175 protein-coding genes, 3 pseudogenes and 1 riboswitch (1 of these 179 only partly in view) are annotated in these 192,396 nt (G+C 64.5%); of the genes and pseudogenes, 65 read left to right on the top strand and 113 right to left on the bottom strand.

Annotated features, from left to right (window positions below; all coding sequences use genetic code 11):
- Window positions 1–332: pseudogene (locus AC58NV_RS10265) on the bottom strand (aminodeoxychorismate synthase component I); the annotation flags it as partial.
- A 201-nt stretch (window positions 333–533) separates the two neighbouring features.
- On the opposite strand from AC58NV_RS10265, the gene carB reads away from it, so the two are divergent.
- A complete protein-coding gene (carB, locus tag AC58NV_RS10260; RefSeq protein WP_497227032.1) occupies window positions 534–3,890 on the top strand; it encodes a carbamoyl-phosphate synthase large subunit in 3,357 nt (1,118 codons plus the stop codon).
- A 246-nt stretch (window positions 3,891–4,136) separates the two neighbouring features.
- Here carB and AC58NV_RS10255 read toward each other — a convergent pair whose 3' ends face one another.
- From AC58NV_RS10255 to AC58NV_RS10245, 3 genes are all read right to left on the bottom strand, one after another.
- Window positions 4,137–4,856 (bottom strand): trypsin-like serine peptidase, encoded by a 720-nt coding sequence (locus AC58NV_RS10255; protein WP_497227031.1) that lies wholly within the window; start codon window positions 4,854–4,856, stop codon window positions 4,137–4,139.
- Window positions 4,857–5,486: 630 nt separating this feature from the next.
- Window positions 5,487–6,215 (bottom strand): arsenical resistance protein ArsH, encoded by a 729-nt coding sequence (gene arsH / locus AC58NV_RS10250; RefSeq protein WP_497227030.1) that lies wholly within the window; start codon window positions 6,213–6,215, stop codon window positions 5,487–5,489.
- Window positions 6,208–6,672: a hypothetical protein gene (locus AC58NV_RS10245; RefSeq protein WP_174146469.1), complete on the bottom strand. Its 465-nt coding sequence runs from the start codon at window positions 6,670–6,672 to the stop codon at window positions 6,208–6,210. Before AC58NV_RS10245 ends, arsH begins: the two co-directional genes overlap by 8 nt.
- A gap of 367 nt (window positions 6,673–7,039) precedes the next feature.
- Here AC58NV_RS10245 and AC58NV_RS10240 point away from each other — a divergent pair, with 367 nt between their 5' ends.
- Window positions 7,040–7,645, top strand: coding sequence for a thymidine kinase (locus tag AC58NV_RS10240; protein WP_497227029.1), 606 nt, complete (start codon window positions 7,040–7,042; stop codon window positions 7,643–7,645).
- A 37-nt stretch (window positions 7,646–7,682) separates the two neighbouring features.
- On the opposite strand, the gene AC58NV_RS10235 is transcribed toward AC58NV_RS10240, so the two are convergent.
- From AC58NV_RS10235 to AC58NV_RS10220, 4 genes are read right to left on the bottom strand one after another with little or no spacing between them, the layout of a single operon-like run.
- Entirely contained in the window at window positions 7,683–8,636 is a 954-nt protein-coding gene (locus AC58NV_RS10235) for a 2-hydroxyacid dehydrogenase (RefSeq protein WP_497227028.1), read from the bottom strand.
- A 1-nt stretch (window position 8,637) separates the two neighbouring features.
- Complete coding sequence (locus tag AC58NV_RS10230) at window positions 8,638–8,976, bottom strand: tRNA-binding protein (protein ID WP_174146466.1); 339 nt, start codon at window positions 8,974–8,976, stop codon at window positions 8,638–8,640.
- Window positions 8,969–9,784 carry a pyrroline-5-carboxylate reductase gene (gene proC, locus AC58NV_RS10225; protein WP_497227027.1) on the bottom strand — a complete coding sequence of 272 codons (816 nt, stop codon included), beginning with the start codon at window positions 9,782–9,784 and terminating at the stop codon, window positions 8,969–8,971. Before proC ends, AC58NV_RS10230 begins: the two co-directional genes overlap by 8 nt.
- A 39-nt stretch (window positions 9,785–9,823) precedes the next feature.
- A complete protein-coding gene (locus AC58NV_RS10220; protein ID WP_366659095.1) occupies window positions 9,824–10,324 on the bottom strand; it encodes a type III secretion system chaperone family protein in 501 nt (166 codons plus the stop codon).
- 302 nt (window positions 10,325–10,626) lie between these two features.
- Between AC58NV_RS10220 and sigZ the strand changes: the two genes are divergently transcribed.
- Entirely contained in the window at window positions 10,627–11,169 is a 543-nt protein-coding gene (sigZ, locus tag AC58NV_RS10215) for an RNA polymerase sigma factor SigZ (protein WP_497227026.1), read from the top strand.
- A gap of 68 nt (window positions 11,170–11,237) precedes the next feature.
- Window positions 11,238–11,948, top strand: coding sequence for a glutathione S-transferase family protein (locus AC58NV_RS10210; protein WP_497227025.1), 711 nt, complete (start codon window positions 11,238–11,240; stop codon window positions 11,946–11,948).
- Window positions 11,949–11,993: 45 nt separating this feature from the next.
- Here AC58NV_RS10210 and AC58NV_RS10205 read toward each other — a convergent pair whose 3' ends face one another.
- Window positions 11,994–12,545, bottom strand: coding sequence for a 2OG-Fe(II) oxygenase (locus tag AC58NV_RS10205; RefSeq protein WP_497227024.1), 552 nt, complete (start codon window positions 12,543–12,545; stop codon window positions 11,994–11,996).
- 267 nt (window positions 12,546–12,812) lie between these two features.
- A complete protein-coding gene (locus tag AC58NV_RS10200; protein WP_497227023.1) occupies window positions 12,813–13,058 on the bottom strand; it encodes an accessory factor UbiK family protein in 246 nt (81 codons plus the stop codon).
- Window positions 13,059–13,155: 97 nt separating this feature from the next.
- Between AC58NV_RS10200 and lgt the strand changes: the two genes are divergently transcribed.
- The 5 genes from lgt (at window position 13,156) to AC58NV_RS10175 (ending at window position 17,343) form a co-directional block, all read left to right on the top strand.
- Window positions 13,156–14,055: a prolipoprotein diacylglyceryl transferase gene (gene lgt / locus AC58NV_RS10195; RefSeq protein ID WP_497227022.1), complete on the top strand. Its 900-nt coding sequence runs from the start codon at window positions 13,156–13,158 to the stop codon at window positions 14,053–14,055.
- Window positions 14,052–15,119, top strand: coding sequence for a class I SAM-dependent methyltransferase (locus AC58NV_RS10190; protein WP_497227021.1), 1,068 nt, complete (start codon window positions 14,052–14,054; stop codon window positions 15,117–15,119). Before lgt ends, AC58NV_RS10190 begins: the two co-directional genes overlap by 4 nt.
- Window positions 15,116–15,871, top strand: coding sequence for a peptidoglycan editing factor PgeF (gene pgeF / locus AC58NV_RS10185; RefSeq protein WP_497227020.1), 756 nt, complete (start codon window positions 15,116–15,118; stop codon window positions 15,869–15,871). Before AC58NV_RS10190 ends, pgeF begins: the two co-directional genes overlap by 4 nt.
- 289 nt (window positions 15,872–16,160) lie before the next feature.
- A complete protein-coding gene (locus tag AC58NV_RS10180) occupies window positions 16,161–16,295 on the top strand; it encodes a hypothetical protein (protein ID WP_497227019.1) in 135 nt (44 codons plus the stop codon).
- 271 nt (window positions 16,296–16,566) lie between these two features.
- Window positions 16,567–17,343: a Hint domain-containing protein gene (locus AC58NV_RS10175; protein WP_497227018.1), complete on the top strand. Its 777-nt coding sequence runs from the start codon at window positions 16,567–16,569 to the stop codon at window positions 17,341–17,343.
- A 29-nt stretch (window positions 17,344–17,372) separates the two neighbouring features.
- Here the strand turns inward: AC58NV_RS10175 and AC58NV_RS10170 are convergent, their stop codons facing one another.
- Both AC58NV_RS10170 and AC58NV_RS10165 read right to left on the bottom strand, forming a co-directional pair.
- Window positions 17,373–17,807, bottom strand: a complete 435-nt coding sequence (locus tag AC58NV_RS10170; protein ID WP_497227017.1) for a CBS domain-containing protein — start codon at window positions 17,805–17,807, stop codon at window positions 17,373–17,375.
- 161 nt (window positions 17,808–17,968) lie between these two features.
- The gene (locus AC58NV_RS10165) at window positions 17,969–18,469 is read right to left on the bottom strand and encodes an Lrp/AsnC family transcriptional regulator (RefSeq protein ID WP_366659106.1); all 501 of its coding nucleotides are present in this window, start codon (window positions 18,467–18,469) and stop codon (window positions 17,969–17,971) included.
- Between the two features lie 240 nt (window positions 18,470–18,709).
- On the opposite strand from AC58NV_RS10165, the gene trxB reads away from it, so the two are divergent.
- Together trxB and AC58NV_RS10155 are read left to right on the top strand one after the other, a co-directional pair.
- Window positions 18,710–19,651 carry a thioredoxin-disulfide reductase gene (trxB, locus tag AC58NV_RS10160; RefSeq protein ID WP_366659107.1) on the top strand — a complete coding sequence of 314 codons (942 nt, stop codon included), beginning with the start codon at window positions 18,710–18,712 and terminating at the stop codon, window positions 19,649–19,651.
- A 6-nt stretch (window positions 19,652–19,657) separates the two neighbouring features.
- On the top strand, window positions 19,658–19,990 hold the full coding sequence (locus tag AC58NV_RS10155; RefSeq protein ID WP_497227016.1) for a ribonuclease E inhibitor RraB: 333 nt from the start codon (window positions 19,658–19,660) through the stop codon (window positions 19,988–19,990).
- A gap of 45 nt (window positions 19,991–20,035) precedes the next feature.
- Here the strand turns inward: AC58NV_RS10155 and AC58NV_RS10150 are convergent, their stop codons facing one another.
- Window positions 20,036–21,322: a caspase family protein gene (locus tag AC58NV_RS10150; protein WP_497227015.1), complete on the bottom strand. Its 1,287-nt coding sequence runs from the start codon at window positions 21,320–21,322 to the stop codon at window positions 20,036–20,038.
- Between the two features lie 157 nt (window positions 21,323–21,479).
- Between AC58NV_RS10150 and AC58NV_RS10145 the strand changes: the two genes are divergently transcribed.
- The 4 genes from AC58NV_RS10145 to AC58NV_RS10130 all read left to right on the top strand — a co-directional run bounded on the left by AC58NV_RS10145 (window position 21,480) and on the right by AC58NV_RS10130 (window position 26,665).
- A complete protein-coding gene (locus AC58NV_RS10145) occupies window positions 21,480–23,159 on the top strand; it encodes an adenylate/guanylate cyclase domain-containing protein (protein ID WP_497227014.1) in 1,680 nt (559 codons plus the stop codon).
- Between the two features lie 236 nt (window positions 23,160–23,395).
- Entirely contained in the window at window positions 23,396–25,471 is a 2,076-nt protein-coding gene (locus AC58NV_RS10140; RefSeq protein ID WP_497227013.1) for a bifunctional sulfate adenylyltransferase/adenylylsulfate kinase, read from the top strand.
- 213 nt (window positions 25,472–25,684) lie between these two features.
- Window positions 25,685–25,921, top strand: a complete 237-nt coding sequence (locus tag AC58NV_RS10135; RefSeq protein ID WP_497227012.1) for a hypothetical protein — start codon at window positions 25,685–25,687, stop codon at window positions 25,919–25,921.
- Between the two features lie 261 nt (window positions 25,922–26,182).
- Window positions 26,183–26,665, top strand: a complete 483-nt coding sequence (locus AC58NV_RS10130; RefSeq protein WP_497227011.1) for a hypothetical protein — start codon at window positions 26,183–26,185, stop codon at window positions 26,663–26,665.
- Between the two features lie 97 nt (window positions 26,666–26,762).
- Here AC58NV_RS10130 and AC58NV_RS10125 read toward each other — a convergent pair.
- The 6 genes and pseudogenes from AC58NV_RS10125 to leuB form a co-directional block, all read right to left on the bottom strand.
- Window positions 26,763–27,547: pseudogene (locus AC58NV_RS10125) on the bottom strand (PhzF family phenazine biosynthesis protein).
- 126 nt (window positions 27,548–27,673) lie between these two features.
- Window positions 27,674–28,369: pseudogene (locus AC58NV_RS10120) on the bottom strand (MmgE/PrpD family protein); the annotation flags it as partial.
- On the bottom strand, window positions 28,366–29,385 hold the full coding sequence (locus AC58NV_RS10115; protein WP_497227010.1) for a sterol desaturase family protein: 1,020 nt from the start codon (window positions 29,383–29,385) through the stop codon (window positions 28,366–28,368). The pseudogene AC58NV_RS10120 and the gene AC58NV_RS10115, both read right to left, overlap by 4 nt.
- Before the next feature lie 18 nt (window positions 29,386–29,403).
- Entirely contained in the window at window positions 29,404–30,882 is a 1,479-nt protein-coding gene (locus tag AC58NV_RS10110) for an aldehyde dehydrogenase (protein WP_497227009.1), read from the bottom strand.
- A 21-nt stretch (window positions 30,883–30,903) separates the two neighbouring features.
- A complete protein-coding gene (locus AC58NV_RS10105; protein ID WP_497227008.1) occupies window positions 30,904–32,541 on the bottom strand; it encodes a GMC family oxidoreductase in 1,638 nt (545 codons plus the stop codon).
- Window positions 32,538–33,623: a 3-isopropylmalate dehydrogenase gene (leuB, locus tag AC58NV_RS10100; protein WP_497227007.1), complete on the bottom strand. Its 1,086-nt coding sequence runs from the start codon at window positions 33,621–33,623 to the stop codon at window positions 32,538–32,540. The genes AC58NV_RS10105 and leuB overlap by 4 nt, the downstream gene beginning before the upstream one ends.
- Before the next feature lie 99 nt (window positions 33,624–33,722).
- On the opposite strand from leuB, the gene AC58NV_RS10095 reads away from it, so the two are divergent.
- Window positions 33,723–34,478 carry a LysR family transcriptional regulator gene (locus AC58NV_RS10095; protein WP_497227006.1) on the top strand — a complete coding sequence of 252 codons (756 nt, stop codon included), beginning with the start codon at window positions 33,723–33,725 and terminating at the stop codon, window positions 34,476–34,478.
- Between the two features lie 331 nt (window positions 34,479–34,809).
- Here the strand turns inward: AC58NV_RS10095 and AC58NV_RS10090 are convergent, their stop codons facing one another.
- The 3 genes from AC58NV_RS10090 to AC58NV_RS10080 are packed head-to-tail and all read right to left on the bottom strand — an operon-like array spanning window position 34,810 to window position 37,622.
- Entirely contained in the window at window positions 34,810–36,009 is a 1,200-nt protein-coding gene (locus AC58NV_RS10090) for a Coenzyme F420 hydrogenase/dehydrogenase, beta subunit C-terminal domain (protein WP_497227005.1), read from the bottom strand.
- Between the two features lie 18 nt (window positions 36,010–36,027).
- The gene (locus AC58NV_RS10085) at window positions 36,028–36,783 is read right to left on the bottom strand and encodes a sulfotransferase-like domain-containing protein (RefSeq protein ID WP_497227004.1); all 756 of its coding nucleotides are present in this window, start codon (window positions 36,781–36,783) and stop codon (window positions 36,028–36,030) included.
- 2 nt (window positions 36,784–36,785) lie between these two features.
- Window positions 36,786–37,622, bottom strand: coding sequence for a hypothetical protein (locus AC58NV_RS10080; protein WP_497227003.1), 837 nt, complete (start codon window positions 37,620–37,622; stop codon window positions 36,786–36,788).
- On the opposite strand from AC58NV_RS10080, the gene AC58NV_RS10075 reads away from it, so the two are divergent.
- A complete protein-coding gene (locus tag AC58NV_RS10075) occupies window positions 37,621–38,643 on the top strand; it encodes a LysR family transcriptional regulator (protein ID WP_497227002.1) in 1,023 nt (340 codons plus the stop codon). The two genes, AC58NV_RS10080 and AC58NV_RS10075, sit on opposite strands and share 2 nt — an antisense overlap.
- 489 nt (window positions 38,644–39,132) lie before the next feature.
- On the opposite strand, the gene AC58NV_RS10070 is transcribed toward AC58NV_RS10075, so the two are convergent.
- Both AC58NV_RS10070 and AC58NV_RS10065 read right to left on the bottom strand, forming a co-directional pair.
- Window positions 39,133–40,329, bottom strand: coding sequence for an IS91 family transposase (locus AC58NV_RS10070; RefSeq protein ID WP_497227001.1), 1,197 nt, complete (start codon window positions 40,327–40,329; stop codon window positions 39,133–39,135).
- A gap of 13 nt (window positions 40,330–40,342) precedes the next feature.
- The gene (locus AC58NV_RS10065; RefSeq protein ID WP_497227000.1) at window positions 40,343–41,230 is read right to left on the bottom strand and encodes a tyrosine-type recombinase/integrase; all 888 of its coding nucleotides are present in this window, start codon (window positions 41,228–41,230) and stop codon (window positions 40,343–40,345) included.
- A 558-nt stretch (window positions 41,231–41,788) separates the two neighbouring features.
- On the opposite strand from AC58NV_RS10065, the gene AC58NV_RS10060 reads away from it, so the two are divergent.
- Entirely contained in the window at window positions 41,789–41,962 is a 174-nt protein-coding gene (locus AC58NV_RS10060; RefSeq protein WP_497226999.1) for a hypothetical protein, read from the top strand.
- A 46-nt stretch (window positions 41,963–42,008) separates the two neighbouring features.
- On the opposite strand, the gene AC58NV_RS10055 is transcribed toward AC58NV_RS10060, so the two are convergent.
- The 5 genes from AC58NV_RS10055 to AC58NV_RS10035 all read right to left on the bottom strand — a co-directional run bounded on the left by AC58NV_RS10055 (window position 42,009) and on the right by AC58NV_RS10035 (window position 46,133).
- The gene (locus AC58NV_RS10055) at window positions 42,009–42,893 is read right to left on the bottom strand and encodes a PhzF family phenazine biosynthesis protein (RefSeq protein WP_497226998.1); all 885 of its coding nucleotides are present in this window, start codon (window positions 42,891–42,893) and stop codon (window positions 42,009–42,011) included.
- A gap of 28 nt (window positions 42,894–42,921) precedes the next feature.
- Window positions 42,922–44,241: a hypothetical protein gene (locus tag AC58NV_RS10050; RefSeq protein ID WP_497226997.1), complete on the bottom strand. Its 1,320-nt coding sequence runs from the start codon at window positions 44,239–44,241 to the stop codon at window positions 42,922–42,924.
- Window positions 44,238–45,386 carry a peptidoglycan-binding domain-containing protein gene (locus AC58NV_RS10045; RefSeq protein ID WP_497226996.1) on the bottom strand — a complete coding sequence of 383 codons (1,149 nt, stop codon included), beginning with the start codon at window positions 45,384–45,386 and terminating at the stop codon, window positions 44,238–44,240. The genes AC58NV_RS10050 and AC58NV_RS10045 overlap by 4 nt, the downstream gene beginning before the upstream one ends.
- A 103-nt stretch (window positions 45,387–45,489) precedes the next feature.
- Window positions 45,490–45,714, bottom strand: a complete 225-nt coding sequence (locus AC58NV_RS10040; RefSeq protein WP_366659138.1) for a DUF1150 family protein — start codon at window positions 45,712–45,714, stop codon at window positions 45,490–45,492.
- Window positions 45,715–45,719: 5 nt separating this feature from the next.
- Window positions 45,720–46,133 (bottom strand): Hsp20 family protein, encoded by a 414-nt coding sequence (locus tag AC58NV_RS10035; protein WP_019298576.1) that lies wholly within the window; start codon window positions 46,131–46,133, stop codon window positions 45,720–45,722.
- Window positions 46,134–46,314: 181 nt separating this feature from the next.
- On the opposite strand from AC58NV_RS10035, the gene AC58NV_RS10030 reads away from it, so the two are divergent.
- Complete coding sequence (locus tag AC58NV_RS10030; RefSeq protein WP_174148795.1) at window positions 46,315–46,539, top strand: YdcH family protein; 225 nt, start codon at window positions 46,315–46,317, stop codon at window positions 46,537–46,539.
- 186 nt (window positions 46,540–46,725) lie between these two features.
- Here the strand turns inward: AC58NV_RS10030 and AC58NV_RS10025 are convergent, their stop codons facing one another.
- Complete coding sequence (locus AC58NV_RS10025) at window positions 46,726–48,765, bottom strand: oxidoreductase (RefSeq protein ID WP_497226995.1); 2,040 nt, start codon at window positions 48,763–48,765, stop codon at window positions 46,726–46,728.
- A gap of 239 nt (window positions 48,766–49,004) precedes the next feature.
- Here AC58NV_RS10025 and AC58NV_RS10020 point away from each other — a divergent pair, with 239 nt between their 5' ends.
- Window positions 49,005–50,288: a uracil-xanthine permease family protein gene (locus AC58NV_RS10020; RefSeq protein WP_497226994.1), complete on the top strand. Its 1,284-nt coding sequence runs from the start codon at window positions 49,005–49,007 to the stop codon at window positions 50,286–50,288.
- 39 nt (window positions 50,289–50,327) lie between these two features.
- On the opposite strand, the gene AC58NV_RS10015 is transcribed toward AC58NV_RS10020, so the two are convergent.
- Complete coding sequence (locus tag AC58NV_RS10015; protein ID WP_497226993.1) at window positions 50,328–50,642, bottom strand: DUF1272 domain-containing protein; 315 nt, start codon at window positions 50,640–50,642, stop codon at window positions 50,328–50,330.
- A 280-nt stretch (window positions 50,643–50,922) separates the two neighbouring features.
- Between AC58NV_RS10015 and purE the strand changes: the two genes are divergently transcribed.
- Together purE and AC58NV_RS10005 are read left to right on the top strand one after the other, a co-directional pair.
- Window positions 50,923–51,411: a 5-(carboxyamino)imidazole ribonucleotide mutase gene (gene purE, locus AC58NV_RS10010; protein WP_497226992.1), complete on the top strand. Its 489-nt coding sequence runs from the start codon at window positions 50,923–50,925 to the stop codon at window positions 51,409–51,411.
- Entirely contained in the window at window positions 51,404–52,480 is a 1,077-nt protein-coding gene (locus AC58NV_RS10005) for a 5-(carboxyamino)imidazole ribonucleotide synthase (RefSeq protein ID WP_497226991.1), read from the top strand. Before purE ends, AC58NV_RS10005 begins: the two co-directional genes overlap by 8 nt.
- A 74-nt stretch (window positions 52,481–52,554) precedes the next feature.
- On the opposite strand, the gene AC58NV_RS10000 is transcribed toward AC58NV_RS10005, so the two are convergent.
- From AC58NV_RS10000 to AC58NV_RS09960, 9 genes are all read right to left on the bottom strand, one after another.
- Window positions 52,555–53,178 carry an RNA ligase family protein gene (locus tag AC58NV_RS10000; RefSeq protein WP_497226990.1) on the bottom strand — a complete coding sequence of 208 codons (624 nt, stop codon included), beginning with the start codon at window positions 53,176–53,178 and terminating at the stop codon, window positions 52,555–52,557.
- Window positions 53,179–53,317: 139 nt separating this feature from the next.
- Window positions 53,318–54,466: an alpha-D-ribose 1-methylphosphonate 5-triphosphate diphosphatase gene (locus tag AC58NV_RS09995; protein WP_497226989.1), complete on the bottom strand. Its 1,149-nt coding sequence runs from the start codon at window positions 54,464–54,466 to the stop codon at window positions 53,318–53,320.
- The gene (locus AC58NV_RS09990; protein WP_497226988.1) at window positions 54,463–55,239 is read right to left on the bottom strand and encodes an alpha/beta fold hydrolase; all 777 of its coding nucleotides are present in this window, start codon (window positions 55,237–55,239) and stop codon (window positions 54,463–54,465) included. Before AC58NV_RS09990 ends, AC58NV_RS09995 begins: the two co-directional genes overlap by 4 nt.
- Before the next feature lie 45 nt (window positions 55,240–55,284).
- The gene (locus AC58NV_RS09985) at window positions 55,285–56,142 is read right to left on the bottom strand and encodes a DMT family transporter (RefSeq protein WP_497226987.1); all 858 of its coding nucleotides are present in this window, start codon (window positions 56,140–56,142) and stop codon (window positions 55,285–55,287) included.
- 63 nt (window positions 56,143–56,205) lie between these two features.
- Window positions 56,206–57,519: an alpha/beta hydrolase gene (locus AC58NV_RS09980; protein ID WP_497226986.1), complete on the bottom strand. Its 1,314-nt coding sequence runs from the start codon at window positions 57,517–57,519 to the stop codon at window positions 56,206–56,208.
- 322 nt (window positions 57,520–57,841) lie between these two features.
- Window positions 57,842–59,491, bottom strand: coding sequence for a chaperonin GroEL (gene groL, locus AC58NV_RS09975; RefSeq protein ID WP_497226985.1), 1,650 nt, complete (start codon window positions 59,489–59,491; stop codon window positions 57,842–57,844).
- A 64-nt stretch (window positions 59,492–59,555) separates the two neighbouring features.
- Complete coding sequence (locus AC58NV_RS09970; protein ID WP_366659158.1) at window positions 59,556–59,843, bottom strand: co-chaperone GroES; 288 nt, start codon at window positions 59,841–59,843, stop codon at window positions 59,556–59,558.
- A 191-nt stretch (window positions 59,844–60,034) separates the two neighbouring features.
- Window positions 60,035–61,036 carry an isopenicillin N synthase family dioxygenase gene (locus AC58NV_RS09965; RefSeq protein WP_497226984.1) on the bottom strand — a complete coding sequence of 334 codons (1,002 nt, stop codon included), beginning with the start codon at window positions 61,034–61,036 and terminating at the stop codon, window positions 60,035–60,037.
- A gap of 175 nt (window positions 61,037–61,211) precedes the next feature.
- On the bottom strand, window positions 61,212–61,883 hold the full coding sequence (locus AC58NV_RS09960; RefSeq protein ID WP_497226983.1) for a DUF2161 domain-containing phosphodiesterase: 672 nt from the start codon (window positions 61,881–61,883) through the stop codon (window positions 61,212–61,214).
- Between the two features lie 150 nt (window positions 61,884–62,033).
- On the opposite strand from AC58NV_RS09960, the gene AC58NV_RS09955 reads away from it, so the two are divergent.
- The 3 genes from AC58NV_RS09955 (at window position 62,034) to AC58NV_RS09945 (ending at window position 65,083) form a co-directional block, all read left to right on the top strand.
- On the top strand, window positions 62,034–63,017 hold the full coding sequence (locus tag AC58NV_RS09955) for a TraB/GumN family protein (protein WP_497226982.1): 984 nt from the start codon (window positions 62,034–62,036) through the stop codon (window positions 63,015–63,017).
- 46 nt (window positions 63,018–63,063) lie between these two features.
- Window positions 63,064–64,044 (top strand): TraB/GumN family protein, encoded by a 981-nt coding sequence (locus AC58NV_RS09950; RefSeq protein WP_497226981.1) that lies wholly within the window; start codon window positions 63,064–63,066, stop codon window positions 64,042–64,044.
- A gap of 118 nt (window positions 64,045–64,162) precedes the next feature.
- Complete coding sequence (locus AC58NV_RS09945) at window positions 64,163–65,083, top strand: manganese-dependent inorganic pyrophosphatase (protein WP_497226980.1); 921 nt, start codon at window positions 64,163–64,165, stop codon at window positions 65,081–65,083.
- Between the two features lie 77 nt (window positions 65,084–65,160).
- Here the strand turns inward: AC58NV_RS09945 and AC58NV_RS09940 are convergent, their stop codons facing one another.
- The gene (locus AC58NV_RS09940) at window positions 65,161–65,418 is read right to left on the bottom strand and encodes a hypothetical protein (RefSeq protein ID WP_497226979.1); all 258 of its coding nucleotides are present in this window, start codon (window positions 65,416–65,418) and stop codon (window positions 65,161–65,163) included.
- Window positions 65,419–65,575: 157 nt separating this feature from the next.
- Here AC58NV_RS09940 and AC58NV_RS09935 point away from each other — a divergent pair, with 157 nt between their 5' ends.
- From AC58NV_RS09935 to AC58NV_RS09910, 6 genes are all read left to right on the top strand, one after another.
- Entirely contained in the window at window positions 65,576–66,451 is an 876-nt protein-coding gene (locus AC58NV_RS09935) for a TIGR01459 family HAD-type hydrolase (protein ID WP_497226978.1), read from the top strand.
- A gap of 201 nt (window positions 66,452–66,652) precedes the next feature.
- Window positions 66,653–67,096, top strand: a complete 444-nt coding sequence (locus tag AC58NV_RS09930; protein ID WP_019298602.1) for a MaoC family dehydratase — start codon at window positions 66,653–66,655, stop codon at window positions 67,094–67,096.
- Between the two features lie 633 nt (window positions 67,097–67,729).
- Window positions 67,730–68,662, top strand: a complete 933-nt coding sequence (locus AC58NV_RS09925) for a bifunctional riboflavin kinase/FAD synthetase (protein ID WP_366659172.1) — start codon at window positions 67,730–67,732, stop codon at window positions 68,660–68,662.
- Entirely contained in the window at window positions 68,659–69,141 is a 483-nt protein-coding gene (locus AC58NV_RS09920; RefSeq protein WP_497226977.1) for a YcgN family cysteine cluster protein, read from the top strand. The genes AC58NV_RS09925 and AC58NV_RS09920 overlap by 4 nt, the downstream gene beginning before the upstream one ends.
- A gap of 122 nt (window positions 69,142–69,263) precedes the next feature.
- Window positions 69,264–69,470 (top strand): hypothetical protein, encoded by a 207-nt coding sequence (locus tag AC58NV_RS09915; protein WP_497226976.1) that lies wholly within the window; start codon window positions 69,264–69,266, stop codon window positions 69,468–69,470.
- Between the two features lie 90 nt (window positions 69,471–69,560).
- Entirely contained in the window at window positions 69,561–70,595 is a 1,035-nt protein-coding gene (locus AC58NV_RS09910) for a threonine aldolase family protein (protein ID WP_497226975.1), read from the top strand.
- An 18-nt stretch (window positions 70,596–70,613) separates the two neighbouring features.
- On the opposite strand, the gene AC58NV_RS09905 is transcribed toward AC58NV_RS09910, so the two are convergent.
- The 3 genes from AC58NV_RS09905 to AC58NV_RS09895 all read right to left on the bottom strand — a co-directional run bounded on the left by AC58NV_RS09905 (window position 70,614) and on the right by AC58NV_RS09895 (window position 73,096).
- Window positions 70,614–71,207: a 2-hydroxychromene-2-carboxylate isomerase gene (locus tag AC58NV_RS09905; protein ID WP_497226974.1), complete on the bottom strand. Its 594-nt coding sequence runs from the start codon at window positions 71,205–71,207 to the stop codon at window positions 70,614–70,616.
- A gap of 266 nt (window positions 71,208–71,473) precedes the next feature.
- On the bottom strand, window positions 71,474–72,232 hold the full coding sequence (locus tag AC58NV_RS09900; RefSeq protein WP_497226973.1) for a nuclear transport factor 2 family protein: 759 nt from the start codon (window positions 72,230–72,232) through the stop codon (window positions 71,474–71,476).
- Window positions 72,233–72,301: 69 nt separating this feature from the next.
- A complete protein-coding gene (locus AC58NV_RS09895; protein WP_497226972.1) occupies window positions 72,302–73,096 on the bottom strand; it encodes an alpha/beta fold hydrolase in 795 nt (264 codons plus the stop codon).
- Window positions 73,097–73,265: 169 nt separating this feature from the next.
- Here AC58NV_RS09895 and AC58NV_RS09890 point away from each other — a divergent pair, with 169 nt between their 5' ends.
- On the top strand, window positions 73,266–74,288 hold the full coding sequence (locus AC58NV_RS09890; protein ID WP_366659184.1) for a ribose-phosphate pyrophosphokinase: 1,023 nt from the start codon (window positions 73,266–73,268) through the stop codon (window positions 74,286–74,288).
- A 99-nt stretch (window positions 74,289–74,387) separates the two neighbouring features.
- Here AC58NV_RS09890 and AC58NV_RS09885 read toward each other — a convergent pair whose 3' ends face one another.
- On the bottom strand, window positions 74,388–74,876 hold the full coding sequence (locus tag AC58NV_RS09885) for a DUF2938 domain-containing protein (RefSeq protein ID WP_497226971.1): 489 nt from the start codon (window positions 74,874–74,876) through the stop codon (window positions 74,388–74,390).
- 151 nt (window positions 74,877–75,027) lie between these two features.
- Between AC58NV_RS09885 and AC58NV_RS09880 the strand changes: the two genes are divergently transcribed.
- Window positions 75,028–75,429, top strand: a complete 402-nt coding sequence (locus tag AC58NV_RS09880; RefSeq protein WP_497226970.1) for a helix-turn-helix domain-containing protein — start codon at window positions 75,028–75,030, stop codon at window positions 75,427–75,429.
- Here AC58NV_RS09880 and AC58NV_RS09875 read toward each other — a convergent pair.
- Entirely contained in the window at window positions 75,426–75,776 is a 351-nt protein-coding gene (locus AC58NV_RS09875; RefSeq protein ID WP_497226969.1) for an H-type lectin domain-containing protein, read from the bottom strand. The two genes, AC58NV_RS09880 and AC58NV_RS09875, sit on opposite strands and share 4 nt — an antisense overlap.
- A gap of 354 nt (window positions 75,777–76,130) precedes the next feature.
- Between AC58NV_RS09875 and AC58NV_RS09870 the strand changes: the two genes are divergently transcribed.
- The 3 genes from AC58NV_RS09870 to AC58NV_RS09860 all read left to right on the top strand — a co-directional run bounded on the left by AC58NV_RS09870 (window position 76,131) and on the right by AC58NV_RS09860 (window position 80,479).
- Window positions 76,131–77,630 carry a methyl-accepting chemotaxis protein gene (locus AC58NV_RS09870; RefSeq protein WP_497226968.1) on the top strand — a complete coding sequence of 500 codons (1,500 nt, stop codon included), beginning with the start codon at window positions 76,131–76,133 and terminating at the stop codon, window positions 77,628–77,630.
- Between the two features lie 321 nt (window positions 77,631–77,951).
- On the top strand, window positions 77,952–79,382 hold the full coding sequence (gene nhaC, locus AC58NV_RS09865) for a Na+/H+ antiporter NhaC (protein ID WP_497227049.1): 1,431 nt from the start codon (window positions 77,952–77,954) through the stop codon (window positions 79,380–79,382).
- Between the two features lie 74 nt (window positions 79,383–79,456).
- Window positions 79,457–80,479, top strand: a complete 1,023-nt coding sequence (locus AC58NV_RS09860) for a GlxA family transcriptional regulator (RefSeq protein ID WP_497226967.1) — start codon at window positions 79,457–79,459, stop codon at window positions 80,477–80,479.
- A gap of 14 nt (window positions 80,480–80,493) precedes the next feature.
- On the opposite strand, the gene AC58NV_RS09855 is transcribed toward AC58NV_RS09860, so the two are convergent.
- Together AC58NV_RS09855 and AC58NV_RS09850 are read right to left on the bottom strand one after the other, a co-directional pair.
- Window positions 80,494–81,711, bottom strand: a complete 1,218-nt coding sequence (locus AC58NV_RS09855; protein ID WP_497226966.1) for a PAS domain-containing protein — start codon at window positions 81,709–81,711, stop codon at window positions 80,494–80,496.
- A 113-nt stretch (window positions 81,712–81,824) separates the two neighbouring features.
- Window positions 81,825–83,414, bottom strand: a complete 1,590-nt coding sequence (locus tag AC58NV_RS09850; RefSeq protein ID WP_497226965.1) for a class I SAM-dependent methyltransferase — start codon at window positions 83,412–83,414, stop codon at window positions 81,825–81,827.
- Between the two features lie 376 nt (window positions 83,415–83,790).
- On the opposite strand from AC58NV_RS09850, the gene AC58NV_RS09845 reads away from it, so the two are divergent.
- The 3 genes from AC58NV_RS09845 to AC58NV_RS09835 are packed head-to-tail and all read left to right on the top strand — an operon-like array spanning window position 83,791 to window position 85,487.
- Window positions 83,791–84,195, top strand: a complete 405-nt coding sequence (locus AC58NV_RS09845) for a TadE/TadG family type IV pilus assembly protein (protein WP_497226964.1) — start codon at window positions 83,791–83,793, stop codon at window positions 84,193–84,195.
- Between the two features lie 4 nt (window positions 84,196–84,199).
- Window positions 84,200–84,709, top strand: a complete 510-nt coding sequence (locus AC58NV_RS09840) for a pilus assembly protein TadG-related protein (RefSeq protein ID WP_497226963.1) — start codon at window positions 84,200–84,202, stop codon at window positions 84,707–84,709.
- Window positions 84,687–85,487, top strand: a complete 801-nt coding sequence (locus AC58NV_RS09835; RefSeq protein WP_497226962.1) for a hypothetical protein — start codon at window positions 84,687–84,689, stop codon at window positions 85,485–85,487. The genes AC58NV_RS09840 and AC58NV_RS09835 overlap by 23 nt, the downstream gene beginning before the upstream one ends.
- Window positions 85,488–85,728: 241 nt before the next feature.
- Here AC58NV_RS09835 and AC58NV_RS09830 read toward each other — a convergent pair whose 3' ends face one another.
- From AC58NV_RS09830 to AC58NV_RS09805, 6 genes are all read right to left on the bottom strand, one after another.
- A complete protein-coding gene (locus tag AC58NV_RS09830; RefSeq protein ID WP_497226961.1) occupies window positions 85,729–86,142 on the bottom strand; it encodes a F0F1 ATP synthase subunit epsilon in 414 nt (137 codons plus the stop codon).
- A 55-nt stretch (window positions 86,143–86,197) separates the two neighbouring features.
- Complete coding sequence (gene atpD / locus AC58NV_RS09825) at window positions 86,198–87,622, bottom strand: F0F1 ATP synthase subunit beta (protein ID WP_366659200.1); 1,425 nt, start codon at window positions 87,620–87,622, stop codon at window positions 86,198–86,200.
- Between the two features lie 21 nt (window positions 87,623–87,643).
- Entirely contained in the window at window positions 87,644–88,519 is an 876-nt protein-coding gene (locus AC58NV_RS09820; protein ID WP_497226960.1) for a F0F1 ATP synthase subunit gamma, read from the bottom strand.
- Window positions 88,520–88,534: 15 nt separating this feature from the next.
- Window positions 88,535–90,073 (bottom strand): F0F1 ATP synthase subunit alpha, encoded by a 1,539-nt coding sequence (atpA, locus tag AC58NV_RS09815; RefSeq protein WP_366659204.1) that lies wholly within the window; start codon window positions 90,071–90,073, stop codon window positions 88,535–88,537.
- The gene (locus AC58NV_RS09810; RefSeq protein ID WP_497226959.1) at window positions 90,074–90,634 is read right to left on the bottom strand and encodes a F0F1 ATP synthase subunit delta; all 561 of its coding nucleotides are present in this window, start codon (window positions 90,632–90,634) and stop codon (window positions 90,074–90,076) included.
- 373 nt (window positions 90,635–91,007) lie between these two features.
- A complete protein-coding gene (locus AC58NV_RS09805; protein WP_497226958.1) occupies window positions 91,008–91,754 on the bottom strand; it encodes a methyltransferase domain-containing protein in 747 nt (248 codons plus the stop codon).
- 55 nt (window positions 91,755–91,809) lie between these two features.
- Here AC58NV_RS09805 and gloB point away from each other — a divergent pair, with 55 nt between their 5' ends.
- The 3 genes from gloB to AC58NV_RS09790 all read left to right on the top strand — a co-directional run bounded on the left by gloB (window position 91,810) and on the right by AC58NV_RS09790 (window position 96,073).
- Complete coding sequence (gene gloB, locus AC58NV_RS09800) at window positions 91,810–92,583, top strand: hydroxyacylglutathione hydrolase (protein ID WP_497226957.1); 774 nt, start codon at window positions 91,810–91,812, stop codon at window positions 92,581–92,583.
- Between the two features lie 176 nt (window positions 92,584–92,759).
- The gene (gene clpA, locus AC58NV_RS09795; protein WP_366659211.1) at window positions 92,760–95,084 is read left to right on the top strand and encodes an ATP-dependent Clp protease ATP-binding subunit ClpA; all 2,325 of its coding nucleotides are present in this window, start codon (window positions 92,760–92,762) and stop codon (window positions 95,082–95,084) included.
- A complete protein-coding gene (locus tag AC58NV_RS09790; RefSeq protein WP_497226956.1) occupies window positions 95,084–96,073 on the top strand; it encodes a M23 family metallopeptidase in 990 nt (329 codons plus the stop codon). Before clpA ends, AC58NV_RS09790 begins: the two co-directional genes overlap by 1 nt.
- Window positions 96,074–96,349: 276 nt before the next feature.
- Here the strand turns inward: AC58NV_RS09790 and AC58NV_RS09785 are convergent, their stop codons facing one another.
- The 3 genes from AC58NV_RS09785 to AC58NV_RS09775 all read right to left on the bottom strand — a co-directional run bounded on the left by AC58NV_RS09785 (window position 96,350) and on the right by AC58NV_RS09775 (window position 99,994).
- The gene (locus AC58NV_RS09785; RefSeq protein ID WP_497226955.1) at window positions 96,350–98,191 is read right to left on the bottom strand and encodes a peptidoglycan -binding protein; all 1,842 of its coding nucleotides are present in this window, start codon (window positions 98,189–98,191) and stop codon (window positions 96,350–96,352) included.
- Between the two features lie 3 nt (window positions 98,192–98,194).
- Window positions 98,195–99,385, bottom strand: coding sequence for a biopolymer transporter ExbB (locus AC58NV_RS09780; protein ID WP_497226954.1), 1,191 nt, complete (start codon window positions 99,383–99,385; stop codon window positions 98,195–98,197).
- Between the two features lie 78 nt (window positions 99,386–99,463).
- A complete protein-coding gene (locus AC58NV_RS09775) occupies window positions 99,464–99,994 on the bottom strand; it encodes a gamma-glutamylcyclotransferase (protein WP_497226953.1) in 531 nt (176 codons plus the stop codon).
- Between the two features lie 67 nt (window positions 99,995–100,061).
- On the opposite strand from AC58NV_RS09775, the gene AC58NV_RS09770 reads away from it, so the two are divergent.
- The gene (locus AC58NV_RS09770; protein ID WP_497226952.1) at window positions 100,062–101,060 is read left to right on the top strand and encodes a DUF2125 domain-containing protein; all 999 of its coding nucleotides are present in this window, start codon (window positions 100,062–100,064) and stop codon (window positions 101,058–101,060) included.
- Window positions 101,061–101,257: 197 nt separating this feature from the next.
- On the opposite strand, the gene AC58NV_RS09765 is transcribed toward AC58NV_RS09770, so the two are convergent.
- The 5 genes from AC58NV_RS09765 to AC58NV_RS09745 form a co-directional block, all read right to left on the bottom strand.
- Window positions 101,258–102,076: an extensin-like domain-containing protein gene (locus tag AC58NV_RS09765; RefSeq protein ID WP_497226951.1), complete on the bottom strand. Its 819-nt coding sequence runs from the start codon at window positions 102,074–102,076 to the stop codon at window positions 101,258–101,260.
- Window positions 102,073–102,993, bottom strand: a complete 921-nt coding sequence (locus AC58NV_RS09760) for a prephenate/arogenate dehydrogenase family protein (RefSeq protein WP_497226950.1) — start codon at window positions 102,991–102,993, stop codon at window positions 102,073–102,075. The genes AC58NV_RS09765 and AC58NV_RS09760 overlap by 4 nt, the downstream gene beginning before the upstream one ends.
- Entirely contained in the window at window positions 102,990–104,075 is a 1,086-nt protein-coding gene (gene hisC / locus AC58NV_RS09755) for a histidinol-phosphate transaminase (protein ID WP_497226949.1), read from the bottom strand. Before hisC ends, AC58NV_RS09760 begins: the two co-directional genes overlap by 4 nt.
- A gap of 118 nt (window positions 104,076–104,193) precedes the next feature.
- Entirely contained in the window at window positions 104,194–105,840 is a 1,647-nt protein-coding gene (locus AC58NV_RS09750) for a peptidoglycan-binding protein (protein ID WP_497226948.1), read from the bottom strand.
- A gap of 171 nt (window positions 105,841–106,011) precedes the next feature.
- The gene (locus AC58NV_RS09745; RefSeq protein ID WP_497226947.1) at window positions 106,012–107,436 is read right to left on the bottom strand and encodes an aminotransferase class V-fold PLP-dependent enzyme; all 1,425 of its coding nucleotides are present in this window, start codon (window positions 107,434–107,436) and stop codon (window positions 106,012–106,014) included.
- 104 nt (window positions 107,437–107,540) lie between these two features.
- On the opposite strand from AC58NV_RS09745, the gene AC58NV_RS09740 reads away from it, so the two are divergent.
- Window positions 107,541–108,002 (top strand): Lrp/AsnC family transcriptional regulator, encoded by a 462-nt coding sequence (locus AC58NV_RS09740; protein ID WP_497226946.1) that lies wholly within the window; start codon window positions 107,541–107,543, stop codon window positions 108,000–108,002.
- Window positions 108,003–108,045: 43 nt separating this feature from the next.
- Here AC58NV_RS09740 and AC58NV_RS09735 read toward each other — a convergent pair whose 3' ends face one another.
- The 4 genes from AC58NV_RS09735 to AC58NV_RS09720 form a co-directional block, all read right to left on the bottom strand.
- The gene (locus AC58NV_RS09735; RefSeq protein ID WP_497226945.1) at window positions 108,046–108,618 is read right to left on the bottom strand and encodes a PA14 domain-containing protein; all 573 of its coding nucleotides are present in this window, start codon (window positions 108,616–108,618) and stop codon (window positions 108,046–108,048) included.
- Window positions 108,619–108,781: 163 nt separating this feature from the next.
- On the bottom strand, window positions 108,782–109,402 hold the full coding sequence (gene rpsD, locus AC58NV_RS09730; protein ID WP_497226944.1) for a 30S ribosomal protein S4: 621 nt from the start codon (window positions 109,400–109,402) through the stop codon (window positions 108,782–108,784).
- Window positions 109,403–109,620: 218 nt separating this feature from the next.
- Complete coding sequence (locus AC58NV_RS09725) at window positions 109,621–110,682, bottom strand: Hint domain-containing protein (protein WP_497226943.1); 1,062 nt, start codon at window positions 110,680–110,682, stop codon at window positions 109,621–109,623.
- A gap of 202 nt (window positions 110,683–110,884) precedes the next feature.
- Window positions 110,885–111,802 (bottom strand): LysR substrate-binding domain-containing protein, encoded by a 918-nt coding sequence (locus AC58NV_RS09720; protein WP_497226942.1) that lies wholly within the window; start codon window positions 111,800–111,802, stop codon window positions 110,885–110,887.
- 208 nt (window positions 111,803–112,010) lie between these two features.
- Between AC58NV_RS09720 and katG the strand changes: the two genes are divergently transcribed.
- Window positions 112,011–114,212: a catalase/peroxidase HPI gene (gene katG, locus AC58NV_RS09715; RefSeq protein WP_497226941.1), complete on the top strand. Its 2,202-nt coding sequence runs from the start codon at window positions 112,011–112,013 to the stop codon at window positions 114,210–114,212.
- Between the two features lie 79 nt (window positions 114,213–114,291).
- Here the strand turns inward: katG and AC58NV_RS09710 are convergent, their stop codons facing one another.
- Window positions 114,292–116,757, bottom strand: coding sequence for a CoA transferase (locus AC58NV_RS09710; protein WP_497226940.1), 2,466 nt, complete (start codon window positions 116,755–116,757; stop codon window positions 114,292–114,294).
- Between the two features lie 107 nt (window positions 116,758–116,864).
- Here AC58NV_RS09710 and AC58NV_RS09705 point away from each other — a divergent pair, with 107 nt between their 5' ends.
- Complete coding sequence (locus tag AC58NV_RS09705; RefSeq protein WP_497226939.1) at window positions 116,865–117,791, top strand: LysR family transcriptional regulator; 927 nt, start codon at window positions 116,865–116,867, stop codon at window positions 117,789–117,791.
- Between the two features lie 105 nt (window positions 117,792–117,896).
- Here the strand turns inward: AC58NV_RS09705 and AC58NV_RS09700 are convergent, their stop codons facing one another.
- The 6 genes from AC58NV_RS09700 to AC58NV_RS09675 all read right to left on the bottom strand — a co-directional run bounded on the left by AC58NV_RS09700 (window position 117,897) and on the right by AC58NV_RS09675 (window position 125,706).
- Window positions 117,897–119,720, bottom strand: coding sequence for a BCCT family transporter (locus tag AC58NV_RS09700; protein ID WP_497226938.1), 1,824 nt, complete (start codon window positions 119,718–119,720; stop codon window positions 117,897–117,899).
- Window positions 119,721–119,797: 77 nt separating this feature from the next.
- A complete protein-coding gene (locus AC58NV_RS09695) occupies window positions 119,798–120,808 on the bottom strand; it encodes an Ldh family oxidoreductase (protein ID WP_497226937.1) in 1,011 nt (336 codons plus the stop codon).
- 13 nt (window positions 120,809–120,821) lie between these two features.
- Window positions 120,822–121,451 carry a DUF3726 domain-containing protein gene (locus AC58NV_RS09690; protein ID WP_497226936.1) on the bottom strand — a complete coding sequence of 210 codons (630 nt, stop codon included), beginning with the start codon at window positions 121,449–121,451 and terminating at the stop codon, window positions 120,822–120,824.
- The gene (locus tag AC58NV_RS09685; protein WP_497226935.1) at window positions 121,448–123,136 is read right to left on the bottom strand and encodes a hypothetical protein; all 1,689 of its coding nucleotides are present in this window, start codon (window positions 123,134–123,136) and stop codon (window positions 121,448–121,450) included. Before AC58NV_RS09685 ends, AC58NV_RS09690 begins: the two co-directional genes overlap by 4 nt.
- A 3-nt stretch (window positions 123,137–123,139) precedes the next feature.
- A complete protein-coding gene (locus tag AC58NV_RS09680) occupies window positions 123,140–124,123 on the bottom strand; it encodes a membrane dipeptidase (RefSeq protein WP_497226934.1) in 984 nt (327 codons plus the stop codon).
- Between the two features lie 137 nt (window positions 124,124–124,260).
- The gene (locus AC58NV_RS09675) at window positions 124,261–125,706 is read right to left on the bottom strand and encodes an aldehyde dehydrogenase family protein (RefSeq protein ID WP_497226933.1); all 1,446 of its coding nucleotides are present in this window, start codon (window positions 125,704–125,706) and stop codon (window positions 124,261–124,263) included.
- A gap of 104 nt (window positions 125,707–125,810) precedes the next feature.
- Between AC58NV_RS09675 and AC58NV_RS09670 the strand changes: the two genes are divergently transcribed.
- Window positions 125,811–126,695 carry a LysR family transcriptional regulator gene (locus AC58NV_RS09670; protein WP_497226932.1) on the top strand — a complete coding sequence of 295 codons (885 nt, stop codon included), beginning with the start codon at window positions 125,811–125,813 and terminating at the stop codon, window positions 126,693–126,695.
- Between the two features lie 50 nt (window positions 126,696–126,745).
- Here the strand turns inward: AC58NV_RS09670 and AC58NV_RS09665 are convergent, their stop codons facing one another.
- The 13 genes from AC58NV_RS09665 to AC58NV_RS09605 all read right to left on the bottom strand — a co-directional run bounded on the left by AC58NV_RS09665 (window position 126,746) and on the right by AC58NV_RS09605 (window position 145,020).
- Window positions 126,746–127,507 carry an ABC transporter ATP-binding protein gene (locus AC58NV_RS09665; protein ID WP_497226931.1) on the bottom strand — a complete coding sequence of 254 codons (762 nt, stop codon included), beginning with the start codon at window positions 127,505–127,507 and terminating at the stop codon, window positions 126,746–126,748.
- Window positions 127,504–128,553 carry a FecCD family ABC transporter permease gene (locus AC58NV_RS09660; protein WP_497226930.1) on the bottom strand — a complete coding sequence of 350 codons (1,050 nt, stop codon included), beginning with the start codon at window positions 128,551–128,553 and terminating at the stop codon, window positions 127,504–127,506. The genes AC58NV_RS09665 and AC58NV_RS09660 overlap by 4 nt, the downstream gene beginning before the upstream one ends.
- The gene (locus tag AC58NV_RS09655; protein ID WP_497226929.1) at window positions 128,550–129,560 is read right to left on the bottom strand and encodes an ABC transporter substrate-binding protein; all 1,011 of its coding nucleotides are present in this window, start codon (window positions 129,558–129,560) and stop codon (window positions 128,550–128,552) included. The genes AC58NV_RS09660 and AC58NV_RS09655 overlap by 4 nt, the downstream gene beginning before the upstream one ends.
- Window positions 129,561–129,703: 143 nt before the next feature.
- Window positions 129,704–129,896: riboswitch (cobalamin riboswitch) on the bottom strand.
- 271 nt (window positions 129,897–130,167) lie between these two features.
- Window positions 130,168–132,183, bottom strand: coding sequence for a putative 2-aminoethylphosphonate ABC transporter permease subunit (locus AC58NV_RS09650; RefSeq protein WP_497226928.1), 2,016 nt, complete (start codon window positions 132,181–132,183; stop codon window positions 130,168–130,170).
- A gap of 5 nt (window positions 132,184–132,188) precedes the next feature.
- Window positions 132,189–133,295, bottom strand: a complete 1,107-nt coding sequence (locus AC58NV_RS09645) for a putative 2-aminoethylphosphonate ABC transporter ATP-binding protein (RefSeq protein ID WP_497226927.1) — start codon at window positions 133,293–133,295, stop codon at window positions 132,189–132,191.
- Between the two features lie 137 nt (window positions 133,296–133,432).
- Window positions 133,433–134,452, bottom strand: a complete 1,020-nt coding sequence (locus AC58NV_RS09640; RefSeq protein WP_497226926.1) for a putative 2-aminoethylphosphonate ABC transporter substrate-binding protein — start codon at window positions 134,450–134,452, stop codon at window positions 133,433–133,435.
- A gap of 222 nt (window positions 134,453–134,674) precedes the next feature.
- Window positions 134,675–136,249 (bottom strand): SGNH/GDSL hydrolase family protein, encoded by a 1,575-nt coding sequence (locus AC58NV_RS09635; protein WP_497226925.1) that lies wholly within the window; start codon window positions 136,247–136,249, stop codon window positions 134,675–134,677.
- Between the two features lie 158 nt (window positions 136,250–136,407).
- Window positions 136,408–137,400, bottom strand: coding sequence for a C45 family autoproteolytic acyltransferase/hydrolase (locus AC58NV_RS09630; RefSeq protein WP_497226924.1), 993 nt, complete (start codon window positions 137,398–137,400; stop codon window positions 136,408–136,410).
- A gap of 5 nt (window positions 137,401–137,405) precedes the next feature.
- On the bottom strand, window positions 137,406–138,857 hold the full coding sequence (locus AC58NV_RS09625; RefSeq protein WP_497226923.1) for a biotin carboxylase: 1,452 nt from the start codon (window positions 138,855–138,857) through the stop codon (window positions 137,406–137,408).
- Between the two features lie 39 nt (window positions 138,858–138,896).
- Complete coding sequence (locus tag AC58NV_RS09620; RefSeq protein WP_497226922.1) at window positions 138,897–141,641, bottom strand: aminotransferase class I/II-fold pyridoxal phosphate-dependent enzyme; 2,745 nt, start codon at window positions 141,639–141,641, stop codon at window positions 138,897–138,899.
- Between the two features lie 50 nt (window positions 141,642–141,691).
- A complete protein-coding gene (locus tag AC58NV_RS09615) occupies window positions 141,692–142,660 on the bottom strand; it encodes a carbon-nitrogen hydrolase family protein (RefSeq protein WP_366659259.1) in 969 nt (322 codons plus the stop codon).
- Window positions 142,661–142,936: 276 nt separating this feature from the next.
- The gene (locus AC58NV_RS09610) at window positions 142,937–143,515 is read right to left on the bottom strand and encodes a UbiX family flavin prenyltransferase (RefSeq protein ID WP_497226921.1); all 579 of its coding nucleotides are present in this window, start codon (window positions 143,513–143,515) and stop codon (window positions 142,937–142,939) included.
- On the bottom strand, window positions 143,512–145,020 hold the full coding sequence (locus AC58NV_RS09605) for a UbiD family decarboxylase (RefSeq protein WP_497227048.1): 1,509 nt from the start codon (window positions 145,018–145,020) through the stop codon (window positions 143,512–143,514). The genes AC58NV_RS09610 and AC58NV_RS09605 overlap by 4 nt, the downstream gene beginning before the upstream one ends.
- Window positions 145,021–145,156: 136 nt before the next feature.
- On the opposite strand from AC58NV_RS09605, the gene ubiT reads away from it, so the two are divergent.
- Genes ubiT through AC58NV_RS09585 form a run of 4 tightly spaced genes read left to right on the top strand, consistent with a single transcriptional unit; the run spans window position 145,157 to window position 148,821 of the window.
- On the top strand, window positions 145,157–145,699 hold the full coding sequence (ubiT, locus tag AC58NV_RS09600; RefSeq protein WP_497226920.1) for a ubiquinone anaerobic biosynthesis accessory factor UbiT: 543 nt from the start codon (window positions 145,157–145,159) through the stop codon (window positions 145,697–145,699).
- The gene (gene ubiU, locus AC58NV_RS09595) at window positions 145,699–146,676 is read left to right on the top strand and encodes a ubiquinone anaerobic biosynthesis protein UbiU (RefSeq protein WP_497227047.1); all 978 of its coding nucleotides are present in this window, start codon (window positions 145,699–145,701) and stop codon (window positions 146,674–146,676) included. The genes ubiT and ubiU overlap by 1 nt, the downstream gene beginning before the upstream one ends.
- Before the next feature lie 4 nt (window positions 146,677–146,680).
- The gene (ubiV, locus tag AC58NV_RS09590) at window positions 146,681–147,586 is read left to right on the top strand and encodes a ubiquinone anaerobic biosynthesis protein UbiV (RefSeq protein ID WP_497226919.1); all 906 of its coding nucleotides are present in this window, start codon (window positions 146,681–146,683) and stop codon (window positions 147,584–147,586) included.
- Window positions 147,583–148,821 (top strand): NnrS family protein, encoded by a 1,239-nt coding sequence (locus AC58NV_RS09585; protein WP_497226918.1) that lies wholly within the window; start codon window positions 147,583–147,585, stop codon window positions 148,819–148,821. Before ubiV ends, AC58NV_RS09585 begins: the two co-directional genes overlap by 4 nt.
- A gap of 115 nt (window positions 148,822–148,936) precedes the next feature.
- Here AC58NV_RS09585 and AC58NV_RS09580 read toward each other — a convergent pair whose 3' ends face one another.
- The 4 genes from AC58NV_RS09580 to AC58NV_RS09565 are packed head-to-tail and all read right to left on the bottom strand — an operon-like array spanning window position 148,937 to window position 152,867.
- On the bottom strand, window positions 148,937–149,974 hold the full coding sequence (locus AC58NV_RS09580) for an extracellular solute-binding protein (protein ID WP_497226917.1): 1,038 nt from the start codon (window positions 149,972–149,974) through the stop codon (window positions 148,937–148,939).
- A gap of 20 nt (window positions 149,975–149,994) precedes the next feature.
- Complete coding sequence (locus AC58NV_RS09575) at window positions 149,995–150,804, bottom strand: ABC transporter permease (RefSeq protein WP_366659267.1); 810 nt, start codon at window positions 150,802–150,804, stop codon at window positions 149,995–149,997.
- A gap of 3 nt (window positions 150,805–150,807) precedes the next feature.
- The gene (locus AC58NV_RS09570) at window positions 150,808–151,737 is read right to left on the bottom strand and encodes an ABC transporter permease (protein WP_497226916.1); all 930 of its coding nucleotides are present in this window, start codon (window positions 151,735–151,737) and stop codon (window positions 150,808–150,810) included.
- On the bottom strand, window positions 151,737–152,867 hold the full coding sequence (locus AC58NV_RS09565) for an ABC transporter ATP-binding protein (protein ID WP_366659270.1): 1,131 nt from the start codon (window positions 152,865–152,867) through the stop codon (window positions 151,737–151,739). The genes AC58NV_RS09570 and AC58NV_RS09565 overlap by 1 nt, the downstream gene beginning before the upstream one ends.
- Before the next feature lie 222 nt (window positions 152,868–153,089).
- On the opposite strand from AC58NV_RS09565, the gene AC58NV_RS09560 reads away from it, so the two are divergent.
- The gene (locus tag AC58NV_RS09560; protein ID WP_497226915.1) at window positions 153,090–154,490 is read left to right on the top strand and encodes an aspartate ammonia-lyase; all 1,401 of its coding nucleotides are present in this window, start codon (window positions 153,090–153,092) and stop codon (window positions 154,488–154,490) included.
- On the opposite strand, the gene AC58NV_RS09555 is transcribed toward AC58NV_RS09560, so the two are convergent.
- The 10 genes from AC58NV_RS09555 to AC58NV_RS09510 form a co-directional block, all read right to left on the bottom strand.
- Window positions 154,487–154,627 carry a hypothetical protein gene (locus AC58NV_RS09555; protein WP_497226914.1) on the bottom strand — a complete coding sequence of 47 codons (141 nt, stop codon included), beginning with the start codon at window positions 154,625–154,627 and terminating at the stop codon, window positions 154,487–154,489. The two genes, AC58NV_RS09560 and AC58NV_RS09555, sit on opposite strands and share 4 nt — an antisense overlap.
- 111 nt (window positions 154,628–154,738) lie before the next feature.
- Window positions 154,739–155,119, bottom strand: coding sequence for a cupin domain-containing protein (locus AC58NV_RS09550; RefSeq protein WP_497226913.1), 381 nt, complete (start codon window positions 155,117–155,119; stop codon window positions 154,739–154,741).
- Window positions 155,120–155,129: 10 nt separating this feature from the next.
- Window positions 155,130–156,269: an acetylornithine deacetylase gene (argE, locus tag AC58NV_RS09545; RefSeq protein WP_497226912.1), complete on the bottom strand. Its 1,140-nt coding sequence runs from the start codon at window positions 156,267–156,269 to the stop codon at window positions 155,130–155,132.
- A gap of 2 nt (window positions 156,270–156,271) precedes the next feature.
- Window positions 156,272–158,341, bottom strand: coding sequence for an oxidoreductase (locus AC58NV_RS09540; RefSeq protein ID WP_497226911.1), 2,070 nt, complete (start codon window positions 158,339–158,341; stop codon window positions 156,272–156,274).
- Between the two features lie 92 nt (window positions 158,342–158,433).
- Window positions 158,434–159,378, bottom strand: coding sequence for a LysR family transcriptional regulator (locus tag AC58NV_RS09535; protein ID WP_497226910.1), 945 nt, complete (start codon window positions 159,376–159,378; stop codon window positions 158,434–158,436).
- 33 nt (window positions 159,379–159,411) lie between these two features.
- Window positions 159,412–160,908 (bottom strand): aldehyde dehydrogenase, encoded by a 1,497-nt coding sequence (locus AC58NV_RS09530; protein ID WP_497226909.1) that lies wholly within the window; start codon window positions 160,906–160,908, stop codon window positions 159,412–159,414.
- 14 nt (window positions 160,909–160,922) lie between these two features.
- On the bottom strand, window positions 160,923–161,597 hold the full coding sequence (locus AC58NV_RS09525) for a DUF1028 domain-containing protein (RefSeq protein ID WP_497226908.1): 675 nt from the start codon (window positions 161,595–161,597) through the stop codon (window positions 160,923–160,925).
- Window positions 161,598–161,718: 121 nt separating this feature from the next.
- Complete coding sequence (locus AC58NV_RS09520; RefSeq protein WP_497226907.1) at window positions 161,719–162,135, bottom strand: RidA family protein; 417 nt, start codon at window positions 162,133–162,135, stop codon at window positions 161,719–161,721.
- Window positions 162,136–162,266: 131 nt separating this feature from the next.
- Window positions 162,267–163,541 carry a flavin-containing monooxygenase gene (locus AC58NV_RS09515; RefSeq protein WP_497226906.1) on the bottom strand — a complete coding sequence of 425 codons (1,275 nt, stop codon included), beginning with the start codon at window positions 163,539–163,541 and terminating at the stop codon, window positions 162,267–162,269.
- 1,036 nt (window positions 163,542–164,577) lie between these two features.
- A complete protein-coding gene (locus AC58NV_RS09510; protein WP_497226905.1) occupies window positions 164,578–164,784 on the bottom strand; it encodes a hypothetical protein in 207 nt (68 codons plus the stop codon).
- 74 nt (window positions 164,785–164,858) lie between these two features.
- Here AC58NV_RS09510 and AC58NV_RS09505 point away from each other — a divergent pair, with 74 nt between their 5' ends.
- Complete coding sequence (locus AC58NV_RS09505) at window positions 164,859–166,151, top strand: O-acetylhomoserine aminocarboxypropyltransferase/cysteine synthase family protein (protein WP_497226904.1); 1,293 nt, start codon at window positions 164,859–164,861, stop codon at window positions 166,149–166,151.
- A gap of 59 nt (window positions 166,152–166,210) precedes the next feature.
- Here the strand turns inward: AC58NV_RS09505 and AC58NV_RS09500 are convergent, their stop codons facing one another.
- Window positions 166,211–166,930 (bottom strand): SIMPL domain-containing protein, encoded by a 720-nt coding sequence (locus tag AC58NV_RS09500; protein WP_497226903.1) that lies wholly within the window; start codon window positions 166,928–166,930, stop codon window positions 166,211–166,213.
- A 176-nt stretch (window positions 166,931–167,106) separates the two neighbouring features.
- Here AC58NV_RS09500 and AC58NV_RS09495 point away from each other — a divergent pair, with 176 nt between their 5' ends.
- Window positions 167,107–169,662 carry a hypothetical protein gene (locus AC58NV_RS09495; RefSeq protein ID WP_497226902.1) on the top strand — a complete coding sequence of 852 codons (2,556 nt, stop codon included), beginning with the start codon at window positions 167,107–167,109 and terminating at the stop codon, window positions 169,660–169,662.
- Between the two features lie 167 nt (window positions 169,663–169,829).
- Here the strand turns inward: AC58NV_RS09495 and hppD are convergent, their stop codons facing one another.
- Window positions 169,830–170,930 carry a 4-hydroxyphenylpyruvate dioxygenase gene (gene hppD / locus AC58NV_RS09490; protein WP_497226901.1) on the bottom strand — a complete coding sequence of 367 codons (1,101 nt, stop codon included), beginning with the start codon at window positions 170,928–170,930 and terminating at the stop codon, window positions 169,830–169,832.
- Between the two features lie 152 nt (window positions 170,931–171,082).
- Between hppD and AC58NV_RS09485 the strand changes: the two genes are divergently transcribed.
- The 3 genes from AC58NV_RS09485 (at window position 171,083) to AC58NV_RS09475 (ending at window position 174,808) form a co-directional block, all read left to right on the top strand.
- On the top strand, window positions 171,083–171,538 hold the full coding sequence (locus AC58NV_RS09485) for an Lrp/AsnC family transcriptional regulator (protein WP_366659299.1): 456 nt from the start codon (window positions 171,083–171,085) through the stop codon (window positions 171,536–171,538).
- A gap of 67 nt (window positions 171,539–171,605) precedes the next feature.
- Window positions 171,606–172,826, top strand: a complete 1,221-nt coding sequence (locus AC58NV_RS09480; protein ID WP_497226900.1) for a PAS domain-containing protein — start codon at window positions 171,606–171,608, stop codon at window positions 172,824–172,826.
- A gap of 89 nt (window positions 172,827–172,915) precedes the next feature.
- Window positions 172,916–174,808, top strand: a complete 1,893-nt coding sequence (locus AC58NV_RS09475) for a cation:proton antiporter domain-containing protein (RefSeq protein ID WP_497226899.1) — start codon at window positions 172,916–172,918, stop codon at window positions 174,806–174,808.
- Between the two features lie 57 nt (window positions 174,809–174,865).
- Here the strand turns inward: AC58NV_RS09475 and cobT are convergent, their stop codons facing one another.
- Window positions 174,866–175,882, bottom strand: a complete 1,017-nt coding sequence (gene cobT / locus AC58NV_RS09470) for a nicotinate-nucleotide--dimethylbenzimidazole phosphoribosyltransferase (protein WP_497226898.1) — start codon at window positions 175,880–175,882, stop codon at window positions 174,866–174,868.
- A gap of 100 nt (window positions 175,883–175,982) precedes the next feature.
- Between cobT and AC58NV_RS09465 the strand changes: the two genes are divergently transcribed.
- A complete protein-coding gene (locus AC58NV_RS09465) occupies window positions 175,983–176,741 on the top strand; it encodes an adenosylcobinamide-GDP ribazoletransferase (protein WP_497226897.1) in 759 nt (252 codons plus the stop codon).
- Window positions 176,742–176,811: 70 nt separating this feature from the next.
- Here AC58NV_RS09465 and AC58NV_RS09460 read toward each other — a convergent pair whose 3' ends face one another.
- From AC58NV_RS09460 to AC58NV_RS09440, 5 genes are all read right to left on the bottom strand, one after another.
- Window positions 176,812–177,321 (bottom strand): CarD family transcriptional regulator, encoded by a 510-nt coding sequence (locus AC58NV_RS09460; RefSeq protein WP_019294694.1) that lies wholly within the window; start codon window positions 177,319–177,321, stop codon window positions 176,812–176,814.
- Between the two features lie 301 nt (window positions 177,322–177,622).
- A complete protein-coding gene (fdxA, locus tag AC58NV_RS09455; RefSeq protein ID WP_019294695.1) occupies window positions 177,623–177,961 on the bottom strand; it encodes a ferredoxin FdxA in 339 nt (112 codons plus the stop codon).
- Window positions 177,962–178,023: 62 nt separating this feature from the next.
- Window positions 178,024–178,398: an RNA-binding S4 domain-containing protein gene (locus AC58NV_RS09450; protein ID WP_497226896.1), complete on the bottom strand. Its 375-nt coding sequence runs from the start codon at window positions 178,396–178,398 to the stop codon at window positions 178,024–178,026.
- A gap of 7 nt (window positions 178,399–178,405) precedes the next feature.
- On the bottom strand, window positions 178,406–181,270 hold the full coding sequence (locus AC58NV_RS09445; protein WP_497226895.1) for a helicase-related protein: 2,865 nt from the start codon (window positions 181,268–181,270) through the stop codon (window positions 178,406–178,408).
- A gap of 28 nt (window positions 181,271–181,298) precedes the next feature.
- Window positions 181,299–181,865 (bottom strand): tetratricopeptide repeat protein, encoded by a 567-nt coding sequence (locus tag AC58NV_RS09440; RefSeq protein WP_497226894.1) that lies wholly within the window; start codon window positions 181,863–181,865, stop codon window positions 181,299–181,301.
- Window positions 181,866–181,965: 100 nt separating this feature from the next.
- Here AC58NV_RS09440 and AC58NV_RS09435 point away from each other — a divergent pair, with 100 nt between their 5' ends.
- The 5 genes from AC58NV_RS09435 to AC58NV_RS09415 all read left to right on the top strand — a co-directional run bounded on the left by AC58NV_RS09435 (window position 181,966) and on the right by AC58NV_RS09415 (window position 186,176).
- Window positions 181,966–182,256, top strand: coding sequence for an SCP2 sterol-binding domain-containing protein (locus AC58NV_RS09435; RefSeq protein WP_174145677.1), 291 nt, complete (start codon window positions 181,966–181,968; stop codon window positions 182,254–182,256).
- Window positions 182,256–183,218, top strand: coding sequence for an alpha/beta hydrolase (locus AC58NV_RS09430; protein ID WP_497226893.1), 963 nt, complete (start codon window positions 182,256–182,258; stop codon window positions 183,216–183,218). The genes AC58NV_RS09435 and AC58NV_RS09430 overlap by 1 nt, the downstream gene beginning before the upstream one ends.
- A 157-nt stretch (window positions 183,219–183,375) precedes the next feature.
- Window positions 183,376–185,196 (top strand): M3 family oligoendopeptidase, encoded by a 1,821-nt coding sequence (locus AC58NV_RS09425; protein ID WP_497226892.1) that lies wholly within the window; start codon window positions 183,376–183,378, stop codon window positions 185,194–185,196.
- Window positions 185,196–185,669: a GNAT family N-acetyltransferase gene (locus AC58NV_RS09420; protein ID WP_497226891.1), complete on the top strand. Its 474-nt coding sequence runs from the start codon at window positions 185,196–185,198 to the stop codon at window positions 185,667–185,669. The genes AC58NV_RS09425 and AC58NV_RS09420 overlap by 1 nt, the downstream gene beginning before the upstream one ends.
- A gap of 114 nt (window positions 185,670–185,783) precedes the next feature.
- Window positions 185,784–186,176 (top strand): GFA family protein, encoded by a 393-nt coding sequence (locus tag AC58NV_RS09415; RefSeq protein WP_497226890.1) that lies wholly within the window; start codon window positions 185,784–185,786, stop codon window positions 186,174–186,176.
- Window positions 186,177–186,289: 113 nt separating this feature from the next.
- On the opposite strand, the gene AC58NV_RS09410 is transcribed toward AC58NV_RS09415, so the two are convergent.
- A complete protein-coding gene (locus tag AC58NV_RS09410; protein ID WP_497226889.1) occupies window positions 186,290–187,411 on the bottom strand; it encodes a serine/threonine protein kinase in 1,122 nt (373 codons plus the stop codon).
- Between the two features lie 258 nt (window positions 187,412–187,669).
- On the opposite strand from AC58NV_RS09410, the gene AC58NV_RS09405 reads away from it, so the two are divergent.
- On the top strand, window positions 187,670–188,953 hold the full coding sequence (locus tag AC58NV_RS09405; protein WP_497226888.1) for an isoprenylcysteine carboxylmethyltransferase family protein: 1,284 nt from the start codon (window positions 187,670–187,672) through the stop codon (window positions 188,951–188,953).
- Between the two features lie 27 nt (window positions 188,954–188,980).
- Here AC58NV_RS09405 and AC58NV_RS09400 read toward each other — a convergent pair whose 3' ends face one another.
- From AC58NV_RS09400 to AC58NV_RS09390, 3 genes are all read right to left on the bottom strand, one after another.
- A complete protein-coding gene (locus tag AC58NV_RS09400; RefSeq protein ID WP_019294707.1) occupies window positions 188,981–189,250 on the bottom strand; it encodes a DksA/TraR family C4-type zinc finger protein in 270 nt (89 codons plus the stop codon).
- Window positions 189,251–189,768: 518 nt separating this feature from the next.
- Window positions 189,769–190,665 (bottom strand): RNA polymerase sigma factor RpoH, encoded by an 897-nt coding sequence (gene rpoH, locus AC58NV_RS09395; RefSeq protein WP_174145667.1) that lies wholly within the window; start codon window positions 190,663–190,665, stop codon window positions 189,769–189,771.
- Window positions 190,666–190,826: 161 nt separating this feature from the next.
- The gene (locus AC58NV_RS09390) at window positions 190,827–191,852 is read right to left on the bottom strand and encodes an RluA family pseudouridine synthase (protein ID WP_497226887.1); all 1,026 of its coding nucleotides are present in this window, start codon (window positions 191,850–191,852) and stop codon (window positions 190,827–190,829) included.
- Here AC58NV_RS09390 and AC58NV_RS09385 point away from each other — a divergent pair.
- Window positions 191,851–192,156 carry a DUF6476 family protein gene (locus AC58NV_RS09385; protein WP_497226886.1) on the top strand — a complete coding sequence of 102 codons (306 nt, stop codon included), beginning with the start codon at window positions 191,851–191,853 and terminating at the stop codon, window positions 192,154–192,156. The two genes, AC58NV_RS09390 and AC58NV_RS09385, sit on opposite strands and share 2 nt — an antisense overlap.
- Window positions 192,157–192,167: 11 nt before the next feature.
- Here the strand turns inward: AC58NV_RS09385 and AC58NV_RS09380 are convergent, their stop codons facing one another.
- A protein-coding gene (locus tag AC58NV_RS09380; protein WP_497226885.1) for a hypothetical protein crosses the window boundary here: on the bottom strand, window positions 192,168–192,396 show its 3' portion. 353 nt of this gene lie beyond the right edge of the window; 229 of the gene's 582 nt are visible here — the last part of the coding sequence; its start codon lies off the right edge, out of view; the stop codon is at window positions 192,168–192,170.

Genomic DNA, 192,396 nt, shown 5'->3' with positions numbered 1-192,396 from the left:
CAGCGCCCGGCCCCACGGGGCGGGCGTTTCGCTTCCTCCCCGTCGGGCCGGGCGCTGCCCTGAGCATCTTGAGGCAGTGGTTCCTCATAAACCCCGAAGCAGATCAGCGGCAGCCGACGGCCCCTTGGCATCCGGCCCGCCAGCTTCTCCTCCAGCGCATAGCCCAGCTCATAAGACGCATAGCCCGCCAGCCAATGCCCGGTGTCCCGCGCCGCATCCAGCGCCGCCAGCGCAGCAGGCACCTCTTCCGGCCCGTCCGCGCGGATCATGCGCAGCGGCTGGTCAAAGCATGTGCCAGCCCCCTTGGGGCCCCGGTCAAAGCGAATCCGCACTGAAAAAATCTCCGCGAGTTTCTTGCCCCCACATATATCTGTTCGCTATGCGAACAAAAGGGGTGGATGCGGCATTTCCAATTCCGTTTCCGATACCCCTTGAACCTTTCGGCGCGGTCCCTATAACGCAGGACAATTTGGGCGCACGTCGGCGCCCGTGATTCAAAGCCTGCTCGCGCGAAAAACCAAAGGAAGCCTGCCATGCCCAAGAGAACGGACATCCAGTCGATCATGATCATCGGAGCCGGTCCGATCGTCATCGGGCAGGCCTGCGAGTTTGACTACTCCGGCGCCCAGGCCTGCAAGGCCCTGCGCGAAGAGGGCTACCGGGTCATCCTGGTGAACTCCAACCCGGCCACCATCATGACCGATCCCGGCCTGGCCGACGCCACCTATATCGAGCCGATCACCCCGGAAGTGGTCGCCAAGATCATCGAGAAAGAGCGCCCCGACGCGCTGCTGCCCACAATGGGCGGGCAGACCGGCCTCAACACCTCCCTGGCGCTGGAAGAGATGGGCGTCCTGGAAAAGTTCGGCGTTGAGATGATCGGCGCCAAGCGCGACGCCATCGAGATGGCCGAAGACCGCAAGCTGTTCCGCGAGGCGATGGACCGGCTCGGCATCGAAAACCCCAAGGCCACCATCGTCACCGCACCCAAGCGGGAAAACGGCACTGCCGACCTGGACGAAGGCGTCCGCATCGCGCTGGAAGCGCTGGACGAGATCGGCCTGCCCGCGATCATCCGCCCCGCCTTCACCCTCGGCGGCACCGGCGGCGGCGTGGCTTATAACCGCGACGACTACATCCACTTCTGCCGCTCCGGCATGGATGCCTCGCCGGTGAACCAGATCCTGGTGGATGAAAGCCTGCTGGGCTGGAAAGAGTATGAGATGGAAGTGGTCCGCGACAAGGCGGACAACGCGATCATCGTCTGCTCGATCGAAAACGTCGACCCGATGGGCGTGCACACCGGCGACTCGATCACCGTGGCCCCGGCGCTGACGCTGACCGACAAAGAATACCAGATCATGCGCACTCACTCGATCAACGTGCTGCGCGAGATCGGCGTCGAGACCGGCGGCTCCAACGTGCAGTGGGCGGTGAACCCGGCCGACGGCCGCATGGTGGTGATTGAGATGAACCCGCGGGTCAGCCGCTCCTCCGCGCTGGCCTCCAAGGCGACCGGCTTCCCGATTGCCAAGATCGCGGCCAAGCTGGCGGTGGGCTACACCCTGGATGAGCTGGACAACGACATTACCAAGGTGACCCCGGCGTCGTTCGAGCCGACCATCGACTATGTCGTCACCAAGATCCCGAAATTCGCGTTCGAGAAATTCCCGGGCTCCGAGCCCTACCTGACGACCGCGATGAAATCCGTGGGTGAGGCGATGGCCATCGGCCGCACCATCCATGAATCGCTGCAAAAGGCGCTGGCCTCGATGGAATCGGGCCTGACCGGCTTTGACGAAGTTGCCATCGACGGCGTCGGCGCCGGTGCGTGGGAGCCCGCAGGCGACACCGCCGCGGTGATCAAGGCGATCGGCCAGCAAACCCCCGACCGGATGCGCACCATCGCCCAGGCGATGCGCCACGGGCTGTCGGATGACGAGATCCAGGCCGTCACCAAATTCGACCCATGGTTCCTGGCCCGCATCCGCGAGATCGTCGAGGCCGAGGCGGAAATCCGCGCCGGCGGCCTGCCCAAGGACGAAGCCGGCCTGCGCGCGCTCAAGATGCTGGGCTTCACCGATGCCCGCCTGGCCAAGCTGACCGGCCAGAAGGAATCCGACGTCCGCAAGGCCCGCCGCGCCCTGGGCGTCAACGCCGTGTTCAAGCGGATCGACACCTGCGCCGCCGAGTTCGAGGCGCAGACCCCCTACATGTACTCGACCTACGAGACCCCCGCCTTCGGCGACGTCGAGTGCGAGGCGCGCCCGTCGGACAAGAAGAAAGTCGTCATCCTCGGCGGCGGTCCCAACCGGATCGGCCAGGGCATCGAGTTCGACTACTGCTGCTGCCACGCCTGCTTTGCGCTGACCGACGCGGGCTATGAGACCATCATGATCAACTGCAACCCGGAAACGGTGTCGACCGACTATGACACCTCGGACCGGCTGTATTTCGAACCGCTGACGTTCGAGCACGTGATGGAGATCCTGCGCGTCGAGCAGGACAACGGCACCCTGCACGGCGTCATCGTGCAGTTCGGCGGCCAGACCCCGCTGAAACTGGCCAACGCGCTGGAGGCTGAGGGCATCCCGATCCTGGGCACCTCCCCCGATGCCATCGACCTGGCCGAGGACCGCGAGCGCTTCCAGGCGCTGGTCAACCAGCTGGGCCTGAAGCAGCCGAAGAACGGCATCGCCTCCACCGATGAGCAGGCGCTGGAAATCGCAGGCGAAATCGGCTTCCCGCTGGTGATCCGCCCGTCCTATGTTCTGGGCGGCCGGGCGATGGAAATCGTCCGCGACATGGACCAGCTGAAGCGCTACATCGCCGAGGCCGTTGTAGTCTCCGGCGACAGCCCGGTGCTCTTGGACAGCTACCTGGCCGGCGCGGTGGAGCTGGACGTGGACGCGCTCTGCGACGGCAAGGACGTGCATGTGACCGGCATCATGCAGCACATCGAAGAGGCCGGCGTGCACTCCGGCGACAGTGCCTGCTCTCTGCCGCCCTACTCGCTTGAGAAGGACATGATCGAGCAGATCAAGGTCCAGACCAACGCCCTGGCGCTGGCGCTGAACGTGGTCGGCCTGATGAACGTGCAGTTCGCGATCAAGGATGATGAGATCTACCTCATTGAGGTGAACCCGCGCGCGTCGCGCACCGTGCCGTTTGTCGCCAAGGCAACCGACAGCGCCATCGCCTCCATCGCCGCCCGCGTGATGGCCGGGGAGCCGCTGTCGAACTTCCCGATGCGCCCGCCCTACGGGCCCGATGCAGGCTATGACGTCGACACCCCGATCGCCGACCCGATGACCCTGGCCGATCCGGACATGCCCTGGTTCTCGGTCAAGGAAGCGGTGCTGCCGTTTGCCCGTTTCCCGGGCGTCGACACCATTCTCGGCCCGGAAATGCGCTCCACCGGCGAAGTCATGGGCTGGGACCGCTCCTTTGCCCGCGCCTTCCTGAAGGCGCAGATGGGCGCCGGCATGGTGCTGCCGTCCAAGGGCCGCGCCTTCATCTCGATCAAGGACACCGATAAAGGCAAACTGATGCTGGAAGCGGCGCAGATCCTGGTGGAGCAGGGCTTCACCCTGGTTGCCACCCGCGGCACCCAGTCCTGGCTGGACAGCCAGGGCGTCGCCTGCGATCTGGTCAACAAGGTCTATGAAGGCCGCCCGCACGTGATCGACATGCTGAAGGACGGCGACGTCCAGCTGCTGATGAACACGACCGAAGGCGCGCAAGCCGTTGAGGACAGCAAGGAAATGCGCTCCGTCGCGCTTTATGACAAGATCCCCTACTTCACCACCGCGGCCGGTTCCAACGCCGCCGCCCGCGCGATCAAGGCGCAGGCCGAAGGGGATGTCGAGGTGAAATCGCTGCAAGGCTAACCCCCTGCGCCGGCACCTCAGCTGCCCCGCATTCGAAAAGCCCCGGCACAGTCCGGGGCTTTTTCATTTCCGTGCTGTCGCCGCACAGGGGTGCAGTGGATCGCGTCGTCCTTCATTTTGAGGAGGCAGGGAATTCGGGACGTCCCGAAGCAGAAAAAGGAAGCAGCCCCGGGGGGGACCAAGCGGGGCTGCTTCACACTCTGCCGCCGCTGTCCGGCGGCAACAGTATCTGTACGCGGGCCGGGCTCAGCCCGCCTGCCGGATCAGCGCCTGCAGGTCATGCCCCAGCGGCGCTGCCAGCGACACGCCCTTGCCGCCCATCCGCGCCTTGGAGGAAATCACCGACACCAGCTGCGGCAGCCGTCCCGGGCGCGTCTGCAGCACCGGCGAGCCGGAGGCGCCGTAATCGACCCGGCAGGAAGTGATGACAGAGCTTTGGCGCGCTGCAATCACCTGGCAGGCGCTTTGCAGCCGCGGCGAGGTGGCATTGCTGTGGGAATAGGACATCACATCCACCTGCGCGCCTTTCAGCGGCGCCGCGGCCAGGGACAAGGGGCGGACGATATCGCCGCTGATCGCACGGTCCAGGCGCAGCACGGCAATGTCGGTGCCGGTCTGGAACTGGCTGGTCTGGCCGTGACGGTAACCGGGATGGATCACCGCCTTGGCGACCTTGCGCGCCGCCTTGGACTGGCGGCCGTTGAGGCCCGCTTCGAACTTTATTCTGCGCGGGTTCACTTGGCGGCCATTGCGGATGTCAAACATGCAATGGGCGGCGGTCAGCACCAGATCGGGCGCTATCAGTGTTGCGGTGCACATCGCGCGGCCGCCGATATTCAGGCGGCCCACCGCCTGCCAGCCCGGCACCGTCTGCACAGCGCTGCCCTGCCCGCCTGCGGCGGCACTGCCCGCGCTGGAGGCTAGGGTAACGGCGATGGCGGCAGCTATTCCCAGTAGTCGTCTCATGACACTCACTCCATGTTCCCACACCGCCAATGTCGGTGAGCTGTGAGGCTGGAATGGGGCCTGCTGCGGTGCCGCGCTGGCAGAAAGATGCGCAGAATGAGACAGGCTTAACAAAAGGTTAACCGGCGCCCGTTCCGCCGGTGCTGGCGCGCGTAAACCCCTTATTTACTTAACGGGCACCGTCAATTTTCGGAAAAACCGATTTTAAACAAGGGAAAATCCCACCTGCTTCGTTAGGAGAAAAATCCATGGTTTTCGCTGGTTTAACGGCTTTTCCGGCGCGGCTGGTAACTTCGCGGCCCAATTGCGGCGCAAATGAGCCTTAACAATCGGCTAAAGCCCGCACTTTGGCCCGCCCAAATGCTTAACCGCTGCCCGCCACCATAGGATGAGCCGGCATGCCCCGTATCGCCCGGCGCCTCACCGCCGCTGCGCTTGCGCCGCGGGCCTGCCTGCGGCATGGATAGGCAACCCCTCATGAACGGAGCCCCGAATGCGCCTGACCCTGTTCCTGACCGCCCTGCTGGCCCTGGCCGCTTGCGACGTGCCGCTGATCCCGCTGATCTAAGACAAAAAAGCCCCGGCACTGCCGGGGCTCTGTTCATTTGGCCCGGGGCACCCTGCCCCGGCCTATTTTTGCGACACCCGCTTGTGCACTTCGGCGGCGCTCTCCACCCGCTCGGAATAACGGTCGGTCAGGTAGTCCTTGCGGCCCCGCACCAGCCAGGTGAATTTCACCAGCTCTTCCATCACGTCGACCAGGCGGCGGTAGAACGGGCCGTCGGGCAGCCGTTCGCCTTCCTCGAATTCCAGCCAGGCCTTGGGGATCGAGCTCTGGTTCGGGATCGTCACCATCCGCATCCAGCGGCCCAGGATGCGCATCTGGTTGACCGCGTTGAAGCTTTGCGAGCCGCCCGAGACCTGCATCACCGCCAGCGTCTTGCCCTGGGTGGTGCGGATGCCGCCCTGCAGCGACAGCGGCAGCCAGTCGATCTGCAGCTTCATGATGCCGGTCATCGCGCCGTGCCGCTCCGGGCTGGACCAGACCATGCCCTCGGACCAGACCGCCAGCTCGCGCAGTTCCGCCACCTTTGGGTGCTCCGCCGCGCCCGCATCATCCGGCAAAGGCAGGCCGGAGGGGTCGAAAATCCGCGTCTCGCAGCCCAGGGCCCGCAGCACCCGCGCCGCCTCCTCTGCCGCCTTGCGGGAATAGCTCACCTCGCGCAAGCTGCCGTAAAGCAGCAGGATGCGCGGCGGGTGGCGCGGATCATCCGGCGCCGCCAGCAGGTCCGCGTCGATCGCATGCAGCTGCCCGTCCGCAATCCCGGGCAGGTCGCTCACATCAGGCGTGTCAGGCACTTTCTTCTTCCAGATGCAGTTTCATATCCAGCAGCACCTGCTGCAGCAGCACCGTTTCCCGCAGCAGCCGCTTGGCCTCATTGACGGTGATGATGCCGTCTTCCATTGCCGCCTGGTATTCGCACATCAGCTGGGCAAACCGCTGGCTGAGGGCAATCACATCCGAGTTCACGCCGCCGCTGCGGCCGGTTTCCTCGGCACTGCCATTGCCGTTGTAGGACAGGGTGATGTTCTTCAGATCCGCCAGCGCCGAGGTCACATGCGGATAGGACGACGCGCTTTCCAGCTTGGCCACCGCGTCCACCGGCATGAACCGGTCGGCATGCTCTGCATTGTCCGAGTAATACCGCCCCAGTGTCGCCTTGGACTTGCCGGTGATCTGGCAGGCAGCTTCGATGCCCACGTCCTTGACCAGCGCCTCTGTGTGCTTTTTCAGATACGTCCCGATTTCCGCCATAAAATTCCTGCCTGGCTTGACCGCCGCGCCCCATGGGGAACGAACCAGTTAATTTCCCATATCCGAGTTGTAGAGGAATTGCGATACCTTATCCATCCCTCAGGTTTTCAGGGATTTAGCAAGTGACATGGTGCGATTGGCATCTGTTGTCCAGTGCAAAGCAGGATGGGTGAGTGACATCCTGCCTTCAGGGTAATTGGTCTGCCCGCAACTTGTGCTCTCCGGGGCAATGGCGATGGCCGCCTAAAAGGGTTTTTTCCACCCTGGCCGCGTCTGCCCTGGAGAGACTTCCCTCCCCGCAAACGCATCGCGGCTTCCGCCAAGAATCCGGTTTCCCCCACGCCTTCGGGCAGGTAAACCCGCCGCCATGGCCAAGCTCTATTTCAATTACTCGACCATGAACGCGGGCAAGTCGACGGTGCTCTTGCAGGCGTCGCACAACTACCGCGAAAACCATATGGAGACCTATCTGCTGACCGCCCGGCTGGATGACCGGGCCGGCGCCGGCAGGATCGCGTCGCGCATCGGCATCGGCGAGGATGCGGATATGTTCGCCGCGGGCGACGACCTTTATGCCCGCATCGGACAGCGCCTGGCCCGCGGCCCGCTGGCCGCGATTTTCGTGGATGAAGCCCAGTTCCTGGAGCCTGCGCAGGTCTGGCAGCTGGCCCGCGTGGTCGATGATCTGCGGGTGCCGGTGCTGGCTTACGGATTGCGGGTGGATTTCCAGGGCAACCTGTTTCCCGGCTCCGCCACCCTGCTGGCACTGGCCGATGAGATGCGCGAGGTGCGCACCATCTGCCACTGCGGCAAGAAGGCCACCATGGTGGTCCGCCAGGACGACCAGGGCCGGGTGATGACCGAGGGCGACCAGGTGCAGATCGGCGGCAATGAAACCTATGTCTCGCTCTGCCGGCGCCACTGGCGCGAGGCCACCGGCGACACCCCGAAAGACAGAACAGCCGCCCTGTAAGGCGGCTGCGTCTTTGCGGTTGCTGGACCAGCCGGGGTTACACCCGGTTCGGCAGCGCCTCGCCCGCGAGATAGGCGGCGACGTTGTCCAGCGCCATATGGCCCATGTTGCTGCGCACCTCCTCGGTGGCGGTGCCCAGATGCGGCAGCAGGGTGGCGTTGTCGAGGTCAATCAGCGCTTGCGGCACCTTCGGCTCGAACTCATAGACATCGAGGCCGGCCCCGCCGATGCGGCCCTGCTGCAACGCCTCGATCAGCGCCGCCTCTTCCACCACTTCGCCGCGGGCGATGTTGATCAGATGCGCATGGCTCTGCATGGCGTTCAGCACCTCGGCGTTGATCAGGTGATAGGTCTCGGCGCCGCCCGGCACCGCCACCACCAGGAAATCCACCTGCCCCGCCATCGCGGTCAGGCTCTCGGCGCGGTCCGCCGGGAAGTCCAGATCCTTCTCCGAGCGCGCCACATAAGACACATCCATACCAAAGCCGAAATGGCAGCGCCGCGCAATCGCCTGGCCGATGCGGCCCATGCCGGCGATGCCGACACGCTTGCCGGTGGCATGCAAGCCCAGCATCTGGGTCGGGTGCCAGCCCTCCCAATCGCCCTTGCGCAGCATCCGCTCGCCCTCGGAGGCGCGGCGCGCCGACATCAGGATCAGCGTCATCGCGATATCGGCGGTGGCATCGGTCACCGCGCCCGGCGTATTGGTCACCTCGACGCCCGCCGCCCGCGCGGCCTCCACGTCGATGTGGTTGTAGCCGACGCCGAAGTTGGCCAGCAGCTTGCAGCGGGGCGTACCCGCCTTGGCAAAAATCTCTGCCGTGAACCTGTCGCCCAGCGTCGGCACGACAATGTCGAACTCCTGGAGCGCGCGCAGCATCTCCGCCTCGCTCATCACCGCGTTGGTTTCGCGGATTTCCAGATCAGCAAAGGCCTCCCGCGCCCGTGCCGTGACCGCTGCCGTCATCGGCCGCGCAATCCAGATTTTCATCTCAGTGCATCCTCCCGCCCAGCGGGACCTTTCCATCAGGCCCGGCCAGGAATATCTCTCCGTTTTCATCCGGCAGGCCCAGAACCAGGATCTCTGACATGAACTTGCCGATCTGCCGCGGCGGGAAGTTTACGACGGCCAGAACCTGCTTGCCCACCAGCGTTTCCGGCATGTAATGCGCCGTAATCTGCGCTGAGCTCTTTTTTACGCCGATTTCAGCCCCGAAATCGACCCAGAGCTTGATTGCCGGCTTGCGCGCTTCGGGAAACGGCTCCGCGCGGACCACTTCGCCCACGCGGATGTCGACCTTCATGAAGTCGTCGAAATTGATCTCAGCCACGCGACAGCTCCTTGGAGCGGTTGGCGGCCGCGGCAACGGCACGGTTCAGCAATGCCGGGAAACCGTCATCATCATCCATCAGCACTTCCAAAGCGGCCTGGGTGGTGCCGTTGGGGCTGGTCACATTTATGCGCAGCTGGCTGGGGCTTTCCTCTGCCGCCTCCGCCAGCGCACCGGCGCCGCCCACGGTGGCCTTGGCCAGCTTCATCGCCAGCTCCGCCGGCAGCCCCTGTGCCTCGCCCGCGGCGGCCAGCGTTTCGATCAGGTGGAACACATAGGCCGGGCCGGAGCCGCTGACGCCGGTCACCGCATCCATCTGGCCCTCGTTTTCCAGCCGCACGGTCTGGCCCACGGCCTGCAGCAGCCCCTCGGCGCGGTCCAGGTCCGCATCACTGGTATGGGCATTGCCGATAATTGCAGTGATTCCCCGGCCCACGGCGGCCGGCGTGTTGGGCATCGCCCGCACGATCGGCGACTGCGCGCCCAGAACATCTTCGAAAGTCGCGATTGAGGTGCCCGCTGCAACGGAAATGAACAGAGTGGAGCCGTTGCCGTAGCTCTGCAGCACGGGCAGCGCCTCGCCCATCATCTGCGGCTTCACCGCGATCAGCACGATCCCCGGCGCCGCGGGCAGCTCTGCGTTGATATGAACGCCGGTGCCCTTCAGCCAGTCCGACGGGTGCGGATCAATCACCCAGACTGAGGATGCGGGCAGTCCGCCCTCCAGCCATCCGGCCAGCATCGCCGATCCCATCTTGCCGCAGCCCAGCAGCACCAGGCCGCGGGCAGCGATATCCTGCATATCCATGTTTCGCCCCTCCCCTTCGTATCAGGTTCAGGGCAAGGTTTACGCCCGCCCGTAAGCCTCTGCAATGGCGACCTGCATCGCCTCCTGCGGGCTGCGCTGGCCCCAGACCGCCAGCTGGATCGCCGGATAGTAGCGCTCCGCATTGGCCACCGCCGCGTGCAGCATCGCGTCGATCTGCTGCGGCGTTGCCATCTGGCCGCCGGACAGCATCAGCCCGTACCGGAACAGCATCAGCTTATGGTCCGCCCAATAGGTGAAGGAGCCTTCCCAGCACTGGTCGTTCATGCAGTTGATCAGCTCATAGAGCCGCGGCAGCTCCGCCTCCGGCGGCTCCATCTCGAAGCTGCAGACCAGCCGCAGGCATTCTTCATAGCCCGACCAGGCCAGCGTCAGCGAATAGGTGCGCCACTGCCCTTCCACCGACATCGCGATCTGATCGTCCCCGACCCTGTCGAAGTCCCAATCGTGGTGCGACGCCAAGGTCTCAACGATGTCGATCGGATGGACGTCTTCTTCCAGGTGAAGCTCGGATAGTGCCATGATGCCACCTCTCATTTTGCCTAGCGCATCAGGGCACAGAGGCGCCCTATAGCTAGGTTTTTGTACTACGGGCCGGGGAGGCATCCCCGCTCCCATACTAGATATGGTGGGGCCGAAAAGGTGATCTGGCAACCCTTTATTTTGGGGATATCTGCAATAACTTGTGGATGAACAATCCACAGCCCCCTAAATGCCGGCTGCGTGACTTTGGCGAACCCCCGGCCCGGGGTAAACCGGAAATCGCCCTTTCAACCGTTGAAATCCGCCGGGCCACTTCCCATACCTTGGGGCGGAGGCCCCCAATGACCATCGAAGACATCTGGCCGCAGTACCGCAGCCGCCTGCGCGCCTTCCTGCGCTCCCGGGTTTCCAACCCCGAAGATGCCGAAGATCTGCTGCAGGAGATCTCGATCAAGGTCTTCACCGGCCTGCCCGCGCTGGAGGACAGCGCCAAGCTGAAGTCCTGGCTGTTCCAGACCGCCCGGCACGTGATCATCGACCACTACCGCAAGGGCGCCCGCGCCAATTCCGTCCACCCGGACGACTTGTGGTACGCCAACGACGATTCCCAGGCGCGCCGGGACTTGGAACGCTGCGTTGAGCCGTTCATCCAGTCCCTGCCCGCCGAAACCGCCCGCATGCTGACCGCCATCGACCTGCAGGGCATGTCCCAGCAGGACTACGCCGACCAGCAGGGTCTGCCCTACTCCACCCTCAAATCGCGGGTGCAAAAAGGCCGCAAGGCGCTGCGCGACGCCTTCGAGGACTGCTGCAACTTCACGCTGGACGCCCGCGGCAGCATTGCGGAATACGATCAGAAATCAGATACTTGCAAAAAATGCTGATCTGACCTTCGTCTTTTTCCCTTGGCGCGCGTCTTACAGGGCGGAACCATCGGAAAAAGGACAACACGATGATCAGGATTATCAGCTTCAAGATCTGCCCGTTCGTGCAGCGGGTGACAGCGCTGCTCGAAGCCAAGGGCCTGCCCTATGAGATCAGCTACATCAGCCTCAGCAGCAAACCGCAGTGGTTCCTCGACCTCTCCCCCACCGGCCAGGTGCCGCTGCTGGTGACCGCAGACGGGACCCCTCTGTTTGAATCCGACGCCATCACCGAATACCTGGATGAGATTTCCGCGCCGCTGCAGCCGGGCCTCACGCCCGAGCAGCGCGCCCTGAACCGCGCCTGGAGCTATCAGGCCAACAAGCACTACCTGGTGCAGTGCTCCGCCATGCAAAGCGCGGACCGGGCGGTCTGGGAGGAGCGCGGTGCCAAACTCGCCAAGGCCTTTGAAAAGGCCGAGGCCCAGCTGGGCGAAGGACCCTTCTTTGCGGGCCGGGCGCTTGGCAACGTGGATATTGCCTGGCTGCCGCTGCTGCACCGCGCCGCCATTGTTGCAGAGCACAGCGGTCACGACATGCTGGCCCCCTACCCCAAGGTCAAGGCCTGGCAGCAGGCGCTGCTGGCCAGCGCCATTCCGCAAAAGTCAGTGCCGGCGGACTTCGATCAAAAGTTTGCGGAGTTCTATCTGGCAGACCGCACATGGCTGGGCCGCGGCGCCAACCTGAACGAAGCGCCCGCGGCACAACCGGCAACCGCCGGCAGCGGCTGCTGCGGTTAACGGCCCCGCCCGGCCAGCCGGCGCCAACCGCCGGCTGGCTTAGGGTCAGCGGAAGGCCGGCCCGTGCGCCCAGACGGTCAGCGACTTGCGCTCGCCGCGGGTGACCGGGGTCACCTGATGCAGCAGGAAGCTGGGAAACACCGTGGCGCTGCCCTGCCCCCGGCTGGCCGCCACCACATGGGCGCCGGGCATGATCTGCAGATCGCCGCCATCATAGGACCCCGGCTTGCTCAGCTGCACCACCAGGCTCAGCTTGCGCTTGCCCGCCACCGGCCCGTCGCCGATGTCGGAATGCCAGGCGAAATGGCCGCTGTCTTCGGACTTGTAGCTCGCGGCCTGCGGGCTTTCGGCAAACTCGCGCAGGTCAAAGCCGAAGCGCTCCTTGTTGGCCCGCCGCACCAGAGAAATCAGCCGGTCCATCACCCAGCCGGTGCCCGGCACGTCGTCCAGCCACACCACGCTGGCGCGGCGCAGGTTGTGGTCCCGGGTCTGCCCCACCAGCAGCGCCTCGCTGTCCGGCTCCACCTCTGTCTTGCGGATAATCTCCGCGCATTCCTGCGCGCTGAATGCATTGGGCACCGAATAAACAGACACCATGCTGCGATCCCTCAGTAGAAGATAGCACAGCATGCACCGGACGCCGCAAACCGCGCTGAGCCGAATTCGACCATGCGGGCGGAAAGCGACCTGTTTTTATCCACAGCCCCGCAGGACAGCTATTCGGGGCATGCAGACCGCCGCAGGGCGGGCAATCTGCCCCCCATTCCACCCGGCATGCGAAAAACAAAAAGCCCACCGCGGCACCACCCCGCAGCAGGCTTCCAGTCTCCGCAGGGCGAGCAATCCGCGCGCCAGCGCCTTGGCTTACTTCTGCGCTGCCTCCAGCGCGTCCAGACGCGCCTTCAGCGCCTCGTTCTCCTCGCGCGCCTTCTGCGCCATCGCGCGCACCGCGTCGAACTCCTCGCGGGTGACGAAATCGCGGTCGGCCAGCCAGCGGTCGATCATGCTCTTCATCGCGGTTTCCGCCTCGTCCCTGGCGCCCTGGGCCACGCCCATCGCATTGGTCATCAGCTGCGAAATATCGTCCAGGATCTTGTTGCGGGTCTGCATGTTCTTCTCCGTCTCGGGGTTGTGTCCTATATGGGCAAGCACACGCCCGGCTGCAAGCCGTTGACTTCCCCCGGAGAGCAGAGGCATTCAGACGCACATGCAGGCCATGATCCAATTCCCCGACCTCTCGCCCGAGATCTTCTCGATCGCCATCGGCTCTTTCGAGTTCGCCCTGCGCTGGTACGCGCTGGCCTATATCGCGGGCATCGTCATTGCCTGGCGCCTGGCCGTCGCGGCGCTGCGCCGCCCCGGCTTATGGCCCGCAAACCAGCCGCCGATGAAACCGCAGCAGGTCGAGGATCTGCTGACCTGGATCATCCTCGGCGTGATTGCGGGCGGGCGGCTCGGCTTCGTGCTGTTCTATCAGCCCGCCTATTACCTGGCGAACCCCGTGGAGATCCTGAAGATCTGGCAGGGCGGCATGGCCTTTCACGGCGGCCTCATCGGCGTGGTCCTGGCAACGCTGATCTATGCCGCGCGCCACAACATCCCGAAACTGCAGATCGCCGATCTGGTCGCCCATACCGTGGCGCCCGGCCTGCTGCTGGGACGGCTCAGCAATTTCGTCAATGCCGAACTCTGGGGCCGCCCGACCGATTTGCCCTGGGGCGTGGCCTTCCCCGGCCCGGCGGCGCAGGACTGCGGCCAGGCGCTGGGACAGCTCTGCGCCCGCCACCCCTCGCAGCTTTATGAAGCGCTGATGGAGGGGCTGATCCTTGGCGCCGTGCTGCTGTACATGGCGTGGCGCCGGGGCGCCTTCCACAGCCCGGGCCGCCTGTTGGGTGTATTCCTGGCCGGTTACGGCCTTGCCCGCTTCATCGTTGAATTCTTCCGCCAGCCGGACGCCCAGTTCGTCACCCCCGGCAACCCGCTGGGGCTGGCCTGGCACATCGACGGCATCGGCCTGACCCAGGGCCAGGCGCTGTCGCTGCCGATGATCGCGATCGGCCTCTGGTTCCTGATCCGCGCCCGCCACCCGGCCCGGAGCGCGGCATGAGCCTCAGCGACCACCTGACCGCCCGCATCCGCGCCGATGGCCCGATGTCGGTGGCGGATTACATGGCCGACTGCCTGCTGCACCCGCAGTTCGGCTATTACACCACCCGCGACCCGCTGGGCGCCAAGGGCGATTTCACCACCGCGCCGGAAATCAGCCAGATGTTCGGCGAGCTGATCGGTCTCGCCCTCGCCCAGGCGTGGCTCGACCAGGGATCGCCCGCCCCCTTCACGCTGGCGGAACTCGGCCCGGGCCGCGGCACCCTGATGGCGGACCTTCTGCGCGCTACCCGCGGCGTGCCCGGTTTCCACGCCGCCATGCGGATCCATCTGGTCGAGGCTTCCCCCGCCCTGCGCGCGGCCCAGGCCAAGGCGCTGGACGGCTACGCGCCCCAATGGCTGGACACCGTGGACGCGCTGCCCGCTCAGCCGCTGTTCCTGGTCGCCAACGAGTTCTTCGACGCGTTGCCCATCCGCCAGTTCATCCGCACAGGCGATGGCTGGAGCGAGAAGCGCATCGGCCTGCAGGACGGCTCCCTCAGCTTCGGCCTCAGCCCCGCCGCGCCGCAGCCTGCGCTGGACCACCGTCTGGCCGACACCCGGGACGGCGATGTGGTCGAGATCTGCGAAGCCGCCGCCCCGGTCACCCAATCCATCGCCGCCCGAATCGCTGCCCATGGCGGCGCCGCGCTGATCGTGGACTACGGCGACTGGCGGGCGCTGGGGGACACCCTCCAGGCCCTGCGCGCGCATGAACCCGCCGATCCGCTGCAGACCCCCGGCGAGGCCGATCTGACGGCGCATGTGGATTTCGAGGCGCTGGCAATGGCTGCAAAAACCGCAGGTTGCGCCTTTACCCGCCTCACCCCCCAAGGCGTTTTCCTGGAACGGCTCGGCATCACCGACCGCGCCCGCGCCCTGGCCGCCCCGCTGCAGGACGCGGCGCTGGACTCTCTGATCGCCGCACATCGGCGGTTGACGCACCCGGAGGAAATGGGAAACCTGTTCAAAGTGCTCGGCCTCTGCCCGCCCCAGGCTGCCCCTTTGCCAGGATTGAACCCATGACGCTTGAAATTCTCACGTCCGATCTGCTTGGCCCGGTACGGCACGGGTTCTTCACCCGCAAGGGCGGCGCTTCCTCCGGCATCTACAAGGGTCTGAACTGCGGCCTCGGCTCCACCGACCAGCGCGAGGCGGTGCGGATCAACCGGGCCCGCGTGGCCGCCGCAATGGAGGTTCCGCCGGAACACCTGAGCGCGGTGCACCAGGTCCACAGCGCCGACGTGCAGGTGGTGACAGAGCCGTCGCAGGAGCGGCCGCAGGCAGACGCTATGGTCACCAATGTGCCGGGGCTGGCGCTGTCGATTCTGACCGCCGACTGCCAGCCGGTGCTGTTCTCCGACCCCGAGGCCGGCGTCATCGGCGCCGCCCACGCGGGCTGGCGCGGCACCCTGGACGGGGTGCTGGAGGCAACGCTGGACGCGATGGAGGGCCTCGGCGCCCGGCGCGAAAACACCGCCGCGGTGATCGGCCCGACCATTTCCCAGCGCGCCTATGAGGTCGGCCCGGAGTTCTTCGACGACTTCATGATGCAGGACGACGCCTACGCCCGTTTCTTTGCCAATGGCGAGGGCGACCGCTACCTGTTCGACCTGCCCGGCCTCGGCCTCCACAAGCTGCGCCAGGCCGGCATCGGCGCCGCGGAATGGAGCCGCTACTGCACCTATTCCGATGCGGAGAAATTCTTCTCCTACCGCCGCGCCACCCACGCCAAAGAGGCCGACTACGGCCGCCTGATCTCCTGCATCCGGCTTTAAGGCCCTGTTAACCAGCGCAATTGTGGCGGATTTTGTTAAATTCCGCCGCAATCCCGGCGCTTGCCGCGCCCGGCCCTCAAGGCACGCCCGCATTTCCCTTTGAAATCAGCCGGCTGGCGCAATCAGCCCGTATTGCACGCCTGACGTGGAACATCCCCCGCGGGGACTGAAAATGCCCCCTGCGGGTCATAATCAGGGCGCAAAGATTACCCATAAACAGGTCAGACCAATAATAACAGCAGCCGCCCGGCACGCAGGGTGCAGCTGCCGGGCGAAGGACAGACGGACCATGAAGATGAACAAGCGTTTCATTGCCTCCATCACCCGCTCCGCCAGGAGCGAAACCGTGACCCTGCCCTGGGTTGCCGCCCGCCGCTGCCGCGGCCAGGTGCAGCACCAGGGCGCAGCGCGCAAACTGGGTTAACGCCGGGGACGGATGCCCCTGGGGCGGCGGCGCCCCCCCCGGCGCAATCGCGCCGGCCCGGCCAGCCGCCGCAGGGGCATCCAACCGGCAAGTTCCCGCGGGCAGCTGATGCTGCGCCACCGCGCTGCGCTGCATTAACCAGTTCTTTTAAGATTTTTTGACAATTCGAATTAAATCCGGCCAATCTGGCCACATCATATCGTTCAAGCACGTCTGTGTTGCCGGTGGGGGCCGATGCAAGCGGGCAGTTTGAAAGGAGAGGTCTGCTGTCATGACCATCCCCCAGTCGCTGCACAGGGCTGCAGCCAATGCCGTCGAGGCCACTGCAATCCTGCAGGACCCCGCTGCGCTGCGCAGCGCGAAAAAGCCGCAGCTGCGCCGCTATGAGGTCAGCTGCCTGCTGGCCGGCGGCGGCATCTCGGATACCCGCCACATCGCCCCGGCCCTGCCGCTGTTCGAGAACGCCTTCAGCGCCTTCACCCGCGGCTCGCTGGTGGAAACCGCGCAGGGCCCGATCGCGGTCGAGGACCTCTTGCCCGGCGATGAGATCCTGACCCGGGACGGCGGCAGCCAGCCCCTGCTCTGGATCGGCCGCACCAGCGTGCTGCCCGGCCGCTCCGGCAGCCGCAACTGCACCCTGACAAGTTTCATGGCCGACAGCCTGGGCCTGCAGAAACCCTCCGCCAGCCTGGTGGCCGGCCCCGCCGCGCGCCTGTTGCGCACGCCGCCGCACATGCAGGGCGCAGGCGACGGGCAGCTGCTGACGCTGGCATCGGAATTCCAGGACGGCATGAGCATCTTTGAAACCGCGCCGCCGGCGCCGGTCGATCTCTATCACCTGTGCCTGCCGCGCCATGCGGTGATCACCGTGGGCGGCCTGGCGTTTGAGACCTACCACCCGGGGCCGGATGCGCTGAAACTGGCAAGCTATGCGATCAAGACGCTGTTTTTGAACCTGTTTGCCCATACCGACAGCATCCAGGGCTTCGGCCCGCTGGCCCATCCCAGGGCCGACAGCGCCAGCCAGCCGGGGCCTGCCATTCTGTAACGAGGCAGCCCCGCCGCCGCCAGCGGCGGTCAATTCATGCCGCGGACGTAGCGCACCAGCTGGTCGGCGTTGAAGTGCTCCTCTTCGATGATCGCCTTCATCAGATCGCCGATCGAGACGATCCCGGCCAGCTGCCCGTCCTTCAGGACCGGCAGATGCCGCACCCGCTTCTCGCTCATCACGGCCATGCAGGCCTCGGCGCTCTGGCCGGGGTCAACGCTGGTGAAACCGGTTGCCATGACATCCGCCAGCGGTGTCGAGGGAGAGGTCTTCCCGGCCAGGAAAACTTTGCGGGTATAGTGCCTTTCGGTGAAGATGCCGGCCAGCTGCCCGCCGGACACCACCAGCACCGAGCCCACGTCTTGCTCTGACATCAGTTTCAGGGCGTCGACCACCATCGCCTCGGGCGGAAGCGTGTGGAGCGTCTTGCCCTTGCCATCAAGGATTTGCTGAACAATTGCCATTGCTGCACCTCCAGTCGGCGGAACAACGGCCGGGTCAAACCGATTGCACCGGCCTGCCCCGCCTTTCCAGCATCCGGGGTTTTCCCGTTCTGTCAATGACTTAGATCAAGATGCGCAGCGGCAGCCTGCAAATCAGCTCCCCTGCCAGCGGCGGCTGAAGCTCAGGCCTCGCGCGCCAGCCGCTCTTCCAGCACTTCAAACGGCACGCCGGGTTCGTCCTTGGCGCCGCGGATCACCAGCGAGGTCTTGACGCTGGCCACATTCGGGGTGGTCAGCAGATCGCCGGTCAGGAAGCTCTGGAAGGTGCTCAGGTCCGGCGACACGCATTTCAGGATGAAGTCCACCTCGCCGTTCAGCATGTGGCACTCGCGCACCAGGGGCCAGCCGCGGCACTTCTCTTCAAAGGCGCTCAGCTCCGCCTCGGCCTGGCTTTCCAGCCCTACCATGGCAAAGACCTGCACCTCGAACCCCAGCTCACGGGAATTCACATCCGCGTGGTAGCCGTGAATCAGACCGGCCTCCTCCAGCGCCCGCACCCGGCGCAAACACGGCGGGGCGGAAATGCCGACCCGCTTGGCCAGCTCGACATTGGTCATCCGCCCATCGGCCTGAAGCTCCGACAAAATCTTGCGATCAATCGGATCAAGACGGGTTGTGACCATGCCGGAAACTCCTGTGAACTTTGCGTTTCTTATAGCACCGCCGCCGCAGCGCGCAATATTGTTTCATCGCCGCGCAATATTCTTTGCAGCTCGGACGCGCAAGCCGCAATGCACAATTGTGCGGCAAATTTGTATCCCGCGGCATGCAGCCCCTTGGGGGTTTAAGCCTGCCCGCCCTGCCGCTATATGCATTGCCTGACGGCGGCACGCCCGCCAGGCTGCATTACGTGGGGAACACACATGAGCGAGACGCGCCACACCAAGGTTCTGATCATCGGCTCCGGGCCTGCCGGCTATACCGCGGGGGTCTATGCCGCCCGTGCCATGCTGGAACCGGTCCTGGTCCAGGGGATCGAGCCCGGCGGCCAGCTGACCACCACCACCGAGGTCGAGAATTATCCCGGCTTCACCGAGGTGCAGGGCCCCGACCTGATGATCAAGATGCAGGAGCACGCCCAGGCGATGGGCTGCGAAGTGATCGGCGACTACATCACCTCGCTCGACACCTCCGTGCGCCCGTTCGTGGCCAAGGCCGACAGCGGCACCACTTTCACCGCTGACGCAGTGATTCTGGCCACCGGCGCCCGCGCCAAATGGCTGGGCCTGGAAAGCGAAGAGAAGTTCAAGGGCTTCGGCGTCTCTGCCTGCGCCACCTGCGACGGCTTCTTCTACCGCGGCCAGGAGATCGTGGTGATCGGCGGCGGCAACACCGCTGTGGAAGAGGCGCTGTTCCTCACCAACTTCGCCTCCAAGGTGACCCTGATCCACCGCCGCGACGAGCTGCGCGCCGAGAAGATCCTGCAGGACCGCCTGTTCAAGAACGAAAAAATCGAGACACTGTGGTTCCACACCCTCGAAGAGGTGGTGGGCACCGACAACCCGCTGGGGGTCGAAGGCGTCGTGGTCAAGAACGTGCAGACCGGCGAAATCAAGGAAATCCCCTGCAAGGGTGTCTTTGTCGCCATCGGCCACGCCCCCGCCAACGAACTGGTGAAGGACGTGCTGGAGCTGCACAACGGCGGCTATGTGAAGGTCAAGCCCGGCTCCACCGAGACCTCGATCCCCGGCATCTATGCCGCCGGCGACCTGACCGACCACAAGTACCGCCAGGCGGTCACCTCGGCCGGCATGGGCTGCATGGCCGCGCTCGACGCCGAGCGCTTCCTGGCTGAACAGGAGTAAACCCGGATGCCGCATGATTTCGACGCGCAGCGGGCTGAAACCGTTGCGGCATTCAACGAACTGCAGGCCGAACACGGCCTGCCGGAGGTGGCGGACGTGGATTACTTCTTCGTCCCCGCCCGCGACGGCGCCGACTGGCGCCCGCTGGCCGAGGAGCTGAGCCGCGAGGGCTATGCCTGCGAGTTCTTCGAGGCCGAAGGCGAAGACCCCGCCTATCTGGCCGCCACCCTGCCGGACCAGATCATCTCTGCCACCGGCATCTGGATCGGCGAGGAACTGGCCACCCGCACGGCCCTCTCGCACGGGTTTGCGCCGGACGGCTGGGGGCTGGAGGGCTGATCCCGCTTCTGCGGCAGGCACCGGCGTCGATTGCAGGCGCAGGACCTAGCGGCACCCCAGCAGCTGCTCCTGCGCCTTCAGCCTGGTGACCTCCGCCCGTTCCGCCGCGCTCAGCGGCACGTCTCCCGCACGCATCCCCGGAATGCATCCGGCGTTGGAAAACGCCGCCTGCCCGCGCGCGCTCTGAAAACAATAGCCGCGGCGGGCAAAGATCGAGTTGCGCTGGAACCACAGGGCATCGCACTGGTTCTGCGCCACCGGCGCGGCAGCGCTGGCCGCGGCGTCCTTGCGGATCCAGTTGGAATGGGCCCAGCCCTCCAGCCCAGTTTCGGTCCGCACCTGCAGCCAGCGCCCGCGCTGCGCCAGAACCGCCAGCCGCGTGCCCTCGCCCATCTTGGCCAGCCGCCGCGCGCCGGAGGAGGTGCCGTCGCGCAGCGCCAGAAACCCGTCGCCGTTCGGGTCCAGGCCGGAAACCCGGTAGTCGAACTGCTGCGCCCGCGGCCGGATCTGCCCGGAAGGCACCGCCTGAACGGCGGCACCACCTCCGGCAGCCGGGTCAGGCGCGGCTTGCCCGCGCGCCGCCAGATAAACCTCGTCAATCAGCGAGGAGTTTTCCCAGGGCACCTGGCTGCCGCCGGTTTCCGACACCACATCGGCCCGCACCCGCCGCATCATCGCGTGCAGATCCTCGTGGCGCGTGATGTGCCGCAGCAAGGCCGCCGTGAACGGGCTGTTCTGGCCGCTGCCGTCCAGCGCCACATTGCCCGGCTGGGTGGAAAACGCGATGTAGGAGCCGACGCCCGCATCCACCCGGGCCAGCCCCCGCGCCGCGCCGCCCAGGCTGCGCGCCGCCATCCGGGACTGGAACGGGTTGTTGCGGCAGGCGTCCAGAACAATGATGTTGCGCCCCGCCCGCAGCTCCATCTCGCGCAGGATCGCCTGCAGGCTCACCGACGCCGCCTTCAGCTCCTGCTCATCCGATCCTGCAACATCGACCGGCAGCACGAAATTCTCTGCCCCCAGCTGCACCCCGTGGCCGGAGTAGTAGAACAGCGCCGTGTCCTCCTCCCGCAGCTGGCCGGTGACTTGCTGGGCCAGGCGCAGGGTGTCCCGGCGGCCCAGGTTATAGCCGTCATGCACCTCGAACCCGATGCCGCGCAGCGCCGCCGCGATATCGCGCGCATCCCGCTCGGCATTGGGCAGGTAGGAGGCGTTCTGATACTCCGAATTGCCCAGCACCAGGGCAATCCGCCGCCCGGCCTCCGCCAGCGGCGCCGACCAGACCAGCGGCAGCACCGCCAGCAGCAATGCCTTCAGGAAATTCAACGCCATATCTATCCCCGCCAAACCAATGTGCGGCCACCGTGGCACAGGCCGCAGGGCGCAATCAAGACAGCCGCTGGCTTGACCGCTCCGCCCACCGGGGCCAGTTTGGCAGCAGCACCGGCAAACAATCGGGCAAAAGAACGGGCAGGCAGAAAGGCACAACGTGGCAAGCGCACTCTGGCAGGGCAACTGGATCACCCGCACCCGGATCATCACCGGGCTGGTGCTGCTCACCTTTGCCTTCTTTCACTTCCTCAACATCGGCGTCGGGCTGATCTCGCCCGAATGGATGGATGAATTCCAGGACGCCCGCCAGGTCATCACCCGCAGCCTGACCGGCAGCCTGATCCTTGGCACATCCCTGATCCTGCACGCGGGGCTGGCACTATGGAACCTGGCCCGCCGCCGCAGCTTGCGGATGCGCTGGGGCGAGGCGCTGCAAACCGTGCTTGGCCTGCTGATCCCGCTGCAGCTGCTCGCCCATCTGGTCTTCACCCGCTACTCGCATGAGGTCTACGGCACCAATGACGAGATGCCCTACCAGATCATCCTGATGTGGAACTCGCCCGAGGTCTGGCAGCAAAGCCTGCTGCTGCTGGCGGTCTGGATCCACGGCTGCATGGGGCTGCACTACTGGCTGCGGCTCACCCGCTGGTGGCGCCCGCTGATCCCCTGGATGGCGGGCATTGCCGTATTCATTCCTGCCTTCGCCTTTGCCGGCCTGCTGACAGAGGGACGCCGCATCTACGGCCTGTTTACCGAAGGCACCGAACGCGCCGCCCTGATGGAGGACTTCAACTGGCCCAGCCAGCAGGCCTTTGCTGAGATGTTCGCGACCGAGCGCCTGTGGCTTTCGATCTTCTTCGCGCTGCTGGGCCTCACCGCCGCCGTCTACCTGCTGCGCAAGCTTATCCGCCGCCGCCGCGCTGTCACCATCCGCTATGCCTTCGGGCCGGAAATCCGGGCGGAGCGCGGCATGACCCTGCTGGAGATGTCGCGGGCGGGCGGCGTCCAGCACACGTCGCTCTGCGGCGGCAAAGGGCGCTGCACCACCTGCCGCGTGGTGGTGGATGAGGGCGGCGAGCACCTGCCGCCCCCGGAACCGCCCGAGGCCCGCAGCCTGGAACGGGTCAAGGCCCCCGCCAACATGCGGCTGGCCTGCCAGATCCGGCCGCAGGCGCCGCTGACCGTCACCCGCCTGTTCCGCCCCGACGGCCGCAAGGGCCGCGCCCATGCCAGCCAGGGCAGCGAACAGCAGCTGGCGGTGCTGTTCCTCGACATGCGCGGCTTCACCGCCCGCACCGCAGGCCAGCTGCCCTATGACGTGGTGTTCCTGCTGAACCGCTTCTTCGACGCCATCGTCCCCGCCATCACCAGCGCCGGCGGCACGGTGGACAAATACCTCGGCGACGGCTTGCTGGCGCTGTTCGAGGCGCCCACCCCCGCCCGCTCCGCCGCCGCCGCGCTGGACGCCGCCGCCGCCATCGGCACCGCGCTGCAGGACTTCAACGCGCAGCTGGCCGCCGACGGCGAGCCGGAGGTCCGCATCGGCATCGGTTTGCATCTGGGCGAGCTGGTGCTGGGGGAGATCGGCAGCGCAGGCCACGCGCCGCGCACCATCATCGGCGGCAGCGTCAACACCGCCAGCCGGCTGGAGGCCAAGACCAAGGAGCTGGGCGTCGAGCTGCTGATCTCGGCCCGGGTGCTGGAGGCCGCAGGATATGATTCGGGCCATCTGGCGCTCGAAACCTTCCAGCTGCGCGGCGTTTCCAGGCCGCTGGACGCCCTGCCCGTGCCCCACGCCGCCGCCCTGCCGCGCACTCTGGCCGGAGAACAGCATTAGGCCCAAGGCCCGAAGCGCAAAACGCCTGTTTCCCGCGCCGCCCCGGCCCGAGCCAGCCATCCGGCTCAGCACGCCGGAGGAGAACAAGCAGCCCTGCCACCCGCACCCGTTGCAGCCCTGCAACGCAGCGGAAAATCGCCGCCTGCGGCCAATTCACCCTTTGCATCCGCGGCAAACCATGCAATGCGTTCACGCGTGAACACACTTTTAACCCGTTGAGCCTACTGCTGCCCGCGATGACCGACACCGCTTCCACACCCACCCCGGACGGCGAAGACCTGCTGTTCCGCCTCCTGCGCCAGCTCGACACGGCGCCGGATGCGTCGCAGCGCGCAACCGCCGCGGCGGTGGGGATTTCGCTGGGGCGGCTCAACACTTTGCTGCGCTCTGCCGCGGACAGCGGCCTGATCACCATCAGCGCCCGCCCCGGCCCGGACAAGCGGCAGCGGTTCGCCTATTCGCTGACCACCCGGGGCGCCGCGGAAAAAGTGCGGCTCACCGATCAATTCCTTGCCCGCAAGCTCGCAGAATACAACGCGCTGCACGCGGAACTCACCGGCTCCGCTAGCGGCCTCCCCCCTCTCAAACACAGGACCAACCCGATGCAAAGCAACCTGGCTCCGATTCCTGAGCTTTATGTCTCCTACGAAAGCGCCCAGAAACTGAAGGTCGAAGCGGCCAATCTGGTCAGCTGGGACCTGACCCCGCGCCAGATCTGCGACCTGGAACTGCTGATGAACGGCGGCTTCAACCCGCTGAAGGGCTTCCTGTCCGAGGCCGACTACGACAGCGTCGTCGACACCATGCGCCTGACCGACGGCTCGCTGTGGCCGATGCCGATCACCCTGGACGTGTCCGAGGATTTCGCGGCCAAGCTGGAAGCCGGCCAGGACATTGCCCTGCGCGACCAGGAAGGCGTGATCCTCGCCACCATGACCGTCACCGACAACTGGGTGCCGAACAAGGCGAAAGAGGCCGAGAAGGTCTTCGGCGCCGATGACGACGCCCACCCGGCGGTGAACTACCTGCACAACACCGCAGGCAAGGTCTACCTGGGCGGCCCGGTGACCGGCATCCAGCAGCCGGTCCACTATGACTTCCGCGCCCGCCGCGACACCCCGAACGAGCTGCGCGCCTACTTCCGCAAGGTCGGCTGGAACAAGGTTGTCGCTTTCCAGACCCGCAACCCGCTGCACCGCGCCCACCAGGAGCTGACCTTCCGCGCCGCGCGCGAGGCCCAGGCCAACCTGCTGATCCACCCGGTTGTCGGCATGACCAAACCGGGCGACGTCGACCACTTCACCCGCGTCCGCTGCTACGAGGCGGTGCTGGACAAGTATCCGGCGGCCACCACCTCCATGTCGCTGCTGAACCTGGCGATGCGCATGGCCGGCCCGCGCGAGGCGGTCTGGCACGGCCTGATCCGCAAGAACCACGGCTGCACCCATTTCATCGTCGGCCGCGACCACGCAGGCCCCGGCAAGAATTCCGCCGGCGACGATTTCTACGGCCCTTATGACGCGCAGGACCTGTTCCGCGAGTTCCAGGGTGAAATGGGCATCGAAATGGTCGACTTCAAACACATGGTCTATGTGCAGGAGCGCGCCCAGTACGAGCCGAACGACGAGATCGCCGACCGCGACAACGTCACCATCCTGAACATCTCCGGCACCGAACTGCGCCGCCGTCTGGCCGAAGGCCTGGAGATCCCCGAGTGGTTCTCCTTCCCTGAGGTGGTCGCCGAGCTGCGCAAGACCAAGCCGCCGCGCTCCAAGCAGGGTTTCACCGTGTTCTTCACCGGCTTCTCCGGCTCCGGCAAATCCACCATCGCCAACGCGCTGATGGTCAAGCTGATGGAAATGGGCGGCCGCCCGGTCACCCTGCTGGACGGCGACATTGTTCGTAAGAACCTGTCGAGCGAGCTGGGCTTCTCGAAGGAGCACCGCGACCTCAACATCCGCCGCATCGGCTATGTGGCGTCTGAGATCACCAAGAACGGCGGCATCGCCATCTGCGCCCCGATCGCGCCCTACGCCACCACCCGCCGCGCCGTGCGCGAGGACGTGGAAGCCTTCGGCGCCTTCGTGGAAATCCATGTCGCCACCTCGATCGAGGAATGCGAGCGCCGCGACCGCAAGGGCCTGTATAAACTGGCCCGCGAAGGCAAGATCAAGGAGTTCACCGGCATCTCCGACCCTTACGACGTGCCGGCCAACCCGGAACTGTCGGTCGAGACCGAAAACGTCGATGTCGACAACTGCGCCCACCAGGTTCTGCTGAAGCTGGAAAGCATGGGGCTCATCAAGGCCTGAGCCTGACGGCAGTGTGAAACACAAGCGGTCCGCCATTTGGCGGGCCGTTTTTTCTTGATGGAAGAGGTAGAAAAGAAGATGAGTTCCATCTCACCTATGTAGCGATCAATCTCAAAATACTTTCCGCCAAAATTGCAATGCAATCAGAAGTGCGTAAGGTCGAAAACGAAGAATGAACGTTTCCCCCACCGCTCTAATGAGAGGAAAAAAGCAATGAAGCCAAATGCTAAGCTTGATCCCAGCCTCGCCGTGTTCCGCCCCCGCTTTCTACGGCTTCTCTCAGGTCGCTACTCATCCGCAGACATTACAGACTTGTTTCGCTTTTTGCGCTCAAAGGCGAGGAAGGGTTCGATCATGCTTGAGATCGGTGATCTGGTGGCTCACCCGGAAGCGCGCAACCGTGGATTGGCTTTCCAACGTCTGCGCGACACGATTGCCACTAAGATTTAGCTAGAAGAAAGGATTCGCAAAGGGGCACTCGTACAGAACGACGATTGGATTGAAGCCTTGCGGCGGAACCTCCGCGGGATGAATGACCGTCGCCTCGCGGCAACCACCAATCAACCCGTGCCGCCGAACTGGCCAACACCTCCAAAGTTTAGAAATTACAATCGCCTATGCCAAGAAGCGGACGCCGCAATCAAGAGACTCGCAAAGGGAACAGACGGAAACTATTCATTCAATCTACGGTCCCGACGCACACGGCGGGACATGTCAGTTCTTCAATTCGTAAACGATCGCCTTTCGATTGTGTTCGCCTACGAAATGGAAGACCTGATGCAAGAGCTACAGCATCTCGTTCTAGAAAACGGATTGGCTGATGAGACTGATTTGGAAGCTGTTGAGAGACTTGAGAAACCGATCAGCCGCTTCATCGTTTCTCAGCTACACCGATCAAGGATCAAAATGGGCGGCAAGGAGTATCATCTGTCCGCCCATTGCGAGGGACCCAAGCCTCCTAGCCCTCCGGGAGACCCCCATCCCATTCAATTTGGCAGCATTTGCATCACCGCTGCCTTGGCAGGCACGTCAGGCGATGGGGAAGACGGCTTCCACGAGACGGGAAGCATCTTTTGTATTTACGGCCACAACCACGATCATTGCGAACAATCGTTGTTAGATCAAAAAGATTGGAGCGAGCTTTCGTTAGAGCTGTCTGAAACTGGCAAGCTTACCTTCGTAGATTTTGCCTAGAGACCCAAATGCAAAGAAAGTCTGAAAAAAAATCGAGACTGCTTGGCAGTTAAAGACCATTGAAGCCCTGAGAGAGTTAGGGAGTACTCAGCTCCCTCTACACACTCTCCGGCAAATCCACCGTGCCGCGCATCAGCACGAAGCCCTCGCCAGCCACCCGCACGCCTTCAATCGCGTCCGCCGGCCCAACCCGCGCCACCCGCGCCTGGCCGGGGCGGCCCATGCCGTGGCCCTGCTCGGCGGTGAATTCCGCCTTGCCCGTAAGCCCGTGTTTCCACAGGTACGACGCCATCGCGCCGGTGGCGGAGCCGGTGAAGGGATCCTCCGGCGGGCTCGGCGGCGCCATCAGCAGGCGCGAGAAGGTGTCGCCCGTCTCCGTCGCCCCTTCCAGCGTCACCAGAAACGGCTCCATCATGTCGATGCCATCAGCGCCCAGCGATTTGCCCCAAACGGCTAGCGCCTCCAGGCTCAGCTCTGCCGCCTCCAGCGCTGCGCGGTCGCGCAGCACGGTGATGCAGAACGGCAGCCCGGTGGAGACCTTCTGCGGCTGCCCCGCGATCGCCCCCACCGGCAAGCTGACCGCCGCCGCCACCAGTTCCGGGTCGGCAAACGGGCCGGCTCAGGCGCAACCGCAGTCAGGCTGATGAGCCGGGCAGTCTCCGGTTGTTCCCAGAATGCGCCGGCGCTGTTGTCAAGGGTCAGGTTCCCGGACACGAGCATTCGGGCAATGCAGGCAGGGACAGAGAACAGGGCTTCAGTCCGCGTGCGCGGGCGATCAAACGGAAGGATTTCCGCGTGAAAATCAGGCATGCTGGCGCGGATCGACGTTATCCCGGCAAGCCGCCCTGCAAGGGCGGGGCGCAACTCCAGCGCTGCAGTCATCAGCCGGTGTGTGTATCCGCAGGACGGCCAGGGTTTAAGGACGAGCCCGTATTCGTCCAAGGCCCAGGGGGCGCCAAGCCTGTCCAATGCCTGCGAGAACCGCCGGGGATCGAAATCGGCCATGAGACCCGCGAAGCCGCGTGCGTGGTCCAGCACATGCGGCTGACCCGTGATGCCTTGCGCGGCAAGCAGCGCGGCCTCCAGCCCGCCCCGTGCAGCCCAGCCAGCCTGAAGGGGTTTGGCATTGGAGCCGAACTGCAGCGTGAAGCCGGCGGATTGGGACACCGCCAATACGAGGGCATGTGCTGTCTGATCCTCTGTCAAGCGCAGCAATCGGGCTGCGGCGCCCGCAACACCAATGACGCCAAGAGTTGCAGTGGAGTGAAAGCCCCGCGCGTAGTGGTCCAGCGACACAGCCTCGCCAAGGCGCATGATGATCTCGGCCCCGACGGCATAGGCGGCAAGCAGATCCGCGCCGCCGGACCTGCGGATATGACTGGCCGCCAGCAGGGCTGGCAGCAGGATCACCGTTGGGTGCGTGTTCCCCGGTTCCTCCCAGTCATCGAGGTCCCACGCATGGCCTGCGACGGCGTTGAATTGCGCGGCCATCGGCGCGCTGAGCGTATCACCGGTGCCGTAGAGGGGAACCGGGCCCGGACCGAATGCGGCCAGCGCCTGCGTCACCCGGCGGGCAACGCTGCTGCCGGCCCCGGCCAGGATGCAGCCGAAGCAATCCGCAACCGCCGGGGCAATCACCTGTTTCAGCCCGGCATCCGGCGCTGCCGAAACCGCAAAAGCCGCCAGCCGGGAAACCGCGGTCATGACACCTTGTCCTGTGCGGCGGGCGCCCTGTCCTGACCATGGGCGTGCATGCGCTTCTTGCGTTCACGGGTGATGCGGGTGGCGTCTTCGCTGCCATCGTGGAATGAGCCGAAGATCACGTCCCATGGCATCTCGGCGGTGCCGTAGTTGCATTCGAAATAGCGGTGGTGCAGCTGGTGGAAAAAGTCGCCCGTGTTGAAACGGTTCCTGTCCTTCACGCTGATTTTTTCAAAGCCTGAATGCGACACGCACGGGTTGAGGCCGTTCACGTAGCAATGAAACAGGAAGTGGACCGGGTGCGAGGGCACGATGAAGTGAATGAGCAGCGTCGAAAAGTACAGGACAGCTTCGACCGGGTGCATCGAAATGCCGGCCCAAGGGCCGATGTTGATGTTCCGGTGATGCAGCGAGTGGGCCAGGCGGTACATCGGCGGCCAGTGCAGCAGGCGGTGCGCCCAGTAGAAGTGAAAGCTGGACCAGACCGGGATGATCACCAGCCAGGCGAGGAACCAGACGGGATTCGACGTCAGGGTGACCTGCGGCACCATCCCGTTCGCAGCTGCCCAGAAATAGCCGGTCTCATACAGTGTCCAGCAGGTCAGGCTGGAGGCGATCGACCAGAACATGTTGTCGCGGACCTGATTGCGGAACGTGAAATGGCCGTTGTCCGCCGCTTGATCGCGGCCGTCGAATTTCAGATTTTTTCCCTGGCCCTTGAGCGTGATGAACCACAGGTGGAGGCCGCCCGCGACGAGCATCAGCAACAGGAAATTGCGCAGCCAGATTTGCAGCATCCACGCGGGCGCAAGGCTCTGCATTTCCTCCCAGCCGGGCTGAAACCACTGGTATACGGCCCAGGCAAGGAACAGCTCAACCGTGACGGAGCTCAGAGCAAGCCAATAGGTTGAAATCCACGTCAGCCAGGCCAGGGGCCTTGGAGGCCAGCTCAGGATCGGCGAGACCGGGATCGGCAGATCGGGATGGTGGTTCCAGGCGGCGTTGCGCTTGCGTTCCATTACTCAAACCTCGCAAATTCAGGCAAAGGGATCAGGCTGGCTGGGATTGGTGGATAGCCAGACGGATTTCGTTTGGAAGAAGCACCGCATGCCGTCCCAGCCGTTCTCGCGCCCGTAACCCGATTGCTTGCAGCCGCCGACGGGGGACTGGGTGGCGGCATTGAAGTAGTTGTTGATGTAAACCGTGCCGGCCTCGATCCGGTCAGCCATGCGCATCGCCTTTGCCACATCGCGGGTCCAGATGCCGGCGGCGAGGCCGTAGACCGTGTCATTGGCGGTATGGATGACCTCGTCTTCGTCGTCCCAGGCCTCTGTACTGACCACCGGCCCAAAGACCTCGTTCTGGGCCAGATCGGCACTGTTGGGGACATCGGCAAAAATTGTCGGGCCGATGTAATATCCGGTGTCCCGGCTGGCGCTGCGGCCATCCAGCAGCATCCTGTGGCCGGCTTTCTCTGCGGCCCCGATCCGTTTCAGGACATTTTCGTAATGCGGGCGGTTGGCTATCGGGCCGATCTGGGTGGAAGGATCCAGCGGATCACCCACGCGGGCTTTCTTGACGACCTCGACCAGCCGCTCCGTAAATTCGCCGATGATGCCGCGATGCACCAGAAGCCGCGAGCCGGAGATGCAGCTTTGACCGCCCGGCGGGAAGATGCCCGCAGCGGCGCCGTTCACCGCCAGGTCCAGATCGGCGTCCGGCAGAACGATCTGGGGGGATTTTCCGCCAAGCTCCATCACCACCGGTTTGACCTGCCGGGCCGCGGCAACCGCTGCCGCGCGCCCGCCGGCCGTGCCGCCGGTGAAACTGACCATGCGCACATCCGGGTGTTCGATCATCGGCGCGGCGGTGGTCGGGCCATAGCCCGTGACCACGTTCAGCACGCCCGGCGGCAGATCGGCCTCCAGCAGCACCTCCATCAGTTCCAGGGTGGAACAGCTTGAATGCTCCGACGGCTTGATCACCACCGTGTTCCCGGCCGCAAGACAGGGCGCCAGTTTCCAGAACAGGGTCCCGAGCGGCGAGTTCCACGGCAGCACCTGCGCCACCACGCCAAAGGGTTCCCATTTGACGTAGTTGTGGACGTCCGGGGCCTCGGCCGGGATCACGCGGCCTTCGAACTTGTCACACATGCCCGCGTAATAGTGGAAGCTGTCGACCAGCCATTGCCCCTCACGCAGCCCCGGCGTGATCATCGACGGCAGCTTGCCGTTGTCCTGGGTCTCGACCGATCCCAGCCGCTCGGCGTGTTTCGAGACCGCATCGCCCATGCGCCGCAGGCAGCGCCCGCGCTCCGCTGGCTGCATCCGTCCCCAAGGGCCGTCGTAGAAGGCCGATTTCGCCGCAGTCACCGCGCGGCCGACATCTGCGGACCGGCAATCGGGCACGCGCGCCCAGACCTGCCAGTTCGCGGGGTTTTCGCTGTCGATATAGCCGCCCTCCGCGGGGTCGTGCCACGCGTTGCCGGCGAAATACTGAAAGTTTCGGATCGTCATTTGGCGGTCTCCATCGGGAATTCAGGGGGCCAAGGGCGCACGGCCAAGGATTATGTCGGCAGCTTTTTCCGCCATCATGACCACCGTGGCATAGAGGTTGCCAGTGATTTGCGCGGGCATGGCCGACGCATCGCAAACCCGCAGCGCCTCGACCCCATGCACGCGCAGCTGGCTGTCCAGAACGTCGCCCATGCGGGCCGTGCAAGCCAGGTGATGGCCGGTATAGGCGGTTTCGCGAATGGCCTGGGTGACTTCGGCTTCGGATCGCGCGTCTTTCCACACGCCGGTCTCGCCGGTGACAAGCCGTGCAATCGGGTTTTGGGCCATGACCTCCCGCATCACCGCAACCCCGCGTTTGAGAACGCCGATATCGTGGGGATCGGCAAAGTAATTCGGGTCGATCACCGGATGGGCCCTTGGGTCCGCGCTGGCCAGCCGCACTGTGCCTTCGGACCGGGGCCGTTCGAGGTTGATGTCGATCTGCACCCCCGGCAGGGCCATCTTGCGCCCGCGCACCAGCAGTTTGCGGCCGAGCCGTTGCAGCACCGGCACGCCTTCGCCCGCGCCGTTGCCGAGGTTTTCCTCGACCACCATGGGGGTCATGAAGACCTCCTGCTCAGGCAGGGCCGGGTCGCCAAAGGAATGGAAGAGCACCGTGGAAAAGAACGCCCCGCCCCCGGGGCCGCCGCCATTCAGCAGCCAATGACCCATCAGCCTGGCCGCATGGTCCAGCCGCTGGTATCTGGCGTGGCTCAGATCCAGCCGGTCCGAGCCGTATTGCAGCGGCACATCAGGATGATCCGACAGATGGGCGCCCACGGACGGCAGATCGGCCACCACATTAATCCCATGCCCGGCCAGATGATCCGCGGGCCCGATCCCCGACAGCATCAGCAGATGCGGCGTGCCGACAGCCCCCTGGCACAGGACCACTTCGCGCACGGCGCGGATCACTTCTCCGCTCAACGTTTGCACCCCCGCCGCCCTGCCCTTCTCGATCACGACCCGTGCGACCTGGGTGTGGGTGCGGATCGTCAGATTGCGCGGGGGCTTCTTCAGATAGGCAATCGCCGAGGATTGCCGCACGCCCTTTGACACGGTGCTGTCGTTGCGCGCGACGCCGGTGCGGAGCGGCCCGTTGAAATCGTCGATCCTTTGGTGCCCCGCAGCCGCGGCGGCGTCGAGGAATGCCTGCTCCATCTCCCCGAAATTCCGCGCCGGCTCGGTTTTCAGGGGCCCGTCCGCCCCGTGCCAGGCGTCGCGCCGGTCGCGTGCGCCTTCGGACCGCCGGAAATACGGCAGCACCTCCGCAAAAGACCACCCGTCGAGCCCCATCTGCTGCCAGGCGTCGTAATCCGCGGCGACCCCGCGCATATAGATCATGCCGTTGACGATGGAGGACCCGCCCAAGGCCTTGCCGCGCGGGAAATAGACCCGGCGCGCGTTCAGTCCCGGCTGCGGGACTGAGGTGTAGCCGCAGTCGAGCCTCGGATTCCCAAAGACAACCCCGTTTCCCGCGGGCATCCGGATGAACAGGCCGCGCCCCTTGCCCCCGGCCTCAACGAGGCAGACCGAAACACCGGGGTCTTCGGCCAGCCGCGCCGCCAGCGCACAACCGGCGGACCCGCCGCCGGCGATGACGTAGTCAAACGCGCTCACCCCGCTAGCCTTTCGAGGATCGCATCGGTCATTGCAGCACCTGTGGCTGTGCCGCCCAGGTCGGGCGTCATGACCCCGGACTGCAGAACCCCGCTGACCGCCTCTTCGACCTGCTTTCCGGCCGCAGGCAACCCGAAGCTGTAGGTGAACATCAAGCCGATGGACAGGATGGTGCCAACGGGATTGGCAATGCCCTGCCCCGCAATGTCAGGGGCGGATCCGGCGGTGCTTTCATAGATCCCGAAAACCGGCCCGCCGTCCGGATTGGCTGACAGGCAGGCCGAGGGCAGCATGCCCAGGGATCCGGCGTAAACCGCGGCCAGATCGCTGAGGACATCGCCCAGCTGGTTGCAGCCGATCACCACGTCGAAATCATGCGGGCGCATCATCAGCTGGTAGGCGCAGTTGTCCGCGAACATGTTCTCGAACGTCACATCCGGGTAGTGACGGGCCACTTCGGTGACAACCTCGCGCCAGAGCTTGTAGCTTTCCATCACGTTGGACTTGTCGCAGCTGACCAGCCGTCCGCGCCGCTTGCGCGCCAGCTGGAACCCGCCGTGGGCGAAACGGGCAACCTCGGCCTCGTCATAGGCTGTCAGGTCAAAGCCCTGCCGCAAGCCGTTCACGTCGCGCCGCCCGCGCTCGGTTGCGAACATCGCGCCGCCGCACATTTCGCGCAGGATCAGCACATCGGCCCTGTCCGCCAAACCCTTTCGGAAGGGCGTGCAGTTCAGAAGCGGCCCCCAGGCGCGGGCAGGACGCAGGCCCAGATAAGTCTGCAAGTGGTGGCGCAGATACATCAGCCCGTCCTGGCATTCAGCCCCGCCCGGCACCTGGATACCGTCCCACTGCGGGCCGCCAACGGCACCAACCAGGACCGCGTCCGATGCCCGCGCCCTGGCAAGCACACCGGGGGTGCAGAAAGTCCCGTGCGTATCCCATGAGGCCCCGTGCAGCAGACCATGCTCCACCGACAAGTCGATGCCGGAGCGCGCGGCCAGATGGCGGGCAACCCGCAGGCCCTGCTCCAGGATTTCAGGGCCAATCCCATCGCCGCCCAAGGCCAGAACCTGCTTCCGCACGGATCATTCCTTCTTCAAGGGTCAATTCAGCATTGCGCAGTTGAAAACTTAGAAAAAGGCGGAAATGGTGAATGCATATAGTTCATCAAAGGAATGATGGTGTCGCGCCGGATCCCTCTCCATCAGATCAACGCCTTCGAGGCCGCGGCGCGCTGCCTGAGCTTCTCGCGCGCCGCACAAGAGCTGAACGTGCAGCAGCCCGCGGTCAGCCGGCACATCGCGGCGCTGGAGGCGGATTTGGGCGTGACCCTTTTCCTCCGAAGCAAACCACGCCTGACACTGACAGAGGAAGGGAGACTTCTGGCCGGGGCGGTTGCCTCAGGCTTTGACGCAATCCGCGAGGGGCTTGAGACACTGCGCGCCCGGAGCGGCAATGAAACCATCATCGTCAGCGCCAGCATCGGGTTTACCAGCCTCTACCTGCTGCCCCGCCTGGCCGGGTTTCAGGCGGCCTTTCCCGATATCAAGCTGCAGGTCATCACCAGGGATCAGAACGCTGATTTCGATCCCGGGAAATGCGATGCTGTCATCCTGTTCGGCGAAGACGGCCTGGACGGAGCAGAGAGCCGGCTGATTTTCAAGGAAACGATGGTTGCCGTCTGCCATCCCGGTCTTTTGCATGATGGAGCGCCGATGGACTTGCCATCACTGGGTCGGCAAAAACTGCTGCATTTGAACAGTTCAGACCATAACAATGATTGGAACCGTTTCTTTCAGGAAACGGAGGTTGTCATCCCCAAACCGCCCGCCCATGACAGTTACCTCAGCTACATGGTCTACTTGCGGGCCATCCAGAACGGTCTGGGTGTCGGCATTGGCTGGCGCCACATACTGGATGAGTTCCTGGCGAACTGAACGCTTGCGCTTGCTTGCGAGCACGAATGCAAAACCAAACGGGGGTATTACTGCTCCATGACCCCAGCGGGAGCCCGGAAGGCTGGAACAACGTATTTTCTGGACTGGATCGGACGGCTCGATTGATCACATCCAGCGCCATGCCGCGGGCGCTTTGTCTGGCAGTCCTGCCTGTTAGGTGGACGCAAACAGTGAACCGGAAGGCGAGGCTCTCCTGGAGGAGTTCAGCGGATTCTGTACCCTGTCACCTTGTCCTTTCGCCTAACCGGCAGGGCAGCGACGGATTTTCTACGCGTCGGGCAGCAGCCCCGGTGCGCACAATACGCCACGATTACGGGAGTTCTTCTCGGAACCTCCCGTCGCGGACGCGCTGCAGGGTTCCTGCCTCCTCCTGCGCATCGTTGGTGTCGAGCGCTTCCAGCCTTAGACCTTCATGCTCATAAACCGGGGAGCCCGCCGCGGCCATGCCTCTGAGCCGCGCGGCCAAGGCGTGTTTCTTGCGGACCTGATGCGGTTGAAAGGAGTCGAACTGGCGGGGTGTGATGCCTGCGCCGGCGGTCAGGCTCCCGGCTTCGCACGCGGCGCGGAAGAGCTGCTCGCCGGCTGCTGTCCGTGTGATTACCCCGTTGAAGCCCTCGTCGTCGCAATCGGGGCTGGCATCCGGCCATATGTCCGCGGCTGCTACATCCGCGGCTTCCCCCAAGGCATCGGGGCAGAGCTTGCAGCGGGTCTGGATACGCCAGCCGCTTTCGTCTGCCCACATCTCACCATAAGTTTTCTGGAAGGCGCGGCCGTCGCGCGTTTCGATCCGTGTTGGCCCGGGATTGCCGTGGCCCCGGTAGCGGAACAGTGCGACCTCTGCCTCGGACAGGCCGTATTCGTCGAGCACGGCTTGCGACTTGCCCAGGTCCGATGCGCCGCCGCAGACCATGACCAGAACGGCCACGAGGTTCCGGTCCAGCCGCTGATCGGATTTAGAAAGTTCGCGCAACGCGCCGGCATCGCAGGGTTTTGCAATAACCCCAAAAGGTTCGTCGCGCTCAAGCGCCGCTTGCAGCCCGGCCAGCGTGTCGCTCGGCCCGTAGCGTGATCCTGCGCGCTCCAAGAGCTGGCCGGGAGTGTCGCTGAGGCACCAGACGGAGCGCATCGGTGCCTGCGGGCCGGCGGCGCAATGCAGGATGAAGCGTGCCTCGCCGGACCGAAGCAGGTGCGCGGCGAGCGCGGTCAGGACACCGCCTGTCGCAGCCCGGAACCGGGTATCCGGATCGTCGGCCCAGGCCTCTTGCATCCGGTGATAGCCGCCCCAGACAGAATCCTCGAGCGGGGCAGCTTCGCTGTTGGGGCGGGCAACCGCCCCCGGGCAGGCCTGCAATATCGCGGCATCGGACCCCGGGCCGATCCGGGAAGGGCGCAGGCGGCCTTGCGGCGTGTAGGCCATCTTCCATTGCAAAGGCGCCAGCGCCTCGCACAGCCCGCAACCGATGCACAGCCCGGCTTCCACAACGTCTTTCACGGAGGTTGGTGACGGCAATTCCCTGGTCCTTCCGTTTTAGGAGGGGGCGTACCCGGGCCGGATCCGGTGCCCGTGCAAGTGATCATAATGCGGTTTCATGCGGCGGTGCACCCGGCGGACCCGTTCCGGCACGCCCTGCAGATCGACATATTTGCGTTGCTGAGGCGTAAGCCCGGTGGATTTGGCCAGGTTCGCATGAAAGGACCCGCCGTCCCACCAGCTGTGGGCCGATGGGTCGCCGCCGGCCTCCCAGCTCAGCGCCTCCCCGATGAAGGGGATGCCGACCGCATCGCAGAAGGACCTTGTCATCTCCGCAGGATTTTCAAGCAGGTCGTCGCTGTCGACAACCGGCGGCGGCGTGCCGTTCAGCGCAGTCAGCAAGTCGAACAGTGCGCGCTGTTCGGGAAAGCCCACTTCCAGCTCGTCAAAGTCGGGCCACTTGTGGTGCATCGATGTGATTGTCTTGGCGGGGTCGCGGATCAGGAAGGCATGGGTGAAATGCGACAGGAACTCCGGGTTCCACATGTGATTGATGTAATGCGGAAAGTCCTTGATGAAGACCGGCCCGCTTTGGGCCCGTTCCCGGATACCGTCCCAGACGCTTTCCAGGGTCAGGCCGGGCGTTGTCTTTTCGCCCTCCCTGAATCGCGGCCAGAGCGGATCCTCGCCCTGGTACCAGGCCTCACCGAAAGGCTCGTGCAGGCAGTCCAGATCACCGCGCTGCCGCATCATCCATTCGAAGGCAGTGGAGGTGGAGCGGGGGATGGCCCAAAGGGCAACAATCTTATGCATGATCAGTCCTTCAAAGATGAAAGCAGGCTGCCGAGCGGGGTTTCCGGCGCAATGCCGAGAGTTTTGAAAATCCGCCAGTAAAGCGCGATATCATGGCCGATGACCGGCTTGCCCAGACGCTCCTCCAGCGCGGCGGCAAAATGGACCGGGCGCTGCGCAATCCCGTCCGATGGGCGGCGGTAATTGCTCATTCCGTTGATCAGGTAAGCATCGGCGCCGGGAGCTTGCTCTGCGGTATACTCAAAGGACTTCCAGATCAGCTCTTCGTTGAAACACCAGATGCAGTCATCGACCTCCTGCTGAGAAGCAAACCAGCCCTGATCATAAAAGTTCCCGGCCCAAAGCACGTCGAACCCGGCTTCTTTCAGGAAACTGACAGTGCCCTTGTACCAGCTGTCGGGGTGATAACAGGCGTTCAGCGCGACTTTCTCGACATTGCTTTCGCGCAGCGCTTCGACCATCGCATAGCCGGCCATGTGGAACGGAGTCTCGTATTTGTCGCTCAGCATCTCGCAATGCCGTCGGATCCCTTCGACCCCGAGGCCGGAGGCATGCACCCAGTTCGATCCCACCTGCGCGCAGACATCGGCCCCGTTGTTCGCCATGCATTCCAGAAAATCCTCGAGCATGCCGAAGTTCTTTTTCCGCTGGTCCAGCCGGTGCGCATAATCGGGCACATGCAGCATCCAGCCGTGGGCGCCGACACTGCGCGGCGCCATGCGGAGGAAGTCGGAAGGGGCTGCATCGAAGTCATGCGGCGGGCAGGTAAAGCCCACCTGGTGCGGAAAGAGCTTCACCTTGGGATCTGCCCATTTACGTGGTTTTTCGTAGTCGTCCATGCTGCAATCCGTCAGTCGGTTAGGGGTGTCTTTCGCACAGGAGCTTCCTTGGGATCCCCGCGGATTTCCATTGCTTTTGCGTCCATGGCGACATATCGAAACTGATATGCCGGATCGGAAATACACCCTCCCCTCCTTCAACGCGCTGGCTGCATTCGAAGCGGCGGCCCGCCTTCAAGGGTTTGCCCGCGCGGCCGAGGAGCTGAACACGTCGCAGCCCGCCATAAGCCGCCATATCCGCAACCTGGAAATCCGCTTCGGCACCCTGCTTTTTGACCGGGGAAGCTCACCCGTCCGCCTGACGAGAAAGGGGCAGCAGTTCTATACCGGGATAGTGCAGGGCCTCGACATGCTGCAGGATTCGGTCCGCGGCCTGGCGCGGGGCGGGAACCTGGTCACCCTGGTCTGTTCGCATTCGGTTTCACATCTTTTGCTGATGCCACGCCATGGCCAGTTGCGCAAAGCTCTGGGCCCGGAGGTGGAACTGCGCCTGCTGACCGCTGAATACAACCTCACCCGGTCGGCAGTAGATACTGGAGCTGATATCGTGTTCGAGTACTCATCACTCCCGCCGGCGGAAGAGCATGTCGTGGTTTGCGATGAGGAAATCAAACCGGTCGGCACGCCTGACCTGATCGAGCAGGCACAGGGAGCGCTTGAAGGTTCCTGCGCCCCGCCGCCGCTGCTGGAACTGAGCAAGGACAATTTCGGCTGGATGACCTGGCGGGACTGGCAAAGGGCGCATCCTGACTTTGCCGGCTGGCAGGTCAGAGAGGAATTCGACAGCTACGTCTATCTGCTGGAGGCCGCTGCGGCCGGCGCCGGCCTGGGACTGGGCTGGCGCAGCTTTGCCGATTCCTACCTGACAAGGGGTTCCCTGGTTGAAATGCCTGTGGACTGGCACTCAAGAAACACCCGGCTCTATGCAAAGCTCACCCGGTTCGGCCGGGGCAACCCGTCCGCTCAACGCTGCCTCGCGCTGCTTGAATACATGGCCGCTGGCATAGGTCCGCAGAAGTGAAGGGAGACATTGCTGCGGGCGGTATCAGGCCTCTTGCGCCCCCGGCGGCGTACCAGTTTGCTTCTGAAAGCGCTCGTGCGAGTTTGCCTTGGATTGATTGACCGCTCCGTCCCCTACAGGTGCCATTCGCCCCTAGAATAGCAAACGGCTATCCTGAAGGTTTTTCGATGCGGGCCGCTGCGTGACAGCGGGGCGTCTGCGGGCGTCGGCCCGCGTTGACAAACCTCGGAAGGAGGAAGCCGCGGGACCCGGGCGCTGTCTATGGGGAAAGCGTGCTGCGGGTGATTGCGAGGGTGGGGTCTGGCCACCGACCGGACATGGCGTGCCTATCGCTGGAGGTCGCTCGGACGGCTGGGGGCGTGGGTTTCGGATGCCGGCGGAACAGTTGATTGCATTTTCCTGAGCAAAGCGCAGTAACGGGCAGGCCAGGAGCGGTCCAGCCTGCGGGCGGCAGCTGGTGAGTTTCGCGCGTTTGAGGCGGGTGTTGCGTCATGCGGCCTGCTCCCGGGGTGGTGCTCGAGATGGCGGCTTCTGACCGCGGCGGAAGATCTCGATGATGCGCATCGCCCCGCCACAGCAGGGGCACGGTTCGCGCAGTGTGAGTGGGATGACCTCAGCACTCTCCTGCGGGTCCGGGTCCTGCGGCGCCTCGCCGAGCAATCTGCGGATGCGGGCGATGGTGGCCTTGCGAGCCGCGCTGGCCAGCAGCCCGTAGTGCCGGATGCGGTGGAATCCATCGGGCAGGACGTGGATCAGGAACCGGCGGATGAACTCGCCGGTCTCGAGGCGCATCACCTTTTGCCGGTCGCCGTGCTTGATGCGGTAGTCCTTCCAGCGGAACGCCACGGCCGCAGCATCGGCGCTGATCAGGCGGTGGTTCGAGATCGCCACGCGGTGCGTGTATCGGCTGAGATAGGCGAGCACGGCCTCGGGGCCGCCGAAGGGCGGTTTGGCGTAGATGACCCACTCGGTCTTGCGCAGCGGGGCGAGGTAGGTGGCAAAAGCGCCGGCCTGAGCCAGGTTTTTGAGGTCGCCGAAGAACTGAAGCGCGCCCACCTTGTGCAGGACCGCCAGCCCTTCGAGGAAGAGTCGCCAGAATAACCGGGAGAGGACGCGCACCGGCAGGAAGAACCCGGGGCGGCAGGCGATCCATTTTGTGCCGTCCGGCGACAGGCCGCCGCCGGGCACGATCATGTGGACATGCGGATGGTGGGTCAGCGCCGAGCCCCAGGTGTGGAGCACGCTGGTCATGCCGACCCGGGCGCCGAGATGCCGGGGATCCGCGGCGATGGTCGTCACGGTCTCAGCCGAGGCGCGGAACAGCAGGCTGTAGATTGCCTTCTTGTTCCAGTAAGCGATTTGCGCGATCTCGGCCGGCAGGGTGAAGACCACGTGGAAGTACTCGACCGGCAGCAAGTCCTCGGCCCGCGCGGCCATCCAGTCACGTGCGGCTGGTCCCTGGCACTTCGGGCAGTGCCGGTTCTTGCAGGAATTGTAGGCGATGTGCCGGTGGCCGCATTTTCCGCACGCAGCGACATGCCCGCCGAGCACCTCGGTCCGGCAGGCCTCGATCGCCGACATCACCTTGAGCTGGGTTAGGCTGACATGCCCGGCATTGGCCCGCCGCCACGCGGGTCCGTGTCTTCGGAAGATGTCAGCAAGCTCCAGTCCCGGCCGCCCGGGCACCCCCGGCGTCCGGTCACACCAGTCCGCGCCGGAGAGTGTGGTCCTGCAGCTCCTTCAGACGTTCGTACGGGCTGACGGTGGAGCGGATCGTCTTGGTGGCCACATGCGCGTAGCGGGCGGTGGTGCTGAGCTTGGCGTGGCCCAGCAATACTTGGATGATCCGCACATCCGTCCCCGCCTCCAGCAGATGCGTCGCGAAGCTATGGCGGAGCGTGTGCAGGGTTGCGGGTTTGTTGATCCCTGCCATGTGTTTTGCGGACGTGAACGCCCGGTTCAGTTGCCGCGGTGACAGCGGGTTGATCTTCGGCTTGCCCGGGAACAGCCAGCCCTCCGGCCGCGCCTCGCGCCAATAGTCGCGCAAAAGCTCCAGCAGCCCCGGCGACAGCATCGCCTTGCGGTCCCGGCTGCCCTTGCCGTCCTCGACGTGGATCAGCATCCGGTCACTGTCGATATCCGTGACCTTGAGATTGCAGACCTCGGAGGCCCGCAGACCTGCTCCGTAGCTGATACCCAGGGCCGCACGGTACTTCAGCCCGGGTCCGGGCACCGCGGCCATCAGGTCGCCCACCTCTTCGACGCTGAGGACGATCGGCAACTTCCGGGGTTTGCTTCGGAACTGCATGTACCGCTTCATCTCCTCGCGGCCGCATGTGATGCTGAAGAAGAACCGCAGCGATGAGATCCGCACGTTGAACGTCGAGGCCGAGACGCCGGTATCGGTCATGTGCAACTGGTAGGCCCGAAGCTCTTCCGGCGTTGCTGTATCGGGCGCATGCCCGAGGTATCCCGCGAAATCCTTGATCGCCCGAATATGGGCTTTCTGGGCGCTCTCGCCCATGCCACGGATGCGCATGTCCTCGATCATCCGCGCGCGCAGCGGCGTGGTTCTATGATCCTTCATGGGACCCTCCTGTCTGTGGATTGAGAAGGCCCCAATCATCAGACAGATCCGGTCATTCCCAAATGCACAGGGGGGTCAGATCAGCGTGGTGCGCCCGCCACAGCCGCCCCTGCCGCGCGAGCGGCTTCGTCCTTCCGCCCTTGCTTTAAATAGCGGTTGTCAAAATGCGCAGATCACCGTCAATGACGCACCTTGCAGTGAAACTTCACTTTGGGCGGCTAACGAAATTTTCCTCGACAGATCCACCGCGCGCGTACCAGAAGACAGCCTTCGTCCGCGCCCTGTACGCCGCTTATCGCGCCGGACGCCTCCCCGCGCCCCGTGTCCGGCAGGGGCGATGCCCCTTGCACCGCGGGAACTTCCCGGCCAACTTTAGCGTTGAGATCTCTCCCGTGTCCCGCCCGAAAAACCCGGCAGATGTTCCTGCTGCCGCTTTCGCCTTGCAATTCCGGTCATGCTGGCGGGCTACGCCGGGCGCAGGCTGGCCTATCTCCTAGCGGGCCCCCCTCGCTCTGGTCGATCCGACACGGCGGCGGCACCGCAAGCACCGGCGAGGCCATGAACCTTCTGCAAGGCGCGCTCGGCACCGCCCTGTACTGGCTGCAAGACATGACCTGCGGTCAGATCCTGGGGACCCTGCGTTACATCGGCTCTCTGGGCTATGCCCTGGTGTGTTTTCTCAACGCCGCCTGGCGTATCGTCGCCAAAGCGGATGACCAGAGTATCCGGTAGCTGCAGAACCTCGTGAACGCGCGGCAGCCGCCTGCCTGAAGGCAGCTTACATGCCCTCCGGCAAATCCACCGTGCCGCGCATCAGCACAAACCCCTCGCCCGCAACCCGCACGCCTTCAATCGCGTCCGCCGGGCCGACCCGCGCCACCCGCGCCTGGCCGGGGCGGCCCATGCCGTGGCCCTGCTCGGCGGTGAATTCCGCCTTGCCCGTAAGCCCGTGTTTCCACAGGTACGACGCCATCGCGCCGGTGGCGGAGCCGGTGAAGGGATCCTCCGGCGGGCTCGGCGGCGCCATCAGCAGGCGCGAGAAGGTGTCGCCCGCCTCCGTCGCCCCCTCCAGCGTCACCAGAAACGGCTCCATCATGTCGATGCCATCAGCGCCCAGCGACTTGCCCAATGCCGCCAGCGCCTCCAGGTTCAGCTCCGCCGCCTCCAGCGCCGCGCGGTCGCGCAGCACCGTGACGCAGAACGGCAGCCCGGTGGAGACCTTCTGCGGCTGCCCCACGATCGCCTCCACCGGCAGCGACACCGCCGCCGCCACCAGCGCCGGATCGGCAACGGGGCCGAACTCCGGCGCCACCTGCGTCATCTCGATCAGATCGCCGCCCAGTTTCACCGGCACGATCCCGGCGCCGGTTTCCAGGGTGATGCTGCCGCCCTCAATCAGCCCCCGGTCCCGCATCGCCGCGACTGTCGCAATGGTCGGATGGCCGGCAAAGGGGATCTCGCGGCTGGCCAGGAAATAACGCACCTTGACGTCCGCCACCTCCGACGGGCCGGTGAAGGTGCACTCCACCAGCGAGGTCTCCCGCACGTAGGCGGTGCAGACCGCCTCCGGCAGATGCGCGCCGCCATGCACCACCGCGCAGCCGTTGCCGCCAAAGGCATGGGCAGAGAAGGCGTCCACCCAGTCAAAGTCAAATTGTGCCATCTTTCTTCTCCGTCCCGGCCAAAAACTCTCACCAATGGCCATAAAGCGTAGGAGACTTTTCCGGCCTCGGTCCAGAAAAACTCTTTAGCTGGGGGGACGGAAGGAGGCCCGACGAGGTTCTTCTGGGTGCCTTAAGCGCATCGGGAAACCGCCACGGCTGATCCATCGGAAAAGTTTTCACCGGCACCGGGACAGCCTTGAGCGCTTCGGAAAAGTTTTCGGCTGCCAGCAAGTCCTGCACATTCCCCGGCCGCTTGCGCAGCTCCATAACCTTTACCTCATACTCCTCCAGTCCGATACCAAAGCTAGCCGCAAAAGCCTGCTCCCAGCTCATCCCGTTTCCTAACTGGCGCCAGAAATCAAAGAGTGTCTCTCTTCCGCGGGCCTCCACAAGGATATGCACCGCAAAATGGGCGAGGTCGTATTCCGCTGTGTCCAGCACTTTCTGCAAGCGCCTCAAGCTGCTTAGATCGGTTTTTGCCTCCAAAGCCCGGACCCGTAGCGCCGGCAGCCCAGGCTGTTCCAGCCCCAACTCGGTTTCTACATAGTGCGAAGTGAGCACCTGCGCTGTGCCCTCGACCATCCACAAGGGCCCCATCTGCTGAAGCTGCGTAGGCACATCCTGTTCATAGGTACGGGCGCCCCCCAGTTCAGCCTGCACAATATGGGTATACTCATGCGCCATCAGCGCTCCCAACCAGCGGCGGGCACCGGCAAGCCAGGCATCATCCATTGCCTGCGGCTTGATCCAGCAGATAAACATCCAGTTCCGGTAGGACGTACCGAGAACCTGCTGCTCCCCGTCGCATCGTGTTCTGATCGCTGCATCCGACTGCGACGGGCTGGCCGCGGTCTGTGCCTTCACTTGGCGGGCGAGTTTCTGCAGAGTTCTCCAGTCATCCGCGGCTGCAATCCCCAGGTCTCCAGCCAGTACAACACCATACTCACGCTTCAGAAAGGCTTTTGCCGATGCAAAAGCCTGGCGCACCAAGGTTTCCGCCGGATCCGAACTGGCTCGAACCAATGGCGACCTTACAGATGGCTGGAAAGCAGAAAGCCAAGTTTCCAATACAGGCAGCTCCCGGCACCAGTGAATGGCCGTTTCACGGGACAGAGGTGGAAGGTTCCTCAGTCGGCTCGAGAAACTGCTCTCGTGACGCATCTTCATCTCCATCCAAGCTGATAGCGTCCGCCGTCCCATAACGCCATCAGCCGCGCCGGGCTTGAAACCCATCCCGCTCAGCTGCCCCTGCACGCAGGCGACAAACGGGTCCGCCGCTGCCGGGACGGCCGCCAGGGCCAGCCCCGCCGCCAGCACAAGCCGCCGCAGCCCCCCGCCAGCCCTCAAGACTGCCTCCGGCGCATCTTGGAAATATAGGCCCGCGCAGTGCCGGGCCGCTTGCGCAGCTCCATCACCTGCGCCTCGAACTCACCCATGCGGATGCCAAAGGCGCCCTCGAACGCCTGATCCCAGTTCTGGCCTGCACCCAGGCGCCGCCAGAAGGTGAACAGCGCCTCCTCGCCGCTGATCCGGGTCAGGATATGCACCGCGTAATGGGCAAAGTCATAATCGCCGCCGGTGCGGACCGTCTTATGCGCCCGCATGCCGTTCAGGCTCTTTTTCGACTCCAGCGACATCTCGTGCAGCTCCGCCAGCCTCGGCGCGCGCAGCCGCAGGGCCCTTTTGCCGAACCGCGCCGCCACCACTTCGGCGCTGCCCTCCACCAGCCAGGCCGGCCCCATGCGGGCGCGCAGCGAGCCGCCGTTGAAGCCTTCGGCGCGGGCGCCGCCCAGTTCGGCTTGCACCAGGTGCATGTACTCATGCGCCATCATCATCCCCAGCCACTTGCGCGACCGCTTGAGCCAGGCGCCGTCCGCCTGATGCGGGTTGTCCCAGCAGATGTACATGAACTTGAGATAGGCCGCGCCCGCGACGCCAAAGGGCTTGTTGCAATGGGCCGCTATGGAGGCGTCCGGGTTGAACCGCGCGCTGGACATATCCCTCAGCAGGCGGCGCACATAGCCCTGCACGTCCTTGGTATTGCCCGCCGCCGCGATGCCGATATACCCGGCCAGCACGATGCCGTACTCCCGGTCCATGAAGCGCAGAACCTTGTCATAGGCCTGCCGGATGCCTTTTTCCACGTTGGGCGTGTCCGCCAGAATCCGCACCGGCGCCGCCGACGGCAGATGCCGCTCCAGCCCGTTTTTCAGCGCCGGCAGCTCCCGGCACCAGTGGATCGCGGTTTTCGGGGCCAGCGGCGGCAGCGCGGCCAGCGGTCCGGCGCCCGCCTTTGCCTGACGCATCGCCTGCCAGGCGCCCTTGGTCTGCGGCGTCAGCCGCCCGTCCGGCCGGCCGGGGGCATAGCCCAGATCCGCCAGCTGCTGCTGCACGCATGTCACGAAAGGGTCAGCATTTGCCGGCGCAGCCAGGGCGGACAGCCCAAACGCCAGCCCCAGAACCTGCACCAGCGGACGGAATTTCCGGATCATTAAATGCCTCTCTTGCAATATCAGCCGTTCAAAACAACTCAGGCCCCCAAAATGGGAGCCTGTTTCTCAGAAATGCAAGTGATTTCCGGCAGATGCCCGGACGTCAGTGCACCGCGACCGGCGTCATGTCGTTCTGCCGCGCCAGCACAAAGGCCAGCTGCCGGTCGGCCACCAGCGCCAGCTGGCCGCCCTCGGCGTCGTGCACCGCATAAAGCTGCTCGCGCCCGCCGGCGCTCTTCTGCACTTCCTTGGGAAGATCTGCCACCGCAACCGCCTTCACATAGACGGTCCGGTCGCCGGCATCCTTGAAGTCAAACGGTGTATGCATTGCTCTTACCCCTTTCTGATACTGATTGTCTGGACCACGGTTTCCGGGCGCGCACGGGTCAGATCCACATGCAGCAGCCCGTTCTCCATCACCGCCTCGCCCACTTCGACGCCGTCGGCCAGCACGAACATGCGCTGGAACTGGCGCGCCGCGATGCCGCGGTGCAGGAACACCCGCCCCTCGCTGTCGTCGCGCTGGCGGCCGCGGATCACCAGCTGGCGGTCCTCGACGGTGATCGCCAGATCCTCTTCGGCGAAACCGGCCACGGCCAGGGTGATTCGGTAGGAATGATCGGAAGTCTGTTCGATATTATAGGGGGGATAGCCTTCGTTGCCCGACTTGGCCGAGCGTTCCAGGAGGCGTTCCAGCTGCTCGAACCCCAGCATATGCGGGTAAGAGCCCAAGGTTAGTTTCGACACGCTGTTCGTCCTTTATGCCAAAGCGACGGATATCCGCGGCCCCGCTTCCGGCAGCCGCTTCCCGAAGAATATGGGAAGTTCTTTCTGGTTTCACAAGACCATGTGCCCATAGGTCTAGCGGAAAAGCCCTTAACGAAGTATCTTCACCCTCACTTCATTCATCAGCCGAATTGAGTCGCCCATGAACGCACCTACAGATGTGTCGATGAAGACAGATGAGGTTTTGAAGGTCGAGTTAGAGGTTTTCCGCAGGCAGCACCGTGATCTGGACGAGGCAATCAGCGCGCTGGAAGAGCGCGGCACCGCCGATCAGCTGACGATCCGCCGCCTGAAGAAGCAGAAACTGATCCTGAAAGACAAGATCGCCCTGATCGAAGACCGGCTGACCCCGGACATCATCGCCTGACCCCGCGCCGGGCTGCCGGCGCGCCAGCCGGTGCCATAGCCGTACGGGCGAAAGCTGCAGAACGCAGCTGTTTCACATATTCAGCAGGGGCTCCCGCCCCCTTCTCCGCGCAGGCAAGCTGCGCCGGGAGGCGTTGGGCCTGGCAGCGCGCCCGGCGGCGCGCTGCGGTCGTGCTGTGCGGCTGTGTCAGAGATCCTTGCACAGCCGCAGCGCGTCATAGACGGCGGCGTGGATATTGCGCCCCGCCACCGCGTCGCCGGCGCGGGCCAGCCAGAACTGCGCTTCGGGGTTCGCCTCTGCAAAGGGACTGCGCCCGGCAATCATTTTCTGATGGTCCAGCTGCCCCAGATTGCGCGATTTGGGCTTCAGCGCGTGGTACAAGTCCTCCGCCGGGGTGATCCCGTGCTCAGAGACCACATGGTCCGCGAGCCGCTCCTGCACCTCTCCGGTCAGCACATGGCGCAGGGTCACGCGCTTGCGGCTGCCCTCGGCAGCAACGGACACGGGTTCCAGCAGACTCTCGAACGCCACCCCCTGCCGCGCCAGATCACGCAGAACAACGGCGGAGTTTGTCGGCCCCAGATCATGCCCCGCCATCCGGTCCGGCGTCGCCAGCGTCACCTTGCAGCCCATCCGTGCCATCACATCCGCACAGACCAGCGCCGCGTGGTCGCCAACCTCGTCCAGCAGCAGCACCTCACCCGCCACCCGCGCCTCGCCGGACAGCACCTCCCAGCTGGAGGTAATCAGATGCCCGCCGGGAATATCCAAAGCCTCCGGCCAGCCGCCGGTGGCCGCGATCACCGCATCCGGGGCCTCCGCCAGCACATCCTCCGTCTCGGTGTAAGTATTGAGGCGCACATCGACGCCCAGCCGCTCCACCTCACAGATCAGCCAGTCCGCCACACCCCAGATCTGGCGCCGGGTCATGCCCTTGGCCGCCAGCGCAATCTGGCCGCCAAGCCGCGCGCCGGCCTCGAACAGCACCACATCATGGCCGCGTTCTGCTGCCACCCTTGCGGCCTCCAGCCCTGCCGGGCCGCCGCCAATGACGACCACCTTGCGCCGCACCTCCGCGGGGGAGATCACATGCGGCATCACCGCCTCGCGGCCCGTCGCGGCATTATGGCCGCAAACCGCAGGCTTGCCCTGATTGACCCGGTCGACGCAGTAGCCCAGCGCCACGCAGGGCCGGATGCGGTCCTCCTCGCCCCGGCGCAGCTTCCGCACCAGATAAGGGTCGGCCATATGCGCCCGGGTCATGCCGATCATGTCGGCCCGGCCCTCGCGGATGGCATGGCGGGCGGTGGCAACATCCGCCACCCCGCCGGCATGGAACACCGGCAGATCCACCGCCGCGCGGATCGCGCCCGCCACATTCAGGTCCGGCGCTGCCGGCATCCCCATCGGCGCCACCCAGCCGGCCAGCCCCAGATCGTCATAGGGCGCCCCCGCCAGCACGTTCAGGAAATCCACCGCGCCGGTGGCGGCAATCTTCTGCGCTGCCGTGATACAGTCCGCCGCGCTGAGGCCGCCCTCCGCCAGCTCATCGCCGGTCACCCGCATCCCCAGGATCAGATCCGGCCCCACCGTCTCGCGCACCGCTTCCAGCACCTGCAGCGTCAGCCGGAGCCGGTTGTCCAATGAGCCGCCGTAATCATCCTGCCTTGCGTTCACCAGCGGCGACAGGAACTGCCCCAGCAGATGCGAGTGCGACAGGATCTCGATGCCGTCGAACCCGCCCTCCCGGCAGCGTTCCGCCGCCGCGGCGAAGTCGCTGATAATGCGGGAGATATCCTCCATCTCCATCACTTTCGGGAACGCGCGGTGCGCCCGCTCCCGCCGCCCGGACGGCCCCAGCACCGGCAGCCAGTGCCCGTCATCCCATGCGGTGCGCCGGCCCATATGGGTGATCTGGCACATCACCGCCGCGCCATGGCTGCGCACGCCTTCGGTCAGCTCCCGGAACCACGGGATGATGCTGTCATCGCCCGCATAAAGCTGCCCGAAGACCGAGGGGCTGTCCGGCGCGATATTGGTCGAGCCGCCGATCATCGTCAGCGCAATGCCGCCCCTCGCCTTCTCCTCGTGATAGAGCCGGTAGCGGTCGCGCGGATGGCCGCCCTCCTGGAACGAGGGCGCGTGCGCCGTGCTCATGATCCGGTTGTGCAAGGTCAGGTGGCGCAGCTGCAGGGGCTGGAGGAGCGGGTCGGTCTGCTGGCTCATGGGAAGGCTTTCCGGGTAAAATTTCCCCGCCAGCACAGCCGCCCGCCCCGCCGCTTGGCTTGCAGAAAACCGGCATCCCCACGGCCCTGTTGCGACACCCTGTCCGCAGGCACAGAAAACCCTTCCTGACCGGATGGTCAAAGCAGTTTTTTCCGTTTAGGAGCACTGCAATTTTGCCCGCACCCCCGGCAGCAGCCCGGCCCGGGCCTGAGCGAAGACCCAAGATACGAGCGAGAAGAATGACCGCCACCAGCGACCATACACCGGTGCCCGCCGCCCCGAGCGCCGACTACAAATTCACCCCGAAACAGGCGCTGGTCGGCGCCCAGATGCTGTTTGTCGCCTTCGGCGCGCTGGTGCTGGTGCCGCTGCTCACAGGCCTCGACCCCAGCGTCGCGCTGTTCACCGCAGGCCTTGGCACGCTGATCTTCCAGATCGTGACCCGCGGCCAGGTGCCGGTGTTCCTGGCGTCTTCTTTCGCCTTCATCGCGCCGATCATCTACGGCGTGCAGACTTGGGGCATGGCCGCCACCACCGGCGGCCTTGCGGCGGCGGGCCTGCTGTACGTTGCGCTCTCCTTTGCCATCCGCGCCTTCGGCGCCGGCTTCCTGCACCGGCTGCTGCCGCCGGTGGTGGTCGGCCCCGTCATCATGGTGATCGGCCTGTCGCTGGCGCCGGTTGCGGTCAACATGGCCACCGGCCTGGCGGGCGACACCCAGGTAATGCCGCGCAACACCGCGCTCCTGCTCGCCGCGATCTCGCTCGGCGCCACCATGCTGACGGCGATCCTCGGCCGCGGCATCATGCGGGTGGTGCCGATCCTGGCAGGCGTCGCCGCCGGCTACATCGCCGCGCTGGTGCTGGGCGCCGTCACCGGCGAGGCGCTGGTCAACACCGCGCCGCTGGCCGATGCGCCCTGGTTCAAGGTCCCCGGTTTTGTCGCGCCGGAGTTCAACCTGGCGGCCATCCTGTTCATCCTGCCGGTCGCCATCGCCCCCGCGATTGAGCACTTCGGCGACATCATGGCGATCTCCAGCGTGACCAAGCGCGACTACATGGAAAAACCCGGCATTCAGAACACCATGCTGGGCGACGGCCTCGCCACCGCCGCCGCGGGCCTGCTGGGCGGGCCGCCCAACACCACCTACTCCGAGGTGACCGGCGCCGTCACCCTGACCCGCGCCTTCAACCCGGCGATCATGACCTGGGCCGCACTCTTTGCCATCGCGCTCTCCTTCGCGGGTAAGCTCTCCGGCGCGCTGTCGACCATCCCGATGCCGGTGATGGGCGGCATCATGATCCTCCTCTTCGGCATGGTCACCGTGGTCGGCCTGTCGGTGCTGGCGAAACTGGGCGAGGCCCTGTCGGAGGCCCGCAACATGGTGATCATCTCCACCGTGCTGATCATCGGCCTTGGTGGGCTGACGCTGCAATTCGGCGAAGGCTTCACCCTGGCGGGCATCGGCCTGTCGGGTGTTGCAGGCCTGTTCCTCAACCTGATCCTGCCGCAACAGCGCGACTGATCCCGAAAAGACGCGGGGCCGCTGCAAAAGCGGCTCCGCTCACCGTTCCTCCGGCCTCAAGTGCCGGATACGCGCTACATGCGCTTCAATATCCTCGCGGCTGAACTTCGAATGCACCCGTTTGCCACTGGCCGGATGGTTCCCCAGCCCCAGCTTCAGCGCCTCCCGCCAGGCCCGCTTGGGCCGGATCGGCCGCGGCGCAAAACCGCCGCCGCAGGTCGGGCAGACATTGTGCAGCACCCTCTCCGCGCAGTCCGCGCAGTAGGTGCACTCATAACTGCAAATCCGCGCCTCCGCAGCCTCCGGCGGCAGATCCTTGTCGCACAGCTCGCAATTGGGGCGCAGTTCCAGCATCCTATTCTCCCTGATCCAGCCGCCACACTGCCCCCCTTCCCCGTGTCCCGCAAGCCCCGCCACCGGCTCTCGCGCCGCGCCCCCGCTCGGCGCCACGCACGGGCGGCAAGCCGGGGCAGCCCCGCTGCATCCCCGCGCGGGCGGGAGCCGCCCCTGCGGCATAGCGCCAAAGCCCCTGAATCCACGCAAATCCCGCGGTTTTCCCGCCCAAGCCGGATTGCGCAAAACCCAACATTCCCTATAGTGCGCGCTCCACAAGCCGCGACAGGAGCCACCAGCCATGGCCGACATCAAAGTGGGCATCATCATGGGCAGCCAATCCGACTGGCCGACCATGAAGGAAGCCGCCAATATCCTCGATGAACTGGGCGTTGAATACGAGGCGAAAATCGTCTCCGCCCACCGCACCCCGGACCGGCTGTGGAGCTACGGCAAATCCGCAGCAGACCGCGGCCTGCAGGTGATCATCGCAGGCGCGGGGGGCGCCGCTCACCTGCCCGGCATGGTCGCCTCCAAGACCCGCGTTCCTGTTGTGGGCGTGCCGGTCCAGACCCGCGCCCTGTCGGGCGTCGACTCGCTTTATTCCATCGTGCAGATGCCCAAGGGTTTTCCGGTCGCCACCATGGCGATCGGGTCCGCCGGTGCCGCAAACGCAGGCCTGATGGCCGCAGGCATCCTGGCGCTGCAGGACGCAGACCTCGCCCAGCGGCTGGACGACTGGCGCGACGCCCTCTCCGCATCCATCCCCGAGGAACCCTCCGATGACTGACGTGCTCGCCCCCGGTTCCACCATCGGCATTCTCGGCGGCGGCCAGCTCGGCCGGATGCTCTCGGTGGCAGCCTCCCGCCTCGGCTTCAAGACCCACATCTTTGAGCCCGGCGCCAACCCGCCCGCAGGCCATGTCGCCGACCGCGTGACCACCGCAGGCTACGAGGACGCCGAGGCGCTGGCTGCCTTCGCCGCCTCCGTCGATGTGATCACCTATGAGTTCGAAAACATCCCGACCTCCGCGCTGGACCTGCTGGAATCGCAAAAACCGATCCGTCCGGGCCGCGAGGCGCTGCGCATCAGCCAGGACCGGCTGACGGAAAAGACCTTCCTGCAGGACCTCGGCCTCCAGACCGCGCCTTTTGCCGACATCACCGACCAGGCCAGCCTCGACGCGGCGCTGGCGGAGATCGGCGCGCCGTCGATCCTGAAAACCCGCCGCTTCGGCTATGACGGCAAGGGCCAGGCCCGCATCAAGGCACCGGAAGACGCAGGCGAGGCGCTCGCGTCCATGGCCGGCGCCCCCTCGATCCTCGAAGGCTTCGTCAATTTCAGCCACGAAGTCTCCGTCATCGCCGCCCGCGGCACCACCGGCGAGATCGCCTGTTTCGATCCCGGCGAGAACGTCCACCGCGACGGCATCCTGCACACCACCACCGTGCCGGCGAAACTCAGCACCGGCCAGCGCATGGACGCGGTGCTGATGGCAGGCAAGATCCTGAACGCGCTCGAATATGTCGGCGTCCTCGGCGTCGAGCTGTTCGTCACGCCCGCAGGCCTGATCGTCAACGAGATCGCCCCGCGCGTCCACAACTCCGGCCACTGGACACAGAACGGCTGCACCGTGGATCAGTTCGAACAGCACATCCGCGCGGTCGCGGGCTGGCCGCTGGGCGACGGCCAGCGCCACTCCGACGTGGTGATGGAAAACCTGATCGGCGATGACGTGGACCGCTTGCCTGAACTGGCGAAAGAGGCGGACTGCGCCATTCACCTCTATGGCAAGGCAGAGGCCAAGCCGGGCCGCAAAATGGGCCATGTGAACCGGGTGGTGAAACCGCAGGCCTAGGGACCAGGCCGCCAAGGCTGGGGGCGCTGCCCCCAGACCCCCGGGATATTTCCGGCCAGAAGAAGCAGGCGGCTTCAGGCGAGGCCGTTTTTTATGGTCTCCGCGTTCATCCAATGCACCTCTGTCTGCACGTGATCCGCCCGGACGTACTTTGCCAGCAGCGTCTGCATTTCCGCCTCGCCAAACCCTCTGGCAGCACGGATCACAAACCCTTCCTGTGCCGCCAAATCCAGTGCAGAGATGGCCTCCCCTATCACCTGTTCTGACGGCGGGCCCTTGTACAGCACCGGCACGCTGACAATCCCCAATTCACCAAACCGGGCCAGCGTCTCCTCCCAGGCCTGGATCACGCCATCAACGATCCAGGCAAACCCCAGGAAGTAACTGGGCAGCGCGGAATAGTTGATGGCATGGCGGGCATAGAGATACTCACCAACAATCCTCTCTCCCTCCGCCAGGACCGGAGAGATGCCTGCAGAAAAGGCCTTCATCCAATCCCGCGACGGATGATACCGCGCATCGGGACTGCGCGGATGGCAGCCGCCGGAATGGATCGTGGTGTTCTCGCCATCCATCTTTTCGGTAATCACCACCTGCGCCTCCGCCATCAGCGCAGCAGAGCTCTGCAATATCTTGTCGTCATTGGTGGCGCCGGGGGATTGCGGCAGATGAAATGTGCGGCCGTATTTTCGCGTCATATAGGTAACTAGCAGTTGGTGAAATCGTTATCCCGCAACCTATCCGTGCTTCGCCTCCGCGACAAGGCGGCAGGGTGAAACCGGCCCCGCCGGTTTCAAGCGCCGCAAAGAGGGCCTTTTGGCCTGATGCGCGGCGCAGCTACCCCAGGAACCGGGACGCAACCCCGCCGGACATATAGCTGACCTGCCCACCGGCGATTGTCGCCGCAACCCGCTGAGTCTGTTTGTCCAGCACCAGAATATCAGCCCGCTTGCCGGCCTCCAGTGTGCCGAGGTCGGTGAGGCCCAGCAACTGCGCAGGCCCCTCCGCCACCAGCCGCCACGCCCCCGCCAGATCCAGCAGGCCGGAGCGTTCCAGCATCAGCGCCGCACGCCGCGGGCTGGGATAGTGGTAGTCCGAGGCCAGCGCATCGCACAGCCCCATCGCGATCAGCTCGACGGCGGAGGCATTGCCCTTGTGCGAGCCGCCCCGCACCACGTTGGGCGAGCCGAGGATCACCGGATCGCCCGCCGCCCGCGCCGCCTCCGCCGCCTCCAGCGTCTCGGGGAACTCGGCAATCCGGGCGCCGCGCTCGCGCCAGACGGCGCGGTCCTCTGCGGTCTGATCGTCATGGCTGCCCAGCCGCACGTCCAGCGCCGCCAGTTCCGCACAGAGCGCATCCAGCCCGCCCGGCACCTCATCCCGGCGCGCGTGCATGTCCTTCAGCATCTGCCAGTGGACCTCCGGGTTGCGCCCCGCCTTCAGCGCCTGGCCGGTCAGCCGCGGCGGTTTCTTGCCCGCCGCCAGCCGCTCATGCGGCAAGTGGTCGTTGAACACCACATAGGGCACCTGCCACTCGGCCACCTTTGCGGCCAGCCCGGCGTAATCCTCCAGCATGTGGACCTCGAACCGCAGCTGCGGCAGCAGATCGGTCACGACCGAGCCGCGCACCGCCTTGACCGCCTCGAACACCTGCGCCGCAAACTCCGGCCCGCGCAGGCCGCCTTCCCAGGAATAGAACTGTGCCAGCACCGCGGTGGTGATGCCGTTGGCCGCCAGTTCCGCCTCGGCGGCCACGACCCCCTCCACCATCTGCTTCATCGCCCCGCGGCGCGGCGCCAGGTGGCGCTCGAACCCGTCGCCATGGGCGTCCACGATCCCCGGCAGCACCAGATAGCCGGTCAGGTCCACAACCCGCCCGGCGGGCGCCTCCGCCACCAGCCCGTCCGCAAAGGCCAACTCGCCGCCGCGCTCCAGCCCGCCGGGGCGCAGCACATCGCCGCCCTGCAAGGTCAGTTCTAAAGTCATTCCTCTGCCTCTTCACAGCCGCCATTCAGCTGGCAGGCCTCGCCGATAATCTCTTCCACCGCCGCCAGCCAGGTCAGCGAGGGCTCAAACCGCCCCTCCTCCAGGAAATGCAGCGTCTGCGCCATCACCTGCGGGTTGTTCATCATGTAGGTGTGGGTGACCGGCAGCGTCAGATGCGCGGCCATGCCCTCAACCTTGGTGCTCTCGACCGAGACCTTGCCGTCGTCCGCTCCGGGGATCAGCGAGGAGAACACCGGGTTCAGCGTCTCATTCCCGGCAATCACCCCCAATTCGAACTTCACCGGCGGCAGGCGCCGCGGCAGGCTCTCCGCCCCGGTGCCTAGCTGCAGGCCGGCGGGACCGTTCAAGAGGCCGAAGACCTCCCAGTCTCCCAGCTCATCCACCAGCTCGCTGCCCTGGTTGGGCGGCCCCATCATCACCACCCGGCCCAGGTTTTGCGGGTGGTTATCCTGCAGCCAGTACCGCAGCAGGATGCCGCCCATCGAGTGGCTGACCACATGCGTCTTCTGCCCGCCGCAGGCCGCAAAGGCTTCCGGAAGCGTGTGCTCCGCCAGCACCTGGATGGTCTCCTCGGTCGAGGCATAGCCGGGCCGCACCACGCTGTATCCGCGCGACTGCAAGACCTCCTCAATCACCGCAAAGGAGGTTTCAGAGCGCGCCAGCCCGTGCAGCAGGATCACGCAATCGGCCGCCGCAGGCAGCGGCAGCAGCGCCGCAGCGGCGGCAAGCAGGGGTTTCAATAGATCACGCATGACGCCCAGATAAGCGCAAGCGGCAGCACAGGGAAGCCCCCGCGTCTACTTGGCGGCCTCGACCTTGCGCCCGGGCGCCAGCCGCACCACCAGCGCAATGCCGCCCAGCACCGCGGCGCTGCCGAAGACCAGCCGCAGACCGATGCTTTCGCCCAGCAATGCCGCACCCGCAAGGATCGCAATCACCGGCACGCTCAGCTGCACCGTGGCCGCCACCGCGGGCAGGATCTGCGGCAGCAGCCGGTACCACAGCGCATAGCCCATGCCGGAGGTGACCGCGCCCGACAGCACCGCCAGAGACGCGCCGTAAGCGCTGACCGTGCTGCCGCCCAGCCACAGCGCAACCGGCAGGAACATTGCTGTCGACCACAGGAAATTCACCGCCGTCGCCGCCAGCGGCTGCGCCGCACCGCGGCCCAGGATGCTGTAGATCCCCCAGCCCAGGCCCGCCGCCGCCATCAAGAGCGACGCGCCCAAGGGCGCCGTGCCGGAGCCGTCGGGCCAGACCACATAGGCCAGCCCCAGAAACGCCAGCACTGCGCCCGCCACCTGGCCCGCGCCGACCGGCGTGCCCCGCACCGCGCCCCACAGGAACATCGACACCTGCACCACCCCGAACAGCACCAGCGCGCCAAGGCCCGCATCAAGCTGCTGATAAGCCAGCGAAAACCCGGCAATATAAAGCGTCAGCGCCGCACCGCCCTTCAGGCTCGCTGCCAGCCCCTGCCGCACCGCCAGCCCCTGCACCCGGCACAGGACCACCAGCATCGCCGCGCCGGAGGCCAGCCGCAGCAGCCCGAAACTGCCCGCATCCATATGCCCGTCCCCGATCGCCAGCCGGCTGAGGATGGAATTCGCGGCAAAGGCCGCCATGGTGAGGGAGACAAGAAGAAACAGGCGCATGAAATCCAGCTACAACGCCAGCCGGCACCGCACCAGCGGTTTCTCGGTGTCCGCCGCTGACCCTCAGCGCCGGTCCTGCACGAAGTCCAGGTCCAGGTCCGGCAGGCGATCCAGCGGGTAGTCGGGATGCAAGGTCCAGATATTTTCGTGGTCGAGTTCCAGCGGGCGCAGGGTGCCGCCCGGAAAAGCCCGTGTCCTCAGCGCCAGCGCGATGTCCGACATCGCACCGGGATTATCGCGGAAGTAGGAGTGGCCTGCCCCGGCCGCGCCCTCGACGCGGATGAAATGCACCAGCCCCACCTTCTTCAGCGACGCCAGTTCGCCCGGGGCAAAATCGGTGGCATCCAGCCGCCCGAACCGCGATTCCCGAGTCAGGACCGACGCCAGCGCCAGCGCCTGATCCTCAGGGTTGATGTAGACGTTGACCTGTTCGAAGGCTGCAAAGACCCGCTCGCTCATCAGCCGCTGCCGCACGAAGCCCACATCAATGTCGGGCGCCGCCAGGATCAGGGTGCCGGTTTTCAGGGTAAGCTTAGGCTGCAGGCCGCGCCCCCGCTCGCGGATCACCAGCTCGCGCAGCGCGGTGGTGGCCAGATCGCTGCCGCGGGAATGGGCAACGATGTCAATGTCCTCCACCTCCGGAACCGAGGCCAGCAGGTCCAGTGTTTCCTTCAGGTGAAACACCGAAAAATCCCCCGCCTCCCGGTCCCGGAAATACTTGAACAGGCCGGAACTGCCCGCGGGCCAGGAGAACATCATCGGCACCGAGCGGCGCCCGGCATAGTGCCAGATATTGGCCAATGTGGTCAGCGCATCGTCGAAGTCATTGTTGAAACCGTGCACGAACAACAGAATGCGGCCGGTTCCGGCCCGCCTGACTTCTGCCGCCACCGCTTTCCGGAACGCAGCCGAGTAGGCGGCATATTCGCGCTCCGCCCGCGCCTCGGTCACCACCCGGCCCTCCCGCCGCTCGGCCGGCAATGGCGTCTTGGAAAAGCGGATGCCGTCACGGTAACCCGCCACCTTCAGCCGCGGCAGCCGCCCCTTTCCATCGGCATGGGTCAGCGCCACCAGTTCCGGCCAGTCCTGAACCCCTGTGAACTGAACCTGCGCCGCCCCGAAGGCCATGGAGTCCGACCGTTCCGCCAGATAGGTCACGGTCCCGTCCCCGTTCAGCCGCTGCGACCGGTTGGTGACATAGAGCAGCCGCGGCGCCACCGTGCGCTGCGCCTCGGGCACCTTTTCCGCCTGGTAATTGAGCCCGGTTGAATACAGGTTGGGCGGCTTGGCCAGCCGGTCCGCCGGCGAAACCGAACAGCCGGCGATCAGCAGGGCAAGCAGGAGACGGGCCAGCATCGGCCCCGCCGGTACCGCCATTTGCCGGACCCTCCCTGTTGCGCGTCTCTCAAAAAGCTAGCCCGCCCCGCCATACCCGGCCACTGAAATCTTCACGTCAGCTGCCCGCGGCAGCGAACGCGGCAAAAGGCTGTCCGCAAAAGCGCATCAATCTCATCCGCCTCTTCCGGTCTTTGACCCCTGCTGAAATCCGGCCCAACAACCATCCCAAACCTCCCGCTTCTTTCTGGTCCCAAATACCCGCGCCGCAGGCAGGCCCGCAAGGCGGGCCTTCTTCCCCCCTCAAAACGAAAAGGGGCCGCCCGAAGGCAGCCCCAAAGTCATCCGGATGGATGGCTGATGCTTACATCATGCCGCCCATGCCGCCCATGCCGCCCATGTCGGGCATGCCGCCGGCTGCCGCGCCTTCTTTGGCGGGCTTGTCGGCAACCATGGCTTCGGTGGTGATCAGCAGGCCAGCAACCGAGGACGCGTCTTCCAGCGCGGTGCGGGTCACCTTGGCCGGGTCGATCACGCCGAAGGAGAACATGTCGCCATATTCACCGGTCTGCGCGTTGTAGCCGAATGCGCTGTCCGCGGATTCGCGGATCTTGCCTGCAACCACGGCACCGTCGACGCCTGCGTTCTCGGCGATCTGGCGCAGCGGCGCTTCGATGGCCTTGCGGACGATGTTGATGCCCGCGTTCTGGTCAGCGTTGGCGCCTTCCAGGCCTTCCAGGCCTTTGCCGGCCTGCACCAGGGCAACACCGCCGCCGACGATCACGCCTTCCTGCACAGCAGCGCGGGTCGCGTTCAGCGCATCGTCCACACGGTCCTTGCGCTCTTTCACTTCCACTTCGGTCATGCCGCCGACGCGGATCACGGCCACGCCGCCTGCCAGTTTGGCAACGCGTTCCTGCAGCTTCTCGCGGTCGTAGTCAGAGGTGGTCTCTTCGATCTGGGTGCGGATCTGGGCAACACGTGCTTCGATCTCGGCCTTCTCGCCAGCGCCGTCGACGATGGTGGTTTCGTCTTTGGTGATGGTGATTTTCTTGGCGGTGCCCAGCATGTCCATGGTGACGGACTCGAGCTTCATGCCCAGATCCTCGGAGATCACCTGGCCGCCGGTCAGGATCGCGATGTCCTGCAGCATGGCCTTGCGGCGGTCGCCGAAGCCCGGCGCCTTGACGGCTGCGATTTTCAGGCCGCCGCGCAGCTTGTTGACAACCAGGGTTGCCAGCGCTTCGCCTTCGACGTCCTCAGCAATGATCAGCAGCGGCTTCTGCGACTGGATCACCTGCTCCAGCAGCGGCACCATCGGCTGCAGCGAAGACAGTTTCTTCTCGTGCAGCAGGATCATGCAGTCTTCCAGATCCGCGACCATCTTGTCGGGGTTGGTGACGAAATAGGGCGACAGGTAGCCGCGGTCGAACTGCATGCCCTCGACCACGTCGGTCTCGGTTTCCATGCCTTTGTTCTCTTCGACGGTGATGACGCCTTCGTTGCCGACTTTCTGCATCGCGTCGGCGATCTGGCGGCCGATTTCAGCTTCGCCGTTGGCGGAGATGGTGCCAACCTGCGCAACCTCGTCGGAGTCTTTCACTTCGCGGGCCATGTCCTTGATGCCCTGCACGACTTTGGCGGTTGCCAGGTCGATGCCGCGCTTCAGGTCCATCGGGTTCAGGCCGGCTGCAACCTGCTTCAGGCCTTCTTTGACGATCGCCTGGGCCAGAACGGTTGCGGTGGTGGTGCCGTCGCCGGCTTCGTCGTTGGTGCGGGAAGCAACTTCCTTCACCATCTGGGCGCCCATGTTCTCGAACTTGTCTTCCAGTTCGATTTCCTTCGCCACGGACACGCCGTCCTTGGTGATGCGCGGTGCGCCGAAGGATTTGTCCAGAACCACGTTGCGGCCTTTCGGGCCCAGGGTCACTTTCACGGCGTCAGCCAGAATGTTGACGCCTTTCAGCATGCGGTTGCGGGCATCGGTGTCGAATTTGACGTCCTTAGCAGCCATTTTTCACTCTCCTAGAGAAATTCTGTGTGTTTCAGCGATAGTGGGATCAGAGAAGCCGGACGGCTTACTCGATGATGCCCATGATGTCGCTTTCCTTCATCATCAGCAGTTCTTCACCGTCGACGGTCACTTCGGTGCCGGACCATTTGCCGAACATGATGCGGTCGCCAGCGGACACGGCCATCTCGATCAGCTCGCCGCTGTCCTTGCGGGCGCCTGCGCCGCATGCAACCACAACGCCTTCGCTCGGCTTTTCCTTGGCGGAATCGGGGATGATCAGGCCGCCCGCGGTTTTCTCTTCGCTTTCGGTGCGGCGCACCAGCACGCGGTCATGAAGCGGTTTCAATGCCATCTTTGCAGCTCCTTAAAAAGGCTCAAAGGTTGTTATCAGTTGGACCTCCGCCTCCCCGGCGGGGCCGTTATCACTCAACAGGTCTGAGTGCTAACGAGGGGAAGCTAGGAATGCCCCCGCATGTTGTCAACACGGAATCAGTAAAAAAATGAAGGCGCCGCAGCGCCCCCTGTTCTGCATTGGATTTTCGCTTATGCAGCCTTGTCTTTCAGGTGCGGAAAGCTGTCCTTGAAGCGGCCGAATTTATGCGCGCCGCAGCTGACCGGCGCATAGCGCGCGGGGTTTCCGGCACTGACGCAGCTGTCCAGCGGCTGGAACACCGCGTCCGCGTCGGCGTCGATGAAGAACGGGATCGAATAGCGTTCCCGGCCCGAGGCATTCACCACCCGGTGCAGGTTGGCCAGATACAGGTCATTGGTCAGCCGCTGGATCAGGTCGCCGATGTTGATGACAAATGTCCCGGCAATCGGCGGCCCCTCGACCCACTGGCCGTCGCGGTTCATCACCTGCAAGCCGCCCACATCGTCCTGCGCCAGGATGGTCAGGCTGCCGTAATCCGTATGCGCGCCGATCCCCATCACGCTTTCGTCGATCCGGCCCTCCTGCGGCGGGTAGTGCAGCAGCCGCTGGATGGTGATCGGGTTCTGCATCCGCGGCGCAAAGAAATCCGCCTCCAGGTCCAGGCTGACCGCAATCGCCCGCATCAGCCGCTGCGCCAGGCCCTTCATCTCCTGATGATAGCAATAGACCGCGCGTTCAAATTCCGGCCGCGCCGCGGGCCACAGGTTGGGGCCGAAGAACGGCGCGTCCCCGGCAGAGCCTTCCGGCCCGGTATCGAAGCACTCTTTCAGATCCTTGGTCTTCTTGGGGTCGGTGTTCTCGCCAAAGATCTCGATATAGCCGCGCAGGGCAAGGCCCGACTTGGAGATATGCAGGTCCATCTTGTCCTGCAGCGGCAAGTCGAAGAACGCCCGGGTTTCCTCAAAGGCGCCGTTCACAACCGCCTCCGGCACCCCGTGGTTCTTCACGTAAAAGAAGCCGACGTTGGTCAGCGCCCAGCGGATGTCCTTTGCCACCTCAAACAGGCTGCCGCCCGTGTTCAGCGCGCTGATGTCGATCACCGGGATCTTGTCGAAAGAGACTCGCTGCGCCCGCAGCCGGTCCTGAAGCCGGTCGATGTCCTGATCTGCCATTGCTCTCTCCCCTTGTGCAAAGCTGGGGCAGTCATCGGCTGACAGGACCCCGCGCTCAACAGGGAAAAAATGCAACTGACATGAATCTGATTAACTCAAGGGGCGATAATTTCCTGCAAAATATGGGCTGTACACAACTGAACGCATTAGCCGGCAACAGCACAAAGCCGCCACATCACTTCCCCTCCCAGCTCTCCGCCCAATGCACCAGCCCCGCGCGGCCTTCATCGGTCAGCTGATAGATGCCGGTCGCCACCCGTTCGAACCAGCCATAGTGGTTCCTGGCCATCAGCTGGGTTGCGCGCGCGACGCCGGTGACGCGGGCCACTTCCGCCCCCTTGCAGGCGCCCGCCCCGGCCAGATGCGCGGCGCAGGCCAGCGCGTCCTGGCGGTAGGCGGTGACAATGCCGTGCCGTGTGGCGCCGCCCGCGTTGGGGTCGCCGCGCAAGGTTTGAAATTCGCGCAGCAGCCGCGTCTGCTTCTTCTTCGACTTGCGGGGGCTGTAGGGGCCGGGATCGCAATGCACCTCTGCGCGCCCGTCCGCCAGAACCGTGATGAGGCCCAGCCCCAGCCGCCGGCACATCGCCAGATTGTCCTTCATCATCCGCCGCGCCTGCCGTCCGCCGGGCCGCGGCACCGCGATATAGACATGGTCGGTGATGGCCAGCCGCGCGATCGCCTGGTGGAACAGCGACAGCGAAAACTTCAGCTTCAGCTCGACAATCACCGGCGGCTCAGCGCCGCGCACAGCCACCACATCGGCAGCGCCCACCTCGCCCTTTACGGCATAGCCCTGGGCCTCCAGCAGCGCCTTCACCGGCGCATACAGCTGATCCTCGCGTTCCATGCCCCATGACTGGCAGGAAGCGCTCGGCTTGGCAATCCGCCGCCCGGTTTTACAGGGCAACGCAGGGTTTTACATTGCCGGCACCCCTGCCCCGCCCTAGGCTCATAAGTCCAGGCCAATAGTTCAGGAACCCCGGGGAAAGGGCGCGTGATGAAACGGATTGCACTGGCACTTGCGCTGATGCTGCAGGCCACCGCCGGTTTTGCCGCCTGCCGCGGCATCGACTACCGCGACCACCTGCCACCCCAGACCCAGGCGCAGCTGGACCGCGAAATGGCCGCCACCCCGTTTTCCCAAGGCAACCACTGGGTCGCCACCAAGGGAAGCCGCACCATTCATGTGATCGGCACCATGCACGGCGGCGATGCCCGCATGGCCGGGGTGATGCGCAAGCTGCGCCCGGCGCTGCTGTCGGCGCAGGCGATCTACCTGGAAACCTCGGACCAGGACATGGAGCGGCTGGACCGGATGCCGCCTTCGATGGCACGCAGCTTCCTGCTGCCGCAGGGGCGCGAGCTGCGCCACCTGCTGGCCCCCGATGCCTGGCAGCGGTTCAAGCTGACCGCCCAGGTCAGCGGCGCCAGCCTGGAAACCATGAACCGGATGCAGCCCTGGGCGATCTCGATGTTCCTGGTGCAAAGCGGCTGCCGCCCCTACGGCTTCGGCCTGCGCCGCGGGCTGGACGACCGGATCGCCGATTTCGCCCGCCGCAAGCGGATTCCCATAGGCGCGCTGGAAACCCCGGAGCAGGCGCTGGCGGCCATATCCGGAATGCCGCTGCGGGACCAGGCCCGGATGCTGGAGCTGGAACTGCAGCTGGTGCAGTCCGACAAGCCCGAGGACGCCACCCCGGTTGAGGCCTATTTCGACCAGAGCGTCTGGACCTCCTTCGTGCTGGCGCCCTGGATCAGCGCCCAGTACAGCAGCTTCACCCGTGCCGAGACCACCCGCCTGTGGGCCCAGTACAACCGCCGCCTGCTGGACCAGCGCAACATCCGCTGGATGAAGGTGATCCAGGCCGCCCGCCAGGACCGCTTCGTGATCGCAGTAGGCGCCGCACACCTGCCGGGTAAAAACGGCCTCTTGAACCTGCTCAAGGCACAGGGCTTCAGCCTAGCCCGCGCCCCGTGGTAGGCTGCGGCAAACCTGCCCTCCAATTCACGTTTCAGGACTTTTCTTCATGCGTTTCATTCTCGCCTTTACTTTCCTGCTGCTGCCTGCAACGCTCTGGGCCGCCTGCACCGGCACCGACCAGCGGCTGGCGCTGAGCGCCAGCGAACGGGCCGCCGTTGAGACCCGGGTCGCGGCCACACCGTTTGCCGAGGGCAACCACTGGATCGCCCGCCGCGGCAGCCGCAGCGTGCATGTGATCGGCACCATGCACATCAATGACCCGCGGCTGGACGCGGTGACCGCCGCGCTGACACCGCTGATTGCCGAGGCCGACATTCTGCTGCTGGAAGGCACCAAGCGCGAGGAGGCCGAGTTGATGGCCGCCATCGGCCGCGACCCGTCGCTGACCCTGATCACCGAAGGCCCCAGCCTGATCGACCGGCTGCCGCCTGCCGAATGGGAGGACCTGGCCGCCAAGGCCCGCGCCAATGGCGTCGCGCCCTGGATGGCCGCCAAGATGCGGCCCTGGTTCCTGGCCGTCTCGATGGCGGTGCCGCCCTGCCTGCGCACCTCGCCGGAGAGCACCAACGGCTTGGATAAGCGGCTGGAACAGGTCGCCGGTGAGGCCGGCACCGAAACCCGGGCGCTGGAAAGCCCGATGACCCTGTTCGAGGTGTTCAACAGCGAGCCGCTGGAGGAGCAGGTCCGCCAGCTGCGCGCCTATCTGACGCTGCTGGGCGGCGAACAGGACGCCATCTTCACCATGATCGAAAGCTATTTCGACGAACAGGCGCTGACCTATTTCACTATTTACGAGCGCGACTTCCTGCAGTCGGATGCGCTGCCGCCTGAGGAAACCCGCCGGATCTGGCAGGAATCGATGGAGGCCATGCTGAACAACCGCAACCGCGCCTGGATCCCGGTGATCGAGGCGGCGGAGGGCGATCTCATCGTGGCCGCTGCCGGTGCGCTGCACCTGCCCGGCAAAAACGGCGTGCTGAACCTGCTGCAGCAAGCGGGCTACACGCTGGAACGCGCGCCGTTCTGAGCCCCGTCCCGAACACAACGCCGCATTGCAGCATCAGCGGGGTGACAAGCCTGCGCGCCAGCCCTATAAGGCGCGCAAATCCCGCCTTTCTGACCTTATGCATGAACAGGACAGCCCCATGACCATCCAAGTTTTCGGCCACAAGTCCCCCGACACCGATTCCACCGGCTCCCCCATTGTCTGGGCCTGGTACCTGAACGAGGTGAAAGGCGTCGCCGCCGCGCCCAAGCTGCTGGGCGAGCCGAACACCGAAGCCGCCTTCATGCTGCAGCGCTGGGGCCTGGAAAAGCCGGAAATCATCGCCGACGTGGCTGATGATGCGGCGGTTGTCATCGTCGACACCAACAACCCGGCTGAGCTGCCCGCCAACATCAACGGCGCCGACGTGCAGGCAATCATCGACCACCACAAGCTGGTCGGCGGCCTGGAAACCAAAGGCCCGATCGACATCACCATCCGCCCGCTGGCCTGCACCGCCACCATCATGCACGACCTGATGGGCGACGACGCCGCCAAGATGCCGGAAGCCGTCAAGGGCGCGGCGCTGACCTGCATCCTGTCCGACACGCTGGAATTCCGCTCCCCCACCACCACCGCCCATGACAAGGCCGTGGCCGAAAAGCTGGCGGGTGAGCTGGGCATCAATATCGCCGACTACGCGGCGGAGATGTTTGCCGCCAAATCCGACGTCTCCTCCTTCTCCGATGCGGAACTGATCCGCATGGACTCGAAAGAGTACGAGGTCGACGGCACCAAGTTCCGCGTCTCCGTTCTGGAAACCACCGCGCCGGGCGTGGTGCTGGACCGCAAGGCGTCGCTGATGGAGTCGATGACCTCCGTCGCGGCTGAGGACGGCGTCGATCAGGTGCTGCTGTTCGTGGTCGACATCTTGAACGAGGAAGCCACCCTGCTGGTCCCGAACGATCTGGTCAAGACCGTTGCCAGCAAGTCCTTCGGCGCAGATGCGGCCGGCGACACCGTGGTGCTGCCGGGCATCATGTCCCGCAAGAAGCAGATCATTCCGAACCTCAAGGTCTGATCGCAGCCATCTGGCAAACGGACAAAAGGCGCCCCGCGGGGCGCCTTTTTCGTTGCGGTTGCGCTTTGGGCCGACAGCTAGGGCTGCGTCACCAGTCCCAGACGGTTGCCGTGCAGCCAGCAGTAAGAGCTGGTCAGATGCTGCACCACCGGCGATTTCACACCCTCGAACAAGAGAACATCGTGGTCCAGCGCGTCGCGGTAGACCGCGTCATAGAACCCGGCTTCGCCGATATGCAGCATCGGGAACAGGGTCACCTGTGCCGGGTGCCCGCGGCTTTTGAAAACATGGCGGGCGGACCTCAGCCCCGTGAAAGACCGTTCTATGAATTGCATCCGGCTCTTTTTCTTCACTTGAAATTCCGCAAGCAGGCTATACTGCCAGTTGCTGATTGGAAATGTCCTGCGGCGGCATGAACTCCCCGGCCACTGGCCTTATGCCGCGGTCTCTGCCATAGCTGGCGGCAAAGACCCCACGCGCGAAGGCCCGGACATGACCCAGATCATCAACTCCCTTTCCGAAGTTTCCAGCCGTTACAAGGCACTGTTCGTGGACCTGTGGGGCTGCGTGCACAACGGCATCACCGCCTTTCCCGATGCGGTGGCGGCGCTGAAGGCCTACCGCGAGGCGGGCGGCATCGTGGTGCTGGTGACCAATTCGCCGAAACCGCGCGCGGGTGTCGCGGCGCAGCTGGGGCAGTTCAACGTGCCGGCGGACGCCTATGACACCATCTCCACCTCCGGCGATTCCGCGCGGGCGGCGATGTTCACCGGCGCGGTCGGCAACAAGGTCTATTTCATGGGCGAATGGGAACGCGATGCGGGCTTCTTCGAACCGCTGCACGTGATCCATAATCCGGTGGAGATCACCCGGGTGCCGCTGAAAGAGGCCGAGGGCATCGTCTGCTGCGGGCCCTTCGATACCATGGCGGACCCGGAGGTGAACCGGGCGGATTTCCTCTATGCCAAGCAGATGGGCATGAAGCTGTTGTGCGCCAACCCGGACATCATCGTCGACCGCGGCGAGAAGCGCGAGTGGTGCGCGGGGGCGCTGGCGCGGCTTTATACCGGGATGGGCGGCGAGAGCCTGTATTTCGGCAAGCCGCATCCGCCGATCTATGACCTGGCCCGGCTGCGGCTGCAGGAAGTGGCCCCGGGGATTGCCGATTCCGAGATCCTGGCGATCGGCGACGGGCCGCATACGGATATTGCCGGCGCCATGGGCGAAGGCATCGATTCCCTGTTCATCACCGGCGGGCTTGCGGCCAGAGAGACAAAGACATCAGTCCAGCCGGACCCGGATGCGCTGGCGGCCTATCTGGCGCAGGAGCAGTCCGCGCCGACCTATGCCATTGGTTTTCTGCGGTAAATCCGGCACCCGGCACCCCCGCTGGCTGACCCGGCCTTGCAACCCTGCCCGCACCGGGCAGGGTTTTCTTTTGTCAGAAATGTCTTGATTTTCTGCAACTGCAAAGTAATAAAGTTGCGCAAGCGGCCACGGTGGCGCGCAAAAGTTACAACGCCAAGCGGTCGAATGATGCGATCAGAGCCGAGGCGAACGGAGGATGAGATGTTGGACAACATGCCGCGCGGAACCATCTGCATCGAAGACATCGAGATGGGCATGGTGCGTTACCTGCGCAAAGTCATCACCGATGAGGACATCGAGAAGTTTGCCCAGGTGTCGACCGACCGCAATCCGGTGCATCTGGATGACGATTACGCCCAGGACACCATTTTCGAGGGCCGGATCGCGCACGGGATGCTGACCGCCGGACTGATCTCTGCGGTGATCGGCGAGCAGCTGCCCGGCCACGGCACCATCTACATGAGCCAGTCGCTGAAGTTCCTGGCGCCGGTGCGCCCGGGCGATCTGGTGCTGGCGGAGGTCGAGGTGACCGACATCGTGATCGACAAGCGCCGGGTCAAGCTGGACTGCCGCTGCATCGTCGACGGCAAGAAGGTTCTGGTGGGCGAGGCCATGGTGATGGCGCCGTCGCGCAAGTTCGACTGAGTTTTCCGGTTCACAGCAGTTTCAGCCGCCGGGGGCCTTTGCCCTTGGCGGTTTTTTCCTTGCTGGCCTCTGCTGTTCCGCTCTTTCCGTTCGGTTCTGCGCTGTGTCCCGATTAAGGGGGCGGCGCCGCCGGGTGGAGGTGGACAGACCCCGCCGGGGGCCTGCTCGGACAAGCTCGCTTGGACGACCCCCTTTTTTTCAGGGCCGGTCTCCGGGTGTTGCGCAGGCAGCCTCACAGATGCCTGCGCCTCGTATCATGGCCCCGCGCGCGGGAACCATGGCGGGGGATCGCGATCTTCCGGGAGTATGGCAGAGGGGCGTGAGGATTGCGTGAAGGGGGCGTACGGTGGATGCGCAACACCCTGCGGTGTGTCGCGTCTATGGCCTGATGCTGAGGGCGGGCGCCTGCCCGCGGGGTGGCGCTGCTACGCCTGTTCGGGGCAGTTTATCCCTGCACCTTCCGTACGAGTTAACGAGGGCGCACTGCCCTCTCGGAAGCGCCAGCCCGATGGGGCGGGCAGGCGCTCGCCCGGCGGCGCTGCGCGCCTTGTTCCGGGCGGGGGTGCGTGTGCTCTGCCCCTCCCCCGCCACTGCCCGCTTGAACCGCCGCGCGGCTGCGGGTACGGATGCGCCATGCGTATCGTCAGAGATTATGAATTCGTCGAAGTGCAGGACCGGGGCGCCACCGTCGCCATCGGCAACTTTGACGGCGTGCACCTGGGCCATCAGTCGGTGATCGAGCTGGCCCGCAAGGCCGCCCCCGGGGCGCCTTTGGGGGTGATGACATTCGAGCCGCACCCGCGCGAGTATTTCGCGCCGGACAGCCCGCCGTTCCGGCTGATGCGGGCCGAGACCCGCGCCCACCGGCTGGAGAAGCTGGGGGTGGAGCGGCTCTATGAGCTGAACTTCAACACCGCGCTGTCGAGCCTGACGCCGGAGGAGTTCGCCCGCGACGTGATCTCCGAAGGGCTGGGGCTGGCGCATGTGGTGGTGGGTGCCGATTTCTGTTTCGGCAAGGGCCGTGCAGGCAATGCCGAAGACCTGAAGCGGTTCGGCGCGCAGTACGGCTTTGGCGTCACCATCGCACCCTTGATGGAATATTCCGAGCACGCGGTGTCCTCCACCGCGATCCGCAACGCGCTGAGTGAGGGCCGGCCTGCGGACGCCAAGGAGATGCTGGGCCACTGGCACCGCATCGAGGGCACCGTAATCGGCGGCGAGCAGCGCGGGCGGGAGCTGGGCTTCCCCACCGCCAACATGTCGATCGACGGGCTGCACCAGCCGCGGTTCGGGGTTTATGCGGTGCTGGTCGATGTGCTGGAGGGGCCGCATGCGGGCAGCTATCACGGCGCGGCCTCGATCGGGGTCAGGCCAATGTTCGGCGGCGTGGTCCCGAATATCGAGACCTTCCTGTTCGATTTCTCCGGCGATCTTTACGGCGCGACTTTGTCGGTCGGGCTGGTCGCCTTCCTGCGGCCGGAGCTGAAATTCGACGGGCTGGAGGCGCTGATCGCGCAGATGGATGCGGATTGCGCCGAGGCGCGCGGGATACTGGCGGCGCTATGAAACCTGCAAAAGACGTCATTGACCGCTCCGGCCTGGGCGAGCGCTTCTGGGAGGAGAAGCCGCTCGACAAGATGAGCCAGAAGGAATGGGAAGCGCTGTGCGACGGCTGCGGCAAATGCTGCCTGAACAAGCTGGAGGATGAGGACACCGGCGAGGTCGCCCTGACCCGGGTGGCCTGCCGCCTGCTGGATGACAGCACCTGCCGCTGCGCACAGTATCCGATCCGCCACCAGTTCATCCCCGAGTGCATCGTGCTGAAGCCGGACAACCTGGACACCCACGCCTATTGGATGCCGGAAACCTGCGCCTACCGGCTGCTGTGGCAGGGCAAGCCTCTGCCGGAATGGCACCCGCTGCTGACCGGCACCCCCGAGAGCGTGCATGAGGCCGGGGTTTCGGTGCGCGGCTGGACGGTGTCGGAGTTCGAGATCGCCGAGGACGAGTGGGAAGACCACATCATCGACGAGCCCACCGGCTGAGCAAGCCGGTCCGCGACCGGCGCGCGACAGTTAAACAGAGATGCAATTTCAGGTTGCGCCACGAGGCGCCCCGCCCCCATGATGAGGCAATCCAACAGGGTTCCCCATGAGGAGGGCGGCAGATGCCATTCGAGCACGGCACCTATTTCAGCGAAAGAGAAGCCTACAAGGCCAGGGCCTTCCTTTCGACCCTGGGGCTGAGCAGCCGGCAGGCCAGTGAAATCCAGACCTGGCACCGGTACCAGCTGGGCAAGCAGCTGCTGATCTGGGCCACGGCGGGGACCTGCACCGGCATCGCTCTGGGGCTGCTGTTCGCCCGAATGTTCTGACCCGGCGTCCTGCCGGTACCGCCTTGGCATCGGGGGCGGAACTGCCTACTGCTTGGGGAAAGATTTCAGGCAGATCAGGGAACGTGACCGATGCATTTCGCCTCCGACAACTCCGGCCCGGTGCCGCAGCAGATCCTCGACGCGCTGGTGCGGGCCAACCAGGGCTATGCCATGGGCTATGGCGCGGATGCGGAAATGGCCGAGGTGACGGAGCGGATCCGCGGGATTTTCGAGGCGCCCGAGGCGGCGGTTTACCTGGTGGCCACCGGCACCGCCGCCAATGTGCTGGCGCTGTCGACACTGGCACAGCCCTGGCAGACGGTGTTCTGCACCAGGCCAGCCCATATCAACATGGATGAATGCAACGCGCCGGAGTTCTACTCGGGCGGCGCCAAGCTGACGCTGGTGACGGAGGCCGACAAGATGACCTCCGAGGGGCTGCGCGCGGCCATCGAGGGCGAGGAGACCCGCGGCGTGCACGGGCCGCAGCGGGGGCCGGTGTCGCTGACCCAGGTGACGGAGTTCGGCACCGTCTACAGCCTGCAGGAGCTGCAGGCGGTCTGCGGTGCGGCCAAGGAATACGGGCTGCCGGTGCATATGGACGGCGCGCGGTTCACCAATGCGCTGGTGTCCTTGGGCTGCACGCCGGCCGAGATGACCTGGAAAGCGGGCGTCGATGCGGTGTCCTTTGGCGGCACCAAGAACGGCTGCCTGGGGGTCGAGGCGGTGATTTTCTTTGATCCCAAACATGCGCAGGAGTTCGAGTACCGCCGCAAGCGCGGCGCGCATCTGTTTTCCAAGCACCGCTACCTGTCGGCGCAGATGCTGGCCTATCTGACTGATGATCTGTGGCTGGAAAACGCCCGCGCCGCCAATGCAAAAACCGCGCTGCTGGCCGAAGGACTGAAGGCGGCAGGAGCGCATTTCACCCATCCGGCGCAGGCCAACATGATCTTTGCCGCCCTGCCCCGCGGCAAGCATCAGGAGCTGTTTGCGGCTGGCGCCATCTACCACCTGTGGGACGGGCTGCTGCAGGGGCCGGAGCATGAGCTGGTCACTGCACGCTTCGTCTGCGACTGGTCGGTGCCGGAGGAAGATATCCGGGCGTTCCTGTCACTGCTTTGATTCTTGGCAGGGCGGCGGCTATCGCTTGCCCTGCGCCCAAAGGAGGGCGTCCTCCAGCCGGTCGTCGCCCCAGAATATCTCCCCTGCGACCGAGAAGCTGGGGGCGCCGAAGATGCCCAGCGCCAACGCCTCATCGGTTGCATCCGCGAGCATCTTGACCGTCTTGTCCGACACCGCCTCTGCCAGCACCCGGGCCGGGTCCTGGCCCGCGGCCTGCAGGCTGGCGGAGAGGTTCGGGTCCTCGCCCGCGGGCTGGCCGGCCTCGAACCAGCAGCGGTAGGCGGCCTGGGTATAGGCCTCGCCCCAGCCTTCCGCCGCGCCCAGCGCCGCCACCTGATTGGCCAGCACCAGTTCCGGCAGCGGATAAGGCGCGGGCAGCCGCACATGGAAGCCGTAGCGCTGCGCCCGGCGTTCGATGTCGCGCCACATGTAGGCGGTCTTTTCCGGCTTGTCCTTGAACGGGATGTTGTTCTGCACCGTCATCACGTGGCGCACGTTGAAGGGGCGCCAGCGGACGGGAATGCCAGCCTGCGCCGCCGCATCGCCGATCCGCATCACGGTGAGGTAGCTGTAGGTGCTGCCGATCGAATACCAGAAATCCAGTCCGGGCATGGGACCCTCCTGTCACTCTTTACCTATGGCAGAGTGTAACGGAGGTGCCGGATATTCCAAAGGCTGTCTGCCGCCGCTGGGGGGCAAGCTCCTGCTGCTGCGGCCCGTTTTACGGTAGGATTGCGGCTGAAGGCGCGGAGCTTTGTGCCGCGAAATGCGCCAGCTGCCGTGACTCGGCCGGCAGCACAGGCCCGGTGTTGCCGCCGGTTGGCCCCGACGGCATCTGGCCAAGCAGGGCGCGACACCCTGGTGAGGACGGGCCGGCCTTAGAACTTGCCGTTGTCGTTCTTCCACTCGCTGCGCGGGGGGATGGACTCAATGGTGTCCCAGTGTTCGGCGATCTTGCCGTCCTCAATGCGGTAGAGATCGTAGAAACTGGTGTGGGTGCCATTGCGCTGGCCTTCGCTGGCGCAAAGGACAAAATTGCCCTCTGCCAGCACCCGGTGGAGGTGCTGGTACTGGATCACGGGTGTGCCGTTCTGCGTGGCCGTGAGGGCTTTGCGCAGGGCGGGCAGACCGTCGGTCAGGTCCGGGTTGTGCTGGATGAGATCGGCGCGGACATAGTCCGGCAGCAGGTCCGGCTGCTGCTGGATCAACACCTGTTCGGTGTAGCTGCGCGCGAGGGCGCGGTTGTCTTCGGTTTTGTCCGGATCGGTGATCTCCGTGGCGCCGTCCTGCATCCCGCGCCCGGAGGGGTTGGGGCCGCGCAAGGGCTGGATGTTGTCCCAGTGCTCGACGGCCTTACCGTCCTCGAAGCGGAACACCTCAAAAGCCGCGCGCAGGGAGGAGAAATCGTATTCGATGTGGGCAAAGGCGAAATCGCCGTCCTCGAACACCCGTTTGAACGTGACCCTGGGGGAGGTCTTGGCGAGGCGGGCAAACAGCACCGCCAGCCCCTCGCTGCCCTCATGGGTCTGCGGGTTGTGCTGGATGTACTTCGCCTCGTTGACGACGGCTGCAGAGGCCGGGTCGCCGGTCTCCAGCCCCTTGAGGAGAGTTTTCAGCAGGTCCTTTTTCGATGCCATCTGTGCCGTCTCCTCCATGCGGGCCGGTATTCCCCTATCCTGCCCTGCCCGGGGCGGCAGCGCAAAGGGTCAGAGCGGCGGCCAGAATTGGCGCAGCAGCGCGGCGGTCTCTGCCGGGCGGGTGACCGGCAGCATGTGGCCCGCGCCCGGCACTTCGGTGTGCACAGCGCCGAGGCGGCGGCAGAGGCTGCGGGCAATGGCGGGGATCACTGCCGGGCTGTCCGCGCCGGTCAGGATCTGCACCGGCATGGTGACCGGATCCAGCGCGCCGGGGGCCAGGGTGCCGTTTTCATCCTCATGCAGCGTTTTATGGCTGGCCATCACCACCGGCATCGCGCGCACCATCGCGGCGCGGGCGGGGGCTGGCAGGTCCGGCCATTTCACCTCGCCGGTGCCCCACATGCGGTTGAACAGCCGGGTGGTCAGTTCCAGGTCGCCGGATGCCCAGGCGGCCTCAGCCGGTTGGCTGGCCTCCTCCAAAGCGGCAAAGGCTGCGGGGTCCTCGTCCTGCGCGGCGGCGAACAGCACCGGCTCGATCAGGGTGAGGCTGCGCACCAGATCCGGGCGGGCCATCGCCATCCGCAGCGCCACCGTGGCGCCGAAGGAGTGGCCGACGAGGTCCACCGGGTCCGTCAGCAGCGCGAGCCCCGCCTGCACGTTCAACAGCTGGTAGTTGCCCTGCCCGTCCCAGTCCGGGCTACGGCCGTGGCTGAGCATGTCAAAGGCGCTGAGGGTGATCTCCCCGCCCATCTGCTCTGCCACACCGCGCCAGGCACCGGAATGGGCCAGCGAGCAATGCACCGCCAGCACCGGCCGCGGCCCCTGGCCGAAGCTGCGGCAGAAAACCTGCGGTGCGCTGCTCATGCCCGCCCCGCAGGCAAGGCAAATTCGCAAGGGGTTGAGAGGGTGTGCCGCGATGCCACCAAAAGCTGTTTCTCCCGCTTAGAACTTTGCGCGAGGGTAAGTGCATGATAAGCGGGGTTCAATATCACGAATCTGACACATTGCCATTGCTGCCTGGGGATCACAGCCAATGCCGACCTTGAACGAACCCAAGCTGATTGCTGGGAACGCCAACCTTCCTCTTGCCCAAGCCATTACCCGCCGCATGAGCATGCACCGCGGTGTCGACCAGGGGCTGGTGGATGCCCGCGTCGAGCGGTTCAATGACGGCGAGATCTTCGTCGAAGTCTATGAGAACGTCCGCGGCGAGGACATGTTCATCATCCAGCCGACCTCGAACCCGGCCAATGACAACCTGATGGAACTGCTGATCATCGCCGACGCGCTGCGCCGTTCCTCGGCCCAGCGGATCACCGCGGTGATCCCCTACTTCGGCTATGCCCGCCAGGACCGCCGCACCAAGGCCCGCACGCCGATCTCGGCCAAGCTGGTCGCCAACATGCTGACCGGCGCCGGCATCGAGCGGGTTCTGACCATGGACCTGCACGCGGCCCAGATCCAGGGCTTCTTCGACATTCCGGTGGACAACCTCTATGCCTCGCCGATCTTTGCACTGGATGTGAAAGACCAGTTCAAGGACCGGATGGGCGAGATCATGGTGGTCAGCCCTGACGTCGGCGGCGTGGCCCGTGCCCGCGAGCTGGCCAAGCGCATCAACGCGCCGCTGTCGATTGTCGACAAGCGCCGCGAGAAGCCGGGCGAAGTGGCGGAGATGACCGTGATCGGCGACGTGAAGGACAAGATCTGCCTGATCGTCGACGACATGTGCGACACCGCCGGCACCCTGTGCAAAGCGGCCCAGGTGCTGCTGGACAACGGCGCCAAGGAAGTGCACGCCTATATCACCCACGGCGTGATGAGCGGCCCGGCAGTCGAGCGCGTCAGCAACTCGGTGATGAAGTCGCTGGTGCTGACCGACTCGATCCAGCCGACCGAGGAAGTGAAGGCCGCGCCGAACATCCGCATCGTGCCGACCGCGCCGCTGTTCACCCAGGCGATCCTGAACATCTGGCACGGCACTTCGGTGTCGTCGCTGTTCGAGGACAAGACGCTGGTGCCGATCTACGAGAGCCTTTACTCCAACGGCGGCTGAGGCGGCTGTTAGATGGAAATGATGAAAGCCCCGCCCGTGTGCGGGGCTTTTTGATTGTTCCAGGCCCTTGCCAGCACTACGGGCGTCTGCGCGCAGGCGCTACAGCAGGGCAAGGCAGAGCGCCGACAGCCACAGCCCTGCCCCGAAGGTCAGATGCGTTGCCAGGCTTTTCAGCCGGGCCTTGTTCGGGGCGGGCGTCCGCCGCGCGGCCAGCCCCGCGCCCATGCCGGGTTGCAGGACCAGGAACGGGGCAGCGAGCGTCAGGACGCCAAATGCCAGAGCCGGCCACAGGCTGGGATCCTTGATCCAGTTCCCGCCGGCTGCGCTCAGAAAGACGGCTGCAAACACGATGCCTGTCAGGTAGTGGGCGCTCCAGCCGATCAGCCGTTCGCCGCGGACAGGCGGGCTGGCCGTGATCGGGCGGTGAACAAGGCGCCCCCGGGCGGCGTGGCCCAGCCAGCGCCCGGCCAGCGCGTAGTCCAGGGTCTGCAACCGCAGCAGATGTTTCTGAACCAGCGTCCCCAGATCCATGACCGCCGTTGCGCCGATGCCGATGAATAACGCGCTGAAGATGAAATTGTGCTCCATTGGGCCCTTTGCCTTTGCTGATTTGGTGTCACGTCCGAGGCAGGCCTACGACTTGAGGCTCACTTTAAGTCAAGCTTGTTTCGGGACTGGCCTTGCCAGTTCCGCCGCGGAGTGCCAGCCTTTGCGGATTGAAGCCGGCTTGAGGTCAAGAATGAAACTTCTGGATATTGGCGAGGTGGCGGAACGCTCGGGCGTGCCCCCCTCAGCGCTGCGGTATTACGAGGATCTGGGGCTGATCACCTCAGCCGGGCGCAAGGGGCTGCGGCGGCAGTTCGGGCCGGAGGTCCTGCTGCAGCTGTCGCTGATCACGCTGGGCAAGGCGGCGGGGTTTTCGCTGCAGGAGGTTGCGGGCATGTTCGGCAAGGACGGCCAGCCGGATCTGCCGCGGGACCAGCTGCACGCCCGCGCCGACGCGCTGGAGGCGCAGATCCGCGAACTGACGGCCCTGAAGGACGCGCTGCGCCATGTGGCGGACTGCCCGGCGCCCAGCCACCTGGAATGCCCGAAGTTTCAGAAGCTGCTGCTGGCCGGGTCCATCACGGCGCAGGTTTAATCGACGTCCCAGTCATCGGCGTGGGGCAGCTCGCCGATCGCCAGCCAGGCGGCGCGCAGGCGGGCGGCGCGGCTGTCGGCCCAGGTGCGGAAGACGATGTCGAAGCCATGGCAGGTGATGTTTTCCGCCACCAGTTCAGCCCGGATCGCGGCGGAGGTGTCCATGTCCCAGAGCGACACAGACACATGCACCGCGGGCGGGCTGGCATAGGCCTGGCCGAAGGCGACCGCCTTGCGCCGCACCCGCGGGCCGGAGCCGGTCCACATCTCGCCGCCGTTCTCGAAATCCGAGAACAGGGTGACATCCCCTTGTTCGATGCCGGTGCGGGGATTGCGCAGTCGTTTCATGGCGGGCCTCAAGCAGTCTCTTCTCAGCTAGACATGGCCCATACCGCCGCCCGGTGCCACCCCGGAAAAGGGCGGCACGCCAAGCGCGCGTCCCCCTATTGATCATCTGCATCACCGGACCCGGCCATCCAAGCCACCTGCGAATCATCCGGCCGCTGCCAAGAACCGATCCGCAATGAGGGTTTCGACGGCAGTCCGCGCACCCATAGGTAGCATCCAGTTACCGGAATGATAATTTACCGCCCCCCAAAGCACCGGAAACAGCGTGAAACCACCGCAACAACGGAATGTTAACCCCCAGATACACGGAATTGAATGTGTTCAGCTTTTCGGAGGCCTGGTTTGGAGACGCATATGGGCAACAACGGAAATACGCAGACAATTTCGAAATTCGCCCTCGACGGCGAACAGAAAAAGGACCTGGTGACCGCCGGCAAGCTGGTCGGGCCAAAACTGGACCAGGTGCTGGAATATTTTTATGCCTTTGCCAAATCGGATCAGGAGGCTTCCGGGTTCTTCAGGAACCAGGCCTCGCTGGATCATGCGCGCGGCGCCCAGAAACGGCATTGGGAGCTGCTGCTGAGCGGCGAATTCCCGGATGACTATTTCAAATCAGCAGACACGATCGGCCGGGTGCATTTCCGGATTCAGCTGCCGTTCGACCTGTATCTGGCAGGCTATGCGCGGGCGACCTCCTATATCCAGGAGATGCTGTCGCAGCAGTTCGGCGCCACCTACACGCCGATGGCGCGCAAGCGGATGGTGCGGCTGCTGGGGGCGCTGAACCGGGCCTTTGCGATGGACACCTATCAGGTGATCGACGCCTATTTCAAAGCCCAGAGAGAAGAGCAGGAAACCGCCTTCCGCTATATGACCGAAGGCATTCAGCGGATGTCGGAACGGGATCTGACGCAGCCCATTCCCAGCCCGGAGCACAGCGATTTTCCGGCCCGCTATGACCAGGTGCGCACCTCCTTCAACACGCTGATGGACAACATGGGCGGGGTGATCGGCACCATCCAGGACTCGGCAGCCAACCTGAGCAGCTCTGCCGGGGAGATTTCGGACGCGGCGGAAGAGCTGTCCAACCGCACCGAAACCCAGGCCGCGACGCTGGAGCAAACCGCCGCTGCGGTGGAGGAGATCACATCCAGCATGAAGCACTCCTCAGGCGCGACGACGGAGACCAGCTCCTTGGCGCGGGAAGCGCAGGGGATCGCCGAGGAGGGCATGGCGGTCGCGTCGGATGCGGTCGATAAAATGAACGAGATATCGTCGTCCTCGGACCAGATTTCGCAGATCATCAGCGTGATCGACGACATCGCCTTCCAGACCAACCTCCTGGCGCTCAACGCGGGCGTCGAGGCGGCGCGGGCCGGCGAGGCCGGGCGCGGCTTTGCGGTGGTCGCCTCGGAAGTGCGGGCGCTGGCGCAGCGGGCCGCGGTCTCTGCCAAGGAGATCAAAGATCTGATCAACGTCAGCGCCGGCCATGTGGACGAAGGCGTCGACCTGGTGAGCAAGGCCGGCGGGGTGCTGGAGCGCATTGTCGGCCATGTGGAGCGGGTGACCGAACTGTCCTCCGATGTTGCCGCCTCGGCGCAGGAGCAATTCACCGGCCTCTCCGAGATCAACACCGGCGTGTCGCATATGGACAGCGTCACCCAGCAGAACGCCGCGATGGTGGAGCAGACCACCGCGGCAACCGTGACCATGCGGCAGGATACCCGGGTGCTGGCCGATCTGGTGCAGACCTTCCGGGTGGCCGCCGCAGCAGCCGACGCCGCCGCCCGCCCTGCCCCGGCCGCCGGGGACTGGGAGCAGGATCTGCCGCCCGCGGACGCCTCAGCCGCCTGACAATTTTACCGCAGCACCGGTCCCCGCTGGTGCTGCACCCGCAGCTGCTGTGCCCGCAGCATCTGCCCCGCGCCGCCGGCCCAGCGGCGCGGTTTCCATTCTGCCGGCCGGGCGGAACTATCCCCGATCGGAAACTTTTCCCCGATCCGCCCCATTCTCCCCTCTTGTCGCAAAAACTGTGGATTCCGGCGCGCTGGCATCGAGTCCGGGCCGCGGTTTTCTGGTGTTTGACTGCATCCGCGTCGCACAGGCGTTCTGACCCAAGGGAGGAGAAACCCCGTGTCACCATCTGATCCGAATATTGCAAAACCCGGTCTGGGAATGGCGCTGCTGCCGATCCTGCTGACCCTGCTGGTGCTGGGCATCCAGCTGTTTTACTTCGGGGATTTCACCCCGCATATCCCGCTGGCGATCGGCATCGCCATCACCGCGCTGGTCGGCCTGAAGCTGGGCCACAAGTGGGACAATATCGAAGAGGGCGTGTTCCACGTCATCAACATCTCGCTGCCGTCGGTGTCGATCCTGATCACCGTTGGCATGATCGTCGGCATCTGGATTGCCAGCGGCACCGTGCCGACGCTGATCTATTACGGCCTGAAAATCCTGTCGCCGGAGCTGTTCCTGGCCGCGGGCATGGTGCTGTGTTCCATCGTGTCGGTGTCGCTGGGCACCTCCTGGGGCACCGTGGGCACCGTCGGCCTGGCGCTGATGGGGATCGGCGCGGGCTTTGGCATTCCGATGTACTGGACGGCCGGCGCGGTGGTCTCGGGCGCATTTTTCGGCGACAAGATCTCGCCCTTGTCGGACACCACCAACCTGGCCCCGGCGGTGACCGGCACCAACCTGTTCGACCACATCCGCAACATGCTGCCGACCACCATCCCGTCGATGCTGATCGCGCTGGCGATCTACCTGGTTGTCGGCTTCACCCTGATCGACACCTCGCAGGTGTCGTTTGAGCGCATCGACGCGATCACCGCGGCGCTGGACAACGCGTTCTGGATCTCGCCGCTGATGCTGCTGCCTGCCCTGCTGGTCATCGTGCTGGCGGTGAAGAAGCAGCCGCCGATCCCGTCGCTGTTTGCCGGTGCGGTCGTGGGCGGCATCATGGCGATGGCGTGCCAGGGCGCGGGCCTGCATGAGACCTTCACATTCGCCAACAGCGGCTATTCCATCGACACCGGCGTGGCCGAGATTGACCCGCTGCTGAACCGCGGCGGCATCCAGTCGATGATGTGGACCATCTCGCTGGTGCTACTGGCGCTGGGCTTCGGCGGCGCGCTGGAGCGCACCGGCTGCCTGCAGGCGATCATCGAGGTGATCATTGCCCGGGTGAAGTCCTTTGCCGGCATCCAGACCTCGGCGATCCTGACCTCGGTGGCAACCAACACCGTGGCGGGCGATCCGTATCTGTCGATTGCCCTGCCGGGCCGGATGTATGCGCCGGTTTACCGCGGCCTGAAGTATTCGCCGCTGAACCTGTCGCGCGCCATCGAGGAAGGCGGCACGCTGGTCTCGCCGCTGATCCCCTGGAACGCCGGCGGCGCCTTTGTGATCTCGGCGCTGGCGCTGGGGATTGCCGACGGCAACTTCGAGAACCTGCTCTATATCCCGCTGGCCTTTGCCTGCTGGCTGTCGCCGCTGATCGGCATCTTCTATGCGATGACCGGGCTGTTCTCGCCCAAAGCCAGCGACGACGAGGTCGCGGCCTGGGAGGACAGCGGCGAGCCGGTGCAGGAGCTCACCGCCTGATCCCCCTACGCGCGCCGGAGCCTCCCCTCCGGCGCGCGTTTCACTGTGAACGTCCCATCTGTTAGGTTAGCGATATGAATCTCCGCAGCTTTGTCCCGAAGGGTGCGGCCAGTTTCCGGGTTGATTACGACGGGCCGCCCAAAGACATCTACTTTCTGCTTCTGCCGAAGCTGACCATGCTGGCGTTCAGCGCCGCGGTGGAACCCTTGCGGATTGCCAACCAGGTCACCGGCAAGGAGCTGTACCGCTGGTTCCTGCTGAGCGAGGACGGCGCGCCGGTGCCCTGCTCCAACGGGATTGAAATCAACACCGGCATGGCGCTGGAGGACCTGCCGCGCGGCAGCTTTGCCTTTGTCTGCGCCGGCATCGAGCCGTCGGACAGCGCCAGCCCCAAGGTGCTGGCCTGGATGCGGCGCCAGAACGCCCATGGCGGCCGGTTCGGCGGCATCTGCACCGGCGCCTTTGCCCTGGCCCAGGCGGGCATGCTGCAGGGGCAGCGCTTTACCCTGCACTGGGAGAACCAGCCGTCGTTTTCCGAGTACTTCCCGGGGCTGGAGCCGACCTCGAACCTCTATGAGATCGACAAGGGGCTGATGACCTGCGGCGGCGGCAATGCGGCCACCGACATGATGCTGGAGATGATCCAGACCGACCACGGCAAGGACCTGGCGGTGATTGTCTCCGACATGTGCATCCACTTCCGCTCCAACAACCGCGAGGCGCTGCAGAAGTCGGCCTATTCCGTGGCCCTGAGCAGCCGCAACCAGCATCTGATCAACGCCATGCAGTTCATGCACGACACCATCGAGGAGCCGGTGGAGGTGGGTGTGGTGGCGGAGCACGCGCAGATCTCGCGGCGCCAGCTGGAGCGGCTGTTCCAGCGCTATGTCGGCACCTCGCCGGTGCAGTTCTACATCGACCTTCGGGTGGGCCGGGCGCTGGCGCTCTTGAACGAGACCAACATGACGGTGGCAGAGATTTCCGCCGCCACCGGCTTCAGCAGCGCAACCCAGCTGTCGATCCGCTTCAAGAAACGCTACGGCCAGTCGCCCGCGTCCTTCCGCAAGAGCTGGGCGGAGAAGGCCAAGGACGGGTAGCGCCCCGGGGGCGCTCAGGCCTCATCGCTGGCCAGCGCAGCGCTGAGTTCGGAGATCTTTTCCAGCCGGGCGGAAATCCGGTCCTGGAACCGGCCCAGCTCATCGATGATCGTGTTCAGCGTCTCGCCGACATTGCCCAGCCGGGCGCATTCGATCTTGCACAGCACCCGGGTGGTGGTCAGTGCCATGAAATGGCGGTGCAGGGTCTGGCAGGCCTGCTGGATGCGGGCGGCCTCGAAACGGACGTCCTGCAGGCTGGCGCGGGCCTTGCTGAACTGGACACCGGTCAGGTCGGTCAGAATGCCCTGCTCGCGGCTGATGTCGGTGGCGGCAGAGCCGTCCTCCTGCTCCAGCTGGCGGGCGCATTCGGTCAGGATGCGGGCCAGGCCCTCGACAAAGATGGCTGCGGTCACGGTGCCCTTGATGGCGCGGAAATTGCTGTCCTTGCCCCAGACGTGGGCTGCGAACCAGTCCGACATGTCGCGCGACATCGAGCTGTAGTTCTGGGACAGCACCGTCACCGGGCCGCCCGCGGGTTCGATGCGCGAGGCGATGACCCGCAGGTTATGGGGGATGGTGCGCATGGATTCGAATTCCTGCACCAGGCCCTCGGTTTCCTCCACCAGCGTGCCGGCGGTGCTGTGCATCGCGCGGCGTTCCGCCAGCCGGGCGCAGGGCGGGCGGTTGAGGCCTGCATCGCGGGCCAGCAATTCCTCGGCCAGGGCGTGGCCGGAAAAGTCGCTGTAAGCGGCGAAGCCCAGCTCCTTGAGGCGGGCCAGCAGCCGGGCGGCGCTGTCCTGCGGGCTCAGCTCCTCCGCCTGCTCCGCCTGGCGCAGCCTGGCGTATTCCTGCTCCACCGTCTTGAGCAGCGGGCTGGTCGGCTTGATCCGGGCCGAGAGGTAGCCGCCGTCGCAGGGGGTGACCACGGCAAAGACCCAGTAATAGCTGCCGTCGCTGGCGCGGTTCTTGACATAAGCGCCAACGGTGCCGCCCGCCTTGATGGTGTCCCACAGCAGCTGGAACACCGCACGCGGCATGTCCGGGTGGCGGATGATCTTGTGCGGCGCGCCCAGAAGCTGATCCAGCGGGTATTTGGCAACCCGGCTGAACACGGCGTTGCCGGCCTGGATCACACCGCGGGGATCGGTGCGGGAAAAGAACACTTCATCAAGGGCGAAGGGGGATTCCCGGCCCGTGGTCTGGGCAGCCAGCGCGCGGTCTTCAAAGGACACGTTTCGGTTCCTGTAAGTGGTTGTCTCGTGCCGCTCCTGTTTACCGGACAGTGCTTGCCGAATTGCTAATGCGGGGCGGGTTGCGCATGATTTCCCGCCCCTTTGAGCACCGTTCAGGCCGCCGCCTCCTGCAGCTGCGCCGGGGCCTGCCAGCTGTCCTCCAGCGTCAGGCCGAGGCTGTCGCAGAGCGGCAGGCGGCGGGCGGCGAAATTGCCCGCACGGGCGCGCAGCAGCGCCAGGTTCTCCTCTTCGGTCTCCAGCACCCGGCCCTCGTGCTGCAGCCGCTGGCCCTGCGGGGCCAGGATGCGCCAGGCCAGGGCTGCCCATTCCGCCGGGGTCTCCAGCCCTTCGCTGCGGGCCAGCAGGAACAATTGCTCAAACCGGTCCAGCTCCACGCCGCCGCCGGTGACCGGCGAAGCCAGATAGCGCAGGGCATCGCTTTCCTCAGCCCGCTTGCAGACCGCGAGGTTGAAGGCGCGGCAGGCGGCGGCGCGGCTTTCCAGCCCGTCCAGCGGCAGCGCGGGGGCGATCTGGCCGGCTCCCGCCAGCACCGTCAGCATCCGGGTGATGCCGCCCCACTCCATGTTGCCGAACGCGCCCTGGTCCAGCAGGCTGCGCACCGTGGCCGGGCCGCTGGCCAGGGCCAGCAGCACCGGCGCGTAGTCCGCCTGCTCCAGCGGCACCTCCTGGCCGCGGTGGTGGAACCGCAGCGCACCGCCGCCATAGGGCCGGGTCAGCGCCAGGGGGGTGGCAAACCAGGCGCCGATTCCGCCGCGCGGAGTATGGGCCAGCCTGCCCTTGGCGAAGAGGTCGGTGCGGAAGTGTTCGTTCAGCAGCAGGTCGCGCAGGCCTTCGCGGCGGACCGGATCGCTTTCCCCGGCCAGCAGGGTGCGCTGTTCCGGCGTGAAGCCGATGCCGTCGAGGTTGTCCATCAGGCTGACGGAGCCAACGAAATCCAGCTTGGCCGACCCCAGCTCGGCGGCCAGATCCTCGAAGAAGAAGGGGGTCCAGTCCTTGTTGAAATACTCATGCGCCACGTAGTTTTCCGGCATCGTTGCCATGTGATCGAGGCGGGCGGCAACCGCCGGGTTCCTGCCGAAATAGCCGCCGCCGGCCGCGGCCAGCCGGCGGGCATACTCCATCGCGTCGCTGATCCGCTCCGGCAGGGTGCCCCTGCCCTGCTCTGCCCGGGCTGCCAGGATCCGGCGCAGCGGCATCGCGGCCGCCCAGCCGGGCTGGGTGTTGCAGCTGACATAGACCAGGCCGCCCGGCTTCAGCCGGTCGGCGATGAAGCGCAGGATGTGCTGGCGGTTCTCCTCAGAGACCCAGCTGTAGACGCCGTGCAGCGCGATGACGTCGAAGGCGGCCGGCAGGCCCGAGGTTTCGCCGAAGTCCTCGAAACTGCGCTCGTGGAAAAACATGTTCTGCAGCGCCGCCTCCTGCGCCAGCTCGCGGGCGCCGGCGATGTGGGAGGGGCTGAAGTCCATCGCGTGGAATTCAATATGCGGGTTGGCGGCTGCCAGCAGGTTGGCGGAAAACCCCTGGCCGCAGCCCAGCTCGCAATAGCTGAGGCCCGCGCCGTCCAGCCCGTGCCGGTGGCCCTGGGCGGTTGCAGCAAAGCCCAGCAGCGCGGGGGTCAGCTGGCGGTGGAAGTCGAAGGTGTAGTCAATGCCGGCGACATAGCCGGAGGTCCAGTCGGTCACGGAGACTCCTGCAGATTGGGTAAGCGTCATGCAGGGCAATTTCGGAAAATTTGATGAGAATAGGGTTAAGGCGGGAGGAATTGCCGCGGCAAACCAAAAAATGCGAGGCCCCCTCCAGTCCAGCCGCACACCCCACACCGAGCCTAGGCAGGGTTTGTGTCCATAGCTGCTGTCTCCGCCGCCCTGGATACTGCAGTTACGCAAGGCAATGCTCAGGCCCTGATCGCTCAGGGCTTTTCCCACTTGAAAATACAACCATATGGGGAGATTTTCACCCCCAGAGCCGATGCCGCCAGGACCAGTACGAGTCAAACTGGAAGCTGTATGCATTGAGGATCAAACGGCAATGGGACGGCATTCTTCCGCAGTGCGGGGCGTGGCAGACAGACTGAAGGCCAAACTGCAGAATTTCGTGCAGGATACGTCAGGCGCGGTTCTCGTGGAGTTTGCCTTTGTCCTGCCGATCCTGCTGCTTCTGATATTCGGCGCAGTTTCGTGGAGCTATACTTTGTCAGTGTCGGACGCGATGTTTGATGCCGCGCGGCAGGGCGCGCGGGAGCTGGCGGTTGGCACCTCAAGCACCGCGCAGGCTGAGGCGTCAGTACAATCGGTGCTGTCGATCTGGCCTACCAGTTTCTCGGTCACGGCCGAGGACAGCGCCGCAACCGGCAGCGATGACGTCCGCGTTACCGTGAGCACCAGTAACGTGTTTGCCAGCCTGGTGCCTTTTGTGCCTCTGCCCGAACTGTTGCGGGCAGAAGTCACGATGAGGAAGGAGTAGGGCGATGCGGCAGCTTCGGCCCCGGCTTCGTGCTTTCCTGCGGACGGATGGCGGAGCAATTATCGTTTTCTTTGCCATTTCACTGCCCATGTTCCTGCTGCTGCTGGCGCTGACAATAGACTGGGGGATGGTTCGCTTGGTGCGCAACCGGCTTCAGGTTGCTGCGGATGCAGCGGCATTGGCGGGGGCCAGCCAGCTGCCTGAAGATGCTGATGCTGTGACCGAAGCACTTGCATATGCGGAGAAGAACTATCCGGAGGCAGGCAGCAATCCGGTTCTTCAGGCAAGCGATATCCTTATCGGCAATTGGGATGGTGCTGTGTTTGCAGCGGGCGGGACGCCTAAGAATGCGGTGCAAGTGACGACGCGGCGGACCGACGCCAGCAACAATCCTCTAGACGCTCTTTTTGCGCGGTTTGCAGGTATCACCCGGTTTGAGATTACCCGTACCGCTGTCGCTGAGGCGGGCAATGCACTGGGAAGCTGCCGGAATGGCGGTTTTTTTCAGCGATGAGGAGATTCTTTCCGGCAGCAACAACAGCTATGCCGCGGACTTCTGCCTGTATGGCAAGGACGGGGTCAAAATCAGTTCCGACAATTACTTCGGCCCTGGAACCGTGATCGGCATGAACGACACTGACGACTTTCAGCAGGGCGGCAACAACGAAGGCGCCGAAGAGGCGCTGCAGGAAATGGACAAGGACCTGCTGCTCCCCGGCCTTGCGCCGGAGGTGATCGCCTTGATGGAAAGCGGGGCCCTGTCCGAACTTCCGGACTTTATTGTCAACGGACCTGTTTTACTGGATGAAATCACCGATTCAACCCCGTTGAGCCCCGGCACGCTCTATGTGGTCAATGAGGTCGCCGATTTCGGCTCCGACACGACGGTGGCAAACATCGCTGTGGTGGCAGGCAAGGAGGTCAAAGTCGGTTCAAACGTCACCATCGAGAACGTGGTTTTCGCCAGCCCGGACAAAATCCTGCTGGGCTCCAACAATGATGTGGGCAGCCAGGACTACTGCGGCGGGGGCTCCTACAACGTCTATCTGTTCTCCGAAAGCAATATCGAGTTCGGCTCCAACAACGATTTGCGCGGGGTGCAGATGGGGGCTGGAGAGGAGCTGAAGCTGGGGTCAAACGTGGCCGCGCTGATGAATGTTTACGGCGAGGCCAATGGTAAGATCGACTATGGCAGCGCCGAAGATATGGGGGCCTGCGCAGATGGGCTGGACAGCCACTTCGGCAGCATCAGCCTGACTGAAAGCCCGGCGGAACTGGCGCTCGTGAGGTAGCCAAGTCTAATACTTCCAGATGGGAACCCGACATAATAATGTCCCCGGGCTGCTATGGCAGCGAAAGACCGCGTTGTCCGGCTAAACGCCAAAGGTTCTCAACTCCTGTTGAAGAGTAAGGGACCCAGGCCCCTTTTGAGGTCCGCCAACCTCCCCTGCCCTATTCCGAACCCCGCCTTCCCCAAAAGAAAACCGGCCCCCAACGGGAGCCGGTCTCTATTTCGTCCAATCCGCGCTTGGATCAGAGGGACATATGGGTGCCCAGGGCTTCCATGTCGGCGAGCAGCTTGGCTGCGTCCTCGACCAGGCCGTGCGGCTGGTCTTCCTCTTTCGCGGTCTTGTACATCTCGCGGGCTTCCTCGATCAGCGCGTTCATCTGATCGCGGGTCATCTCGGCCATCGGGATCGCGCGTTCGGCCAGAACCGACAGGCTGTCGCCTGCGATCTCGGCAAAACCGCCGGTCACCAGATACTCCGAGTTGCCTTCCGGGCTTTCGACCTTCAGCACGCCGGGGCGCAGGGTGGTGATGGTGGGCGCATGCTGCGGCATTGCCGTCATGTCGCCTTCCGCACCGGGGATCAGAACCGAGCTGGCCTGCAGAGAAGCCAGGCTGCGCTCGGGGCTGACGAGGTCGAATTGCATCGTTTGTGCCATTGGGGCCTCCTTTCAGGGTCCCCCCGCACCGCGGGGCGCGGGGGAAAATCCGTGCTTAGGCGGCTTCCGCAGCCATCTTCTCGGCCTTGGCCTTCACTTCGTCGATGCCGCCAACCATGTAGAAGGCGCCTTCGGGCAGGTGGTCGTATTCGCCGGCCACAACGGCCTTGAACGACGAGATGGTGTCTTCCAGCGGAACCTGCACACCGTCAGAGCCGGTGAACACCTTCGCAACGTCGAACGGCTGGGACAGGAAACGCTGGATCTTACGCGCGCGCGCAACGGTCAGCTTGTCCTCTTCCGACAGTTCGTCCATGCCGAGGATGGCGATGATGTCCTGCAGCGACTTGTAGCGCTGGAGGATCTGCTGAACGTCGGAAGCCACTTTGTAGTGCTCTTCGCCAACGATCGCCGGGTCCATCAGGCGCGAGGTCGAGTCCAGCGGGTCCACAGCCGGGTAGATGCCGAGCTCGGAGATCGCACGGTTAAGAACGGTGGTTGCGTCCAGGTGGGCAAAGGTGGTTGCCGGTGCCGGGTCGGTAAGGTCGTCCGCGGGAACGTAGACGGCCTGGATCGAGGTGATCGAGCCGTGCTTGGTCGAGGTGATGCGTTCCTGCATCGCGCCCATGTCGGTCGCCAGGGTCGGCTGGTAGCCCACAGCGGACGGGATACGGCCGAGCAGAGCGGACACTTCGGAACCGGCCTGGGTGAAGCGGAAGATGTTGTCCACGAAGAACAGAACGTCGGTGCCGGACTGGTCGCGGAACTGCTCGGCCAGGGTCAGGCCGGTCAGCGCAACACGGGCACGGGCTCCCGGAGGCTCGTTCATCTGACCGTAAACCAGGGCCACCTGGGATTCTTCCAGGTTGTCCGGCTTGATCACGTTGGATTCGATCATTTCCCAGTACAGGTCGTTGCCTTCACGGGTCCGCTCGCCAACACCCGCGAACACGGAGAAGCCCGAGTGCACTTTTGCGATGTTGTTGATCAGTTCCATGATCAGAACGGTCTTGCCCACGCCGGCGCCGCCGAACAGGCCGATCTTGCCGCCTTTGGCGTAGGGCGCCAGCAGGTCGATCACCTTGATGCCGGTCACCAGGACTTCGGACTCGGTGGACTGGTCGTTGAATTCCGGTGCCGGCTGGTGGATGGCGCGGGTCTCGGTTGCGTTCACCGGGCCCTTTTCGTCCACCGGCTCGCCCACAACGTTCAGGATGCGGCCCAGGGTGGCGTTGCCGACCGGGATCGAGATCGGCGCGCCGGTGTCGGTCACGGCCTGACCGCGGACCAGGCCCTCGGTTGCGTCCATAGCGATGGTGCGGACGGTGTTTTCGCCGAGGTGCTGGGCAACTTCCAGAACCAGGGTCTTGCCGTCGTTTTCGGTGTGCAGTGCGTTCAGAATTGCGGGCAGGTGGTCGTCGAACTGGACGTCCACAACGGCGCCGATGATCTGAGTCACCTTGCCTTTTGCTTGTGCCATTTGTTGGTCTCCGGTTGTCTCTTAGAGCGCCTCAGCGCCCGAAATGATTTCAATCAGCTCGTTGGTGATCACGGCCTGACGGGAACGGTTGAACTCGATGGTCAGCTTGTCGATCATCTCGCCCGCGTTGCGGGTCGCGTTGTCCATCGCGCTCATCCGGGCACCCTGTTCGGATGCGCCGTTTTCCAGCAGGCCCGAGAAGATCTGGGTCGCCACGCCGCGCGGCAGCAGGTCCGCGAGGATCCGCTCTTCGCCCGGTTCGTAGTCGTAGACGGCGCCAGAGCTTTCGCCCTCCTCAGCCTCGAAGGAGGCCGGGATGATCTGCTGCGCGGTCGGGATCTGGGTCACGACGTTGACGAACTCCGAGTAGAAGATCGTGGCGACGTCGAATTCACCAGCATCGAACCGGGTCAGGATGTCCTTGGCGATCGCCTGCGCATTGGCATAGCCGATGCGCTTGACTTCGCTGAGGTCCACATGGCCGACGAAATCACTGCCGAGGTCGCGCTTCAGGGCGTCGCGGCCCTTCTTGCCGACGGTCAGAACCTTGACCGTCTTGCCCGCGGCCTTCAGCTCGGCCGCCTTCTGGCGGGCGAGCTTGGCAATGTTCGAGTTGAAGCCGCCGCAGAGGCCGCGTTCGGCGGTCATGACCACCAGGAGGTGAACCTGGTCCGAGCCGGTGCCGCGGAGCAGCTTGGGCGCGGAGTCGCTGCCGCCGACCGAGGCCGCCAGCCCTGCCATCACGGCGTTGAACCGCTTGGTGTAGGGCCGGGAATCCTCGGCAGCTTCCTGGGCGCGGCGAAGTTTCGCCGCGGCCACCATTTGCATGGCTTTGGTGATCTTGCGGGTCGATTTGACCGACTCGATCCTGTTTTTAAGGTCCTTGAGAGAAGGCATGTCCCGACTCTCTCCTTATGCGAAGGTTGCGGCGTATTCGTCGATCGCAGCCTTGAGTTTGTCAGCGGCGTCGCCCTTGATCTTGGGATCTTCGTTGGTGATCCAGTCCAGGGTTTCCTTGCCTTTGCCGCGCATGTGGGCGATCAGGCCCGCTTCCCAGCGGCCAACGTCCTTCAGGTCCACCTTGTCGAGGTAGCCGTTGGTGCCGGCGAAGATGACGCAGACGATTTCGGCGTTGGTCAGCGGCGAGTACTGCGGCTGCTTCATCAGCTCGGTCAGACGGGCGCCCCGGGCCAGCAGCTGCTGGGTGGCGGCGTCGAGGTCGGAGCCGAACTGGGCGAAGGCCGCCATCTCGCGGTACTGAGCCAGCGACAGCTTAACCGGGCCTGCAACGGTCTTCATCGCGTTGGTCTGGGCCGAGGAGCCCACACGCGAAACCGACAGACCGGTGTTCACGGCGGGGCGGATGCCCTGGTAGAACAGTTCGGTTTCCAGGAAGATCTGGCCGTCGGTGATCGAGATCACGTTGGTCGGAATAAACGCGGACACATCGCCGCCCTGGGTTTCGATGACCGGCAGAGCGGTCAGCGAGCCGGCGCCGAAGTCCTCGTTCAGCTTTGCCGAACGCTCCAGCAGGCGGGAGTGCAGGTAGAAAACGTCGCCCGGGTAGGCTTCACGTCCCGGCGGACGGCGCAGCAGCAGGGACATCTGGCGGTAGGCCACGGCCTGCTTGGAGAGGTCATCATAGATGATCAGCGCGTGCTTGCCGTTGTCACGGAAGTATTCGGCCATCGCGGTTGCGGCATAGGGGGCCAGGAACTGCAGCGGTGCCGGGTCGGACGCGGTTGCGGCAACCACGATCGAGTATTCCATGGCGCCGGACTCTTCCAGCTTCTTCACCAGCTGGGCCACGGTCGAGCGCTTCTGGCCGACAGCGACGTAGACGCAGTACAGTTTCTTGGACTCGTCGTCGCCTGCGGCGTCGTTGTAGACCTTCTGGTTCAGGATGGTGTCCAGAGCCACGGCGGTCTTGCCGGTCTGACGGTCGCCGATGATCAGCTCGCGCTGGCCGCGGCCGATCGGGATCATCGCGTCAACCGATTTCAGGCCGGTTGCCATCGGCTCGTGCACCGATTTACGCGGGATGATGCCCGGCGCCTTGACGTCAGCAACCTGACGCTGCGCAGCGTTGATCGGGCCCTTGCCGTCCAGCGGGTTGCCCAGACCGTCGACAACGCGGCCCAGCAGCTCGGGGCCGGCCGGCACGTCCACGATGGAGTTGGTGCGCTTGACGGTGTCGCCTTCTTTAATGTCGCGGTCGGAGCCGAAGATCACGATACCGACGTTGTCGGCTTCGAGGTTCAGCGCCATGCCCATGATGCCGCCCGGGAATTCGACCATCTCGCCGGCCTGGACGTTGTCGAGGCCGTAAACGCGGGCAATACCGTCACCGACGGACAGCACGCGGCCGATTTCTGCCACTTCGGCTTCTTGACCAAAATTCTTGATCTGGTCTTTCAGGATCGCAGAAATCTCTGCTGCTTGGATACCCATTTATCCGACCTCTTTCATTGCATTCTGTAGGGAGTTGAGCTTGGAGCGGATCGAGCTGTCGATCATCTTCGAGCCCACTTTAACGACAAGACCGCCGATGATGGAGGCATCGACGGAAGCATTGATGGTAACTTTCTTGCCCACGCGCTCGGCCAGGGTCTTGGCCAGCTTTTCGCTCTGGGTCTTGGTCAGCGCCTTGGCGGAGACCACCTCGGCGGTCACTTCGCCGCGGGCTTCGGCCAGGCGGTCGCGCAGCGCGCTGATCAGCGCGGGCACCACGAACAGGCGGCGCTTGTCGGCCATCAGGGCCAGAGTGTTGCGCAGCACGGGGTCCAGGCCCATCTTGTCTGCCACCGCGGTGATTGCGGTGCCCTGCTCTTCGCGCGACACGAGCGGCGAATTTATCAGGCCGTTCAGGTCTTCGCTGTCAGCCAGCGCGGCTGCCAGGTCATTGATGCTGGTTTCAAGGCTGTCGAGCGCCTTGTTCTCTTCCGCGATGTCGAACACCGCCGTGGCATAGCGCGCAGCAATGCCTGCAGAAATCGAAGCTGGTTCGGACACGTCCACCCTTCCGATATGTTTTTGGCCCCGGTTGGCGTACCTGGCGTCAGGAGGCGTCCGGGGGCGTGAGTCATCCCCCATTGGCAGCGGGGCGTTGAAATCAGCGTGGGTCTAGCAGAGCGGATGCGACCTATCAACTGCCTATAACGGTAACAGAAGAAAGCATGTTTCCTGCGTTTTCAAAGGCTTGCGTCAAGTGCGGCCCTTTGACCACAGTCGATAAATAAAAAAGTGCGGGTGAACTGCAGGATTTTGCGATTCCGGAAAGCGGCATTTGCGTCAAAAATCGTCACACAAGGGTGGAAAACCACCCGAACGGGCCGTTCCGGCGGATTTCGGGAATCGAAATCCGGCGCCGTGCGCGCTGCTTGGTTCAGGCCGGTTCCGGCATCGGGTTGGAGAGCCCCTCCAGCACCCGGATGCGGTTCGGCGCCTTGGCGCGGGTCATGTGGCCCTTCTGCGGGTAGGTCTGCTTGCTGACCTCGACCATGAACACGCCGCCGGCCAGCATTGCGGGCAGCTTGCGGCCCATCTTTTCCAGCATGGCGCCGGATTTCAGCCAGAAGCGCTTGTGGCTGGGCAGCCGGTAGAGCGCGGCGGTGTGCTGCTCGATGGCGAACTGATGCTCGCGCAGCTGGCCCTCCAGCTGGCGCAGCGTGTAGGGGCGCCCGAAGCCGAAGGGCGTCAGATCGGAGCGCGCCCAGAGCCCGGCCCGGTTCGGCACAATGAAAATCGCGCGCCCCCCCGGCCCCAGCGCCCGCCAGCATTCCCCCAGGAGCTTGCTGGGCCGTTCCGAGGTTTCCAGCCCGTGCATCACCACCAGCCGGTCGGCGCGGCCGGTGTCGATGGGCCAGCTGGTCTCCTCGCACAGGACCGAGACGTTGGGCATCCCCGCAGGCCATTGCATCACCCCCTGCGGCCCCGGCATCAGCGCCATCACCCGGCGCGCCTCCGGCAGGTAGGGGCGCAGCAGCGGCGCGGCAAAGCCGAAGCCCGCCACCGTCAGCCCCGCGGCTTCCGGCCACAATTCCAGCAGGCGGCCGCGGACCGACGCCTGCGCCGCACGCCCCAGGGTGCTGCGGTAGTAGAAGTTCCTGAGATCCTGAACATCAAGATGCATTGCGGGCGCCTGCTGCTTCGGCCAATCTGGGCGCAGTTTAGCAATGTAAAGGCGAATGACCATGCCTCTTGAGATCGTCACCCTGCCCTGCCTGTCGGATAACTATGCCTTTTTGATCCACAATCCGGCCTCCGGTGAAACCGCGCTGGTGGATGCGCCCGAGGCCGGCGCCGTCAAGGCGGCGCTGTCGGACCGCGGCTGGGGGCTGGACTGGATCCTGCTGACCCACCACCACTGGGACCATGTGGACGGGGTGGCGGAGCTGCGCGAGGCTTATGGCGCCAAGGTGATCGGCGCGCAGGGGGATGCGCACCGGCTGCCGCCGCTGGACATGGCGGTGGAGGACGGCGGCAGCTTCCCCCTGCTGGGTGAAGAGGTGCAGGTGATGGATGTCTCCGGCCACACGGTGGGCCATATTGCCTTTCACATCCCCGGAGCGGAGGCGGTTTTCACCGCCGACAGCCTGATGGCGCTGGGATGCGGGCGGCTGTTCGAGGGCACGCCGCAGCAGATGTGGGCCAGCCTGTCGCGTCTTGCCGCGCTGCCGCCGCAAACTATGGTTTACTCTGGGCATGAATACACCCAGGCTAACGGTGCTTTTGCGGTCACCGTGGACCCCGGCAACCCGGCGTTGCAGGCGCGGGTGAGCGATATCGCAAGGGCCCGGGAAAACGGCGTCGCGACGGTGCCGTCCGAACTGCAATTGGAACTTGACACCAATCCGTTCCTGCGCGCGGCTGACAGCGCTGTGAGAGCCCATCTAGGCATGCAAAGCGCTGAAGATGCAGAGGTTTTTTCCGAAATCCGCAAGCGGAAAGACAATTTCTGAGCAAATCAAGGGCATCGGGGCGCAACAGGGAGAAAATAATTGTGACCCCAAAATGAAGAAAAGACCTTGAAGCCGGCGCTCTATCAACCAAACTCTAACCATATAAGCACATGGTTGAACTGAGGGGTTGGTTAATACCGCCCCACCGGCCAACCCAAGATCAGAGGAGCACGCCCGTGCCTTCATTCTCGAGCACCCTGGAACAGGCCATTCACGCAGCGCTGGCGCTGGCGAATGAACGCCGTCATGAATTCGCAACCCTGGAACATCTGCTTCTGGCCCTGATCGACGAGCCCGACGCGGCCCGCGTGATGCGCGCCTGCAGCGTCGACCTGACCGAATTGCGATCCTCCCTGGTGGAATTCGTGGATGAGGATCTTGCCAACCTTGTGACCGACATCGACGGATCGGAGGCGGTGCCGACCGCAGCCTTCCAGCGCGTTATCCAGCGCGCCGCGATCCACGTGCAAAGCTCCGGCCGCACAGAGGTAACGGGGGCGAATGTGCTGGTCGCCATCTTTGCCGAGCGCGAGAGCGACGCCGCCTATTTCCTGCAGGACCAGGAGATGACCCGCTATGACGCGGTGAACTTCATCGCCCACGGCGTGGCCAAGGACCCGGCCTACGGGGAATCCCGCCCGGTCACCGGCGCCACCGAGCAGGAAGAGGACAACCTGACTGCCGCCCCCGAGGGCGAGAAGAAGGAGTCGGCGCTGGCCAAGTACTGCGTCGATCTGAATGCGAAATCCCGCGACGGCGACATCGACCCGCTGATCGGCCGCGACCACGAGGTCGAGCGCTGCATCCAGGTGCTGTGCCGCCGCCGCAAGAACAACCCGCTGCTGGTGGGCGACCCCGGTGTCGGCAAGACCGCCATCGCCGAAGGGCTGGCGCGCCGCATCGTTTCCGGCGAAACCCCGGAAATCCTGTCGGAAACCACCATCTACTCGCTCGACATGGGCGCGCTGCTGGCGGGCACCCGCTACCGCGGCGATTTCGAGGAGCGGCTGAAGGCCGTGGTCTCCGAGCTGGAGGACCACCCGGATGCGGTGCTGTTCATCGACGAGATCCACACCGTGATCGGTGCCGGCGCCACTTCCGGCGGCGCCATGGATGCGTCGAACCTGCTGAAACCTGCGCTGCAGGGCGGCAAGCTGCGCACCATGGGCTCCACCACCTACAAGGAGTTCCGCCAGCATTTCGAGAAGGACCGGGCGCTGAGCCGCCGGTTCCAGAAGATCGATGTGAACGAGCCGACGGTGGAAGATTCCATCGAGATCCTGAAGGGGCTGAAACCCTATTTCGAGGAGCATCACGGCATCAAGTTCACCTCGGATGCGATCAAGACCGCGGTGGAGCTGTCGGCGCGTTACATCAACGACCGCAAGCTGCCGGACAAGGCCATCGACGTCATCGACGAGGCCGGCGCCGCGCAGCACCTGATCATCGAAAGCAAGCGCCGCAAGACCATCGGCGTCAAGGAGATCGAGGCTGTTGTGGCGAAGATCGCCCGCATCCCGCCCAAGAACGTCTCCAAGGACGATGCCGAGGTGCTGAAGGACCTGGAGAACTCGCTGAAGCGCGTGGTGTTCGGCCAGGACGATGCGATCACCGCGCTGTCGAGCGCCATCAAGCTGGCCCGGGCCGGCCTGCGCGAGCCGGAAAAGCCGATCGGCAACTACCTGTTTGCAGGCCCCACCGGCGTCGGCAAGACCGAGGTGGCCAAGCAGCTGGCGGACCAGCTGGGGGTCGAGCTGCTGCGCTTCGACATGTCGGAATACATGGAGAAACACGCGGTCTCCCGCCTGATCGGCGCGCCTCCGGGCTATGTCGGCTTTGACCAGGGCGGCCTGCTGACCGACGGTGTCGACCAGCACCCGCACTGCGTGCTGCTGCTGGATGAGATCGAGAAGGCGCATCCGGATGTCTACAACATCCTCTTGCAGGTGATGGACAACGGCCAGCTGACCGACCACAACGGCCGCACCGTGAACTTCCGCAACGTGATCCTGATCATGACCTCCAACGCCGGTGCGTCGGAACAGGCAAAGGCCGCCATCGGTTTCGGCCGCGACCGCCGCGAGGGCGAGGACACCGCCGCCATCGAGCGCACCTTCACGCCGGAGTTCCGCAACCGCCTGGATGCGGTGATCTCCTTCGCGCCGCTGGGCAAGGAGGTGATCCTGCAGGTGGTCGAGAAGTTCGTCCTCCAGCTGGAAGCGCAGCTGATGGACCGCAATGTCTCGATCGAGCTCACGCGCAAGGCGGCCGAATGGCTGGCTGACAAGGGCTACGACGACCGCATGGGCGCGCGCCCCTTGGGCCGTGTCATTCAGGAGCACATCAAGAAGCCGCTGGCGGAGGAGCTGCTGTTCGGCAAGCTGACCAAGGGCGGCGTGGTCAAGGTCGGCATCAAGGACGGCAAGCTGGACCTGCGCCTGGAAGGGCCGGGAAGCCCGCGGATTTCCGGGGACAAGCCGCCGCTGCTGACCGCGGACTGATGCGCCTCGCAGCCCTGCTGACATCTTTCTCGCTCGCCGCGCCTGCCGCGGCGGGCGATTTCGTTTTGCAGTTCCCGCTGGACTGCACCCTGGGCGAGGACTGCCGCATCCAGCAGTTCACCGACCATGATCCCGGCAGCGGCGCCACGGATTTCACCTGCGGCACGCTCAGCTATGACGGCCACAAGGGCACCGATTTTGCCCTGCCCTACCTGACCGACATGCAGGCGGGCGTCGCCGTGCGCGCGGCGGCGGACGGGGTCGTCCGCGGCACCCGCAATTCGATGCCGGACCAGTATGCCACCGCTCAGAACGAAGCCGCCATCGACGGCAAGGAATGCGGCAACGGCGTGGTGCTGAGCCACGGCAGCGGCTGGGAGACCCAGTACTGCCACATGAAGCGCGGCTCGGTCCGGGTGGAAAGCGGCCAGAAGGTCAGGGCCGGCGATGTGCTGGGAGAGGTCGGCCTCTCCGGCAGGACCCAGTTCCCGCATCTGCACCTGTCGGTGCGCAAGGACGGCGAAGTGGTGGATCCCTTTGCCCCGGACAGGCTGGGCAGCTGCGGCAGCCCGCCGGCGCGGACGCTTTGGGCTGAGCCGCTGCCCTACCGGCCGGGCGGGCTGATCGGGGCCGGTTTTGCCTCTGCCATCCCCGGATTCGACGCGATTCAGGCCGGCACCGCCGGCGAGGCGCCGCTGGCTGCGGACGCGCCGGCGCTGGTGTTCTGGGCCTATGCCTATGGCAGCCAGGCCGGCGACAGGCTGGAGCTGAGCGTGACAGGGCCCGGCGGCGAGCTGGTCTCGCACGGCGAAACCCTCGAACGGACCCAGGCGCAGCTGTTCCGCGCCGCGGGCCGCCGCCTGCGCGGCGGGCAATGGCCTGCGGGCAGCTATACCGGCACCGCCCGGCTGCTGCGCGACGGCGCCGAAGTGGGCAGATTCTCCCGCGCCATGGTGATCCCGCCCGCGGCGGACGCGGCCTCTCAGTGACATCCCGCGCAGCCGCCGGGGCGGCGGCCCCTAAGGGCTGCCTGGCGCCGGGCGGGAGGCGCCTGCCCGCAAGCCGTGCCGGCCCTGGCAGCCGCTTCAGATTTGATAACCCCGTAAATCGCAATAGGTTATATGGCAGCCCTACTGCCCGGTGGGGCAGCAACCCGTGTGTAACTAGTAGCTTGTCTCCTTTAGTGAAGCGGGTTGCACCCCGCGGGCCGTGGCAGGGGTCATCTCCCGCTCAACGGTGCCGCCGCAGCCTGCCGTACGGCCGGCTCACTTCTCGGTGAATTTCAGCTCGATCCGCCGGTTCTGGGCACGGGCCTCCGGCGTGTCCGCCGGGTTCACCGGCTGGTATTCCCCGAACCCGTTGGCGGCCAGCCGCGACGGCGGCACCCCCAGCGCCTCGACCATGTAGCGCACCACCGACAGCGCCCGGCCCTGGCTGAGCTCCCAGTTGTCGGCGAATTTCGGATGCACCCCCAGCGGCGTGTTGTCGGTGTGCCCGTCCACCCGGATGATCCAGTTGATTTCCGGCGGGATCGCCGTCACCACGCTTTGCAGGATCGACACCACCTTGGCGATCTCCACCCGGCCTTCCGGCGACAGGGTGGCGCTGCCCGGCGGGAACAGCACCTCGGAGGCAAAGACAAAGCGGTCGCCCTGGATGCGCACGCCCTCCTGGGTGCCGAGGAGATCGCGCAGCCGCCCGAAGAACTCGGAGCGGTAGCGCTCCAGGTCCTGCGCCTTGGCAGTGAGTGCCTCAGCCTCGGCTTCCAGCCGCTTGCGCTCCTGCTCTTCCAAGAGCCGCCGCTTGCGCTCTTCCGAGGCAGCGCGGGCAAGGGCCGCGTTCAGGTCCTGGCCGAGGTTTTGAAGCTGCACCTGCTGCGCCGCGTCGCGGGCCTGGTAGTCGTCCAGAATCGCCTGCAAGCCCCCCAGCTGCTCGCGCAGGGCCGCGACCTGCTGATTGAGCAGCGCGGTCTCGCGGCGGGCTTCCTCTGACACTGCCTGCTCCTGCGACAGGGCGTCCCGCGCCTGCGCCAGCAGCGCCGCGCGTTCTTCGGCCTGGGTCAGCCGTTCCGTGGCTGTGGTTTCAGCTGCTTCCTGCGCGGCCACGGCGGCCAGCAGGCGCTGGCGCAGCACCTCCAGATCCTCTGCCTGGGTCTCCGCCGCGGCCAGCGCGGCCTTGGCCTCCGCCAGCTCCGCCGCCAGCCGCCCGGCCTCTGCATCCGACCCGGCGCGGGCTGCCTCCAGTTCCGTGAGCTGCGCATCCAGCTGCCGCTTTGCGGCCTCTGCGGCGGCCAGCAGGGTCAGGGTGTCCTCCGCCTGCTGCCGCTGCGCCTCCAGCGCCAGGGTCATGGCGGTGAGTTCCGCATCCGCCGACTGCAGTTTTTCGCGCAGGGCTTCGGCGGCGGCGGCCTCCACCATCCGGGCGGCCTCTTCGGCGCTCAGCTGCTCCTGAAGCCCGGCGATTTCTTCGGACTTGGCAGCCTCCTCCGCCTCAAGGCTGGCGATCAGCGCTTCCATCGCCTCGCGCTCTGCCGCCGCCAGCCGCGCCGCTTCGGCCTGGGCGTCGATCTCGCCGCGGGCCTGGGCCAGCGCCAGGTTCAGCGCCTCCTGCTCATTCAGGAGCGCAGCGCGGGCGGCTTCCAGGCTTTCGCGTTCGGCGCTCAGGTCCGCAACCCGCGCCCGGGCGGCGTCACGGCTGGCGATCAGGGCCGCCACCTGGGCCTCGAAACTGGTGATGCGGCTGGCGGCCTCGGCCAGTTCTCCGGCCTGGCGGTCGCGTTCTGCGGTCAGCGAGGTGATCAGGCTGCGGGCCTGCGCCAGATCCTGTTCGGCCGTGTTGAGGGTCGAGGTCAGCGCCCCCATCCGGGCGTTCAGGCGCCGGTTCTCGCGCTCCTCCAGCCCCAGGGCAGAGGCCAGCGCGCTGACTTCGGCCGACAGCTCATCCAGCTGGCTTTCCTGTCCGGTGATGGTTTCGCGCAGCACGAATTGCACCACCATGAAGATGGTCAGCACAAACATCAGCACCAGCAGAAGCCCGGTCATCGCATCGACGAACCCGGGCCAGATCGAGGCCTGGAACCGCTGTCCTGTGCGCCGGGATAGGGCCATCGGTTACTCCCCCGCGCCCCGGTCCGGCAGACCGCCGCGGGACAGTCCGCGCGGGCGCGCAAAGGCCTTGATCATCAGGTCGATGTCCTTGCGCAGCTCGGCCAGGCTTTCCTGGCGGCCGGCCGAAATTTCCTCGAGGATGCGCAGCATCTGCACGTCGATCGAGCGCAGCCGCATCCGGCTTTCGGCGTCAATGCCGCCCTGCTCGCTTTGGCTGCGCAAGATCTCGGTCAGCGCCTCCTGCCCGACCGCGACCCGGTCCAGTGCCGCGGTGATGGTGCCGGTCTGCTCCTGGCGGCGGTTCATTTCCTGGATGGTCTCGACCAGGTCTCCCAGCTTCCGGTCCACTGCCGCGCGGCCCTCGGAGGTTTCGGCAAACATCGCCTGCAGCGCATCCATCTGCTCAGCCATGTTGTCGAGCACCTGGGAGACCACGCCGCTGTCGCCGGCACCGTCCTCGCCGGAGGAGAAGCTGACCCGGGTGATGGTGGACAGCCATTCCTCCAGCTCGCGGTAGAACCGGTTCTGGCCGTGGCCCGCGAACAGCTCCAAGAGGCCCACGATCAGCGAGCCCGCAAGACCCAGCAGCGAGGAGGCGAAGGCAACGCCCATACCGCCCAGCTGGGCCTCGAGCCCCGTCATCAGCCGGTTGAAGACCGAAAGCCCCTCTTCGCCCTCCTGCGGCGCCAGGCTGCGGATGGTGTCGACAACGGCGGGAACGGTGGTGGCCAGGCCGTAGAAGGTGCCCAGAAGGCCCAGGAAGATCAGCAGGTTGACAATGTAGCGGGTGATCTCGCGGTCTTCGTCGATGCGGCTGGCAACCGAATCCAGGATCGAGCGGGTCGAGGCCGAGCCCAGCCGCATCCGCGCGCTGCGCGACCCCAGCAGCGAGGCCAGCGGCGCCAGCATCGAGGGCGGGCGGCGGTGCTCCTGATTGTCGCCGCCGGCAAAACGCTCGATCCAGCGCACCGAGCCAATGAGCTGCACCACCTGCCAGAAACAGGCCAGCACGCCGATCACGAACACCAGGACGATAAAGCCGTTGAGCCAGGGGTTGGCCTCAAACACCGGCAGCACCCGCGGCAGCGCCACAAAGGCGCCAAAGCCCGAGAGCCCCAGCGCGATCAGCATCATGATGATCTGCCGCACCGGCTGGGAGAACTGCGGCCGGGTCTTGCGGTCTGGCTGCGCCATATTGCTTGGCTCCTGACACTTTTGACTGCTCGTATTGCGTTCGCAGCCTATAAGCAAAGTGTCAGAAGCGCCAAGGCTTTATGCGGTGATTTCCCGCACCCGGCCTGCCAGCCAGTCGAGATCGCTGTCGTGCAGGCCGATCTCGGCCAGATGTTCGGCGGTGTTGTAGAGGTATTCGGTATTGGGGCCGCGTCCGCCTATCGCATGGGCGATGATCTGGGCCTGTTCCTCGAGGCTGAGGCCGCCGCAATACTGCACATGGTGCGGGTCGATCACATAGGTGACGGCGGTGACTGAGGAACCATCACCCAGCTCCACCGCCAGGTCGCGCTCCAGATAGGCAGAGGAGATCAGCTCGCGCTCGCGCAGCTCCGCCAGGGTCTGCTCCTCGTGGCCGCTTTCGACCGCCAGGGCGATCCCCTTGCAATGGGCGTCCCGGACGGCGTCCAGCGCCAGCACCAGGCCGGGTTTTTCCTCGCTGCCGCGGTGATGGATCGACGACATGCAGAAGGAGCGCGCATAGCCGTGCAGCACCGCCACCTCGCGCCGCGCCACCGGGAAGCCCGGGTTCCAAAGAAGCGATCCGTATCCGAATACCCACATGGTCATGTTGTCTGGCCCTTTCCGTGCCCTCCCTATAAACAGCAATCCTGATCCGGACAAAAGAGGCTATCCGATGCGCCTGGCAAAACTGCTGATTGCCGCCCTCTTGGTGTGGAGCCTCTACTGGGCGGCCGCGGCCTGGGGGCTGAAGAACGGCATCGCCGCCTGGTTCGAGGCGCAGGAAAGTCGGGGCTGGCAGGCGGAGTATGCCGGGCTCGAGACGCAAGGCTATCCGTTGCGGCACCAGACCCGGATCAGCCGCCCTGCCCTCGCCGATCCCCGCACCGGTACCGCCTGGCGGGCGGACTGGCTGGAGCTGTCGAGCCCTGCCGCCTGGCCCGGGCAGCTGGAACTGCACTTCCCGGCGACGGCGCAGCGGCTCTCGTATTTCGACCGGACCGCGGTGATCACCGCTGACGGCCTGCAGGCCAGCCTGCACCTGAAGCCGGGGGTTGCGCTGGAGCTGGAGCAGATGGCTGCCGTGGCGGACGGCTGGCAGATTGCTCGCGGCGGCGAAACGGTGCTGAGCGGCGCGGCGCTGGATCTGCGCATGGTGCAAGCCGGCGCTCCCGAAACCTACCGCATTGCCGCCGAAGCCAGGGAGTTTGCCCCGCGCGCCGCCTGGCGCAGGCTGCTCGCGGCCAGTGCGCCGCTGCCGGAACGGTTCGACACGCTGAAGCTGGAAATGTCGGTGGATTTTGACGCCCCCTGGGACCGGTCCGCGCTGGAGCAGAGGCGGCCGCAGCCGCGCCGGATCGATCTTAAACTGGCCGACGCCGGCTGGGGCGATCTGCGGCTCAAGGCCACCGGCGCGCTGACGGTCGATGACCAGGGGCTGCCGGAGGGTGAGATCGCCCTGCAGGCGGAGAACTGGCGCGGGCTGGTGCTGATGGCCGAACGCAGCGGCGCATTGCCCCCCTCCTTACGCAGTTCGGTGGAGCGGGTGTTGGGCCTGCTGGCAGAAGCGCGCGGCAACCCGCGCAATCTGGACATCACGCTGGGGTTCGCCGACGGATACGTGACGCTGGGCCCGCTGCCGCTGGGCCATGCGCCGCGGCTGATCATCCGCTGAAGGCAACGCCCGCCTGTCAAGGGCCGCGCAGCGCGCGCCGTTTTCCCTTTACAGGCACTTCCTAATACACTTGCAAACGCGCTTCAGGGCAGACCTGCGCCGAAGCGCTTCTCAGCAATCTTTCTTCGCGCGCAGCGCGCCCGGCCCAAGACTGCAATGTGCCCCTTGGGGGCACCTTCAGGCGCGGGAGCCCGCCGTCAGCGGCAATAGGTGCCGCCGCGGTGGCGCGCCACGTCCAGGTGGAAGTGGTCCTTGTGATAGCGGTCGGCTTCAGGTCCCAGCACGGTGCCGAAGGGGCCGCAGGCGGCGCGCCAGATTTTTTTCAGCTTCTTGCGGATCTTGCGGTTCTGCCAGCCGTGCAGCACGGACACGGTCTCGCCGCTGGCGAGCGTAAAGCCGGAGATGTCGATGGCCCGCGCCTTGCCGTGCTCGGAGATCTTGGCGCCGGGGCGGTTGTTGCGGGTGCGGCAGGCATAATGGGCAGCGACCCGCAGGGACACCACCTTGTCGCGGCGCCCGAAGGCGGTTTCGACCTCGCGGTTGATCCAGGTCTTCAGCGCGCGGGCGGTGTTGCAGGTCATCAGCGAGGCCTGGCTGAGCCGCACCCCGGCAATCTCGCGCACTCGCACCGCGTCCTTGGCGCCGCAGCCGGGCAGCGTGCCGGAGATTTGGCCCACGTCATCGCCCTGGATATCGATGTCGCCGCAGACCGAGCCCTTGCGGCGCTGGCGGCGCTTGAACAGCACCTGCTCTGCCAGGCTGTCCGGGCGTGCGGAGGGCAGCAAGGACGCGCCCGGCGCCAGCAGCGGCAGGTCCGCGGGCCGGGCAGCGGCCGCCAAGCGCTGCTCCGATTGCGGGCGGGATTCCGGGCGCATGCCGGGCACCGGTGCCAAGGCGGCCTCAAAGCCTGCTGCCGCCGCAGGGCGGACGGGCGGCTCCAGCGAGCCGTCCGGCGTTGCCGCCAGGGCGGCGCTGCCAGACACGGCTGCCAGCATCAGCACGCCTGCGCGGATCACTTCTTCTGCCCCCGGCCGAAGTCCGGGGCGTCGGTGTCCTGGCCCGCTTCGATGATGCCGCGGCGGATGGCGCGGGTGCGGGTGAAGTAGTCGTGCAAATGCGCGCCGTCGCCGGTGCGGATGGCGCGCTGCAGGGCAAACAGCTCCTCCGTGAAACGGCCGAGGATTTCCAGCGTGGCGTCCTTGTTGGTCAGGAACACATCGCGCCACATGGTGGGATCCGAGGCGGCGATGCGGGTGAAGTCGCGGAAACCGGCGGCCGAATACTTGATCACCTCGCTGTCGGTCACCCGGCGCAGGTCGTCGGCGACCCCCACCATCGTGTAGGCAATCAGGTGCGGTGTGTGCGAGGTGACGGCCAGCACCAGGTCGTGGTGGTCGGCGTCCATCTCATCGACGTTGGCGCCCATCCCCTCCCACAGAGCGCGCAGGCGGGCGGTGGCCTCCGGGTCGGTGCCTTCGACCGGGACCAGCAGAGACCAGCGGTTGTCGAACAGCTCGGCAAAGCCGGATTCAGGGCCGGAATGCTCGGTGCCCGCCAGCGGGTGGGCGGGCACGAAATGCACGCCGTCGGGGATATGCGGCTGCACCGCCTCGATCACATGGCGCTTGACCGAGCCCACGTCGGAAACCGTGGCGCCGGGTTTCAGCACCGGCGCGATGTCTTCCATTACCGGGCCCATGGCGCCGACGGGGACGCAGAGCACCACTAGGTCGGCGTCATGCACCGCCTCCCGCGCGCTGTCGCAGATGCGGTCGCAAAGGCCGATGCGGCGGGCGGTTTCGCGGGTTTCCGCGCTGCGGGCATAGCCGGTGACCTCACCTGCCAGCCCTGCCCGTTTCATCGCCCAGAACATCGAGGATGCAATCAGGCCCAGGCCGATCAGCGCGACGCGGCCATACACTTGCCCGCTCATGCCTGGCCCTCTTTGAATGCCTGCACCGCTGCGGCCACCCGGCGGCAGGAGTCCTCGTCGCCGATGGTGATGCGCAGCGCTGTGGGCAGGTTGTAACCCGCCACCCGGCGCACGATCAGGCCCTGGGCCTGCAGGTGCAGGTCGCAAGCTTCTGCTTCAGCCTGGCTGGAAAAGCGGGCCAGGATGAAGTTGGTGCTGGACACGTCCGACGGCACCCCGAGTTCGGCCAGCGCATTGGCGAGCCAGGCGCGCCATTTGGCGTTTTCCGCGCGGCAGTGATCGACATAGCCCGTATCGCGCACCGACGCCTCGGCGCCCGCCAGCGCGGTGCTGGAGACGTTGAACGGCCCGCGCACCCGGTTCAGCACGTTGATGATCTCCCTGGGGCCGTAACCCCAGCCGATCCGGGCGCCGCCCAAGCCGTAGATCTTGGAGAAAGTACGGGTCATGAAGACGTTGCTGCGGGCGGCGATCAGCGCGGCGCCTGCATCAAAGCCCTCGACATATTCCGCATAGGCACCGTCCAGCACCAAGAGCGCGCCATCGGGCAGGCCATCGGCCAGGCGGGCAACCTCCGCCTCGCTGATCATGGTGCCGGTGGGGTTGTTGGGGTTGGCGATGAAGACCAGCTTGGTCCTGGCGGTGCAACCCGCCAGCAGCGCGTCCACGTCGGTGACCCGCTCGCGCTCCTTCACCTCCACCGGGGTGGCGCCGGCGGCCAGCGCGCTGATGCGGTACATGGCAAAGCCGTGCTCTGTATAGAGAACTTCGTCGCCCGGGCCGGCATAGGCCTGGCACAGGAAGGCGATGATCTCGTCGCTGCCGGCGCCGCAGATGATCTGCTCCGGATCCAGCCCGTGCACCTCGCCGATCGCCTGCCGCAGTGCGCCGTGGTCCGAGCTGGGATAGCGGTGCATATTGGCCGCCGCGTCCTGCATCGCCTGGACGGCGCGCGGGCTGGGGCCAAAGGGGTTCTCGTTCGAGGAGAGCTTCACAACATTGCTCACCCCTTTCACATGGGCAGCCCCGCCCTGGTACAGAGCGATGTCCATGATACCGGGCTGCGGTGTGAGTTGGGTCATAATACGGGCTCCTTAATTCCAACCCGTCATAACGGCCCAATCGCTGGCGGGGAAGCACCAAGATGACGCTTCCCCCACGCCGCCGCCCCCGTCGGCAGCCTGCCCCGGCCGCACCGCGTTAATGCGCGGCTGCAGTCTTGGGCATTTTGCGCTTGGCCTCGGCCATGATGATCTTCTGGATCTTCTTGCGCAGCTCCATATCCTTTCGCATCGCTTCATTGGCCTGCTTTTGCATGGTCGCAGCCGATTGCGAGCCGTCCGAGCTGTTCAGCACTTCGCCTGCATATTTGCTGAGCGATTTGCCGGAGATCTGCTTGGCGATCTCGCCATAGATGGCGTCGCCGTGCAGCTTGATGAAATCCTCGGTGGCCTTGGTGCCGTATTTGGCGATCAGGTCCTTCTTGACCGCGCCTTCCATGGCGGCCGGCGCCAGTTTGGACTTGAGGAACTTCTCGGCACCGGAGGTGAAGCCGGAGGAGAATTTCTCCAGCGCCTTGCCGGCGCCTGCGGACATGATGCCCGCGGTCAGGATCTTGGCGATGCTTTCCTTGATTTCCTTGGTGTTGGGCGGGCGGCCCTTTTCGATCAAGGGCTTGGCGAGGCCGATGGTTTCCTTCAGCGCCTCTGTCACCATAGCCTCGCCGGCCTTGGATTTCAGGAACTTCTCGAAGAAGACCTTGACCGCCTTCTTGGGCATCTCGCGCGACAGCCTGGAGGCCGCGGCTTTGGCCAGGTCATCGGCGAGGCCGGCAGAGAGCTTGGCCGTCAGCTTGCCGCCCGCGGCCCCGGCAAGGCCCGCAATGAAGCTGTCGATGAAGACTTTCTTGGCGGCGCCGTCCCAGGTGACCTTGTTGCCGGCCAGATGCTCGCCCAGCTGGCCGGCGCTGGATTTCAGCGCCTCGGTGCTGGCGGCGGCGATGGCGTGCGCCTTGGCGGGCGACATGCCCTTGGTCGCGATCAGGCGGGCGGTCATATAGGTTTCGACCACGGCAAAGGAGACCTCGCGCACCACCTCCAGCTTCCAGATGATGGCGCCTGCGGTGCTGATGCGCTGGTCGATGAATTTCTTGAAGGCCTTGCCACCCTTGTTATAGGCCTTGGTCGCCTTGACGTCCTGCTTGTAGACCTTTTTCCAATCCGGCTTTTTCTTGCTGGTCAGGGTCTTCATCAGGCTCGCCTCGGAGCGCGCGTTCAGGATCGCAGTCCAGGGCGGATCGGTCTTGTCGTTGACCATGCTGACGGCAAATTCGGTCAGCGCATTCAGAAAGGTCTCGTTGCCCTGGCGGGTGTTTTCCACCTCGTTGCAGAAATCGACCCAGGATTCCGCCTGGCCGTACATCATCTCCGCCTTGGCCAGCAGCTTGCGGCGCAGCTCCTCCTGCCCGGCTTCGAACTCGGCCACGGTGATCAGCTTGGTCTTGCCGTTCTCGACAACCTCGACCCGTTCGATCTTGGCGTCGGCCGACACCTGGGCGGCCAGTTTGGGCAGGCCCGCGTTCCAGGTCCGCATGCCGGGATCGACAATGCCGTCGGGCTTGCGGAAACCCAGTTTCTTCTTCTGGAAATCCCGGATCGTCTTGATCAGCCCGGCATCGCATTTGGTGCTGATCTCGACGGGATAGCCGTTCGCCTTGAGCATCAGGCGGACGAGTTCGACATCTGCGGGGGTGTTCTTGACCGGTTTAAATTTGCTTTCGCCGGTTTTCGGGTCCGGCTTGGTAATCCGTTTCTTGTCGCCGACGGGGGCGGACAGCTTGAGAGCCATGACTTTGCTCCAACCAATTAACTACTGGTTCAAGCCTGCCACGGCGCCCCCCTGCGGTCGCGGGGGATTTGGAATAGACTTTCCCCCTTTAAATACAGGGGGCCGCTACCTACATGTCACTTGCATGTGAGGTGCTTCCCCGAAGCGGGAAAGCACCCGTTCAGACTGGGGTCAGGCCGCCTGAGCCTTGAACCGCGCGGTCGCAGGATCGGCATTGTACCGGGCTGCGATCTCCCCCGCCTTCATCGACAGCTCATTGACGCAATTGATGATGTATTGCGCGGTTTCCTCCTCCATCAGATAGGAGAAGTTGAGCCGCACCCAGCCCGGCTTCTTCATCTCTTCACCGGCCTGCAGGTCGGCAAACAGAGTTTCCGATTCCGGCTGGCTGATGCCCAGCAGACGGTGCGCGTAAGGGCCTGCGCAGGCGCAGCCGCCGCGGGCCTGGATGCCGTAAACGTCGCTCAGCATGCGGGTGAAAAGCTGCTGGTGCACCGGGTTGCCCGCGCCGTCGGAGACCAGGAAGGAGAAGATCGGCAGCCGGTGCGCCGTGCGGTGGCCGAGGATGCGCAGCCGCGGGTTGGCGGACCAGCCCTCCCAGGCCATCTGCGCGAACTTCGCCTCGCGGGCTTCGATCTGTTCCTGGCCCACGGCCTCCTTGACCAGGAACGCCAGTGCGGCGCGGATGTCGCCGGTCACGTTGGGGGTGCCGGCCTCCTCGCGGGCGGCCAGGTCGCGGCTGTATTCATGCCGCCAGGGGGAGACAAAGCTGACGGTGCCGCCGCCGGGCCAGGACGGGCAGCGGCGGCGCACAGCTGATTGATTGACGATCAGCACGCCGGAGGCGCCGGGGCCGCCCGGGAATTTATGCGGCGAGACCACAACAGCGTCCTTGCGCGCCGCGCCATTGCCGCCCATGTCGACCGGCAGGTAAGGGCCGCCGCCGGCGTAATCCCAGACCGACAGCGCGCCGTATTCACGCAGCAGGCGGCTGATGGGGTCGGGATCGGTGACGATGCCGGTCACGTTAGAGGCTGCGGAGAAGCTGCCGATCTTCAGATCGCTGTCCGCGTGCTGTTTCAGGGCCAGTTCCAGCACCGCCAAATCCGGTCCGCCCTCCTCCGCTTCGGGGATCTCGACAACCTCGGCCTTGCTCTCGCGCCAGGGCAGAATGTTGGAGTGGTGCTCATAGGGGCCGATGAAGACAACCGGGCGGGCGGCCTCGTTCACGCCGAACAGGCTGACCAGCCGGTTGAGGCCCGCGGTGGCGCCCGAGCCGGTGAAGATCACCGCATCCTCCGCCGTGGCGCCGGTGATGCGGGCGATCTCGCTGCGCGCCTCGCGGCGCAGGCGGGTCATCTGCATGCCGCAGTAGGACGCCTCGGTGTGGGAGTTGGCATAGAAAGGCAGCACCTGGCCTGCCACGAAATCCTCCACCTGGCGCAGCGCCCGGCCGGAGGCGACGTAATCGGCGTAGACCAGCGGCACCTCGCCATCGAGGCCGGGGATCATCACCCCGTCGCCGATCACGCTGCGGCCAAGGATGCCGTCCTGCGCTGCTTGCCGGATTGTCTGTTTGAATGCTGCCAGGGTCATGTCGCGCCTCCGAAATATGTTGAGGCATAGTGAACGGGAATTGGCGCAAAAACTTAATCAATTAATGAGTGGATTACGCTAAACTTGTGTCATATGATCGGAAAATGAGCAAAACTTCAGATAATATTGACCGCGCCATCCTGCGGGCCCTGCAAGAGGACGCCAGCCTGTCCCAGCGGGAACTGGCCGATCAGGTGGGGCTGTCGCAGAATGCCTGCTGGCGGCGGCTGAAGGCGCTGAACGAAAGCGGGCTGCTGAAGGGCTCCACCGCACGGCTGGACCGCAAGCAGCTGGGGCTGGATCTGGTGGTGTTCGTGCTGCTGCGCACCCGGCATCACTCGGCGGACTGGCTGCAGAAATTCCGCCGCCATGTGCTGACCATTCCCGAGGTGGTGGATTTCCACCGCATCGGCGGCGACTACGACTATCAGCTGAAAGTGGTGACGGAGGACATGGCCAGCTATGACAAGGTCTATCAGCGGCTGATTTCAGGCGTGGAGCTGGACAGCGTGACCTCCTACTTCGCGATGGAGGCCATCGCGGAGGGGCGGCCGCTGCCACTGTGAGGGCAGAGGCAAAGGGCAGCCCCCTGCCCTGCGGTCATGGCTGTTAGTGCCCGAAGGCGCTGTTTTTCATCCATTTCGGGCGTTTGCCGTCCGGTCCCATCCGCATGTGCAGGCAGGCGGTGCCGAGGCGCTGAAAATAGAGAATGTCGACGGGATACCAGCCGGGTGAAGGCACCTCGACCTGGGTCACGATGGTGCTGTCACAGGACTGGCGGCCATCGAATTCTCCAACCACCTGACCGCCGATTTTGGCCAGCAGGCCGTCGTTGGTCAGAAAGTCGATGTTGTGAACGCCGGGCGTGTCCAGCTTCACATACCCAGTGATGCGCGCCGCCACATGCATCGGCCGCTTGGCGGTCAGGGTGTTCTGCCCCTCCTCGGTATCGCGGTTGTCCAGGCCGGCAATCGGGCGGCCCCGCTCGCTGCTGATCTTCAGCGCAGACGAGGCTTCGGCCAGTGACTTCACGTCCTGCGGATAGGCGTAGACCACCGCCAGGCCGGGCTTGACGCCGGAAGGCTGCGGGTTTGCAGGTGTGAGTTTCAGAGGTGCGGCGCCCGCCGCTGCCGCCAGAACCGTGAACGCGGCCGCTGCCGCTGCTTTCATCAAGAACTTCATTGGTCACTCCCTGTCGTTTTGGATCAGGATAGTACCAACGGCGCCGCCGGACCACAGCTTTTGGAACCGGGAGCCGCGGAGCGCCCTGGCCAGGCAGTTCCGCAAAAGAAAAGGGCTGACCAAAAGGACAGCCCTTCCGCCAGATGCCCCGGGGGCAGCAGGCTTAGTTCTTGGCGTAGAATTCGACGACCAGGTTCGGTTCCATCACAACCGGGTACGGCACGTCGCCCAGGGACGGGGTGCGCACGAAGGTTGCGGTCATCTTGGAGTGGTCGGCTTCGATGTAATCCGGCACATCGCGCTCAGCCAGCTGAACGGCTTCCAGAACGGCAACCATCTGCTTGGACTTGTCGCGGACCTCGATCACGTCGCCCTCTTTCACGCGGTAGGAGGGGATGTTCACGCGCTTGCCGTTCACGGTCACGTGGCCGTGGTTCACGAACTGGCGGGCGGCAAAAACGGTTGCCACGAATTTGGCGCGGTAGACAACGGCGTCCAGGCGGCGCTCGAGCAGGCCGATCAGGTTTTCACCGGTGTCGCCAGTCACACGGACGGCTTCGCCGTAGATGCGGCGGAACTGCTTTTCGGTCAGGTCGCCGTAGTAGCCTTTCAGCTTCTGCTTGGCGCGCAGCTGAATGCCGAAGTCGGACAGTTTGCCCTTGCGGCGCTGGCCGTGCTGGCCCGGGCCGTAGTCGCGGCGGTTAACCGGGGACTTCGGACGGCCCCAGATGTTTTCGCCCATGCGGCGGTCGATTTTGTACTTGGCAGACGTGCGTTTGGTCACGGCTGATCTCCTTCGTTTATGGTTTCGAAGGGCGTTGTCCTCTTGAGGTTTCCCCCATGACAGGCATCCCCTTGCGGGGGCCACCAACACCAATGAAGCCGCGCTTATATAGGGGGACGGGGCAGAGTCAACACGCTGTTTGCCTGTTCGGCAGGAAATCTGCAGCGGGACCCGGCCTGGGCCGCCGGATAGCACCCTGACTCCGCCGGATAAAGGCTTCAGGCTGCTTCGTGGCCGAGAATCGCTGCCTCGGACGTGTTGAGGTTGCGGCGGGCATGGGCACCGTAGGACAGCGGGTTGCGCTCCAGCTCCGGCAGCAGGCCGAACAGCCTTGCCCTGTCGGAGCCGCTCAGTGCGGTAAGCGAGGCATTCGAGGGATGGAAGCTTTCGGTCTCCACCCCGTTGGCCCAGAGCACCTGATGATTGGCCAGCATCAGGTGGATATAAGTGACTTCGCGCACCGAGGTGTCGGGCTGAATGGTGGAGCCATTGGCCAGGTCGCTGGCCGCGACCAGCACCTCGGGCGTGTTGAACAGCGCCCGCACCCGGCTGCCGCGCAGAAGCATCCGGTGATCGGGGGAGACCAGCAGCTCCTGTTCAGGGCGGTCGATGCCCAAGGCGCCGGCATGAATGCGGATCGGGCGCAGCCGCGGCATCACGTAAAGCCGCGCGCCGGTGATCCGGCGGGAACCGATCCAGAGGATCTCCTGGGCGCCGTTATCGCGGGTCTGCACCTTTTCGCCTTCGCGCAATTGCTCCACCCGTTTCGGCCCGCCGGGCGTGGCAATCAAGGTGCCCGGGGTAAAGCAGATAACACCGGTTTCGCCCTGGGGCCGGTCGGCGTGAATGGTGCCAAGCGAATGGTGCACCACCCAAAGGTCGGTGCCGCGCGGCGGCAGCTCATCCACGAACATCAAAAGAGGGTGCTGACCCGGGCCGACCTCGATCAGGGTAACGGTGTAGCTTTGCACGCCGTTGGTCACGGAAAAGCTGCTGTCCATCAGCGGCTCATCGACCTCGACCGCATGAACATCGGTGCGGTTCTGCACCGCAGCCCCGACCAGCCTGCGCACCGAGCGTGCCGCCCGGCGGCGCAATTCTGCCTCGCCGTTTGCCATGTCCAGCCGCAAAAGCCCTGCCGGCCCGTCCACCCGCACCGCATCGCCGTGCCAGGACCAGGCCGCCCCCACATCAATGGCGTCCACCGGTGCGGCCGGGAGGCCGTCGATCTCGGTTTGCGACCAGGAAACAACAAACGTGCCACGAAAGCCCGTTCTCATCTGCCCGTATGCCTGCTTCAACTTATAATTATTAACGGAACGTTAACAAAGCGTCGCGCCTCCGGAAACAGTGAGGCCCATAAAATCCTTGTGAGCGTGCCCTTTACGCACCATTCCTCATGCGGTTGAAGTTGCCGTAGCGGCACTCAATTTTTGGGCAAGCCGGGCGGCGCAGAATACCCAGCAGAAAGAAACGCGCGCCTTAGCGGACCGCGCCGTAGCTGGCGCGCAACGTGTCCGCGGCCTGCCGGACCACCTCGGCCACCTGCATCAGCTGCCGCGCCAGCGGATTGCTGCGCCGCCAGATCATGCCGATGGTGCGCGACGGCTGCGGGTCGCGGAAGCGGGCCACCGACACCACGGCCGAGCGGGTTTCCACCGGCACCGCCATTTCCGGGATCAGCGTCACCCCGATCCCGGCGCTGACCATCTGCACCAGTGTCGACAAGGAGCTGCCGTCCAGCAGCTCCCGCGGGGCGGCGGATTGCATGTTGCAGAAGGACAAGGCCTGGTCGCGGAAGCAATGCCCCTCCTCCAGCAGCAGGAGGCGCATCTCGCGCAGGCCCTCGGGGCCGGGAACCGGGGTGCCAGCGTCCTCGCCCGGGCGCACCAGCACAAAATCCTCGGAAAACAGCGGCACCTCCTCATAAGACGGCTCAGACACCGGCAGCGCCACGATGGCTGTGTCCAGCCGCCCCTCCCCCAGTTCTTCCAGCAGCTTGGGGGTCACGGTTTCGCGGACCCGGATGTCGGCCTCCGGGTACTGCCGGGTGAGCGTGCCCACGATGGAGGGCAGCAGATAAGGGGCGATGGTGGGAATCACCCCGATCCGCAGGCGCCCGGCTAGGCCGTCGCGTGAGGCCCGCGCCAGCTCGCCCAGCTCATCCACCGAGCGCAGGATGCCGCGCACACGGGAGGCCAGATCCTCGCCGAAGCTGGTGAGCCGCACCTGGCGGGCGCCGCGCTCCACCAGCTGCACCCCCAGCACCTCCTCCAACTCTTTGATCTGAACAGACAAAGCAGGCTGAGACACGGCGCAGGCGTCGGCCGCGCGGCCGAAATGGCGGTGCTGGGCCAGCGCCTCGAAATAGCGCATCTGGCGGAGGGTCACGTTTATCATAGGTTTTCATTATCAGAGCGATGAATAAATGCAACTTATCCCAATGATATTTCCCTGCTAGCCTCATCCTCAGGACAACAGGGAGACCCGGCGCAGGCAGCCTGCGCCCCGCGTGCATTTCCATGCGGCGCACAGGCTGGCGGAATGGTTCCGGGGCGCTTCCTCCACATCGCAGTTCAACTAATTGAAGCCACGATCGGAGAAGGAAATGGACGGAAATACCCCCGCAGGAAAATGCCCGGTGATGCACGGCGCGGCGCTGAACACCGACGCCGGCGGCACCTCGAACCAGGATTGGTGGCCGAACCAGCTGAACCTGAAGATCCTGCATCAGCACTCCCCCAAGTCGAACCCGATGGGTCCTGACTTCAACTACCGCGAGGAGTTCAAGAAGCTTGATCTGGAGGCGGTGAAGAAGGACCTGTTTGCGCTGATGACCGACAGCCAGGACTGGTGGCCCGCGGATTACGGCCACTATGGCGGGCTGTTCATCCGCATGGCCTGGCACAGCGCCGGCACCTACCGCACCGCCGACGGGCGCGGCGGCGGCGGCACCGGCAACCAGCGGTTTGCGCCGGTGAACTCCTGGCCGGATAACGGCAACCTGGACAAGGCGCGCCGCCTGCTGTGGCCGATCAAGCAGAAATACGGCAACAAGATCTCCTGGGGCGATCTGATGATCCTGGCAGGCAACTGCGCCATTGAATCGATGGGCGGGCCGGTGTTCGGCTTTGGCGGCGGCCGCGAGGATGTCTGGGCGCCGGAGGAGGACATCTACTGGGGCACCGAGACCGAGTGGCTGGGCGACCAGCGCTATTCCGGCGAGCGCGACCTGGAAAACCCGCTGGCTGCCGTGCAGATGGGCCTGATCTACGTGAACCCGGAAGGGCCGAACGGCAACCCGGACCCGGTGGCCTCCGGCTTTGACGTGCGCGACACCTTTGCGCGCATGGGCATGAATGACGAGGAAACCGTGGCGCTGGTGGCGGGCGGCCATACCTTCGGCAAGGCGCACGGCGCGGGCGACCCGGAGCTGGTGGGTGCCGAGCCGGAGGGCGGCGCGATGGAGCAGATGGGCTTTGGCTGGGCCAACGCGCATGGCTCCGGCAAGGGCGGCGACACCACCACATCGGGCATCGAAGGCGCCTGGAAACCGAACCCGACCACCTGGGACATGGGTTATTTCGACGTGCTGTTCGGCTATGAGTGGAAACTGGTCAAAAGCCCGGCCGGCGCAAACCAGTGGCAGGCGCAGGACGTGAAGCCGGAGCATATGGTGGTGGACGCCCACGACCCCAGCAAGAAGCACGCGCCGATGATGACCACCGCTGACATGTCGCTGCGGATGGACCCGGAATACGAGAAGATCTCGCGCGATTTCCACGCCAACCCGGAGAAATTCGCCGACGCCTTTGCCCGTGCCTGGTTCAAGCTGTGCCACCGCGACATGGGGCCGAAGTCGCGCTATCTGGGAGCGGACGTGCCTGCCGAAGACCTGATCTGGCAGGATCCGGTGCCGGCGGTGGATCACGCGCTGGTGGATGCGCAGGACGTCTCGCAGCTGAAGGCCAAGATCCTGGGCACCGGACTTTCGGTCTCTGAGCTGGTCTCCACCGCCTGGGCCTCGGCCTCGACCTTCCGCGGCTCCGACATGCGCGGCGGTGCCAATGGCGGCCGCATCCGGCTGGCGCCGCAGAAGGACTGGGAGGTGAACGAGCCTGCGCAGCTGGCCAAGGTGCTGTCGGCACTGGAGCAGATCCAGAGCGAGTTCAACGCCGGCGCGTCCGGCGGCAAGAAGGTGTCGATGGCCGACTTGATCGTGCTGGCGGGCGGTGCCGGCGTCGAGGAAGCCGCAAAGGCTGCAGGACACCCGGTGGATGTTCCCTTTACCCCTGGACGCACCGATGCCACGCAGGAGCAGACCGACATCGACGGCTTCGCGGTGCTGGAGCCGGAGGCCGATGGCTTCCGCAACTACCAGAAGGCGGAGTATGCCGTGCCGGCCGAGAAGATGCTGGTGGACCGGGCGCAGCTCTTGACCCTCGGCGCGCCGGAGATGACCGCGCTGACCGGCGGGCTGCGGGTGCTGGGCGCCAACCACGGCGGTTCCAAGCATGGCGTGTTCACGGACCGCGTTGGCGTGCTGAGCACCGACTTCTTCACCGCCATCACCGATATGGGGGTGGAGTGGAAGCCGGCAGGCGACGGCACCTATGAGGGCCGCGACCGGGCCAGCGGCGCCGTTAAATGGACCGGCACCCGCACCGATCTGGTGTTCGGCTCGAACTCGCAGCTGCGGGCGCTGGCAGAGGTCTATGCGCAAGACGATGGCGCCGGAGCCTTTGTCCGCGACTTCGTGGCAGCCTGGGCCAAGGTGATGAACGCCGACCGGTTTGATCTGGCGGCCTGAACGGCCCTGGCATAGCAAAACAGAAAGGCGCCCCGGGATTTCCGGGGCGCTTTTTTAATCCAACCAGCCGCCGGGCGGATCACTCCGGCAGGTATTTTTCCGACCAGCTTTCGCCCGCAGCACCGCTGGTGATCATCGCCGCTGTTTCGTCTTTGGAATAGCCAAGCCGCGCCAGGATCGCCCGGGTGTGATCGCCGTATTTGGGGGCCGGACCGGGGATCGTGATCCGGCCTGTCTGCGGGCGCACCGCGTTGGGCGCCACCAGGTCGCACCAGCGGCCCATCGGGTGCCGGTCGTGGCGGATCACTCTGAAAGTGGCCTGGTTCAGGTCGATGCACCCCTTGCTTTCCAGCTGCAAAGCCGCATCGCGGGTTTCGTGCAGCGAGGACAGCGGCACTGCGGTGGACGAGGTGCCGGCAAATGCGGCGCGCCAGTGGGAAAGCGGCTGGGCAGCGAAGCGTTCAGACAGCGCCGCCTGCAGCTGGTCCTCTGGCAGTTCTGCCAGATCCGACAGGTCCGGCACCCGCGCCAGGGCGGCGGCGCGTTCGGTCGGGGCCGCGAAGAAGAACCAGCCGTCCGCGGCCTGATAACAGTGGTAGAACGGCCCCCAGCCCAAGGCTTTGCGCCCCGAGGGTTCGTCAAAGGGCGCCCTGCCCTCATGGTCATACATGAACTGCGCCTGGATCAGGTTGCCGGCCGCCGCCAGAGAGGCGCGTGCCACCCCGCCCTTGCCGGTTTCCTGGAGCCGCAGCAGCGCGCCGCCCAGGGCCACGCATGCGCAGAAGCCGGTCAGCACGTCGATGGTGCCGAAATGGGCGTGCTCCTCCGGCGTTTCCATGCCGCCGCCAAACCGCAGCATCACCCCGGTTGCGGCCTGCGCCAGGTCGTCATAGCCGAGGTGATCGGATTTCGGCCCGCGCATCGGGCCGCCGAAGGCATCGAGCTGCACCAGGATCAGGCGCGGATTGATCTGTTCCAGCCGTTCCGGCGACAGGCCCAGATGGTCGCGCTGCTGGTCGGTGCCGTTCATGGTGATGACATCGGCCTCGGCGATCAGCCGGGCCAGCGCCTCCTGCCCTTGTTCACTGCGCAGGTTCAGCAGGATGCTCTCCTTGCCGCGCTGCGCGTGGATGCCGAAGACGACGGTGTTCCAGGGGTCCACCGAAGGATCCACCGGCTGCACCAGGGTCACCTCTGCGCCGTAGCGTGCCAGGGTCGAGCCGATGGTCGGCCCGGCGATCACATTGGTGAGGTCCAGCACCTTCAGCCCGTCGAGCCAGCCCTTGCCCGCCTGACCGCTGGTGCCGCCGCGCTCCGGCTCCGCCAGCAGCGCCGCCAGGTCTGCCTCCTCGGCGCTGGTTTTTCGCACCGCATCTTCGTCGCCGGACAGCCAGGCCACATTGCCCATCTGCTGCATGACCCCGTGCTTGGCGTCCTTGACCTGCAGGATCAGCCCGGAAGCCAATGCGTGCGGGTCGTGCAGCCATTCGCTGGTGAAGCGCTGCACGGTGGCGGGTGCCTTGGCAGCGCCGAACAACTCCTCCCACTCATGCGAGGGTTTGGTCAGGAAGGCCGCCTTCATCGCCGAGGACACCCGTTCCCGGTCGGACGCCCCCACCGGGTAATTCCGCATCGACCATTCGGCGGGCCAGTCCTTGGTATCAAGATAGGCGGAGAAGTCCGGCAGCTCGTCCGCCAGGTCCTTGAGCCCCAGGGTCTCCAGCACCCGGCGCGGATGGGTGGCGACCGAGCCGCTCACCACATAGAAGCCGCGCCCGTCAGCGCAGGTATAGGTGCGGTAGAACGGGTCGAGGAATTCCGACAACTCCTCGAACTTCAGGTTCATCGGCAGGCCTTCTGCGGCGCGGCGGTCCAGTTCCACCTCGCGCGGGGACTTGTAGCGCTCGGGGTAGTCTTCGATCTGCTCGCAGTTATAGACCAGCCCCTCCAGCAGCGCGGCGGCCAGCGGCACCTCGATATGGTCGCCGCCGTTGGCCTCGCGGGCGTTCAGCGCAAAGAGGACCGACATGGCGCCGAAACTGGCGCCATAGGCCGAGGCCAGGGCCAGCGGCGAGAAGGACGGGTTGATGCCCATCAGGCGGCGGTTCAGGCCCATGTCGGTGAACTGGCCGGTATAGGCGGCGATCACTGCCTCCCAGGCAGGCAGGCCGGCCAGCTCGGCATCGGTGGAGGCAAAACCCGGCATCGACAGGTAGACCAGCTGATCATTGACTTTGCGCAGCACCTCCGGCCCGAGGCCGAGACGGTCCATGACACCGGGACGGAAGTTCTCAATCACTACATCTGCGCGTTTGGCGAGTTCGATGGCAGTGGCGCGGCCCTCCTCCGATTTCAGGTCCAGCTCCAGCGTCTGCTTGCCGCGCGACAGCATATCGAAGGCCGGGCCGTCAAAGCCGGTGCCGCCGGGCGGGGTGATGCGGATCACCTCTGCCCCCATGTCGGCCAGCATCATGCCAGTTAAAGGGCCCGCCAGATAGTGGCCGAAGTCGAGAACGCGGATATGGGAAAGGGGGCGCTGCGGCATTTGGGAAGTCCCTGGAAAATTCTGAGATCATGTTTGCCGCCCCAGATTATCTTTGCCGCTTGCAATATCCACTGGCCAAGACTGCATGGCCTCCCTAACAATTTCCTATGGAACGCTCGATACGCCCTACCGCCGGATCGCTGAACTCCTTGCTGGTGCTGGAAGTTGCCGTGCGCCACGCCAGCCTGTCCCGCGCCGCAGCGGAGCTCGGCCTCAGCCAGCCCGCGGTGTCGCGGCATATCTCGACGCTGGAGGGGCGGCTGCGGCAGCCGCTGTTTGAGCGCAACAACAACCGGATCACCCCGACGGCCAATGCAACCCGGCTGGCGGATGCGGTGGCGCTGGGATTGGGCCATGTGGATCAGGCCTGGAGCGAGGTTCTGGCCGCACCGGAGACGGATGAAGTGACGCTGGCCTGCACCTTCGGCTTTGCCGATCAATGGCTGATGCCGCGGTATTCGGACCTGCGCGCCAGCATGCGTGGCACAAGGGTCCGGGTGGTGACCACCGACCAGCTGGGGGACATCGACCTCAGCCGTCTGGATGCGGCAGTGGTCTGGGACCCGTCGCGGATGCCGGACCGCCCGTATTTTCCTCTGATCCCTGCGGAGACGTTTCCGATTTGCAGCCCCGGCTTTCTGGCGGATCACCCTGAAGCGGCTGAAAACCTGTCCGCATTGGCGCCGGAGCTGTTTCTGCATTTCGACACCGGCAGTTCAGGGTTCCTGACCTGGCAGGGCTGGTTTGAACAGGCGGGGCAGCTGCCGCCGAATTTTGGCAAAGCGCCGGAGTTCGACGCCTACCCGTTCCTGCTCCAGTCGGTTCGGCGCGGCGAAGGGGTTGGGCTGGGCTGGGCGGGGATCGCCGACAATGCCTTGGCCTGCGGCGAGGTGCTGCGGCTGGGGACGGCGGTCTCAGACAGGCCGTACAGCTATTTTGTGCAGCACCGTACACCTGCCGCCAGCAACAGCGCGCTGGAACAGCTGCTGGATTGGTTCAGGGGCCAATTGCCGCCGGCTCACCGCCAGCCGTAACACAGCAAGAAAAAGCCGGAGGATGGCTCCCCCGGCTTCTCCGCCTCCTGGAGGGAGGCTGTTTTCAGGCCGGGCACTCGCAGCTGCGTTGCCCGGTGCCAGGGTTTATTCGGCCGGAGCTGCAGCCTTCTCACGCTGGCCGTCGCGGAACAGCGCCTTGGCCAGCGAAATGCACATCAGGCCCATGACCATGGTGAAGGGCAGCGCGCCGATGATCATCGCGCTCTTCAGCGCCTCCATCGGGTCGGCGCCGCCGTTCTGCTTGCCTGCGAACAGCAGAGTGCCGATCACAGCGGTCAGGATCAGGCCCCAAACGATCTTGTGCTTGTTGCCGATGTTCTGGTCGCCGCCGGACATGATGGTGTTCATCACCAAGATGCCGGAGTCCGCCGAGGTGACCAGGAAGGTCATGATCAGCACCACGCACATGATGGTGATGCCGGACAGCAGGCCGCCGTCGATCATGCTCTGCAGCGTCACGAACAGCTTGGCGGTGTTGGAGGCACCGATGATCGCGCCTTCGGCCGCACCGTTCAGTTCCAGGTCGATGGCGGTGCCGCCCAGGATGGTCATCCAGGCAAAGCAGACCAGCGCCGGGGCGAACACGCAGCCGACGATGAACTCACGCACCGAACGGCCGCGGGAAATGCGCGCCAGGAACAGGCCGACGAAGGGCGAGAACGCGATCCACCAGGCCCAGTAGAAGGTGGTCCAGCCTGCCTGCCAGCCGAACTGGCGCTGTGCTTCACCAGCTGCATAGGTTGCTGCCAGAACGTCGTCGGACAGGGCTGCAGCTTCGCCTTCCAGGCCGGATTTGAAGCCATCGAAGGAGCCCCAGGCGTTGGTTGCACCGCCGCGCAGAGCATCTGCGTAGGGCGCCGCGTCCGCGGGAAGCGCTGCCGCGAAGTCAGCTGCGGACTGCGGGCCGTAGGCACCGAAGCTCAGCGAGGCGAAGTGCAGGACGTAGTCCACGAAAGCCGAGGCGTAGGTGGTCATTGCGAACATGAAGGAGCCGAAGACCACGAAGGTCAGCAGCAGGATGATCGACAGAACCAGGTTCAGGTTCGACAGATACTTCACGCCGCGTCCGACGCCGGAGACCGCCGAGATGATCGACAGGCCCATGATCGCGAACAGGCCGGCCAGCAGGCCAACGGTGCCCGGTGCAGGCGCGTCGCCGCTCATGTCCATCATCCATTCCATGCCGGTGATGGCATAGACGCCGTCCACGAACTGGGAGACGCCGAAACCGATGGTCACGGAAACGCCCAGGATGGTGGCAACAACACCCAGCACGTCAACGACGTGGCCCAGGAAGCCGTTCATCAGCCTGCCGAACAGCGGCGTCAGCGCGGTGCGGATGGTCAGCGGCATGTCGCGGGTATAGGCGTAGTAGGCCAGAGACAGGCCGGTCACCACGTAGATTGCCCAGGCGTGGAAGCCGTAGTGCAGGAACGTGTAGCGGAAGCCGGACTGGATGGCTTCTTCAGTGTTAGCGGTCACCTGCTGCGCCAGGACCACCGGGTTGGAGCCCCAGAGACCCAGCGGTTCAGCGGTAGCGAAGACCATCAGGCCGACGCCCAGACCGGCGCCGAACATCATCGAGAACCAGGAGAAATCCGAGAATTCCTTGCCCTGGCCCGGTCCCCCCATGATCCGCTTACCGGTTTGCGGCAATGCGGCGACCACAAACAGGAAAAAGGCGAAGAAACCGACGATGATGATGTAGAAGGCGTTGAAATCCTCAAGGATCCGCCAGTTGAGGCTGCCCAGAACGCCTGTGGCGTTTGCCGGCCAGACCAAGGCCCAGAGAACCAGGGCGACCATGATCCCCTTGCTGAGCAAGGCGATCTCGACGCTGTGCCCCTTATAGAAGCCCTCGTCGGAGGTCTTGATCTCCAGATCCGTAAAAGGTTGCTTTATTGACATGCGTTTCCTCCCGTTTCGCACGTGCCGCACCGGGGTGCGGATTGTCCGGCGGTTCGCGCAACCGCCGGTATCTGGCGTCAGCCCAGCAGGGCTTCGATCCTTGCCAGCGTTGCAACGCTGACAGCGACGCCGTCTTGGCGGGCCTGCAAGCGTTTTGCCCGCCGCCCGTCTCCGGGCAGATGTGCGCCGTCTTGCCCGCGCACCGCTTCCACGATCCCGGCCATTCCAGCACGAAAAGCGTCATTTGAGGTCGCAGCCGGGTCGATTGCGATGAACATCTGGCCGGTTTTCGGCGGCCCGCCCGCGGTGCCCGAGAAGGGCGATGCGTTGATGCCGAGGGTGGCGCCGGTCAGCGCCGCGGCCATGATTTCTGTCAGCAGCGCAACACCGACGCCTTTGTAACCGCCCGAGGGTGCCATCGAGCCCTTGAGGCCCGCGTCCGGATCGGTGGTCGGATTGCCGCCGGCATCCAGCGCCCAGCCCAGCGGGATCTCCTTGCCCTCGCGGGCGTGCTTCATCACTTCGCTCTTGGCGATGGTGCTGGCGCTCTGGTCGATCAGCAGTTCCGGCTCGCCATCCTCGCCCGGAACGGCAACCGAGAACGGGTTGGTGCCGACCACCGGCTTGCTGCCGCCCGAGGGCGCGATCGAGGCCGGCGCGTTGGTAAAGCCCAGCCCCACCAGCCCGGCGCGGGCCAGGCGGGCGGTGTGGTAGCCCAGCACGCCGCAGTTGTAGCTGTTGCGGATTGCAAGCACCGCGATGCCCTGCTCCCGCGCTGCCGGGATCAGCGCCTCGAACCCAATGTCGATGGCGGAATGGGCAAAGCCGGTGGCGGCATCCACCGCCACGACGCCGGGGCGCGGGCGGGCCAGAACCGGTGCCGCCTGCCCGTCCACCTTGCCGCATTGCACATGCTCGGCATAGATCGGGATATAGGCGAGGCCATGGCTGGCCACGCCATCCGCCTCGGTGGCGGCTGTTGCGACGGCCAGGGGCCGGGCATTGGCCTCAGACGTGCCTGCCGCCACCAGGGCGCGGAAGGACAGGTCCTCGATCTCGGCGAGGGACATAGTTCTGGTTTCGGTCATGTAAGTGGCCTCTTCAGTCGTTGTCCGACAGCCCGGCGCCGGCGCCCAGCAGGCGCGACTCCTCGGTGGCCGGAGCGTAGGTTTTATGGGCAAAACGGTTCAGGACGGCCCAGGCCGCCTCCGCCGGTTCCGCGCGGGTTTGGCTTGGGTTTGCGTTTGCAAGGCTGCCCGCGGCCCGGATGCTCAGCTGCGCCGCCGTTTCCGGCAGAGTGCCTTCGCACTGCAGGCCGATGCCGTCGGTGACGGCCTGAAAGCCCTCGCCTTCGACCGTGACACAAGCGCCGAGCTGGCGCGCGGCCAGCGCGGCAAAGGGCAGGATCATTGCGGGCCGGGAGACCGGCCCCATAGCCAGCGTAAGCACTTGCAGCCGCGCGGCGCAGTCCGACAGCGCCGCACCGGTTGCCAGCGGGCACAGCGGCGCCTCGGCCTGCCAGTCGCCATCCAGGCTTTGCGGCACATGGGATTGCAGCCCCGCCGCGTATCCGGCCTCCAGCAGGCCAGCCAGCACCGCGGCACCGTCCAGCCCCTGCGCGCACAGCCAGCGGGTGGCTTTTGCAGCCTCCTCCGCCAGCCCCCAGTCATAGCCCGCCCCGCGGGCGGCGCGTTTGGCGGTGGCTTCCACTTCGTTCAGCGCATAGCTCATTGGTCTGCCTCCGGATAAACCCACAGGTCGGCGTTGGCGGTGGTCAGGTCTTCGGGATACGGCGCGCCCGCATACATGCAGATCCGCACCCAGCGGTCGGAGCGCGGGTCGAAATGGGTGGCGCCGAAGAACGACAGCTTGGCGCGCAGCATGTCGACCGGCAGCACCCGGTCGCTGATGGTGTTGCTGCGGATTTCGCTGTAAGGCGCGACCCGGCTCATCTGCGCCCGGCGCACGGTGTGGCGGTGTTCCGGGTGGCGCAGCAGGAAGGATGCGATCGACTCTTCCCCGTCCCAGCCAGCCAGGGCCGCGTGGGCCGCGGCGGCATCACGGGCCGGGGCCAGCGGCTGCTCGTACGCGGCAATCGGCTCGTCAAAGCGCTCGCCCATGCGGGGTTCCAGCTTCTCCTCCGAGACATACCAGGCGCGGGCGCAGTTTTCGCGGGCGCTCCAGTCCAGATCCAGCGCCCAGGCAAAGCTGTCCTCGATCAGCTCCCTCACCTGTGTAACCGGCATTGCGCCATCGATGATGAAGGCGTCCTTGTTGGCATCGGCCATACAGTCGGACAACCCGTCCACAAGGTCCCCATAGGGTTCCAGGATCAGCGAGGCCGCCAGTTCCTGCCCCTCCAGGCCCAAGGCTGTCTCGCTCCAGCGGATCAGACGGTCCCAGGGGTGGTCATTGAGCAGATCGTCTGCCGCCGCCCAGGCGGCCAGGGCCTCAAGATCTGTGTGAAGGCTGGCCAGCTTCTCGATCTGCGCCGGGTGTTCCGAATGCCAGCGCGCCGCCGACAGTTCGCTCCGCCGCAGCATACGGCGGAAGCAGGCGGCTTCCTCAGCCGAGGCGGTTTCGACCGAGCGCACCCGGGCAATCGCCTCTTCCCGCGCCATGATCCAGTTGTTGAACAGCACCGGGTGGTTGACGATGTAGGGCGCCATGCCGAGACCGGTGGAATTGCCGATGCCCAGCCGCCGCGCGGTTTCCGGGGCCAGCGGCACGGCGTTGTCGCCGCCCTTGGCACGGGCCATATGCTCCACCAGGTCGCGGACGAAAGCGCGGGTCAGAAAGACCGACAGCATCTCTGCCTGAAACGGTGTGTTGAGCTCGGGGCGGTCGGCAATCGCCTCCCGGTCGGCGGCGCCCAATTTACCGGAACCATACACGGCGGTGGTGCGCATCAGATAGCCGACAGCGTCCACCTGCGCCTGGTCCGGCTGCTGGCCTTGCGACAGCGAGTCGACGAAATGCGCCCACAGGCGCACAGAGCGGTTGGCGCGGGAGACTGACAGGGACTTCTCGTTGACCCGGCCCGCCTCCTGATACGGCACGTTCTTTGACAGACGCTCAATGTCGGCATCCGTCGGCACGCCGTCGAACAGGGTGAAGGTTGCATCCCAAGCGGTGGCGATCACCCGGTCCGAGCGCATTTCCGGCGGCAGGTCATGGGCGAAGGCAACCAGGGAATAAGTCCGCGCAGGGCCGGCGGCGGTATAGACCGCCACGCCGACGCCGTTGCCGTCGATATCGAACTTGGGGCGCGCAAAGCTCCAGTTTTCCCGGGCCATGCGGCGTGTCAGCACCCGCATGAAGCTGAGGCGGCACTGATGCAGGGAGCCGAGGCGGCTGAGGCGCATGACCTGAGCCGGGTCCCGTCGTGATATCGTTGTCTGCGCGGTTGTTTCCATGACCTATCCCTTTGGGCCAAAGTTTTCGGCGAAGAACCGGTACCAGTTCCCGCCCATGATGCCGCTGACCTCGTCATCGTTCATGCCCGTCGCGCGAAGGCCGTCTTCGATGTTTCCAAAGTCGCGGTTGTCCTTGAACCAGCCGGGCATTTCCGGGAAACCCGGAGCGGCGGCTGATCCTTCGCCGTAGTCGATCTCTTTCGTCCAGCGGCCGACGCGCATCCATTCAACGATGCTGTCGGGCTGATCCTGGCAGAGATCGGTGCCAATCCCGAGATGCTCCACCCCGTACTTCTCGGCGGTGCGTGCAATCATCTCGCAGAAGCTTTGCAGGGTGCAGTCGGACTTGTCCTTCAGGTGGTGCGGATAAATCGAGAAACCCAGCATGCCGCCGTGGCCGGTGACTGCGCGGATCACATCGTCCTTCTTGTTGCGCAGGGCCGGCGACCACTCATGCGGGTTGGCATGGGTGATGGCAATCGGACGGGTGGAGATCTCCGCCGCCTCGATGGTGGAGCGGTCGGCAGAGTGGCTCATGTCCACCACCAGGCCGACCCGGTTCATCTCCTTGATCACCTGGCGCCCCATGCGGGTGATGCCCGGATCCTCGGCCTCGTAACAGCCGGTCGCCAGCAGTGATTGGTTGTTGTAGGTGAGCTGCATGAAGCGGGCGCCCAGGGTGTGCAGGATTTCGACCAGGCCGATGTCGTCTTCCATCGGCGAGGGGTTCTGGAAGCCGAAGAACACCGCGGTGCGCCCCGTTTCGCGCGCCTTGTCGATGTCCGAGGCCCACTGCCCCTTCATGATCAGGTCCGGGTACTGCTCGAACCAGCGGTTCCACTTCTCGAAGTTCAGAACCGTCTCGCGGAAGTTCTCGTGATAGGCAATGGTGACATGGATCGCGTCCACGTTGCCCTCGCGCAGCTGGCGGAAAATCTTTTCCGACCAGTTGGCATATTGCAGGCAGTCGATACGGTATCCGGTCATTCAAGCACCTCGGTTTTCAAAGTCCAGCGCCCGGCCTTCAGGCAACGGGCAGGAGGCGCCCGCCTCAGGGGAAACGAGGAGGGCGGGCGCTTCCACAATCTGGCAGGCCGGTGTCCGGCGCTTCCAGGGTTTCAGTCTCAGACCGGCTTGCCGGCACTGATGTAGGCCGTCTTGACGGTGGTGTAGAACTCCGCCGCCGCCTTGCCCTGCTCGCGCGGGCCGTAGGAGCTGTCGCCGCGGCCGCCGAAGGGCACGTGGTAGTCGGTGCCTGCGGTCGGCAGGTTGACGGTGACCACACCGGTGCGCGCGTTGCGGCGGAAGTGGGTGGCGCGGGCTAGCGACTGGGTGACGATGCCGGAGGTCAGGCCGAAGTTGGTGTCGTTCACCACGGCCAGCGCCTCGTCATAGCTGCCGACCTTGATCACCGAGGTCAGCGGCGCGAACATTTCCTCGCGGTTGATGCGCATGTCGTTGGTGGTGTTCAGGAACACGCCGGGGGACATGTAGAAGCCTTCGTGCGGCATCTCCAGGCGCTGGCCGCCGCAGGCCAGTTCGGCGCCTTCGGATGTGCCCAGATCAACATAGGCCAGGTTCTCGTTCAGCTGCTGCTCGCTGACCACCGGGCCCATCTGCACGCCCGCTTCCAGCGCGTGGCCCACTTTCATCGCCTGCGCACCCGCCACCAGTTTTTCAACAAAGGCGTCGTGCACGGCTGCGTGGACCACGAGCCGGGAGGAAGCGGTGCATTTCTGGCCGGTGCCGCCAAAGGCGCCGCCCAGTGCCAGGGAGACGGCCAGGTCCAGGTCGGCGTCGTCCATCACGGCCAGCGCGTTCTTGGAGCCCATTTCCATCTGCACCTTGGTCAGGTTCTGGATGGCGGCGGCGGCAATGCCCTTGCCCACCGGCACCGAGCCGGTGAAGGAAATCGCGTTCACCTTGGGGCTTTCGACCAGGCGCTGGCCGATCGAGCGGCCGGAGCCCATGACCAGCGAGAACAGGCCCTTGGGGATGTCCTGCCGTTCGATGATCTCTGTCAGGGCCACGGCCGAGGCCGGGGTGATGTTGGCGGGCTTCCAGACAACCGCGTTGCCGTAGCAGAGTGCCGGCGCGATTTTCCACGATGCGGTTGCGGTCGGGAAGTTCCAGGGGGAGATGATCGCCACCACGCCAACGGCTTCGCGGCGCACATCCACCTCGATATCCGGGCGCACGGAGTCCGCGTTTTCACCGATCTGGCGCAGGCATTCGGCGGCGTAATAGGTGAAGAACTGGCCTGCGCGGTAAACCTCGCCCTTGCCCTCGGCCAGCGGCTTGCCTTCTTCGCGGCTCAGCAGCGTGCCCAGCTCTTCGGCGCGGGCCATCAGCTCGTTGCCGATGTTCATCAGCACCGCCTGCTTGCGCTCCAGCCCGTAGGCGGCCCATTCACGCTGTGCGATTTGCGCCTGGTCCAGGGTCGCCTCCAGCTGATCGGAGCTGGCCTGGGCAAACATACCGACCAGATCGCTCAGATCCGAAGGGTTGCGGTTTTCGATTTCGCTTTCGCCCGCCAGCCATTCGCCGGCAATCAGGTTCAGTTTGGTCACGGAAAAGCCCCAGATGCTGAATTTCAGGTTTGCAGCAGGATGGACTCTGCAGCCCGCATCAGTCAAACTCAATAAACTGTAGACAACTTCAGGAAAATTGAAGCGTGGCACTGAAAATCGAAATGCTGCGCGCCTTCTGCACCGTGGCGCAAACCGGCAACCTTTCCGAGGCCGCCAACCGGCTGGGCCGGACCCAATCCGCCGTTTCCATGACGCTGAAGCAAATGGAGGATCATCTGGGCAAGAGACTGTTCGAGGGCGAGCGCAAGAACCAGCTGTCACCCTTGGGTGAGCAAGTCTTTGAACTGGCCCAGAAACAGGTGCGGCAGTTCGATCAGACCGTGCAGAGCATCGAGATGGCGGCTGAGGCGGCGCACGGGCTCTTGCGGATTGTCTCGGTCCCATCGGTTGCGGCGCTGGTGTTTCCTGCGGTGCTGGAACACATGACGGCGCGGCATCCGGGCCTGAAGGTGGAGCTGCGCGACACCGACACTCAGGAGGTTCTGGACGCGTTGGCGGAGGGAAAGGCGGATATCGGCATTGCCTCCGGCTGCCACCCGCTGAACGGTGTCAGGGCTGTGCCTTTGTTCGAGGACCGCTTCGGGCTGGTCTGTTCCACCGACCATCCGCTGTACCGGCAGGACGCGCGCCCCTCAATTGCCGAAGTGACCGGCGCCTCCTTTGTCCGCAACGCCCTGTGCGATCTGATCCGCAATGAACGCTTTGTTGAAGCGAGCAGCAATGCGGATGTGACGATCCACAACACCCATTCGCTGATCACCATGGTCCGGACCGGTAAATGGGTCACCGTGCTGCCGCAGACGGTTGCCCGGTTCATGCCGGAGGCAACCGCCTTCCGCCCGATTGCCGACCTGCCCGACAAGCGGGCGGTCTACCTGTATCAGCGCGAACGCTCCCGCTTTGCCGCGCTGACCGAGGAGTGCTGCGCCTTCATACAGTCCTGCAATCTGTCAGGCGTGCCAGGCTGAAAACCTCCGGCACGGCGCAGCATGGCCGGGGCACCCGTGCAGATGGCCTCTCAGGTCAATTGAAAGGACAGGAAGGGATCCGCGCCCTCGCCGTCCCGGACCCAGCGGGCCTTGATCCCGAAGATCCCGGACACCGTTTCCGGATCCAGCGCCTCCCCGGGCGCGCCAATGGCCACCAGGCGCCCGTGCGACAGCACCGCCACACGGTCGCAGGTCAGGGCCTGGTTCAGGTCATGCAGGGCCACCACGGTTGTCACCTGCAGGTTCCGGATGCAGTTCAGGATCGACAGCTGGTGGTGGATGTCCAGATGGTTTGTCGGCTCATCCAGCAGCAGAAGCCCCGGCCGTTGCGCGAGGGCACGGGCAATGTGCAGCCGCTGCCGTTCGCCGCCGGACAGAGTGGCCCATTCGCGGCGCGCGAAGCCCCCCATTTCCACCGTATGCAGCGCCTTGTCCACCAGCTGGGTGTCTTCGCTGCTCCAGGGTTTCAGCGCCGACAGCCAGGGGGTGCGGCCCAGCTCGACGACGGACCGTGCGGTGATGCGCTCAGCCGTGTCGGCCTGCTGTTCGACAATGGCGATCCGCTGGGCGATCTCCCGGCGGGTCAGCCGGGCCAGCGGTTGGTCCGCCAGCAGCACTTCGCCATGCGAGGGTTTGGCCAGGCCCGACAGCAGCCGCATCAGGGTTGATTTGCCAGAGCCGTTCGGGCCGACCAGCGCCAGCGTCTCACCCGGCTGCACCGCCAGCGACACGTCCTGCAGCAGGGTTTTGCCGCGCACGGAGAAAGACAGGTTGCGGGCTTCGATCCTCATCTCGCAGTCCTTTGCCCGCGCACCAGGATCACCGCAAAGGACGGCGCCCCGATCAGGGCGGTGACCACCCCGATGGGCAGCACCTGGCCTGGGATGATGATGCGGGAGACGATGTCGGCAGCGATCAGGAACACGGCACCGGTGAGCGCAGCGGCCGGCATCAGCCTGCGGTGTCCCGGGCCGACCAGGAACCGCGCCGCATGGGGGATCACTAGGCCGACAAAGCCGATCGAGCCGACGATCGACACCATCACCGCGGTGGTGAGGGCAGTGGCAAAGATCAGCACCACCTGAACCCGGCGGACCGGGATGCCGAGCGAGGCCGCGGAGTCGCTGCCAAAGGTGAAGGCGTCCAGGGCGCGCGCGTGAAACCGGCAGATCATCCAGCCCGCCAAGGCCAGCGGCACCGCCAGCCACACGTCCGGCCAGCGCACGCCGCTGAGGTTGCCCATCAGCCAGAACATAATGCCGCGGGCCTGATCCGCGTTGGCGGATTTGGCGATAATGAAAGCGGTCAGCGCATTGAACAGCTGCGAGCCGGCAATGCCCGCCAGCACGATCTGCGCCGCTGCGGCGCGGCTGCCCCCTGCCCCGGCCGCGCGGGCCAGAATGGCGACAAAGCCAAACGCCAGAAGCGCCCCGTTGAAGGCGCCGAAGGACAGCGACAGGGCGCCGCCGCCGAGGCCGGCAATGGTGACAGCCACCGCCCCGGTCGAGGCGCCGGCGGAAATGCCAAGGATATAGGGGTCTGCCAGCGCATTGCGCAGCAAGGCCTGCAGCACCACCCCGGCCACCGCCAGCGCCGCCCCGCAGGCCGCAGCCACCAGCGCCCGCGGCAGCCGGTAGCTCCAGATGATGCCCTGGTCCACCGGATCCACCGGCAGGCCTGCCCCGGCCAGCTTGTTGGCCAGAACCGACAGGACAAGGTCGGGCGCAAGCGCGGTCTCCCCGATCATTGCGCCTGCCAGAACCGCCGCGGCCAGCACCGGCAGGGCCAGGCAAGCGCCCCGGAAGCCCTGCCATGCGACTGCGGCGGCTGCGCTCATTCGCCGTTGCCGATCGCGCTGAGCTCAGCGGCCAGATCCTCCAGCGCCGGGATGGCGCGGATGGTGGCGTCCATCGCCTGGGCGTCCATCACCACGATACGGTCGTTCTTCACCGCGTCCATCTGGCTGGCGACCGGATCGGTGCGCAGGAACTCCAGTTTCTTCTCGTAGTCGTCAGCGGCAAAGCGGCGGCGGTCCATGCGGGCAATCACGATCACCGTCGGGTTGGCCTTGGCGATGGTTTCCCAGCCAACGGTCGGCCATTCCTCGTCGGTTTCGATGACGTTCTTCAGGCCCAGCTGCTGCATCATGTAGCCCGGGGCGCCCTTCTGGCCGGCCACGAACGGATCGCTTTCCATTTCAGGCGAAGAGAACCAGAACACCGCGGAGGCATCCTCCAGCGCAACTTCCTGTGCCTTGGCAACAGCTGCGGCCTCGCGCGCCTTGTAGTCGGCAACCAGCTCAGCGCCCTTCTCAGCCTCGCCGAAGATCGCGGCCAGTTCCTCGATGCCTTGATAGAGGCTGTCGGTGGTGAACATCCGGGTGCGGGTGCCGTCGCCGCCGGTGGTGTTGTCCTTGCCGACGCAGTCAGCGGGCATCACATAGGTCGGGATGCCGAGGTCGTGGAACTGCTCCCGCTTGGCGACCACGCCTTCGGGGCCGACATGCCATTCGTACTGAGCTGTCACCAGGCCGGGGCGCTTGGCCACCACGCTTTCAAAGCTGGGGTCGTTGTCGGCCAGGCGTTCGACCTTGTCGTTCAGCTCGGCATATTCGGGCAGCACGTCGTTGAACCAGACCGAGGTGCCCAGCACCTTGTCACCCAGGCCCAGCGCATAGAGCACCTCAGTGGCGGCCTGGCCAACGGTCACGGAAGACGCAACCGGTGCCTCGAAGGTGACGGTCTCGCCGCAGTTTTGAATGGTCAGCGGAAAACTCTCGCTGGCGGCAGCAGCCTGAGCGGCCGCAACGAAGGAAAGGCCCATCAGGCCGGAACGCAGGAACATGGTCTTCGATCTCCATATGTCAATGACCGGAGAACGGGTGAAAGGGCATTGACCGGCAAGGCTGGGTATCTGGCCCCATTTTGCGGCACCGGACAGCGGCGGCGCATCTTGCCGGCAACCTCCCCGGACAACCCCGTCCGGTGTGCTTCAGTTTTTCACCGGCAGGTCTCCTGACTGGCGGGTCATTGCCTGCGCCGTCTTCCCGGACCGCGTGGATCCAGTGACATCATGGCACAGCACTCGCCGCCTACAGTTGCGGGGGCAGTTCCGTTTGGCGCCGGCTGGCACCGCGGATTCCCTCTTAGCCCTTGCGGGACCGGTAAAGCGCGCGTAGCGCATCACTTCCGTTGCGGCAAGAAAAACTTCAGCGGTTTCCGGAAAACTTCAATCCTGGCTGTGCGGCCCCCGCCCGCTGCGGGGGCCTTCAGAACCCAGGAGAGAACTGCGCCTGTTTGCTGCGGCGGAAGGCACCGCCGCCTCCCGCGCCCCCGCTGCGGAACCGGTCAGCCGCCCGGCTCCGCAGCGCCGCCGCTCAGCTCCTGCGTTGCGGCCGCGATGGAGCCGGAGGCAACGACTGCGCCTTAAGACTGCCCGGCGGAAACCGCGGTCAGCGGCTGCGCCAGGCCTGGGTGCGGCGCAGGATGCCGCGGGTGGCCAGCAAGTGGATGATCCGCGCCAGCGCGTTGGTGTAGAAGATCATCATCCCCATCGCCGCCGCCGGGGCGATGTCGCCTGCATCATCCATGTTCAGCACCGCAATCGACGCCAGCGTGGTCTTGGGCGAATAGAGGAACACCACCGCCGACACCGTCGTCATCGCGTTGACGAAAAGGTAGATCGAGATGTCCAGCACCGCAGGCAGGCAGACCGGCACCGTGACGCGGGCAAACAGCTTCATCGTGGGCTGCTTGAGCGAAGCGGCAACCGATTCAAACTCCCGGTCCATCTGCTTGAGGGCGGTGACCGCTGTCAGATGCGACACCGTGTAGAAGTGGGTGACGGTGCAGACCACCAGGATCGCCATGGTGCCGTAGATCGCATTGAGCGGATTGGCGGGGTTGTTGAAGAAAAAGATGTATGCCAGCCCCAGCACCATGCCCGGGATTGCCATCGGCAGCATCGCAAACATCTGGAAGATGGCGCGCCCGGTGCGGAAGCCCTTGGATTTCTCGACCAGATAGGCGCCGAAGAACACGACCGCGGTGCCGGCCACAGCCGTCATCAGCGCCAGCTTGATCGAGTTCATATAGGATCCCCAGCCGCCGCCATCCATCCTGTCGAACTGGTAGTTGTTGAGGCTGAGGCTCAGGTCGTAGGGCCAGAACTTGATCAGCGCCGCGAACTGGCAGACCGCCAGCAGCCCGGCGATGAAAATGCCGATCAGGGTGCAATAGGCAAAGAAAATCCGGTCCATCTTCTTGTTCGGCTGCGGCTCATAAGGCACCGAGCGGGCCGACAGCAGAGCCACCTGCTTGGACTGCACCATGCGGTCGATGGCAAAGGCGAGGATCGCCGGGATCACCAGCACCACCGAGACCACCGCGCCCATTTCAAAGTTCTGCTGGCCAATCACCTGCTTGTAGATGTCCACTGCCAGCACGTTGAACTGGCCGCCGATCACCTTGGGCAGGCCGAAGTCAGTGATCACCAGATTGAAGACCACGAAGGCCGCCGAGATCAGGCCATACCGCGCGCCCGGCACCGTGACGGTCCAGAAGGTGCGCCAGGGGGTGGAGCGCAGGCTGGCGGCGGCCTCGTACAGGCGGGCGTCAGAGATCGCCAGCGCGGTTGAGATGATGATGAAGGCATGCGGGAAAGTAAAGAAGACCGAGCCGATCACGATGCCGATGGGGCCGTAAATGCTGGCGCCGAACAAGAGCTCCTTGATCATGCCCTGGTTGCCGAACAGGTAGACCAGCGCGATACCGGGCAGCAGCGACGGCACCAGGATCGGCGCCATGGCGATCAGCCGGAACACGCCCTTGTATTTCATGCAGCTGCGGTTCAGCGCGTAGGCGAACCAGAAGGCAAGCGAGACGGTGACAACGGTACTGAGGACCGCGATCCACAGCGAGTTCTTGATCGAGTTGAACAGCGCAGGCGTCGAGAAGTAGGAGACGAAGTTGTCCAGCCCCTGCGCCTGCACGGGGCGCAGCTGCACCCGGCGGAAGGTGTTGGAATCAAGCGTGACCCATTCGGTGCCGGTCTGCAGGTTGGAGCCGATCAGGAAGCGGCCTGTGCCGGTTGTATTGCGGATCTGGTACATCACCGGGCTGCGGAAGCTGAAGTCCGGGAAGAAGCCGGTGACCGGCAGCCGCCCGTCCGCGCCGGTGGACAGATCGGCATCGGCAAAGGTGCCGCTGCGGGCGTTCAGGTCCGCGCCGGTCAGGATGCTGCCGTCAAACTGGCCCGCCTCGTCGCTGACCTGGAATTCGTACTGCGACAGCTCCACCCTGTAGGTGGAGAAGGATTTCGACAGCATCGCATAGAGCGGAAATACCAGCGACACGACCAAGTAAAGCGCGATGATGATCATGCTGCCGCGCATGATGATGTCGTCGCGGCTGAGCTTGCCCTTGATCACCGGGCCCGCAGGCATGACGGATTGCGTTGTATCTGCCATCTGCGTCACGCTCCCTGCCCGTCTTGCGCAAACGCCATCAAACGGTTGTCGGGCAGTTCGATTTCCATCTGGCAGCCGGCCTCCAGATCCAGGCGGCGCACCGCGTTGATGGAGAAGTCGGCAATCAGCTCCTTGCCGCCGAAACGCTTATTGGTCAGGCGGCAGCGCCAAAAAGAGCCGAGGAATTCCATTTCGGCCAGCTGGACATCGATGCAGTTCCGGTTGCCGCTGCTTTCAAGGTATCCGGCCTCATGCGGGATCACATCCTCGGGGCGGATGGCGGCAATGACCGGTGTGCCGTCGGTAAATTCATGCGGCAGGCAGGCAAAGGTCTTTTCGCCAACTGCCAGACGGCCGCCCTTGGCAACCGAAGAGCTGATTTGGTTCATCTCGCCGATGAAGTCGGCCACAAACAGATTGGCCGGTTCGCGGTAGATTTCGGTGGGGGAGCCGACTTGTTCAATCACACCGTGGTTCATCACCACAATGCGGTCGGCCATGGCCAGCGCCTCCTCCTGGTCGTGGGTCACCATGATGGTGGTAACGCCCAGCTTGCGCTGCAGCTCCTTGATCTCGTGGCGCAGGTGGACCCGCACCTTGGCGTCCAGGGCCGACAGCGGCTCATCCAGTAACAGAAGGCCAGGGTTGGTGGCGATGGCGCGCGCCAGGGCAATCCGCTGCTGCTGGCCGCCGGACAGCTGTGCTGGGTATTTGCGGCCCTGATCCGGCAGCCCGACCAGTTCCAGCAGCTCGGTCACACGGGAGGTGATTTCCGCCTTGCTGCGGCCTGCATTTTCCAGGCCGAAGGCGATGTTCTTTTCTATCGTGAGGTTTGGGAACAATGCGTAGGACTGGAATACGATGCCGAAGTCGCGCTCTGACGGCGGCAGGTTGGAGACATCCTGGCTGCCCTGGGTCACCGTGCCCTTGGATTGCAGGTCCAGGCCGGCAATGGCGCGCAGCAGAGTGGTCTTGCCGCAGCCCGAGGGGCCAAGGAAGCAGATGAATTCGCCTTCCTTCACGTCCAGGGAGATGTCCTTCAGCGCGATGAAGCTGCCGAAGGCTTTCCAGAGATCGCGAATGCTAAGGTAGGTTTCTTTGGGCGGGGTCATTTGAAGCACGTCGTCGGTCCTTGCATATGCCGGCGCCGCGCCCTGGCTGTTGTCAGCAGGCGGCATGGCTCTGGGCATGGGGCAATGTGGTACAGGAAGGCAAAAGGGCGAAGGGCTGCCCCTTCGCCCCTGCAGGCTTATTTCGCTTCGGACTTGCCGTCGTAGCGGGCCTGCCATTCCTTCAGGATGGCGGCGCGGTTGTTGGCGGCGAACTCAAAGTCGTTGTCGATCATCGCGTCCAGCAGGCCTTCGGGGAAATGCTCCACCGGCTTGGCAACCCCTGGATAGGCCACAACCGCATAGCCGGTGTTGTACATCTCGTTGGCTTCCTTGGTGACGGTGAAATCAACAAGCGTCTGCGCGGCCTCAAGGTTTGCCGTGCCGGCCACAATGGCAGTTGCCTCCATGTCCCAGCCGACGCCTTCGGACGGCACGATGATCTCCAGCGGCGCGCCCGCGGCTTTGGACTTGGCGCCGCGGAAGGCAAAGGAAATGCCGATCGGGATTTCTCCGGCGGCAGCCAGCTTGCAAGGCTTGGAGCCGGAATGGGTGTAGCGCGCGATGTTTTCATGCAGCGCATCCATGAACTTCCAGCCCTCCTCCTCGCCGAACATCTGCAGCCAGCTGGAGACATCCAGGAAGCCGGTGCCGGAGGAGTTCGGGTTCGGCATGATCACATGGCCTGCATACTGGGGATCAGTCAGGTCCTTCCAGGTCGACGGCGGCGTCAGGCCCAGTTTCTCGGCCTCAACCGTGTTGTAGCAGACCGACGCCACCCAGGCGTCCATGCCGACCCAGCTAGGTGGGCTGTCGCCGTCGACGAATTTCGGATCCAGCTGGTCAACACCAGCAGGAGCATAAGACTCGAGCATCCCTTCCGACTTCAGCAGCAGCAGCGAAGTTGCCGCCAGCCCCCAGACCACATCCGCCTGCGGATTGTCGCGTTCCGCCAGCAGCTTGGCAGTGATGATCCCTGTCGAGTCCCGCACCCAGTTGATCTTGATGTCTGGGTGGCTCTGATTGAAGGTTTCTGCGTAGCGCGCAAGGTCTTCGGCCTCAACCGCCGTGTAGACCGTCAGCTCCGTTTCAGCCAATGCCGCGCTGGCAGCTGACATTGTGAAGGCTAGAGCGGTAATAAATGACGCTTTCTGTTTCATGGATTTCCTCTGTTGGCTTGATGTCGTTTTCCCACGCCTTCTGACGAGGCGCTTTGGACTTATTGCTTTTGGTGACTGGCAGTTTGACAGAATTGCAGGCTAAGAAAAATCGATTATACACATCATATCATAGGCTGACCCTATGATATGATGTGTATAAGGCGATTACCCCGCGTAAGGTTACGCCGCTGATTTTTGCTGAAATTGGAAGCCTGCACCGGCTCAGGTCAGCAGTTCGTCTCCCGAAGACGGAGCAGATACAGCCCCCCAGTGATTGGCAGGGAGGAACCAGTCGAAGCTGTCAAACGCTGAAGCGATGCTGCCGCGGCCGGCAATGGCGTGAATGAACTCCACGCCGAATACGCTGACACCGAGATCATTCAAAACACCATCCACATTCCCGGCCTCGAAGGCGGCATAGCTGGCATCATCCAAAACAAGATACAGTGTGTCGTTTCCCTTCCCGCCGCGGAAGATGTCGTTTGACGGCCCGCCGCCGCCGATGAGCGCATTTTCAGTGAAAACAAAGGTGTCGTCGCCCGACCCGCCGAATACCAGATCATCGCCGCGCCCGTCCGCGATCACATCGTTGCCAGCCGCGCCGCGGAGAACATCCGAGCCGTCTCCACCGCTGATGATATCGTTCTGACTGCCGCCGTTCACGGTATCATTGCCGCTGCCGCCGAGGAGAATATCTTTGCCCTTTGCTCCATAGATCCTGTCATTGCCGCTGCCGCCGATCACAACGTCAGCACCGCCACCACCATTGATTGTGTCATCACCGCCCAGTGCAAAAATGGCGTTTGCAGCCCCCCCCTTGCGCTGGAGCGTGCCGCTATCATCCAACAGCGATGTCTTGCCGCCGTCCATTACGAATTCGGCGTAGGCGCCCCAGACCTGGTGCGGCGTTTCGGCCGGGTGGATGGAATCCCAGGCCAAAACCTGGTCGCTGTCGAACGCGCTTCCATCGATCAGATAATCCGTCCGGTCTGCGAGAAGGCCAAGTCCCGCAGGATCCTCCGTTATAGCCTGTGACACCGCAAACAGGTCGACGGACCTGGCGTCGATCCCCTCGGCGCCGAGGGCCGCAATGCTGTCCGCGATCCTGCCGTTGAAAGTGCCGACTAAAAGATCTGCAAAGCCTGCCTGAACCGGGGAGAGTGTATCGAATTCCGGATAGAACCTGTCAGCAGGCTGGGTTGCGAGAAACACCGTGCCGACCCCGGCCGCAATGGCGGTACGGGCGGCGGAGACGATCTGCGCGATCAGCCCCTCTATGACCGGCGTTGCAAGGGCCAGGAAATCGGCCTGGGTCGTGATCTGCTGTTCCTGAACGGTTCCCAGCAGGTCAATGAAGTCATTGCCGCCAATGAGAAAGAACGCAGCCGAATCCGCCGGAACACCGCCCGCGGAATCCTCGGCAAAATCTGCGACCTGGGCTTCGAGGTCTATCAGGTCTTCCAGAAGGCCGTCGCCCAAGGCTGTTGCCGTTGCCACCGCATAGTTCACAACCTCAAACCCGCCGAGGGCGGCGGCGTAGCTGGCATGGGTCAGCGCGTTGGTTACTGCACCTTCCGGGCCGACTTCGGAAAAACTGTCTATAATGGTCTGCCGGGCGACAACTTTGGCTTCGGCCCGCAGACGGTCCAGGTCGCTTGACGATGGGAAGCCGCCGAAACCCGCGATCAGATCCAGCAGGATGAATGGCTCAATGACCGACGCCAGAAGGTCCACTGCATTGCCTTCGTCGGTCAGGCTGTCGCCAAAATAGTAAACCCGCGAGAATGGTGTCATCATTGCCCCCTCCGGGCACCTCAGCACCCGAATATCTGGATCGAAAGAAGACGAGGCGCAGCACTTTCAACCCAGTGCCCTGCAGCATGTTCAGCGTGCGCGCCACTGCTGAATATGGAGCCCTTCAGCAGCAAGGCAAGAACTGCTGGCCGCTCAGGCCGCTAGGGCAAAGGCTGGCTCTGAAAATCGGGGTAATCGACACCAAGGCGGCCTGTCTCGAACCGGTTCAGGTTCTTGTGCCACACCCGGCCCGGCCACAGCAGTTCAACCGACAGGTCGCACGGATGATAGGCCGCCGTGTAGAGCGTGCCGAACCCCCGGTCGAAGGCCAGCGAGTAGAGCGGCGGCTTGAGAAAGGCGCTGGTGAATTTGTCCTTGGTTTCCGGGTGCAGTGTCAACCGTTGCAGCAGGAACCGTTCCCGCTCCACCGAGGCCGTGAGCCGGGCGTGGCTGGTCCATTCCACGCGCTCCTGATGATTGGTGGCCACCGCCGCCCGGGTGATGACCGTGGGCCGGTCCGGCGCAAGGTAAGCGGTGAAGAAATTCCGCGCGCGGTCCAGCACCGTCACGTTATAGCTCATATGGCAGGGCACACGGCGCAGCACGTCTTCCGCCTCATCCAGTGCAGAGCAAGTCTGCAGGATGTATCGCAGGATCAGAGGCACACCAAAGCCGTCGCCCATCGCACGGCGCCCGCCGAACGTGAGCGACACCGTGAGCCCGGCATCATTCATTCCGTCCAGCAGGCCGAACAGCCCGTCGGTGCTGCCCATCACCTGCCGCCCGCCCCAGCCGGATTTCAGGAACACCGCGTCAAAGGCCGAAGGGTTGTAGTCATAGTTGCGCACCAGCAGCGGTTCCTTGCCCTGCCAGATGGCCTGGCTGCACCCGGCCAGATAGCGCGGCGGGCAGTAGAAGCTCAGGAACCGGGCTTCCATGTCTCCGCCGCCGGCCGCGGCGCACAACTGGTCGTAGATACCCAGTATCTCAGGCATATACGCATTGAGCGCCCGGCGGCACTCCGCATAGGTCGGGCGGCCCGACAGCCCCTCTCCCGCCCACCAGTTCAGATAGGCGGTACGGTATTCGGAGAAGAGCCCGGACAATTGCTGCCCAGGCTCTGTTTCCTCGACGGCGCGGAATGTCAGTTTCATGCAGCCTACATAATCTTGAACGCCGGATCCTCAAAGGCCTGCGCCGACGGCAGAGGCCGCGCGGAATAGGCGTTCTTGATGCCGTCGATCCAGCGTTTCGATTTCTCTGTCAGCTGGAAGCCCTTGGTCATCGACCGGCCGCGGGTGACAAGGATCCCCAGATCAGCGCCTTCGTAACGGTAATCGCCCGCATTGGAAATGCGCAGGAAGAACGCCTCATCCTCGCTTTCCACCGCGCGGCGGTGGTAGTCGAAGCGGTCAAACACAACCTGGCCGTCCGGCAGCATCCTGTAGATGCCGGATTCCGGGGCTTTGGTCACGATGTCCACGGTGTCCTCTGTGTGCTTGATCACCATCTGCGACCAAGAGTCGATCATGTCGGGGTCCGCCCAGCGCGCGTTCAGCTCCCCGACATTCAGCTTGAACGGCTTTTTCGAGAACTCCAGCAAATGGAACAGGAACAGCGGCGCATCGGCATGGGCAAAAGCCGCGTGGTTGGTCATCGAGGACGCCCCGGTGATCCGCGGGTTCAATTCGCCCAGCCAGATGTCGCCGGTCTTCTTGTCGATCAGGAAATCCAGCTCGAAATAGCCGCGGTAGCCTTCCTTGCGCAGCTGCTCACCGAACTTGAAGGTCAGCTCGCGCGCCTTCTCGCGGGTTTTCGGCGGAAAGGCAGTCGAGAAGATCTCGTTGCCGCACCAGCCGCCGCGGTAGGGGGTCAGTTCCTTGAAGCCGACAAGCTCTGTCATCAACGGGCCGACGATGGTGCCCTCGGATGTGCAGCAGGCCTCGATCGCGGAGCCGCGGCAGTCAATCCGCTTCATGATCTTGATTTCGCCCTGGCCGACAATCTCATGCTCGTGCTTGCGGAAGTCGGCCTCGGTCTTGATGAAGAACGTGGTGTGGCCTGAATCCCCGAAGGCGCTTTGCAGCACCAGGTCGTCCCCCAGATCCGCCTTCTTGCAGACCTTCTTGAGGTGATCGTGGCTCTCGACCTTGGACAGCGTATTGGGCACCGAGGGCACGCCGGCCTTGTTGCCGACGCGCACGGTCTCGATCTTGTTGTCCATCTTGGTGCGCAGCTTCGCCTTGGGGAACCAGACCTCGCCGCCCAGTTCCTTGGCCAGTTTTTCGGTCTTCTCGTCGAACATCAGAAACACAAACTTGGGCTTGCCGCCGCGTGCCTTGACGTAGTCGATCACCTCCTTGTGCTGCAGAAGGTAGTTGTTGATGTCCTCGATGGATTGGAACTCATCATGCGGCAGCTCGGAGGGAACCAGTACGTTAGGATGCCGCCCGTCAAAACAGTCCATGTAACATATGTACTTGAAATTCTTCACCCATTCGTCAAGCCCAAGAAGGTTGAAGTTCGTCGCTGAGACAAAATAGATCGGGTCCGAATTGGTGTGAAAATAGCGGCGGATCTCCGAAATGTTGTTCAGAACTTTCTTCGGCATGTATCGTCTCCCTGTTATTTCTAATTGTTTTTCGGACTTTTATTTTTTGACGGACTTCAAGGCCTCCTTGGTGAACACCCGCAGGCCGAGGTCGGCGCGGTATCCATGGATTTCACTGACATCGAGCGCCCGCATGAACGACAGGATTTCCGGGCTGATGACCTGCCCCGGCACCAGGATCGGAAAACCGGGCGGATAGGGGATGATGAAACTGGATGACACCAGTTCCTCTCCCGCTTGCAGACGCTCCATCAGGCTGTCATCAGTCGGGATATAGTCGCAATTGTCCTCGTTATAGGCCAGGAAGAAGGCGGTTCGGATATCCCCTTCCGGCGTGTCGGTGCCATGGCGGAAGGCATCGTGGAAGCGGCTGAAGTCGGGCAGCGGCGGGACATGCTCCACCAGGGCTGACACCCGGTTTTCAAACGACCGCCGCTCCATCTTGGAGGCATCGTCCAGCAGATCATCCAGATCATTTGCGATCTCGACCAGCACCTCGATCAGATAGGCGACCGAGGACCGCGTGGTGCCGATATTGGTCATGAACAGAACGGTGTTGCGGGAGGTCTTGTTGATTTGGATCCCGTATTTGTCCATCAGGATCTTGGTCTTGAAGGTATCGCCGTCCCAACCGGTGCCGCCCACAGCCAGGGTGACACGGGTCGGGTCCAGCACGAACTCATCCTGGCTCCACATGTTCCAGGTGTCGGCCCAGCCGTGATCCGGATCATAATAGGCCTCGACCCCGCTTTCGCGGAAGGCTTCCGGGATCATGTCGCCGGCGGTCAGCACCCGGAAGTATTTGTTGAGCAGCGGATTGTCGGAAACGGCGCGGCGGATCGACATCGCGGTTTCGATCTGCTTCTGGACGAATTCGAACCCTTCCAGCTCCACCTGCCGCCGCCCGACATCCAATGAGGCGATGATCTGGTAATTCGGGGACGTCGAGGTATGGGTCATATAGGCCTCGTGAAAGGCCTGCTCGACCTCGCCCTTGAAGTCCTGGTCGTTGACATGGATCATCGACCCCTGGCGCAGCGAAGTCAGCGTCTTGTGGGTGGACTGGGTGGCATACGCCCGCACCCGCGCATCCGGCGGCGGCACCAACCGGGTGTTCAGCCAGGTCTCCTCATCCGCGTCCTTCAGCGCTTCCTGCTGCGCCTTCCAGGCTTCCGCCGTCTCCTCGCTGCGCAGCGTCTCCCTGAGCATGTTGGCAACGCCCATGGCAGTGCGCTGGCGGTAAGTCGGGTCAAACCGCGCGAATCCAAACCAGGCCTCGTCCCACAGGAAAATCAGGTCCTTCTTGATGGCCAGGCATTCCTCCATCACCCGCCGCACATTGTAGACGATGCCGTCAAAGGTGCAGTTGGTCAGCAAGACCATTCTGACGCGGTCCAGCTTGCCTGCCGCCTTGAGCCGCAGGAGGGTGTGCTTGATTTCCCTGAGCGGCACCGCGCCGTACATCGAATGCTCATGCAGCGGATAGCTGTCCATATAGGCCACGCTGGCCCCCGCCAGCACCATCCCGTAGTGGTGTGACTTGTGGCAGTCGCGGTCCACCAGCACGATGTCGCCGGGGCGGACCACCGATTGCACCACGATCTTGTTGCAGGTCGAGGTGCCGTTGGTGGCAAAGAACGTGTGCTTGGCGCCGAATGCCCGCGCCGCCATGTCCTGGGCTTCCTTGATCGGGCCGCGGGGCTCCAGCAGGCTGTCGAGCCCGCCGGAAGTGGCGGATGTCTCAGCCAGGAAGATGTTGGAGCCATAGAACGCCCCCATGTCCTGGATCCAATGCGAGCGGCTGATCGACTTGCCGCGGCTGATCGGCATGGCGTGAAACACGCCTGTGGGCTGTTTTGAATATTCCTTGAGCGCAGTGAAGAACGGCGATTTGTAGCGCCGGTCCACCCCGCGCAGGATGTTGAGGTGGAGTTCCTGGAAATCCTCCTGATTGTAAAACACCCGGCGGCAGCGCCCCAGGTCCAGCCCGGCGATATCCTCAGCTGAGCGATCCGTGACAAGATAGGCATCCAGTTCCGGGCGGATCTTTTCGATCAGACGGCAGGTCTCCGGGCCGTATTCGTGCGGCTCGATCGCGTCGACATGTTCTTCTTCGCTGACGCGGGTCAAATACTGGCTGAGGATAGGCAGGTCGATCCGGGACTTCAGCGACAGCCCCGGGCGGACCACCACGGCCTGCACGTTGTAATTGAACAGGATGCCGATCAGCGCATCCTCCAGCGAGGGCACAATCACCGGCTCATAGATGAAGGGGTCTTCGACCCGGCGCATCCGCAAAAGGTTCTGCCGCAGGAAGCGTTCCTGGGATTCTGAAACGTCATCAACAATCAATACTTCAAAGTAAGGCCGGCCCAGCGCCCGCGCCTCGGGTGCAAGGGAGGCTTCGTCCTCGTAATCCTCGTTATCGATTTCATCGGAGGACAACGGGATCGAACGGCGGCGGTAGGCGCCGGAGGTCAGCGCGCGGGCGATCCGCCGGACAGACACCGACAGATCGTCGGCATTGCCGTTCTGCAAAATCCTGCGCAGGTGCTCGAACGCATGTATCCCCGGAAAGGCCCAGTATCTTTCGACGGGTGCCAGAACCTCCAGCAAATGTTCCGCGGTGGCCATCAGCTTCTGGCTCTGCCGCCCTTCCCGGCGATGCCGTGCAAGGCCTTCGGCGGCCTCCCGCAACGCGCTCCACCTGTCGGCGCGAAGCTGCGTTGCGCTGTAGTAATCCCTGATCGACGGCAACTTCTTCTTCCGCGAGTGCAAGTTCAAAACCTGCCTCCTTTCTGTCGCGTCAGGACCGGTGCCGCCGTCCAGTCCGGTTAATCTGATCCCGTTTTCCCTTCAAAAACGGAGAAATGATGCGGCGGATAAAGAGTCTGTTCCAAATTCTCCAGCGAGCTTCTGGGATCGGCGGTTTGCAATCCGCGCGGCGACCCCTGCCCCGGCGTTTCCAGCGGCCCCAGTGTCTTGAGGTAGGCATCCGCGCCGCTGTTGCGGTCGTAAACAGTGAACTCGGCCTCGCGGTCGCGGAAGCTTTTCAGCACCTGGCCCAGCCCCTTGAGGCCGGTTTCACGCTGCCGCCGGACCTGGTCGAGGTCGATCTCGATCGGGAACATGTCCTCTTGGCCCGCGGACTGGTGCAGCACGGTGGCCGAGGGGTCGACGACCAGCGACCGGCCGACGCCGCCGGCGCCCAGCCCGTTGACGTCGAAAACATAGCACTGGAACTGCGCCGCCGTCGCACGGGCAATCGCAATCTCTGCATCGCGGTCGGTGGTGCCGGTCAGCACCGGATGCAGCAGCACCTCGACGCCCTGGCTGGTCAGCTGGCGGGTGGTTTCCGGGAACCAGATGTCATAGCAGATCGACAGGCCGAAACGGCCCACCCCTGGCACGTCGAACACGCAAAACTCGGTGCCCGCCGAAATTCCTGCCTCATACGGCCGGAACGGGAACATCTTAGAGTATTTGGCGACGATCTCGCCTTGCGGGTTGATCACCACTGAGGTGTTCAGGATCCGCCCGTCCTCTGTCTTTTCGAACATGGATCCGGGGATCAGCCAGATGCCGAACCTGCGGGCGTCCTCCTGGAACTGCTGAATAGCATCGTTTGGGAACGGCTGCGCGAAGCGGTCCAGAGGGCCGTAGGGAGCCAATTCGGAAAACAGCACCATTTGCGTCCAGGGGAAACGGGCCATCAGTATTTCAATCCGGTGGCGCATTGCTTCAACATTCGAGTGCAAAGCGCCAACGTGCATTTGAACACCAGCAATTGCGAAAGGTGTCATAGGGGGAGGAACTCCAAGTTTTTTTAGTTCAAACCAGTTTATGAGCGGTTCGCGGCCTTGGCTAGAGCGTATCCACAGTCCTGACGCCCCTTGCAGCATTCCGGCCCGGAGAACCTTGGGTAAGGCAATTGCTTCAGCCCTGAAGCAATCCATTTCGCATTGCAGGTCCGGGGCTGACGGACATGGCTTCAAACGCAGCCTGCCCGCGGCGGCGGCCTCCCATCAGTACCGCGCCATAGCCGAACAGTTCAGGCTCTTCAGCCGCCAGCCTTGTGATCAGATGCTGTGCGATGGCGACCAGGGCTGTGCGCATGGAGAGGACAGCGCCATCAGGTCAACTGCCCGGGCGGCGACTTGGGCGGCGGCTTCGTCCAGGGTTTCATGCGCCAGGTAGAAAGCCGGAACCGGCGGCATCACGATGGCGCCCATTTCGGTCACAGCTGCCATATTCCGGAGATGCGCCAGAGTCAGCGGTGTTTCGCGGGCCAGAAGGACCAGACGCCTGCGCTCCTTCAGCTGCACACTCGCTGCACGCGTCAGAAGGTTGTCATCGAACCCATGTGCGATGGCAGCCAAGGAGCGCATGGAACACGGTGCTACAATCATCCCCGACACCGGCACCGAGCCAGAGGCGATGGCGGCACCGATGTCGTGCACAGGATGGCAGCGTGCCGCCATGCTTCTCAGGGTTTCCACGGCATCCGGCCCGCATTCCTGGGCCAAGGTCCGCTCGGCAGCTGCGCTGGTGACCAAATCAATTTCGGCCCCCAGCTGCAGCAGATACCGTGCGGCCGCCAGGCTGAGCACGGCCCCGGAGGCGCCCGAGACCCCCAGCACAACCCGATGTTTGCTCATGCCGTCAGCTCCGGCATCAGCCGGGACACAATATCCGCTGCAAAGGCCTGATCTTTTGCATCCGCCTGCATGACCTGCCCCCATTCGCGGGCCGTCTCGCTGCCGATTTTCGTTGTGGCGTCGATGCCGATCTTGCCTGCCAGCCCCGGCTGGGGCGAGGCGAAATCCAAGTAGTCCATCGGGGTATTCTCCAGCATCATGACATCGCGGGACGGGTCCATGCGGGTGGCCAGCACCCAGGCGATGTCATCCCAGTTCCGCGGGTCAACATCGGCGTCCACGGCGATCATCATCTTGGTATAGCTGAACTGCGGCAGCATCCCCCACAGCGCCATCATCACCCGGCGCGCCTGTCCGGGGTAGCGTTTGTCGATACTGACAATGGCGATGCGGTAGGAACAGGCGGCAGGCGGCAGCCACAGGTCGCGGATCTCCGGGATCTGCGCCCGCACCGTTGGCAGGGCCAGCCGGTTGAACACCTCGCCGATGATGGCGGGCTCATCCGGCGGCCGGCCGGTATAGGTCGACAAGTATAGAGGGTTCTCACGATGGGTCACCGTGCTGACCTGCATGACGGGAAAGGGCTCTGCCGGGTTGTAATAGCCCGTATGGTCGCCAAAGGGGCCTTCGGGAGCGGTATCTGATGCCGATACCCAGCCCTCCAGCACGATCTCGGCGTCGGCGGGCACCATCAGCGGGATGGTCTTGCAGGGCGCCAGGCGCGGGCGTGCGCCGCTGAGGGCACCGGCAAAGGTCAGCTCCGACACGGTTTCCGGCAAGGGCAGCGCCGCGGACAAAAGCGTGGCGGGGTCCGCTCCCAGAACCACGGCCACCGGCATCGGCTCTCCCTGCCCGGCCCAGCTGCGGTGATGCGCAGCGCCGCCCCGGTGCGGCAGCCAGCGCATGATCAGCCGCGAGCGGTCCAGAACCTGGGTCCGGTAGACCCCGGCATTGTAGCTGTTGACGTTTTCCGCGGCGCTGCCGTGCGGGCGGGTTATCACAACCGGCCAGGTGATCAGCGGCCCGGCGTCACCGGGCCAATGAGTCTGCACCGGCAGTGTCTCCAGGCTGGCATCGGGCCCCTCGCGGGTGATGGCCTGAACCGGCGCGGATTTCACCCGCTTCGAACGGGTGGCCAGCGCCGCCTTTAGCATGGGCCAGCGGGACAAGGCATCGCGCAGGCCGTCCGGCGGCGCCGGTGATCTGAGCGCCGCAAGAAAGCTTCCCAGATCATCCAGGCCGTCCTGTGCGACCCCAAGCCCGGCCGCCACGCGCTCAGCAGTCCCGAACAGGTTCACCACGACCGGGATGCCCGAGACCTGGCCACCGTCCAGACCCGGGCGGTCGAATTGCAGCACCGGGCCGCCGGCTTCCAGCACTTTGCGGTGCACCGCCGTCATCTGATGGCGCACGGAAACCGGATCGAAAATCCTCTGAAACTGCCCTTTAGACGCACACCAATCCAGGAAATGGCGGAGGCTGGGATATGGCGGAAGAGTACGAATGGGACCGCTCCAGTGCTGAATTCCGCCGATCCCTAGCAAAGTTTCCGGCCGCGAATTTGTCCGCCGTCAAACTCCGTCCGCGTGCGGGGCCATACACCCGCTACAGATGAAGCCACCGGCGGGAAAGGATTAATTTTTGCCACACGCCCAGCCACAGATTCCAATTTGCCCGACGGCCCTTGCGCGGCTGCTGCGCGTCGTACCCCTTGTTCCCGTATCGCATTCTCTCACGGCCTGTTCCCGGCGGATTGCCAAGCGTCACCCGGGCCTGTTCCGCCGCCTGGGCGAGCACGACCGTAAGCGGTTCGTCCTGGATCCTGCCGATCTGCCCATTGTTCTTTGCCTTGAACCCAATGGCGGCCAGCCGAAGGTCCGCGCCCTGCGTGGCAGCGGTGACGGCGACGCCCGGATTTCCGGCCCCCTTGCTGCGCTTTTAGGGCTGGTCCATGGGGCCTATGACGGGGATGCGCTGTTCTTCTCCCGGGACCTGGTGATCGAAGGCGATACTGCCGCGGCGCTGGCGCTGCGCAACGCGGTGGATGATGCAGAACTGGATCTGTCGCAGGAGATCGCCGCGATGTCCGGGCCGTTTGCCCGCTTTCTGTTGCGGGCGGTTGCCTTCGCCGAGCAACGCACGGGTGTTTCGCTCGCCCGGCCGGAGGAGGAGGCGGCATGGTGATGGAAATCGTCTGCCCCGCAGGAACACCCGCGGCCCTGCGTGCCGCCGTCAAGGCCGGGGCGCACACGGTCTATTGCGGCTTCAACGACGAGACCAACGCCCGCAATTTCCCGGGCCTCAACTTTGACCGCGCGGAAATGCGCGAAGGGGTGGGTTTTGCCCACGGTCACGGCGCCAAGGTGCTGGTGGCGATCAACACCTTCCCCCGCGCAGGCGATCAGCCGCTCTGGCACCGCGCCATTGACGACGCCGCGCAGTCCGGTGCGGATGCGGTGATCCTGGCGGACCCCGGCTTGCTGGACTACGCGGCGCGCAGCCACCCCGGCCTGCGCCTGCACCTTTCGGTCCAGGCCGCGGCCGCCAATGCCGACATCATCAATTTCTATGCCGGCACATTCGGTGTGAAACGGGTGGTGCTGCCGCGGGTTCTGTCGGTGCCGGAAATCGCGGCCATCAATGCAGAAACGGAAGTGGAAACCGAAGTCTTCGTCTTTGGCGGACTGTGCGTCATGGCCGAGGGGCGCTGTTCGCTCTCGTCTTACGCAACCGGGCTGTCGCCCAACATGAACGGGGTCTGCTCACCAGCCAGCCACGTGGAGTACCGTGACGATGATGGCGCGCTGGATGCAAAGCTGGGCGGGTTTACCATCCACCGCGTGGCCAAAAACGAGCCCGCGCCCTATCCGACCCTGTGCAAGGGCTGCTTCTCGGCAGGCAGCCAGACCAGCCACCTGTTTGAAGACCCGGTCAGCCTCAACGCGGAACAGCTGATCCCGCAGCTTCAGAAAGCCGGTGTCACCGCACTGAAGATCGAAGGGCGGCAGCGCTCGAAGTCCTATGTGGCGCAGGTGGTGCGCAACTTCCGCGCTGCGGTTGATGCGCTGGAAGCAGGCAAGCCGCTGCCGCAGGGCATGCTGGCGCGGCTTTCGGAAGGTCAGGCGATGACCACGGGCGCCTACAAGAAAATCTGGAGATAACGGAATGGAACTGACCGTCGGGCCGAACCAATTCTTCTGGCCGGCCGAAAGCTGGAGCGCGTTTTACGGCGCGTTGCCTGAGGCCCCTGTTGACCGCGTTGTTCTGGGGGAGCTGGTTTGCTCCAAACGCCTGCCCTTCTACCAGGACCGCATCCCCGAGGCGCTGGCCTTGCTGGCGGAAGCGGGCAAGGAGGCAGTGCTGACGAGCCTTGCCCTTGTCACGCTCAAGCGCGAGCGCAAGCTGACGGCGGACCTTGCGGCGATGGGGGTGACGGTTGAGATCAACGACCTGACGGCGCTGGCGCATCTGCCCGAGGGCATGGGCTTTCACGTCGGGCCATTGGTCAATGTCTACAACGAGGGCACTTTGGCCTGGCTGGCATCGCTGGGGGCGACGCGTGTTTGCCTGCCGCCGGAGCTGCCGCTGGCGTCGGTTGAGACACTCACCCGCGCAGGCAAGGAGCTGGGTGTTGCCATCGAGGTTTGGGGCCACGGACGGCTGCCGCTGGCGATCTCGGGGCGCTGCTATCATGCCCGGCTGCACAAGCGGACCAAAGATAACTGCCAATTCGCCTGCGAGGATGACCCCGACGGGCTTGAGGTGCAGACGCTGGAAAATCAGCCCTTCATGGCGATGAACGGGGTTCAGACCCTGTCGCACAGCTATGCCTGCGCCGACTACCAGATTGAGGCTCTGGCCGAAGCAGGCGTTTCCGCCCTGCGCCTGTCGCCGCAATCCCAGGGTTTCATCCGGCTGTGCCAGGTCTACCGCGACCGGGTGAATGGCGCTTTGCCCCCTGGTTCCATTGCCGCGGATGTGCAGGAGACATTCCCGCAAACCCGCCTGAGCGACGGGTTTCTGACCGGGCCAAGCGGCGTGTCCTGGTCCGCGGATCCAGCAACGCCGTGATCCGCCGCCAGGACTTCAGCGCCTTCTGGGATGCCCCGTACAGGCCGCTGTTCCTCTTGGCGTTTCTTAGCGCCCTGTTGACTGTCGCCTGGTGGCCGCTGGGCGTCCGCCTGGGGCTGCCGGACCCGGGTTTGGAACCCGCAGTTTTGTGGCACGTGCACGAGTTGCTTTTCGGCTTTGCGCCGGCTGCCATCGGCGGTTACCTGCTGACGGCGATGCCGGGCTGGACAGCGCGCCCACCGCTCTGCGGCGCAGGCCTGAAGGCGCTGGTTACGGTCTGGCTGCTGGCCCGCGCCGCTACTGCAATGTCCGCGGCGCTGCCGCTGGCGGTTCCCTTGCTGCTGAACATCGCGTATTTTCTTGGCCTTGCCGGGTATCTGCTGCACGAGCTGATTGCGGCACGGGCCTGCCGAAAACTGGGATTTGCCGCAGCCGTCTTTGCCCTGGGTTTGGGAGAAGCCGTTTTCATGGCAAATGCCGCGACAGGAGACGTTTGGGCCTGCCTGGCCGTTGCACAGACGATCCTGAGCGGCCTGACCCTGCTTCTGTTCAGCGTCGGTGCGCGGGCCGTGCCTGCATTCACCCGCAACTGGTTGGCACAGAAGGGCCAGCGGGGTCTTAAAGTCAGAGAGCGCCCGCGGATACGCGGAGCGGCACAGGGGGTGCTGGCCCTGGCGCTGGCGTTGAAACTGGCCGGGGCTGCCCATGCCGCGGACGCCGTTCTTGTTGCGGCTGCCGCTCTGATGGTCTGGTCCATGCTGGGCTGGAATACTGCGGCGGTCCTCTCCAACCCTCTGCTGGCCGCGCTGCACCTCGCCTTTCTATGGCTGCCTGTTGGCGCATTGATGATCGGCGTCACGGGGCTGGGCCTTTGGGACTATCCGGTCTCCTTGGCCCTTCATGCCATCACGGTTGGTGCCATGTCCGGGCTGATCATGGCCATCGCCGGGCGGGCCAGCGCCCATTGCAGCGACGGGATCATGCGTGCCCGGCCCGCCTTGACCACCGGGGTGCTTTTGAACGGGGCGACGGCCTGGGTCCGTCTGGCGGTGCCGCTCTTTCCGGCAATTTCGGAAGAATTGACTTCGGCGGCGGCGCTGCTCTGGTCCGCTGGCTGGCTCGCCTTCATCACCAGCTTCCTGCCGGCACTCACCGGCCCGCCTCCCCGCCCGGTTCTGAGCGGACGGCGCGTGTATCCTCCTGAAGCACAGCCCCCGGCAGTGCAGAAAAGTTGACCGAAGGCCTCCCGCCCTATCAGCGGCGACAGCACAGAAGCGATCACGCACTGCAAAAAAGCCCCGGCGGCAAGCGCCGGGGCAGGCAGGCCCAGAAGGGCCATCAGGGGAGGTATTATTTCTTCAGGTTGGTCCAGATCTGGTCATAGACCGCCTGTGTCTGCTGATCGCAGACCTCAATGAACACGCCGTCACCCGCATTGGCATGGGGGTTCTTTTCCGGCTGTGCGGCCAGCGCCGGGTCCAGAAATTCCGCAACCCCGGTCACACCGGCGTTGTACTGCGCGTAGTTGGTAACCGCGGCGATGTTTTCCGGCTCCAGCAGGAAGTCCATGAACTTCAGCGCGTTGCCGCGGTTGGGCGCGTCCTTCAGCAGAACCACATTGTCCATCCAGGCGACATAGCCCTGGGTCGGATAGGCGTATTCCACATTGGCGCCTTCCTCGCGGGCCTTGGCGGCAAAGCCGTCATAGATCTGTCCCACCGCAGCATCGCCCGACACCAGCACTTCCTTGGCGGTGTCGGAATTGAAGGATGCCCAGTGCTGCTTGGCATCCTGCAGCATGGCGTTCAGCGCTTTCAGCTGCTCGCGGTCGGTGGAGCACTGCGGGATGCCAAGGTGCAGCGAGGCCATCGCCATCACTTCGCCCTGGCTGTCCAGCATGTTGATCTTGCCCGACAGTTCCGAAGGGGGGGCAAACAGGATGTCGGTGGTCTGGATGTCGCCGCTGTAGGCGTCGCGGTTCACAGCAAAAGATGTAGAGCCCCACTGATAAGGGATCGAGGACACCCGGCCCGGGTCAAAGCTGGGGTCGGACCATTCCGGAGCGATGTTGCCTTTGTTGGCCAGTTCGCCGTCGGCAATGGTGTCCAGCAGGCCCTCGCCCGCCATGATGCTGACCATGTAGTCGCCGGGCACTGCCAGGTCATAGGTGCCCATGCCGCCGGCCTTCAGCGTCGCCAGCATGGACTCATTGGAATCGTAGGTGTCCATGGTCACTTCGATGCCGGTCTCAGCCGTGAACTTGTCCAGGACCTCCTGCGGCATGTATTCGAACCAATGGTAGAGGACCAGTTTGCCCTCGGCGGCGGCGGCATTGGCAACGACACTCAGAGCAAGTGCGGCGGCGCTGGATTTCAGCAGGTTTTTCATGTGTTTCCCTCCAGGTTGGATCATTTTGTGCTGTCGGATTTGCTGACGAAGTAGCTGATGGTGACCATCACGATCGAGACGCTCAGCAGCATGGTCGAGATCGCCATGATGTTGGGTTTGATGCCCTGCTTGACCGAACCGAAGATCGCGGTGGGCAGGGTCTCGACGCCCGCGCCCTTGACGAAGTTGGTGATTATGAAGTCGTCGAGCGAGACGATAAAGGCCAGGAGAAAGCCGGAGATGATGCCCGGCGCCATCAGCGGCATCAGGATCTTGGTGAAAGCCTGCCGCCGGGTGGCGTAAAGGTCCATCGCCGCCTGCTCGAAGCTGTCCTCGATCCCCTGCATCCGGGCCGAGATCGGCAGATAGGCGAAGGGGATGCAGAAGGCGATATGGGCGACCAGGATGGTCAGGTAGCCGCGGGTGAAGCCGATGGCATTGAAGAAGATCAGCGTGGCCACCGCGGTCACGATCTCCGGCACCATCAGCGGCAGGCTGATCAGGCCAAAAGACACGGTGCGCATCTTGAACTGGCCGCCGCGCACCATGGCGGTGGCTGCCAAGGTAGCAATCATCGTGCTGGCAGTCGCCGCCATGATGGCGATGGTGAAGCTGTTGAAGGCTGCGGTCTTGAACTTGGCGCTTTCCGGCCCGGTGAAGACATCGGCGTACCAGCGGAACGAGAGCCCTTCCCAGTTGGTGATCGAAGCGGAGGCGTTGAAGCTGTAGATGGTGACGATCACCAGAGGGGCGTACAGCACCACCAGGCACAACAGGGTGACCGAGCGGAAGCCTTTGTAGGCTTTGATATTTTCATTCACATGCGCCATGGCTCATTCCTCTGCCTTGTCTGCTTTGGCCTGCTGGCGGGCGGAGAACATCAGGATGATCAGCACCATGGTCAGCAGGATCATCGAAGCCGCTGCGCCAAAGGGCCAGTTGCCCGCATTGCCCTTGAACTGCTCCTCGATCAGCGAGCCGATCATGAAGTTCTTGGCGCCGCCCAGCAGATCCGGCGCCAGGAAGGAGCCCATCGACGGCACGAACACCAGGATGCAGCCCGCCACCACGCCTGGCTTCACCGCGGGCAGCACGATGCGGCGCAGAGTGGTCCATTTGCTGGCATAGAGATCCGCAGCAGCTTCGCTGAGCGAGAAGTTGTAGCGCTCCACCGCGGCATAGACCGGCAGCACCATGAACGGCAGGTAGGAGTAGAACAGCCCCAGCTGCACCGCAAAGTTGGTGTTGACGATGTGAATGGGGGTGTCGATCAGCCCGGTGCCGATCAGGAAATCATTCAGCGGCCCCTGATCGCGCAGCAGGAACTTCATGCTGACGGTGCGGATCAGCAGGTTCACCCAATAGGGGATGGTGATCAGGAACACCCAGACGGGCCGCACGTTTTCGGGCCGCGTGGCGATAAAATAGGCGGTGGGGAAGCCGATCAGAAGGCTGAGCAGCGTCGCCGCGCCGGCCTGCCAGATCGAACGCCAGAAGATGGTGATATAGGTCCACTCGATGCTGGGCGGCTCATCCCCGAACAGCCCGCGGTCAAAGAAGAACTGGTCATAGGCCGCGAGGCTGAACTCCCAGATCACTCCGCCGCGGAATTCCTTGGTCAGGAAGGAATAGATCAGCATCATGCAGACGGGGCCCAGCACAAAGATGCCGAGCACCGCCCAGGACGGCAGCAGCAGCCAGCCGCGGGCGTCCTTGTAAGTATCTGCGCGGGCTGAACCGCCGCTTGCTGCGCCTGCTGCCATCAGTCCATCAGGAGGCGCCCGGCCCCCAGCTCCATGTTGACGAAAATCTCGCTGCCCGGCTCAAAGATCCGCTTGTTGCCGCGGTCGGAATTGGAGGTCCGCACGATGAACTGCGGCCCCTCGGCCAGATCGACCAGCGTGCTGATGTCGGTGCCGACAAAGATGTTCTCGGCCACCCGGCCCTTGAGGCTCTCGGCCTCCACCGGCACGTCGGACATGAACAGGCGTTCGGGCCGCACCGACATATGCACCTTGGCGCCAGCGCCGATACCGTCCACCGAGTTGCAGGTCAGCGCGTGGCCGCCGCCCAGATGGCAGACCGCCCGGCCGTTCATCACCTGATCGACGGAGACCTCCAACAGGTTGGTTTCACCGATGAAATCCGCCACGAACATGTTGCGCGGCTGCTCATAGATTTCGGTCGGGGTGCCCAGCTGCTGCATCTCGCCCGCCGACATCACCGCGATGCGGTCGGACATGGTCAGCGCTTCCTCCTGGTCGTGGGTCACGAAGATGAAGGTGATCCCGGTTTCCCGCTGCAGGTGCTTCAGCTCCAGCTGCATCTGCTTGCGCAGCTTCAGGTCCAGCGCCGACAGCGGCTCGTCCAGAAGCAGGACTTTAGGCTGTGGCGCCAGCGCACGCGCCAGCGCCACACGCTGCTGCTGGCCGCCTGAGAGCTGAGACGGCTTGCGGGCAGCGAATTGCGACAGCTGGACCAGCTCCAGCATCTCCCCCGCACGTTTGCGGGCGGCGGATTTGGACTTGCCGCGCATCTCCAGGCCAAAGGCCACGTTGTCCAGGATCGTCATATGCGGGAACAGCGCATAGTTCTGGAACACGGTGTTCACCGGGCGCTGGTGTGGCGGCAGGCTTTCGATCTCGTCACCGAACAGCAGGATCTCGCCTTCGGTCACATCCTCGAACCCGGCGATCATCCGCAAAAGCGTGGTCTTGCCGCAGCCCGAGGGCCCCAGCAGGGTGAAAAACTCATTATCCTTGATGGTTAGCGAAATGCGCTTGAGGGCGGTGAAATCCCCATAGCGCTTGACCGCATTGCGCACATCAATCGCATCTGTCTTATTGCCGGGCACTTGCGCCTCCCCTCTGCCGCGTGTCGTTTGATCCAGCATAGGAAGGCAGACGGGCTGCTTTAAGAATTGACTCCCTCAGCAAATGTTAGTCTTTACCTAACCTTTGAAAAACAAGCCAAAGCAACGCTTTAGCAAGGGCGCAAGAAGGTGCCGCTCTTACTTCGCCTGGCCCTTAGCCTTGCAACGGAAACCGCATCTTTGGCGCATCTGCGGATCTGGCTATGGCCTAGGGGAATACTCCCAGCAGCAGGACAGCAGACAATGCACAAGACACGCGTGGAACAGGACTCCATTGGCCAGGTGGAGCTGCCTGCAGACTGCCTGCACGGCATCCAGACGGAACGGGCGCGGGGAAATTTCCCGATCACCGGTGTGCCGCTGTCGCATTTCCCGGCGCTGGTGCGGGCCTTGGCGATGGTGAAATCCGCAGCCGCCGGCGCCAATGCCGAGACCGGCGGGCTGGCGCAGGACAAGGCCGCAGTAATCACCGCAGCCTGTGCGGAGATCATCGCCGGGCAGCTTCATGAGCATTTCAGCGTCGACATGATCCAGGGCGGCGCCGGAACCTCCACCAACATGAATGCCAACGAGGTGATCGCCAATCTTGCCCTGATACGGATGGGGCACCGGCCTGGCGATTACGCGCATCTGCACCCCAATGACGATGTGAACCACGGCCAATCCACCAATGACGTCTACCCGACAGCGATCCGGCTGGCGGTGCTGTCCAGCACGGAACCGCTGTGTGAGGCGCTGCTAGGGCTGCAGCAGGCCTTTGAGTCGCGCGCCCGGGCTTTTTACGGCATCGCCAAGGTCGGCCGCACCCAGTTGCAGGACGCGGTTCCGATGTCGCTGGGGATGGAATTCGCCGCCTTTGCCGTCACCGTGGGAGAGGACGTCGACCGGCTGCGCGATGCCAGCCGCCTGCTGACCGAGGTGAACCTGGGCGGCACGGCCATCGGCACCGGCGTCAATGCAGAACCCGGCTATGCGCCGCTGGCCTTGCGCTTTTTGTCCGAGCTTTCCGGGATTGAGCTGAAACAGGCGGGCAACCTGATCGAAGCCTCATCGGACCTCGGCGCCTTTGTCGCCTATTCCGGCAACTTGAAGCGGGTGGCGGTTAAGCTCTCGAAGATCTGCAACGACCTGCGGCTGTTGTCCTCCGGCCCGCGGGCAGGAATTGGCGAAATCACCCTGCCCGCAGTGCAGGCGGGGTCCTCGATCATGCCGGGCAAGGTCAACCCTGTGATCCCCGAGGTGGTTAACCAGGTCTGCTACCAGGTGATCGGCAATGACCTGACCATCACCATGGCGGCGGAAGCCGGGCAGCTGCAGCTCAACGCGATGGAGCCGGTGGTGGCCTATAACCTGCTGGAATCCATCCGCATCCTGAAAAACGCCGTCGATCTGCTGACAGAGAAATGCGTGACCGGCATTACGGCTAATGCGGACCGCTGCACCGCCCTGCTGGATAACAGCCTGGTGCTGGCCACTGCTCTTGCCCCGCATCTAGGTTACGACGCCGCTGCCAGGATAGCCAAGGAAGCGCTGTCCAGCGGCCGCAGCGTCCGCGCCATATTGGAGGAAGATGGCAACCTGCCTGCGGACAGGGTTGATGAAATCCTTTCATCCGCTGCCATGCTGAACGGGCCGGAGCATTAAACTCTGGCCCGAAGGTTCCGAAAAATTGCCAGCAACGCAATCAGAAGAAACATCACCTCGTTCACGGTGGCGCCGGGGTTGGGGCGGAAGGCCAGCGACAGGATCACCAGCGCACCGCCCCGCGATATTTGCGGCATGAAACGGGATCTTGTCGGCAGGCAGCGCACCGCGCGTGGTCAGGTAACAGGCCGCAACAATGATCACCGAGCCAGGAAGGCCCAGCGCGTCAAACCAGGCGATTTCCGCAATCAGGCAGGGATATCCACGGTCACCGCCAGATAGGATTTGCGCGCCGCATCGCTGCGGATGTCCCACAGGACCGGGGTGCCTTTGGCAATGATCCAGCTGTCGCCGGGCCCATAGACCACGGTCTCGCCGGTGGCTTCATTGGTCAGGGCCACCTCGCCGTCCAGCAGCGTTGCGTGCTCGTGGAAGCCATAGGTGACGCGGTACTTGCCCTTGGTCACACTGTACTGGCCACCGAACACCGGATCATCCGGGCTGCCGAGGTCAAAGCTGCCCGCACATTTGGGGGTGCCTTCCACGGTTTCCGAGCCGATGTCCTCCGGTGTGCCCCAGGCGTCCAGTTCTCCGCGGTCCATGGATTGCAGATAGGCGGTCATGGTCATGTTGATTTCCTCAATTTGTCAGATCGTCCAGGATCCTGTCCATCATCGCATCGCATTGGCTCAGCTGGCTCAGCTCCAGATATTCGTCAGGCTTGTGCCCCTGCCCCTCCATTGAACCCGGACCGCAAACCACGGTTGGCACGCCCAGCTGGTCAAAAAAGCCGGCCTCGGTGCCGAAGGCGACCTTGGCGGTGCTGTTGCTTTGGGCGAGTTTCTGGGCAAAGGGGACAATCGGGCTGTTTTCGGGCACGTCGAGACCGGGATAGGCATTGTATTGCTCGACCTCCACGCGTGCCTCCGCCGGGTAGCGGTTGCTGACCCGGTCAGCTGCAGACTGAATGCGGGCCAGGATATCATCGCCGCAGTCGGCCGCTAAGTGGCGGTATTCAAACGTCAGCTCGGCCCGGTCCGGCACGATGTTGAGTGCTGTGCCGCCGCCCATCTTGCCGACGTGCACCGTTGAATAGGGCACCGCATAGGCCGCATCCCGTGCACCGTTGGCAGCGAAATCATCCTGCAGCGCGCGCAGCTCACTTATGAAATCCCCTGCCAGGTGCAAAGCGTTAGTGAAATTGGGCGCCAGGGCCGAATGGCCGCTTTGGCCGTGGCAGACAGCACGCAGGGCCGCCTTGCCCTTGTGACCGATGGCGACTTCCATCTCCGTCGGCTCACCCACGAAGCAGGCGCGGGGCTGACCTATCAGCGGCGCAAGGCGCTCCAGCATCTCCTGGATACCGACGCAGCCGATTTCCTCATCATAGGACAGGGCAATTTTCAGCGGCTCTTTCAGGTCCGCTGTTGCCGCCCGGTCCGCCAGCGCCAAGGCACTAGCAACATAGCCCTTCATATCGGTGGTGCCGCGGCCATAGACACGGTCTCCGTCCCGGGTCAGCCGGAACGGATCGCGGGTCCATTTCTGCCCGTCCACCGGCACGACGTCCGTATGCGCCGACAGCAGCACCCCCTGCCCTGCCGGGCCTTTCTCTGCATAGAGCCCGGTCTTGGAGCCATCCTGCGACGGCAGCCGCATCACTGCGAAACCGCGCTCAACCAGGAAGCCTTCCACGTAGGCGGCAAGCTCCAGATTGGAGTTGCGGCTGACCGTGTCGAACCCGGTCAGCCGCTCCAGTATGTCGAGCGTGGCTGCCATCGTCAGTCCACGGCCAGCTCGGTGATCTCGCGGCGGAAGGGCAGCGCGTCGCCGATGTCCGGCCCGTCAAGCTCCCGCGCGTAACGGTGGCCCGCGTAGGTCGCCCAAGCAATCGGCCCCGGCGCGCTGGCGTCGCCGATGATCTTGACCGACTTGATGCCGGCATCCGCCCAATCCGCCTCGCGGGCGCGCAGGTCCTCGTAGATACTGTCGTTGCCGGTGCGCGAGGCCACCATGACCACGGCATCCGCCTCGATGTTCCAGGTGCGATCCGTGTATGTGCAGTTGCTGACCACATGGCCCGCGTGGATTTCCGTCACCCCGCGGTTCAGTACGATCTCCACCCCGGCCTCGACCAGGCGCGGATGGATCGCCACCTGCTCCAGCGTGTTGTTGGTCCAGTCGCTGACATAGGCCGACGGCGTGACCAGCGTCACCTGCGCGCCCTTGGAGGCCAGCAATTCGGCCAGAACTCCGCCCATGTAGTAATGGTCGTCATCATAGACCACCACACGGCCTTCGGGGATGGTGCCGTCCATCAGGTCGTCGGGCGTATAGACCCTAGCGCCTTCACCAATCGGCATCGGAACCACATGCTGACGCGCAACCCCGTCACGGCGCCAGGTGGAGCCGGTGGCGATGCAGACGTTCTCAAACCCGAACTCCAGGATGCTGTCCGCATCCAGAGGGCTTTCACGGTAGATCTCCACATTCGGGCGCTGGCTCAGCTGGTAGTCGCGGTAATCCACCACACGGCCCCAAGCGTTCAGCCCCGGCAGCTGGCGCTCGCGGGTCACCCGCCCGCCGATCACTTCCTTGGCCTCTGCCACCGCCACGTCATAGCCGCGGCGGCAGAGCGCCCAGGCGGCTTCCAGGCTGGCAGGGCCGGAGCCGACAACCAGCACGTTGGAGCTGTCGCCCTTGGTGTTCATCTTCTCCGGATGCCAGCCCTTGCGCCATTCCTCCATGAAGGTCGGGTTCTGGGTGCAGCGGCTGATCGACATGGTCATGTCGCCGGTGATGCAGATGTTGCAGCCGATGCATTCGCGAATGTCTTCGATGCGGCCTTCCTCGATCTTCTTGGGCAGGAAGGGGTCGGCAATCGACGGCCGCGCGCAGCCGATGAAGTCCAGCGTCCCGGATTTCACCATCTTGGCCATCACGTCCGGGCTGGTGAAGCGGCCGACGCCGACGATGGGCTTGTTGGTCAGCTCATGAATGCCGCGCACCAGCTGTTCCTGGGCGGCTTCTTCCTTGAAACGGCTCGGGCCGGAGCAATCCTCCCACGTCCCCTGCGCCAGGTCCCAGAGGTCCGGCAGGTCCTTGTTCATTTCGATGTAATCGCGCACCTCGGCGTTGGAGAAGCCCAGCTCGCCGATAGTTTCGTCAAGCGAAACCCGCAAGGTGATCGCCATGGTGTCGCCCACCGCATCCCGCATGTCCGCGATGACTTCCTGGCTGAAGCGCGCCCGGTTCTCCAGCGAGCCGCCGTATTCATCCGAACGCTGGTTGGTGGCGCGGCTCAGGAAGTGCTGGAAGATGCCAAAGCCATGCGCGCCGTAGAGGCAGATCAGGTCGAACCCCGCCGCCTTGGACCGCTTTGCCGCGTTCACAAACCAGCGGCGCAGGTCCTTGATATCCTTCTTGTCCAGCGCGCGCGCCTGCACCGGATCATTTGTGAAGGTGCGGATCGGCAGCGCAGAGGGCGCCAGCGGCACCTCCTTGGAATAAAGGTTCGGGCCGTTGATCCCGGAATAGGCCAGTTGGATCCCGGCCAGCGCGCCGTGGGTCTTCATCCGCTCCGACATCTTCCTGAGCTGCGGGATGTCTTTGTCCTCCCACAGGCGCAGTTCGATGAAGGGAGTGATTTCCGAAGTGTGATGCATCTCGCACTGTTCGGTGAAGATGACACCCCAGCCGCCTTCGGCCTTGATGCCCCGCATCGCTGCCGCGGCAGAGGGGTCCCGGTAGCCGCCGCCGTTGCAGTGGGGCACCTGGTAAAAGCGGTTCTTGGCGGTGAGCGGGCCGATTTTCATCGGCTCGAACAGAATGTCATAGCGGGGGTCGCGCAATTTCCATCTCCTTCGGTGCAAGAGCACTCAAAGGGTACAGGATCGGGGCAAAGGAGAAAGTTGCGCTTGCGGAAGCATTGATTAGCCGCCGCCTAAGCTGTGCTGCCATCCCCGATGCGGATCCCCGGCACGGTGCCGTCTGTGATCCGTTCCTGGCAGTAACTGATGAAGGTCTTGACCGTCAGCACGTTCTCAGCGCCTTCGGCGGTCAGCAGCCCCATCCGCATCGGCCGCAGCTTGCCCTCAATCGGCACGAACTTCAGCTTGCGCCCGTCCGGTGCCATGTCCGTCACCGGGCGGATATTGGCGATGGAATAGCCGAACCCGTTCGCCACCAGCCCGCGCATCACCGCCATGTCGCGGGTGCGCTCGGCGATCTGCGGGGCGGCGCCGGCATCCTCAAAGAACGACAGGAAATACTCGGCGCTCAAGGGCAGGTCCAGCAGCACCATCGGATGCTGGGCCAGCTCCTCCACGGTGACGCGCTCGCGGTCCGCCAGCGGGTGATCCTCACTCAGCAGCGCATAGGGCGGCAGCTCTGCCAGCGCATTGAAGGTCAGATCCGCAGGGATGTTCAGATCATAGGTCAGTGCCACGTCGATCCGCGCCTGGCGGATCAGGTCGATCAGCCCGGCCTGGTCGCGTTCCAGCTGGCTGATTGTGACTGCGGGATACAGCGCCTCGAACTGGCGGCGCAGACCCGGCACGATCAGCTGGGCAAAGGTCAGCAGGCACCCCACCGACAATGGCCCCTGCACAAAGCCCGATATATTGTCAGCCAGGCGGCTGAGCGCGCCGGCCTCATAAAGAACCGCGCGCGCCTGATCCATGAACTGATGCCCGGCCTGCGTCAGCGACAATCCTTGCGCATGCTTGCGCACGAACATTTGCAGGCCGAATTCGTTTTCCAGCTGCGACACCGCCGCCGAGATCGACGGCGAAGACACGTTCACCTTCTCCGAGGCCAGGGCAATGGACCCGGCCTCGCCGACGGCGACAAAATATTCCAGCTGACGCAGTGTGAAACGCAAAGGCATGTCAGCGACTATGCCGGAGCGGGACCGGGCTTATCAAGCCCGGTATTTTATCCAAGTGGTTTTCAGCGCGGTATATTTTTCCAGGCTGTGCAGCGACAGATCGCGCCCGAAGCCGGACTGCTTCATGCCCCCGAACGGTGTCTGCGCTGACAGGGCGTCCACCGTGTTCACCGACACCGTGCCCACCTGCAGCTTGTCAGACACCCGGCAGGCGCGGCTGAGGTTATCGGTCCAGACCGAAGCTGCCAGCCCGTAGATCGAGTCATTGGCCATGGCGACGGCCTGATCCTCGCTGTCAAACGGGATCACCGAAAGCACCGGGCCAAAAATCTCATCCCGTGCCAGCGGGTTGTCGTGACCGACGTCATTAAAAATCGTCGGCTGCACAAAACAGCCCTTGCCATTCACGGTGACGCGCGCGCCGCCCGCGACCAGGTTGGCCGAGGATTTGCCCGCCTCAACGAAGCGCATGATGCCCTCGGTCTGCTTCTCATCCACGATGGCGCCCATTTTCGAGGCCGGATCCAGCGGATCGCCCGGCTGGGTCGCCTCGGCGCGGGCGATCAGTTTCTCGACAAAGGCGTCCTTGATCGAACGCTCCACGTATAGCCGGGAGTTGGCCGAACACACCTCGCCCTGGTTGAAGAAGATGCCAAAGGCGGCCATGTCGGCAGCGGCGTCCAGATCTTCGCAATCCGCGAACACCAGGTTGGGGGACTTGCCGCCGGTTTCGGGCCAGACCTGCTTCAGGTTAGATTGCCCAGAATACTGCATGAACATCATGCCGATCGCGGTGGAGCCTGTGAAGGCGAGACAATCCACGTCCATGTGCAGCCCCAGCGCCTTGCCCGCGGAGGCGCCATAGCCCGGCACCACGTTGAAAACCCCGTCCGGCACCCCGGCTTCTGCCGCCAACTCCGCCAGCCGCAGGGCGCTAAGCGGCGACTGCTCCGCCGGTTTCAGCACCACGGAATTGCCCGCCGCCAGCGCTGCAGCCGCCTTCCAGGTCGCCATGTCGAGCGGGAAGTTCCAGGGCGTCACCGCCCCCACAACCCCCAAGGGCACGCGGGAGACCAGCGCCAGATCGCCCGGCCCGGTCGGCGCCACTTCGTCATAGACCTTGTCGATTGCCTCGGCATACCACTGGAAGAAATGCGCCGAACCGGGCGCGTCGATGGTGGCCGCATCGGTCACCAGCTTGCCCATGTCCAGGGAATCCAGCAGCGCCATCTCCTCCAGATTGGCGCGGATCAGCTCGGCCAGCTTCAGCAGCACCGCTTTGCGGTCCCCCGGCGCCATCCGCGACCAGCGCCCGTCCTCAAAGGCCCGGCGCCCGGCGGCCACCGCGCGGTTCACGTCCTCCTCATCGCATTCGGCAACTTGCGCCAGCACCTCGCCTGTTGCCGGGTTCACGCTGGCAAAGGTCCTGCCAGATGCCGCATCCACGAACTTGCCGTCCACAAAGGCCTGGCTGCGGAAGGAGAGAGCCGCCGCGCGGGTTTTCCAGTCGTCGTATGAATAGTCCAGCATGATCTCTCTCCTGATTATTCGTCCCCGGGCACGCCGTAGGACGGCGCCTCGCGCGGGTCGAGCGCGCGCTGGACATAGGCGTCCAACTGCGGCTTGTAGATATCCCAGGCGGCGGCGATGTTCTCGACCGGGCAGCCCTCGGTCCAGTCGCAGCGCAGGTCGGCCACCGGCCAGCTCACCTTGTCGACGATCTTCATGCCGGCCGAATGCACAGGGCCAGCTTCGCCTCCCGCTGCCAGCCCGGCGCGCATTGCGGTAACCAGCCGGTCGCCCAGATGCCCCTCCGCCGCCTGAAACCCGTCCACGATCGCCTGGCACACGCCGTCATTGGCCAAGAGGTTGCCGCCCGAGGCCACGTCCTTGCCCTCCGCCTGAGTCCAGATGCCAAGGCTGTTCGGCCCGGAATGAATCGAGGTGCCGCCAAAACGGTCCACCGCCAGCACCTGGCGGTATTCGATGAACTTGCCGCGCCGCTGCACTTCCTTCACCGCCTCAGCCGCGGTCATACCCTGCTCCATAAGGTCCAGCGCCATCGGGCCCAGGCTCGGGTCGGTCACATTTTGGCTCGCCACCGCGCCAACACCCGCGCGGGCATAGGAACAGCGGGCCGCCACCGCAGGCGAGGACGACGAGATCGCAATCCCGAACATCCCTGTCTCCGCGCAGCGCGCCACAAGCGAAAATGTCATCGTCTTTCCTCCTCACAAGCCACTGGAGATGATCCGTTCTTCATCTGGCCGGAAAAATCCTCGGGGGTGAATTGAGCCGCAGGCTCAGGACGGGGCAGACAGCCCCCTCCCTGCTTCCGGGTCAATCCGGGATAACCGCCGTGCCGTCGATCTCCACCAGCCACTCGGGCCGCGCCAGCGCCTGCACCACCAGCCCGGTGGAGACGGGATGCACGCCTTTGATGTATTCGCCCATGGTGCGGTAGACCGCTTCGCGGTGGCGCACGTCGGTGATATAGACCACCACCTTGACCAGATGCTCCATCGAGCCGCCGCACTCTTCGATCAGTTGCTGGATGTTCTGCATCACCTTATGGGTCTGCTCCACCGGATCGTGGCTCTTGATATTCTTCGCATCATCCAGGTTCTGCGGGCACTGGCCCCGCAGGTAGACGGTCTTGCCGCCCTGGGTCACCACCGCCTGGCACAGGTCGTTGTCCAGGTTCTGTTCCGGGTAGGTGTCAGAAGTGTTGAATTTTCGGATGCGGGTATGGGCCATGGTGTCCTCCTGGCATGACGGGGTGGCGGGGCCGGCCGAACTCAGTGTTTGCCGGTGAACGTCTCATGCGCGGCGGGACAGCCAAAGGAACTTCTGGCTACCCCTTGCTTCGGCTGCGGCTAAGCCGGCACTCAGACCTGATCCGCGCGGCGTTCGGCGGGGCCGCGGTAGGCCTCATAGTCGCGCTGGATGGCGATCTGGTCGGCCACATGCTTGGCATCATGCCAGACCCCCCAGATGAAGGTGGAGCCGCGCCGAGACTGCCAGGGCAGTCCCAGGAAGTAGATCCCCGGCTCGTTTGACACACCGCGCTGATGCTGCGGACGGCCCTTTTCGTCAAAGGCATCCACTTTCATCCAGTCAAAGTCCTGGCGGAAGCCGGTCGCCCAGAGGATGGTGGTGATACCCTCCTTCTCCAGTTCCAGTTCCCGGATCGGATGGGTCAGGCTCTCTGGGTCCGGGAAGGCCTTGCGCGCCTCCGGCTCCTCCGGCAGACCGATGCCGGTGCGGGCGACATAGGCGTCGGCCAGATCCAGCATCTTCAGGTAATCGGCGTCGCCATTGGCGATGTTCTTCTGCAGGTCGCCTGCAAATCTCATGGTTCCATTGTCATAGGCTTCGGTCAGCCCCAGCAGGGTTACGCCCTCTCCCGCCAGCCGGCGGAAGTCCATGGTCTGGCCGCCGTATGCGCCGCTGACGGAGATCGTCACATGTTCCTTGCCCGGTTCCTGCGCCGCCTGGTCCCACAGGCCCAGCACCCCCAGCCACCAGACAAAGTCGCGGCCCCGGTACATGCGCGGCGGGCGGTCATGCGGGCCGACCGACAGGAAGACCTTGCGGCCCGCGCGGTTCAGCTCATCGGCAATCTGCGCACCGGAGGAGCCTGCGCCAACCACCAGCACAGCGCCTTGCGGCAACTGCTCCGGATTGCGGTAATGGAAGGAATGCAGCTGGTTCACTTCCGCACCTTCCGGCACCACCGGCGGGATCACCGGATGCTGAAAGGCGCCGGTAGCAGCCACGATACGCTGCGCCTCGATCACCCCTTCCGAGGTGTCGACCCGGAACCCGCCGTTGCCGTTGAGGCGCTCGGCCCGGGTCACTTCGACGCCAGTCCGGATTGGCGCGTTGAAACGCTCGGCATAGTCTACGAAGTAATCCGCGATCCGCTCCTTGCCGGCAAAGGCCTCCGGGTCGGTGTCCGTGAACTCCAGGTTCGGGAACCGGTCATGCCAGGCCGGGCCGTTGGCCACCAGAGAGTCCCAGCGGCCTGTCCGCCAGGCCTCGGCAATCCGGTTTTTTTCGAGCACCAGATGCGGCACGCCATGGCTGGTCAGATGCTCGCTCATGGCCACGCCGGCCTGTCCGGCCCCCACAACCAGCGTGTCGATCTTTTCATTCGGCATGTCTTTTTCCTCTTCTGGCAGTCTGCGTGAGGTGCGGGTTTCTACAAGCCTTAAGCTTTGCCCGGCGCGGCCTCCGCTCAGGTGCGGTGCTGCACAAGAAGTTCCACATCCGCTGGTTCGGCAAAAGAAATGTCTGGCTTACCTGTGCTTCGCTTGCAGCTAATCAGCTGCGGCGGCTTGCTCTCTTTCAGCAAATGCAGCGGCACGGCGGATGCAGCCTCTGGAACACTCTCCCAATTAAGTGAGTGTTGCATTTGCGCGTTGCAGCTTTGGCTGCATCCCTAAGGTCCCGGACCGGAAAATGCTGGTACAGGCCGAACATCTGTTCGGGCTGCTGAACCGGTCCAATAAGGGATTTGGGGATTTACCGCGCGTGGCCTGAAGGCACCGCTGCAGGCGCTTCCGCAGGCCTCCGCCCGGTTAAAGGAAGACGCTGAAAACAAGCTTGAAGAGGACGCCCGCGAGCATGTTGCCCTCATGCTGCAAAGCTCCCGCGCCCCCGCGGCATTGAGCGCGCACGTCAGCAGAATGCGGCGGGTTGCATCATCGGGGACAACGCCGGCCACGATACTTAAAACCGTCCAAATCATTTAGGGGGCGATTGGATCACGGTCCGCTGCCATCGCCCCGGCGCCCCGTGAACTTAAACTCAATCCAATTGCCGGTGCATAGGCTGCTATCCTGCCCCCTGAGAGGTGCAGGCACTCCCGTTTTCAGGTAAGCGGCTTTGCAGACATGCGCGCTTTACCTGCGCGCCTTGTCCCTTGCCCAGCAAAAGGCGCCACCGTTCCGGGCGCCCGCATCTTCCTGCGAGAGCTAGAAACCGCCAGGGATACAAGGATCCCGCTGAACGAACCCCACCCAACAGTCTCTGCACTTGGAATGACAGCGGAAGCCGCTCCGATTGCAGCACTATCAGCCGGCGCTTTGTTTGCTCCGGCCTTTGCTTGCAAATTCCAGCCTGCCGTGACACCCCGCCTGCAGCCATGAAATACTCATAGGTTCGGGAAGCTGTGTTCACTGCAGTTGCGGAAACTTACGCTTTGCACTCCCAGGCCCGCTTGACCAGATGGTCCTTGCGGCCGAACCAGTAATTCTGCGCGTTCGCGCTCAGCCTGTCGGGATTGCGGACAACTGCATCAGCCTGTGCCAGCGCCTGAGGATAGGCCTCCTGAAATTTCCGCGACCGGGTTCCGCCCGGGGTCGTGATGTGCAGCGGGGCGGAAGCCTTGCGCTGCGGCATTCGCGCGATTGCCTTCCGCGCGCGGCCATGCTGTGGTGCGCGCGAAACGAAAGACCTTTCAGGGAGACATACTGATGACCGACGCCCCGACCTATGGGTTTGACACCTTGCAAATCCACGCCGGCGCCAAGCCGGATCCGGCCACCGGCGCGCGGCAGACGCCGATCTACCAGACCACCGCCTACGTATTCCGCGATGCCGAACACGCCGCCGCGCTGTTCAATCTGCAGGAAGTCGGCTTCATCTATTCCCGCCTGACCAACCCCACCGTCGCAGTGCTGCAGGAACGCTTGGCAACGCTTGAGGGCGGCGTCGGCGCGGTCTGCTGCTCCTCCGGCCATGCGGCGCAGATCATGGCGCTGTTCCCGCTGATGGGGCCGGGCTGCAATGTGGTGGCCTCCACCCGGCTATATGGCGGCACCGTCACCCAGTTCAGCCAGACCATCAAGCGGTTCGGCTGGTCGGCGAAATTTGTCGACACCGACGACCTGGACGCGGTGAAGGCAGCAATTGACGAAAACACCCGCGCGGTATTCTGCGAATCCGTGGCCAACCCCGGCGGCTATGTCACCGACATCCGGTCGCTGGCCGACATCACCGACGACGCCGGCATCCCGCTGATCGTCGACAACACCTCTGCCACGCCCTACCTGTGCCGCCCGATCGAGCATGGCGCGACTCTGGTGGTGCACTCGACCACCAAGTACCTGACCGGCAATGGCACCGTGACCGGCGGCTGCGTCATCGACAGCGGCAAGTTCGACTGGTCTGCAAATGACAAATTCCCCTCCCTGTCGGAGCCGGAAACCGCCTATCACGGGCTCAAGTTCCATGAGACTTTCGGGCCGCTGGCCTATACTTTCCACGGCATCGCCATCGGGCTGCGTGACCTCGGCATGACGATGAACCCGCAGGCGGCGCATTACACGCTGATGGGCATCGAGACCCTCAGCTTGCGGATGCAAAAGCACTGCGAGAACGCCCGCAAGGTGGCCGAATGGCTCGAGAATGACGACCGCATCGATTACGTCACCTATGCCGGACTGCCCTCCTCACCCTACTACGGGCGCGCCCAGGCCTGCTACCCCAAGGGCACCGGCGGCCTGTTCACCTTTGCCGTCAAGGGCGGCTACGAGGCCTGCATCAAGCTGGTGGATTCGCTGGAGATTTTCAGCCATGTCGCGAACCTCGGCGACACCCGCTCGCTGATCATCCACTCGGCCTCCACCACCCACCGCCAGCTGACGCCGGAGCAGCAGGAAGCTGCAGGCGCCAGCCCGAATGTGGTGCGGGTGTCGATCGGGATCGAGGATGCCGATGACCTGATCCGCGATCTGGACCAGGCGCTGGCCAAGGCCTGCGGCTGACGCGCGCAGCCCTCAAGACTGGAAAGGCCGGGCATACAGCCCGGCCTTTTTCGTTCCAGTTATTCGCCGCCCGGCACCGTCATGTCGAACACCACCGAGACGTTGTGGGTAAAGCTCAGCTCGCCCGCCTCGATCGGCATCGCATCGCTGCGGGCCATCTCCATCGCCATCATCGGACGGACGCCGCTGCCGCCATGCTCGGAAATCGAGCGCACCGGCCCCAGCTCCATGCCCGCGGCCTCTGCCAGCTGCTGCGCCTTGCGGATGGCATCCTTGACCGCTTCGCCGCGGATCTGGTCGGCAACTGCTGAAGGATCACTGACACCAAAGCTCAGCCCCTGGAACCGGTTCGCGCCGGCCTTGAGAACCGTATCGAGCACCGGCCCCAGTTCGCTAAGATCGCGGACCCGCACCATCAGCGTGCTGGAGGCTTCAAAACCGGTGATCTCACGCCGCCCGCCACTGTCGTAGGAGCGGTCCTGCGACCACACCGGCTGCATGGATACCTGCCGGGTCTGCATGTCCTCAGTGGCAATGCCCGCGTCCTTCAAACGCGCGATCACGGCCTGCATTCCCTCAGCTACCGCCGACATGGCGGCGGCAGCTTCCTCTGCCTCCTCAGTCACGCCGAGGGAGATGGTGACCAGCTCGGGCGCCACCTGCAGGGTGCTTTCGCCGGTGACCGTGATCTGCCGCGGGTTCGCGGCCTCGCTTGCTGCCAGGGCACCTGCGCTCAACGACAGCATCAGCGCTGCTGCCAAAAGTTTCTTTGCCTTCATGCTCAAAAGCTCCTTTTCCGAATGCCCCTTACATGGGGACGGCAAACTGCCGCCCGCAAGGCGTGCACCCCGTCTTTTCCTTTTACTCGGCAGGTTCCTGCTTTAAGGTTCGCGGCAAAACACCGGACGCGGCAGCGGCCCCGGGCAGTATGGATTCGGATGGTTTGACCCAAAGCATGAAACCGGCCTTCGCTCTTCTCTTTTCCGCTGACGGCATAGAACTTCTGTACCGCGCACCGGACGGCTGGCGGAGCGTGGCCAGCACGCCTTTTGACACCGAAGATCTGCCCGCAGCGCTCGCATCCATGCGCAAGGATGCGCTGCGGCTGGCACCCGAGGGCATCTATTCCAAGCTGATCCTGCCCAACGAGCAGATCCGTTACCTGACCGTCGAAACCGGCGACCTGCCCGCGGGGGACCGGATCGACACCGCACGCCAGGCGCTGAATGGCGCGACACCCTATGCGGTGGACGAACTGGCCTTTGACATCTGCGCCGACGGCAGCGCTACCCATGTCGCGGCGGTCGCGCTGGAAACGCTTGATGAGGCGGAAACCTTTGCGGTGGAGCACGGCTTCGGGCCGGTCAGTTTTGTTGCCGCGCCGGAAGACGGCGGTTTCCAGGGCGAGCCCTTCTTTGGCACCACCCGGATGATCCGCGGCACCGAGGTTGATCCCGATACCACCTTGGTCAAGGTGATCGGTCCGGCTCAATTCCCGGAGCCCGAGACGGAAGACAGTTCCACAGGCACGGCCCCTGCCCCCGAGGCAGCAGCGGAGGCCCAGGACCTTTCTGCTATTTATGCAACGGCACAGGCGGAGCCTGAAAAAGATAAAGAACCCGGCCCTGCCGCAAAGCAGGAAACGCCAGGCCTGCAGGAAACAGAAAACACCTCTGTCCCAAAGGTGCCCGCATCGGCGGAACCTGCACCCGAACAGGAGACCTTGCCGCCTGCGCCGCCCAAGCCGCTGCCACCCGCGCCGCCCGCCGTAGCACCGCCAGGGGATGACCCGGTGCCGGAAACCGCGGTGGCGCCCCTCACAGGTTTCACAAGCCGGCGGAGTGCGGTGCCAGACAACGTTACTGGAACCGCACAGCAGCCCCTCGCCTCTAAGACTTCACCTGCAGCACCGCCTGCCCCTGCTCCGCTCACGGACGGCGGCACGCAGGCCGCGGAACCGGGGCCGGCAAAACCGCTGGCCGCAACGAATGCGCTTTTGGCAGAGGATAAAACCGGACGGCCGCGGACCATCCCGCCCGCACCCGCAGCCCTGCGTGCGCCCTCTCCTGCCGCTCCCGCAGCGCTACAGGAGACGCCCCCGGTCCGCGAAAAGCCGGCCACTGGCAAGCCCCGGCATCTTGGCCTTGCCCTAACCGCCCTCCTGCTGCTGTTCCTCGCCGCTGCCGCGGTCTGGGCGCTGTTCAGCGAGGAGGGTTTGTTTGCCGCCCGCCCGGCCTCAGACAGCGATCTGTCCCCCGCCACGGCGATCAGCTCTGGGGAAGCTTCTAACGATGAAACCGCATCGGCGGCGGCTTCCGGGACCGACAGTCGCACAGAGGAAATCGCGCCGCAAGTCAGCGTGCTGGCGGATCAGCCTGATCCGGGCATCCGCGAAACCGGCGATACTGCGCTGACCGCCCCTGCTGGCGCGGATGCGAACCCAACAGCAGAGGATGAAGCCGCTGCCGACGGCGTCGAGCCTCCGGAAGAAGGAACGGACACGGCATTCCTGGACCCGGACACCTTGCAGCCCGGTGCGGCTGAAACCACTGAAACGGAGCCGCTGGACGAGCTGGCCCAGGCTGCCCGCTATGCAGCAACAGGTGTCTGGCCGGTGGCGCCGGAGCTTGACGAAATCCCTGCGGCACCCGGATTGGACGAGCTGTACACCGCCTCGGTCGACCATTCTGAAATTGCCGCCGACGCCGTGGCGCTGCCGCAGCCGGAAACCTATGCCGCGGATGAGGAGCCGGGCGCCATTGCCTCCCCTGCAGCAGCAGGGGCTGCTTTTGACCTGGACGAGCGCGGCCTCGTCAGGGCAACACCGGAAGGGGCGCTCAACCCTGATGGCATCACCGTCTATCTTGGCCGCCCCCAAAAGGTCCCGCCGCCCGCGCCGGAGCGCAGCGACCCCGCGGCTGAGGCGCTGGCAGAGGAAGCGGCCCGAAACCAGGTGCTGTCGCGCAAACGCCCCAAGGCCCGGCCTGCGGATTTGGCCGAACAAGTGGAACGGGCCCAGAACGGCGGCCTCAGCCGCGCTGAACTGGCCAGCCTGCGCCCCCGCAAGCGCCCGGCCAGCCTTAAACCGGCAGAGGAGGAAGAACTGCCGGTCACCGCGCTGGCCATCGCGTCGTCGGTTGTGCCGCGCGGCCGTCCCGCCAATTTCGCCAATCTGGTCGACCGCGCCCGCCGCAACGCGCAGAACCAGGTGCAGACCGCCGCCGCCGTTCCAGCCGCCGCAGCTGCGGCGCCGCCGCCTATTCCGACCACCGCCTCCGTCGCCCGCCGCGCCACCGTCAACAACGCCATCAACCTGCGCAAGCTGAACCTGATCGGTGTCTATGGCACCGCTGCCAACCGCCGCGCGCTGGTGCGCCTGCCTTCGGGCCGCTACAAGAAGGTGCAGGTCGGCGACCGCATCGACGGCGGCAAGGTAATCGCCATTGGCGAGAGCCAGCTTCAGTACCAGAAAGGCGGCCGCAACCGCACCCTGACAATGCCCAAGAGCTAGGCAACCGGATAGCTTCCTTCTTGCAGCCGTATCCGGCTAAATTGACCCTTTGAGCTCGAGGCGCTGCAAGCAGCACACCTCCCGGCCCGTCCTCACCGGAACAACCCGGCCAGCAAAAAGCCGGGCCTGCATGGCAGACCCGGCGCAGTCAGGTTCTTTGTTACCGCTTATTCCGCGGCCTGGATCTCGCCGCTTTCAATCTGCTCGCGCTCGATCGATTCAAAAAGCGCCTTGAAGTTGCCTTCCCCGAAGCCGTCGTCGCCCTTGCGCTGGATGAACTCGAAGAAGATCGGCCCGATCACGGTTTTCGAGAAGATCTGCAGCAGGATGCGGGTCTCGCCGCCGTCTACCACGCCTTCGCCGTCGATCAGGATGCCATGCTTTTTCATCCTGTCCAGCGGCTCGTCATGGCCCTGCACCCGTTCCTTTGACAACTCATAATAGGTGTCATTCGGGCCGGGCATGAACTTCAGGCCCTTGCCGGCAATCGCGTCGGTGCTGGCATAGATGTCCTCGGTGCCGACTGCGATGTGCTGGATGCCTTCGCCGTTATACTTTTTCAGGTAGGACACGATCTGACCGGTCTCACCACGGTCCTCGTTGATCGGGATCCGGATGCGGCCGCAGGGCGAGGTCAGCGCGCGGCTGAACAGGCCGGTGTATTTGCCCTGGATGTCGAAAAAGCGGATCTCCTTGAAGTTGAACAGCTCCTCATAGAACTTGAACCACTTGTCCATGTTGCCCTTGTAGACGTTGTGGGTCAGGTGATCGAGGTAGTAGAACCCGTCGCCGCGCGGCTTGGACTGCTTCAGCCACTCGAATTCGGTGTTGTAGGGCGAGGTGTCGTAATACTGGTCGATGAAGTAGATCAGCGAGCCGCCGATGCCCTTGATCGCGGGCACATTCATGACCTTGCCCGGGCCTTCATAGGCCTCGGCGCCTTTGGCAACCGCGTGCTCAAAGGCCTTTTGCGCGTCTGCAACGCGCCAGCCCATGGCCGGAGCACAGGGGCCGTGCTCATCCACGAATTTCGCGGCAAAACTCTCCGGGTCGGCGTTCAGGATGTAAGTCACATCCCCCTGCTGCCACAGCTCCACCAGCGGCTGGTCCTTGCGGTGGCCCACCAGTTCATAGCCCATGCGGGTGAACAGGGCCCGCAACTCTTCCGGCTCCGGGCTGGCAAACTCAACAAATTCAAAGCCATCGGTGCCGGCCGGGTTTTCCGGGGTGATTTCGGATTTCGGTGCGTTATGCGGGAACGGACCCATTGCGCGTCTCCTTCATGCGATGTGGGGACAATGTGAATTCTTGAATCAAGAATACCGCATATCCGCTGCAGGTTTTCCGCATAGTTTCGCACGCCACACTTGAAATACGCGTGACATGCGCACCAAGGTGGGCTCTGGAGGAAAAATCACGCATGCTTGACCCGACCGACACGAAACTGCTCGCAGCTCTGCAGAAAAATGCCCATCTCACGGCGCAGGAACTGGGTGAAATACTGAATCTGTCGCCAAGCCAAGCCGGGCGGCGACGGCAGCGGCTGGAGGCCGAGGGGTATATCGAAGGCTACGCCGCCCGGCTGAACCCGGCCAAACTGGGACTGGCGGTTCAGGGGTTCGTGCAGGTGCATCTGAGCAGCCACGGTCCGGAACAGTCCAAGGGATTCGCAAGGCTGGTGGCCAGCCAGCCGGAAATCACCTCTGCCTGGACCATGACCGGCGAAGCCGATTACCTGCTGCGTGTCTACTGCACGGATCTGCAGGCGCTGAACACGCTGATCCACGAGATTCTGCTGCCTCACCCCGGCGTTGCCAGGGTCCAGAGCCAGATCGTGATGGCACACTTAAAACGCGACGCGCCGCTGCCGACTTAACCAAGCAGGAAGGATTTTCACCTAAAGGTGCGGCAACGACTTCTGTAACCTAAAGTGGAACTTTTCCGTGTCCTTTGTAGACCGCCGCGTTGAAACCCGTCCAACCAGCGGCGAGGCTCCGTTTGGCCTCAACGAGGTATTTTTTTCCCGAACCGACAGCCGGGGTGTGATCCAGGCCGGCAACTACGTGTTCCGCCGTGTCGGCGCCTACGCCTGGGAGGAGCTGGTCGGCGCACCGCATAAGGTAATCCGCCACCCGGACATGCCCAAGGGCGTGTTCTCACTGTTCTGGGACACCATCCAGCGCGGCGAAAGCATCGGCGCCTATGTCAAGAACAAGGCCAAGGACGGGCTGTATTACTGGGTGTTTGCCGTGGTGGTGCCCTGCCAGGACGGCTATCTGTCCGCCCGCATCAAGCCCAGCAGCAAGCTGTTCGACGAGGTGCGCGGCCTCTACTCCAATATGCTGAAGCGCGAAAAGGACGAGGGCATCAAGCCGGAGGAGAGCGCCCAGTACCTGCTCGACTGGCTCAAAGGCCAGGGCTACGAGGATTACCATCAATTTGCCGCCCACGCCCTCAGCCAGGAGCTGATCGCGCGGGACAAGGGCCTGGGCAACCAGCAGCACGCCCGGATACTAGAACTGACAAGCATGCTTCAGGATGCCGAAACCCTGGCGGAGGAAACGGCGGGGCTGATCACCGACTTTGATGCCATGCACACCATTCCGCACAATCTGCGGGTTCTGGCCTCGCGCATCGAACCCTCTGGCGGGCCGGTCACTGTCCTGTCGCAGAACTACGGCGCCATGTCGCGGCAGATGTCGGACTGGTTCGGCGCCCATGTGATGGGCGAGAACAGCAATTTCGCCAAGATCAAATCCTCGGTGAATGACAGCCTGTTCGTCGAGGGCATGGCGCGTATCCTGATCGAATGCGACAACCAGTTGCAGAAGGAACGCCGGGAGCTGGGCAATCTCGACATGGAGACTGAGCGCAAGATCCTGAGTGAGCTGGTGAAAGAACAGGTCAAGCGGTCCGAGGACGGCATGAAGGAGGTGGATGAGGAAGCCGCGCGTATCACCGCCGCCTGCCAGATCATGCACCGCCACTTCCTGGGTCTCAGCTCCACCCGGGTGCTGCTTAAGATCGAAAGCGCTCGGCTCACCGATTCCGGCGAAACCCTGGCGGACATTATCGACCAGCTTGGCGGTTTCCAGGAACGGATCTCCCGGCGGCTGGACCGGATCGGCAAGCTCAGCGAAGACATCCGGATGCTTGAGCAGTAACCATTCAGCAGGCGCCCTGATGCCATAACCACGCCGCCCGGCCGGGAAAGCCATTGCCAAGGCCCGGCCAGGCTTGCGATACCTGTTCTATGGAAGAGTTTTTCTATCAGGCAACAATTTACCTCGGCGCCGCGGTCATTGCGGTGCCGCTGGCGGCACGTCTCGGGCTTGGCTCGGTGCTGGGGTATCTCGCGGCCGGCATCGCCATTGGCCCGGTGCTGGGGCTGACCGGCGCCGAGACGGAGGATCTGCGCCATTTTGCAGAGTTTGGCGTGGTGATGATGCTGTTCCTGATCGGGCTGGAACTGGAGCCCCGCGCGCTCTGGGCGATGCGGGACAAGCTGATCGGTCTGGGCGGCATGCAGGTGGCGGCGTCCACCGTTGTCCTGATGGGCGCGGCGATGGCCATGGACCAGCCCTGGCATGTCAGCCTGGCGGTGGGTCTGGCGCTGTCGCTGTCCTCGACCGCGATCGTGCTGCAGACTCTGTCGGAAAAGGGGCTGATGCGAACCGGCGGCGGCCGCGCCGCCTTCTCGGTGCTGCTGACGCAGGATATCGCGGTGATTCCAATCCTCGCCTTCCTGCCGCTTCTGGGCACCTATGCCATCCCGCAATTCTCCGCCGACGGTTCAATCAGCCGCGAGGGCGTAGGAGGGCATGGAGGCGGTCACGGCTCGTTGTCGCTGGTCGACGGGCTGCCGGGCTGGGCGGTGGCGCTGGTCACCTTGGCTGCGATCGCCTTTATCATTCTGGCTGGTATCTACCTGACCCGGCCGCTGTTCCGCTTCATCCACGCCTCCAACCTGCGGGAGATGTACACCGCGCTGGCGCTGATGATCGTGGTCGGCATCTCTTTTGTGATGACCCTGGTCGGCCTGTCGCCGGCGCTTGGCGCCTTTCTGGCGGGAGTGGTCCTGGCCAACTCCGAATTCCGGCACGAGATGGAAAGCGACCTCAACCCCTTCAAGGGGCTTTTGCTCGGCCTGTTCTTCATCACTGTGGGCGCGGGCATCAACTACCGCCAGTTCCTGGCCGACCCCGGCGACCTGATCGGCCTGGCGCTCCTGGTGATCTTTGCCAAGGGCGCAGTGCTGTTTGTTGTCGGCCGCGCCTTTGGCCTGCGCCGGCGGCGGCTGTGGCTGTTCACCCTCAGCCTGGCGCAGGCCGGCGAATTCGGCTTCGTGCTGCTGGCGTTTTCCACCCAGCTCAACGTCCTGCCGGCGGCGCTGTCGGAAAAACTGCTGCTGGTGATCGCCCTGTCGATGCTGATTACCCCGCTGCTGTTCATCGCCTATGACTTGCTGTCCAAGCGCATGGGCGAACCGCTGCAAGAACCTGAACCGGACGAGATCGACGAGGAAGGCCCTGTGATCATCGCGGGCATCGGCCGGTTCGGACAGATCGTCAACCGGCTGGTGCAGGCCAGCGGCTTCAAGACCGTGGTGCTGGACCACGATATGGAGGCGGTGCAGCTGATGCGCCGCTTCGGGGTCAAAAGCTTCCTGGGCGACCCGACCCGCCCGGAGCTTCTGAAGGCCGCGGGCATCGCCAAGGCGAAGGTGTTTGTAGTGGCGCTGGATGACCCCGAGGGCGTGGTCAAGATGGTCTCCTATGTGCGCCGCGCCTATCCCGACCTGCACATCATCGCCCGCGCCAAGGACCGCAACCACGTGTACGAGCTGTACCAGGCCGGCGCCGACGACATCGTGCGCGAGCTGTTCGACAGCTCCGTCCGCGCCGGCCGCTATGTGCTGGAGAACGTCGGCCTCAGCGAATACGAGGCCGCACAGGCTGCCCAGACCTTCTACAACCATGACCGCCAGAACCTTCGCGATCTGGCGCAGCACTGGATACCGGGCGTGCCCGCCAGCCAAAACCCCGCTTATATCGACCGCGCGCGAGAGCTTGAGAAAGCCATCGAAAGCGCAATCTTCGAGATGGCCGAACGCAAGCGGAAGAGATCCTCGGAAGCCGCAGAATGAAAAAGCCCCGGCACAGGCCGGGGCTTACTTTCATGCAGAGCCTGAAAGCTGGAAGGGTCAGCCGTCCGACACCCCTGCTTCAGCAAAGGTGGCCATGCCGCTGTGGCAGGCAACAGCGCCTTTCAGCACCTGGATTGCCAGCGCCGCGCCGGACCCTTCCCCCAAGCGGAGCCCCAGCGACAAAAGCGGCTCCTTGCCCAGTTTCGCCAGCAGCGCCGGATGGGCGCTCTCGGCGCTCTGGTGGCCCGCAACCGTGTGGTCCAGCGCCCCGTCTGCGGTTTGCAGCAGGCAAGCTGCCGCTGCGCAGCAGATGTAACCGTCCAGAATGACCGGGATGCGCAGCACCCGGGCGGCAGCAATCGCACCGGCCATGGCAGCAATCTCACGCCCGCCCAGGCAGGCCAGCGCATCCAGCCCGTCGCGGATCGCCTCCCGGTGCAGTGCCACGCCTTCGCCCACCACCCGGGTCTTGTTTGCCAGCCCCGCATCATCGACGCCGGTGCCGCGGCCGGTCCAATCCGCTGCCTTGCCGCCGAACAGGGCGCAGGCCAGCGCCGCAGCGGGCGTGGTGTTGCCGATGCCCATTTCGCCGACCACCAGCAGATCCGAGCTTGGGTCAACCGCATCCCAGCCGGCCTTCAGCGCCGCCAGCAGGTCGTCCTGGCTCATCGCCGGCTCCTGGGTGAAATCGGCGGTCGGGCGGTCCAGCTCCAGCGCATGCACATCCATGCGGGCGCCGGCCAGTTTGGCCAGCTGATTGACCGCGGCGCCCCCGTGTTCGAAATTGATCACCATCTGCGCGGTCACTTCTGCCGGGAAGGCGGAAACCCCCTGCGCCATCACGCCATGGTTGCCCGCAAAGACAATCACCTGAGGCGCGGTGATTTCAGGCCGGTCGCTGCCGCGCCAGCCGCCGTACCAGATCGCCAGATCCTCCAGCCGCCCCAGCGCACCCGGCGGTTTCGTCAGCTGGCCATTGCGTGCCGCCGCGCCAGCCGCAGCCATCTGGTCCTGCGCGGGCGCGCCGGACAGTGCGGCGCGGAAATCATCAAGGGAGGAAAGCTCTGGCAGCATGTGAAAGCCTCGTTGCATCTGAGTGGTGGACGCGGATAAAGCGGATTGACCCTGTTTACCCGCTGACCGCCCCGCCGCAAGCACTGCAATAGGCCCGCAAATGCAAAAAAACGACATCCAGGCAAAAGACATCCTGCTGGCACTGGTGCTGCTGACCCGGCTGCCGCTGCCGCACTTGCCGCCGGAGGTGTTCCAGCGCCAGGCCAAGGCGGTCTGGGCGTTTCCGCTGGCAGGGCTGGCAGTTGCCCTTCCCGCAGCGCTGCTGGCCGCGCTGGCACTTGCAGCGGGCCTGCCTGAAACGGTGGCCGCTGGGCTGGCGCTGGCGGTTCAGGTGATGCTGACCGGCGCGATGCATGAGGACGGGCTGGCCGACACCGCAGACGGCCTCTGGGGCGGCTTCAGCCGCGAGCGGCGGCTGGAAATCATGAAGGATAGCCGCATTGGCGCCTATGGGGTGATTGCGCTGTTTCTGGGCTTCGGCTTGCGCTGGGGCGCTCTGACAGCGCTGTTTGCGGTTGCCGGCGTCTGGCCGCTGCTGGCGCTGGCAATGCTGAGCCGGGCGGTGATGCCCGCGCTGATGGCCGCGTTGCCGAACGCCCGGTCCGCCGGCCTGTCGCAGACCGTGGGCCGCCCCCGCGCCCTGCCCTGCCTGCTCGCCGCCGGGCTGGCCCTTTTTCTGTCGCTGCCGCTGATCGGCGGCGCGGCCTTTGGTGCGGCCCTGGCGATGGGGGCTGCGGCCGCCGGGCTGGGTGCGCTGGCCAAGGCCAAGATCGGCGGCCAGACCGGCGACATCCTGGGCGCGTCCCAGCAAGCGGCCGAAATCGGCGGCCTGCTCATTATGGTGGCCATCTGCAGCTAAGCCGCCCCGGACCGCAAAAAGGGCCGCGCCCTTGCAGGCACGGCCCTTCAATACTGGATCTGCGCAGGGATCAGGCAGCGCGGGAGGTCAGAACCTCGTCCACCTGCTTGGCGGCAGCGATTTCGTCGTTGCCGGAGACAGCGGCCACTTCGCGGGTGAGGCGTTCCAGCGCGGCTTCGTACAGCTGGCGCTCGGAATAGCTCTGCTCGCGCTGGTCGTCAGTGCGGTGCAGGTCGCGCACCACCTCGGCGATTGAGATCAGATCGCCCGAGTTGATCTTCTGCTCGTACTCCTGGGCACGGCGCGACCACATGGCGCGCTTCACCTTGGCCTTGCCCTTGAGCGTCTTCATCGCCTGGGCAATCACGTCCGGCGAGCTCAGCGAGCGCATGCCTACTTCTGTTGCCTTGTTGGTCGGCACCCGCAGGGTCATCTTGTCCTTTTCAAAGGTGATCACGAAAAGCTCCAGCGCAAAGCCCGCCACTTCCTGCTCCTCGATCGAGATGATCTGGCCGACGCCATGCGCCGGGTAGACCACATAATCATTGGGGCGGAATTCGAGCTTCTTCGACTTGGTCATACAGGTTCTTCCTCACTCATGAGCCGGGCGGCACCGGCACTATGGCGAACAAAACGCCAGGTCCCGGTCAGAAGATTTTGACCAGCCCCCAGGACATTCTCTCCGCAGAAATACCGCCCATCACGCACGCCACTGCTACGGCGCACCGGGGGCGGACTCCGATTGTTTATGTCTATTGTCCGCTAAGTATATCATAAAAAAGGGCCGCCCGAAAGGCGGCCTGCTGGCAAGGCTCCGTGAAAACCCGAAGCAATACGGCGGTTTTCCGCACAAATGCGGCATCACCTCGCGCGGCAGAGAATCAGCCGCCTTCACCGGGCGCCTCGGAGAAATACTTCTCCATCTTGCCCTCTTCGCCGTCCCGCTCCTCGTAACCCGGCATCGGATCCTTCTTGGACACGATCACCGGCCACAGTTCGGCATATTTGCGGTTGAACTCGACCCATTTGTCCATATCCGGCTCGGTATCTGGGCGGATTGCGTCCGCCGGGCATTCCGGTTCACAGACACCGCAGTCGATGCATTCATCCGGGTGAATGACCAGCGTGTTCTCACCCTCGTAGAAACAGTCCACCGGGCATACCTCGACGCAGTCGGTGTATTTGCAGGCGATGCAGTTTTCCGTCACGACATAGGTCATTGTACCGAGTCCTGTTTTCCGTTTGCGCCTAGCTAATCCAGACGCGGCTGCACTTCAAGGCGTCAAAAGCCCTCGGGCTTGCGGGTAAGATCAAGCGCCCTGCGGGCTTTTTTGTCCGGGCGGCCTTTTCCCTCGAACTTCGGATTGGCCGGAACTTTTTCCTGCTTTTCCGTCATGTCGAAGTACAGCGCCTGGGCCTCCGGGGCCGGGCCCCGGCGTTCGCCGATGGCCTCCACCCGCACCACGCGGATCACTTTGCCTTGAGCGAAGGTCAGAACGTCACCCGGAGCGACGTTCTGAGCCGATTTCAAGGCCTTGCTGCCGTTGAGGCGCACATGGCCCGCACTGACCTGTTTCGCGGCCAGGCTCCGGGTTTTGAAAAACCGCGCATGCCACAGCCATTTGTCGATGCGGATCTTCGGCGCCCCGTCAGTCATGGCGGGGTCAGTCGCCCTGCTTCAGCCCCATCAGCGCTGCGGCAAAGGGGTTGTCCGGGTCGATCTGCTTTTCCTTCTTGGCCGGGCGCGAGGAATAGGTCTTGGCCCCCTGATCCTGGCGCGGACCGCCCTTGCGGCCCGGCTTGCCCCGGCTACCGTCACGGTCACCGCCCTTGGCGCCGCGCGGCTTGCCCTTGCCGCCAGGCTTGCCGTCGCCCTGCGGACGGCGGTTCTGCTGGCGCTGGCCGCCGCCTTGGCGTCCGCCGCGGTTGCCGCCCCAGGTGAAGGTGAAGAACACCTCGACCTCGGGTTCTGCATCAGCAGCCGCTTCGGCTTCCTCGGCCTGTGCCGCGGGCGCGACCTCGGCTGCAGGAGCTTCGCCAGCAGATTCTTCTAACGGTGTTTCCGATGCTTCTGCCGCAGGCGCTTCTGCAGCGGCCTCTTCCGCAACGGGCGCCTCTTCAGCCGCCTCTGCGGGCTTCGCTTCCGCCGCCTTCACCTTCTGCCGCTCGCCCTTCTCGGCCTTGTAGCCCAGCCCCTGCATCAGGTCGGCAAACTGCTCCAGCGTCATGCCGGTGATCGACAGCATGTCGGCCTTGGCTTCAAAGCCGCCGCGGCTGTCTTCGCTGCGCAGCATATCGGCCAGGCGCTCCAGCATGTCGATGCGGATCATCCGCTCGCCGGCGGCGCGGTAGCCGGACATGGTGTCATAGCCTTCGGGCGCGTCCTTGATGGAGGGCACGGTGACCAGGCCCGGAGGCGGCGCCTCTGGGAAGTCCTGCAGACCGTTGGCCAGCGACCACAGCACGAGGCGCAGGCGGGTCGGCGCGGGCTTCAGCAGAAGCGGCATGAAAATGGTGAACTGGCCGAACCGGATGCCATGCTTGCGCAGCGCGCCCCGGGCGTCCTGGTCCAGGTCCTTGACCTCCTGCGCCACGCCTGCACGCGGCAGCACGCCGAGGTTTTCGACCATGCGGAAGGCAAAACCGCGCGCCAGGCCGGTCAGCTCTTCGTCCTTCTGCAGGTTCAACAGCGGCTCGAACAGCGCGTTGATCTTGCGGGTGATGAAATGCAGCAGACGGCGCTCGACCTTCTGGGCCACATCCGGCCCGGCGGCGTCATCGACGAAGACCTCGATCTGCGGGTTCAGCGCGTCGGCGCCGGCAACCAGCTTGCCCACCGCATGCTCGCCCCACATCAGGCCGCCCTGCTCGGTAAAATCGATCTCGGTGTCGGGCGCGTTGTAGAACCGGTCCGCACGCAGATGGAATTGCGGCGCCAAAGCCTGCAGCGATGCCGCTTTGAGGGCCTTCGCCTCAGTGCCTTGCGCAGCTTTGTCCGGGCTGAACCGGAACCCCTCCAGACGGCCGACGAATTCGCCTTCGACCGTCACTTCACCCTTGTCATTCACTTCGGCCAAAAGGGCCTCCTTCTGTTTGAGCCGCCGCAACAGCACAGACGTGCGCCGGTCCACAAATCGCTGAGTCAAACGCTCGTGCAGAGCATCCGACAACCTGTCTTCTACAGCGCGCGTCTCCCCGCGCCAATGGCTTTCGTCACGCAGCCAGCCATTCCGCTGCGCGACATATGTCCACGTCCGGATAAATGCCAGACGTTTGGACAATGTGTCGATGTTTCCGTCGGTGCGGTCAATCCGCTTTATCTGGCGGGCCATCCAGTCGTCCGGCACCACCCCGCCGCCGTGCAGATGCTCGAAAATCACCCCCAGAAGCGAGGCATGCTCGGTGTGGCTGATGCCGCGGAAATCCGGAATCCGGCAGACATCCCACAGCAGTTTCACCGATTGCGCGTTGGTGGTGCGGGCAATAACGGCGGATTCCCGCGACAGCATTTTCAGCGCCCCCAGATCATCCGCTTCGCGCGCCTTGGTCAGGTGCTCGTTCGACGGGCTTGATTCGAGCGCGTTGATCAGCGCCTCAACGGTGCCGAACTGCAAGTCCGCAGACCGCCAGTTCAGCTTCTTCAGCGGTGTGAACTGGTGGTTCATGATCGCCGAGGCAGTGCCGTCGTCCAACGGCCGTGCGTCGCCGGTGACACCGAAGGTGCCGTGGCTCATGCCGCGGCCCGCGCGGCCTGCGATCTGCGCCAGCTCATTGGGGGCCAAGGGACGCATCCGGCGGCCGTCGAACTTGACGGTGGAGGAGAACGCCACATGGTCGATGTCGAGGTTAAGGCCCATGCCGATGGCGTCGGTCGCGACCAGGTAGTCGACCTCGCCATTCTGGTAGAGCGCCACCTGTGCGTTGCGCGTCCGCGGGGACAGCGCGCCCATCACCACCGCCGCACCGCCCTTCTGGCGCCGGATCAGCTCGGCAATCGCATAGACGTTATCAACCGAAAAACCAACTATGGCGGTCCGGGGCGGCATCCGGCTTATCTTTTTCGAACCCGCGTAGACCAGATCGGACATCCGCTCGCGGCGGACGAATTCAACGCCCGGCACCAATGCTGAGATCGGACCGCGCATGGTGTCGGCGCCCAGGAACAGCGTCTCCAGCGTGCCGCGGGCGCGCAGCAACCGGTCGGTGAAGACATGGCCGCGCTCGGGGTCGGCGCAAAGCTGGATCTCGTCCACCGCCAGGAAGTCGCAGCCCATGCCCTCGGGCATCGCCTCCACCGTGCAGATCCAGTACTGCGCCCGCGGCGGCACGATCCGCTCCTCCCCGGTGACCAGCGCCACTACGGATGGCCCGCGCGCAGCGACAACCTTGTCATAGACCTCGCGCGCCAGCAGGCGCAGCGGAAACCCCATCACCCCGGTGCGGTAGCCCAGCATCCGTTCGATGGCGTAATGGGTTTTGCCGGTGTTGGTCGGGCCCAGGACGGCCACGATCCGCGATGCGCTTGCCATAGCTTCAGCCCCCGCGCCCCAGCGGGGCTTACAGTTCCCTGCCCTCGATCGAGGGTTTCAGACGTTCGAGGGCGCTGCTTACTTCCTCGTGGTGCGGATGTATAGCCTTGGCGCGCTGGTAGGCCTGATAGGCACGCTCCGGCTGGCGGAACTGCTCAAACACCACGCCCAGCGCATAGATCGCGTTGTAGTCCTGGGGATTCAGCGCAAGTGACCGCTCCAGATCCGCAATCGACGGCCCGTACAGCCCGATCTCGAAATAAACCCGCGCGCGCTCGTACCAGCCGCGGGCGAACTCCGGTGCATGATCTGTCAGCGCGGTCAGATGCTCCACCGCCTCCTGCAGGTCACCGCGTTCCATCGCGTCGCGCCCGCGCCGCAGCAGCAGGTCCATCGCCGGAGAGCCGCTCTTGGCCCACAGCGCCTGCAGTTCGCGGTCGATCGCCGCCGCCTCGGACGCTTCGGACTGCGCCAGGTCCTGCAGCAGCACATCCGCGGAAAGCTGCTGTGCCGCGCAAACCGCAGGCAGGCACAGCGTGATTGCAGCCGCCGTTGCCGCCACGATAGCTTTGAGCTTTGGGAAATTTGCCACCATGATGCCCCCAGTGTAATCCTGCGCGCTGCATTTACCAGTATTAGCTGCTATGGCTTCACAGGTTTGTGCTATACACGCGCCCAACAGATTGAGGATCAAGATGAGCGTTACCCTTGAGCAGGCGGCTGAGGCCCTGAACGGCAAACTGGATGCAGGCGAGTTCGCGTCCACCGCCAAGTTCCAGATCGAAGGTCTGGGCGCCATCATGCTGGACAGCTCCGGTGCCCGCGTCGCCGACGAAGAGGCCGATGTCACCATGAGCGCGGATGCCGACACTTTCCAGTCGATCCTGGAGGGCGACCTGAACCCCACCGCGGCCTTCATGTCCGGCAAGCTGACCATTGACGGCGACATGGGCACCGCGATGCAGCTCGCTTCGGCGCTCGCCTGATGGACGGCGCCCCGGTGGAGCTGCAGCCTGCCCCCCTGTTCGCAGAGATCGCGCAGGGGCCGGCAGGCGGAGCGGCCCACTGGGCGCACACTTCTGATGGCCTGCGCATCCGCGCAGGCCACTGGCGCCCGGACGGGGAGGCAAAGGGCACCGTCCTGCTGTTCCCCGGGCGCACCGAATATATCGAAAAATACGGCCTTGCTGCGGCGGAATTTGCCGCCCACGGCTATGCCACCCTCACCGTGGACTGGCGCGGCCAGGGCCTGTCCGACCGGATGCTGGCTGAACGGCGGCTGGGCCACGTCGGCCATTTCACCGATTTCCAGAAGGATGTGAAGGCGCTGACCAGCCTGGCGGCGCAGCTGAAGCTGCCGCAGCCCTGGCACCTTGTCGGGCATTCGATGGGCGGAGCCATCGGCTTGCGAGCCCTGAACGAAGGCCTGGACGTGAACGCCTGCTGTTTCACTGGCCCGATGTGGGGCATCCTGATCCCGCCGCTGATGCGCCCCATTGCCAGCCTGCTGGGCAGCGTTGCCCCCTACCTGCGGCTCGAGCAGAAACTGCTGCCGACCACGGCGCTGGACCAATACGTGCAGATCACCCCGTTTGAGGGCAACACGCTGACCACCGACCCGGAGATGTACCGGATGATGCACGCCCAGCTGGCGGCACAGCCGGATCTGGTGCTCGGCGGACCTACCATCCAATGGCTGCGTGTCAGCCTGCAGGAATGCGCTGAACTGGCGGCGATGCCCTCACCCGCCCTGTCCTGCATCACCTTTCTGGGCAGTGACGAGCAAATCGTCAGCCCGGAGGCAGTCCACGACCGCATGGCCCGCTGGCCCGGCGGCGAACTGGACCTGATCAAGGGCGCCCAGCATGAGGTGATGATGGAAGCCCCGGAAATCCGCGCCCATGTGTTTTCCAGTATGTGCCGCCTGTTTGATCAGCACAGCCGCTGACCCCCGGCTGCCCCTGTTGCGCGTGCTGCGCACGCCCCGTTTACGCGCCCCTTACCTGTATGTGCCATTCTCTCCCGCCTCCGCATACGGCTGCTTGTGATCCCGCAAGCCCGCCCTTAGATGTTGGGTCAAAGCATTTCTCATGACAGGAGCCCCCATGTTCCAGCTTCCCTTCCCCGTCCGCGACGCAAACGCCACTGCCGGTTCCGGCGGCCTCGGCGATCTGCCGGAATGGGACCTCAGCGATCTTTATGCGTCTGAGGACGCCCCTGAACTGGCCCGCGACCTGGAGTGGCTGGAGCAGGAATGCGCCGCCTTTGCCGCCGATTACGAGGGCAAGCTGGCGGATCTGGATGCGGACGGCCTGCTGACCTGCGTGCAGCGCAACGAGAAGATCAACAACATCGCCGGGCGCCTCATGTCCTTCGCGGGCCTGCGCTACTATCAGCTGACCACCGACGCGGACCGCGCCGCCTTCCTGTCCGACTGCCAGGAAAAGGTGACCATTGCCACAACTCCGCTGGTGTTCTTCACACTGGAGCTGAACCGCATCGAAGACAGTGTGATGGACGCGCATCTGGCCGCCAACGCGGAATTGGCGCGCTATGACAGCGTGTTCCGCCGCATCCGCGCGATGAAGCCTTACCAGCTGTCGGACGAGCTGGAGAAATTCATGCACGACCTCGGCATCGTCGGCGACGCCTGGGAGAAGCTGTTTGACGAGACCATCGCCGGCCTCACCTTCACCGTCGACGGCGAAGAGTTGAACATCGAAGGCACCCTGAACCTGCTGACGGAGCAGAACCGCACCAAGCGCGAGGCCGCCGCCCGTGAGCTGGCCCGTGTGTTCAGCGAGAACATCAAGACCTTCGCCCGCGTCCACAACACGCAAGCGAAAGAGAAAGAAATCATCGACCGCTGGCGCGGCATGCCCAGCCCGCAGACCGGCCGCCACCTGTCCAACGACGTGGAGCCGGAAGTGGTCGAGGCGCTGCGCGAGGCGGTGGTTGCCGCCTACCCCAAGCTCAGCCACCGCTATTACGAGCTGAAGCGCAAATGGCTGGGCCTCGACGTGATGCAGGTCTGGGACCGCAACGCGCCGCTGCCGCTGGAAGACACCCGCACCATTGGCTGGGACGAAGCCGAAAAGACGGTGATGGAGGCCTATAACGCCTTTGATCCGCGCATGGGCGAGATCGCGGCGCCGTTCTTCTCCAAGGGCTGGATCGACGCGGGCGTGAAACCCGGCAAGGCGCCGGGTGCCTTTGCCCATCCGACCGTCACCAATGTGCACCCCTATGTGATGCTGAACTACCTGGGCAAACCCCGCGACGTGATGACCCTGGCACACGAACTGGGCCACGGCGTCCACCAGTTGCTGGCCGCAGAACAGGGCGAAATGCTGTCTTCGACCCCACTGACGCTGGCGGAAACCGCGAGCGTGTTCGGCGAGATGCTCACCTTCCGCAAGATGCTCGACAAAGCCGAAACCAAGGAACAGCGCAAGGTGCTGCTGGCGGGCAAGGTCGAGGACATGATCAACACGGTTGTGCGCCAGATCGCCTTCTATGACTTTGAATGCAAACTGCACGCAGCCCGCGCGGAGGGCGAACTGACCCCGGATGACATCAACGCCATCTGGATGTCGGTGCAGGCGGAAAGCCTGGGCGAAGCCTTTGAATACATGGACGGCTACGAGACCTTCTGGGCCTATATCCCGCACTTCGTGCATTCGCCCTTCTACGTCTACGCCTATGCCTTCGGCGACGGCCTGGTGAACGCGCTGTATTCCGTCTACGCAAGCGGCGCTGAGGGGTTCGAGAACAAGTATTTCGAGATGCTCAAGGCAGGCGGCTCCAAGCACCACAAGGAGCTGCTGGCGCCGTTCGGCCTCGATGCCACCGATCCCAAGTTCTGGGACAAGGGCCTGTCCATGATCTCCGGCTTCATTGACGAGCTGGAAGCGATGGAAGACTGATGCCAATTGCCTTGCGCCCGGTGGCCCGCAGCGACTTTGACCTGGTCGCCCATATCCGGGTGGAACCGGATCAGGTCCGCTTTTCCGGCACCGTGGCGCAGGCGTTTGAAGAGGATGAGGAAGGCGTGGACTTTCACGCCGTGCTCAGTAGCGATGACGTGGTTGGCTTCTTCAAGATAGACCGGCTGTACCACGAGACCTATGAATTTGCCCGACAGGACGAGCTGGGCCTGCGCGCCTTCATGATCGACCGCAACCAACAAGGCAAAGGCTATGCCACCGCAGCCGTAAGCGCGCTGGCAGCCTACTTGCCCAGCCGCTACCCGGACCGTCTTGCCGCGGTGCTGACCGTCAATCTGCAAAACCCGGCCGCGGTCCGCTGCTACCTGAAGGGCGGGTTTCAGGATACCGGCGATCTTTACCCTCACGGTATTGCAGGGCCGCAGCACATCCTGCGGATGGGCCTGCCATAGCCCTGATGAAGCACATGAGCCTGTGCCGCAGCCAGGCCATCCCGCTTCGCAATTGGCCCAGACACATGCTGCTCCCGGCCTGAAGCTGTCCCCATCAGCCAGGGGAGAACACCCATGCAAGGACGCTGCTTGTGCGGATCAGTCACCTTTGACGTGGACCTCCCGGTCCTGTCCGTCGTGAATTGCCATTGCGAAAGCTGCCGGCGGCAATGTTCGTCGCCAATGACGACTTACATTGGCATCGAAGACGGCCGGTGGCGCTGGACAGGAGAGCCGCCAAAGCTGTTCCGCTCCTCCTCCGGGGTTGAGCGGACCTTTTGCGGGACCTGCGGCTCGCCGATGTCCTTCCGCTCGCAAAAAATGTCCGGCACCATGCATTTCTACGTTGCGGCAATGGCAGACCCTGAGGCTTTTACCCCGGCGCTGCACGTTGCCCATGAGGAAAAACTGTGCTGGTTCAACAGCGACGACGGGCTGCCCAAGCGCACCGGGCCGGAATACCTCTGACCGCAGCGCCTGGCACGGCTAAGCCGGGTTCCGCGAAAACTCCGGCCAGGAAAGCAGGTGTTTTCCTGGCCGTTTGCCGCGCAGAAAAACCGCGAGGCATTCGCCTATGCGGCTTACTGATGCGGGAAGTAATCCTCGCAGTCACCGTCGCGGTAGACATCCGCGGTGCAGCAGTGCAACCCGCCGCCAAAGGCATAGGCGTCGCGCAGCTCGACCTCGATGACTTCCATGCCCAGCTTGTCCATCTGCTCCGCCTGATAGACCTCGGCTTTCTCGACGCAGACGGTCTTCGGGTCCAGCACCAGCACGTTCATGCTGAGCCAGGTGGAGGAGTAGCACAGCGGCGGCGGGGTGTTGTGCGCGGGCTGCGCCGCGTCGACGATTTCCCAGCCGTTCATGGTGAACATTGCACGCTGCTCCTCCGGCAGGCGGCGCTGCGGGTTGTTCAGGATCAGCCCCGGGCGCAGCGGAGTGAAAGTGGCGTCGATGTGGATCGGATAAGGGTCGCCGGGGAAGTTCACCGTATGCACGCGATGCTCCGGGAAGTGGCGGCGCAGCCATTCGATGCCCTTGAGGTTGGTGGTGAACCCGTGCTGCACCACCAGATCCTTGCCGAACCGCAGCACGTCGGCGGCGTCGAACAGGGGCTCCTCCTCGGTGGTGACAAAGAACTTCTCTGCCGCCCATTCCAGCCGCTTGGCCACGCCGATCTTGTCGCTCAGGTAATCCGGGTGGTAATCCGCGTCAGTCAGCCGCGGCTTGGGGGCCGCTTCGTGGCGGAAGTTCGGATCTTCCTCCCAGTACTGCTTCAGCAGCGGCCGGTAATTCAGGTATTCGAACCAGCGGCAGCGGTAGGACATGGTGGCTTCCAGCATCTCATGGCCGACGGTCAGCAGCACATCGCGCGGCGGCATGCAGCCGAACTGGCTGCCGGTGTGGAAATCCGGCGTGGTCACAGGCTGCGAATGGTCGATCGGAACCGGCCGGTCGACGCGGATGCCAAGGCCGCGCAGCTGATCGGCGAAATTGTTCAAAAGCTCGTTGGCGCGGTCGATGGTTTCCTGCGGCCGGCGCCCCCACTGGCCGCGCATGTCGCTGTCCTCGGGCACCTTGGCATCCAGCGCGGGCTCTTCCGGCGGGATATGGCAGTCATCGGCGCGGCCCACGATCACATGGCGCAGCGTGTCCCATTCGTTCCAGCTTTTGACTTCGGTTTTTTCCGGCGACCAGGCCATGGGTGCCTCCTTTGTCAGGGGAGACAAAGGCGGGGCCTTCAATCTCCCGATTGAAAGTCCCGGCGTACAGGAGCGTGGTTTCAGGGCCAGAGCAGTCCTCTCTGCAGCGACGCCATCGCCTGTGAGCCCGCGCGGGATATATCACCGGCAGAGGGCGCAGGGAAGATGATTCAGGAGTCCGCTGCGACAAGGGGATGAAACTGCCGGTGACTGCGCTAGCATCCTATTGCAATCGCAGATGCATCCGGTTCGAGCAGAATGACAGACAGCCCCAGACCAGCCCCGCCGGCGTCGGCGACCAGCCAGGTGACGATGCTGCTTGGGCTGGCCGGGTATTTATCCGCCCTTCTGCTGATGCAAAACAGCGGCGCCGGACGGGTAGAGGCCGGGGTCACCGCGATGCTGGCAACCGCGCTGCCGATGCTGGCATATGAGCTTCTGGTGCTGAGGACCTATGCAGATGCGGCAACCGGGCTTGGACGCCTGCAATGGCGCCCCGTCAACTGGCGCCGGGTCCTGGTAAAACTGACGGGGCTGTGCGCCACGCTGGGGGCAGTCGCCGCGGCCTACTGGCTGTTTCCGGAGTATCACCGCAGCTTTTATGCCCCTTTCTGGGATGCCTGCCGCATTGTTCTGCCGGTCATTCTGGTGCTGGCGGTGCCCTACTTCACCGTGGTCGATCTATGGATGGAGGCCCCCGGAGACGGATATCTTTATGCGGGCCACTTGGTGCTGGGCCGCCTCGACAAGGTGGACTGGGACGTTCTGCGGGACTACGGTCTCGGCTGGCTGATCAAGGGGTTCTTCCTGCCCCTGATGTTTGTCTATTTCAGCGGCAATGCCGCCTATCTTCTGAAAACGCCGCTGACCGCCGCGATGGAGAGTTTTCCCGCCTTCGTCAGTTACATGGGGCGGCTGACGGTCGGCATCGACCTGGCTTTTGTCAGCATCGGCTATGTGCTGACGCTCCGGATCACCAATTCCCACATCCGCTCCTGCAACCCGCTGTTCTGGGGCTGGGTGGTGACGCTGGCGATGTATGTGCCCTTCTTCTCGGTCATCGGGCGCAAGTATCTGGAATACAATGACGGGCTGGGCTGGCTGGACATGCTGGGCGGCTGGGGGCCAGGGATCGTCCTGTGGGGCGGCGCAATCATTGCGGCCAAGGTACTGTGGGCCTGGGCCAATGCCTCCTTTGGCATCCGGTTTTCCAACCTGACCCACCGCGGCATCATCACCAATGGCCCCTACCGCTGGACCCGCCACCCTTCGTATTTGTTCAAGAACATATCCTGGTGGCTGCTGTCGGTTCCGTTCTTCACCACCGAAGGGGCAAGCGAGGCGCTGCGCCTGTCGCTGCTGCTTCTGGGAATCAACGGAATTTACGTCCTGCGCGCCAAGGCGGAGGAGCGGCACCTTTCCGAGGATCCCGCCTATGTGGCCTATGCCATGTGGATCGAGCGGCACGGCAAGCTGCGCTGGCTGGGGCGTCTGCTGCCGGCGCTGCGGTATTCGCCGCCCGAAACCGCTCCTGCCCGGTAGGCCGCGCGGTCGTGGAAGCCGGGCAATTTACTTCAGCTGGCTGTCTTTGGAGCCGCGCCGGTTGATGCCGCCGCGGGCCTGCTGGGCGCCGTCGCGCTCCTGCTGGCACTCGATGCAGAGTTTGACGCCGGGGATGGCAATACGGCGTTTCTCCGGGATCGGCTCCTCGCATTCGGCGCAATGGGTCAGGCTTTCGCCGACGGGGCGTTTCTGCGCCTTCATCCGCGCAAGCTCATCGTTGATCGAGGCTTCGATCTGCTCATTCACCGCGCCGTCCTGCGCCCAGCCGCCTGCCATGGCCCTTCCTCCTGTGCCAGAAGAGATGAATTTAGGGCCGCACGGATGGCCTGGCTAGGGCCGGCACGCCCCAATTTCCGAGTAAATCTATCAACTATTTGATTTCATTGCATTTTCCATTGACCACCTGCCACCATCCAGCTACACAGAATGCAGAAATTGCAAGCAAGCCAGAATCACCAGGCCGCAAGCAGCCAGCGCTCCAGCCACCCGTCAGGGCAGCCAGACAGCAAGCTTCGCCAGCAACCGGAGTGATTTCAGCCAGCCGCGCCTAGACCAATCAGCCAGCAATTCTGCCAGCCCTCCCATTCAGCCCCGCACCCAGCTTACCGCCAGGCCCGTGCCAGACAGGGTGTCACACCAGCATCCGCCAGCCCTGTAGGTCAGCACGTCTGACCAAATGTTTCGCGCGCGAAACATTACGGCAGAACCGCTGCCGTAAAGCCAGCGTCATTGCCTGCTGACGAAAAAAAGGCGGTGCACTGCACCGCCTTTCCAATCTTCGCGCTGATGATGGATCAGACGCTGTTCAGCATGCCCTTTTCCATCGCCAGGTCGCGCATTTTCTTTTGCAGCTTCTCGAACGCGCGCACCTCGATCTGACGGATCCGTTCGCGGCTGACATTGTACTGCGTGCTCAGCTCTTCCAGCGTCACCGCCTGATCCATCAGGCGGCGCTGGGTCAGGATGTCCTTCTCGCGGTCGTTCAGTACATCAAGCGCCTCGGCCAGCAGCTCGCGGCGGGCTTCCAGCTCATCGCGGGCTTCATAGTCGCCGGCCTGGTCGGCATCTTCGTCCTCCAGCCAGTCCTGCCACTGCATGGTGCCTTCGCCCTCGGAGCCGACAGTGGCGTTCAAGGACGCATCGCCGCCGGACATGCGGCGGTTCATCGAGATCACCTCATCCTCGGTCACGCCAAGGTCGTGAGCAATCTGCGCGACATTTTCGGGGCGCAGGTCGCCCTCCTCCAGCGCGCCGATGCGGGCCTTGGCCTTACGCAGGTTGAAGAACAGCTTCTTCTGCGCCGAAGTGGTGCCAAGTTTCACCAGAGACCAGGAACGCAGAATGTATTCCTGGATCGAGGCCCGGATCCACCACATGGCGTAGGTTGCCAGGCGGAACCCCTTTTCCGGATCAAAACGCTTCACCGCCTGCATCAGGCCGACGTTGGCCTCAGAGATCACTTCGGCCTGCGGCAGACCGTAGCCGCGGTAGCCCATGGCGATCTTGGCCGCGAGCCGCAGATGGGACGTCACCATCTTGTGCGCCGAGGCCGCATCCTGTTCCTCGACCCAGCGCTTGGCCAGCATGTATTCTTCTTCCGGCTCCAGCAGCGGAAACTTGCGGATTTCCTGGAGATACCGGTTCAGGCCGCCTTCGGGTGTCGGGGCAGGCAGGTTTGCATAATTCGCCATATAAAGTGTCCCTCCCAAAATGTATAAGGACTTAACATTAGCGCATATGAGTCAGCGCTAAGCCCTTTTCAAGGACCGCTTAAGGAATTCTTCTATTTTAGCCCGAGTCATTTCGTCTGTGAATTGCGTCACAGGACGGAACACGCTTATTTGCAGTCAGTTTACTGGCGCAAAGCCGCCAGCAAACCGGCCATATCCGCGGGCAGCGGCGCCTCGAACCGGAGCGCTTCGCCCGTTACAGGGTGGTCAAATCCCAGCACTGCCGCATGCAGCGCCTGGCGCGGGAAGGTCTGCACCGCGGCCCGCGCTGCCTCGCTCAGCGCCTTGGCCGCCAGCTTGCGGCGGCCGCCATAGGTGGGGTCGCCGATCAGCCCGTGGCCGGCATGGGCCATATGCACCCGGATCTGGTGGGTGCGGCCGGTTTCGAGCCAGCATTCGATCAGCGCCGCGCAGGGCGGGTTGCCGAAGCTTTCAACAATGCGTGCCCGGGTCACCGCGTGGCGGCCGCCCTGAAACAGCACCGCCTGCCGCTGGCGGTCAGTCTTGTGGCGGGCCAGCTGGGTGGTGAGCTTGAGGATATTGCCCGGCTCGAAGCTGGCGCCCTTGACCCCGCGCAGGCGGGGATCGTTGCCATCCGGCACGCCGTAGCAGACCGCCTGATAATAGCGCTCCACCGTGTGTTTTTCGAATTGCGCTGCCAGCCCCTGGTGGGCAGCGTCGGATTTTGCCACCACCAGGAGGCCCGATGTCTCCTTGTCGATCCGGTGCACGATACCGGGGCGCTTGACCCCGCCGACGCCCGACAGGTTGCCGCCGAAGTGATGCAGCAGCGCGTTGACCAGCGTGCCCGAGGGCGAGCCCGGCGCCGGGTGCACCACCATGCCCGCAGGCTTGTTGATGACAATGAGGTCATCGTCCTCGAACACGATCTCCAGCGGAATGTCTTCGGGGCCGATGTGGCTGTCCCCGGCCTCCTCCACCGCGATCGAGATCAGCGCCCCGGCCTCAACCCTGGCCTTGGCATCCTGCACCACGGTGCCGTCAACGGTCAGCGCGCCCTCCTCGATCAGCCGCGCCAGCCGGGTGCGCGACAGCGCCGCCTCCTCTGGCACATCGCGCGAAACCGCTTTATCAAGCCGCTTAGGCGGGTTTTCCGCGATGACAAACTCAATCCGGCGGCTGCCCATGACTGATCCTTCCGAGACCGAAATCCAAACGGAGCCACCGCAGATCCGGTTCCTGCGACGGCTGGTGACCACGCTGACGGTGGTGATGATTGGCGGGCTTGTAGTGATTATCACGCTGCTTGTCATCCGCTTGCAGTCAGGCGATGCGCCGCTGCCCGCAGAAATCGCCCTGCCCGAAGGTGTTGAAGCTGAAGCGGTGACACTTGGGCGCGACTGGATCGCCGTCGTCAGCCAGGACAACCGCATCCTGATCTTTGACCGCGAAACCGGCGCGCTGCGTCAGGAAGTGCAGATCAAGGACTGAACCGGGGCCGGTCAGGACCTCAGCAGCACCTTGTTGGAATCGATTGCCGCGGCGATCTGGGCGTATTGCGTCTGCCGGTCCCGCGCAGTCTCTGCGCTGCGCAGAAGAACGGTTGCGGCTTCTTCGAGAATGCGGGCTGCTTCCAGATTCACCGCAGCCTGCGCCGCGGCCCTGACCGGTGTCAGCGGACGGCGGGTGCGCTCACCCGGATCCGCGGCGCTGGCGACTGTGACACGGCCC

The sequence above is a fragment of the Leisingera sp. ANG49 genome (assembly GCF_059694505.1).
This window is presented reverse-complemented; position numbering and strand designations above follow the sequence as displayed.

Excerpts from the sequence above, each read along its gene's own strand:
- AC58NV_RS10040 (WP_366659138.1), bottom strand. The coding sequence starts at position 45,714 with ATGCATACACCGTTTGACTTCAAGGATGCCGGCGACCGGACCGTCTAT.
- AC58NV_RS09660 (WP_497226930.1), bottom strand. The coding sequence starts at position 128,553 with ATGAGCGCAGCCGCCGCAGTCGCATGGCAGGGCTTCCGGGGCGCTTGC.
- AC58NV_RS10150 (WP_497227015.1), bottom strand. The coding sequence starts at position 21,322 with ATGGCGTTGAATTTCCTGAAGGCATTGCTGCTGGCGGTGCTGCCGCTG.
- AC58NV_RS09985 (WP_497226987.1), bottom strand. The coding sequence starts at position 56,142 with ATGCGCCTGTTTCTTCTTGTCTCCCTCACCATGGCGGCCTTTGCCGCG.
- purE (WP_497226992.1), top strand. The coding sequence starts at position 50,923 with ATGGCCGACATCAAAGTGGGCATCATCATGGGCAGCCAATCCGACTGG.
- AC58NV_RS09700 (WP_497226938.1), bottom strand. The coding sequence starts at position 119,720 with ATGTCAATAAAGCAACCTTTTACGGATCTGGAGATCAAGACCTCCGAC.
- AC58NV_RS09900 (WP_497226973.1), bottom strand. The coding sequence starts at position 72,232 with ATGGCATCGAAAAAGGACCTGCTGAAAACTCTCCTCAAGGGGCTGGAG.
- trxB (WP_366659107.1), top strand. The coding sequence starts at position 18,710 with ATGAGCGAGACGCGCCACACCAAGGTTCTGATCATCGGCTCCGGGCCT.
- AC58NV_RS09615 (WP_366659259.1), bottom strand. The coding sequence starts at position 142,660 with ATGACACCTTTCGCAATTGCTGGTGTTCAAATGCACGTTGGCGCTTTG.
- AC58NV_RS09640 (WP_497226926.1), bottom strand. The coding sequence starts at position 134,452 with ATGAAACAGAAAGCGTCATTTATTACCGCTCTAGCCTTCACAATGTCA.
- AC58NV_RS09995 (WP_497226989.1), bottom strand. The coding sequence starts at position 54,466 with ATGACTTTAGAACTGACCTTGCAGGGCGGCGATGTGCTGCGCCCCGGC.
- AC58NV_RS09745 (WP_497226947.1), bottom strand. The coding sequence starts at position 107,436 with ATGACCCTGGCAGCATTCAAACAGACAATCCGGCAAGCAGCGCAGGAC.
- lgt (WP_497227022.1), top strand. The coding sequence starts at position 13,156 with ATGCAGGCCATGATCCAATTCCCCGACCTCTCGCCCGAGATCTTCTCG.
- AC58NV_RS09880 (WP_497226970.1), top strand. The coding sequence starts at position 75,028 with ATGAAACTTCTGGATATTGGCGAGGTGGCGGAACGCTCGGGCGTGCCC.
- AC58NV_RS09805 (WP_497226958.1), bottom strand. The coding sequence starts at position 91,754 with ATGCATCTTGATGTTCAGGATCTCAGGAACTTCTACTACCGCAGCACC.
- AC58NV_RS09445 (WP_497226895.1), bottom strand. The coding sequence starts at position 181,270 with ATGGCAAGCGCATCGCGGATCGTGGCCGTCCTGGGCCCGACCAACACC.
- AC58NV_RS09750 (WP_497226948.1), bottom strand. The coding sequence starts at position 105,840 with ATGGCTCTCAAGCTGTCCGCCCCCGTCGGCGACAAGAAACGGATTACC.
- AC58NV_RS09920 (WP_497226977.1), top strand. The coding sequence starts at position 68,659 with ATGAAACCTGCAAAAGACGTCATTGACCGCTCCGGCCTGGGCGAGCGC.
- atpD (WP_366659200.1), bottom strand. The coding sequence starts at position 87,622 with ATGGCACAAGCAAAAGGCAAGGTGACTCAGATCATCGGCGCCGTTGTG.
- AC58NV_RS10060 (WP_497226999.1), top strand. The coding sequence starts at position 41,789 with ATGAACCTTCTGCAAGGCGCGCTCGGCACCGCCCTGTACTGGCTGCAA.
- AC58NV_RS10245 (WP_174146469.1), bottom strand. The coding sequence starts at position 6,672 with ATGGCGGAAATCGGGACGTATCTGAAAAAGCACACAGAGGCGCTGGTC.
- carB (WP_497227032.1), top strand. The coding sequence starts at position 534 with ATGCCCAAGAGAACGGACATCCAGTCGATCATGATCATCGGAGCCGGT.
- rpoH (WP_174145667.1), bottom strand. The coding sequence starts at position 190,665 with ATGGCGAATTATGCAAACCTGCCTGCCCCGACACCCGAAGGCGGCCTG.
- AC58NV_RS09955 (WP_497226982.1), top strand. The coding sequence starts at position 62,034 with ATGAAACGGATTGCACTGGCACTTGCGCTGATGCTGCAGGCCACCGCC.
- AC58NV_RS10045 (WP_497226996.1), bottom strand. The coding sequence starts at position 45,386 with ATGATCCGGAAATTCCGTCCGCTGGTGCAGGTTCTGGGGCTGGCGTTT.
- AC58NV_RS09405 (WP_497226888.1), top strand. The coding sequence starts at position 187,670 with ATGACAGACAGCCCCAGACCAGCCCCGCCGGCGTCGGCGACCAGCCAG.
- AC58NV_RS10140 (WP_497227013.1), top strand. The coding sequence starts at position 23,396 with ATGACCGACACCGCTTCCACACCCACCCCGGACGGCGAAGACCTGCTG.
- AC58NV_RS10220 (WP_366659095.1), bottom strand. The coding sequence starts at position 10,324 with ATGGCACTATCCGAGCTTCACCTGGAAGAAGACGTCCATCCGATCGAC.
- AC58NV_RS09710 (WP_497226940.1), bottom strand. The coding sequence starts at position 116,757 with ATGCCGCAGCGCCCCCTTTCCCATATCCGCGTTCTCGACTTCGGCCAC.
- AC58NV_RS10110 (WP_497227009.1), bottom strand. The coding sequence starts at position 30,882 with ATGACGATCCGAAACTTTCAGTATTTCGCCGGCAACGCGTGGCACGAC.
- AC58NV_RS09450 (WP_497226896.1), bottom strand. The coding sequence starts at position 178,398 with ATGACTGACGGGGCGCCGAAGATCCGCATCGACAAATGGCTGTGGCAT.
- AC58NV_RS09785 (WP_497226955.1), bottom strand. The coding sequence starts at position 98,191 with ATGGCCCTATCCCGGCGCACAGGACAGCGGTTCCAGGCCTCGATCTGG.
- groL (WP_497226985.1), bottom strand. The coding sequence starts at position 59,491 with ATGGCTGCTAAGGACGTCAAATTCGACACCGATGCCCGCAACCGCATG.
- AC58NV_RS10240 (WP_497227029.1), top strand. The coding sequence starts at position 7,040 with ATGGCCAAGCTCTATTTCAATTACTCGACCATGAACGCGGGCAAGTCG.
- AC58NV_RS09430 (WP_497226893.1), top strand. The coding sequence starts at position 182,256 with ATGGACGGCGCCCCGGTGGAGCTGCAGCCTGCCCCCCTGTTCGCAGAG.
- fdxA (WP_019294695.1), bottom strand. The coding sequence starts at position 177,961 with ATGACCTATGTCGTGACGGAAAACTGCATCGCCTGCAAATACACCGAC.
- ubiV (WP_497226919.1), top strand. The coding sequence starts at position 146,681 with ATGGAACTGACCGTCGGGCCGAACCAATTCTTCTGGCCGGCCGAAAGC.
- AC58NV_RS09895 (WP_497226972.1), bottom strand. The coding sequence starts at position 73,096 with ATGAGCAGCGCACCGCAGGTTTTCTGCCGCAGCTTCGGCCAGGGGCCG.
- AC58NV_RS09990 (WP_497226988.1), bottom strand. The coding sequence starts at position 55,239 with ATGCGTGATCTATTGAAACCCCTGCTTGCCGCCGCTGCGGCGCTGCTG.
- proC (WP_497227027.1), bottom strand. The coding sequence starts at position 9,784 with ATGGATATGCAGGATATCGCTGCCCGCGGCCTGGTGCTGCTGGGCTGC.
- AC58NV_RS09725 (WP_497226943.1), bottom strand. The coding sequence starts at position 110,682 with ATGAGAACGGGCTTTCGTGGCACGTTTGTTGTTTCCTGGTCGCAAACC.
- AC58NV_RS10135 (WP_497227012.1), top strand. The coding sequence starts at position 25,685 with ATGAAGCCAAATGCTAAGCTTGATCCCAGCCTCGCCGTGTTCCGCCCC.
- AC58NV_RS09425 (WP_497226892.1), top strand. The coding sequence starts at position 183,376 with ATGTTCCAGCTTCCCTTCCCCGTCCGCGACGCAAACGCCACTGCCGGT.
- AC58NV_RS09390 (WP_497226887.1), bottom strand. The coding sequence starts at position 191,852 with ATGGGCAGCCGCCGGATTGAGTTTGTCATCGCGGAAAACCCGCCTAAG.
- AC58NV_RS09950 (WP_497226981.1), top strand. The coding sequence starts at position 63,064 with ATGCGTTTCATTCTCGCCTTTACTTTCCTGCTGCTGCCTGCAACGCTC.
- AC58NV_RS10255 (WP_497227031.1), bottom strand. The coding sequence starts at position 4,856 with ATGAGACGACTACTGGGAATAGCTGCCGCCATCGCCGTTACCCTAGCC.
- AC58NV_RS09575 (WP_366659267.1), bottom strand. The coding sequence starts at position 150,804 with ATGGCGCATGTGAATGAAAATATCAAAGCCTACAAAGGCTTCCGCTCG.
- AC58NV_RS09565 (WP_366659270.1), bottom strand. The coding sequence starts at position 152,867 with ATGCTGGATCAAACGACACGCGGCAGAGGGGAGGCGCAAGTGCCCGGC.
- AC58NV_RS09555 (WP_497226914.1), bottom strand. The coding sequence starts at position 154,627 with ATGCCGCAAATATCGCGGGGCGGTGCGCTGGTGATCCTGTCGCTGGCC.
- AC58NV_RS10080 (WP_497227003.1), bottom strand. The coding sequence starts at position 37,622 with ATGGACGACTACGAAAAACCACGTAAATGGGCAGATCCCAAGGTGAAG.
- AC58NV_RS09735 (WP_497226945.1), bottom strand. The coding sequence starts at position 108,618 with ATGAAGTTCTTGATGAAAGCAGCGGCAGCGGCCGCGTTCACGGTTCTG.
- nhaC (WP_497227049.1), top strand. The coding sequence starts at position 77,952 with ATGGCGCTGCTGCCGATCCTGCTGACCCTGCTGGTGCTGGGCATCCAG.
- AC58NV_RS09775 (WP_497226953.1), bottom strand. The coding sequence starts at position 99,994 with ATGACCATGTGGGTATTCGGATACGGATCGCTTCTTTGGAACCCGGGC.
- AC58NV_RS09740 (WP_497226946.1), top strand. The coding sequence starts at position 107,541 with ATGAGCAAAACTTCAGATAATATTGACCGCGCCATCCTGCGGGCCCTG.
- AC58NV_RS09495 (WP_497226902.1), top strand. The coding sequence starts at position 167,107 with ATGAAACCGGCCTTCGCTCTTCTCTTTTCCGCTGACGGCATAGAACTT.
- AC58NV_RS09910 (WP_497226975.1), top strand. The coding sequence starts at position 69,561 with ATGCATTTCGCCTCCGACAACTCCGGCCCGGTGCCGCAGCAGATCCTC.
- AC58NV_RS09860 (WP_497226967.1), top strand. The coding sequence starts at position 79,457 with ATGAATCTCCGCAGCTTTGTCCCGAAGGGTGCGGCCAGTTTCCGGGTT.
- AC58NV_RS10175 (WP_497227018.1), top strand. The coding sequence starts at position 16,567 with ATGACCATCCCCCAGTCGCTGCACAGGGCTGCAGCCAATGCCGTCGAG.
- hisC (WP_497226949.1), bottom strand. The coding sequence starts at position 104,075 with ATGACCCAACTCACACCGCAGCCCGGTATCATGGACATCGCTCTGTAC.
- AC58NV_RS09885 (WP_497226971.1), bottom strand. The coding sequence starts at position 74,876 with ATGGAGCACAATTTCATCTTCAGCGCGTTATTCATCGGCATCGGCGCA.
- AC58NV_RS09465 (WP_497226897.1), top strand. The coding sequence starts at position 175,983 with ATGCAAAAAAACGACATCCAGGCAAAAGACATCCTGCTGGCACTGGTG.
- AC58NV_RS09435 (WP_174145677.1), top strand. The coding sequence starts at position 181,966 with ATGAGCGTTACCCTTGAGCAGGCGGCTGAGGCCCTGAACGGCAAACTG.
- AC58NV_RS10025 (WP_497226995.1), bottom strand. The coding sequence starts at position 48,765 with ATGAGCCAGCAGACCGACCCGCTCCTCCAGCCCCTGCAGCTGCGCCAC.
- AC58NV_RS09780 (WP_497226954.1), bottom strand. The coding sequence starts at position 99,385 with ATGGCGCAGCCAGACCGCAAGACCCGGCCGCAGTTCTCCCAGCCGGTG.
- AC58NV_RS09520 (WP_497226907.1), bottom strand. The coding sequence starts at position 162,135 with ATGGCCCATACCCGCATCCGAAAATTCAACACTTCTGACACCTACCCG.
- AC58NV_RS09530 (WP_497226909.1), bottom strand. The coding sequence starts at position 160,908 with ATGCTGGACTATTCATACGACGACTGGAAAACCCGCGCGGCGGCTCTC.
- AC58NV_RS10000 (WP_497226990.1), bottom strand. The coding sequence starts at position 53,178 with ATGACGCGAAAATACGGCCGCACATTTCATCTGCCGCAATCCCCCGGC.
- AC58NV_RS09550 (WP_497226913.1), bottom strand. The coding sequence starts at position 155,119 with ATGACCATGACCGCCTATCTGCAATCCATGGACCGCGGAGAACTGGAC.
- AC58NV_RS10030 (WP_174148795.1), top strand. The coding sequence starts at position 46,315 with ATGAACGCACCTACAGATGTGTCGATGAAGACAGATGAGGTTTTGAAG.
- AC58NV_RS09655 (WP_497226929.1), bottom strand. The coding sequence starts at position 129,560 with ATGTTCCTGCGTTCCGGCCTGATGGGCCTTTCCTTCGTTGCGGCCGCT.
- AC58NV_RS09905 (WP_497226974.1), bottom strand. The coding sequence starts at position 71,207 with ATGCCCGGACTGGATTTCTGGTATTCGATCGGCAGCACCTACAGCTAC.
- AC58NV_RS09680 (WP_497226934.1), bottom strand. The coding sequence starts at position 124,123 with ATGACCGGATACCGTATCGACTGCCTGCAATATGCCAACTGGTCGGAA.
- AC58NV_RS09625 (WP_497226923.1), bottom strand. The coding sequence starts at position 138,857 with ATGCCGAAGAAAGTTCTGAACAACATTTCGGAGATCCGCCGCTATTTT.
- AC58NV_RS09475 (WP_497226899.1), top strand. The coding sequence starts at position 172,916 with ATGGAAGAGTTTTTCTATCAGGCAACAATTTACCTCGGCGCCGCGGTC.
- AC58NV_RS09580 (WP_497226917.1), bottom strand. The coding sequence starts at position 149,974 with ATGAAAAACCTGCTGAAATCCAGCGCCGCCGCACTTGCTCTGAGTGTC.
- AC58NV_RS10155 (WP_497227016.1), top strand. The coding sequence starts at position 19,658 with ATGCCGCATGATTTCGACGCGCAGCGGGCTGAAACCGTTGCGGCATTC.
- AC58NV_RS09485 (WP_366659299.1), top strand. The coding sequence starts at position 171,083 with ATGCTTGACCCGACCGACACGAAACTGCTCGCAGCTCTGCAGAAAAAT.
- AC58NV_RS09385 (WP_497226886.1), top strand. The coding sequence starts at position 191,851 with ATGACTGATCCTTCCGAGACCGAAATCCAAACGGAGCCACCGCAGATC.
- AC58NV_RS09875 (WP_497226969.1), bottom strand. The coding sequence starts at position 75,776 with ATGAAACGACTGCGCAATCCCCGCACCGGCATCGAACAAGGGGATGTC.
- AC58NV_RS10055 (WP_497226998.1), bottom strand. The coding sequence starts at position 42,893 with ATGGCACAATTTGACTTTGACTGGGTGGACGCCTTCTCTGCCCATGCC.
- AC58NV_RS10085 (WP_497227004.1), bottom strand. The coding sequence starts at position 36,783 with ATGCATAAGATTGTTGCCCTTTGGGCCATCCCCCGCTCCACCTCCACT.
- AC58NV_RS09690 (WP_497226936.1), bottom strand. The coding sequence starts at position 121,451 with ATGAGCTATGCGCTGAACGAAGTGGAAGCCACCGCCAAACGCGCCGCC.
- AC58NV_RS09980 (WP_497226986.1), bottom strand. The coding sequence starts at position 57,519 with ATGGCGGTACCGGCGGGGCCGATGCTGGCCCGTCTCCTGCTTGCCCTG.
- AC58NV_RS09460 (WP_019294694.1), bottom strand. The coding sequence starts at position 177,321 with ATGACCAAGTCGAAGAAGCTCGAATTCCGCCCCAATGATTATGTGGTC.
- AC58NV_RS10020 (WP_497226994.1), top strand. The coding sequence starts at position 49,005 with ATGACCGCCACCAGCGACCATACACCGGTGCCCGCCGCCCCGAGCGCC.
- AC58NV_RS09525 (WP_497226908.1), bottom strand. The coding sequence starts at position 161,597 with ATGACATTTTCGCTTGTGGCGCGCTGCGCGGAGACAGGGATGTTCGGG.
- AC58NV_RS10065 (WP_497227000.1), bottom strand. The coding sequence starts at position 41,230 with ATGAAGGATCATAGAACCACGCCGCTGCGCGCGCGGATGATCGAGGAC.
- AC58NV_RS09970 (WP_366659158.1), bottom strand. The coding sequence starts at position 59,843 with ATGGCATTGAAACCGCTTCATGACCGCGTGCTGGTGCGCCGCACCGAA.
- AC58NV_RS10130 (WP_497227011.1), top strand. The coding sequence starts at position 26,183 with ATGTCAGTTCTTCAATTCGTAAACGATCGCCTTTCGATTGTGTTCGCC.
- AC58NV_RS09760 (WP_497226950.1), bottom strand. The coding sequence starts at position 102,993 with ATGAGCGGGCAAGTGTATGGCCGCGTCGCGCTGATCGGCCTGGGCCTG.
- AC58NV_RS09965 (WP_497226984.1), bottom strand. The coding sequence starts at position 61,036 with ATGGCAGATCAGGACATCGACCGGCTTCAGGACCGGCTGCGGGCGCAG.
- gloB (WP_497226957.1), top strand. The coding sequence starts at position 91,810 with ATGACCATGCCTCTTGAGATCGTCACCCTGCCCTGCCTGTCGGATAAC.
- hppD (WP_497226901.1), bottom strand. The coding sequence starts at position 170,930 with ATGGGTCCGTTCCCGCATAACGCACCGAAATCCGAAATCACCCCGGAA.
- AC58NV_RS09665 (WP_497226931.1), bottom strand. The coding sequence starts at position 127,507 with ATGAGGATCGAAGCCCGCAACCTGTCTTTCTCCGTGCGCGGCAAAACC.
- AC58NV_RS09630 (WP_497226924.1), bottom strand. The coding sequence starts at position 137,400 with ATGAAACTGACATTCCGCGCCGTCGAGGAAACAGAGCCTGGGCAGCAA.
- AC58NV_RS09770 (WP_497226952.1), top strand. The coding sequence starts at position 100,062 with ATGCGCCTGGCAAAACTGCTGATTGCCGCCCTCTTGGTGTGGAGCCTC.
- argE (WP_497226912.1), bottom strand. The coding sequence starts at position 156,269 with ATGGCAGCCACGCTCGACATACTGGAGCGGCTGACCGGGTTCGACACG.
- AC58NV_RS09960 (WP_497226983.1), bottom strand. The coding sequence starts at position 61,883 with ATGGAACGCGAGGATCAGCTGTATGCGCCGGTGAAGGCGCTGCTGGAG.
- AC58NV_RS10005 (WP_497226991.1), top strand. The coding sequence starts at position 51,404 with ATGACTGACGTGCTCGCCCCCGGTTCCACCATCGGCATTCTCGGCGGC.
- AC58NV_RS09535 (WP_497226910.1), bottom strand. The coding sequence starts at position 159,378 with ATGCCTTTGCGTTTCACACTGCGTCAGCTGGAATATTTTGTCGCCGTC.
- AC58NV_RS09635 (WP_497226925.1), bottom strand. The coding sequence starts at position 136,249 with ATGATGACACCATTCTCGCGGGTTTACTATTTTGGCGACAGCCTGACC.
- AC58NV_RS09720 (WP_497226942.1), bottom strand. The coding sequence starts at position 111,802 with ATGATAAACGTGACCCTCCGCCAGATGCGCTATTTCGAGGCGCTGGCC.
- AC58NV_RS09420 (WP_497226891.1), top strand. The coding sequence starts at position 185,196 with ATGCCAATTGCCTTGCGCCCGGTGGCCCGCAGCGACTTTGACCTGGTC.
- katG (WP_497226941.1), top strand. The coding sequence starts at position 112,011 with ATGGACGGAAATACCCCCGCAGGAAAATGCCCGGTGATGCACGGCGCG.
- AC58NV_RS09840 (WP_497226963.1), top strand. The coding sequence starts at position 84,200 with ATGCGGCAGCTTCGGCCCCGGCTTCGTGCTTTCCTGCGGACGGATGGC.
- AC58NV_RS10205 (WP_497227024.1), bottom strand. The coding sequence starts at position 12,545 with ATGGTGTCTGTTTATTCGGTGCCCAATGCATTCAGCGCGCAGGAATGC.
- AC58NV_RS09915 (WP_497226976.1), top strand. The coding sequence starts at position 69,264 with ATGCCATTCGAGCACGGCACCTATTTCAGCGAAAGAGAAGCCTACAAG.
- AC58NV_RS10190 (WP_497227021.1), top strand. The coding sequence starts at position 14,052 with ATGAGCCTCAGCGACCACCTGACCGCCCGCATCCGCGCCGATGGCCCG.
- AC58NV_RS10015 (WP_497226993.1), bottom strand. The coding sequence starts at position 50,642 with ATGCTGGAACTGCGCCCCAATTGCGAGCTGTGCGACAAGGATCTGCCG.
- ubiU (WP_497227047.1), top strand. The coding sequence starts at position 145,699 with ATGGAAATCGTCTGCCCCGCAGGAACACCCGCGGCCCTGCGTGCCGCC.
- AC58NV_RS09940 (WP_497226979.1), bottom strand. The coding sequence starts at position 65,418 with ATGCAATTCATAGAACGGTCTTTCACGGGGCTGAGGTCCGCCCGCCAT.
- AC58NV_RS09925 (WP_366659172.1), top strand. The coding sequence starts at position 67,730 with ATGCGTATCGTCAGAGATTATGAATTCGTCGAAGTGCAGGACCGGGGC.
- AC58NV_RS09515 (WP_497226906.1), bottom strand. The coding sequence starts at position 163,541 with ATGCCGAATGAAAAGATCGACACGCTGGTTGTGGGGGCCGGACAGGCC.
- AC58NV_RS09835 (WP_497226962.1), top strand. The coding sequence starts at position 84,687 with ATGGCGGTTTTTTTCAGCGATGAGGAGATTCTTTCCGGCAGCAACAAC.
- AC58NV_RS09505 (WP_497226904.1), top strand. The coding sequence starts at position 164,859 with ATGACCGACGCCCCGACCTATGGGTTTGACACCTTGCAAATCCACGCC.
- cobT (WP_497226898.1), bottom strand. The coding sequence starts at position 175,882 with ATGCTGCCAGAGCTTTCCTCCCTTGATGATTTCCGCGCCGCACTGTCC.
- pgeF (WP_497227020.1), top strand. The coding sequence starts at position 15,116 with ATGACGCTTGAAATTCTCACGTCCGATCTGCTTGGCCCGGTACGGCAC.
- AC58NV_RS09890 (WP_366659184.1), top strand. The coding sequence starts at position 73,266 with ATGCCGACCTTGAACGAACCCAAGCTGATTGCTGGGAACGCCAACCTT.
- AC58NV_RS09930 (WP_019298602.1), top strand. The coding sequence starts at position 66,653 with ATGTTGGACAACATGCCGCGCGGAACCATCTGCATCGAAGACATCGAG.
- AC58NV_RS09560 (WP_497226915.1), top strand. The coding sequence starts at position 153,090 with ATGCACAAGACACGCGTGGAACAGGACTCCATTGGCCAGGTGGAGCTG.
- AC58NV_RS09830 (WP_497226961.1), bottom strand. The coding sequence starts at position 86,142 with ATGGCACAAACGATGCAATTCGACCTCGTCAGCCCCGAGCGCAGCCTG.
- AC58NV_RS10075 (WP_497227002.1), top strand. The coding sequence starts at position 37,621 with ATGCTGCAATCCGTCAGTCGGTTAGGGGTGTCTTTCGCACAGGAGCTT.
- atpA (WP_366659204.1), bottom strand. The coding sequence starts at position 90,073 with ATGGGTATCCAAGCAGCAGAGATTTCTGCGATCCTGAAAGACCAGATC.
- AC58NV_RS09695 (WP_497226937.1), bottom strand. The coding sequence starts at position 120,808 with ATGACCGAAACCAGAACTATGTCCCTCGCCGAGATCGAGGACCTGTCC.
- AC58NV_RS09650 (WP_497226928.1), bottom strand. The coding sequence starts at position 132,183 with ATGGCAGATACAACGCAATCCGTCATGCCTGCGGGCCCGGTGATCAAG.
- AC58NV_RS10165 (WP_366659106.1), bottom strand. The coding sequence starts at position 18,469 with ATGGTCACAACCCGTCTTGATCCGATTGATCGCAAGATTTTGTCGGAG.
- AC58NV_RS09440 (WP_497226894.1), bottom strand. The coding sequence starts at position 181,865 with ATGGTGGCAAATTTCCCAAAGCTCAAAGCTATCGTGGCGGCAACGGCG.
- AC58NV_RS09570 (WP_497226916.1), bottom strand. The coding sequence starts at position 151,737 with ATGGCAGCAGGCGCAGCAAGCGGCGGTTCAGCCCGCGCAGATACTTAC.
- AC58NV_RS09945 (WP_497226980.1), top strand. The coding sequence starts at position 64,163 with ATGACCATCCAAGTTTTCGGCCACAAGTCCCCCGACACCGATTCCACC.
- AC58NV_RS09415 (WP_497226890.1), top strand. The coding sequence starts at position 185,784 with ATGCAAGGACGCTGCTTGTGCGGATCAGTCACCTTTGACGTGGACCTC.
- AC58NV_RS09820 (WP_497226960.1), bottom strand. The coding sequence starts at position 88,519 with ATGCCTTCTCTCAAGGACCTTAAAAACAGGATCGAGTCGGTCAAATCG.
- AC58NV_RS10115 (WP_497227010.1), bottom strand. The coding sequence starts at position 29,385 with ATGGAACGCAAGCGCAACGCCGCCTGGAACCACCATCCCGATCTGCCG.
- AC58NV_RS09685 (WP_497226935.1), bottom strand. The coding sequence starts at position 123,136 with ATGGAAACAACCGCGCAGACAACGATATCACGACGGGACCCGGCTCAG.
- AC58NV_RS10235 (WP_497227028.1), bottom strand. The coding sequence starts at position 8,636 with ATGAAAATCTGGATTGCGCGGCCGATGACGGCAGCGGTCACGGCACGG.
- AC58NV_RS10210 (WP_497227025.1), top strand. The coding sequence starts at position 11,238 with ATGATCAGGATTATCAGCTTCAAGATCTGCCCGTTCGTGCAGCGGGTG.
- AC58NV_RS09510 (WP_497226905.1), bottom strand. The coding sequence starts at position 164,784 with ATGCCGCAGCGCAAGGCTTCCGCCCCGCTGCACATCACGACCCCGGGC.
- sigZ (WP_497227026.1), top strand. The coding sequence starts at position 10,627 with ATGACCATCGAAGACATCTGGCCGCAGTACCGCAGCCGCCTGCGCGCC.
- AC58NV_RS09790 (WP_497226956.1), top strand. The coding sequence starts at position 95,084 with ATGCGCCTCGCAGCCCTGCTGACATCTTTCTCGCTCGCCGCGCCTGCC.
- AC58NV_RS09500 (WP_497226903.1), bottom strand. The coding sequence starts at position 166,930 with ATGAAGGCAAAGAAACTTTTGGCAGCAGCGCTGATGCTGTCGTTGAGC.
- AC58NV_RS10180 (WP_497227019.1), top strand. The coding sequence starts at position 16,161 with ATGAAGATGAACAAGCGTTTCATTGCCTCCATCACCCGCTCCGCCAGG.
- AC58NV_RS09645 (WP_497226927.1), bottom strand. The coding sequence starts at position 133,295 with ATGACCCCGCCCAAAGAAACCTACCTTAGCATTCGCGATCTCTGGAAA.
- AC58NV_RS09935 (WP_497226978.1), top strand. The coding sequence starts at position 65,576 with ATGACCCAGATCATCAACTCCCTTTCCGAAGTTTCCAGCCGTTACAAG.
- AC58NV_RS09410 (WP_497226889.1), bottom strand. The coding sequence starts at position 187,411 with ATGGCCTGGTCGCCGGAAAAAACCGAAGTCAAAAGCTGGAACGAATGG.
- AC58NV_RS10200 (WP_497227023.1), bottom strand. The coding sequence starts at position 13,058 with ATGCAGACCCGCAACAAGATCCTGGACGATATTTCGCAGCTGATGACC.
- AC58NV_RS10170 (WP_497227017.1), bottom strand. The coding sequence starts at position 17,807 with ATGGCAATTGTTCAGCAAATCCTTGATGGCAAGGGCAAGACGCTCCAC.
- AC58NV_RS09870 (WP_497226968.1), top strand. The coding sequence starts at position 76,131 with ATGGGCAACAACGGAAATACGCAGACAATTTCGAAATTCGCCCTCGAC.
- AC58NV_RS09705 (WP_497226939.1), top strand. The coding sequence starts at position 116,865 with ATGGAACGCTCGATACGCCCTACCGCCGGATCGCTGAACTCCTTGCTG.
- AC58NV_RS09400 (WP_019294707.1), bottom strand. The coding sequence starts at position 189,250 with ATGGCAGGCGGCTGGGCGCAGGACGGCGCGGTGAATGAGCAGATCGAA.
- AC58NV_RS09610 (WP_497226921.1), bottom strand. The coding sequence starts at position 143,515 with ATGAGCAAACATCGGGTTGTGCTGGGGGTCTCGGGCGCCTCCGGGGCC.